Source organism: Roseovarius sp. (assembly GCF_965228755.1).
Lineage (GTDB): Bacteria > Pseudomonadota > Alphaproteobacteria > Rhodobacterales > Rhodobacteraceae > Roseovarius.
In genome coordinates, this window is sequence record NZ_CBDDIG010000013.1 from 724,146 (window position 1) to 947,225 (window position 223,080).

The window sequence follows — 223,080 nt, forward strand, 5'->3', positions numbered from 1 at the left end:
CGGGCATTTCGCCCATCATCACCACGCTGTCGCCGATCCGGGTTTCGGCATGCATGATCCCGTCGCCGTCTTCGCGGGTGATGACCCGGAGGTCTTCCGCGCCGAAGACGGTGGCGCAGAAGTCGAGTACCGCGCGGGCGTCCTCGACCAGCAGGTAGGCCGAGACGTCGGGGTAGCCGTCGGGCTTGTGCATGGGGCCTACTCCACGGTGATGACCTTGCGCGCCAGCACCTGCTGGTTGCTGACATCGAGGAAGCGCAGCTCGTAGATGCCGGGATCGTCGGGCAGGGTCAGGCTGACCGGCGGTTCGCCGGTGATCTTAACCGCCTCGATCCAGGTGAAGATGGCCTGGTCGGCGGCGGCGATGGTGATCCGCTGGTCGGCGCTGCTCGCCTCGACCGTCCAGCCCACGTCGATGGTGCTGCCGGGCCCGGCAGTGTCGGGCGCGGTGAGTTCCGCGCCGGAGTTGAGGGCGGCATCGGCGTCGAGCACCTCGACCGGCTGGCGGGCGAGCACGCGGCCGCCTTCGCGCAGGATGTAACGCAGCTCGTACATGCCGGGGGTTTCGGGCGCCTTCATGTCGCGCTCTGTCTGGGTGCGGATGGTGAAGTAGTTCGAGAAGTCGTCATCCTTGCTGCCCATCGGCGCCAGCGCCACGTAATCGCCGGGATCGACCGCGCCGGTCCACGAAACCTTGAGCGTATCGGTGGCGCGCACCTCGGCGGGGCCGGAGACGGTGACCTCGGGCTCGGTGATCTCGATCGGGCGGGTGGCCAGGGTCTTGGTGCCTTCCCGGAGGATGTAGCGGATTTCGTAGAGGCCGGGGCTGGCCGGCGCGCGCACATCGTTCTCGGAGCGGTCGCGGACGGTGATGTAATTGCCGAACTCGCCCTCGTCGGCGCCGGCGGGGACGATGGCGATATAGTCCTGGTTGGACACCGTGCCGGTCCAGCTGACGCGGACGGCCGAGCCTGCCAGGGCGGTCTCGGGCGCCGTGATCGTGACCTCGGGCGCGGTGATCTCGATCATGTCGGTGGCCAGCGTCTTGCCGCCCTCGCGCAGGACATAGCGGACCTCGTACATGCCGGTTTCGGCGGGGGCCTGCAGCTGGTTCTCGGTCCGGTCGCGGACGGTGATGTAGTTGCCGAACTCGCCTTCGGCGGTGCCGGCGGGCACGATGGTGACGTAGTCCTGGTTGTTCACGGTGCCGGTCCAGGAAACCTTGAACTTCTCACCGGTCAGGGCCGTGTCCGGCGCATCGACCGTGACTTCTGGCGCGGTGATCTCGATCGGCGTGGTGGCCAGCGTCTTGCTGCCCTCGCGCAGGACGTAGCGGATTTCGTACATGCCGGTTTCGGCGGGGGCCTGCAGCTGGTTCTCGGTCCGGTCGCGGACGGTGATGTAGTTGCCGAATTCGCCCTCGTCGGTGCCCGTGGGGACGATGGTGATGTAGTCGTTGGCACTTACCGTGCCTGTCCACGAGACCGGGAATTTCGAGCCGGTGGCGGCGGTTTCCGGGGCCGTGACCGTGACCGCGGGCGCGGTGATCTCGATGGGGGTGGTGGCCAGCGTCTTGTTGCCCTCGCGCAGGACGTAGCGGATTTCGTAGAGGCCGGTTTCGGCGGGGGCCTGAAGCTGGTTCTCGGTCTTGTCGCGGACGACGATGTAGTTGCCGAATTCGCCTTCGGCGGTGCCCGTGGGCACGATGGTGACATAGTCGCTGTCGCTGACCGTGCCGGTCCATGAGACCGGGAATTTGGAGCCGGTCTGGGCGGTCTCGGGGGCCGTGACCGTCACCTCGGGCGCGGTGATCTCGATGGGGGCGGAGGCGAGCGTCTTGTTGCCTTCGCGCAGGACGTAGCGGACCTCGTAGAGGCCGGTTTCGGCGGCGGCCTGAAGCTGGTTCTCGGACCTGTCGCGCACCACGAAGTAATTGCCGAACTCGCCCTCGTCGGTACCGGCGGGGACGACGGTGATGTAGTCCTGTGCGTTGACCGTGCCGGTCCAGCGCACAGGAAATTTCGAACCGGCCAGCGCGGTTTCGGGCACGTCGAGCGTGACCTCGGGGGCGGCCGCCTCGATGGCGCGGGTGGCGACGGTGCGCTTGTCGACGCTGAGCACGTAGCGCAGTTCGTAAAAGCCCGGATCGGAGGGGGCGCTCAGCTCGCCTTCGGATTTGTCGCGCACGGTGACGTAGCTGGCGGAGGCGCCGGCCTCCGCGCCGGTCGGCACGATGGTGACATAGTCGTTCGGGTTGATCGTGGGCGACCAGCCGGCGGTGAAATCCTCGCCCGTCAGCACCATTTCGGGGCCGGTCAGGACGACCTCGGGCCTGGTGATCTCGAGCGCGTCGGTGCCCAGCACCTCTTCGCCGTCGGCGTGGATATAGCGGATCTCGTACATGCCCTGGTCGGCGGGGACGGTGAAGTTGACGGTCTTGTCCTCGTTGACGCTCTGGGTTTCGCCGTGGTCAGAGGCGGCGGTGCCGGCGGGGACGATGGTCAGGAAATCGCCGGTTTCAACGGTGGGGTCCCAGGTGACCTCGATGATCGAGCCGCCGATGGCGGTGCCGGGGCCGGTGACGGTGACCTCGGGCAGGGCGGGCTCGGGATCGGGGGTGGTGTCGGCGACGGCGGTGCTGACGCTCGACATGGCGGCCTTGAGTTCCTCGGCGTTGGAGGCCTGGATATAGGTGCCGCCGGTCTCCTCGGCGATGCAGGAGAGGGAGGTGTCGTCCTGGTCGGCGCCGAGGCCGAAGCCCACGACATGGGCGGTGAAGCCGACGCCGCCCTGTTCGAGCGCGCGGGCCAGTTCGCAAGGGTCGCGTTCGCAGCTTTCGAGCCCGTCGGAGATGAGAACCACGGTGGCGGGGCGGTCTGTATAGGCAAGCTCTGTCGCCGCGCGTTCGACGGCGTCGGTGAGGGGGGTCTTGCCGGTGGGGGTGATGCCGCCCACCTGTTCGAGGATCGCCGCGCGGGTGGCGGCGCCGGGCTGGACGAGGGTTTCGATATCGCCGCAATCGCCGCGGCGGCGGTGGCCATAGGCCATCAGGCCGACCTCGCGCTCTTCTGTCCAGTCGCCGAGGAGGGTGTCCATCACGTTGCGGGCGATCTCGATCTTGGCGGTGCCGTCGATCTGGCCCCACATGGAGTTGGAGCCGTCGAACACGACCATCACGTTTTCCTGGGCCGTGGCGGCATTGGCGGCGACTGCGAGGCCCGTGGCCAGAACGGCTTTGCGGTAAAATGACGACATGACTATCCCCCTCGAAAAAATCTGATTTCCGGGGAGATAAGCACATAACGCGAGTCGGTTCCATCCGCTTGGCATTGCCGGCGATCTGGTGTCCAATCGGCGGCGATCGAGGCAGGGGACAGGCATGGAGTGGCGAGACCAGGGCATACTGCTTTCCAGCCGCGCGCATGGCGAAACCTCTGCAATCATTGAGGTTTTCACGCCCGGAAGGGGGCGGCACGCGGGGGTTGTGCGGGGCGGCGCGTCGCGGCGGATGGCGCCGGTGTTGCAGCCGGGGGCGCAGCTGGACGTGACATGGCGGGCAAGGCTCGAGGATCATATCGGGACGTTTTCGGTGGAGCCGGTGCGCTCGCGCGCGGCGGCGTCGATGGGCGATCGGCTGGCGCTGGCGGGCTTGAACGCGGTGGTGAGCCTGTTGCTGTTCTGCCTGCCGGAGCGGGAGGCGCACGAGCGGCTCTACCGGCGGACCGAGGCGCTGCTGGACCTGCTGGGGCAGGGCGAGATCTGGCCGCTGGCCTACATGCAGTGGGAGATGGTGCTGCTGGATGACCTCGGGTTCGGCCTTGATTTACAGGCCTGTGCGGTGATGGGGCCGCGGGCGAACGACCTTAGCTATATCTCGCCCCGCACGGGGCGGGCGGTGTCGAGGGCCGGGGCGGGGGCGTGGGCGGACAAGCTGTTGCCGCTGCCGCCCTGCATGGTGGGGCACGGCCCGGCGCCGGACGCGGAGGTGGCCGAGGCGCTGGGGGTGACGGGGTATTTCCTGCAGAACCGGGTGGCGCCGGAGCTGGGGCACAAGCCGCTGCCGGAGGCCAGGGCGCGGTTCGTGGAGCGGTTCCGGGCCAGCGTGGCGAATCAGGGTTAACGGGCTGATTTTCAAGGGAAAGCCGGTGTCGGTATCGCGTCGGTAAAACGTCGGTATTTTGTCGGTGTTTTTTCGGTGGACGGGCCCGGTTAATGTGCCGGGCGGTGCGTTAGGGGGCGATATCTTGAAAAGATATCGGGACGAAGTCTTTTCAAGACTTCGGGGCGCCTTAGCGGAACCAGTGGCGGGGGGCGTCCCAGAAGCGGCGGGCGGCCTCGGCGCGGGCGGCGTCTTCGGTGAGGCCCACGTCGCGGAGGAGGCGGGGGTCGAGCTGTGCGAGAGCGCGGCGCTGGCGGTTGAGGGAGAGGTGGGCCCAGAGCGAGAGGCGGCGGGCTGGGGCGTGTCGGCGGCGGCGTGCGAGGAGGGCGATCATGGCGGGGATCCTTTCCGGGTGATGCGTGAGAGGACCATGGCCGGTTGCGCGCGGGCGGGCGAACCGGATCTTGCGGGAATGTGGCGACCCGGAAGTTGCGGAAAGTGGTGGGGTGGTGGGTTGGCACCGGGTCGGGGAAGATGCTCGCCTGCCCGAATAGCGCCGAAGGCGCCGGGCGAGCGCAGGCCCGTCCGCACGGGCAGGCGCTTTGGCGGGTGTGGCGTGACGATTGTAGGGAAGATGTACTCGGCACCATAAAGCGTGAGCCAAATCTGTTGCGGCGCCTCCCCACGGGCCGGCGCTCGCCCGGCGCGGCAAATGTTGGGAATGTGGCCCCGGGGCGGCGTCAGCGCAGGGCCAGGACCAGGTCGACCAGGGAGCCGATGGAGGTGCGGTTATCGCCCGCGCCGGTCTGGCCGAGGCGTTCCATGCCGATGCCCGCGGCGTAGATGATGCGGGCCATCTCGGGGTTGCCGATGCCGGTTTCGGATAACAAGTCGTGCAGGGCCGCGAGGCGGGCCTCGTCGACGCGGGCGAGCGTGGTGCGGGCCGGGGCGGAGGTGGTGGCCCAGGAGCGGATGGCGGATTCGGTGGCGGTGCCTGTTTCGGGCTCGGCGATGGACTGGGCGAGTGCCCGCAGGCGGGGCACGGCGCCGGTTTCGCTTTCGAGGACCGTGGAGAGATCGGCCAGCGCCGCCCTCTCCCACCGCGAGAGGATCTGCGCGTGGAAATCCGACACGTCCTTGAAATGCCAGTAGAACGAGCCCTTGGTGGTCCTCATGTGGCGCGCCATTGGCTCGGCCTTGAGCGCCTCGGCCCCGGCGGCGGCCAGCCGTTTCGTGCCGGCGGAGAGCCAGTCGTCACGGGTGAGTCGCTTGGGGCGCGGGGCGGTCATGGCGCTGGCATACGCCCGCGTATGCCATGGCGCAAGGGTGTGGGGCGTTCAGAAAACGCCTGTATTTCAGGCACAGGCCGGCACTGGGGAGGATGGGCGGGGCGCGTCATCAAACTTTTACCCAACCGTCGCAAATGCTTTGAGGTTTGCGCCTAGCACGTCCTCCAAATCCAGGGGGACATTCATTTGCTGGACATCAAGGCGCTGACCAAGACTTTCGGTCGGAACACGGCGGTCGACGCCGTGTCCTTCACCGTGGAGAAACCCGCGATGATCGGCATCATAGGCCGATCGGGGGCGGGCAAGTCGACCTTTCTTCGGATGCTGAACCGGCTGACCGACGCGACCGAGGGGCAGATCCTGTACGAGGGGCGCGACGTGACCGCGCTGAAGGGCGCCGAGAAGCGGGCGTGGCAGTCGGACTGCGCGATGATCTTCCAGCAGTTCAACCTCGTGCCGCGGATGGACGTGGTGTCGAACGTGCTGCACGGCACGCTGAATCGGCGCTCAACCTTGGCCACGATGTTCAACCTCTACCCCGAGGAGGACATTCACCGGGCGATCGACATCCTCGACCGGCTGGGCATTGCCGAGCACGCGCCGAAGCGGGCCGAGGCCCTGTCGGGCGGGCAGCAGCAGCGCGTGGCGATTGCCCGGGCGATCATGCAGCAGCCCAAGATCGTGCTGGCCGACGAGCCGATTGCCAGCCTCGACCCGATGAACGCGCAGCTTGTCATGGACGATTTGCGGCGCATTCACGAGGAAGACGGGCGCACCGTCATTGCCAACCTGCACACGCTCGATACCGCGCGGCGCTATTGCGACCGGGTGATCGGGATGCTGCACGGTCGGGTCGTGTTCGACGGCACGCCGGCGCAGCTGACGACCGGGGTGGCGCGCGACATCTACGGCGCGGACGGACGGTTTTCCGAGGCCGCGACCTCGACCGATATCGCGGCGCTCGAGCGCGAGTATGCCTGAGTTTCATCTGCCCGCCGCAGCGGTTGCGGGGGCACAACAACCCAACCGGAGGACCAAGATGAAAAGACTGTTTGCTGCCATTCTGGCGACCACTGCCCTGACCGTGCCCGCGGGCGCACAGGAGATCGAGGAGTTCCGCATCGGCATCCTTGGCGGCGAGAACGCCCAGGACCGGCTGAACTCGAACGAGTGCCTGCGCCAGTATACCGAGGAGGCGCTTGGCGTTCCGGTCAAGCTGTTCGCGCCGGCCGACTATAACGGCGTGATCCAGGGCCTGCTGGGCGGCACGATCGACATGGCCTGGCTGGGCGCCAGCGGCTATGCCAAGACCTACCTGGAGAACCCCGACGCGGTGACGCCGGTGCTGGTGAAGGTGAACGTGGACGGCAGCTATGGCTACCACTCGATCGGCTTTGCCCGGAAGGACAGCGGGATCACCTCGCTCGAGGACATGCAGGGCAAGGTGTTCGGTTTCGGCGATCCAAACTCGACCTCCGGCTACCTGATCCCGTCGATCGAGATCCCGGAAGAGACCGGCGCCAGCATGGAGTCGGGTGACTATTTCGGCGAGGTGAAGTTCACCGGCGGGCACGAGCAGACCATCGTTGCGGTCAATAACGGCGACGTGGATGGCGGCGTGACCTGGGCCGATGCGCTTGGCAACTGGGAAGACGGCTACAACTCGGGCGCGCTGCGCAAGGCGGTCGATGCGGGCCTCGTGGACATGAACGACCTGGTGGAAATCTGGCGGTCGAAGCCGATCCCGGAAGGCCCGGTGGTGATCTCGAACGCGATGCCGGACGAGGTCAAGGCGACCATGACCGAGCTGTGGGACACCCTGTCGGAGAAGGACGCGGATTGCTTCTACGGCGTGGCCGCGGGCGAGGCGAAGAGCTTCGATCCGATCACCCATGACGCCTATCTCTCGATCATCGAGGCGCGCAAGTCGATGTCGCAATAAGCGGCGGTTTGATTGGTGCGGGTCCCGTCTGGCGGGGCCCGCACGTGCATTGAGCGGCAGAGGGGCAGATGGCGGAACTGAGCGCAGGCGGCACGGGGCGGAGCGGCGAGATCCGTGAGGATTACATGGCCATGGTGCGCCGGAAGCGGGCGTATTCGGGCATATTGCTGATCGTGTTCGTGGCGCTGATGGTGTCGGGCTTCATGCTGGCCGACAGCCGCAATGCCGGGGGCTTCTGGGACGGGTGGCACAACGTGCTGGCGTTCCCGGCGCAGGTCTGGGGCGAGGCGTGGGAGAAGGCGGGCGAGCTGCCGGGGCATTTGCTGACCTTTCTGCCGGCGCTGATCGAGACGGTGAATATTGCCGCCGCGTCGACCTTGCTTGGCGGGCTGGGGGCGATTGTCATTTCGCTGCTGGCGACGCGGGGGATGGCGCGGTGGCCGCGGCTGATCCCGGTGTTCCGGCGGATGATGGATGTGATGCGGGCGGTGCCGGAGATCGTGATCGCGCTGGTGCTGATCTTCGTGCTGGGCGGCGGGCCGGTGCCGGCGATGATCGCGATTGCGTTTCATACGGTGGGCGCGTTGGGGAAGTTGTTCTCGGAAGTGAATGAAAACGCGTCGCTGAAGCCCGTGGAAGGGCTGCAGTCGGTCGGTGCGAGCTGGTCGCAGCGGATGCTGCTGGGGGTCATGCCGCAGGTGTCGCCGAATTACCTGAGCTATGCGCTGCTGCGGTTCGAGATCAATATCCGGGCCTCGGCCATCCTTGGCTTCGTGGGCGCGGGCGGGATCGGGTACGAGCTGAAGAACGCCATGTCCTGGGGGCAGGGGCAGTTCGACGAGGCGGCGGCGATCTTCCTGCTGCTGTTCCTGACGATCATGTTCTTCGACCAGGTATCGTCGCATTACCGTGACCGGCTGACCCGGGGGAGGCCGCTATGACCATGACCGCGGAGGGCGGACCGTCGCTGAAGGCGCAGGCCGAAAGCCTGTTCAAGCGCAAGCGGCTGCTGAATTTCGGGCTGCCGGCGGTGATCGTCGCCTATTTCGTCTATATCTTCTTCAGCTTCGACATTGCCGGGCTGGCGGAGCGGGCGAGCTTCGACAATGCGCGGACGCTGGTGGCGGACAGCTACAGCTACAAGACGCACGTGACGCTGGACGACCGGTCGGACAGCATCGTGATCGCCATCGAGGGCGAGCGGAAGGGGACCTATCCCGAAGGCATGACGCCGAATTGGGTGACGCTGACCGATGACGGGCTGGTGGCCGAGCTGGGGCGGGGCTATCGCGTGGTCTACGAGGGCGCGCGGGTGTTCTTCGACATTCCCGGTTATGGCACGCTGGAGGCGGAGCCGTCGCGGCAGGGGGTGGACATGGTCTTCCCCTCCGGGGGCATGGAGGACCAGCCCGACTGGATCAACGCGTCGAAGAACCGGCTGGCGGTGACCACGGAGGCCGGGCGGTTGACGGTGACGCGGACGCGGGCGGAGCTGTTCAAGTACCAGTTCGGCTGGGAGCTGTTCTTCTTCACGCTGGAAAGCCCGTTTCACGGGAAGAGCTTCACCGAGCTGGTGGGGCTGGCGCTGTCGGACGAGCGGCTGGTCGAGGGCAAATCGAACGCGGCCGCGATGTGGCACGATTTCTGGAACAACGCCATGTGGCGGCATTCGGAGGTGGCCTGGGCGATTTTCGAGACGGTGCTGATGGCGTTCCTGGGCACGTTCGGGGCGGCCATCGTGGCGCTGCCGCTGGCCTTCCTTGCGGCGCGGAACTTCACGCCGGTGAAGGTGCTGATGTTCGCGGTGCGCCGGGTGTTCGACTTTGTTCGGGGGGTGGATGCGCTGATCTGGACGATCGTTTTGGCGCGGGCCTTCGGGCCGGGGCCGATGACCGGGGCGCTGGCGATCCTGCTGACGGATACCGGCACGTTCGGGAAGCTGTTTTCCGAGACGCTGGAGAACGTGGACGACAAGCAGATCGAGGGCATCCAGTCGACGGGCGCCAAGCCGTTGCAGCGCTATCGCTTCGGGGTCATCCCGCAGATCACGCCGGTGCTGCTGTCGCAGCTGCTCTATTACCTCGAGTCGAACACGCGGAGCGCCACGATCATCGGGGCGATCACCGGCGGGGGCATCGGGCTTTTGCTGACGCAGGCGATCATCACCCAGAAGGACTGGGAAGAGGTGAGCTATTACATCGTGCTGATCGTGCTGATGGTGATGGCGATGGATACGATATCCGGCTGGTTGCGGAAGCGGATGATCACCTCGGACGACAGCGGGGTCTGAGGGCGCGGGACGCCTTCGGCGAGGATATTTGGACCAAGAAGAAGCGAGGGGGTGCCATGCCGGAGCTGGGGGTGGAGCCGTTCGTGCATCCGGATTGCGCGATCACCGAGAGCCGTTTCGGGCGGTACTGCGAGATCGGGCGGGGCACCCGGGTGCAGCATTCGGTGATGGGGGATTATTCCTATTGCGACCGGTATTGCGACATTGCCAATGCGGATGTGGGCAAGTTCGCCAATATCGCGAGTTTCGTGCGGTTGGGGGCGAGCGATCATCCGCTGGACCGGGCGAGCCTGCATCATTTCATGTACCGCTCGGCCTATTACTGGCCGGAGGAGGCGGATGATGCCGCGTGGTTCGCGGCACGGCGGGCGCGGCGGGTGGTGATCGGGCATGACACCTGGATCGGGCACAACGCGCAGGTGAAGCCGGAGGTGACGGTGGGCCATGGCGCGGTGGTGGCGGCGGGGGCCGTGGTGACGAAGGACGTGGCCCCTTACATGATCGTGGCCGGGGTGCCGGCGACACCCCTGCGCGAGCGGGTGCCGGGGCCTGTGGCGGAGCGGCTGATGGCGCTGGCGTGGTGGAATTGGGAGCATGAGCGGTTGCGGGCGGCGCTGGAGGATTTCCGGGCGATGCGGGCGGAGGCGTTCCTGGAGAAATACGGCGGGTGAGGGTAATTGGGCGACCCCGGAGGGCCGCCCTGTTTGGTGCTGAAATTCCTGGATTTATCGGGGCCCGGAGTAGGCGGGTTTTGCGACGGGTCCGTGTCGGGCGTGCAAAGCTTTCGTGACAGGTGTCACTCGGCCGCCATGGCGAGGCGGCCGGGAGAGGCGAGGAAGCGGCGGGCGGCCTCGCCCGTCAGGTGGGTGACGCGGCCGGCGACAAGCGTGGCCTCGACCTGCCTTGTGTCGGCGTTGACGATGGCGAGGTCGGCGCGCTTTCCCTCGGCGATGGTGCCACGATCGGCAAGGCGCATGATGCGGGCGGGGGTTTCCGAGATCAGTTTCCACGCCTGCGCGAGGGAGAGGACGCCCTCGTCGGCGAGGCGGAAGGCGGCGGCGGCCATCGAGGGGTAGTGGTAGTCGGAGACGAGCGCGTCGCACTTGCCGAGCGCGATCAGCTCGGTCGCGGCGACATGGCCGTTCTGCGAGCCGCCGCGCACCACGTTGGGGGCGCCCATCAGCACCGGGTCGCCCACCGCGCGGGCGAGCTTGGCGACAGTGCGGGTGAGGGGGAATTCGCAGATCTTGGCGCCGATCATCGAGTAGGTTTCGCGGGTTTCGGGGTGGCGGTCATCGTGCGACCCGTAGCGGATGCCGAGCCGGTCGAAGGCGGCGGCGAGGGTGCAGAGGTAGCGGGGCACGGCCGGGGCCTGGCGCTTGGCGTGGTGGAGCGCGTCGGTATAGGCATCGGGGGACTGGCCAATGGCGCGGGCCATCATCTCGAGCCGCGTGGGGGCGGTGTCGGCGAGGGCCAGGGTTTCGTCGAGGTGGTTGTTGAAGATGACGTAGCCCACCGCGTGGGTTTCCACCGCTTCCAGGAGGCGTTCGAGCGTGTCGGTGGTGTGGGTTTCGCAGCGGATCTGGACGCGCAGGTCGGTCTGCATCCGGGGGCGGTAGGTGTCGAGAGCCTGCAGGAAGGTTTCGGCGAAGTCCGGCCCGCGATGGCCGCCTTCCCATGACCAGCTTTGCGCCATCCAGGCGGTTGACAGCCCGTTGGCGGCGGCGTCGCGGTCGGTGGAGACGAGGGCCTGTTGGGCGGGGAAGGGCGCCGAGGGGCGGGGGCGGAGGTGGCGCTCGAAGGCGTCGCCATGCAGGTCGACAATGCCGGGGAGGATCAGGAAGCCCGAGAGGTCGACCTCCGGCAGGCGGGTGTCGGAGATCAGGCCGCCCTCGACCGCCACGGGGGCGGCTTGAAGCTCGCCGTCGCGCAGGATGGCCGCGCCGGTCAGGCGCATGGCGGGGGGGCTGGCGGACATGGGGCTGCTCTCATGCTCGGGTTTTGGTGGAAGGTAGCCGATTTGTTTATCGGTTTGGTGACAGGGGGGTCACGGGTCCGCGACCGTGAGGGTGACGCGGTCGCCGGAGAACCAGGTGCGGCCGTATTCGACCGGTGTGCCGTCGGCATCGACGTTGAGGGAGAGGGTACGCAGGAGCGGCGCGCCTTCGCGGGTTTGCAGGTGGAGGGCCTGGGTGGGGGTGGCGAGCTTGGCGTTCAGCCGGGTCCAGGCGCGGGTGTAGTCGGGCAGGCCCTGTTCGGCCAGCGCGGCGGTGACGGAGCGGAGGCGGGTGAGCGCCTCTGGCAGGGTGGGGAAGCGGGCGGCGGGGAAGACGCTCTGGAACAGCGCGACGGGCTGGCCGTCGGAGAGGGAAAACCCTTCGTAGACATGGACGGGATCGCCGGGGGAGAGGGCGAGGAGGTCGGCCTCGGTCGTGTCGGCGGCGCGGGTTTCCATGGCGAGGATCTGCTTGGCGGGCAGGTGGCCCGCGGCGCGGAGGGTCTGGTGGAAGCGGACGCGTTTGCCGATGGGGTAGTCGGTGTGGCTTTGGGCGACGAAGACGCCGGCGCCGCGGCGGGGGTGGACGAGGCCGTCTTCGGCGAGGGTGGCAAGCGCGCGGCGGACGGTGTGGCGGTTGACGCCGAAGCGCTGGGCCAGCGCCGCCTCGGTCGGCAGCTTGTCGCCGGGGGCGTAGCGGCGTTCGGAGATGTCGCGGCGGAGGGTGTCGTGGATGGATTTCCAGATCGGGGTGCGCTTGGCGGTGGCCATGTCACGAAACTTTCACGGGGTGGTGCCTTGTCCGACTCGGGAAGCCGGTGTATGGATTTGTCTAGTTGTATAGTAAATTAGACAAGCTGGCAAGGTGTCTAGATGACCGCGAATGACGAACGCAAGGCGTGGATGGGCCTTCTGGCCAAGGCCCCGGCGAAGGAGCTGGCGCGGCTTTGGGAGGCGTTTGGCGCCGAGCCCGGGCATGCGTGGCTGCGGGCGCCGGAGGCCGGTGGCGTGATGGTGCGCGGCCGGGCCGGGGCGACGGGGGCGCCGTTCAACCTGGGCGAGATGACGGTGACGCGCTGTTCGCTGAAGCTGGAGAGCGGCGAGGTGGGGCATGGGTACGTGCAGGGGCGCGACAAGGGCCATGCCCGGCAGGCGGCGCTGGTGGATGCGCTGATGCAGACCGGGGAGGCGGCGCGGGTGCGCGCGGCGATCCTCGACCCGCTGGCCGAGGCGCTGGAGACGGCGCGGGCCGCGAGGGCGGCGAAGGCGGCGGCGACGAAGGTGGATTTCTTCACCATGGTGCGGGGAGAGGATTGATGGACGCGGCGGTTCTGGAAGGCGGGTTCGGGGATGCGCCGGTGGAGGCCGCGCGGGCGTTTCGCGCGGCGATGCGGGTGATGGCGCGGCCGGGGACGATCGAGGCGATGGAGGCGGCGCGGCCGCCGGCGCCGGTGTCGGTGGCGGCGGGGACGTTGTTGCTGACGCTGTGTGACCACGAGACGGGGGTTTACCTGGCCGGGGCGTATGACACGGGCGAGTTGCGGGAGTGGCTGGCGTTTCATACCGGCGCGCCGGTTGTGGCGGCTGAGCGTGCGCAGTTTGCGCTGGGGGATTGGGATGCGCTGATGCCGCTGTCGCAATACGCGGTGGGGACGCCGGAATATCCGGATCGTTCGGCGACGTTGATAGTCGAGATGGCGCGGCTGGAGGCCGAGGGCACGGGGCTGCGCGGGCCGGGGATCCGGGAGCGGGCGGAACTGAGCCTGCCGGATGCGGACGCGATGCGGGGCAATGCGCGGCAGTTTCCGCTGGGGGTGGATTTCTTCCTGACCTGCGGCGACCGGGTGGCCGCTTTACCGCGCTCGACCAGGCTGGAGGATGCGCCATGTACGTAGCGGTCAAGGGTGGCGAACGGGCGATCGACAATGCCCATGCGTGGCTGGCCGACGAGCGGCGGGGCGACCGGGGGGTGGCCGAGCTGTCGGTGGCGCAGATCCGGGAGCAATTGGCGCTGGCGGTGAACCGGGTGATGGCGGAGGGGTCATTGTATGACCCCGATCTTGCGGCGCTGGCGATCAAGCAGTCGCGGGGCGACCTGATCGAGGCGATCTTCCTGATCCGGGCGTACCGGACGACCCTGCCTAGGTTCGGCGCGTCGAAACCCATCGAGACGGGCGAGATGGCCTGTGACAGGCGGGTGTCGGCGACGTTCAAGGATGTGCCGGGAGGGCAGGTGCTGGGGCCGACCTTCGATTACACGCACCGCCTGCTCGACTTCAAACTGGCGGCCGATGGCGAGGTGCCGGAGGCTGTGGCGGGTGAGGTGCGGCAGGGGCCGGTGCCGCATGTGACCGGCTTCCTGAACCGCGAGGGGCTGATCCAGCAGGAGCCGGAAAGTGACGAGACACCGCCCGACCTGACGCGGGAGCCGATGGAGCTGCCGGCGGGGCGGCCGCTGCGCCTGCAGTCGCTGACGCGGGGGGACGAGGGGTTCGTGCTGGGCATGGCGTACTCGACCCAGCGGGGCTATGCGCGGAACCATGCCTTCGTGGGCGAGCTGCGCATCGGGGCCGTGTCAGTGGAGATGGAGATCCCCGAGCTGGGCTTCGCCATCGAGATCGGCGAGATCACCGTGACGGAATGCGAGACGGTGAACCAGTTCAAGGGCTCGAAGACCGAGCCGCCACAGTTCACGCGGGGCTATGGCCTTGTTTTCGGGCAGACCGAGCGGAAGGCGATTTCCATGGCGCTGGTCGACCGGGCGCTGCGCTGGAAGGAACTGGGCGAAGTTGACGTGGGCGCACCGGCGCAGGACGAGGAATTCGTGCTGATGCATTCGGACAATATCCAGGCGACCGGGTTCCTGGAGCATATCAAGTTGCCGCATTACGTGGATTTCCAGAGCGAATTGGAATTGGTCAGGAAGCTGCGGCGCGAGGTGGAGGCGGCGCGTGCGTCCACCCGGAAAGAGGCGGCGGAATGAGCGGGGGGCTGTCGCATATCACGTTCATCTGCGCCGACCTGGACCGGATGCAGGCGGTGCTGGAAGAGGTGCTGGAGGCGCGCTGTGTCTATGACAGCGGGGCGGAGCAGTTCTCGTTATCGGAGGAGCGATTCTTCCTGGTGGGCGATGTCTGGGTCGCGATCATGAAGGGCGCGCCGCTGACCGAGCGGAGTTACAACCACGTCGCGTTCCGGGTTGCCGAGGACGAGTTCGACGCGCGGGTGGCACGGATCGAGGCGATGGGGCTGGAGATGCGCCCGCCGCGGCCGCGGGTCGCGGGCGAGGGGCGGTCGGTCTATTTCTACGGGCCGGACGGGCACCTGCTGGAGCTGCACACGGGCACGCTGGAGGCGCGGATGGCGCGGTATGCGAAAGGCCGGGAGGGCGTGGCGTGATGGTGGGTCGGGGCCGGGAGGTACACCGAAGCCGGGCCCGTGCCGCGGGGCGGCGGGCCGGCTTCGGGTCTGGCGTTACTCCGCGGGGGTCTGATCGTCCGCGTCGTCGGCCGGTTTGCGTCCGAATCCGGACATCGGGAACATGTCCATGAGCATCTTCCCGACAAGCGCCGCGCCGAAGATCACGATCAGCGCAACAATTACCATCGTCGTCATCCGTTCTCATCCCTCTCTTGATTTGAACATGGGGATACTCGCTAACCGGGAATGGCGGCGAGACCATGGCTGAAAGGGTCCATTTCATGACAAATGAAGCCGAAAATGTGACGGCCTACAATTTCGCCTATCTCGACGAGCAGACCAAGCGGATGATCCGCCGGGCGATCCTGAAAGGGCTGGCCGTGCCGGGCTACCAGGTGCCGTTTGCCAGCCGCGAAATGCCGATGCCCTATGGCTGGGGCACGGGGGGCGTGCAGGTGAGTGCGGCGGTGCTGTGCCCTGAGGATTGTTTCAAGGTGATCGACCAGGGGGCGGATGACACCACGAATGCCGTGTCGATCCGCAAGTTCTTCGAGAAGACCGCCGGGGTGGCCACGACCGAGGAGACGGGCAAGGCCACGGTGATCCAGACGCGGCACCGGATACCGGAGGAGAAGCTGACGGAGGACCAGGTGCTGGTCTACCAGGTGCCTATTCCCGAGCCGCTGCGATTCCTCGAGCCGAGGGAGACGGAGACGCGGAAGATGCACAGCCTCGAGGAATACGGGCTGATGCATGTGAAGCTGTACGAGGACGTGGCGCAGCACGGGGCGATTGCCACCGCCTATGCCTATCCGGTGAAGGTGGAGGGGCGCTACGTGATGGACCCGTCGCCGATACCGAAATTCGACAATCCCAAGCTGGAGATGGACGCGATCCAGCTGTTCGGGGCGGGGCGGGAGCAGCGGATTTACGCGCTGCCGCCGCATTCGAAGGTGGTGAGCCTCGATTTCGAGGATCACCCGTTCGAGGCCTCGAAGGCGGATCATGCCTGCGACCTGTGCGGGGCGGAGGACAGTTACCTCGACGAGGTGATCACCGACGATGCGGGCGGGCGGATGTTCGTCTGTTCGGACACGGATTATTGCCGCTCGCGCCGGGCGGCGGGGCATGTGGGGGCGCAGGGTGCGCCGTACGAGGAGGGAAGCGCATGAGCTGCGAGACGCTCGGGATTGATCATCTGGGCCTGACCGTGGCCGATCTGGAGGCGAGCCTGGGGTTCTTTACCGGGGCGCTCGGCTGGGAGCGGATCGGGGGCAACCCGGACTATCCTTCGGCCTATGTCACCGACGGCCATGCCAAGATCACGCTTTGGCAGCAGAGGGCGCCGGGCGGTGGGTTTGACCGCCACGCCAATGTGGGCCTGCATCACACCGCGCTGAAAGTGGCGGATGAGGCAACGTTGAACGCGGTCTTTGACCGTGTCGGCGGCTGGCCGGGGGTCGAGGTGGAATTCGCGCCGGAGCTGTCGGGTGGGGGCCCGAAAGTGCATTTCATGATCCGCGAGCCGGGCGGCACGCGGCTGGAGGTGTCCTATGACCCGAGGTGAGGCCATGACGCCGCTTCTGGCGGTGCGGGGCGTGACCCGGATGTACGGGCCCCGGATCGGGTGCGAGGATGTGTCGTTTGACCTGTATCCCGGCGAGGTGATGGGGATCGTGGGTGAGAGCGGGTCGGGGAAATCGACGCTTCTGGGCTGTCTTGCCGGGCAGTTGGCGCCGGATGCCGGCGAGGTTCTGTTCGACACGCGGGGCGAGGGGTTGCGGGATACGCTGAGGATGTCGGAGCCGGAGCGGCGGATGCTGGGGCGGACGGATTGGGCGTTTGTGCATCAGAATGCGCGGGATGGCCTGCGGATGGGGGTGAGTGCCGGGGGCAACGTGGGCGAGCGGCTGATGGCCGTGGGCGCGCGGCATTACGGGCAGATCCGGGGGCAGGCGATCGACTGGCTGGGGCGGGTCGAGATTGCGGAGGACCGGGTGGATGACCGGCCGGGACAGTTTTCCGGGGGCATGCAGCAGCGGTTGCAGATTGCGCGGAACCTGGTGACCGGGCCGCGGTTGGTGTTCATGGACGAACCTACGGGCGGGTTGGACGTGTCGGTGCAGGCGCGGCTTCTGGACCTGCTGCGGGGGCTGGTGCGGGAGATGGGGCTTTCCGCCATCATCGTGACGCATGATTTGGCCGTCGTGCGATTGCTGGCCGACCGGCTGATGGTGATGAAGGACGGGCACGTGGTCGAGGCCGGGCTGACCGATCAGGTGTTGGACGACCCGCAGCACGGGTATACGCAGTTGCTGGTATCAAGCGTCTTGCAGGTGTAGCCGATGATCGAGAGTTTCAGACCGGACGAGGCCGGGGGCCTTGCACGCGAGGAGGGGATCGGGACCGATGCGGTCTGGATCGACCTTCTGGAGCCCACGCCGGAGGAGCTGGTGGAGGTGGGCCGGGCCACCGGGGCCGAGCTGCCCAGCAGGGAAGACATGGAGGAGATCGAGCTGTCGAGCCGGTTGTACCGGGATGGCGACATCAATTTCATGACGCTGGTGCTGCCGGCGTTGTCGGAGACCGAGAAGCACGAGGTGGCGCCGGTCACCTTCGTGATGTGCGAAGGGCGGCTGGTGACGATCCGGTACCACGCGCCGCGACCGTTCAGGACCTATCCGGCAAGGGCGGCGCACAGCCCCTATGACACGAATTCGTCGCAGGAGGTGCTGTTCGGGCTGCTGGACGAGATCATCGACCGGCTGGCGGATATCCTCGAGCTGACCGACGGGCGGATCGAGGGGGTGTCGCGGGGGCTGTTCGGCAACGGGCTGGAGGTCGAGGTGGCCGACCGGCGCTCGGCCCTGGCGACGCTGGGCCAGGCGGGGGCGCTGGTGTCGGACGTGCGCAACAGCCTGGTGACGATCGAGCGGGCGCTGACCTTCCTGAACCGCGAGGCGGCGGGCGGCGGGAAGAAGCCGCCGCGCGCGCTGAAGGTGCTGGCGAGCGACGTGGCGTCGCTGGCGGAACATGCGGGGTTCCTGACGCAGAAGCTGAGCCTGATCCTCGATACGTTCTTCGGCCTGACCACGATCGAGCAGAACGCCGTGACCAAGACCTTCTCGCTGGTGGCGGTCCTGTTCATGCCGCCCACGCTGATCGGGGCGGTGTTCGGGATGAATTTCGACTGGATGCCGTGGATCGGCACGCCGTGGGGCTTTGGTGCCTCGGTGGTGGCGATGGTGGCGTCTTCGGTGCTGTCTTACCTCTATTTCCGTTGGAAGAACCTGTTATGACCCATGATCCCGTGATCGCGCTGAGCGATGTGTCGAAGTCTTTCGTGCTGCACAACCAGGGGGGCGCGCGGATCCCGGTGATGGCGGGGGCCGAGTTGAGCGTGGGCGCGGGGGAGTGCGTGGCGCTGACCGGCGCCTCGGGGGCGGGGAAGTCGACCCTGATGCGAATGATCTATGGCAATTACCTTGCGGCCTCGGGGCGGATCATGGTGGCCGGGGTGGACGTGGCGAAGGCCGAGCCACGGGATATCCTGAGCTTGCGGCGGCAGACCTTGGGATACGTGAGCCAGTTCCTGCGGGTGGTGCCGCGGGTGCCGACGCGGGAGGTGGTGGCGGAGCCGCTGTTGATGACGGGGCACGAGCGGCAGGAGGCGATGGCCCGGGCCGAGCGCCTGCTGGCACGGCTGAATATCCCTGAGCGCCTGTGGGATCTGAGCCCGACGACCTTTTCGGGGGGCGAGCAGCAGAGGGTGAATATCGCGCGGGGGTTTGCCTATGCCTATCCGGCGATGCTTCTCGACGAGCCGACCGCGAGCCTGGATGCGGAGAACCGGGATACGGTGTTGCGGCTCATCGAGGAGGCAAAGGCGCGGGGGGCGGCGATCCTGGGGATTTTCCACGACGTGGCGGCGCGGGAGCGGGTCTGTGACCGGGAGGTCGACGTCTCGGCCTTCACGCCGGCGGCGGCATGAGCGACGGCGCGCTCATTGGCGTGGTGGGGCCGTCGGGCGTGGGCAAGGACAGTGTCATGCAGGCGCTGGCGGAGGCCGAGCCGTCGATGGGGCTGGTGCGGCGGGTGATCACCCGGCCGGAGGCGGCGGGCGGCGAGGATTTCGAGGGCGTCAGCGAAGCGGACTTTGCCCGGCGGCGGGAGGTGGGCGAATTCGTGCTGCACTGGCCGGCGCATGGATTGCATTACGGCGTGCCGGCGACGGTAAAGGCGCGGTTGGCCGGGGGCGAAACCTGTCTTGTGAACCTGTCGCGGGCGGTGCTGGGGCAGGCGGAGCGGCTGTTCGAGCGGTTCGTCACCCTGCACCTGACGGCGCCGGCGGAGGTGCTGGCCGAAAGGCTGGCGAAGCGGGGCCGGGAGGACGAGGCGGAGATGGAACGCCGGCTGTCGCGGCAGGGGTTTGCCCTGCCCGAGGGGCTTGGCCGCGTGATCGAGGTGGCCAATGACGGGCCGCTGGAGCGGACCGTCGCGACGGTTCTGGCGCGGCTTCAGGCGGGGAAGGTGTGACGTTGGATCAGGTGGAAGAAGCCATCCTCCCCCTCGCCCACGAGGCTGAGCCCGTCGAGGGTGAAGGGTTCGGGCACGCGCCCGTCGAGCTGTTGGGCGAGGACGGATTTGACCGGTTCGATCCGGTCCTTCGGCAGCTTGGAGGAGAGGGTCATGTGGAAGCGGAATTCGTCCATTACGTAAGGATATCCCCAGCGTTCGAGCAGCGCCTCCTGCCGGTCGGAGAGGCCGGCGGCGCGGCGCTTGGCAAGCTCGGCGTCGGAGAGCGGGGCGCGGAAGCTGTCGAGGGTTTCCACGGTCATCGCCGCCAGCCCCCCAAACTTGGTCGCGTCGCCGCGCGGCACGAGGGCGAGGAAGCGGCCCAGCGCGGCCAGTTCCAGCCCGTCGACGATGGCGGCGGGCATCTGGGTGCAGAGCCGGTCGAAGGCGGTGAAGAGCGCGTCTTCACTCTGGTCCGGGGCCAGCCGGAAGGGCGGCTTGATGGTGGCGTGAAACCCGTAGGGCCGGGGCGTTTCGGTGATCTCGGACAGCGGTACGGGGAGGCCGGGGAGGTCGGGCTGATCGACCGGCTCGCCACGGGCGATGTCCCATCCCAGCCAGTCCGCCCCGAACCGGGCGAGCCCCTCGTCGGAGGGGGTGTAATAGACCGCGTAGCGCTTGTAATCCATCGTTCCGCCTTTCCCGCCATTCCCTGCCAGCGAAGAGTAACTCTGACATGACACAGGAAACCGTTCTCGCCAATGCCGCCGTGGTTCTGCCGGGGGAAACCGTCACCGGATCGGTCCGGTTCCGGGGGGAAGAGATCGTGGATATCGCGACCGGTCACGGCGTGCCCGAAGGCGCGGTGGATTGCGGCGGCGATTACGTGGCGCCGGGGCTGGTGGAACTGCATACCGACAACCTCGAACGGCATATCCAGCCAAGGCCGATGGTCGACTGGCCGCATAACGCCGCGATCCTTGCCCATGACGCCGAGCTTGCCGGGACGGGGATCACCACGGTGTTCGACGCGATGCGGGTGGGCTCGATCCCCAACGGGCATGGGCGGTACCTGAAATATGCGCGGCAACTGGCGTCGGAATTGTGGACGCTGCGGGCGGAGGATGCGCTGAAGATCAGCCATTTCCTGCACCTGCGGGCGGAGGTGTGTTCGGAGACGCTGATCGAGGAGATGGACGAGTTCGGCGCGGCCGACCGGGTGGGGCTGGTCAGCCTGATGGACCACACGCCGGGGCAGCGGCAGTTCCGCGATATCAGCAAGCTCGAGGATTACCTGAAGGGGAAGAAGGGGTTCACGGACGAGGCGTTCGCCGCCCACGTGGCGCAGTTGAAGGCGTTGCGGGCCAGGAATGGCGACAGGCACGAGGCCGAGGCGGTGAAGGCGGCGGGGCGGTATGGCGCGGTTCTGGCGAGCCATGACGATACGACGGCAGAGCAGGTGGCGGTGTCGCATGGCTATGGCATCCGGCTGGCGGAGTTTCCCACGACGCTGGAGGCGGCGCGGGCCTGTCACGAGAGCGGGATCGCGGTGATGATGGGGGCGCCGAACCTCATTCGCGGCGGGTCGCATTCCGGGAACGTGGCGGCGCGGGAGCTGGCCGAGGCGGGGCTGCTGGATATCCTGAGTTCGGATTACGTGCCGGCGGCGCTGTTGATGGCGGCGGTGCAGCTGGGCGAGATCTGGGGCAACATGGCGAGGGGCATCGCAACGGTGACGCGGAACCCGGCGCGGGCGGTTCACCTGGAGGACCGGGGCGAGATTGCCGTGGGCCGGCGGGCGGACGTGGTAAGGTTCGCGCTGCGCGGCGGCGTGCCGGCGGTGCGGGGCGTGTGGTCGCGCGGGGTGCGGGTGGCGTGAGCGGGCTTTGACTTCGCCCGTGGGCGTGCCAATAAGGCAGGCAAACGCCAGAGGAGACGCCGATGCCTGCCGAGTACCTGTTCGATGCGCCCGAACAACCCGTGGCGCCCGTGGAGGGCGAGGCGCGGGAGTTCCCCGTGCGCCGCATCTTCTGTGTCGGGCGCAACTATGCCGCCCATGCCGCCGAGATGGGCAACGAGGTCGACCGCGAGGCGCCGTTCTATTTCACCAAGTCGGCCCATGCGCTGTGCCTGTCGGGGGGCGAGATCGACTATCCGCCGGGGACCGCGGATTGCCATCACGAGATGGAGTTCGTGGTGGCGCTGGATCGGGGCGGGTTCGAGGTCGAGGCGTCGGAGGCGATGGGGCTGGTCTATGGCTATGCCTGCGGGATCGACCTGACCCGGCGGGATCTGCAGGGCGCGGCGAAGGACAAGCGGCGGCCCTGGGACCTTGGCAAGGATTTCGAGAACGCGGCGATCATCGGGACGCTTACGCCGAAGGCGGCGTTCGGCGAGATCGGGGGGCAGCGGATCACGCTCAGGAAGGATGGCGAGACGGTGCAGGATGCGGTGCTGTCGGAGATGGTGTGGAGCGTGCCCGAGCTGATCGCGCACCTGTCGCGGTTCTACACGCTGGCGCCGGGGGATTTGATCTATACCGGCACGCCCGCGGGGGTGGGGCCGGTGCAGCCGGGCTCGGTGCTGGAAGGTGAGATCGAGGGGTTGTCGCCGCTCCGGATCGGGGTTTCGGGGTAAGGCGCCGGCCAGGATCGTCATGGGGGTCACGTTCACGAGGGTTATTGGATGAGAGATGTTTCCACGCGCCTGGGCTTCCTTGTCTTGGTGTTTCTGCTTCCTGCACGCGTGGCTTTGGCGGATACGGAACGTCTTTTTGGCCCTTTCGTCATCGCCCTGCCGGATGACTTGCAAACCTTTCCCGGTGATGAGTACGGATCGGATGACCTGCTTAACCTGATGTGGAAACGCGAGTTGGATCCTCAAAGGATTGCCGAACTCAGGCAAACGAGCGAGGAGGGGCAATTTGACGAGCTCGAGGCGACCATTGAGACCGGGAATACGGGGAATATCATTCTCGCTGCAGAACCTCTTCGGACGGACCTTCTGGGCATGGACGCCAAGGAGCAACACGAACGGTACTGCGACGCGTTCCGCGAATACTGGGGTTACGGGTTCAGCAAGTTCGACGAAGGCAGGCAGATTGGCCACTGTGCATCGCCCGTGGGGGCAATGACCTACGTGATGTGCCGGTATTTCGAACGGGACCGCGTTTGCGCATCGGGCATGGATTACATTGAGTTGCTGACCACGAACAGTTTCACCGAGGGCACTTTCTGGACGGACATGGTCGATGGCCTGGCAGACCCTTCATCAGCGAAAGCTGCAGACACGGTGTTGCGGAACATGGCCGCCGGTGCGGCGGTCGACAAGGTGAATGATCTGCTCCTCCGGGTCAGGCTTCGAGCCGGTTCGGAATAGTGACGACCCCGGCCATCCTGGCGGTCGTCAATGTTGGAAATATTCACCCGATCCGATTATGAGCTGCAGTACCCGTATTGAACGCGAGGCCAAGCCAATGACGGAAAAGCATATTTGTCTGATGGGGGACTCCGTTTTCGACAATGACGGGTACATCCCGGGGGAACCCGGGGTCATCGAACAGTTGCGTCGTTCGGTTCCGAAAACCTGGTCTGCATTCAAGGTCGCGGTTGATGGGGACTGTATCGAGGATATCCCCGATCAGCTGGAAAACGTGCCGTCGCATACGACAGACATCGTCGTGAGCATTGGCGGCAACGATCTCAGGAAATTCAGACATCTTCTGACGCAGGCGGCGGAAGGTGCAACGCTGGAGGACGTCATTGCAGCGCCGCTCGCGGATTTTGAATTCGCGTATGGCTGGATGCTGGACACGGTTTCCGAGCGCGGCGTGCCGGTGCGGGTTTGCACCATCTACACGGCGATTCCCTTCGTGGAGCCGGAAATGAGAGATCATGCCCCGTCCGCGATCGATGCCTTCAATGCGTTGATCATGCGCCTTGCGGAAAATCGGGGCGTGCCGGTCGTCCGGTTGGACCTGGCCTGTAGGGATGACAGTGACTTCTCGGAGATCTCTCCGATAGAGCCGTCCTCGCAAGGGGGGCAGAAGATCGTCGATGCAATTCTTCAGTCGCTTGGGCCGGGCTGATCAGTTGACCTTGACACGATTTGCCGCCAAGGACGGATCAGGGCAAAGGTCCGAACGTCATTGATTGCAACACAGGCATTTGAATCGACCGCTCGGTTAATGGCGAGATTGGACATTCTTGCGCTAGGGATTGGCACAACAATAGAAAAGCGAACAACTTGTCCTCGGCAGTTCCCAGACCTACGGACTACAGGGCCGAAATAGATGGGCTGAGAGCCTTTGCCGTGCTTTCGGTCGTTCTGTATCACGCCTTCCCCACCGGTTTGACAGGCGGCTTCATCGGCGTTGATGTCTTTTTCGTCATCAGCGGTTACCTGATCACGTCGCATATTTTCATCAGCCTCGACGAAGGCAGGTTTTCCTTTGCCAACTTCTTCGGGCGCCGCATTCGGCGGATCTTTCCGGCGCTCATTCTCGTGATGGCGGTTTCCCTCATTTTCGGCTGGTTCGCCCTTCTGGCAGAAGAGTTCCAGCAACTTGGCAAGCACGTGGCGAGCGGGGCGGCCTTCATCGTCAATTTCATACTCGTGGGCGAAAGCGGGTATTTCGATGCTGCGGCAGACACGAAGCCCATGCTGCATTTGTGGAGCCTTGCCGTCGAAGAGCAGTTCTACATCGTCTGGCCGCTGGTTCTGTGGCTGGCGTGGCGACTGCGCATCAGCCTTCTGGCGATCACGCTGCTGGTGGCGGCCGCGTCGTACTATTTCAACTTGCGATACGTGGCGACGAACCCGACAGGGGTGTTTTTCTGGCCTTACGGCCGCTTCTGGGAACTGTTGAGCGGCAGCGCCCTGGCGTGGCTGATGCTTTACAAGCGGGACGCGCTGGATCGCGCCAAGGCGGGGGTACATGCCGTCATCGGGCGCATGATCCCCCTGGGCATTCCGGCGGCACGGACCGCCCTGGTCGACAATGCCATGGGCCTTGGGGGGCTTTGCCTTCTGATTTACGGATTCGTGGGCATCACGTCGGCGGTGCCGTTCCCGTCGGCCTGGGCGCTGGTTCCGGTTTGCGGGGCCATTCTCATCATCGCCGCCGGATCAGTCGCGTGGTCCAACAGGCTTTTCATGATGAACCCGGTGGCGGTCTGGTTCGGGCTGATCAGCTATCCGCTTTACCTGTGGCACTGGCCGCTCCTGTCCTTCATCCAGATTGTCGAGAGCGGTGAGCCCCCCCACAGGGATGCAAGGATTGCCGCGGTCGTCCTGGCGATTGGCCTTGCGTGGCTGACGGTGAGGTTCGTCGAACGGCCGCTGAGATTCGGGCGCGGGAACGTCCGCCTGAAGATAGCCGGCCTGGCCGGCGCGATGGTTTGCGTTGGCCTGGCCGGGCTGGTGATAAGCCGGACCGATCATGCCGGGACGCGTAATCTCGACGACCTTGTCATCAAGCGCCCCGGGGCCGAACACATAATCGGTTCGTCCTCGAGGTGGTACGAGGGCAAGGAGGGCTGGCTCTTCCTGGGGAACAGTATCGACAACACCGTTGCGAAGCTGAAGCTCGCCGCCCCGCCCGACCCGGAGGATGTTGCCGGGATAGTCGGGCTGTTCGCGAACCTGGCCGAGGCGGCCGAAAGGACAGGCACGCCGGTGGCCCTGCTGGTCGGCCCCAACAAATCGACCATGTACCCCGAGTTTCTTCCCGATGAGGTCGAGCCGTCTGATACGCGCTACGTGTCGTATTTCACCGAGCCATTGGCCGAGATTGCGAACCTGGTCGTGGTTGACCCGCTCGAGGATATGCTGCGGGCGAAGGAGGAGGCCGGCCTGTTGTATTACAGGACGGACACGCACTGGAACTACAAGGGGGCGTTCCTTGCCTTCTCGAGCCTGGCGGAGCGCATGGGCTGGCCCGTTCCCGAGGTTTCATTCGCGGCCGGGGCGCCGTATTCCGGCGATCTGATCACGATGTCCCAGCGAGACGATTTCCCGGTCGCCCCGGGAGACAACTGGCAGATCGAGTGGGCCCGCGACCCGGAGCTGGAGGTCACTCCGCTGCCGGAACAGCCCAGATCGTCCTTTGTCCGCGCCCAGATCGTGTCGAACGCCTCTCCCTTGTCGGAGAAGACCGTGTGGATCATCGGCGATTCCTACACCAATGCCATACGCCCCTATTTCGATGCGACCTTCGGGGAGGTCCATTACGTCGGTCATTGGAACTTCAAACTGCAAACGCTGCCGGACGAACTGCTCGCGTCGGAGGAGAAACCGGACCTGATCGTCGTCGTGCGCATTGAACGATCGTTCTGAGGGCGTGCAATGGTTGCCGGCGCTTGTGTATGTCCGGGGTTCAAGCCTATCGGGACAGGCGCTGCGTAGGTCGGTTTGTCCTGATGATGCGGGGCGCGCAGGCCCTTCGATCGGCCTTGCCGCCACGGTCATGGCGAGGATCATGGCGGGCGGACTCGCCCTATGCGGGAGCCCCCTCGTCAACACGTTTCAAAAAACATTGCAACACCACATTTCTGAAACATTTTCCCTGATGACAGTTGCAAAACGGATCAATTCAATGCCAACATCGGAGCGGCCCGAGATCCGGTGAACGGGCGGGGCGGCTTCGGCCGATGAAGGATGGCCCGCGCGGGACGCGCCGGGAGAAGCGATCTCAAGGGAGGAGACCCGAGAATGACATTTGTGACGAAAGCCATGCGCACCGCGCTGGCCGGCGTCGTGGCGGCCGGAATCGGCGGCGCGGCGATGGCGCAGGAGGTGACGCTGAAGATGCACCAGTTCCTGCCGCCGCAGGCAAACGTGCCCAAGCTGATCCTGCAACCCTGGGCCGACCGGATCATGGAAGCCTCGGACGGGCGCATCCAGATCGACCATTACCCGGCGATGCAGCTTGGCGGCAAGCCGCCCGAGCTGGCCAGCCAGGTGACCGACGGCGTGGCCGACATCATCTGGACGGTGGCAGGCTATACCCCCGGCCGCTTCCCGCAGGCCGAGGTGTTCGAGCTGCCCTTCATGATGACCAATGCCGAGGCCACGTCGCGCGCGTTCTGGCAGTATGCCGAAGCCAACATGATGGACAGCGACTTCAGCGACATCAAGGTGCTGGGCGTCTGGGTGCATGGGCCGGGCGTGATCCATTCCAGCTCTCCGGTGAACGAGATCGCCGATCTCAACGGGCTGAAGGTGCGGGGCCCGACGCGGGTGATCACCGGGATGCTGACCGACCTTGGCGCGACTGCCGTGGGCCTGCCGGTGCCGGCCATTCCCGAGGCGCTGTCGAAAGGCGTGATCGATGCCTGCGTGATCCCGTGGGAGGTGACCGCCGCGCTGAAGGTGCCGGAGCTGGTGCAGAACCACACGGTGTTCGGGGGCGAGGCGCTCTACACCACCGCGTTCATCTTTGCCATGAACAAGGACAAGTACGAGAGCCTGCCGGATGACCTGAAGGCGATCATCGACGAGCACACGGGCGAGGATTTCTCGGCCATGGCCGGCAAGCTTCAGGCCGGGGCGGACGTGCCCTCGCGCAAGCTGGCCGAGGACATGGGCAACAACATCATCGACCTGACCCCCGAGCAGGTGGCCGAGTGGAAAGAGGCCGCCAGCGGATCGGAGGCCAAGTGGATCGCCGAGATGGACGAGAAGGGCTTCGACGGGCAGGCGCTTGTCGACCAGGCCCGGTCGCTGATCGAAGAGAACACCACCGAGTGAAGGTGACAGGGTCCGGCGCCGGGTGATCCCCGGCGCCGGACGTATTTCCGGGGCAGATTCCGAAATGCAAAGACTGTTCATGGCTCTGGCCCGTATCATGGCCGTCCTCGGCGGGGCGGTTCTGACGCTGGTGATCTTCGTGACCTGCTTCTCGGTCGCGGGCCGGATGCTGAACGGGTTCCTGCATGGCGGCGTGGCGCAGGGGCTGTTCCCCGAGCTGGCCGACCGGATGATCGCCGCCGGGGTTGGCCCGCTGCTGGGGGATTTCGAGCTGGTCGAGGCCGGGGTGGCGTTCGCCATCTTCGCCTTCCTGCCGCTGTGCCAGATCACCGGGGGCCATGCGAGCGTGGATATCTTCACCTCGAAGCTGCCGCGGACGGTGAACCGGGGCATACAGCTTGTCATCGACTGGGTGTTTGCCGCGGTGCTGATCCTGATCGCGTGGCAATTGTACCAGGGGATGCTGGAGAAGGTGCGGTACAACGAGACCACCTTCATGCTGCAGTTCCCGGTCTGGTGGGCCTATGCCGCGAGCCTGTTTGCCGCCGTGGTGGCGGCGCTGGTGGGCCTGTTCGTGGCGCTGGCGCGGGTGGGCGAGATCCTGACCGGCCGGGTGATATTGCATGGTAACGAAGGGGCGGATGCGTGACGAGCCTGGAGATCGGACTGGCGTCGTTCCCCGTGCTGATGGGGCTGATTTTCCTGCGGGTGCCGATCGGGCTTGCGATGTTCGTGGTGGCGCTGGGGGGCCTGTATTTCGTCACTGACGGGATGGCCGTGGCGCTGTCGCGGCTCAAGCACGAGACGTTCTCGACCTTTTCGAGCTATTCGCTGTCGATCGTGCCGATGTTCCTTCTGATGGGGCATTTCGCGACGCTGGGGGGCATGTCGGCGGCGCTGTTCAAGGCGGCGGAGGCGTTCCTGGGCCACCGCAAGGGCGGGGTGGCGATGGCGTCGGTGGGCGCCTGCGCCGGGTTCGGGGCGATCTGCGGGTCGTCGCTGGCCACGGCGGCGACGATGAGCCAGGTCGCGCTGCCGGAGCTGAAGCGGTACGGGTATTCGGGCGGGCTGTCCACGGCGACGCTGGCCGCGGGCGGCACGCTGGGCATTCTCATTCCGCCCTCGGTGATCCTGGTGATCTATGCGATCCTGACCGAGCAGAATATTGCCAAACTCTTTCTGTCGGCGTTCATTCCGGGGATCCTGGCCGCGATCGGCTACATGCTGACGATCGCGATTTACGTAAGGGTTAACCCGTCGTCCGCCGGGCTGCGCGAGCCCATTCCGATGAGCGAGCGGTTCCGGGCGCTGATGGATGTCTGGCCGGTGCTGCTGGTCTTCCTGCTGGTGGTGGGGGGCATCTACCTTGGCTGGTTCACGCCCACGGAGGGCGCGGCGGTGGGGGCCGCGGGCACCGGGCTGATCGCGCTGCTGAACCGGGGGCTGACGCGGAAGACGCTGGTGCAGAGCTTCTATGCCACGGCGCGCAACACCGCGATGATCTTCTTCATCGTGCTGGGGGCGGCGTTCTACAACGGTTTCCTGGCGCTGACGCAGGTGCCGCAGGAGCTGTCGCAATGGGTGGTGGAACAGGGGATGAGCCCCTGGGCGGTGCTGGCCTGCATCCTGCTGCTGTACCTGGTGTTCGGCTGTCTGATGGACAGCCTGTCGATGATCCTGCTGACGATTCCGATCTTCTTCCCGATCATCTCGGAGCTTGATTTCGGCTTTGTTTCACTGGCCGCGATGCAGGCGGAGGCGGCGCGGGAGGCGCTGGCCGCCGGGGTGCCGGACGTGGCGCCGGAGATGCTGGAGGGGATACGGGCGGCGATGGCCGCGGGGGCCGAGCTGACGCGCGAGCAGATGCAGGCGATCGGGATCAACGTGACGCCGATCATGGCGAACCGTATTGCCGCCGAGGAGGTGGCGATCTGGTTCGGGATCCTGGTGCTGATCGTGGTGGAGGTCGGGCTGATCACGCCGCCGGTGGGGATGAACCTGTTTGTCATCAACTCGATGGATCCCAAGACGCGGATGATCGACACCTACAAGGCGGTGATGCCTTTCGTGGCCTCGGATATCGTGCGGGTGGTGATCCTGGTGGCGTTTCCGGGGATCACGCTGTTCCTGTTGAGGGTGCTGCATTAGGGCGGTTTTCCGACGTCGGTATAACGTCGGTATTTTGTCGGTATTGCGTCGGTGGTTTTGTTCGGGCGACGATCGAACGTGGCACACGCCCGGAACAGAGCCGCGCCTTGGCGCGGCGCCGGGCGAGCGCCGGCCCGTCCCGGCGGGCAGGCGCTTTGGCGGGTGTAGCGTTACGTATTCAGGGAAGAGGTGGGCGGCGCCATAAAGTGCGAGCCACGTCCGTTGCAGCGCCTCCCCACGGGCCGGCGCTCGCCCGGCGGGGAGGTTGCGGGCGGGGTCCGGCTCAGGGCCGGGACGGGTCAGCCCATCGAGCGGTAGCGGAAGACGCCGGTGGCGGTGGCGACGAGGGTGCCCTGGTCGTCGGTGAGGCGGCCCTCGGCGAAATAGGTCTTGGCCCCGCCGCCGGTCTTGTGGCCCGACGCGATCAGGCGGGTGCCTTTGGCCTGGCCCACGTAATTCACCGTCAGCGACAGGGTCAGCGCATTCTGCTTGCGGCCGGGGTCGCCGGTGTAGCAGCCGGCATAACCCATCGCCGTGTCGAGCAGGGTGGCGTGGATGCCGCCATGGGGCAGGCCCTGACGGTTGCCGAGGAAGGGCTGTATCGGCAGTTCGACCGTGGCGGCGCCGTCGGACCATGCGGTCATCTCGATGCCGAGATGGGTTTGCAGGGGGTAGGGCGGTTCGACGAGGCGGGGGTCGAGATCGTCTTTCATCGTTTTGCGGCCTCCAGCCCCGCGCGGGCGAATTCGGGGACGTATTCGCCCAGTTTCAGGCCGCGTTCCGGATCGGAGGCGTTGCCGTCGAGGGCGCGTTTCTTGACCCCTTGCAGGATCGCCGCCATGCGAAAGAAGCAGAAGGCGAGGTAGAAGTTGAAATCGCCGATGCCCGGGAGGCCGCGGCGGTCGCAATAGGTGTCGATAAAGCGCTGGTCGGACCAGAGGCCCCGGGCCTCGCGGTCGACCCCGGCGAGGCCGCGCCCCTCGGTGGTGGCGGGCATCGACCATTGCATGATCACGGCGGCGAGGTCGGCATAGGGGTGGCCGGTGGTCGACAGTTCCCAGTCGAGCACGGCGAGCACGTTCGTGCTGTCGGGGGCGTAGAGCAGGTTGTCGAGCCGGTAGTCGCCATGCACCAGCGTGCGCTGGCCGTCGTCGTCGGGCATGTTGGCCTTGAGCCAGTCGATCAGCGCCTCCATGTCGGGGAGGTCTTCGGTCTGGGTGGCGTGGTACTGCTTGGTCCAGCGGTCGGTCTGGCGCTGGCAGTAATGGCCCGGCGGGCCGTAATCGGCGAGGCCCACCGCGTCGAGGTCGACCGAGTGGATGGCGGCGAGGACACGGTTCATCTCGTCGATGATGGCCGAGCGTTCGGCGGGCGTCTGGTCGGGCAGGCTGGGCTGGTCGAAGGTGCGGCCGTGGACGAGGTCCATGATGTAGAAGGCCGAGCCGATCACGTCATCGTCTTCGCAGAGTGCGTGCATCTTGGCGACCGGCACGTCGGTGGCCTGCAGCGCGGATTGCACGCGGTACTCGCGGTCGACCGCGTGGGCGGATTTCAGGAGTAGCCCGGGCGGCTTGCGGCGGAGCACGTAAGAGCCGGAGGGCGTGTCGAGCCGATAGGTGGGGTTCGACTGTCCGCCCGAGAACTTGGTGGCGGTGACGGGGCCGGTGAAGCCGGGGATGTTCTCTTTCGCCCAGGCTTCGACCGCTTCGGTGTCGAGCGTCAGGCCACTCATGCCGTGCTCTCGCGGAATTCGGGGAGCACGTAGTCGGAGAACTGCTCGCGCAGGGTGAGCTTGGAGACCTTGCCGGTGGCGGTCAGCGGCAGGTCGTCGACGAAGACGATGTCGTCGGGCAGTTGCCACTTGGCGAAGTGGTCGGACATGAAGTCATGCAGCGCGTCGAGGGTGATGCGCTTGTCGCCGGCGGGGACGACGACCAGCACGGGGCGTTCATCCCATTTCGGGTGGGGCACGGCGATCACCGCGCAGGCGGCGATGTCGGGATGGGCGGTGGCGTGGTTCTCGAGGTCGATGGAGCTGATCCACTCGCCGCCCGACTTGACGAGGTCCTTGGCGCGGTCGCGGATGATCAGGCGGCCATCCTCGCCCACGGTCGAGACGTCGCCGGTGCCGAACCAGCCATCGGCGTCGAAGGCCGCCTTGGTGGCCTCCTCATTCTCGAAATAGGCACGGATCACGGTGTTGCCGCGCACGTAGAGTTCCCCGGTGGTTTCGCCGTCATGGGGGAGGCGGTTGCCGTCGTCGTCGACGATCTTGAATTCCACCCCGAAGAGGCGGCGGCCGGCGCCTGTCTTGGCGTCGATCTGTTCGTCCTTCGAGGCGGATTTGAGCCATTCGGGCAGCAGGCCGCGGGTGCCGATGGGGCTCATCTCGGTCATGCCCCAGGCCTGGTTGACGTTGACGCCCATGGCCTCGAAAGCTGCGATCATGGCGCGGGGGGCGGCGGAGCCGCCGACGACGAGGTCTTCGAATCCCTTCGGGGGCTTGTTGCCGCGCTTCTCGATCTCGGCCTGCAGCCCGGCCCAGACGGTGGGCACGCCCCAGGCGGTATAGACCTCCTCGGCCTGCATCAGGTCGTAGAGGCTGGCGCCGTCGAGGAAGCGGCCGGGCATGACCATGGTCATGCCGGCGAGCGGCGCGGTGTAGGGCATGCCCCAGGCGTTGACGTGGAAGAGCGGCACGACGGGCAGGGCGCGGCGGCCGGAGGAGAGGCTTTGCGGGTGGCCCGCCACCACGTAGAGCGCGTGCAGCACGGTGGAGCGGTGGGAATAGAGCGCGCCCTTGGGATTGCCGGTGGTGCCGGAGGTATAGCAGAGCCCGGCGGCGGTGGTTTCGGGGAATTCGGGCCAGTCCATGTCGGTCGGCTGGCCGTCGAGCAGCTCCTCGTAGCACAGCACGTCGAGCGAGGTGTCGGGCATGTGGGCGCGGTCGGTCATGACGACGATCTTCATACCCTCGGGCACGTCGCCCTTGAGCGCCTCGACAAGGCCGATCAGGCTGAGATCGACGCAGAGCACGCTGTCCTGCGCGTGGTTGAGGATGTAGCTCATCTGTTCGGCCGGCAGGCGCGGGTTGAGCGTGTGGCAGACCGCGCCGATGCCGGAGATGCCGTAGTAGAGCTCGAAATGGCGGTGGCCGTTCCAGGCGAGGGTGGCGACGCGGTCGCCTTCCTTGACGCCCAGTTTCTTGAGCCCGTGGGCGAGTTGCGAGACGCGGCCGAGGATCTCGGGGTAGGAGAGGCGGTTCACGTCGCCCTCGTCGCGGGCGGAGACGATGCCCTGGTCCGGGAAAGCCTCGGCGGCGTAGGTGAGGATGTCGATGATCCTCAGGTCGCGGTGCATCATCATGCCTTGCATCGGGGCGGTGCCTTTCGCGGTCTTTTTCCTGTTGCGGGGGACGGTGGCACAAAGCCCCGGGGCATTCAATGCGATGCCGCCAGCCTTGACCGCGCGGCGCGGCGGGCCTAACCGGGGGGCGAGCCGCCCCAGCAGGAGAATCCCCCCATGCCGTTCGACCGTTCCGTCAAGATCGCCCCGTCCATCCTGTCGGCCGATTTCGCCAATTTCGGCGCCGAGATCCGGGCGATCGAGGCGCAGGGGGCCGACTGGGTGCATGTGGACGTGATGGACAACCATTTCGTGCCGAACCTGACCTTCGGGCCGCAGGCGGTGAAGGCGTTCCGGCCGCATGTGAGGACGTTCATGGACGTGCACCTGATGATCTCGCCGGTGGATGCGTCGATCAACGCCTATGCCGAGGCGGGCGCCGACATGATCACCGCCCATGTCGAGGCGGAGCCGCATATCCACCGGACGATGCAGGCGATCCGGGCGACGGGGAAGATGGCGGGCGTGTCGCTCAACCCGGCGACGCCGCTGGAGAGCATCGAGTACCTGCTGGATGACGTTGACATGGTCTTGCTGATGACGGTGAACCCCGGCTTCGGCGGGCAGAAGTTCATCGAGAGCGGGGTGGAGAAGACGCGGCGGCTGCGCGAGATGATCGGCGACCGGCCGGTGCATATCCAGATCGACGGCGGGGTGACGCCGGAGACGGCGCCGGCGGTGGTGGCGGCCGGGGCGGATGTGCTGGTGGCGGGCTCGGCGGTGTTCAAGGGTGGCTCGGTGGAGACGCCGGAGGTGTACGGGGCGAATATCCGGGCGCTGCGGGAAGCGGTGGCCGGGGTTCCGCAGTAGAGACTGCCGGGCGAGCGACCGACCGCGGGTGGGCGCTGATACGGGTGTGATGGGCATTTTATGGTGCAACCAGCCTCCGGCTGTTGTTCGACATGATCACGTCTCAAAAGCGCCCGCCCTCGGGGGCGGTCGGGCGCTCGCCCGGCGCCGCGCCAAGGCGCGGCTTGATTCCGGGCGGTTCTCCTCCCCTCAAACCGGTGCTACGTTTCGCCAAAAGGCAGGGAGCATCGCATGGATATCACGGACAGGCTGAAGACGGAGATCGCGGCGCGGGAGGATGACCTCGTCGCGCTGACGCAGGATCTGATCCGCATTCCCACGCTCAACCCGCCGGGGCGGGAATACCGGACGATCTGCGATTACCTCGACCGGCGGCTGCTGCGGTTGGGCTTTCATACCGAGCTGATCCGCGCCGAGGGCGCGCGGGGGGACAGCGACAAGTATCCGCGCTGGAACATCGTGGCGCGGCGCGAGGGCAAGGCCCCCGGCCAATGCGTGCATTTCAACTCTCACATCGACGTGGTCGAGACCGGCCATGGCTGGACGGTCGACCCGTTCGGCGGCGAGGTGAAGGATGGCAAGGTTTATGGCCGGGGGGCCTGTGACATGAAGGGGGGCCTCGCGGCGAGCATCATCGCGGCGGAGGTGTTCATCGAGCTTTGCCCCGACTATGCCGGCGCCATCGAGATCTCCGGCACGGCGGACGAGGAATCGGGCGGGTTCGGTGGTGTCGCCTACCTGGCCGAGAAGGGGTATTTCAGCCCCGAGCGGGTGCAGCACGTGATCATTCCCGAGCCGCTCAACAAGGACCGCATCTGCCTCGGCCATCGCGGCGTCTGGTGGGCGGAGGTGGAGACCAAGGGCGAGATCGCCCATGGCTCGATGCCGTTCCTGGGCGATTGCGCGGTGCGGCACATGGGGGCGGTGCTGCAGGAGATGGAGACGAGCCTGTTCCCCGCGCTGGCCGAGAAGCGGACGGAGATGCCGGTGGTGCCGGAAGGGGCGCGGCAGTCGACGCTGAACATCAACTCGATCCATGGCGGCGAGGCGGAGCAGGAGGAGGATTATTCCGGCCTGCCGTCGCCTTGCGTGCCCGACCGGTGCCGGATGGTGATCGACCGGCGCTTCCTGATCGAGGAGGATATCGAGGAGGTGCAGGCCGAGATCCGCGCCGTGCTGGAGCGGGTGCGCGACGGGCGGCCGGGCTTCGATTACGAGATCACCGAGCTGTTCCGGGTGCTGCCGACGATGACCGAGCGCGAGGCGCCGGTGGTGACCTCGGTCGCCGGGGCGGTGAATGCCGTCTTCGGGCGCGAGGCCACCTACGTCGTCAGCCCCGGCACCTATGACCAGAAGCATATCGACCGGATCGGGCGGCTGAAGAACTGTATCGCCTACGGGCCGGGCATCCTCGACCTCGCGCACAAGCCGGACGAGTATGTGGGCATCGAGGATATGGTGCAGTCGGCCCAGGTGATGGCGCTGGCGCTGCATGATTTGCTGGGCGGGGGCTGAGGTTTCATCTTTCCGGAAATACTCGAATGCCGGCGCGTGCGGCAGGCGGGGGATTTGAGTATTTGGAGAAAGATGAAAGTCGAAGGCGCGCCCGGCTTTCATTGTTCCGGAAATACTCACCGTGGCGCAGTTGAGTATTTGAAGAACAGTGAAGGGGCGGGCGGCGCCTAGACCGCGATGTTGTCGATCAGGCGGACGCCGGCGAGCCAGGCGGCGGCGAAGAGGCGGGCGGGGCGCGTGGGGGCGTCGAGCAGGTGCAGGTCGTCGGCGGCGCGGAGGTCGAGATATTCGACCTGGGTGAAGCCGGTCTTTTCCAGCCGGTCGATGGCGGTGCGCTGGAGCGGGCCGAAGGGCCGGCCCTCGGCGAGGCCCCGGGCCACGGTTTCCATTTCCTCGAAAAGGCGCGGGGCGAGGGTGCGGGCACGGTCCGAGAGCAGCAGGTTGCGGGAGGAGAGCGCCAGCCCGTCGATGTCGCGGATCGTCGGGCAGCCGTGGATGGTGATCTGCAGGTCGAGGTCGCGGGCGAGGCGGGTGACGACCTGCAATTGCTGGAAGTCCTTTTCGCCGAAGAAGGCATCGGTCGCCGTGGTCTGGGTGAAGAGCTTGGTGCAGACCGTGGCGACGCCGTCGAAATGGCCGGGGCGCAGGATGCCGTCCATCACGTCGGTGAGGCCCGAGACCGAGACGGTGGTGGCGAAGCCGTCGGGGTAGACCTGGTCGGGGTCGGGCACGTAGAGCGCGTCGATCTCGAGGCGGGCGAGCTTGCGGGCGTCTTCCACTTCGGTGCGGGGGTAGTTGGCGAGATCGTCGGGATTGTTGAACTGCCTGGGGTTGACGAAGATCGTGACGATCACCCGGTCGCAGCGGTCCTTGGCCGCCTGGACCAGCGAGAGGTGCCCGTCATGCAGCGCCCCCATGGTGGGCACGACGCCGATGGTCTCGTGCGCGTCGTGCCAGGTGCGGGTCAGGACGCGCAGGTCGGCGAGGCGGCGGAGGATCGGGGGCGGGGTCATCGGCGGGCCTTCGGATGATTTGCGGGCGTCGGAGCGGGTTCTATCCGCAGTGCGGAGGGGAATCCACCGCTTCGCGCGCGGCTTGAGGTTGATTGCGGGGCGGTTTCCGGAGAGACTTCGCCCACAGGGTGGGGAATCCACGAGGGCACAGGAGTGATGGAAGGATGAAGACGTTCCGTATGGCCGCGCTGGCGGGCGCGATGGTGATGGCGGCGGGGGCCGCGCAGGCGAAGAGCGACATCGTTGTCGGGCTGAACCTCGAGCCGCCGCATCTCGACCCGACAAGCGCCGCGGCCGGGGCCATCGACCAGGTGCTTTATGCCAATGTTTTCGAAGGGTTGACCCGGTTCGGGCCGGATGGCTCGGTGAATCCGGGCCTGGCCGAGAGCTGGGAGATTTCCGAGGACGGGCTGACCTATACGTTCAAGCTGCACGAGGGGGTGACGTTCCATGACGGCTCGGCGCTCGATGCCGGCGACGTGAAGTTCAGCCTCGATCGCGCGCGCGATGAGGACAGCCAGAACGCGCAGAAGGCGCTGTTCGAGGGGATCGAGAGCGTCGAGGCGGTGGATGACCTGACCGTCAAGGTCACGCTCAAGGCGCCGGACGGAAGCTTCCTGTTCAACATGGCCTGGGGCGACGCGGTGATCGTGGCGCCCGAGAGCATCACCGAGATCGCGCAGGAGCCGGTGGGCACCGGCGCCTTCGTCTTCGACGACTGGGTGCAGGGCGACCGGATCACGTTGGTGAAGAACCCCGATTACTGGGGGGAGCCCGCGAAGCTGGACCGGGTGACGTTCAAGTTCATCTCGGACCCGACGGCGGCCTTTGCCGCGGTGATGGCGGAGGACGTGCATGCGTTTCCGGGGTTCCCGGCGCCCGAGAACCTGCCGCAGTTCGAGGCGGATGCGCGGTTCCAGGTGCTGGTGGGCTCGACCGAGGGGGAGACGATCCTGTCGACCAACAACAAGATGGCGCCGTTCGACGACGTGAAGGTGCGCGAGGCGATTGCGCATGCGATCGATCGGCAGGCGATCATCGACGGGGCGATGTTCGGCCTCGGCACGCCGATCGGCACGCATTTCGCGCCGCATAACCCGGATTACGTCGACCTGACGGAGATGTCGCAATACGACCCGGAGAAGGCCAAGGCATTGCTGGCCGAGGCGGGGTACGCGGACGGGTTCACCACCACGCTGAAGCTGCCGCCGCCCTCCTATGCGCGGCGCGGGGGCGAGATCATCGCGGCGCAGCTTCGGGCCGTGGGGATCGAGGCGGAAATCTCGAACCTCGAATGGGCGCAGTGGCTGGAGCAGGTGTTCAACGGCAAGGATTTCGGGCTGACCATCGTGAGCCATACCGAGCCCTTCGATATCGGGATCTATGCGCGGCCGGATTACTATTTCCAGTATGACGATGCCGGGTTCCAGGAGATGAACACCGAGCTGGGCGGCGAGGCGGACCCGGCGAAGCGCACCGCGCTGCTGGAGAAGATGCAGCGGAAGATCGCGGAGGATTACGTGAACGGCTACCTCTTCCAGCTGGCGACGCCGACGGTGGCCAATGCCAAGATCAAGGGGCTGTGGAAGGATGCGCCGACGCAGGCCACGGACCTGACGGGGGTCTATTGGGAAGACTGACCGGCAGGGTGCCCGGAATTCTTGAAAATTCCGCGGCGCGGGCGGTGGCGGGTGACCGCCGCCGCAACCGGTTTGCGGTCCGGTGCGGGGGGCGGCGGAAAATGGGAATTTTCCGGGTCGGAATTTTGGAAAATTCCGACGCCTCCGGCGGGGAGTTCAGGGGCCTCCCGGAAACTCTCCGGTGGAGAGTTTTGCCCCTGAACGGGCGGAGCCCGTTGGCCAAGAAGAAGCCGGGGGTGGCGTGATGCTGCGCTATGTGGGGCGGCGGGTGGTGTCGCTTGCGGTCTCGCTTCTGGTGGCGTCGGTGGTCATCTTCCTGGCGCTGGAAGTCGTGCCGGGGGATCCGGCGGCCTACATGCTGGGGATCAACGCGCAGGAGGATACGCTGGCGGCCTTGCGCGCCGAGCTGGGGCTCGATCAGTCGCGGGTGGAAAGATACCTGAGCTGGGTGGGTGGCATGGTGCAGGGGGATTTCGGGACCTCCTACACCTATCGGACGCCGGTGGCGGAGATGATTGGCGACCGGTTGTGGGTGAGCCTGCCGCTGGCGCTTTATGCGCTGGTGCTGTCGACGCTGATTGCCTTTCCGGCGGGGATCTGGGCGGCGTCGAGGCGTGGCTCGCCCGTCGACTGGGGGGTGATGGGGGTGACGCAGCTTGGCGTGGCGATCCCGAATTTCTGGTTCGCGATGCTGATGGTGCTGGTCTTTGCGATCAACCTGCGCTGGTTCAGCGCCGGCGGGTTTGCCGGGTGGGAGAACGGGCTGCTGGCGGGGATGAAGAGCCTGACCCTGCCGGCCATCGCGCTGGCGCTGCCGCAGGCGAGTATCCTGGCGCGGGTGATGCGCTCGGCCTTGCTGGACACGCTGGGGGAGGATTTCATCCGGACGGCGCGGGCCAAGGGGCTGACACGGGGGCAGGCGTTGAGGCGGCACGCGCTTCGGAACGCGATGATCCCGGTGCTGACGATCATCGGGTTGCAGTTTTCCTTCCTGCTGGCCGGCGTCATCATCATCGAGAACGTGTTCTTCCTGCCCGGGCTGGGGCGGCTGGTGTTCCAGGCGATCAGCTCGCGCGACCTGATCGTGGTGGAATCGGTGGTGATGTTCCTGGTTTTCGCCGTGGTGATGGTGAATTTCGTGGTGGACCTGACCTATGCCTGGGTCGATCCGCGCCTCAGGGGGCGGCGATGAGGGGGGCACTCATTTTCGGGGCCTGCCTGTCGGCGGTGTTTGCCGGGGCGGCGGTGCTGTCCTTCCTGTGGGTGCCCTATGACATCGAGGCGCTGGATATCGCCAACAAGATACAGGCGCCTTCTGCCGCGCATCCCTTGGGCACGGATCATTTCGGGCGGGATATCCTGTCGATGATCATGGTGGGGGCGCGGACCTCGATCGCCGTGGCGCTGGTGGCGGTGGGGATCGGCATGGGGCTGGGCGTGCCGCTGGGGCTGGCGGCGGCGGCACGGCGGGGGTCGTGGCTGGACGAGGTGATCAGCCGGGGAAACGATTTGATTTTCGCGTTTCCGAGCCTGCTGATCGCGATCATGATCACGGCGGTGTTCGGGCCGAGCGCCGTGAATGCGATCATCGCCATTGGCATCTTCAACATTCCCGTTTTCGCACGCCTTGTGCGGGGCGCGGCGATGAGCCTGTGGACGCGGGAATACGTGCTGGCGGCTCGGGTGGCTGGGAAGGGGGCGGTGCGGATTTCGTGGGAGCATATCCTGCCCAATGTCGCCAACCTGCTGATCGTGCAGGGGACGATCCAGTTCAGCTTGGGGATTTTGGCGGAGGCGGGGCTGTCTTACGTCGGCCTCGGGGCGCAGCCGCCGGTGCCGAGCTGGGGCAGGATGCTCGCCGACAGCCAGACGATGATTTCCTTCGCGCCGCATATGGCGCTGTTTCCGGGGTTGGCGATTTTGCTGACGGTGCTGGGGCTGAACCTGATGGGGGACGGTTTGCGTGACCTGCTGGACCCGCGGCTTCGGAGGGCGCGGCAATGAGCCTGCTGGAGATCGAGAGGCTGGGGTTGCGCATCGGCCGGGTGTCGGTGCTGGAGGACGTGTCGTTCTCGGTCGGCGCGGGCGAGATCGTGGGGGTGATCGGCGAGTCGGGGAGTGGCAAGTCGATGACCGCGCTGAGCGTGATGCAGTTGCTGCCGCAGGGGGCGCGGTGTTCGGGCCGGATCCTGCTGGCGGGGCGCGACGTGCTGACGCTGAAGGAACGGGCGCTCTGCCGGGTCAGGGGTAACGAGGTGGGGATGGTGTTCCAGGAGCCGATGACGGCGCTGAACCCGTTGCAGACCATCGGCGACCAGGTGGCGGAGACGGTGTTGATCCACGAGCGGGTGGGCCGGGCCGAGGCGATGGCCCGGGCGGCGGAGGCGCTGGCGCGGGTGGAGCTGCCGCAGGACCGCTTTCCGCTGGGGCGCTATCCGCACGAGCTGTCGGGCGGGCAGAGGCAGCGGGTGGGGATCGCCATGGCGATTGCGCTGCGGCCGAAGCTGCTGATTGCCGACGAGCCGACGACGGCGCTGGATGTCACCACGCAGGCGGAAGTTCTGCGGCTGTTGAAGCGGCTGGTGCAGGAGGACGGGATGGGGCTGATGCTGATCTCGCATGACCTTGGGGTCGTGGCGGGGATGGCGAACCGGATCGTGATCATGCGGCAGGGCAAGGTGATGGAGGAGGGGCGGTTCGGGGCGCTGAGCCATCCGTACTCCCTGAGGCTGCTGGAGGCGTCGGACCATGTGCCGGCGCGCGAAGGGCAGGCCGGCGAGGCGCCGTTGCTGGAGGTGCGGGACGTGGTGCGGGAGTATGACACCCCGCGGCAGGGCTGGCTGGGCAAGCCGGGCGTTTTCCGGGCGGTGGACGGGGTGAGTTTCGACGTGCGGCGGGGGGAGAACCTTGGCCTGGTGGGCGAATCGGGCTGCGGGAAGTCGACGCTGACGCGGGCGATCCTGGGGCTGGAGGAGGTGCAGGGTGGCACGATCCGGCTGGACGGGCAGCCGGTTTTCGTGGGGCACAAGCCCAACCGGGCCGTGCGGCGGCGGATGCAGGTGGTGTTCCAGGACCCTTATGGCAGTTTCAACCCGCGCCACCGGGTGGGCCGGCTGGTGGCGGAGCCGTTCCACCTGTTGGACGAGGCGCCGACGGGTGAGGCGCGGGCGGCGGCGGTGGCCGAGGCGCTGGAGAGCGTGGGGCTGACGGCGGGAGATGCCGAGAAATACGTTCACGAGTTCAGCGGCGGGCAGCGGCAGAGGATCGCCATTGCCCGGGCGCTGATCATCCGGCCGGAGCTGATCATCCTCGACGAGGCGGTGAGCGCGCTGGACGTGCAGGTGCGGGCGCAGATCCTCGACCTTTTGGCGGGGTTGTCGGACCGGCTGGGGCTGACCTACCTGTTCATCAGCCATGACCTGTCGGTGGTGCGCAACGTGACCGACCGGGTGCTGGTGATGCAGGCGGGACGGATCGTCGAGCAGGGGGCGACGGAGGAGGTCTTCGCCCGCCCGCGGCATGCCTATACCCGGCAGTTGATCGCGGCGGTGCCGAAACTGCCGAGGTCGGCATAGCCAACCGCCTCCGCCTCGCCTACAACTGGGCCGTGAGCCCTCGTTTCCCGAACACCGAAGACCGACCCCTGTCCCTCGACCCCCGCCCCCCGACACCGGAGACCGCCTTGCGCCTGATCATCGCCCTGTGCCTTTGCCTGACCGTCCTGCCCGCCGCCGCGATTGCCGCGCCGGAGGAGGATGTCGTCGTCGTGACCAAGCAGGATATCATGGCGCTGCTGGCGCAGATTCCCGATATCGCGCCGGTGCGCGAGGACATGCGTGCGCTGGGCTTTCGGGGCGAGAACCTGGAGCTGGCGGTGGCGCAGAACCGGGCGTTCTATACCGATCCGGTGATTGCCGGGCATATCGCCGAACAGGTGATGATGGCCTATGCCAACCCCGGCCGGCCCGGGCAGGCGCAGGGACTGATCTGGCCGCTGATCGATCGGGGGCTGGGGCATCTGCCGACGCGGAAGCTTCGGTACTATTACAAGGTCGAGGAGACGATGATCGACGCGCTGCCGGTGGCGCAGTGCGGGCGGATCATCCGCAACGACCTGTCGGCACAGGCGCATTCGGACACGATGAGCCGGGTGGCGGCGCGGCTGAACGCGCCGGCGCTGAAGGAGTATTACGCGATCCAGCTTCGCGCCGCGCGGCTTGGGGCGAGCCGGCGGGCCGTGCGGCTGTCGCGGGCGCAGTTCGACCGGGTGCGCGCCGCGCTCGACCGGGAGATGGACGTGCTGGTGGCGGGCACGCCGCGGCCCGAGTCGATCATCGAGGCGATGCGCGACCTGCGGCGGGCGGATGACCGGCGGGCCTGCGTGATCGGGCGGCTTATGTATGACGCGGTGATGCGGCTGGAAGGGCAGGTCCAGCGCGACGCGCTGATTTTCATGAGCGCCCCGTGAGCGCGCCGCTTCGCATCGCCAACCGCGACGCGCGGCGGCTCTGGCTGTGGACGAACGGCTTGTCGGGTACGCCGGTGGGGCCGGTGGACGTGATGGGGATGATCCGGGCGCTGGGTTTTGTCCAGATCGACACCATCCGCAACGTGACGCGGGCGCATCATCACATCCTGTGGAGCCGGAACCAGAATTACCGCGAGAAGATGCTGTGGCCGCTGCTGCGGCAGCGGGAGATCTTCGAGCATTTCACCCACGATGCCTCGCTTATCCCGATGGACGTGCTGCCGATGTGGCAGCGCCAGTTCCGGCGGCTGGGCGAGCGGGCGGCGCGGCATGACTGGTTCCAGTCGGGGCTGGGGCAGGAGCAGATCGCCGGCATCCGCGCACGGATCGCGGCGGAGGGGGCGCTGTCGACCCATGCGTTCGAGACCAAGGCGGAAAGCCGCGAGATGTGGGCCCGCCCGCCGCACAAGAAGGCGCTCGACCAGATGTGGTATGCCGGGGAGCTGGCGACCTGTCACCGCGAGAATTTCGTGAAGTTCTATGATTTGGGCGAGCGGGTGTTCCCGGCGCATCTGCGCGAAGGGCCGGGGGAGGCGGAGAGCGCGCTGTGGCTGTGCGATGCCGCGCTCGACCGGCTGAGCGTGGGCACGACGGGCGAGGTGCAGCGGTTCTGGGCGGCGATGGAGGCGGGCGAGGCGCAAGGCTGGGCCGGGTCGAGACAGCCGGTGCCGGTTGAGGTGCAGGGGGCCGACGGGGCGTGGCGGAGTGCATGGGGTGCGCCGGATGTCGAGGCGCGGCTGGCGGATGCCCCGGCGCCGACGAGCCGGCTGAGGATACTGAACCCGTTCGACCCGGCGATCAGGGACCGGGTGCGGGTGGAACGGCTGTTCGGGTTCGCGTACCGCAACGAGATGTTCGTGCCGAAGGAGAAGCGGCTGTGGGGCTATTACGTCTATCCGCTGCTGGAGGGCGACCGGTTCGTGGGCCGCTGCGAGGTGAAGGCGGACCGGGCGGCTGGCTGGCTGCGGGTGACCGGGTTCTGGCCGGAGCGCGGCGTCAAGTGGGGGCCGGCGAGGGTGGAAAAGCTGGAGGCGGAGCTGGTCAGGTTCGCGCGGCTGGCGGGGATCAGGGATATTCACTGGGACGTGGCGCGGCCGGGCGATGGGGCGGGCGCGCCACGGCCTTGAGCCGGGGTTTGGTGAGGCGCGAGGTCCCGGGTCAGGCCCGGGACGGGTGACGGTGCAGGGCCGCGGATCGGTGGGCCGCGGTGCGGCGAACCAACGGTGGTGAGGGGCAGTTTATGTCTGTCAAGTACCCCTGACCTTTTTGCGTGGCATTTCGAATGCCAAATCGCCGTGCCGTCGGGGCGGCCCGCCGATCCGCGGCGGCGAGCCTTTGGCTCGCCTTGATTCCGCGGAAGGGGTCTTACTCGTTGCCTTGCACACGCTCCAGATCGGGCGCATCGGCCTTGGTCAGGGCCAGCGCCTGATCCGTCGTCAAGGCCGTGCAGAACTCGCCGTGAAGCGAGGCCACCGAGAGGGCGTGCACCGTTTCCGGGTCGTGATCCGTGCCGTCCGGGCCGACGCGGTTGGTGGTGGCGCAGGCATCCGGCACGAGGTAGGTGTCGTAGCCCATGTTGCCCGCCATCCGGGTCGAGGTTTCGACGCAGAAATTGGTGAAGAAGCCGATGATCACCAGCCGGGTGATACCGTGCTGGCGCATGCGGAGCTCGATATCGGTGCCGATGAAGGCGGAGTTCACGTCCTTGCGGATGACGATCTCGCCCGGGGCGGGCTCGAACCCGTCGATCATCGCGCCGGTGGGCAGGGAGAGCTTGAGGGGCGAGGCGGCCTCGCGGCTGTCGTGCTGGGTGTAGATCACCGGGAGGCCCTGTTCGCGCCAGGCTGCCAGCAGGCGGGCCATCTCGGCCTCGGCGCCGGGGTTGTTGCGGCGCCCCGTCGGCCCGCCCCAGTGTTCGAGCACGTTGACGCCTGTCTGGACGTCGATGAGGAGAAGGCCGGTTTCGGGGCCGAACTGGCGGATCATGGGGTGTTCCTTTCATTCATGTTGCCGGTGCAGTCGAGCATCCGGGGCGTCGGGATTCTGGTACAGCCGCGACAAAGGCGTTAGCAAGAGCGTCAAACCGGCAGATGCGGAGGAGTGCGGCATGCGGCTTGAAGGAAAGACGGCCATCGTCACCGGCGGGGCGAGCGGATTCGGCGAGGGGATCGTGCGGAAGTTCCTGGCCGAGGGGGCGGAGGTGATGATCGCCGATATCAACGGCGAGAAGGCGGCGGCGCTGGCCGAGGCGCTGGGATGCTATGCCTGCACGGTCGACGTGTCGGACGGGGGCAGCGTGCAGGGCATGGCGCTGGCCGCCGGGAAGACCTTCGGCGTGCCGGATATCATCGTGAACAATGCCGGGATCACCCATTTGCCGCAGGGCATGGAGTATGTCACGGAAGAGGATTTCGACCGGGTTTTCGCGGTGAACTGCAAATCGGTCTACCTGACGGCGCGGGCCTTCGTGCCGGGGATGAAGGAACGTGGCTCGGGGGTGGTGCTGAACATCGCCTCGACCGCCGGGGTGAGCCCGCGGCCGAAGCTGAACTGGTACAACGCCTCGAAGGGGTGGATGAACACGGCGACGAAGACCATGGCGGTGGAGCTGGCCCCGGACGGGATCCGGGTGAACGCGCTGAACCCGGTGGCGGGCGAGACGCCGCTGCTGGCCTCGTTCCTTGGCGAGGATACGCCGGAGATGCGGGCGAAGTTCCTGTCGACCATTCCGCTGGGCCGGTTTTCGACGGCGGAGGATATGGGCAACGCGGCCTGCTACCTGTGCTCGGACGAGGCGGCGATGGTGACGGGGGTGTGCATGGAAGTGGACGGGGGGCGGTGTATCTGAGGTTGGTGATTGGCCGGAGGTGACGCTGGCGAAGTGGTCCGGGCCCAGTGGCCGGGACGGGTGGTGTCTTGATGCGCGGCGGCCTGCGGCCTTGATTCCGCGCAGGCGCATATGTTCAACCGTGGACAGACAACGCCGCGCGCCACCACCCCCTCCCCGCCCAACCCCCTTTTCAACCGGGCGGGAAGCCTTTATCGGGTGAACCCCGAAGCCAAGGCGAGACTGACATGAGCCAGAAGACAGCACTCATCACCGGCATCACCGGGCAGGACGGCGCCTACCTGGCCGAGTTCCTGCTGGACAAGGGCTATGCCGTCCACGGCATCAAGCGGCGCACGTCGCTGTTCAACACCGCCCGGATCGACCACCTGATCGAGGGAGCGCCGGGGCGCGAGGGCCGCTTCGTGCTGCATCACGGCGACATGACCGACAGCTCGTCGCTGACGCATATCCTGCAGAAGGTGAAGCCCGACGAGGTGTATAACCTCGCGGCGCAGAGCCACGTCGCCGTGTCCTTCGAGGAGCCGGAATACACCGCCAATTCCGACGCGCTGGGCGCGCTGCGGCTGTTGGAGGCGATCCGGTTCCTGGGGCTGGGGGAGAAGACGCGGTTTTACCAGGCGTCGACCTCGGAGCTTTACGGCCTCGTGCAGGAGGTGCCGCAGCGGGAGACGACGCCGTTCCACCCGCGCTCGCCTTATGCCGTGGCCAAGCTCTATGCTTACTGGATCACGGTGAATTATCGCGAGGCTTACGGGCTGTATGCCTGCAATGGCACACTCTTCAACCACGAGAGCCCGCTGCGCGGCGAGACCTTCGTCACCCGCAAGATCACCCGGGCGCTGGCAAGGATCAAGCTGGGCACGCAGCAGGAGTTGCGGCTGGGCAACATGGATGCCAAGCGCGACTGGGGCCATGCGCGGGATTACGTCAAGATGATGTGGCTGATGCTGCAGCAGGACAAGCCCGAGGATTACGTGATCGCCACGGGCGAGCAGTACTCGGTGCGGGAATTCGTGGCGCGCGCGGCGGAGGTTCTGGGCATGACGATCACCTTCGAGGGCGAGGGTGTCGACGAGGTGGGCCGGGACGAGAGCGGCCGGGTGATCGTGCGGGTCGATCCGCAGTATTTCCGCCCGGCGGAGGTGGAGACGCTTCTGGGCGATGCCTCGAAGGCGCGGCAGGAGCTGGGCTGGACCCCCGAGACGAGCTTTGACGAGCTGGTGCGGGAGATGGTCGAGAGTGACCTTGAGGAGGCCAAGCGGAATGGCTGAGCCGGTCTATGCGCTTGCCGGCAAGCGGGTCTATGTCGCCGGGCACCGGGGCATGGTGGGGCAGGCGATCTGCCGCCGGCTGGAGCGGGAGGACTGCACGGTGCTGACCGCCGGGCGCCAGGATGCCGACCTGACGCGGCAGGCGGAGGCGGAAGCATGGATCGCGGAGAACAGGCCGGATGCGGTGTTCGTGGCCGCCGCGAAGGTGGGCGGCATCCTGGCCAATGACTCGTATCCGGCAGACTTCCTTTACGAAAACCTGATGATCGAGGCCAATGTTATCCACGCTTCGCACCGGTCGGGTGTCGAAAAGCTGATGTTTCTCGGATCGAGCTGTATTTATCCCAAGCTGGCCGAACAGCCGATGCGGGAGGATGCGCTGCTGACCGGGCCGCTGGAGCCGACGAACGAGTGGTACGCGATTGCCAAGATCGCCGGGATCAAGCTGTGCCAGGCATATCGCAAGCAGCACGGGGCGGATTTCATCTCGGCGATGCCGACGAACCTCTATGGCACGGGCGACAATTACGATCTCGAGACCAGCCATGTTCTGCCGGCGCTGATCCGCAAGATGGTCGAGGCACGGGACGAAGGGCGCGAGGAAGTGGTGATGTGGGGCACGGGCAGCCCGCTCCGCGAGTTCATGCATGCCGATGACCTTGCAGATGCGCTGGTGTTCCTGATGCAGCATTACTCGGGGCATGAGCATGTGAATGTCGGGTCGGGGCAGGAGATTACCATTCGGCAGCTTGGCGAGACGATTGCCGCGGCGGCGGGATATAAAGGCCGGATCGTGCAGGACACGTCGAAGCCGGACGGGACGCCGCGGAAGCTGATGGATAGCAGCCGTTTGCACGGGATGGGGTGGCGGCCCGGGATTTCCCTTGATGAGGGGATCGCGCGGTGTGTCAGGGAATTCGAAGAGATGCGCGCGACCGCGTGAAGGAGAGGCCCGATGGGACAATATGACAAGATCCACCTTGGTTGCGGCGTCAAGCATCTGCCGGGCTGGTTTCACGTGGATGCGCTGGACTATGACCATGTGGATCATGTCGGGCGGGTCGAGGATCTGTCGTTCATTCCGGACGGGTCGGCGAAGCTGATCTATGCCTGTCACGTGCTGGAGCATTTCGGGCGGCGGACCTACAAGGATGCGCTGGCCGAGTGGTGCCGGGTGCTGGCGCCCGGCGGAGTGCTGCGGTTGGCGGTGCCGGATTTCGGTGCGGCGGCAAGGCTTTACATGTCGGGGCGGCTGCCGCGGGGGATCGAGGATGTGCGCGGGTTGGTGACCGGCGGGCAGCGGGACGAGTATGATTTCCACGGGATGATTTTCGACGAGGCGTCGTTGGCGGAGGCCTTGAAGGAGGTCGGGTTTTCCGAGACGCGGTTGTGGGATTGGCGGGAGACCGAGCATTCGCACATGGACGATTATTCGCAGGCCTATCTGCCGCATATGGACAAGGAGAACGGGGTTCTCGTGTCGTTGAATATCGAGGCGGTGAAGTAGGGGCTTCGGCCACCAAACGGAGATATTGAACGTGCCCGCCCCGGACTTGATCCGGGGTCGTTGGTGGTGCGAGGGGCCGGGACGGGGGCATATGGTGCCGGGCTGATTTCCGGGGAAATGCAACGTCGGTATAACGTCGGTATTTTGTCGGTATTGCGTCGGTGCGGGTGTTGGGGGAGGTGGGTTTCACCCACCCTACGATTTGGCTGCGGGGTTTGCCATCTGTCCCGCCGGGCGAGCGCCGGCCCGTGGGGAGGCGCTGCAACGGATATGGCTCGCGCTTTATGGTGCCAAGTACATCATTCCTATGAACGTTATGCTACACCGCCAAAGCGCCTGCCCGTGGGGACGGGCCGGCGCTCGCCCGGCGCCGCGCTAGGGCGCGGCTTGATTCCGGGCGTGTGTCAGGATGGAGAGGCCTCTGGGCGGGTAGGGCTCGGGCTCTGGCCTACGCCACCCCGGCGCGGAGCGCGTCGTGGATGTGGACCAGCCCGACGAGGTGGTTTTCCGCATCGGTCACCAGCAGCACGGTGCGCTTGTTGGCGTTCATGACGCCGAGCGCCTCGACGAGCAGGGCGTCGGGGGCGGTGACAAGGGGGGATTTCGTGGCGACTTCGCCCGCCGTGCGGGTCATCAGGCCGTCCATGTTCCGGCGGAGGTCGCCGTCGGTGATGATGCCGGTGAGGCGGCCGTCGGAGACCACGGCGGCGACGCCGAAGCTTTTGCGGGTCATCTCGACCAGTGCCTCGCCCATCGGCGTGTCCTCGGCCACGACGGGCAGTTCGTCGCCCTTGTGCATGACCGCCGAGACCAGCAGGAGCTGCGCGCCCAGCGTACCGCCGGGGTGGTAGGCGAGGTAGCTGTCCTTGTCGAAGCCGCGCAGGCGCATGAGTGCGACGGCGAGGGCGTCGCCCAGGGCCAGCGTGCAGGTCGTGGAGGTGGTGGGGGCCATGCCGATGGCGCAGGCCTCGGGCGCGTCGGGGAGGGGGAGGACGTGGTCGGCCTGACGCCCGAGCGTGCTGTCGGGTTTCTTGGTGATGGCGATCATCGGGATGGCGAAGCGGCGGGTGTGGCCGATGATGTCGGCCAGTTCACGGGTTTCGCCGGAGTTGGAGATCAGGATCACCGCGTCGGCGCTGGTGATCATGCCCATGTCGCCATGGCTGGCCTCGCCCGGGTGGACGTACTGGGCGGGCGTGCCGGTGCTGGCCATGGTGGCGGCGATCTTGGCGGCGATATGGCCCGACTTGCCCATGCCCGAGACGATCACCCGGCCGGGCACGTTCAGGAGCAGCTCGGCCACGGTGTCGAAGCTGTCGGGCATCTCGTCGCGCAGGCGGGCGAGCGCCGCGCCCTCGATCTCGAGCACGTCGCGGGCGATGTCGGTGGGGCGGGGAGAGGTCATATGGCCGGCTCCGGAGCGTTGCGGATGGCGCAGCCATACCGTGCCGCCGCGGGAAGGCCAAGCCCCGCGGTTTTCGCTCTGGCGCATCGCCGGGCGCGCGACTAACGTCGCGGCCATGACAGGCCCTGATGTTCTCGACAGCCGGTATTCGTGGTTCCGCCTTGCCATCTCGCTTCTGATCGCGACGGTGGGGAACGTGGGCATCTGGGTGATCGTGATGGTCATGCCGGCGATCCAGGCGGAGTTCGGGATCGACCGGGGCGAGGCGTCTTTCCCCTACACGATGACGATGATCGGCTATGCGGTCGGCAATTTCGCGGTGGGGCGGATCATCGACCGGTTCGGGGTGACCGCGGCGCTGAGCCTGTCGGCGGCTATTATCGCGGGCGGCATGGGGCTGGCCGCGATCAGCCCGTCGGTGCTTTTGCTGGCGGGGTTGCAGCTTGTGATCGGGTTCGGCACGGGGGCCAGTTTCGGGCCGCTGATGACGGATGTGTCGATGTGGTTTTTGAAGCGGCGGGGGATCGCGGTGGCGATCACGGCCTGCGGGAATTACCTCTCCGGCGCGGTGTGGCCGCTGATGCTGGCCGGCGTGCTGGAGGCGGACGGGTGGCGCGCGGTTTACGTGTGGCTGGCGGTGATCACGGTGGTGACGATGGTGCCGCTGTCGTTCCTGTTGCGGCGGCGGGTACCGCTGGAGGCGACGGCACGGTCGGACGCGATTTCCAGCCTGCGGGCGAAGGCGGCGGGGTTCTCGCCCCGGACGCTGATGCTGATGCTGGGGCTGGCGGGGATCGGGTGCTGCGTGGCGATGTCGATGCCGCAGGTGCATATCGTGAGCCTGTGCACCGACCTGGGTTATGGCCCGGCGGTGGGCGGGCAGATGCTGGCGCTGATGCTGTTGGGCGGGGCGGCGTCGCGGCTGGTGTTCGGGTTCGTGGCCGACTGGCTGGGCGGGGTGAGGACGCTGTTGATCGGGTCGTCGCTGCAATGCCTGGCGCTGTTTCTGTATTTGCCGACGGGTGGGCTGACCTCGTTGTTCGTGGTCAGTGCCGTATTCGGCCTGTCACAGGGCGGGATCGTGCCGAGCTATGCGCTGGTGGTGCGGGAATACATGCCGAGCGTCGAGGCCGGGCGGCGCGTGGGGTTCGTGATCATGGCGACGATCATGGGCATGGCGCTGGGCGGGTGGATGTCGGGCTGGATCTATGACGTGACCGGCAGCTACCAGATGGCGTTCGTGAACGGGATCCTGTGGAACTTCCTGAACATGGGGATCATGGTGCTGATCCTGCTGCGGACGCGGCCGCGGAAGGCGGTGGCCGTCGCGGCCTGACCGGCGCGCGTCAGTCTTCGTGGACGATGCGGATGTGTTTCTCGCCGCGGGCCTCGGCCAGGGCCATCTGTTTCTGGCGTTCGCGGAAGCGTTGCTTGTCGTCTTCCGTGGTTTCCGAGAAGCACTGGTGGCAGGAGACGCCGTGCTCGTATTCGGGTCGGTCCTTGTCGGAGGGCAGGATCGGGCGGCGGCAGGCGAAGCAGAGCTGGTGCGGGCCTTCCTTGAGCCCGTGGCCGACGGAGACGCGGTTGTCGAAGACGAAGCAGTCGCCGTTCCAGGTGGATTGATCCTCGGGCACTTCCTCAAGGTATTTCAGGATGCCGCCCTTGAGGTGGTAGACGTCTTCCACGCCCTGGCCGAGCAGGTAGTTGGTGGACTTCTCGCAGCGGATGCCGCCGGTGCAGAACATGGCGATGCGCTTGTTGTGGAAACGGTGCTTGTTGGCCTCCCACCAGGCGGGGAAGTCTCGGAAGCTGGCGGTTTTCGGGTCGATGGCGCCGTCGAACGTGCCGATGGCGACCTCGTAGTCGTTGCGCGTGTCGATCACGGCGACGTCGGGGGATTGGATCAGATCGTTCCAGTCCTGCGGGTCGACGTAATGGCCGACGCGGGCCTGCGGGTCGACATCCGGCTGGCCCATGGTGACGATCTCCTTCTTCAGCCGGACCTTGAGGCGGCGGAAGGGCTGGTGATCGCTGGTGCTTTCCTTCCATTCCAGATCGGCACAGCCGGGCAGGGCGCGGATATGGGCGAGCACCGCGTCAATGCCGGCGCGGGGGCCGGCGATGGTGCCGTTGATGCCTTCGTGGGCCAGCAGGAGGGAGCCGGAGATCTTTTCCCGCTCGCACAAGGCCAACAGCGGCGCCTGGATGGCGGCCGGGTCGGGGAAGTGGGTGAAGTGGTAGAGGGCGGCGATGGTGTACATGGGCCGATCCTCTAGCCCCTTGCCCGTGGTCGGGCAAGGGGCGCGCGGTCAGCCGCGGATGCGGTTGGCGAGGCGGGAGAGGTTGTCGGCGATGAATTCCCTGGTGTCGTCATGGGTGAGCTTGCCGTCCTCGATCTTGTCGTTCGACTTGCTGACCGCGATCTCGAAGCCCGGCACGATCTCGGCCTCGATGACCGAAAGGGCCTTGCGCAGGTCGTATTGCGCGACCAGCCCGCCGGTGGCGCTGGGCGACTGGGTGATGATCAGGACGGGTTTGCCGGCGAAGGGGGTGTTGGGCTCCTTCGACATCCAGTCGATCACGTTCTTCAGCACGCCCGAGGTGCCGCGGTTGTATTCGGGCGAGGAGATGACCACGGCGTCGGCGCCCTCGATGGCCTGGGCGAGGTCCTGCACCTGTGCGGGGGAGCTGCCATCGACCTTGAGGTCCTCGTTGTAGAGGGGGATGTCGTGGATGTCCTGGGGGACGAGGGTGACGTCGTCGGGCACCAGTTCGGGCAGGCTGTCGGCGATCTTGGTCGAGAAGCTTTCGGCGCGCAGCGAGCCGCTGATCACGGCGAAGGTGAGGGCGTTGGCCATGGGGGGCGTCCTTTGTCCTGTAGCGGGTTTGGTACGGTAACGCGCCGCGGCGCGGAAAGTTCACCGGGACGTGGCGGCGTTGACGGGGGACGCGGGCCCGCTTAGGTCTTTGGGAAACGGAGGATGGCCCGATGACCGAAGCGCTGATCGTGATCGACATGCAGTATGATTTCTGTCCCGGCGGTGCGCTGGCGGTGGAAGGGGGCGACGAGATCGTGCCGGGGATCAACGCGCTGATCGACGAGTTTCCGGCGGTGATCCTGACGCAGGACTGGCACCCGGCGGGGCATTCCTCCTTCGCGTCGAGCTACAAGGACAAGGCGCCGTTCGAGACGGTCGAGATGTCCTATGGCACGCAGGTCCTGTGGCCCGATCATTGCATCCAGGGCAGCGACGGGGCGGCGTTTCACGAGGATCTCGACACCGACAGTGCAGATATGATCGTGCGCAAGGGGTTCAACCCGTCGATCGACAGCTACTCGGCCTTCTTCGAGAACGATCACGAGACGCCCACGGGGCTGCATGGCTATCTGCAGACGCGGGGGATCGAGCAACTGACCATGGTGGGGCTGGCCACGGATTTCTGCGTGAACTTCTCGGCGGTGGATGCGGCGAAGCTGGGCTATGACGTGACGGTTCTGACGGAGCTGTGCCGGGGGATCGACCTTGACGGCTCGCTGTCTGCCGCGCTGGAGGGGATGAAGGGCGCGGGCGTCAAGGTGGTCTGAATGGCCGGGCTCGAGCGCGAGATCGCGGCCTGCCGGATCTGTGCCCAGCGGTTTGCCGAGACGGCCACGGGGCACGAACCGCGCCCGGTGGTGTGGTTCCGGCCCGGGGCGCGGATGCTGATCGCGGGGCAGGCGCCGGGGGCAAGGGTGCACCAGTCGGGCAAGCCGTTCGACGACCCGTCGGGCGACCGGCTGCGAGACTGGCTGGGGCTGTCAAGCCATGAATTCTACGATACCGCGCGGGTGGCGATGGTGCCGATGGCCTTCTGTTTCCCGGGATACGATGCGAAGGGCTCGGACCTGCCACCGCCGAAGGTGTGCGGGCAGACATGGCATGACCGGGTGATGCAGGAGCTGGCCACCGTGCGGCTGCGCGTGCTTGTGGGGGGGTATGCGCACAAGTATCACCTTGGCGTGAAGACCGGGGTGACGGAGACGGTGCGGGCGTGGCGTGACTGGGCGCCGGAGGTGTTCCCGCTGCCGCACCCGTCGTGGCGGAATACCGCGTGGCTGCGGAAGAACCCGTGGTTCGAGGCGGAGGTGTTGCCGGCGCTGCGGGCGAGGGTGAGAGAGGTGATGGATGGCTGAGGCGACACGGCTCGACGCGGCGCATGCGGCGATGGAAGCGGCGCCGGAGGATGAGGGTGCGCGGCTGGATTTCTACGGGCAGTTGGCGGCGTCGGAACTGTTTTTGCTGCTGGAGCGCGAGGCGGAGGGGGAGCGGGTGACGCCCCGGACCTTCGACGTGGAGGGGCAGGCTTTCGTGCTGGTCTTCGATGGCGAGGACCGGCTGGCGCAGTTCGCCGGGGGCGAGGCGCCCTATGCGGCATTGTCGGGCCGGGCCGTGGCGGAGATGCTGGCGCCGGCGGGGCTGGGGCTGGGGCTGAACCTCGACGTGGCGCCGTCGGCGATGCTGTTGCCGGCCGAGGCGGTGGCGTGGCTGGCCGGGACGCTGGGGCAGGGCCCGCGCGAGGTGGAGACGAAGGTGCGGGCGTTTACCGCGCCGGGTGGCTTGCCCGAGCGGTTGCTGACCGCGCTCGATGCGCGGCTGGCGAGCGCGGCGGGGCTGGCGGCGAGCGCCTATCTTGTCGGCGTGGAGTACGAGAGCGGGGCCGAGGGGCACATGCTGGGCGTGATCGACGCGGTGCCGGGGGCCGAGGGGGCGCTGGCGCGGGCGGTGTCGGACCTGTTGCAGTTCTCGGGGCTGGAGGCGGCGGCGCTGGACGTGGCGTTCTTCCGGGCCGAGGACGCGGCGGCGGCGCGGCTGGCGCGGGTCGGGCTGCGGTTCGACCTGCCGGAGGCGGAGGCAGCGGCAGTGCCGGGCGCGGCGCCGGGGATGGATCCGGCGAAGCCGCCCCGGCTGAAATAGGCGCGCGGCGCCACAGGGCGATTGACCGGCGCGGCGGGTGGGGCGATAAATCCCGCATGATACGGATTTTCTTCACTCTTCTGCTGCTGGCCCTGCCGGTATCCGTGGTGGCGCAGGCGCTGACCCTGCCGCCGGTGGACGAGGCGGACCAGGACGAAAGCTTCGCCGCCTATCGCGCGCGGCTGATCGAGGCGGTGGTCGCGCGGGATATCGACGCGATCGTGGCGATGGCGTCGGAGGATATCCGGCTGAGCTTCGGCGGCGCCTCGGGCCACGCGGCGCTGCGGGAGTTCCTGACGGTGGATCCGCAGACCTTTCCCGAGGGCCAGCGGCACGAGGCGCCGGCGCTGCGGCAGCGCAACTGGGCCGACCTGGAGACGGTGCTGCGGATGGGGGGCGTGTTCGACGGCGAGGGGCGGTTCGAGGCGCCCTATACCTGGGCGTTCCAGCCGCCCGACGGGATGGACCCGTTCGAGGTGATGTTCGTGACCGGCACCGGCGTGGCGATGCGCGACCGGCCGATCCGCTATGGCGAGGTGACGGCGTGGCTCGACCACGAGGTGGTGCGCCATCTCGACTGGGTCAGCGGTACGCCCTATGTCGAAGTCGCGCGCGGGGACGGGTCGACGGGGTTCGTGCACAGCGAGTATTTGCGGGCGCTGGTGGATTACCGGGCGTTTTTCGAGAAACGGGACGGTGAGTGGAAGATGGTGACCTTCATCGCGGGGGATTGAGCGGCCCCTGCTTCTTCTGGCCGAAAATATCCCGGGGAGGCCGGATTGTTGCGCCATTGGTCAAGTCCAATGGCGACGGGGCTGGCCCCTCAATCCCCACCTTTCTACCTAGTACCCCTGGTCGCGGTCGACGAGATACAGGAACGGCTCGCCCGCTTCCCCTCGCCGGATGTTCTCGGCCACCACGCGGGCTGCCGTGGCGGGGCGGGTATCGGCGGCGATGTGGGGGGTGACGGTGACCTTGGGGTGGTGCCAGTAGGGGTGATCCTCGGGCAGGGGTTCGGTGCGGAAGACGTCGAGCGTGGCGTGGGCGATATGGCCGAGGTCGAGCGCGGCGAGGAGGGCGTCGTCGTCGATCAGGGGACCGCGCCCGGGGTTGAGGATGACCGCGCCCTTGGGCAGGAGGGCCAGGGTTTCGGGGTTGATGATGTTCTCGGTGGCCGGCGTGTCGGGCAGCAGGAGAACGAGGATCTCGGCCGTTTTCAGCGCCCCGAGAAGCCCGTCATCGCCGGAGAGGCAGGTGATGCCGTCCACGTCCTTCTGCGTGCGGCTCCAGCCGGTGACGGGAAAGCCGATGCCGGCGAGCATCCGGCCCGCCGCCTGGCCCAACTGGCCGAGGCCGAGGACGGTGACGGGTCGTTCGTGGGCCAGCGGGGGTGTGTGCTGTGACCAGTCGCCCGGCTTGCGCGCGAGGTCGATATCCATTTCGAGATGGTGGCGCATGGTATGGCCGGTGACCCATTCGGCCATGCCGTTTGTGAGCCCTTCCTCGACCATGCGGGTGAGCGGCTGGGTCAGGGTGTCGTTGCCGACGATCTGTTCGACCCCGGCCCAGAGGTTCATCACCGCCTTGCAGCGGGTATAGGCGGTGAAATCCTGCACCGGGCCGTTGGGGGCGTAGATGATGTAGTCGACGGTTTCAGGCGCGTGATCGGTGGACAGCGCCACGTCGAGGCCCTGCCGGGCGAATTCGGACTTGAGGATGGGTTCGTAGGTTTCCCACCGCTCGGGGCGGGCCGCGAAGAGGACGTTGAGGGTCATGGATTACCTTGGTCTGTGGATATGGGCGCTTTGCACGAGGCCGAAGCCCAGCATCAGGATCAGCATGGCCGAGCCGCCGTAGCTGACCAGCGGGAGGGGCACGCCGACGACGGGGGCGAGGCCCATCACCATCGACATGTTGACCGCGAAGAACAGGAAGAAGGTGATCGCGATGCCGTAGGTCAGCAGCGCGGCGAAGCGGTCGCGGTTGGTCATGGCCGAGGAGATGCAGAACACGATGATCAGCGCGTAGAGCACCAGCAGCGAGACCGCGCCGACGAAGCCGAATTCCTCGGCGAGCGTGGTGAAGATGAAGTCGGTGTGTTTCTCGGGCAGGAAGTTCAGCCGCGACTGGGTGCCCTGCATGAAGCCGCGGCCCGTCCAGCCGCCGGAGCCCAGGGCGATCTTCGACTGGGTGATGTGGTAGCCCGCGCCGAGCGGGTCGGAGGCCGGGTCGAGGAAGGTGTCGATGCGGCGGTACTGGTAGTCGGCCAGCATCTGCCAGTCGGTGCCGCGGCTGCGGAAGACGGCCGTGATCAGCCCGCCGATGGCGGCGATCACCACGGCGAAATAGGCCCAGTGGACGCCGGCGAGGAACATCAGCGCGCCGCCGCCCATGATCAGCAGGATCGAGGTGCCGAGGTCGGGCTGGCGCAGCACCAGCGCCACCGGCACGATGATCAGGATAACCGGGAAGATCACCCAGAGCGGGCGCGACAGGCGCGACAGGGGCAGCCAGTCGTAATAGGCCGCGAGCACCATGATCAGCGTGACCTTCATCAGCTCGGAGGGTTGCAGGCGCATGACGCCGAGGTCGATCCAGCGCTGGGCGCCCTTGCCCTCGGTGCCCACCAGTTCCACCGCCACCAGCAGGATGACCGAGCCGAGATAGGCCAGTACCGACATGTTGCGCCAGAACCAGACCGGCACCATGCCGATGAAGAACATCGCCACGAAGCCGAGCGCGTAGCGTTTCATCTGCGGTTCGGCCCAGGGATTGAACGAGCCGCCGGCGACCGAGTAGAGCATCAGGAAGCCGATGCCCGCCACCGCCGTCAGCAGGATGGCGAGGCCCCAGTTGAAGTAGAGCACCTTGCGGATGCCCGCCGGCGTGGTCTTGACCGTGTACTCGAGATAGCTCATGCGCGGTCGCTCTCGTCCACTGTCGGGCCGGGGCGGTACTGGCGCAGTTCCTCCTGCTGGGTCTGGATGCGGCCGCGGTCCTTCGAGGGGTAGGCCGAGAGCGGCGGGTCGCCGCCGTAGAGTGCCTGCAGGGTGATGTCGCGGGCGATGGGGGCCGCCACCGCCGAGCCGCCGCCGCCATGTTCGACCACCACCGCGACCGCGACCCTGGGGTTGTCGAAAGGCGCGTAGTCGACGAAGAGCGCGTGGTCGCGCTGGCGCCAGGGCAGGTCCTCGTTGCGGCGCACGCCGGAGGCGCGCTCGCCCGAGGAGATGTTGCGCACCTGGCTGGTGCCGGTCTTGCCGGCCATGCGGAAGGCATCCTCGATGATGCGGCTGGAATAGGCCGTGCCGCGCCGGTCGTTGGAGACGGCGAACATCGCCTTGCGCACCTCGCGCAGGCTGTTCTCGTTGATGCCGAGCGAGGGGCCGACGCCCGAGGGCTGTTCGATGCCGTCGATCGACTTGATGATGCGCGGTTTCACCTCGCGCCCGGTGGCGATGCGGGCCGACATCAGCGCCAGCTGCAGCGGCGAGGCCAGCACGAAGCCCTGCCCGATGGAGGCGTTGACGCTGTCGCCGATCACCCATTCGGCATCGCGGTTGATCAGCTTCCATTCCTTGGTGGGAGCGAGGCCAGCGGCGACCGAGGTGAGCGGCAGGTCGTGTTCGATGCCGATGCCCAGCTTGCGGGCCATCTCGGAGATCTTCTCGATGCCGACGCGCAGGGCCATGTCGTAATAGAACACGTCGCAGCTTTCCCGCAGCGAGCGGTGCAGGTCGACATTGCCGTGGCCGGCGCGCTTCCAGCAGTGGAAGCGGCGGTTGCTGACCTCGAGATGGCCGGGGCAGTAGACGGTTTCGGTGAGGTCCAGCTCTCCGGCCTCGAGCGCGGCCAGCGCCACCACCATCTTGAAGGTCGAGCCGGGCGGGTAGATGCCCTGTACCGCCTTGTTGGGCAGGGGCCGGTACTCGTTTTCCAGCAGGGCCTGGTAATTGGCGACCGAGATGCCGCGCACGAAGAGGTTGGGGTCGTAACTGGGGGTCGAGGCGCAGGCCAGCAGGTCGCCCGTTGCGCAGTCGATCACCACCGCCGCCGCGCTTTCCTTGGACAGCCGGGCGTGGGCGTAGGTCTGCAGCGCGTTGTCGATGGTGATCTGGATATCGGTGCCGGAGGTGCCTTCCTGCCGTTCGAGTTCGCGCATTACGCGGCCGGCGGCGTTGACCTCGACCCGCTTGGTGCCGGCCTCGCCGCGGAGCAGTTCCTCGCGCTTGGCCTCGAGCCCGATCTTGCCGATCTGGAAGCGGGGGATCAGCAGCAGCGCGTCGGGGGCGTCCATCCGTTCGAGATCGCGGTCGCTGACCGGGCCGACATAGCCCACCACGTGGGCATAGGCCTCGCCATGGGGGTAGCGGCGCGAGAGGCCGACGTCGGGGGTGATGCCGGGCAGGGCCGGGGTGTTGACGGCGACGCGGCTGATGTCTTCCCAGCTGACGCGGTCGGCGATGGTGACGGGCGTGTCGCCGCGCAGGCGTTCGAGGTCGCGGCGGGCGCGTTCGAGCTCCTCGGGGTCGAGCTCGACGAGCTTGGCGAGCCGGGCGATCACGTCTTCGACGTCGCCCGCCTCCTCGCGCACCATGGTGATGCGGTAGCTGGGCACGTTTTCCGCCACGGTGTTGCCGTTGCGGTCGAAGATGCGGCCGCGGGTGGGCGGGATCAGCCGGATGTTGATGCGGTTCTCGTCGGCGAGCAGGCGGAACTGGTCGGCCTGCTCGACCTGGAGGTAGCGCATCCGGAGCGCCAGGGCGCCGACGAGGCCGGTCATGCCGCCGCCGAGGATCAGGCCGCGGCGGGTGATCCTGCGGAAGCTTTCGGCGGTGTCGCGGGTCGGGCGCCTCATGAGCCGGGCCTCATCGCGTCGAGCTCGCCCGGGGCGACCTTGCGCACGCCGAGCAGGGATTGCGAGACCAGCACCACGATCGGATAGGCGATCAGGGTGGTGACCATCTGCATCAGGCTGAGGCCGAGGGGGGCCTGGTCGACCATCATCACGCCGAGGATCAGGCGGTAGCCGAGCGTCATCGCCACCAGCGTGGTGGCGACGCTGACCCATTCGACCGGGAAGGTCAGGTCGCGCAGGTCGGGGGCGCGAGAGCGCAGCGTCTGGCTGCCGATCAGCACCAGCGCCGCCCAGAGGCCGGGCGGGCGGTGGAACAGCAGGTCGCAGAGCAGGAAGACCGCCGCCACCAGCAGGGGCGGGACGAATTCCGGCCGGCGCAGGCCCCAGGCCAGGGTGAAGGCGAGGATGAAGTCGGGCCCCGCCCAGCCGCGCGGCAGGGTGTCGAGCGGCAGCAGGCGCAGGAAGACGAAGAGCGTGCAGATGCCGACGAAGAGGGCGCGCATGGCCCAGAGATATGTCTGGCTGCGCTCAGCCATCGGCGGGCTCGGACGCGATGCCGCCGGTGGCGGCGGCCTCGGGCGTGACGGGGTTGGGGATCGGGCCGAAGGGGGTGACGAGGCCGCCCGGGTCGGCGATCCGATCGTCACGCCAGTTGCGCAGGACGCGGAGGAACTCGAGCCGCTCGTAATCGGCCGATAGGCGCACGCGGAGGCGGCCGCCGGGATCCTTGGCGAGCTGGCCCACGTGCAGACCGGCAGGGAACACCCCGCCATCGCCCGAGGTGATCAGCCGGTCGCCGGGGCGGACACGGTCGGGCGCCTCGATGAAGCTGACGGTGGGGGAGGGGGTGTTGTCGCCCGACACGAGCGCCTGTTGGCCGGAGGGTTCGATGGTCACGGGGATGTGGCTGGAGGTGTCGGTGAGCAGGATCACCCGCGCGGTGTTGTCGCCCACGCCCGAGATGCGCCCGACGAGGCCCAGCCCGTCCATCGCCGCCCAGCCGTCGACGATGCCGTCGCGGGCGCCCACGTTGATCAGCACCGATTGCCGGAAGGGCGAGCCGCTGTCCGCCAGCACCACGCCGGTGACGAAGGTGAGGCGCGGGTCGAGCTGGACGTTGTTGAGGTCGAGCAGGCGGGCGTTTTCCTGTTCGAGCTGGAGCGCGGCCTCTTTCCAGGCCTTCATCTGCTGGAGCTCGCGGCGGAGTTCCTGGTTCTGCTGGTAGATGCGCTGGTAGCTCTGGAAATCGTGGATGATGTTGACCGCGCCGGTAACGGGCGCCATCGCCCAGTCGAAGCTGGGCACGACCCGGTCGATCACCTGGGCACGGAAGCGTTCGATGCGGGGGCTGTCGATGCGCCAGATCAGGAACAGGCCGAGCAGGCACAGCAGAAGGACGCCCACCAGAAGGCGCCTGAGCTGGCCGGAATAATCCCCGTCCTGGTTTCTGTCCTTTGCCAACGGCTGCCCCTTCGTCAGACAGGTGGATGGCGTGGAGAGGCCGGAACGTCAGCCGGGCTGCGGCATGGGCTCCGGTCCGCCTTCAACATCAATGGGTTCGCGGCGGTCCGCGCCGGTCGTTCCGGGCGAGGATAGCGCAGATCGCCTTAGCTGTCGTAGTCTATCGCGTGTCGGAGCTGTTTTTCAAACTCCAACGCCTTGCCGGTGCCGAGGGCCACGCAATTGAGGCTGTCATCGGCGATGGAAACGGCAAGGCCGGTCTGTTCGCGCAGGGCGAGGTCGAGGTCGCCCAGCAGCGCGCCGCCGCCGGTGAGCATGACGCCGCGGTCGACAATGTCGGCGGCGAGGTCGGGCGGGGTGGTTTCGAGCGCGGTCATCACCGCCTCGCAGATCGCCTGGACGGGTTCGGCCAGCGCCTCGGCCACCTGGGCCTGTGTGATCTCGGTTTCCTTGGGTACGCCGTTCAGCAGGTCGCGGCCGCGGATCTGCATCGAGGTGCCGCGCCCGTCATCGGGCATCCGGGCGGTGCCGATCGAGGTCTTGATGCGCTCGGCCGTCGACTCGCCCACCAGCAGGTTCAGCTGGCGGCGCAGGTAGTTGATGATCGCCTCGTCCATCCGGTCGCCGCCGACGCGGATCGAGCGGGCATAGACGATGTCGCCCAGCGAGAGAACGGCCACCTCGGTGGTGCCGCCGCCGATATCGACGACCATGTTGCCGGTCGGGTCGGTGATGGGCATGCCCGCGCCGATGGCCGCGGCGATGGGTTCGGCCACGAGCCCGGCGCGGCGGGCGCCTGCGGACAGCACCGACTGGCGAATCGCGCGTTTTTCCACCGGGGTGGCGCCGTGCGGGACGCAGACGATGATCTTGGGTTTCGAGAAGGTCGAGCGCTTGTGCACCTTGCGGATGAAGTGCTTGATCATCGCCTCGGCGGTGTCGAAATCGGCGATCACGCCTTCGCGCATCGGGCGGATCGCCTCGATGCTGCCGGGGGTGCGGCCCAGCATGAGCTTGGCGTCTTCACCGACGGCGAGCACTTTCTTGACCCCGTCCTTGACGTGGTAGGCCACCACCGAGGGTTCGGACAGGATGACGCCGCGACCCTTGACGTAGACCAGCGTGTTCGCAGTCCCGAGGTCGATCGCCATGTCCGACGAGAAAAGCCCGGGGATATTACTGAAGATTGACATCTGCGCCTGCTGATCCATCGCCCAATTTATACACAGGCCACCGAGTCGCGAGCCCGGAAGCCGAGTGAGTTATAGAGTGCGTGTGGCACGGGTGAAAGGGGCAGTTTTCAAAGGGGTGAGCGTTATTATGCCGGATCGCGGGCCGTGGCGCGGCCCATGGCGGAGATCATGCCGTTTTCGAGCCAGCCGCGAAGATGGGCCGCCATGCGCGCGGCGGTGGTGTCGGGCGCGCCCAGCATGGCGGCGGCCTCGCACAGGTGGGCGAAGCTGTGGCCCTGTCGGGCGAGGTCGAGCAGGGGGCCTTCGCCGTCGGTCAATTCCGCGTGATGGCTGTTCAGGTCGCGGCGCCACGCGACGATCCACCGCAGGTCCTGGCCGCTGGCCGGGGGCGGCGGGGTGGTTCCGGCGCGGAGCGCGCGGAAGATGTCGTAGGCGTTGGTACGCATCGGCAGGAGGGTGAGCGAGGGGTGGAGGGTGAAGACTGTCTGTTCCGGGTGGTCGGCGATGGTGGCGAGGTCTTCGGGGGTGGCAACGGGCGCGTCGGGCGCGTCGAAGGCATCGCGGATGGCGCGTTCGAGGCGGGCGATCTCGGGCAGGGCGGGGATCTGGGCGGCGATGGGCTGTGCGGCGAGATAATCGGGCAGGGCGTGGCCGACCCAGCGGGCGTTGCGCGAGGTCGAGGGGTGGGCGCGGAGGTAGGATTGCGCGAGGTCGCGGAAGGCCGTGTCGCCCATGAAGCTCCAGAGCGTGTCGTAATCCTCGGAGAGGATGTTCAGGAGGCGGGTCTCGTAGGCGTTCTGATAGACGGCGAGGCGGCTTTCGGCGGTGGTGCCTTCGGGTACGGAGAGGCTGTCGAGGGAGGTCGACTGGCGGTTGAGCACGTCGTTCTGCAGCGCGTCCTGCAATTCCGCGAGGGTGCGGGCCATGGTTCAGGCGACTTTCAACTGATCGGGGGCGAGGGTTTCGCAGGCGATCTGCCGGGCGTGGGCGAGTTCGGCCAGAAGCTCGGACAGGGGCGGGATGTTGTCGTCGCGCTCGATCATGGTGGAGACGGGGCCGAAATGGCCGATGGCGCGGCGGTAGAGCTCGAACACCTCGTCGCAGACCGGCTGGTCATGAGTGTCGATCAGGCAGTCGTTGCCCTCGCTGTGGCCGGCGAGGTGGAATTGCACGACGCGGTCCGTCGGGATCGCCTCGATGAACTCGGCGCCGTCGAAGCGGTGGTTCTGCCCCGAGACGAAGACGTTGTTCACGTCGAGCAGCAGCCAGCAATCGGCGCGGCGGGCGAGCTCGCCGACGAATTCCCACTCGGTCATCTCGGATTCGGCGAACTCGATGTAGGAGGAGACGTTCTCGATGGCGATGCGGCGGCCGAGATGGTCCTGCACGCGGGCGATGCGGGCGGCGATGTGGTTCAGCGCCTCCTCGGTGTAGGCGACGGGCATCAGGTCATGCAGGTTGATGCCGTGCACGCCTGTCCAGCAGAGGTGGTCGGAGATCCATTTCGGCTGGACGTGATCGGCGAGCGCCTTGAGGCGGTCCAGGTAGGCCCGGTCGAGCGGAGAGGTCGAGGCGATGGACATCGACACGCCGTGCATCACCAGCGGGTAGCGTTCCCTGACGCGGTCGAGCATGTGGCGGGGGCGGCCGCCGGCCTCCATGTAATTTTCCGAGATGATCTCGAACCAGTCGACGGGCGGGGGCGTGTCGGCGTCGAGGATCTCGGCGTAATGCTGGGGCCTGAGGCCGAGGCCGAAGCCAAGGAACGGGGGGCGGTCGACCATCATGCTCCTCCTGTCGTGGTGCGGGCAGTGTAACGGCAAACCGGGCCCCTGTCCGCAGTGGAAGAGGCCCGGTGGAAATGCCCTGTGACGGATCAGCTTTCGACGGTGCCGCCGGCCTCGTCGCACTCGGCCTTGGTCATCGACAGGAAGCCCTCGCCCTTGCAGCTGTTCTGGCCGGCGCAGGAATTGCTGGCGGTGGCGCAGTCGCTGGTGCCCTTGCAGCTGTTGACGCCCATGCAGTGGATCTTGGCCTCGTCGGCGGCGGCGGCCGTGGGGGCAAGCGCGGCGGGGCCGGACAGGGCAAGCGCGAAGGCGGCGGATGCGATGGCGGCGCCGGATTTGCTGGTGTGTTTCATCGTTTAGCTCCTCTTCTTTGTACGATGGATCGCAAACCGACCATCGGGCGGAAGGTTTGTAACGGGCAACTAAACTTATCGTTACGTGGCGTAAGGTGGTGAGGTTGCGGACGTATCCGGCTGTAACTGCGCGGAATAAAGGGCTTTAGTCCGCCGCGCATCGACGGGCCGCCCCGACGGCACGGCGATTTGGCAGTTGGAGTGGCACGCTCGAATGATGGAAGTGCTTGGCGGGCATAAACTGCCCATCGCGAGTGTCGGTTCGCCGCGCCACGGCCCGTCAATGCGCGGCTTCGAAACCGGGGAGAGCGGTGATTGCCATCTCCGCACCGAGGTCATTTCGGCACAGGGTGCCCCTGTCGGACGCATCTCGTCGGATGAAGGCTGCGGGGCAGTCCGGCGCTGTTCGGGAGGGGCTGGTGCTGCTGGGGAGGATTGAACTCCCGACCTCACCCTTACCAAGGGTGCGCTCTACCACTGAGCTACAGCAGCCTCGTCGATGGCGGGCCTCTTAGACCGTTCCGCGGCCCCGCGCAAGGGCTATCTGGCCGGGTTTTCGTACCGGTTTGCCGCAATGCCGGGAAAAACCGCCGGGGCGGGATTTCACGGGGCGCCGGACCGCATTATATGGCTGGCTTCCGGTTTCGCCGGCTTGATTTCTCGGGTACAAAGCGGAACAGACTAGGACGGCACGATGACGAAAAAGACCCCCGACAAGGCACGCCCCGCCGGAAAGGACAGCCGGGAAGACCGGCTGAAGGCCGCGCTGAAGGCCAACATGGCGCGGCGCAAGGCGCAGATGCGGGGCCGGAAAGATGCCGCAGGGGCGGACGAGGCAGACAAGGACGAGGGATAGGAACCGATGGATTCGATACTGGTAAGGGGCAATGGCCAGCTGAACGGGGATATCCCGATCGCCGGGGCCAAGAATGCCTGTCTGACGCTGATGCCGGCGACGCTTTTGAGCGAGGAGCCGTTGACGCTGACCAATGCGCCGCGGCTGTCGGATATCCGCACGATGAGCCTGTTGCTGCAGAGCCTCGGCGCCGAGGTGATGAGCATGCAGGAGGGCAAGGTTCTGACCATGTCGAGCCATGCCCTGAAAAGCCACGTGGCCGATTACGACATCGTGCGGAAGATGCGCGCCTCGATCCTGGTGCTCGGGCCCCTGCTGGCGCGGGACGGGCATGCGGTGGTGTCGCTGCCGGGCGGTTGCGCCATCGGGGCGCGGCCGGTCGACCTGCATCTCAAGGCGCTGGAGGCGATGGGCGCGGAGCTGGAGCTGAAGGACGGCTATGTTCACGCCAGCGCCAAGGGCGGGCTGAAAGGCGGCGTGGTGGAGTTTCCGATGGTGTCGGTGGGGGCCACGGAGAACGCGCTGCTGGCCGCGACGCTGGCCAAGGGCACGACGGTTCTGAAGAACGCCGCGCGGGAGCCGGAGATTGCCGACCTGGCCCGCTGCCTGCGCAAGATGGGCGCGCAGATCGAGGGCGAGGGCACGCGGGAGATCACCATCGAGGGGGTCGACCGGCTGAACGGGGCGACGCACCCGGTGGTGCCCGACCGGATCGAGCTGGGCACCTACATGCTGGCGCCGGCCATGTGCGGCGGCGCGGTGGAGTGTCTTGGCGGCCGGCTGGAGCTGGTCGCGGCGTTCAGCGAGAAGCTGGACGAGGCCGGCATCTCCGTCGAGGAGACCGAGCGCGGCATCAAGGTGTCGCGCGGCAACGGGCGGGTGAAGGCGGTGGATGTCACGACCGAGCCGTTCCCCGGTTTCCCGACCGATTTGCAGGCGCAGATGATGGCGCTGATGTGCATTGCCGAGGGGACGAGTGTGCTGGAGGAGAAGATCTTCGAGAACCGTTTCATGCACGCGCCCGAGCTGATGCGGATGGGCGCGAGGATCGACGTGCAGGGCGGCACCGCCACGGTGACCGGGGTCGAGCGGATGAAGGGCGCGCCGGTGATGGCGACCGATCTGCGGGCGTCGGTTTCGCTGATCCTTGCCGGGCTGGCGGCCGAGGGCGAGACGCTGGTCAACCGGGTCTATCACCTGGATCGCGGCTACGAGAGTGTCGAGCAGAAGCTGGGCAACGTGGGCGCGCATATCGAGAGGGTGAAGGGCTCGTGAGCGATGACGCGAGATTCGAGGACGGGCGCGAGGCGCCGCTGAACCTCGGGGCCTTCGATCTCGAGGATTTGCAGGTTCTGTCGTCGCTGGTGCAGGATGCCGTGTTCCCGGTGACCGAGATGGCCTGGCGTCCGCGCGAGCGGCGGTTTGCCCTTCTGCTGAACCGGTTCCGGTGGGAAGATGCCGGCCGCGAGCGGCACGGGGCCGAGCGGGTGCGGTCGGTTCTGGCGGTGGATCATGTTCTGAAGGTTTCGAGCCAGGGGATCGACCGGGGCGACAAGGACACGATCCTGTCGGTGCTGACGGTCGAGTTCGAGCCGGGCGAGGACGGCACCGGCCACGTGCTGCTGACGCTGGCGGGCGACGGGGCGATCCGGCTGGCGGTGGAGGCGCTGGAGGTGACGCTGAAGGACGTGACGCGGCCCTACAAGGCGCCTTCGGGCCGGGCGCCGGATCACGGGGACTGACATGGCACGCGTGCGGGCCGCACGGCCCGAGGACGCGGCGGAGATCAGCGCCGTGCTGATCGCCTCGATCCGGGAGCTGTGTGCGCCCGATCACGAGGGTGACGCCGCCGCCATCGAGGCCTGGACCGCCAACAAGACTCCCGAACAGGTGGCCGTCTGGCTTGAGGGCGCGCACGGGGTGCGGGTGGCTGTGGAAGGTGGCGAGATCGCCGCCGTGGGCGCGATTTCGGGGACGGTGTCGGGCGGGGGCGAGGTGCTGCTGCTCTACGTGGCGCCTGGGCATCGCGGAAAGGGCCACAGCGCCGCGCTCCTGGAGGTTCTGGAGGCCGAATTGGCCGAGGCGGGCCATGCCGAGGCGACGCTTGTCAGCACCAAGACGGCGCATGGGTTCTACCTGCGCCATGGCTGGCGCAATGACGGGCCGGAGGTGGACTGTTTCCGCACCCGCGGCCAGCCGATGCGGAAGGTACTGGGCGGCGGCCCTTGAGCCCCCGGCGGGGGCCGTTTAAGGGTTCCGCGAAAGGATCTGCCATGCCCCATTTTCTGAACGCCAACGATGCCGGTTTCGAGGAGGCTTTCGCCGCCCTGCTGGGCGCCAAGCGCGAAGAGGCGCAGGATGTGGACGATGCCGTGGCCGCGATCATCGCCGATGTGCGGGACCGGGGCGATCAGGCGCTGATCGATCTGACGGCGAAGTTCGACCGGATGGAGCTGTCGCCCGACCGGCTGCGGTTCACCACCGCCGAGGTCGACGCGCTGGTGGCGCAGGTGTCGGCCGAGGACCGCGCGGCGCTGGAGCATGCGGCGGGCCGTATTCGCGGTTACCATGCGCGGCAGATGCCCAAGGACGAAAGCTGGACCGACCCGGAGGGCGCGACGCTGGGCTGGCGCTGGACGCCGGTATCGGCGGCGGGGCTGTATGTGCCCGGGGGGCTGGCGTCGTACCCGTCTTCCGTCTTGATGAACGCCATTCCCGCCAAGGTGGCCGGGGTGGAGCGGCTGGCGATCACCGTGCCGACGCCCGATGGGGTGGCCAATCCGCTGGTGCTGCTGGCGGCGCGGATCGCCGGGGTGGACGAGATCTATCGCGTGGGTGGGGCGCAGGCGATTGCCGCGCTGGCCTATGGCACCGAGAGCATCGCGCCGGTGGACAAGATCACCGGGCCGGGCAATGCCTATGTGGCGGCGGCCAAGCGGCGGGTTTTCGGGCGGGTCGGGATCGACATGATCGCGGGGCCGTCTGAGATTTTGGTCATTGCCGATGCGGATAATGATCCGGACTGGATCGCCGTGGACATGCTGAGCCAGGCCGAGCATGACGAGAGCGCGCAGGCGATATTGATCACCGACGATGCGGGGTTTGGCGAGAAGGTGAAGGCCGCGGTCGAAAAGTGGCTGGAGACGCTGGAGCGGCGCGAGATTGCAGGGGCGAGCTGGCGCGATTTCGGCGCGGTGATCGTGGTGCCGGACATGGAGATGGCCGCGACGCTGGCGGACCGGATCGCGCCCGAGCACCTGGAGCTGTGCGTGGCCGACCCGGAGGGGCTGTCGGGCAGGATCCGCCATGCCGGGGCGATTTTCCTCGGCGCCTGGACGCCCGAGGCGATCGGCGATTACGTGGGCGGGCCGAACCACGTGCTGCCGACGGCGCGGTCGGCACGGTTTTCGTCCGGGCTGTCGGTGATGGATTTCCTCAAGCGGACGACGCTGGCGAAGATGACGCCCGAGGCGCTGAAGGCCATCGGGCCGGCGGCGGAGCGGCTGGCGATTGCCGAGAGCCTGGAAGCGCACGGATTGAGCGTTCGGGCGCGGCTGGACAGGTTGAACGAGGGGTAGAAATTCCCTTTCGCGGAGGATTATCCGCCGGGCGAGCGCCGGCCCGTGGGGAGGCGCTGCAACGATCCTGGCTGCCGCTTTATGGTTCCGAATACATCCTTGACCGATACGTCGCGCGACCTCTCAGAAGCGCCTGCCCGTGTGGACGGGCCGGCGCTTGCCCGGCGCCGCGCCAAGGCGCGGCTTGATTCCGGGCGGGTGGCAAGCCGCTTCTCCACGTCGTCGGCCTCGATTCCGCCACAGCGCCGCAAAAACGCTGCGTCCGGTCGCTTGGCCGCATTGCCCGTCCCGGCGCGCTGGGCTAGGCAAGGCCACGCGAACAGACGGAAAGACAGTCATGATGAGCCGCATCTGCCACATCGAGCTGGACGACGCGAACCTGCCGCCGCCCACGCCGGAGATCGAACAGGAGCGCAAGGTCGCCATGTTCGACCTGATCGAGGAGAACTCGTTCACCCTGCCCAAGAGGGATGACCGGGTCGTGCCCGAGGGGCCGTATCGGGTGGGGCTGTCGATCCGCGAGAAACGGCTGGTCTTCGACATCCGCACCGAGGAGAACGAGCCGGCGGCGGAGTTCCACCTGTCGCTCAGCCCTTTCCGGCAGGTGGTCAAGGATTACTGGTCGATCTGCGAGAGCTATTTCGACGCGGTCAAGAACCTGCCGCCCGGCCAGATCGAGACCATCGACATGGCCCGCCGCGGCATCCACAACGAGGGCGCCCGGGTGCTCGAGGAACGTCTGGAGGGCAAGGCCGATGTCGACAGCGACACCGCGCGACGCCTCTTCACGCTGATCTGCGTATTGCATTTCGGGGGCTGACGCCGTGGCGCAGGAGCTTCCCCAGTCGGTGCTCTTCTGCTGCGACCACAATGCCGTGCGCTCGCCGATGGCCGAGGGCGTGATGAAGAAGCTCTACGGCACCGACACCTACGTGCAGTCGGCGGGCGTCAAGGGCGACATGGATATCGACGGCTTCGCCATCGCCGTCTGCCGCGAGCTGGGAGTCGAGCTTGACCGCCACCGCACCAGAAGTTTCGACGAGATGGAGCAATGGGGCGACGACCTGTCGTCGTTCGACCTGATCGTCGCGCTCAGCCCCGCCAGCCAGCGCAAGGCGCTGGACCTGACGCGGCTGTTTCACCTCGACGTGGTCTACTGGCCGATCATGGACCCGACCGGCCTTGGCGAAACGCGGGAGGCCAAGCTGAACGCCTATCGCCAGACACGCGACCAGATCATCAAGCACCTCAAGGACAGATGGGGCGACCCGGGGATTGGATTATGAACGAGACCGTCAAAGCCTATTTCGATGCGTTCAACAACGGCGACACCGCCGCGATGCTGGCTTGTTTGAGTGATGACGTGGCGCATCACGTCAACGAGGGGCAGGTGCGCGTGGGCAAGGACAAGTTCCGTGCCTTCTGCGACCACATGAGCCGGTGTTACCGCGAGGAACTGACCGACATGGTGATCTTCGAGGCCGAGAAGGGCACGCGGGCCGCGGCCGAGTACGTGGTGAACGGCACCTACCTGCAGACCGACGAGGGGCTGCCGGAGGCCGAGGGGCAGAGCTATCGCCTGCCCGCCGGGTCGTTCTTTTCGTTGCAGGACGGGCTGATCACCCGGGTCGTGACCTATTACAACCTCGCCGACTGGACGCGCCAGGTGACACGGTGATCCGTGTCGAGCGGCTGACGGGTCTGGCGCTGGCCGAGGCGCTGGAGGATGTCGCGCGCCTGCGGATCGAGGTGTTCCGGGCGTGGCCGTATCTTTATGACGGCGATGCAAAATACGAGGCGGAGTATCTTCAGACCTATCGCGAGAGCGCGGATGCGATCCTTGTGGGGGCGTTCGATGGCGAGCGGCTGGTCGGCGCCTCGACCGGCACGCCGATGGAGGATCACGCCGAGGATTTCGGGGCGGCCTTTGCTGGGCAGGGCATTCCGCTTACGGATATCTTCTACTGCGCCGAAAGCCTGCTGTTGCCCGAGTATCGCGGGCACGGGCTGGGGCACCGGTTCTTCGACGCGCGCGAGGCGCATGCGCGGGCGCTGGGGCGGACATATTGCGCGTTCTGCGGGGTGGTGCGGCCGGAGGATCATCCGCTGAGGCCTGCCGGGTATCGCCCGCTCGACGGGTTCTGGCGCAAGCGCGGCTACGAGAAGGTCGAGGGCGCCGTGGCCGAGTTCCGCTGGAAGGATCTGGATGGGGAGGAGGAGACGGCCCATCCCCTGCAGTTCTGGATGCGCCGGCTTTGAGAGGCGCCCTCCGACATGCAGAAAGGCCCGCCGTGATGGCGGGCCTTTTTGGTTCGGGGTGGGGTTTGGCTCAGTAGCACTGCCAGACGGTGACCCAGTTGCCGTAGTAGTCGTAGACCGTGATCCACTCGCAGTAATAGGCGGTGTCGAAGGCGGCGTCCTCGGTGACCGACTGGCCGGCGGCGGGGGCGGCGAGGGAGGAGGTGTCGATGTCGAAGCTGTCGGAGATCGAGGCCTGGGCGTTTGCGGCGAGGAGGGTGAAGGCGGCGGCGGTGATGAGTTTCTTGAACATTGTGTTGGTCCTTTTGGTGTGGTGTTGTGTGTTTGGCGTGATTGCCGTGTTTCGATGGTGTAGTTATGACACCAACAATAAGTGTTGTAAAGACACTTAATGGGCTGTGCGCTTGATTTTCGCGCAAGTCATTGAAAATGAACGATTCAAAGTTTGAATTTATTTGCCGTGGTATCGCGAGGCTGGGCTTTCCGGGGAATCATCGCCCCTGTGGGCCGCCGGGTCGTCGGGGGATGTCGTGCGTTGCGGTGCCTGGGCTGGGCAATCCTTCGGAGTGCGCCACGTGACCGATCCGCGACGGGCGGTCGGAGCAGGCGGCGTGATCGGAAACCTTGTCCTGGCGATCGAGGCGCCAGGTGCAGCCGGGGCGGCTTGCAGATCCGGGCTGCAGCCGCCGCGCCCCCCCTGAACGAAAAAAGGCCCGCCGTTTGGCGGGCCAGTTGCTCAGGGAGGGGAGGGAGGTTCAGGGGCGTGGGATCAGTAGCACTGCCACAGGGTGACCCAGTTGCCGTAGTAGTCGTAGACGGTGACCCATTCGCAGTAATAGGCGGTGTCGAAGCTTTCGGTTTCGGCGACGGTTTGCGAGGCGGCCGGGGCGGCGAGGGATGAGGTGTCGATGTCGAAGCTGTCGGAGATGGAGGCGTTTGCGGTGGCTGCGACGGTGGCGAAGAGGGCGGCGGTGATGAGTTTCTTGAACATTGTGTTGGTCCTTTCGGTGTGGTGTTTTGTGTGTGGCGTGATCGCCGTGTTTCGATGGTGTAGTTATGACACTAACAATAAGTGTTGTAAAGACACTTAATGGGCTTCCAAGATGGGATTCGCGTAAGCCATTGAAATTCAAAGAATCAATTTATCAGATTTGACCCCCGAACCCCGATGCAAGCCCGGTCCGGGCGTTTCGATGCCTGCCAATTTCGGAGCGAGTCGCGGTCGCCCGGGCCACAAACGCAAGCTGGCGCAGCATTGCCTGTGGCCCTTTCGCCGCAATCGCCAAAGCCTGATCCCCGACAGCGCGTCCCGGGCTGGCGCTGCGCGGGCGGGATTTGCTATCACCGCCATGCCGGGGGGCGAATTTGAGGAATACGGCACTCATGACACGCCTTCTTGCCGCGCTTTGCGTGATTTTTTCCCTTTCCATCCCGGCCATGGCGCAGGAGCGCGGGCCCTACAGTTTCGGCATGCTGGTCACCAACGACTCGCTGGGCGATGGCCGTGACCGCTGGCGCACCGGGTCGGTGGCGTCGAGCCATGTCTGGGCGCCGGGCTGGACCGGGCAGGGGGATTACGGGCTGGGCCAGGTGTGGGAACTGCGCGTCAATGCCGAGGTGATGGGGCCGGAGAACCTGGCCACGCCGGCGCCGCTGGACCGGGTTTATGCGCAGGCGCTGTCCTTCGGGCTGCACACGCATTTCCAGCGCAACGCCATCGAGTACGCGATCGGCGGGGAGCTGGTGCTGACCGGCCCTATGACGCAGCTCGACCATGTGCAGGAGGCGCTGCACGACGTGCTGGGCGGGCGCGATGCCTCGCCCGCGACGAAGGCGGCGCAGGTCAGCAACGATGTCGACCCGGCGGTGGTGTTCGAGGCGGGGCGGGAGTTCCAGCTGGGCCAGCGGACGCGGCTGCGCCCCTTCGTCGAGGCGCGCGCCGGGGTCGAGACGCTGGTACGGGCGGGGGCCGATTTCACGCTGGGGCAGTTCGGGCAGGGCGGCCTGCTGGTGCGGGCGCCGGTCACGGGCCACCGCTACAGCGTGATCCAGGAGGCGCCCTATAGCGGGTTGTCGCTGATGGTGGGGGCGGACACGGCCTATGTGCACACGAGCGAGTTCATCCCGTCGAGCGGCCCGGTGCAGCTGAACGAGACGCGCAACCGGGCGCGGGCCGGCCTGCATTGGCGCAGTCGGGCGGGCAGCAGCGTGTTCTACGGGCTCACCTGGCTGGACAAGGAATTCGGCACCCAGCGGGAAGAACAGGTTGTGGGTTCCGTGCAGCTACGGATCAAATTCTGAAAAAACGTTCTTTGTGAAGGGTTTCCAAGGTGATTCGCATTTGGTACGCTTTGCACAATAAAAAAAGAGACTGAGGCAGGACGACAGGTGATGGAAACGGGCTTTCGGGGCGCGTTTGTCATTTCCTGGTCGCAGACGGAAGTGGACGGTTTGACCGCCGCTCCAATCGAATCCCTCGCCGTTGGCGCGACGTGGTCGTGGCAGGGCGAGATCGTGCGGATTGACGGGCCAAGCGGTGTGCTGCGGCTGGAAGGGGCAAACGGAGACGGGACAAGCCGCCGCTGCGCGGCCAAGCTTGTCCGGCGGCTGGTGTCAGCGGCCAGGACGGATACGCGGAACATCGACGAGGTGGAGGATGCCGGGCCGCTGGCCGATACAGGCTTCGTGGTGACGGACGGGCTGAAAGCCTACAACGTGACGGTGGTGCCGGTGGGGCATGGATCGCCGCCGCTGGTGATGTTCGTGGATGACATTCCGCCCAAGCGGCGCGAGCTGTGGGTGGTGCATCACTCGCTCGACCGGCTGGGGCAGAACCCCACGGGGCCGGAGACGGGCGGGGTGATCTGTTTCACCCCCGGCACGCGGATCGAGACGCCAGAGGGGCCGCGGCTCGTCGAGGCGTTCCGCGAGGGCGATTACGTGCAGACCAAGGATAACGGCGCCCAGCCGGTGCAGTGGATCGGCAGCCGCCGGATGACCGGGGCGCGGCTGTTCGCCATGCCGCAGTTGCGGCCGGTGCGGATCCGGACCGGGGGGCTGGGGATGCAGCGGCCAGACCAGGAGCTGCTGGTCTCGCCCGAGCACCGGATGCTGGTGAAAGGCGCCGTGGCGCGGGCGCTGTTCAACACGCCCGAGGTTCTGGTTTCGGCCAAGGACCTCGTGAACGACGGCTCGATCACGGTGGATCGGAGCGTGCGGGAGGTGACCTATATCCACCTGCTGCTGCCCCGCCACCAGGTTCTGTGGGCGAACGGGGTGGAGACGGAGAGCTTTCACCCGGCCTCGGCCGCGCTGTCGACGCTGGATCCGGGCGACAGGGCCCGGCTGCTGGCGATCGATCCGGGGCTGGAGCACGAGCCGAGGGCCTATGGCGGGTTCGCGCGGCGGAACTTGAACACCTCGGAGGCGGCGATCCTGATGCACGAGGCGGCTTGACGGGCGGGGTTAAGTGGGGGCGCTGCCCCCCGCGTTGAAATCAGGAGATTTCAACGCTCCCCCCGGGATATTTCCGGCCAGAAGAAGGGCGGGAGGGGTTGCCGTGTTTTCCGCGGTTGACACTGTCCCGCGTGGCTGTATAAGCGCGCTTTCATTGGTGTTGGTGGCCCCCGCGAGGGGATCCCTGTCACCCCGGCCAAATCCGGGGAGAGGACAACGCCCTTCGAAACCATGAACGAAGGAGATCAGCCGTGACCAAACGCACGTCTGCCAAGTACAAGATCGACCGCCGGATGGGCGAAAACATCTGGGGTCGCCCGAAATCCCCCGTCAACCGCCGCGAGTTCGGCCCCGGCCAGCACGGCCAGCGCCGCAAGGGCAAGATGTCCGACTTCGGCCTGCAGCTGCGTGCCAAGCAGAAGCTGAAGGGCTATTACGGCGACCTGACCGAGAAGCAGTTCCGCCGCATCTATGCCGAGGCCGAGCGTGTGCGCGGCGACACCGGCGAGAATCTGATCGGCCTGCTCGAACGCCGGCTTGACGCCGTTGTCTACCGCGCGAAATTCGTGCCGACCATGTTCGCCGCCCGCCAGTTCGTGAACCACGGCCACGTGCGCGTGAACGGCCAGAAGGTCAACATCCCCTCCTACCGCGTGAAGGAAGGTGATGTGATCGAGGTGCGCAACCGGTCGAAGCAGCTGGCCGTCCTGCTGGAAGCCGTGCAACTGGCCGAGCGTGACGTGCCCGATTACATCGAGGCCGACCACACCAAGATGACTGCCAAGTTCGTGCGGACGCCGGGCCTGGGCGACGTGCCCTACCCGGTGATGATGGAACCGAACCTCGTCATCGAATTCTACGCGCAGAACTAAGGCGTTTCTGCAACAGCCAAAGGGCCGCGACGGGGGACCGCCGCGGCCTTTTTGTTTGTTCTGGCCAAGGCGAATTCCCGCCGATACAAGGCCGGGAAGGAGCAAGGTCATGACGAAAATCAAGCCGCAGCCGGGGATCATGGATATCTCGCCCTACGTGGGCGGGGCGTCGAAGGTCGACGGGGTCGAGAACGTGGTCAAGCTCAGCTCGAACGAGAACCCGTTCGGGCCCAGCGAGGCCGCGAAGGAGGCGTTCCGCAAGGCCGGGTTCGACCTGCACCGCTATCCCTCGACCGGACACGAGAGGCTGCGGGAGGCGATCGGCGAGGTGCACGGGCTGGATGCCGACCGGGTGATCTGCGGCGTGGGCAGCGACGAGATCCTGAGCCTGTTGTGCCAGGCCTATGCCGGCCCCGGCGACGAGGTGATCCATACCGAGCACGGCTTTGCGATCTACAAGATCAGCGCGCTGGCCAACGGCGCCACGCCCGTGGAGGTGCCCGAGCGCGAGCGGGTAACGGATGTCGACGCGATCCTGGCCGCCTGTACCAGGCAGACCAAGCTGGTGTTCATCGCCAACCCCAACAACCCCACCGGCACGATGATCGGCGAGGCCGAGCTGGCCCGGCTGGCCGACAGGTTGCCGAAGCAGGTGCTTCTGGTGGTGGACGGGGCCTATGCCGAGTATGTCGAGCATTACGATGGCGGCGCCGCGCTGGTGGACATGCGCGACAACGTGGTGATGACGCGGACCTTCTCGAAGCTGTACGGGCTGGGCGGGTTGCGCGTGGGCTGGGGCTATGGCCCGGCGCATGTGATCGACGTGCTGAACCGCATTCGCGGGCCGTTCAACCTGTCGACCGCCGCGCTGGTCACCGCCGAGGCCGCCGTGCGCGACACCGAGTGGGCCGCGAAATGCCGGGCCGACAACACCCGCCTGCGGGCGTGGCTGGCCGAGGCGCTGGCCGAGAAGGGGGTGCCGTCGGACACCTCGACCGCGAATTTCATCCTCGCCCGCTTCGCCAGCCGGGAAGAGGCCGAGGCCTGTGACGACTACCTCAAGTCCGAGGGGCTGATCGTGCGGCGGGTGGCGGGCTACAACCTGCCGCATTGCCTGCGGATCACCGTGGGCGACGAGCCGTCCTGCCGGCGGGTGGCCCATGCCATCGGCCAGTTCAAGGAGGGGGCGCGATGAGCCGGGTCTATGACCGGGTGGCGCTGATCGGGCTGGGGCTGATCGCGTCGTCGATGTTCTGGGCCATCAAGCGTGGCGGGCTGGCCGGAGAGGTGACGGGCTATGCCCGCTCGGCCGGGACGCGCGACGTGGCGCGCGAGATCGGGCTGTGCGACCGGGTTTGCGACAGCGCGGCCGAGGCCGTCGAGGGGGCCGACCTCGTGGTGCTGTGCGTGCCGGTGGGCGCGATGGGCCCGGTGGCCGAGGAGATCGCGCCGGTGCTGAAACCCGGCGTGACGGTGAGCGACGTGGGATCCGTCAAGAAGGACGTGATCGAGGCGGTGGCGCCGCACCTGCCCGAGGGCGTGCATTTCGTGCCGGCGCATCCGCTGGCCGGGACCGAACATTCGGGCCCGCGTTCGGGCTTTGCCGAGCTGTTCGAGAACCGCTTCACGCTGATCGTGCCGGTCGAGGGCAGCGACCGCGAGGCGGTCGAAAGGCTGGAGCGGTTCTGGCAGGGGATGGGCGCCAAGACCGAGGAGATGGATGCCGAGCATCATGACCTGGTGCTGGCCGTGACCTCCCATGCGCCGCACCTGATTGCCTACACGATGGTCGGCGTGGCCGATGACCTGCGGCGGGTGACCGACAGCGAGGTGATCCGCTATTCGGCCGCCGGTTTCCGCGATTTCACCCGGATCGCCGCCAGCGACCCGACGATGTGGCGCGACGTCTTCCTGCACAACAAGGAGGCGACGCTGGAGATTCTCGGGCGGTTCACCGAGGAGCTGTTCGCCCTTCAGCGGGCCATTCGGACGGGTGACGGCGATCATCTTTTCGACTATTTCACTCGCACCCGCGCAATTCGGCGTGGTATCATCGAGGCCGGGCAGGATACCGATGCACCAGACTTCGGACGGGTGAAAAGAGGCTGAGACATATGCGTTTCATTTGGGTTATCCCATTGATTTTGATGGGATGCGGCGCGCTTGGCGGGCGTGACGACGATCAGGTTTCAAGGCACGGCTCGGTCTGTGGGCAGCCGGCGATCAAGGGCAGGATCGTGGGCGAAGTGGACGGCAACAGCGCCATCTGCGGCATCGAGAACGCCGTCGAGGTCACTCGTGTCGGCGGGGTATTGCTGAGCCAGCCGGCGGTGATGGAATGCAATACCGCCCGGGTGCTGAACGCCTGGGTCCAGCGTGACATGGACCAGATCGTCGGCATCATGGGCGGTGGCGTGCAGGAGCTGCAGGTGGCCGCGCATTACGTCTGCCGGACGCGCAACCACAAGGCGGGCGCCAAGGTTTCGGAGCACGGCAAGGGGCGGGCGATCGACATTTCGGCCTTCCGCCTGAAGGACGGCAGCGAAATCTCGGTTCTGCGGGACTGGGACAATGGCCGCAAGGGGCGCATCCTGCGGCGGCTTCACAAGTCGGCCTGCGGGCCGTTCGGCACGGTGCTGGGGCCGGAATCGGATCGTTTCCACCAGGACCATTTCCATTTCGATACGGCGAATTACCGGTCGGGCGCCTACTGCCGCTGAGGCGGGTTGGCCGCGGCCCCCGGGGAGCCGCGGCGCAGGGCACTATTCGGAATGCGAGCCGTGGTCGTCGCCGCTTCGTTCCTCGACCTTGAAGACGATGTCGATTTCACCGGCCTTTTCGAAGATCAGGGTGAGCGGGATCTCGTCGCCGACCTCGAACGGGTCGCTGAGCCCCATGAACATCACGTGATAGCCGCCCGGTGCGAGTTCGACCACGTCGTCGGCGGGGATCGCGAGCTTGTCGATATGGCGCATGCGGGCGACGCCGTCTTCCTCGTAGGATTCGTGCACCTCGACCTTCGGGAAGTCGCCGCGCACGCCGATCAGGGCGTCGTCGGTTTCGCCGTCATTGGCGATGGTGACATAGCCGCCGCCGGTTTTTGCCGTGGCGGCGGTGGCGAAGACCCTGGGGTGAATGATCTGAAGGTCGCCCAGCATGTAGTCGTGGGCCGCGGCAAGGCCGGGCAGGGCGAGGGCGAGGGTGGTTGCGAGTAGGGTTTTCATTGGAGGTTCTCCGTATTGTCTGATGGCCGCGGGATGTTGGCGGCCGGTGTTCGCGTCGGGCTGGTCTCGGGCGTCAGGCCGCCGGAGGGGCCCTGGGCAGGGACGGAGAATGGGCGGATGGCAGGGTTTGCGCGGGGCGGGCCGCCACCCTGGCGGGCGCCGGGATCAGCGGATGCGTGGCCGGGACCGGTTCGATCGGGGTGGCCGTATCGGCGGCGTGGACCAGCGCGCAGGTGTCGGGGCTGTCCGAGACCTCGACCGGGTTGCCGTCGGCGTCGAAGCGCAGGGTGCGCAGCCCGTCGCCGGTGCAGATCACCATGGCGCGGTCAAAGGTCAGGCCGAGTGCCGCCGCGACCCCCGCGCCCTGCGGTGCGAGGAGGCCGAGCGCCACGATCAGCGCGACGAGGGTTCTGGCGATCCAGCCGGTCATGGCGGAAGGACTAATCCCGTTCCGCGCGGGCGGGCAAGGGCAATCCGCCGCCTGCGGCTATCTGAGGCGGAGGAGCGGCGCGTCGCCCAGCGGCACCGGGCCGAGGCGGACCTTGCCGTTCTTGAAGTTCAGGGGAATGTCGAGCGTCTTGGGGTTGCCGGCCATCTGCGAGATCAGGCCAAGCCCGTCTTCCAGCGTGCCGGCAATGGCATCGGGGAGCGCGCCGGAATCCACGGCCATCTTGAGGATATCGCGCCAGTTGCGGGCCTTGACCGTGACCTCGCCCACCGGGAAGCCCTGGTCGTCGACCGTCACCTCGCCGGCCGCCTGAAGCTCCAGCCGGCCCCAGCGGGCCTTGGCGAGGCGGATGTCGATGCTGCGGGGCTGGGGGCGGGCCTCTTCGATGGCCGAGCGGTCCCACGGCTTGTCGAATTCGACGGTGACGTCGGCCTCGAACGCGTCGAACCGTTCCGGCAGCTTGCCCGCCGGGTCGAGCCGCACGCGCCATTCCAGCGCCGGCGACAGGCCGTCGGCGGCGAGCCCCAGCCGGTAGGTCGAGGGGTGGGCGGCCACACGCTCGGCGGCGACGCGCACCGCCTTTGCCCGGGTCGGCTGATCGGCGGAGCGGGGGGTGACGACCAGTTCCTCTGCCGTGAGCGTGGTGCGTTCCAGCGGCAGGGACAGGTCGGCGCCGACGACGACGCTGGCGCGCATGTCGCTGCTTTCCAGGTCGTATTTTTCCTGCGGGGTGGCGACCATCTGTTCATCGGGCCAGACGGCGATGACGTGGTTGGGCTTGTAGCTGAGCGCGAGGATCTGGAACATCGGCGCTTGCCAGGCGAGGCCGGTATCGGGGTCGGCGAGGGTGATGTCGGTGAAGGTGGTGTCGAAGCGGTTGGGGAAGCCCTTCGTTTCAAGCGTGCCGGTTTCGGCCGCCCATCCCTCGGCGCGCCGGGCCTCGAGCCAGGCCGAGAAGCCTTCGGTCACGCCGGTCTTGCCGATATACCAGTACCCCGACCATGCCGCCGCCGCGATCAGGATCAGGGTCAACAAAATACGCATCTGCCCGGCGCCTCTTTCATAGGGACTTTCGATGGTGTTTAAGGCCTCGAAAGAGCGAGGAACAGGCAAAATGACGATGTGGGTATTCGGCTACGGCTCGCTGCTGTGGAACCCCGGCTTCAAGCCGCGCGAGGAGGTGATCGCCATGTTGCCCGGCTATCACCGCAGTTTCTGCATGCGCAGCATCCACCATCGCGGCACCGTGGCAAAGCCGGGGCTGGTGCTGGCGCTGGACGAGGCCGAGGGGGCGCATTGCACGGGCGTGGCCCTGAAGGTGAACGAGCCGGAAGAGACGCAAGTGCTGGAGTACCTGCGCGAGCGGGAGCTGATCTCGTCGGCCTACCTGGAGAAGGTTTTGTCGCTGGAGCTGACCGATGGTCGCAAGGTCGAGGCGGTGACTTACGTGATCGACCCCGCGCATGACCAGTATTGCGGGGGCATGCCGCTGGAAGAGCAGGCGCAGATGATCGCCCACGCGGTCGGCGGGCGGGGGCCGAATACCGAGTATCTCTATAACACGACGAGCCACCTGAAAGAGCTCGGGCTGGAGGATGAGGACCTTGAATGGCTGGCAAAACGGGTGCGCCAGATCGTGGGATAAATCCTTGGCTTGACACTATATAAATCGTAGTGTGGCGCCAAGAACCGTCAGAGCCGGGAGCCGTCCATATGGACCAGCCGGACCGTGAGGTCGAGCCGCAGTTTTCACAGCCAGTCCGTCAGATCACGCTGATGCTGATCGTGCTCGGGCTGACCGGGTTCGGGGCCTTCGTGGCCCTGCCCCGGGTCTTGCCGGTATTCCAGTCGAACCTCTACCTCAACGGGTTCATCGTTTTCGTCTTCGTGATCGGCGTGGTGTCGTGCTTCTGGCAGGTGTTCCAGCTGATCAGCTCGGTCCGGTGGATCGAGGAATACGCACGGGACCACCAGGTCAGCGACACCTCCGGCGCGCCGCGGCTGCTGGCGCCGCTGGCGACGCTGATGCGGCAGCGCCGGGGCAAGCGGATGCAGATCGCCTCGACCTCGGCGCGGTCGATCCTCGACTCGGTCGCGCAGCGGATCGACGAGGCGCGGGAGATCACCCGCTATATCGTCAACATGCTGATTTTCCTTGGCCTTCTGGGCACGTTCTATGGCCTTGCCACGACCGTGCCGGCGGTGGTCGACACGATCCGCAGCCTTGCCCCGCAGGAGGGCGAGGGCGGGGTCGAGGTGTTCAACCGGCTGATGTCCGGGCTCGAGGCGCAACTTGGCGGGATGGGCGTGGCCTTTGCCTCGTCGCTGCTGGGGCTGGCGGGGTCGCTGGTGGTGGGCCTGCTGGAGCTGTTCGCGGGTCATGGGCAGAACCGGTTCTACCGCGAGCTGGAAGAGTGGATGTCGTCGATCACCCGGGTTGGCTTTGCCACGGGCGACGGCGAAGGCGGGGGCGAGCATGGCGCGATGGCCGGCTTTCTCGAGCATATGTCCGAGCAGATGGACGCCATGCAGCAGATGGTCAGCCAGTCGGATGTCAGCCGGGCGATGGTGGATGAAAAGCTGGGCGTGCTGGCGGATTCGATCGAGCGGCTGACCCACAGGATGAGCGAGGCGAACCCGGTCAACACCGCGCTGATGCAGGTGGCGAACGGGCAGGAACGGCTGATTTCCACGCTGGAGGCGCGCAACGAGTCGCTGGGCGAGACGGGGCTCGATGCCGAAAGCCGGATGCGGCTGCGGTCGATCGACGTGCAGATGCTGCGCATCCTCGAGGAGATCAGCGCCGGGCGGCAGGAAACGATGACCGAGATCCGCACCGATCTTGCCGCGCTGACCAAGATTTTCAACCAGTTGCGCAATGCCGAGAGCGGGCGGGCCCGTGCGGCGCTTCGCGTCAGGCCCGACGCCGGCAAGACGGAGCGGGAGGGCTGATCCATGGCCCTGTCCCGCCGCACCGGACAACGTTTTCAATCCTCGATCTGGCCGGGCTTCGTGGATGCGATGACCGGCCTTCTGCTGGTGCTGATGTTCGTGCTGACGATCTTCATGATCGTGCAGTTCGTGCTGCGCGAAACGATCAGCGGGCAGGCCAGCAAGCTTGACGAGCTGTCGGCCGAGGTGGCGGCGCTGAGCCGGGCGCTGGGGCTGGAGCAGGACAAGAACGCGACGCTGAGCGAGCGGGTGGGCGAGTTGACCAGCACGCTGACCGACGCGCGCCAGCAGCAGGAACAGCAGACCGCCCTGATCGCCAGCCTGCGGCAGGAACGGGCCGAGCAGGCCGAGGCGCTGGCCGCCGCGCAGACGCGCATCACCAGTTTCGAAGAGCAGGTGGCGAGCCTGTTGTCGGACCGTGAGACCAACCTCGGCACCATTGCCGATCTGCAGGACCGGCAGGAGGAACTGCTGTCGGAGCAGGAGCAGCTGAACCTAGCGCTGGCCAATCTTCGCGAGGAGATCGACGCCCAGACCGAGGAAGCCCGCCTTGCCGCCGCCCGGCGCGAGGCGCTGGAGGCGCTGATCGCCGATTTGCGGCGGCGTTATGCCGAGGGGCAGGAGGAGGTTGCCAGCCTGTCGGGGCAGGTCGAGTCGCTGGAAGAGGAGCTGAGCGAGGAAGAGAAGCTGCGGCTGGCCGAGGCGGCGGCGGCGGAGGCGTTGCAGGAGAAGCTGGAGAATGCCGAGACCGAGCTGACCTCGATGACGCTGGCGTTGGAGGAGGAGCGGCGCCGGGCGGAGGAGACGCTGACACTGCTGGCGGCGGCGGAGAATGCCGAGGAGGACCTCGATATCCAGCTGGCCGCCGCGCTTTTGGCGCAGGACCAGATCAGCGAGGAGTTGACCACCGCGCAGCTGGCCATAGACGAGAAGGATGCCCGGATCGCCGAACTGGAAGAGCAGGTGTCGGAGGCCGAGGGCAACGCGGTGGCGCGGGCCAGCACGCTTGAGGACATGGAGGCGGAACTGGCCGCCGCGCTGGCCGATGCCGAGGACAAGGGCAAGACGCTGGAGGAGCTGCGGCTCGAGCTGAGCGAGGCGCAGAGCCTTGCGGAGGGGCGGGCCGAGGAGAACCGGACGCTGGAGGAGCGTATCGCGTCGGCCGAGATCGCGCTGGCCGCGGCGCAGGCCGAGGCCGCGACGGCGCAGGCGGAACTGGCCGAGCAGCAGGACGCGCTGGCCTCGACGCGGGGCGAGCTGGAGGAGCGGCTGGCCGCGCTGGAGGCGGAACTGGCGGGCGTGAGTGCGCTGGAAACCCGGCTGGCCGAGGCCGAGGCCGAGGCGGAGGCGCTGACGGCGGAACGGGATGACCTTGCCTCGCAGCTGTCACAGGCCCGGGCGGTAGGACAGGCCCTGCAGGACGAGACGGTGGCGTTGAAATCGCAGCTGGAGGCGTCGCAGGGCGAAGCCGGCGAGACGGAGGATCTGCGGGCCGAGCTGGCGCAGGCGCAGGCCTCGGGCGAGGAACTGGAAGCGCGGCAGGTGGAGCTGGAAACGCAGCTCTCGCAGGCGCAGGCCTCGGTCGAGGCGCTGGCGCAGGAGAAGGCCGACCTCGAGACCCGGCTGGCGGCGGCGCGGGAGGCGCAGTCGGAGGCCGGGACGGCGAGCGCGGAGCTGGAGGAGCGGCTGGCGCGGCTGGAAACCCGGTTGGCGGCGTTGCGGGACGAGCGCGAGACGCTGGCGGGCGAGGCGAAGAGCCTCGAGGAGAAGCTGGCCGAGGCGCTGGCCGCGAAGACCGCCGCCGAGAACGAGGCGGTCGAGGATGCCGACCTGATCGCCGAGTTGCAGGCACGGCTGGACCGGACCGAGGAGGCGTTGCAGAAGGTGCGGCGGCGGCTGGCCGAAGTGCTGGCGGCGAACGAGGCGGCCGAGGCCGAGGCGGTGAGCTCGGAGGACGTGCGCAAGCAGCTGGCCGCCGCGCTGGCCGCCAAGCTGGCGGCCGAGAAACAGGCCGCCGCGAGCGACGAGGAGGTCGCTGATATCCGGGATGAGCTGGCGCAGGCGCTGGCGGCGAAGCTGGCGGCCGAACGCGATGCGCAGGCCGAGATCAGCAAGGCCGAGGAGCGCCAGATCCTTCTGGAGGAAGCGCGGCGCAAGCTGGCCGAGGCCGAGGCGGCGCGCGAGAAGCAGGCCGACCTCGCGACGGAAGCGCAGAAGCAGCAGGAATTGCTGAACCGGCAGGTGGCGTCGCTTCGGCAGCAGCTGGGCGAGTTGCGGGCGTTGCTGGATGACGCCAAGGCGCGCGAGGCGGCGGCGAACGTGCAGATTGAATCGCTGGGGCAGGACCTGAACGTGGCGCTGGCCCGGGCCGCCGCCGAGGAGCGGCGGCGCCGGCAGCTGGAAGAGGAGAAGGCCCGGCGGCTGGAGGAGGAGCGCAACGCCCTGCAGGCGCAGAACGAGGACCTCGAGAAGTACCGTTCGGATTTCTTTGGCCGGCTGCGCGAGGTGCTGGGCGACCAGGAGGGCGTGCGGATCGTGGGCGACCGGTTCGTGTTCTCGTCGGAAGTGCTGTTCGCGCCCGCCGAGGCCGACCTGGAGGAGGCCGGCAAGGACGAGATCGCCAAGGTGGTCGACATCCTGCGGAGCGTGGCCGATGACATTCCGGAGGGCATCGACTGGGTCTTGCAGGTCGACGGGCACACGGATGACAAGCCGATCCGCAACAGCCGGCAGTTCGAGGATAACTGGGACCTGAGCCAGGCGCGGGCGCTGTCGGTGGTGCGCTACATGATCGACGACCTGGGGATGGATCCGGAGCGGCTGTCGGCGAACGGGTTCGGGGAGTATCAGCCGGTGAACACCGCCGATACCGACGAGGCGCGGGCGCAGAACCGGCGGATCGAGCTGAAGATTACCGAGAAATAGGGCGTTAGGGGCTGACGGTGATGTCGGCGTGGCGGGCGGCGATGAGCGTGTCGCCGCGTTTCAGCGTGACATAGCCGCGATACCGGCCTGCGGGCCAGCCGCCTTCGGGGCTGCGGCGACCATAGGCGCGGAAAAGCTGGGGCTGGGGGTCGATCAGGGTGACGGTGCGGGCGAAGATTTCTCCCCCGGGGCCGCTGGCAGTGAGGGTCAGGGTGTCGTTCGGTTCGGCATGGAAGGCGTGGCCGTAGAGGACGAGAGGCTCATCGGGCGTGGTCTGCGTGACCCGGGCGGCGCCGGTCTGGACGTCTTCGAGCGACGGCACGGCGGTGGAGAAACCGGCGGTGAAGAGGCCCGTCGGCGTGTAGGCGGGGGCGGTTTTCCAGAGGCCGTTGTCGGGGGCGGCGCCGCATCGGGCGCCGTCGGGCCGGAAGGGGTCGGTGATCTGGCCGTCTTTCAGGACGGTCAGGTGGATATGCGGGTTGTTGGTCAGCCCGCTGAGCCCGACGAGGCCGAGCGGATCGCCTGCCGCCACGCTCTGCCCCTCGCGCACGGTGAGGGAGCCGTTCTTCATGTGGCAATAGAGGGTCTGCCAGCCGTCGCCGTGGTCGAGGCGCACGGCGTTGCCGCATTCGCGACCGCGGATGCTGTCGCGGGTGTCGTCGGTGACGGCGATGTCGGCCATGCCGTCGCGCAGGGCGGCGACGCGGCCGGGAGCGGCGGCGAGCACGCTGACGCCGCTTTCCATCGCGTCGAAGGAAGGCAGGGTGATATCGGTGCCGCGATGGTCGTCGCGGCTTTTGAGGCCGCAGGTGTAGTCTTGCTGGCCGGGGCCCGGATCGGCATCGACGTAATCCTCGATGAAGCAGGTCTGACCGAGGGTGCAGTCGATGGGGAGGGTAAGCTGCGGGGGCTCTGCAAACGAAGGCGCGGCCCAGAGGGCCGCGCCAATCAGTGCCGCAAACCGCGACGGTGACATCAGTCAGCCGTCAGAAGTGGCGGCTTTTTTCCCGACAGACGGGGACGGCTCGGACCTTCGTACTGAAGATCGATCTTGCCGTCCTTGACTCCAACCTTGACGATGCCGCCCTTGGACAGTTTGCCGAACAGAAGCTCTTCGGCGAGCGGTTTCTTGATGTGCTCCTGGATGACGCGGCCGAGCGGGCGCGCGCCCATCTTGTCGTCGTAGCCCTTCTCGCCAAGCCATGCGGCGGCGGGTTCGGTCAGTTCGATGGTCACGTTCCGGTCAAGCAACTGGGCTTCCAGTTGCAGGACGAACTTCTCGACCACCTGCAGGATCACCTCTTTCGGCAGCGGCGCGAAGGAGATGACCGCATCCAGCCGGTTGCGGAATTCCGGCGTGAAGGTGCGTTCGATCGCCTCGGTATCCTCGCCCTCGCGGCGGTCGCGGCCGAAGCCGATGGCGGCCTTGGCCTGTTCCGTCGCCCCGGCGTTCGAGGTCATGATCAGCACCACGTTGCGGAAGTTCACCGTGCGGCCGTTGTGGTCGGTCAGGTTGCCGTGGTCCATCACCTGCAGGAGGATGTTGAACACGTCCGGATGCGCCTTCTCGATCTCGTCGAGAAGGAGAACGCAGTGCGGATGCTCGTCCACCCCGTCGGTCAGCAGGCCGCCCTGGTCGAAGCCGACATAGCCCGGAGGCGCGCCGATCAGGCGGGAGACGGCGTGCTTCTCCATGTATTCCGACATGTCGAAGCGCAGCAGTTCCACGCCGAGCGAGTCGGCCAGTTGCTTGGCAACCTCGGTCTTGCCCACGCCGGTCGGGCCGGCGAAGAGGTAGTTGCCGATGGGCTTCTCGGGTTCGCGCAGGCCGGCACGGGCCAGCTTGATGGCGCTCGACAGGGCCTCGATGGCCTTGTCCTGCCCGAAGACCACGCGCTTGAGCGCGCCTTCGAGATCCTTGAGCACCTCTGCGTCGTCCTTCGAGACGTTCTTCGGCGGAATGCGCGCGATCTTGGCGACCACGGCCTCGATTTCCTTCGGACCGATCGACTTGCGCCGCTTGGAGGCGACGACGAGATGCTGAGCCGCGCCGGCCTCGTCGATGACGTCGATGGCCTTGTCGGGCAACTTGCGGTCGTTGATGTAGCGGGCCGAGAGATCCACCGCCGACTTGATGGCGTCATTGGTGTATTTCACGCTGTGGTGATCCTCGAAATAGGGCTTGAGGCCCTTGAGGATCTTGATCGCGTCCTCGACCGTGGGCTCGACCACGTCGATCTTCTGGAACCGGCGGGAAAGGGCGCGGTCCTTCTCGAAATGCTGGCGGAACTCCTTGAAGGTGGTGGAGCCCATGCAGCGCAGCTTGCCGCCCTGAAGCGCGGGCTTCAGGAGGTTGGAGGCGTCCATCGCGCCGCCCGAGGTGGCGCCGGCGCCGATGACGGTGTGGATCTCGTCGATGAAGAGCACCGCGTCGGGGTGCGCCTCGAGCTCGGTCACGACCGCTTTCAGGCGTTCCTCGAAGTCGCCCCGATAGCGCGTGCCGGCCAGCAGTGCGCCCATGTCGAGAGAGTAAATCGTTGTTTTTGAAAGAACTTTCGGCGTTTCGCCCTGCACGACCTTGTGCGCGAGCCCCTCGGCGATGGCGGTCTTGCCGACGCCCGGGTCGCCCACGAGAAGCGGGTTGTTCTTGCGCCGGCGGCAGAGCACCTGGATGCAGCGCTCGACCTCGTGGTCGCGGCCGATCAGCGGGTCGACATCGCCGCGGCGGGATTTCTCGTTCAGGTCGACGCAGTACTTGGCCAGGGCGCTTTCGCCCTGTTCCACGGCCTCGGGGCCGCTGCTGTCGGACTTGGTCTTCTCGCCGTCCATGTCGCTGACGCCCTGAACGGGGCGGGTTTCGCCATAGGCCGGATCCTTGGCGACGCCGTGGGCGATGAAGTTGACCGCGTCGTAGCGGGTCATGTCCTGTTCCTGCAGGAAGTAGGCGGCGTTCGACTCGCGCTCGGCGAAGATGGCGACGAGCACGTTGGCGCCGGTGACTTCCGTCCGGCCGGAGGATTGAACGTGGATGGCCGCGCGCTGGATCACGCGCTGGAAGGCGGCGGTGGGCACCGCCTCGGAGCCGTCGATGTCGGTGACGAGGTTCGACAGATCCTCGTCGATGAATTCCACGAGCGTGGCGCGCAGATCCTCGGTGTCGACCGAGCACGCCTTGAGCACGCGCGAGGCGTCGGGCTCGTCGATCAGGGCCAAGAGAAGATGTTCCAACGTCGCAAATTCGTGCCGCCGCGCGTTGGCCAGTGCGAGGGCCGCATGAATTGCCTGCTCAAGTGTCGTCGAGAATGATGGCACTTTCCTGTGCTCCTTCTGATCTGCGTCCGGATCGCTGTCCGGAGTCTTGACCTCATAGGTTTAAAGTTTGGTCGATCTGCCGAGTCCTTCAAGTTTTTTTTCGTGGCATCCGATCACATTTCTAAACGTTATTGAGGTTTTGCACCTATTTTGTGCCCGGCCGGAAACGATCGGGTTTTTTCAGAAATTGTCCTTGCGCGTCCGGATTTCGGCGAAGACCTCGGCCGGGGTGGCGCCTGTCAGGCCAAGATGGTCCTGGATGCGCGGATCCCCTGCGCGCAGGAACGGGTTGGTGGCGAGCTCTTCGGCGAGGGTGGAGGGCACGGTGGGTTGGCCGTTCGCCCGGGCTGTTTCGACCGCCTCTGACCGGGATATAAGCTTGGGATTGTCGGGATCAATGGTCAGGGCGAAACGGGCGTTGGCGGCGGTGTATTCATGTCCCGAGCAGATGGTGGTCTCGGGCGGCAGGGCCGCGAGTTTCTGCAGGCTTTCCCACATCTGCGGCATGGTCCCCTCGAACACCCGGCCGCAGCCGAGCGCCATCAGGCTGTCGGCGGTGAAGGCGACCCTGGAGACGGGGAAGTGAAAGGCGATGTGGCCGATGGTGTGGCCGGAGACCTCGATCACCTCGCCGCTTTCGTTGCCGATGCGAATGGTTTCGCCTTCCTTAACGGCGGTGTCGAGCGGCGGGAGGCGGTGAGCGTCGGCGGCGGCGCCCACGACCTTGGCGTCGTGCTTGGCCAGGAGCGCGTCGAGCCCCTGCACGTGGTCGGCGTGGTGGTGGGTGAGCAGGACCTGCGTCGCGGTCCACCCCTTGTCGGCCAGCGCCTTCAGGATCGGCGCCGCCTCGGGCACGTCGATCACCGCGGTCTCGCCGGTGTCCGGATCATGCGCGAGGAAGGCATAATTGTCGGACAGGCAGGGAACGGTTTCGATCTGCAGTGTCATTGTGTTTCCCCATTGGCCGGTTACTGATACCCTTCAGACTGACTGATCGGGACAGCGGCTGCAATGCATCTTGATGTGCAGGATCTTAGGAATTTCTATTACCGCAGCGCGCTGGGCCGGGCTGCGCAGAAGATCATCCGCGCCGAGGTGCAGACGTTCTGGCCCGAGGCCAAGGGTCAGACTGTGCTGGGCTTCGGTTTCGCGGTGCCGTTCCTGCGGCCCTACCTGGCCGACAGCAAACGGGTCATCGCCTGCATGCCGGCGCCGCAGGGGGTGATCGGGTGGCCGCAGGGGATGCCGAATGTCTCGGTTCTGTGCGAGGAGACGTGGTGGCCGGTCGAGACCGGGCATGTCGACAAGCTGCTGGTGGTGCACGGGCTGGAGACGAGCGAGCAGCCGAGCGCGTTGCTGGAGGAATGCTGGCGGGTGCTGGGGCCGGGGGGATCGGCGCTGTTCATCGTACCGAACCGGGCGGGCCTGTGGTCGCGGAGTGACCGGACACCGTTCGGCTTCGGCCGGCCCTATACCCAGAGCCAGCTTGAGAACCAGTTGAAATCACACAACTTCCTGCCCGAGGGCCATGCCACGACCCTGTACCAGCCGCCGTCGGAGAAGCGGTTCTGGCGCAAGACCTCGGGGATGTGGGAGAAGCTGGGCGGCTCGCTGTCGGTGGTGGCGGCGGGCGGGGTGCTGCTGGTGATGGCGACGAAGCGGGTGCAGGCGCCGATCGGGCCGGGGCTGAGAGAGACCGTCAGGAAGCCGCTGGGGGTGCTTCAGCCGAAGCCCGAGGCCAAGCCGGTGTAACGTCGGTATTTTGTCGGTATTGCGTCGGTGCGCGCGTCCGTCGCCGCAGGTGGCCGCGCCGGGCCGCGAGGGATGGTGGCGCTAACGACAGGCCTTTGTCACAAGGCGTTTCGCGGGGCCGCCACGCGAAGGAATCGCGGTTTCGTGAAGAAATCCGCAGGTTTTTCTTCGCGGAAAATATGCGCATTCGGTCGCAGGTGGATTAAGCCTTTGAAAACGCTTGGTATTCAATTGTATACCGTGGGTTTCAAGCCGCTTGCTAGGTCCGCAAGGCTCTGCTACACCCCAGCCGAATTTCGATGTTTACAGACAGGCATCGTGTCCTAACGCCCCCGGACGACGGCATCCCTATGCCGTCATTTTGCTGAACCGGGGCCAGAAATCGGAAGGGTGGACGTGTCCGAACCAGCTTCGATCTCCTCCGGCATCGCCGCGCGCTATGCCACCGCCATTTTCGAGATTTCGAAAGACGACAAGTCTCTGGCGAAACTTGAATCCAACGTCACCGATCTTGCTGCCGCGCTGGACACCAGCGACGAGTTCGCCGAGCTGATCGCCAGCCCGATCGTGCCCCGGTCGGAGCAGAAGGCGGCGGTCATGGCGATTGCCGACAAGATGGGCCTCGAGCCGGTGCTGAAGAACGGCCTGGGCCTGATGGCCGAGAAGCGCCGCCTCTTCGTGCTGCCGCAGCTGATCGTGAAGCTGCGCGAGATGATCGCCGAGGACAAGGGCGAGGTGACCGCCGACGTGACCAGCGCCAAGGCGCTGACCAAGACCCAGTCGGACAAACTTGCCAAGACGCTCAAGGCCACCGTGGGCAAGGACGTCAATATCAATGCGACCGTCGATGAAAGCCTCATCGGCGGTCTTATCGTCAAGGTGGGCTCGAAGATGATCGATACCTCGATCCGCTCGCGCCTCAATTCCCTCCAGAACGCAATGAAAGAGGTCGGATAAATGGGTATCCAAGCTGCAGAGATTTCTGCGATCCTGAAGGACCAGATAAAGAACTACGGCAAAGAGGCCGAAGTGGCCGAGGTCGGCCGGGTTCTTTCGGTCGGTGACGGGATCGCGCGGGTTTACGGGCTCGACAACGTGCAGGCCGGTGAGCTTGTGGAATTCCCGGGCAACGTCATGGGGATGGCGCTGAACCTGGAAACCGACAACGTCGGCGTCGTGATCTTCGGCTCGGACCGCGAGATCAAGGAAGGCGACACCGTCAAGCGCACCAAGTCGATCGTGGACGTTCCGATCGGTGACGAGCTGCTGGGCCGCGTTGTCGACGCTCTGGGCAACCCGCTGGACGGCAAGGGCCCGATCGGTGCCAAGACCCGTGGCGTGGCCGACACCAAGGCGCCGGGCATCATCCCGCGTAAATCGGTGCACGAGCCGATGGCGACAGGCCTGAAATCGGTCGACGCCATGATCCCGATCGGCCGTGGCCAGCGCGAGCTGATCATCGGCGACCGCCAGACCGGCAAGACCGCCGTGGCGCTCGACACGATCCTGAACCAGAAATCCTACAACGAGGCCGCCGGCGACGACGAGAGCCAGAAGCTCTACTGTGTCTACGTGGCCGTCGGCCAGAAGCGGTCGACCGTTGCGCAGCTGGTGAAGAAGCTGGAAGAGAACGGCGCGATGGAATACTCCATCGTCGTGGCCGCCACCGCGTCGGACCCGGCGCCGATGCAGTTCCTGGCGCCCTATTCGGCAACCGCCATGGCCGAGCATTTCCGCGACAACGGCCGCCACGCGCTGATCGTTTACGATGACCTGTCGAAACAGGCCGTTGCCTATCGCCAGATGTCGCTGCTGCTTCGCCGTCCGCCGGGGCGTGAAGCCTACCCGGGCGACGTTTTCTACCTTCACTCCCGCCTGCTGGAACGTTCGGCCAAGCTGAACGAGGAAAACGGCGCGGGCTCGCTGACGGCGCTGCCGATCATCGAAACGCAAGGTGGCGACGTGTCGGCCTTCATTCCGACCAACGTGATCTCGATCACCGACGGCCAGATCTTCCTTGAAACCGAGCTGTTCTACCAGGGTATCCGCCCGGCCGTGAACACCGGTCTGTCGGTGAGCCGGGTTGGTTCGTCGGCCCAGACCTCGGCGATGAAGTCGGTCGCCGGCCCGGTGAAACTGTCGCTTGCCCAGTATCGCGAGATGGCGGCCTTCGCCCAGTTCGGGTCGGACCTCGACGCCGCGACGCAGCAGCTGCTGAACCGGGGCGCGCGCCTGACCGAGCTGATGAAACAGCCGCAATACTCGCCCCTGACCAACGCCGAGATCGTCTGTGTCATCTATGCCGGCACGAAAGGCTATCTCGACAAGCTGAAGGTCAGCGAGGTTGGCCGGTTCGAGGCCGGGCTGCTCAACCACCTGCGGTCGAAGCACCAGGACCTGCTTGACTACATCACCAAGGAAGACCCGAAGATTGCCGGGGAAGCCGAGGAGAAGCTCAAGGCTGCGCTGGACGAGTTCGCCGCTGACTTCGCATAAGGGGGGACGAGGCAATGCCGAGTCTTAAGGACCTTAAAAACAGGATCGAGTCGGTCAAATCGACCCGCAAGATCACCAAGGCCATGCAGATGGTGGCCGCCGCGAAACTGCGGCGGGCACAGGATGCCGCCGAGATGGCGCGGCCCTACGCGGAGCGGTTCAACGCCGTGATGACCAAGCTGGCCGCCTCGGTCGGCGACAGCGAGAGCGCGCCGAAGCTTCTGCGCGGCACCGGCAGCGATCAGACCCACCTACTGGTGGTGATGACCGCCGAGAGGGGCCTGTGCGGCGGCTTCAACGGCAACATCGCCAAGCTGGCCCGCGCCGAGGTCGAAAAGCTCAAGGCCGCCGGCAAGACGGTGAAGATCATCACCGTCGGCAAGAAGGGCCGTGACGCGCTCAAGCGGGATCACTCGGACCTGTTCGTCGACCATGTCGACATGTCCGACGTGCGCAATGTGGGCTATGCCGACGCGCAGGGCGTGGCGGCGAACATCCTCGACCGGTTCGAGGCCGAGGAGTTCGACGTCGCCAAGATCTTCTTCTCGCGGTTCGAGAACGTGGTCAGCCAGATCCCGACGATGCAGCAGGTCATCCCGGCCGATGTCGGCGGGGACGAGCAGGCACAGGATGACGGCACGTTCTACGATTTCGAGCCGGGCGAGGACGAGATCCTGCGCGAGCTTCTGCCGCGGGCCGTGGCCACCGCCATCTTCAGCGGGCTGCTGGAGAACGGTGCCTCGGAACAGGGCGCGCGGATGTCGGCGATGGACAACGCCACCCGCAACGCCGGCGAGATGATCGACAAGCTGACCATCGAGTACAACCGCTCGCGTCAGGCCGTCATCACCAACGAGCTTATTGAAATCATTTCGGGCGCTGAGGCGCTCTGACGAAAACCGGAGACGAAACATGGCAAACGCTAAAGGCACAATCACGCAGGTGATCGGCGCCGTGGTGGACGTTCAGTTCAGCGACCACCTGCCCGAGATTCTGAACGCGCTGGAATGCGACAACAACGGCAAGCGGCTGGTTCTGGAAGTGGCGCAGCACCTTGGTGAAAGCACCGTGCGCTGCATCGCGATGGACGCGACCGAAGGTCTTGTCCGCGGCCAGGAAGTGACCGACATGGACGGCCCGATCAGCGTGCCGGTGGGCGACGCGACGCTGGGCCGGATCATCAACGTGATCGGCGAGCCGGTGGACGAGGGTGCGCCGATCAAGGCGAAAGAGACCCGCGCCATCCACCAGCCGGCGCCCGAGTTCGAGGAACAGTCGACCGAGTCGGAAATCCTCGTGACCGGCATCAAGGTGGTCGACCTGCTGGCGCCCTACGCCAAGGGCGGCAAGATCGGCCTGTTCGGCGGCGCCGGCGTGGGCAAGACGGTTCTGATCATGGAACTGATCAACAACATCGCCAAGGTGCACTCGGGCTACTCGGTTTTCGCCGGTGTGGGCGAGCGGACCCGTGAGGGCAACGACCTCTACCACGAGATGATCGAATCCGAGGTCATCAAGCCCGACAACCTCGAACAGAGCCAGGTGGCGCTGGTCTACGGCCAGATGAACGAGCCTCCGGGGGCCCGTGCCCGCGTTGCGCTGACCGGCCTGACGCTGGCCGAGCAGTTCCGCGACCAGTCGGGGACCGACGTTCTGTTCTTCGTCGACAACATCTTCCGCTTCACGCAGGCGGGCTCCGAGGTGTCGGCGCTTCTGGGTCGTATCCCCTCGGCCGTGGGCTACCAGCCGACGCTGGCCACCGACATGGGCGCGATGCAGGAACGCATCACCTCGACCAAGCAGGGCTCGATCACCTCGATCCAGGCCGTGTACGTGCCCGCGGACGACCTTACCGACCCCGCGCCCGCCACGACCTTTGCCCACCTCGACGCCACGACCGTTCTGTCGCGCGCGATTTCCGAGCTCGGCATCTACCCGGCCGTGGACCCGCTCGACTCGACCTCGCGCCTGATGGACCCGGCGATCGTGGGCGAAGAGCACTACAAGGTGGCCCGTGACGTTCAGGGGATCCTTCAGCGCTACAAGTCGCTGCAGGACATCATCGCCATTCTCGGCATGGACGAACTGTCGGAAGAGGACAAGCTGACCGTCGCCCGCGCCCGGAAGATCCAGCGCTTCCTGTCGCAGCCGTTCGACGTGGCCAAGGTGTTCACCGGTTCCGACGGCGTCCAGGTGCCGCTGGAAGACACGATCTCGTCCTTCAAGGCCGTGGTCGCCGGCGAGTACGATCACCTGCCCGAGGGCGCCTTCTACATGGTTGGCGGCATCGACGAGGTGAAGGCCAAGGCCGAGAAGATGGCCGCGGAAGCCGCCTAAGCATCGCGCCGCGCCTTCAAGGGGCGCGGCATCCTCTCCCAAAGGAGACAGTGAATGGCTGACACAGTCCAATTCGATCTGGTAAGCCCCGAGCGGCTTCTGGCTTCTGTCGAGGCCAGGGAAGTGCAGATCCCGGGTGCCGAGGGCGACATGACCGCGCTGCCCGATCACGCGCCGCTGATCACGACGCTGCGCCCCGGTGTCGTCACCGTGACGGGGGCCGAGGGCACGCAATCCTACGTGGTGACCGGCGGCTTCGCCGAGATCAACCCGGAAAGCATCTCGGTCCTGGCCGAGCGCGCCATCCCGCGCGAGGAGGTCACGCAGGAGCATTTCGACGAGATGATCCGCGAGGCCAACACCCGGCTGGAAAAGGCGCAGGACGCCTACAAGAACGAGCCCGGCCCGGTCGACGAGGCCGCCAAGCTGCTGGCCGACATGGTGGCGATGGGCGACGAGATCGGCCTTGCGACCACCTCGCGCGCGGCGGCGCCGTAACCGGCCGCTTCGACCGCGTTGCAGTGACAGGAAAGGCCCCGGAGAGCGGGGCCTTTTGCTTTTGGGGCGGGCTGTTCCGTGGCGGCGTGGCGGCGGTTGTTGACAGGTCTCCAACCGCCTGAAACCGTGTCCCCCTGTGGAAATCGAGGCGTGCGACCTGATGTACCAAGTGCTTTTCGAGGGTGAGGTTATCGGAAATACCCGGCTGGAAGGGGGCGATCCGCCCATGGGTGCGGCGTTCGGCACGTTTATTCCCGCCAGCCCGTTCGCGGCTTTCAGAAGAACGGCGACGCCTGAGAAGGACAGCGATCCGGGGACAGTTCGTTGGCTGGGATTATCGATTTCGACTGCCGATGGGCAGCCTGTTGACTGCCATGGTGGTGTCGTTCTGTTCGAATACGACCTGGGGGATGAGATCGAATACGAGGTCGATGCGATCGGGATAGACGCGGCCGAGTACGAAAGGCTTTTTCCGGATCACGTGCGGGATTACGAGAACCAGTTCCGGTAGTCCTGGCACGACGCACCTTTCCAAAACGCCCGCCAGATCAGTTGCTTGGCCGGGATTTTCCATTTTTGTTGCGCATTTCCGTCCAAATACGCCTATAAGACCGCTTCAGCGAAGGGCGGAAGATCAGGACGAATGAAAGAACTCTCGGGACGGACCATCGGGATCGACGACGGCGACGACGTGATGTTCTCGGATTTCGAGGACGATGGCGAGATGTGGACGGGCTCTGGCCCGCGCGAGCGCCGCAGGGCGGTGCAGTTCAGCCGCCCGTTCCAGGCGCCGCCCACGGTCTTCGCAAGCCTGTCGATGTGGGACGTGGACAGCGCCGCGAACATGCGCGCCGATGTCAGCACCGACAACGTGACGCCCGAGGGGTTCGAGCTTGTCTTCCGGACATGGGGCGACACGCGTGTCGCCCGCGCCCGGATGCGCTGGATGGCGATCGGCGCGCTCCGGTCGGAGGATGACTGGGACCTCTACTGAGGCGCCTCAGTTGCCGAACTGGCCCTCGTAGATCGGCTCGAGCGTCGGGATCTCGAAAAGCGACGACACGCTTGTGCCGTTCCAGATGTTCAGGATCGCCTGGGCAAAGACCGGGGCGGTGGGCAGGATGCGGATGTTGGGCGTGTTCTTCACCGGGTCGGGCGCCGCGATCGTATCGGTGATGACCATCGACTTGAGCTTGGAATTGGTGATCCGCTCGACCGCCGGGCCCGAGAGCACGCCGTGGGTGACATAGGCGTGCACCTCGCGCGCGCCGTTTTCCAGCAGGATCTCGGCCGCCTTGCACATGGTGCCGGCGGTGTCGCACATGTCGTCGACGATGATGCAGATCTTGTCGGTGACCTCGCCGATGATGGTCATTTCCGAGACCTCGCCCGCCCTTTCGCGCCGCTTGTCGACGATCGAAAGCGGCGCACTGATCCGCTTGGCGAGTTCCCGGGCGCGGGCCACGCCGCCCACGTCGGGAGAGACGATCATGACGTCGTCGAGATGGCCCTTGAACTGGGTCTGGATATCCAGCGCGAAGACCGGCGAGGCATAGAGGTTGTCGACGGGGATGTCGAAGAAGCCCTGGATCTGGGCGGCGTGCAGGTCCATGGTCAGCACCCGCTCGATGCCGGCCTCGACGATCATGTTGGCCACCAGCTTGGCGGAAATGGGCGTGCGCGCCTTGGTGCGCCTGTCCTGCCTTGCGTAGCCGAAATAGGGGATCACGGCGGTGATGCGCTTGGCCGAGGAGCGGCGCAGCGCGTCGGCCATGATCAGCAGTTCCATCAGGTTGTCGTTGGCGGGGTTCGATGTCGACTGGATGATGAACATGTCCTCGCCGCGGACATTCTCGAACACCTCGACGAAGACCTCCTGGTCGTTGAACCGTTCGACGCGGGCATCGACCAGCCCGATCCGGGTGCCGCGATGCATCGACATGCGGCGGGTGATGGCATTGGCAAGCGGCAGGTTCGCATTGCCGGAAATGAGCTTCGGCTCGGACGAGATCGACATTGGCAGGGGTCCCCGGGTGGCCTTCGATGACAGAATCGTGACGTTGACACCGCTTAGCACGCGCGTCACGTATGGCAAAGGACGCGGGACCGGAGGAGAGACGAAATGGCCCATATAGATTATTATTTTTCCACCCTGTCGCCGTTCACCTACCTTGCCGGCACGCGGCTGGAGGAAATCGCCGGGCGGCACGGCGCGACGATCACTTACAAGCCGCTGGATATCATGGCGCTGTTCCCGCGCACCGGGGGCCTGCCGCCGGGCGAGCGGCATCCCAGCCGCAATGCCTATCGCGCGCAGGACCTGCCGCGGCAGGCCAAGAAGGCGGGGATGAAGCTGAACCCCAAGCCCGCGCATTTCCCGACCAATGCCGCGCCCTCCTCCTATGCCGTGATCGCCGCGCAGGAGGCGGGCGGCGGGCATATGGGGGCGCTGGTGCACGGCATCCTGCGGGCCGTCTGGGCCGAGGATCGGGACATCGCGCAGGACGAGGTGATCCGGAGCTGTCTCGAATGGGCCGAGTTCGACCCCGCGCTGGCCGATAGCGGGTTGCTGAGCGGGGCCGAGACCTATGCCGCCAACCTCGAGGAAGCGGTCGCGGCCGGCGTCTTCGGCTCGCCCTTCTACATCACCGATGACGGTCAGATGTTCTGGGGGCAGGACCGGCTGGAGGATCTCGACATGCACCTCTCGGGCACGCTCTGACCGAATTCGGGCGCGCGGCTCGGGCTTCTTCTTGGTCCAAATATCCAAATTCCGACGCCGCCACGCGCGCGGCGCCGGCGGGCCTTACCCCTTGGCCAGCGCGATGAACCGGTCGATCTCGTCCTCGGTGATCGACCAGTCGCAGACCAGCCGGGCCGGCAGCGGCTCCTTGCCGTCGCCCTCGTCGAGCGGGCCGTCGTAGAGGCCGTAGACCGCGCCTTCCGCGTGCAGGCGCTGGTGGGTGGCGCGGGGCAGGCGGGCGAAGATCATGTTGGCTTGCGGTTCGACCTCGAAGCTGGCGCCGGGCACGGTTTTCAGCCCCTCGGCCAGCCGGGCGGCGCGGGCGTTCGCCGTCTGCGCCGAGCGGCGCCAGAGGTCGTCGGTGAGGTAGGCCAGCATCTGGGCCGAGAGGTAGCGGTGCTTGGAGAAGAGATGCGCGGCGCGCTTGCGGCGCAGTTCGAATTCCCAGGCCTTGTCGGGGTCGAAGAAGACCACCGCCTCGACGCCCAAGCAGCCGTTCTTGGAGCCGCCGAGGCTGAACGCGTCGATGCCGGCCTCGTGGGTCATCTGGGCCGGGGTGCAGCCGAGCGCCTCGAGCGCGTTGGCGAAGCGGGCGCCGTCCATGTAGACGGGCAGGACATGGGCGTGGGCGACCTCGGTCAGGGCGGCCAGCTCCTCGAGGCTGTAGACGCGGCCCATCTCGGTGACCTGCGTCAGTGCCACGGGCCCGCGCTGCGAGACGTGCACGTCGCCTGCCGTCCAGCTTTCGATGGCCGCATCCAGCGTCTCGGGGGTCATCTTGTCGCCTTCGCCGGCCAGCGTGAGCTTGCAGCCGCCGGTGTAGAATTCCGGGGCGTGGCATTCGTCGCGCTGGATATGGGCGAGCGGGGTGCAGAAGATGGTCTGCCATGGCTGGGCCAGCGTGGCCAGCGCCAGCGCGTTGGCGGCGGTGCCGGTGGCGACGAGGAAGACCTCGGCCTCGGGCGCCTCGAACAGCTCGCGGATGCGGTCGCGGACGGCATCCATCAGCCCGTCGGCGCCGTAGGAGGGGGCAAAGCCCTGGTTCGCGGCGGTGATGGCGGCCAGCACCTCGGGGTGGGCGGGGCCGCAATTGTCGGAGGCGAAATTCATGCGCCAGGCTCCTCGATCAGGTGGTCTTCCCAGTCGTCCTCGTCGACCTCGAACTCGGGCACGGTGCTGTTCAGCACCGAGACGCCCGCGTCGTGCACCGTGTCGGGCGTGCCCGAGATCAGCGGGTGCCAGTCATAGAGCGGTTTGCCCAGATGCAGAAGCTTGTAGGCACAGGTTTCGGGCATCCAGTAGAGGTTGCGGTCGAGGTTCTTCGGGCTCAGGGTGATGCATTCCGGCACGAACTGGTGGCGGATGTCGTATTGCGCGCAGCGGCAGGTCGTGTCGTCGAACAGGCGGCAGGCGACGCGGGTCAGCGCCACCTCGCCGGTCTCTTCGTCTTCCAGCTTGTTGAGGCAGCACTTGCCGCAGCCGTCGCAGAGCGCTTCCCACTCGGCGCGGGTCATGCGGTTGAGCGGCGTCGTCTCCCAAAAGCGCGGGCGCAGGCCGGTCCGGTCGATGGGATCGTCGGTCATAGTGCGTCGAGGATGTCGCGGGCGCGGGTACAGTCGGCGTCCATCTGGGCGATGAAGGCCTCGAGGCTGTCGAAGGTTTCTTCCGGCCTGAGATACTCGACCAGCGCGACGGAGAGGTCGGCGGAGTAGAGGTCGCCCGAGAAGTCGAAGATGAAGGTTTCGAGGTTGGGCACCTCGCCGTGGAACATCGGCCGCACGCCGAGCGAGGCGGCGCCGTGGTAGTGGCCCTTGTGCGGACCGTCGAGCACGTCGGCCAGCACGGCATAGACGCCGAACTTGGGCGGGTGGAGGCCTTCGATCGACATATTTGCGGTGGGGTAGCCAAGGTCGCGGCCGCGCTGCTCGCCGCCGATCACCGGCCCGTCAATCCGGTGCCAGTGGCCCAGCATCCGCGCGGCATCGCGCGGGCGGCCGTCGGACAGGGCGTTGCGGATAGCGGTGGAGGAGACCTCGCCATTGTCGCCCTCAAGCAGCTCGGCGATGGTGACGCCGAAGCCCATCTCCTTGCCAAAGGCCACGAGGTCGGCGGCATCGCCCGCGCGGCCCTTGCCGAAGCAGAAATCGGCGCCCACCACCACGTGCGACAGGCCCAGCCCGTCGCGGATCACCTTGCCGGCGAATTCGCGCGGCGACAGGCCGGCGAGGGCGGCGTTGAAATTCAGCTCGTAGAGCCGTTCGACCCCCAGCTTTTCCAGCCGGTGGGCGCGCGCCTCGGGGTTCATCAGGCGGAAGGGCGGGGCATCGGGGGCGAAATACTGGCGCGGGTGCGGCTCGAACGTCAGCACGCCCAGTGGTGCGCCGATGGCGTCTCCGGCCGCGCGGGCCTGCTCGATCACCGACTGGTGGCCGATATGGACACCGTCGAAATTGCCGATGGCGACGGAAGCGCCGCGGTCGGCCGGGTCGAGATAGGTGAAATCGCGGATGATGCGCATGGCGTTTGCGTAGCCCCATGCGGGCGCGGGTGCAAGACGCGATCCGGGGCGCTTGGCGCTTGCCTCGGCGTCGGGGCGCTGCCAATCTGCCGGGCATGGACAGCGACAGGACATTCCGCCGCGCGACGACGATCGAGGAGCTTGACGCGATCACCGGGTTTTCGACCGAAGCCGGCGAACGCATCGGCCTCGCCTACCGCCCCGATCCAGGCGATATCTTCATCTCGCCCTATGCCAAGTGCGGTACGACATGGATGCAGCAGGTGGTGCACGGGTTGCGCTCGGGCGGGTCGATGGATTTCGACGAGATCACGGAAGTGGTGCCGTGGCTGGAACTGGCGCATGACATGGGGGTCGACGTGAACGCCCCGCAGGTGGCCGCGCCGCGGGCGTTCAAGAGCCACCTGGGCTGGGACGACATCCCGAAGGGCGGGCGGTACATCGTGGTGTTTCGCGACCCAGTGGATGCGATGATCTCGCTTTACCGGTTCTTCGAGGGCTGGTGGTTCGAGACCGGCGCGATCAGCGTGGACGATTTCGCCGATTACTACCTGCGGCGCGGGGAGGATTACTGGGCGCACGCGTCTTCGTGGCTGCGGCAGCGGGGGCGCGAGGACGTGCTGCTGGTCACGTTCGAGGAGATGAAGCGCAACCTGCCGGGCGTGGTGGACCGGGTGGCGGATTTCATGGGCGGGTACGATGCCGCGACGCGGGCGATTGCCACGGAACAGGCCGGGTTCGCCTTCATGAAGCGGCACGGGCGCCAGTTCGACGATCACCTCGTGCGGCAGGCGCGCGATGCCGCCTGTGGCCTGCCGCCGGGCGGGGCCGCGACCAAGGTCGCCTCTGGGAAAAGCGGGGCGGAGATCTCGGACGAAATCCGCCGCCGGTTCGAGGACCGCTGGCAGGAGGTGATGGAACGGGAATTCGGCCTGCCCACCTACAGCGCCCTCGACCAGGCGCTGCAGGGGCGTTGAGCCGCGTCAGCCCTGGTTGGGCCCGCGCAACTCGCTGATGGCGAGGCGGATGCGCTTCCAGTCTTCCGCCTCGTCCGTCTTGCCGGCCTCTTCGCAATCGCGCATCCGTTGCGCCGCTTCGGCCATGGCCTTGTTGCCGCGTGCGCTGAACAGGGCGCGGGCGTATTCTGTCGTCTGAATGGCGTCCATTGGGATGTCCTCCATCAGTTTGGGGCACCACCATAGCATGTATGGTGCGTGTCAGGCAAAGCTGATGGGGGAGACGCCGCTTTTCAAGGGGCTGGTGTCAGTCGAACTTGCCCGAAGGCGCAAGCACCGTGGCCTCGCCGATGAGCACCTTCTTGCCGTCGACCATGCAGCGGCAGTCGAGCTGGACGCGGCGCTTGGCGTGGTCGATGCCGATCACCTCGACCTCGGCATGGACCATGTCGCCGGGGCGGACGGGCCCAAGGAACTTGAGCGTCTGGCCCATGTAGACGGTGCCATGGCCCGGAAGCTGTTCACCGATGACGGCCGAGATCAGCCCGGCCGTCAGCATGCCATGGGCGATGCGGCCCTCGAAGATGGTGTCCTGGGCGTACTCGTCGTCGAGATGCACCGGGTTCCGGTCGGTCGAAACTTGCGCGAACATCTCGATATCCTCGTCGGTGACGACCTTCCGCAGGTGGCGGGTCATGCCCATCTCGATTTCCTCGATGGTGATGGTTCCGCGCGGCATGTTGTCCAACATTCGACCCTCCGAGGTCTGCGAGTGGGTAACTTTCGGACCGATTCAGGGCCGATCTGGCAACTTAATTACTTCGCGGGTGCAGAAAATCAAGGGGTAATTTGTCAGCGCAGGAAGCCGATGGTGTATGTGGGCGACACCTTTTCCATGTCGAGATAGGCCTTTAGCGCGTCGGGGTCGGGCTGCTTCGTCGTCTTGGTCGCCTCGGCGGCAAGGCCGCCGGAGATGAACAGGCTGTCGATATCCTCGCCCATGGCGCCGGCGATGTCGGTATGGGCGCCGTCGCCCACGGCGAGGATCTGGTCGTTCGAGAAGTCGCGGCCCAGCTCGGCCAGTCGGCGGTGGGCGAGGTCGTAGATCGGCGGGTGGGGCTTGCCGAAATAGAGGCTTTCGCCGCCCATTTCGGTATAAAGCCGGGCCAGCGCGCCGGCGCACCATTCGCGGATATCGCCGCGGTCGACCACGATATCGGGGTTGGCGCAGAGCAGTTTCATGCCCTTCTGCTTGGCATAGAGGAAGTCGGCGCGCATCTCGTCGAGATCGGCAACAGGGTCGAAGGGGCCGCAGCAGACGATGCCCTCGGCCTCGGCCAGCGGCACGCTGGTCACCTCGACCGGGTCGTCGATGATCTTGAGCGGGTCGAAGAATTTCAGGTCGTGATCCTGGCCCACGAAATAGACCTTGCGGCCCACGGCGCCGCGGAACATGGCCATGCGCGCGCTGTCGCCGGAGGTGGCGATGGTGTCCCACGCGTCCTCGGGCACGCCGAACTTGACCAGTTGCCGCTCGACCCCGCTGCGGGCGCGCGGGGCGTTGGTGACCAGCACCACCACGCCGCCGGCTTTCCGGTAGTCCTGCATGGCCGCGACGGCCTCGGGGTAGGCGGTGACGCCGTTATGCAGGCAGCCCCACAGGTCGACGAACATCGCCTTGTAGCGGCCGGAAATCTCGGAAAGGGCGGTGATGATCTGGGTCATGGGGCCTCGGCGCCTTGGGTCTGGAGAACGGGGCCAGATATGGCAGGCGCGGCAAGGCTTGGCCAGTGCGAGTTTGCCCCCGGCACCGGGTTGCCCGGCGGCCATGGGGGCGGCCGCCGGCAAGGGTGTCTCAGTGAACCGCGACGGGTTCCATGTCGTGCTGCTTGGCCAGCACGAAGGCCAGCGCCCGGTCGCGCACCAGCGCGAGGCGTTCGCCGTCGGCATTGTGCACGGCATAGAGCGTTTCCAGCCCCATGGCCTGTTGCTGTACGTCGGCGGGCAGGTCGTCGACCTTGACCGGGCGGACATAGACGATGGCCCGTTCTTCCTCGACGGCGGTGCCGTTGTCGAAATCGTATCTGGTATCCATACCGCTTATCCCTTCTTGATGTTGATGGTCTGCACCACCGTTTCCGGCTGGGCGCGCTTCAGGTCGATGTGCAGGAGGCCGTTTTCCATCAGGGCCTCGCCCACCTCGACCCCGTCGGCCAGCACGAAAGAGCGCTGGAACTGACGCGCCGCGATGCCGCGATGCAGGAACACCCGGTGATCCGAGTCGTCCCGCTGACGCCCGCGGATGACCAGTTGCCGGTCTTCCACGGTGATCGAGAGGTCGCCCTCGCCAAAGCCCGCCACGGCGAGCGTGATGCGGTAGGAGGTGTCCGACGTCTGCTCGATGTTGAAGGGCGGATAGCCCTCGTTGCCCGACTTGGCGCTGCGTTCCAGCATGCGCTCAAGCTGCTCGAAGCCGAGCATATAGGGGTGCGACCCCAGGGATAGCTTTGTCATCGGTGCGTCCTTTTCGATTAAGCGACCGTCCGTCTTGTGCCCGGGCCCCTTTGCGGCGACCCTGCCAGAGAAATATGGTATCAGGGTCTTCCGGGCGCAAGGGCTTTGCGAAATGCGGCTTTGGCGGTATCTTGGGATGTCTGATCTTCAGGGGAATCGGCCCGGATGAACATGTTGAGCGACCTGTCGATGAAATCCGACGAGGTGCTGCGGGTGGAGCTGGAGGAGTTTCGCCGCCAGCACCGTGACCTCGACGAGGCGATCCACGCGCTCGAGGAGCGCGGCACCAGCGACCGGCTGACAATCAAGCGGCTCAAGCAGCAGAAGCTGCGCCTGAAGGACCGCATCTCGTGGATCGAGGACAGGCTTTACCCGGACATCATTGCGTAACGGCAAGTGATCGGTATAGTGCGCGCTCCTGACACCGGGGCGGATCGCGAGAGGGCGCAGCATGGCCGAAATTTCCGTGGGCATCATCATGGGCAGCCAGTCGGACTGGGCCACGATGAAGAAGGCGGCCGACATACTCGACGAGCTGGGGGTGGCCTACGAGGCGAAGATCGTCTCGGCGCATCGCACGCCCGACCGGTTGTGGGACTATGGCAGGGCGGCCGCCGGGCGCGGGCTGAAGGTGATCATCGCCGGGGCCGGGGGTGCGGCGCACCTGCCGGGGATGATGGCGTCGAAGACGCGCGTGCCGGTGATCGGCGTGCCGGTGCAGACGAAGGCGCTGTCGGGGGTCGACAGCCTGTATTCCATCGTGCAGATGCCCAAGGGCTTCCCGGTGGCGACCATGGCGATCGGCGAGGCCGGGGCGGCTAATGCCGGGCTGATGGCGGCGGCGATCCTGGCGAATGGCGATGCGGCGCTTGCAGAGCGGCTGGACGCGTGGCGCGAGGCGCTGTCGGCCTCGATCCCGGAGGAGCCGCAGGATGGTTGAGGCACTGGCGCAGGGCAGCACGATCGGCATTCTGGGCGGCGGACAGCTTGGCCGGATGCTGGCCGTGGCGGCGAGCCGGCTGGGGTTCAAGACCTGCATCTTCGAGCCGGGCGGCGATTGCCCGGCGAGCCATGTGGCGAACTACCATTTCCAGAAGTCGTACGAGGATGAGGCCGCGCTGCGCGCCTTTGCCGAGGCGGTCGACGTCATCACCTACGAGTTCGAGAACATCCCCACTTCGGCGCTCGATATCCTCGAACCGCTGAAGCCGGTGCGGCCGGGGCGCAATGCGTTGCGGGTGAGCCAGGACCGGCTGGTGGAAAAGGCGTTCCTGGCCGAGTTGGGGTTGAAGACCGCGCCTTTCGCGGCGGTGGACGAGGCCGAGGATCTGGCCGAGGGGCTGTCGGAGATCGGCTTTCCGGCGATCCTGAAGACGCGCCGCTTCGGCTATGACGGCAAGGGGCAGGCGCGGATCAACGCCGCTTCCGAGGCCGAACAGGCGCTGGCGGACATGGGCGGCCAGCCCGCGATCCTCGAAGGTTTCGTGAATTTCAGCCACGAGGTGTCGGTGATCGGGGCGCGGGGGCTGGATGGCTCTGTCGCCTGTTTCGACCCGGGCGAGAACGTGCACGAGGGCGGTATCCTGCGGACCACGACGGTGCCGGCGCGGCTGTCGACGAAACAGCGGACGGACGCGGTGCTGCTGGCGGGGCAGATCCTCAACAAGCTCGATTACGTGGGCGTGATGGGGGTGGAGCTGTTCGTGACCGAGGCCGGGCTGGTGGTGAACGAGATCGCGCCGCGGGTGCATAACTCGGGCCACTGGACGCAGCAGGGCTGTACCATCGACCAGTTCGAGCAGCATATCCGCGCCGTGGCGGGGTGGCCCCTGGGCGATGGCGGGCGGTATGCCGACGTGGTGATGGAGAACCTGATCGGCGATGACATGAAGAAGGTGCCGGGGATCGCGCGGGAGGCGGGCGCGGCGCTGCATCTCTACGGCAAGGCAGAGGTCAAGCCGGGGCGGAAGATGGGGCATGTGAACCGGATCGTGCCGGCTCGTCCGTCCTGACGGGCGGTGCCGCGGAGCTAAACCTGAAGCCGGGCGGCGGGCCGGGCTGGCGGGATTGGATATTTTTACCAAGAAGAAGCGGGGGGGGCTGGAACCGCAGCGCGCCGCGCATCGGATCGCTCCGACGGCGGCGCGTGAAATGCGTGTTTGGTCGCATCTCTTTGGGCGGCCATCGGCTCCCCAGCCTTTGCCGCCGGACAAGGGTAGTCCGGAGAAGGTTAACAAAAGGTTAGCGCGGCCGGGGCCGTGCGGGTCAGGCCAGGAAGCGCGCCGCGGCCTCGCCCCGGAGATGGGTGAGCCGGCCGCCCGAGATCGTGGCGCAGATGTCGCGGGTCGTGGCGTCGAGGATGACGAGATCGGCGCGCTGGCCGGGGGTGAGCCTGCCGCGGTCGTCGAGGCCGAGGAGGCGGGCCGGGCCGGCGGAGACGAGGGACCATGCGCCGGCGAGGTCGCAGACCCCGCCATCGGCCAGCAGGAAGGCGGCGCGGCGCAGCGAGGGGTAGTGATAGTCCGAGGCCAGCGCGTCGCAGAGGCCCATGGCGGCGAGGTCGATGGCACTGACATTGCCGTTATGCGAGCCGCCGCGGACCACGTTGGGGGCGCCGAGGATCACGCCGTCGCCGGTGGCGCGGGCGGCTTCGGCGGCCTCCTGCGTTTCGGGGAACTCGGCGAGGCGGACGCCCATGTCGTGCCACCGGTCGCGCTGGGCTTGGGTGCGGTCGTCGTGGCTGCCCATGCGGATGCCTTCGGCGGCGAGCGACTTGGTGAGGGTATCGAGGGCGGCGGGCACTTCGCCCATGCGGGCGTGCAGCCCTTGCATGTATTCGAGATGTTTCTCCGGGTTGCGGCCGATGCGCAGGGCCTGCCCGGTCAGGCGGGGCGGGCGTTTGCCTTTTTCCAGCGCGTCGTGCGGCAGGTGGTCGTTGAAGACGACGTAGGGGATGGCGAAACGGCGGAGCATGGCCTGCATGGCGTCGTAGTCGTCGAGCATCGGGGTTTCGAACCGCAGTTGCGGGATCAGCGTGGTGTCGAGCCTGGGGCGCACCTCTTCGAGGCCGGTAAAGACGCGTTCGGCGAAGTCGGGCCCGCGCATGCCGCCCTCCCAGCTGTAGAACTGGGCGAGCACGGCGGTGGTGATGCCGTTGGCGGCCAGCTCCGCCTCGGCCGCGATCAGGCCCTGGCCGATATCCTTCATCGCGCCGCGCCTTGGGGCGAGGTGTTTCTCGAACCCGTCGCCATGTGCGTCGACGAGGCCGGGCAGGACGAGGAAGCCGGAGAGGTCGATCTCTCGCGGCTGGCGCGCGTCGGTGATCCGGCCCGCGGCGAGGTTGAGGTCGGTGTCGGCCAGCCCCTCGGGCAGCAGCACGCGGGCCCCGGTGAGGCGAAGGGAGAGGCTCATTCGCTGCCGCCCCAGAACAGGTCGCCCAGGTCCATCTGGTGATCGAAGGCGCCGGTTTCGAGGAATTCGCTGACCTGTGCGATCACCATCGGGTTGTTCATCATGAAAGTGTGGGTGACGGGCAGTTCGATATGGTCGGCCATCCCTTCGACCCGTGTCGAGGCGACCGAGACCTTGCCGTCATCCGGCCCCTCGATCAGGGTCGAGAAATAGGGGTTGAGCGAGCGGGTGCCGGCGATCACGCCGAGCTCGAAATCGACCGGCGGCAGGGTGGCGGGCAGCCCCTCGTCGCCGGTGACGAGTTCCTGGGCGGCGGGGCCGTTGATCCATTGGAAGAGCTCGACCTCGCCCAGCTCGTCGACCAGTTCCGAGCCCTGGTTGGGGGGCGCGAGCATGACCACGCGACCGAGCCGTTCGGGCCGGTGATCCTGAAGCCAGTAGCGCAGGAGGATGCCGCCCATGGAATGGGTGACGAAATGGACCTGCGTGGCGCCGCAGACGCGCACGGCGAAGGGGAGGGTTTCCTCGGCCAGCTGTTCGATGGTTTGTTCGGTCGAGGGATAGTCGGAGCGGAAGGTGGTGTAGCCCTGTGCCCGCAGCGCCTCCTCCATCACGATGAAGGACGCCTCGGTGCGGGCGAGCCCGTGCAGCAGCACCACGCAATCGGCGAGGGCCGGCGCAGGGAGGATGAGGGCAAGGGCGGTGGCAAGCGCTTTCATGGGGATTGAGATATAGCGATTGGCGGCGTTACAACAGCCCCTGACGCGGAATGGAGGGGCGCTTGCATGGTACGTCTGGCGGTGCGGGCGGTGATCGTCGAGGACGGGCGGCTGTTGCTGGTCAACGCCTATCCCAGCGAGGAAAGCGCGCTGTGGTGCGCGCCAGGCGGCGGGGTGGAGACGCACAGCTCGCTGGAAGATAACCTCGTGCGCGAGGTGTACGAGGAGACCGGGCTGACCATCTCGGTGGGCGATCCTTGCCTCGTGAACGAGTTTCACAGCGAGGCGCGGGGGTTCCACCAGGTCGAAATGTTCTTTCGGTGCCGGGTCGGGGCCGGCGAATTGACCGATGCGTGGGTTGACCCAGAGGCGGTCGTCAACCGGCGGCGGTTCTTCACGCGGACGGAGCTGGCGGGGATCGCGCTCAAGCCCGACAGCCTGCCGGATGTCGCGTTCGGGGGCGGGTTTCGGTATGATCCGCTGGAGGAGCTGGTGAAACCATGAACAAGGCCTTCACGAAAGAGGATGATGGCGGCGGGCCCGAGCGGCTGCCCGACCTGCCGATCAGCCCGCACCCCAACCATGTCACCCCGCGCGGGCTGGCCTTGCTGAAGGCGCGGGCCGAAGCGCTGGAGGCCGAGGTGGGACGGCTGCGCGCCGGGCAGGAGGAGGCGGGCGACCTGACGCCGCTGGCGGTGGCCGAGCGGGACTTGCGTTATGTCGAGGCGCGGATATCGAGCGCCATTCTCGTGACCCCGCCGGAGGCGCCGGAGCGGGTGCAGTTCGGCACAACCGTGACGGTCGTGGACGAGGAGGACCGGGAGGCCAGCTATACCATCGTCGGGGAGGACGAGGCGGAGCCGGAGAAGGGGCTTATCACCCATGTCTCGCCGCTGGCCCGGGCCTTGATGGAGGCCGAGCCGGGGGACGTGGTGGACTGGGTCAAGCCCACCGGCACGGTGGCGCTGGAGGTTCTGGCGGTGCGCCCGGCGGAGGGCTGATGCCCGTCAGCGGCGGCGCAGGACCGAGACCGCGACGCCGCCGAGGACGAGGGCCGAGGCCAGCACCGTGTCGCCCTCGAGCGTTTCGCCCAGCAGGATCATCCCGCCCGCGATGGCGATCACCGGCACGGTCAGCTGCGCCACCGCCGCGATCGAGGCGTCGAGCCTTGGCAGGACGCTGTACCACAGCGCGTAGCCCATGCCGGAGGTGACGGCGCCTGACAGGACGGCGAGCGCCACGCCAGGCATGGTCAGGTCGACCGCGCCGACGGGCAGGGCGAGGCCGATCACCACGCCCACCGGGGTGGCGAGGATGAAGTTGGCCGCCGTCGCCTGCAGCGCGTCCTCGGCGCGGCGCCCGGCCAGCGAGTAGATGCCCCAGCCGACGCCGGCCGCGGCCATGAAAAGCCCGTGGCGGACGCTCACCTGCACCGGCCCGGTGGGCCAGAGGAGCCAGGCGAGCCCCGCAAGCGCCAGCGCCGCGCCGATCCAGCGGCGGGGCGGCATCGCCTCGCGCGCCAGAAGGCCGCCGGCGAACATGGTGACCTGCACCGTGCCGAACAGGATCAGCGCGCCGAGCCCGGCATCGAGCGCCCCGTAGGCCAGCGAGAACCCGTACATGTAGACCAGCAGCGCCAGCATCCCCGCCGCCCGCGCCGGCCCGCCCAGCCGCAGCCCGCCGCGCAGGATGACGCAGAGCCCGGCCAGCATCACCGCCCCGGCAAACAGGCGGATGGTGCCGAAATCGGTGGGGCCGATATGCCCGCCCGCCAGCGCCATCCGGTTGAGGATCGAGTTGGCCGCGAAGGCCACCATCGTCAGCGCGGTGAGCAGGAAGAGTCGCATCAGAGACCGTCGAACGGTTTGGGATAGCGCAGGGCCTGCGCCGGGGCATCCTCGCCCGGCCCGGCCAGCAGCGTGTGCTCGAGCGGGTAGGGGGAGGTGAGCTTTGCCGCGCGGTCCTTGCGGAAGCCGGCCTTTTCGTAGAATTCCACTTGCCCCAGGACGACCACGTACTGCCGCGTCAGCCGCGCCCATTCCGCCAGTTGCCCGATCATCCGGCGGCCATGGCCGTGGCCTTGCAGGTCGGGCGCGATGGCGACGGGGGCAAGGCACAGCCAGCCCTTTGGCGCGCGGAACGGCGACAGGGCGTAGTAGCCGATGACCCGCTCGCCCATCGGCAGCACCATCTCGCCCGCCATGTCGCCGGACTTGCGCAATGCCTCCACCAGTTGGCTTTCGTCACTGCCGCCGAAGGCTGTGTCGAGCAGGTCCGCCACCGCCGCCTCCTCGCCCGGGTGCATCGGCCGGGTGAAGCCGGGGAAGGCGGGGATCACGGCCGGCCCGCCATGTCGGTGAAGCCGGGCGTGCCGATCTCCTCGGGGTGGGCCTCGAGATGCTTGCGCTTGATCCCGTCGGACATGGTGCGCGAGCCGTCATGGCTCCAGCCCGGGGGCATCACGCAATACATCAGCCGGTCGCGCATGGTCAGGCCCGGCTGCGTGGCGTCGCGCCAGATGGCCACCCATTCGTGGAAGGCCACGCGCAGCGGGTTGAACGTGCCGATATTGTGGACGAGGCCGTAATCGACCTTTTCCTTCTCGTATTCGGGCACGAAGGTGCCGAACAACTTGTCCCAGACGATGAACACCCCGGCATAATTGGCATCGAGGTAGCGCGGGTTGCGCCCGTGATGCACGCGGTGGTGGCTGGGCGTGTTCATCACCGCCTCGAACCAGCGGGGCATCCGCCCGATCGCCTCGGTATGGATCCAGAACTGGTAGATCAGGTTCAGCCCGCCGCAGAACAGCACCATCGCCGGATGGAACCCCAGCAGGATCAGCGGGGCGCGCACCAGCATCATGAAGGTGAACGTGCCCGTCCATGTCTGGCGCAGGGCGGTGGTGAGGTTGTAGTGCTGGCTGGAATGGTGGTTCACGTGGCTGGCCCAGACCCAGCGGATGCGGTGGCCGAAGCGGTGGACCCAGTAATAGCGCAGGTCGTCGAGCACGAAGCACAGCAGCACCACCCAGAGGCTGGTGCCGAGGTCGAGCGGCGTGATCTCCCACAGCAGCATGAAGAAGCCGTAGGCGATGAAGCCCAGCACGATGCCCGAGGCGACGTTGCCCGCCCCCATCAGCAGCGAGGTCAGCGCGTCGCGCGTTTCGTACCGGCCGCCACGGCGCTTGATCAGGATCCAGACCAGCTCGGCCAGGATCGCGGCGATGAAGAAAGGAACCGCGAAGTTCACCACGTCCGGATAGGTCAGGTCTTCGGTCATGTGTTCTTCGTCTCCATCAGCGTCGGCCAGAGGTCGGCCTCGTCGTCGTTCAGCCTGAGCCGGATGCGGGGGGCGGTGAAATCCGGCAGGTCGATGCACAGCCCGTCTTTCGTCCGGCGGATCGTGGCGCCGCGGAGGAAACGGGCGGTCGTGTCCATCCCCATCGGCCAGACCACGCCTGCGCCCCGCGCCGACTCGATCAGCGCGGCGTGGCGGTCATGGCTCAGGATCACCCGGGCGGGCGGGGTGCCGGGATATTCCCTCAGCCACGCGCGCCGGGCGGCGTCGTCGTCCTCGAGGCGGGCCAGTTCCGACCGGCCCAGCATATGCAGCAGAACCACGATTCCGGCAATGCCGATGACCACCATTGGCAGAAGTATCTGAAGCGGCATATGTCCTCCCGGCCCCCTCGCTTGCGAGTAAGCCAAATGCCGGGCGCGCTTGTCAAAGGGGGCGTTGCGTCACATCGGCTGCGAGGGGCGCACCGGCGGCGGCGCTTTCTTCAGCCGCGCCTCGCGCCAGGCCAGCAGGCCCGCGCCGCACAGGATGATCGTCGCCCCGGTCAGCGAGACGGCATCGGGGATCACGCCGAAGACCAGCGCGTCGTAGATCGCGGCAAAGACCAGCGCGGCATAGAAGAAGGGCGCGACGAAGCTGGCATCGGCCCGTGCCATGGCATTGACGAAACAGGCCTGTGCCGCGGCCATCAGCACGCCGATCCCGGCCAGGGCCGCCCATTGCCGGGGCTCGGGCCATTGCCACACGAAGGCGGCGGCTGCGCCCGAGATCAGCAGCCCGATGGCGTTGTTGACCAGCAGGATCTGGAACGGCCCCTCGCGGCCGGACAGGCGCTTGATCAGGATCATCTCCGAGCCCATGAGCACCGCGGCGCAGAGCGCGAGCATGGCGCCGAACTCCACCACCCCGCCACCCGGCCGGGTCAGGATGGCGGCGCCCAGGATGGCGATGGCCGCCGCGCTCCAGCGGACGCGGCCGACGGTTTCGCCCAGCAGCGGGATGGCCAGCATCATCGCGAAGACCGGGTTGAGGAAGCTGATCGCGGTGGCGTCGCTCAGCGGGATGAAGGCGGCCGCCGCGAACATCAGCGTCACCCCGCCCCAGCCGAGCGCCGAGCGCGCGGTATGCAACTTCAGGTCGGGCCGGGTGAACCGGGGCCGCACAAGGGCGGTGACCGCGCCGATGGCGAGGAAGGCGAACAGGAACCGCCCGTTGGAAATCTGCAGCGCGTGCATCCCGGGCCCCAGCGCGCCGGTGCCGAGCGCCTTGGCCAGAAGCGTGGTGCCCGCGGCGAAGGCGGCGGCACAGAGCGTCAGCAGGGCGGCAAGCGCCGGGTTCTGGTCGCGCGGTGTGAACATGGGGCCGGGCTTGGCGCGAAAGGCCGGAAGGGTCCAGAGGCGAAATTGTGCGCGGTACAAGTTTTCCCTTTCCCTTGCGGCAGTCGGGCGGTAAGAGCGGCGCCATGATCGCACGCCCCGCATACGCTGCCACCCGACGCCGACGCACCCGCGCCTGACGTCCGCCCGCGTTCGATCCCCGGCGCCTGACAACCGCGCCACCCCCACATCACATTTGACTCATGGGCCCGCCTGAGCAATCAAAGGGCCTCCATATCAGAGGATATCGCCATGATCCCGTCCGTTCTGCCGACCTACAACCGCGCGCCGCTCTCCTTCGCGAAGGGCGAGGGCAGCTGGCTGATCGAGGATGACGGGCGCCGATTTCTCGACCTCGGTTCCGGCATCGCGGTCAACGCGCTGGGCCATGCGCACCCCGCGCTGGTGGCGGCCCTGACCGAGCAGGCGGGCAGGCTGTGGCACACCTCGAACCTCTACCAGATCCCGCAGCAGCAGGCGCTGGCCGACAAGCTGGTGGCCGCCACCTTCGCCGATACCGTCTTCTTCACAAATTCCGGCACCGAAAGCTGTGAATTGGCGGTGAAGATGGCGCGGAAGTATTTCCACGAGAAGGGCCAGCCCGAGAAGGTTGAGATCATCGGCTTCGAGGGCTCGTTCCACGGCCGCTCCTCGGCCGGGATCGCCGCTGCCGGGTCCGAGAAGATGACCAAGGGTTTCGGCCCCCTGCTGCCGGGCTTCCGCCACGTGGCGTGGGACGATCCGGAGGCGCTTAAGGCCGCGATCACCGACGAGACCGCCGCCATCCTGATCGAGCCGGTGCAGGGCGAGGGCGGCATCCGCCCGCTGTCGGACCAGGCGCTCCGCGACCTGCGGGCACTGTGCGACGCGCACGGTATCCTGCTGATCCTCGACGAGGTGCAGTGCGGCATGGGCCGGACGGGCAAGCTTTTCGCCCATGAATGGGCCGGCATCAGGCCGGATATCATGATGGTCGCCAAGGGCATCGGCGGGGGTTTCCCGCTGGGCGCCGTGCTGGCCACCGAGGAGGCCGCCTCGGGCATGACCGCGGGCACCCATGGCTCGACCTATGGCGGCAACCCGCTGGGCTGTGCCGTGGGCAACGCGGTGATGGATCACGTGGCCGACCCGGCCTTCCTGGCAGAGGTGAGCCGCAAGGCGGGGCTTCTGCGCCAGAAGCTCGAAGGGCTTGTCGGAAGTCATCCGGAGGTGTTCGAGGAGGTGCGCGGATCGGGCCTGATGCTGGGGCTGAAGTGCAAGGCGCTGAATGCCGACGTGGTCAAGGCCGGCTATGACGCGCAGGTCGTCACCGTGCCCGCCGCCGACAACGTCATCCGCCTGTTGCCGCCGCTCACCATTTCCGAGGAGGAGATCGCCGAGGCCGTCAACCGGCTGGACGCCGCCGCCACCGAGGTGGAGCTGGCCCAGGCCAGGCAGACCGCCTGATCTTTCACTTTTCCAAAAATACTCCGGGGGTCCGGGGGCTGGCCCCCGGTTCTGCCATTAGACAAGAGTAACCGACATGACCGATTTCCTCGACATCCACAAAACCGACTCCGCCGACCTTCGGCAGATCCTCGACCAGGCCAGCGCCATGAAGACCGCCCGCGCCGGCCGCCATCGCGGCGCGCCCGATGACGAGCAGCCGCTGAAGGACCGGATGGTCGCGCTGATCTTCGAGAAACCCTCGACCCGGACGCGCGTCAGCTTTGACGTGGGCGTGCGCCAGATGGGCGGGCAGACCATGCTGCTGTCGGGCGCCGAGATGCAGCTGGGCCATGGCGAGACCATCGCCGACACCGCCCGCGTGCTCAGCCGCTATGTCGACCTGATCATGATCCGGACCTTCGACGAATCCGTGCTGATGGAGATGGCGGAATACGCCGACGTGCCGGTGATCAACGGGCTGACCGACCGCACCCATCCCTGCCAGATCATGGCCGACGTGCTGACTTTTGAGGAGCATCGCGGGCCGATCGCGGGCAAGAAGGTGGTGTGGTCGGGCGACGGCAACAACGTCTGTTCCTCCTTCCTGCATGCCGCTGCCCAGTTCGGCTTCGACCTGACCTTCACCGGCCCCGCCCAGCTTGACCCCGAGGACGAGTTCGTGGGCCTCGCCCGCAAGGCGGGCCGCAAGATCACCATCGAGCGCGACCCCTACAAGGCGGTCGAGGGCGCCGACCTGATCGTCGCCGATACCTGGGTGTCGATGCATGACAGCCAGTCCACCAAGGAACGCCGCCACAACATGCTGCGCCCCTACCAGGTGAACGAGGAGCTGATGGCCCATGCCAAGCCCGATGCCCTCTTCATGCATTGCCTGCCGGCCCACCGCGAGGAGGAGGTGACCAGCGCGGTGATGGACGGGCCACATTCGGTGATCTGGGACGAGGCCGAGAACCGGCTGCATGCGCAGAAGGCGATCATGCGGTGGTGCCTGGGCGTGTGACCAACGCCGCCGCCCCCGGGCCCGGCCGCCTTCTGGCGGCGGGGCTGCTGATCCTGATGGGGATGATGTGGGGGCTGCAATTCGCCATGCTGAAGCTCACCTCGCAGGGTGGGTATTCCGAGATTTCCGTGGTGATGATTGCGCTGGTGCTGCTGTCGGTGGCGTTCCTCGCCATCTCGCACCTGCGGGGCGAGCATATCCGCAGCCTGCGGGGCGTGGTGCCCTTCCTGATCATCACCGCGATCCTTGGGTATGTCATCCCGCTCTTCGCCGCGCTCACCGCGGCGGGCGAGATCAGCACCGGGCTGCTCAGCCTGACCGGCTGTACCTCTCCGGTCGTCGCCGTCATCGTGGCGCTTCTGCTGCGGACCGAGCGGGTCTCGCCCCGGCGCATCGCGGCGGTGGCGCTGGGCGTGATGTCGGTCGCCGTGATCCTCGTGCCGCAGATCGATGCGCCTGGCTTCGGGATGGCGCCGTGGATATTGCTGGCGCTGGTGGTGCCCATCTCCTACGGGATCGAGTCGGTCTATATCTCGCGCCACTGGCCCAAGGGCATGACCGCCATGCAGGCCGTCACCGGCGAGACCATTACCGCCGCCGTGCTGGTCTTTCCGCTGTTCCTTTTCTTCTCGGGTGGCAGCGTGCCGCTGTCGGATGGCTGGACGCTGGCCGAGACCGCGATCCTCGTCTTCGTGGGGGCGGGGGTGGTGGAAAGCCTGATCTATTTCTACCTGATCCGGCACACCGGCGGGGTTTTCGTGAATTTCGGCACCTTCGTGGCGCTTTTCGCCGGTATCGGCTGGGGCATCGTGCTGTTCGGGGAAAGCCACTCGGCGATGGTCTGGGGGGCGGTGTTTTTGCTGGTGGGCGCGCTCACCCTCGTCAGCCGCGAGGGGTGATCCGCCGATCCGCTTGCACGTGGCCGCGTTTGCAATAGGCTGACCGTGGCGGAGCGGGAAAAGGCGCAAGCATGGCCAAGGCACAGATCGGCGTTTACGGGCTCGGCACGATGGGCAGCGCGCTGGCGCTGAACATGGCCGAGAAGGGGGTCACGGTCGCCGTGACCAACCGCGAGACCGACTGGATTTCCGCCTTCATGGCCGAGGCGGGCGGGCTGGCCGACAAGCTGCACCCGCACGAGGCGCTCGAGGATTTCGTGGCCGGGTTGGCCAGCCCCCGGGTGATCCTGTTCATGATCCCCTCGGGGGCGCCGATGGACGCGATGATCGAGGCGGTCGCGCCGCTGCTGGCGCCCGGCGACACGATCATCGACGGCGGCAATGCCGATTTTCACCAGACCCGCCGCCGCTCTGCCGCGCTGGCGGACCGGGATATCCATTTCGTCGGCATGGGCGTTTCGGGCGGCGAGAAGGGCGCGCGGCACGGCCCCTCGATGATGGTGGGCGGCACCGACCATAGCTGGCAGCAGTTGGGGCCGATCCTGCGGGCCATCGCGGCACAGTACGAGGGGGAGCCCTGCGTCGCCCATCTCGGCCCCGACGGGGCGGGGCATTTCGTCAAGACCGTGCATAACGGCATCGAGTATGCCGACATGCAGATGATCGCCGAGATCTACAGCCTGCTGCGCAACGGCGCCGCCTGGGCGCCCGCCGAGATCGGCCAGCTTTTCGCCGAGTGGAACAAGGGCCCGCTGCGCTCCTACCTTGTCGAGATCACCGCCGACATCCTGCAATACCACGACCCCGAAACCGGCCATCCGATGGTCGATGTCATCAAGGATGCGGCGGGGCAGAAGGGCACCGGGCGCTGGACGGTGATCGAGGCCCAGAGGATGGGGCAGGCCGCCAGCATGATCGAGGCCGCCGTCGGCGCGCGCGCATGGTCGTCGGAGAAGGACACGCGCCAGGCCGCGCAGGACAAGCTGGGCGGCGCCCGGGGCGGGCTGGAGCTTGACGGCGCGACGCTGGCCGAGGCGATGATGGCGGCGCGCGTACTGGGCTATGCGCAGGGCTTCCGCATCCTTGCCGCCGCGTCGGCCGAGTATGGCTGGCAGCTCGATTTCGCCCGGATCGCCGAAATCTGGCGGGCCGGCTGCATCATCCGCTCGGCCCTGCTGGACGATATCGCCACGGCCTTCCGGGGCGAGCTTCCGCATGGCGAGCTGATCCTCGCGCCGGCCTTTACCGAAACCCTCGGCCGCACCCTGCCGGCGCTGCGCGCCGTGGTGGGCGCGGCGGTGGCGCAGGGCCACGCGGTTCCCGCGCTGTCGGCCGCGCTGCAATGGGCCGACACGATGCGGCAGGGCTTCGGCACGGCCAACATCATCCAGGCCCAGCGCGACTATTTCGGCCATCACGGGTTCGAGCGGCTGGGCCAGTCAGGCCAGCACCAAGGGCCGTGGTGGGATTAGCCTGAAACGGGCGTCACGGCAGGCCGGGCGTCGGCAATGTTCCTTCCATCGGGCTGCGCCGCCAGATGTCGACCAGGCTTCGATAATGCCGCAGCTGCCGGATGGCCGTGACCTTCGAAAGGGTTTCCTTTCTGGACGGGAAGAACACTTCATGCGCTTCCACCTCATCGAGAAGGAAGATGGCGTCGGTGACGCTCTGCGATGCCGCGTCCAGGCGTTGCACCCGCGCGACGCGGGTCTTTCTGGTTTCGAGCGACCTGACAAGGTTGAACGTGCGGCGACGTCTCAGACGCATCATCCTGAGCAGGTTCCTCGACATCCGCCTGCTGAACCCCGCGACCACAATCCTGCGGCCAGCCCGGCTCATCCGGATCGCGGCGCTGACCTCGTCGTCCGAGATATCTCGCAGGTGCGACCGCCGGATAATGAGGGTCGGGAAGCTGCCGGCCCCCCGCGCGGCGTCGCGGCCGCTGCCCCGGTCATTCCGGCCAGCCCCGCCCGGACCGGCGACGGTTGCCATCACCGGCGTTGCCAGGCTGGCGGTGGCACCAAGCGTCGCCAGCAACAGGCGCCGCGAGACGCGGCTGTCATACACATTGAACATGATCAAATTCCCCCCTGTTAATAGGGTAACATAATACCATGAATGTGGGATTTGAACAAATCGGCGGCGCGGGGCCGCCCTCGCTTGCCTGAAAGAAGCCGTCGGCCGCGACAGCGCGGTGCTCAGACGAGAACGGAATTCAGCAGCAGGAAGATCGCCGCCGACATCGCCGCGGCTGCCGGCACGGTGATCACCCAGGCGGCGAGGATGGTCATGAAGTGGCTGCGCCGCACCAGCTTGCGCCGGCGGCGTTCCTCGGGCGGCAGGCGGCGGGCGGTGCCGTTCGCGGCGTTCGAGGGGCGGCGGCGTTCCATGTACCATTCCCGGAAGAAGCCCACGCCGAACACCCCACCCACCGCGATATGGGTAGAGCTGACCGGCAGGCCCAGCCAGCTGGCGACGATCACGGTGATGGCGGCCGAGAGCGCCACGCAATAGGCCCGCATCGGGTTCAGCTTGGTGATCTGGCTGCCCACCATCCGGATCAGTTTGGGCCCGAACAGGAACAGGCCGAAGGAGATGCCCAGCGCCCCGATCACCATGACCCAGAGCGGGATCGCCACCTTTCCGGCCGCGGCGCCGAATTCCGAGGCGTGGACGATGGCGGCGAGCGGGCCCACCGCGTTGGCCACGTCATTTGCCCCGTGGGCAAAGGACAGTAGCGCCGCCGACACGATCAGCGGCAGCGCGAACAGCGTCTTGAGCGAGCGGTTGCGGTTCTCCAGCCCGCGCGACTGGCGCCGGACCAGCGGCACGGTGAGCGCCCAGCAGATCACCCCGCCTATAAGCCCGATCAGCAGCGCGGTGCCCATGTCGATATGGATGACCCGTTTCAGCCCTTTCAGCGCCAGGTAGGCGGCAAAGGTTCCGGCCATCACCCCCACCAGGATCGGCACCCAGAAACGCGCGGCGGCGAGCTTGTCGTCGCGATAGATGATCCGGCTCTTGATCAGGGCGAGGAAGGCCGCGGCGAAGACGCCGCCGAGCACGGGCGAGATCACCCAGCTTGCGGCGATGGCGCTCATGGTGGGCCAGGAGACCGCGCCGAACCCCGCCGCGGCGATCCCGGCGCCCATCACCCCGCCGACGACCGAATGGGTGGTCGAGACCGGCGCGCCCACCTTTGTGGCCAGGTTGACCCAGAGCGCGGCCGACACCAGCGCCGCCATCATCGCCCAGATGAAGCTTTGCGTTTCGGCCACGCTGGCGGGGTCGATGATGCCCTTGGAAATGGTCGAGACCACGTCGCCGCCCGCCAGGAGCGCGCCTGCCGTCTCGCAGATCGCGGCGATGACGATGGCCCCGCCCATGGTCAGCGCATTGGCGCCCACCGCCGGGCCCATGTTGTTGGCCACGTCGTTGGCGCCGATATTGAGCGCCATGTAGGCGCCGAACACCGCCGCGGCGATGACGATCAGGTTGCCGGGCTGGGTGCCGAAGAACAGCGCCGCCGCAAGGCCCGCGACGACGATGAAGGCCAGCGCGATTCCCAGCGCCGTCAGCGGGCGGGCGACATAGGCCGTGGCATACTCGACCTGCGAGATGCGGCCGAGGTCCTTGTCGAGCGTCTTCCACTGGTTGGTGTCGGGCGAGTTGCTCACGCGGCGGGCCTTCCGGGTCATTCAGCTTCCGGGGCGCAGCGCTACCGGCACCGGCATGCCATTTCAACCGCCTCTGTCACAAAACAGTCACAAAAGCTTCAAAGTTGCAGCAAAAGCTCTTTCAGGCTGGGTTCTTCCACGCGGTTCGCGGCGGTGGCCGGGTCAAGCCAGAGCCGGGCGCGTTCGCGCGATTCCGGGTAGGAATCGTCCAGCTCTTCCACGTCGATGCGATAGACCTGCACCTCGACCGGGGCGACATAGCCGTCGTCGAGCCGCTTCTCGTAGTGGTACACCCCGACCGGCGCCTCGCTGACATTGGCCGACTTGACGCCGGCCTCTTCCCAGGCTTCCTCGCAGGCTGCCTCGGCGGCGTCCTTGCCATCCATCAGCCAGCCCTTGGGCATGACCCAGCGGCCGGTGTCGCGGCTGGTGATCATCAGGACTTCCGTCCCGTTCTCGCCCGCGCGACAGCACAGGGCGGCAACCTGAAGCTCCGGCGGGCGGCGGAAGAGGGGCTGGACCATCTCGGTCCAGGCTTTTTTCAATCCATCGTTCATTCGGTTTTTGCTTCTGCTCAAGAATTTTTCTTATCCCGTTAATATAACAAAGATTTCCGGAATATCAATTCAGCCCCCGCGGCGCTTGGCGCGCAGGGTCGGGTCGGCCACGGTCGGATCCTCGGGCCAGGGGTGTTTCGGATAGCGCCCGCGCATGTCCTTGCGCACGTCCGCATAGGAGGACGCCCAGAAGCCCGGCAGGTCCATCGTGGTCTGCACCGGGCGGCCGGCGGGCGACAGGAGCGTCACGCGCAGGGGCGTGCGACCAACGGTGGGGTGGGTGGTCTGGCCGAACATCTCCTGCAGGCGGAGCGAGATCTCCGGGTGCTCGCCGGCATAGTCGATGGGGATGTCGCGGCCGAGCGGCGTGGTGAAATGCGCCGGCGCCTTGACGTCGAGCCGTTGCATCCGGTCCCAGTCGAGCATGGCGCGCAGGGCGGGCAGGATGTCGAAGCGCTTCCAGTCCTGCGCGGTCTTCACGCCGGTCAGGTAGGGCAGGAGCCAGTCCTCGAGGCTGTCCATCAGGGCGGGCTCGGTCATGTCGGGCAGGTCCTCGCCCGCCTCGCGGAGCAGTTCGACGCGGGCGGTGAAGCGGCGGGCGGCGTCCGTCCAGCTCAGCCCGAGATCGCGCACGCCGTCGAGCATGGCGCGGGCCACGGCCTCCTGCGGCGGGTCTTTCCAGACCCGGTCGTCGAGGGCCAGCGCTCCAAGGCGTTCCTGTTGGCGGGTCACGACGCGGCGCTCGCGCCGGTCCCAGTCGCAGACATCCTGCCAGTCAATCTGGTCGGCGAAGAGCGCGCGCAGCTCGGCCTCCTCGATGCGGATCGCTTGGCGGATGCGGGCCTCGCGGCGGTCGCCGTCGAGATCGGTTGCCACGATCAGGCGGGTGCCCGAGAGCGGGTCGCCCTCGGGGAGGATGGCGCCCTTGCCGCCCGACAGCACGTAGCGCGGCGCGTCGCCCTTGCGGCGCAGGCCGACGCGGTCGGGATAGGCCAGCGCGGCGGCCGCGGCGTCGCTCATCGCGCCGTCGCCGGCGCGCTTCGCGGTTCTGGCGAGACGCTTGGCCTCGGCCCGGATGCGTTCGATGACGGGGCGGCTGGGCTGGTGCGGCGAGCGGTCGGCGAAGCCTTTCGGATCGCGCACCGCCGCCAGCCTGAGCGACAGGTCGACGGGCGCGCCGCGCGGCAGCGGGTCGCGCTCGGCCAGGAGGGCGGCCAGCGGTGCCGCGTCGGGCCCGGCCACGGCCAGCATATGCGCGAGGCGCGGGTGGAGGGGCAGGGCGGCCAGCGCCTTGCCATGCGGCGTGATCCGGTTCTCGCGGTCGAGCGCCCCCAGCATCCGGAGGAGGGATTGCGCCTCGGCATAGCTGCCCGGGGCGGGGGGCGTGAGGAAGGCCAGGTCATCGGGCTGCGCGCCCCAGAGCGCCAGTTCCAGCGCCAGACCGGCGAGGTCTGCCGCCTCGATCTCGGCCGGGGGATAGGCGCGCAGCGCGCCTTCCTCGCCCTTCGTCCAGAGCCGGTAACAGGCGCCTTCCGCCACCCGGCCGGCGCGGCCCGCGCGCTGCGTCGCCTCGGCACGCGTGACCGGCTCGGTGACCAGCCGCGACATGCCCGAGGAGGGGTCGAACCGTGCCCGCCGGGATTTGCCGCCGTCGACGACTACGCGGATATCCTCGATCGTCAGAGAGGTCTCGGCGATGGAGGTGGCGAGCACGACCTTGCGGCCCTGATCGACCGGCGCGATGGCGGCGCGCTGCTGGACGAAGGGCAGGGCGCCGTAAAGGGGCCTGACCGCGCAATCACCGGGCAGGCGGGATTTCAGCAGCCCCTCGACCCGGCGGATCTCCCCCTCGCCGGGGAGGAAGACAAGGATGCCGCCCTCGGTCTCGCCCGCCGCCTGCACCACCAGGTCGGCCAGCGCCGCGTCGAACCGCTCGCCCTTGCGCAGGGGCCGGGGCAGGTGGCGAATGTCGACGGGGAAGCTGCGGCCTTCGGAGGTGATCACCGGCGCGCCCATCAGCTCGGCCACCGGTTCGGCGTCGAGCGTGGCGGACATGGCGACGAGGATCAGGTCGTCGCGCAGCGCCCCGGCGATCTCGAGGCAGAGGGCGAGGCCGAGGTCGGCGTTGAGGGAGCGTTCGTGGAACTCGTCGAAGATCACCGCGCCGATGCCGGAAAGCTCGGGGTCGGACTGGATCATGCGGGTGAGAATGCCCTCGGTCACCACCTCGATTTGAGTGGATTTCGAGACCTTCGCCTCGCCCCGTACGCGGTAGCCCACGGTCTCGCCCGCCGGCTCGCCCAGCGTCGAGGCCATCCGTTCCGCCGCCGCCCGCGCGGCCAGCCGCCGCGGTTCGAGCATCAGGATGCGGCCCCCGGTCAGACCGGCCGACAGCATCTCGAGCGGCACGACGGTCGTCTTCCCCGCCCCCGGCGGCGCCTGCAGCACGGCCCGCCCGCCGCGCCTCAGCGCGTCGATCAGGGGTTCTATCGCCTCGTGGATGGGCAGGGTCGTCATGGGCCCGGGTTATCGGGCAAAGGGGCGCGGATTTCCATAGGCCAAGGTGCGGGGCCGCGAGGACGGGACATGGATATTTGGACCAAGAAGAAGCGCAGGCGTGGCGCCGGGGGCGGTCAGCGGCGGTCCATCACCGCGGGGCCGAGCTTGGTGTCGAAGGCCACCCGTTCGGCGCGCATCACGTCGCCGGCGGGCACGTAGACCACCGAGATGCTGACATTGCGGTTCTCGCGCTCGCGGTCGCTGTAGCCCGAGACGCGGCGGTAGGAGCCGTTGCAGGTGATGATGTCGCCCGAAGGCTGGCGGCCGGTCAGGGTGATCCTTGCGTGGCGGTGGCCGTCGAACACGTCGGCCTCGAAACGGCAAACCTCGGCGCGGGGCTGGTCGCGCAGGGCGACGTAGAGCAGGGTCAGGGGGTCGATGGCATTGGTGAGGTTCGAGGTGTCGGCGGGCGGCGCGCTGCTGCCAGTATCGCCGGAGAGGAGGCGGGGCTTGCCCGGGGCGAACTGCACCTTCACGTTGGTCACCCGGCTGCCGTCGTCGATCGCCTCGGAATAGGTCTGGGGTTTCAGCGCCCCGCCGGCGACCCGGCCCTGCACCGAGACGTCGGCGCGCACCTGCTTGAGCGCGCCCACCACGCCGGCGGTGCGGAACTGGGTCCGGGCGGCATAAGCGCGGTCGGTGACGTTGGCGGCGATCTCGATCATCCCCGCCTTGAGCCCCAGAAGCCGGACCTCGAACCGCATCGAGGACTGGTCGGCGGCCTGCGCGGCGCCGGCCAGCAGGGCAAGGAAACCCACAATCAGTAGTCGCATCGCGTACCTCATTCGCCGCCTGCCCCGCTCTGGACATCCCCGCCCCGGCCAAGGCATAGGAACCGTAAGACCAATGCACGGGCGGCGGCCATGGATATTGCACAGCTAAGCGACAGAATTATCAAGGGGGATCGGCGCGCCCTGTCACGGGCCATCACCCTGATCGAAAGCGGACGGGCGGATCACCGCCTAAAGGCGGGCGAGCTGATGGAGGCGCTGAAGGGGCAGGGCGAGGCGATTCGCATCGGCCTGTCGGGCACGCCGGGCGTCGGGAAGTCCACCTTCATCGAGGCGTTCGGCATGATGCTGACGGCCGAAGGTCTGCGGGTGGCGGTGCTGGCGGTCGATCCCAGTTCGGCCCGCTCGGGCGGCTCGATCCTGGGCGACAAGACGCGGATGGAGCGGCTCAGCCGCGATCCCAACGCCTTCATCCGCCCCTCGCCCAGCCAGTCGCACCTGGGCGGCGTGGCGCGGCGCACCCGGGAGGCGGTGGCGGTCTGCGAGGCCGCGGGCTTCGACGTGGTGCTGATCGAGACGGTGGGCGTGGGTCAGTCCGAGACGGTGGTGGCCGAGATGTCGGACCTCTTCATCCTGCTGCTGGCCCCCGCGGGCGGCGACGAGCTGCAGGGGGTCAAGCGCGGCATCATGGAGATGGCCGACATGATCCTGATCAACAAGGCCGATGGCGACCTGAAACCGGCGGCCACGCGCACCTGTTCCGACTATACCGGCGCTTTGCGCCTGCTGCGCAAGCGGCCGCAGGATCCGGAGGGGTTTCCCAAGGCGATGATGGTCTCGGCCCAGCAGGAAGAGGGGCTGCAATCGGCCTGGCAGGAGATGACCGCCCTGACCGACTGGCGCCGCGAGAACGGCCATTTCGCCGCCCGCCGCGAGGCGCAGGCGCGTTACTGGTTCAGCGAAGAGGTGAAGCAGGGCCTGCTGGCGCAGCTCGAGACGCCCGAGGCGAAGGCGGCGATGGCGCAGGCGGCCGAGGACGTGGCCGAGGGCCGCGCCACGCCCACCAACGCGGCGCGGGCGTTGCTGGAGAAGCTGAGGGGCTGAGCGCCGGCGCGGCCGTATTACCCCGGCTCGGGCAATTGCAGGTCCCCCTCCACGCCCGACATCGGCACCGGGGCGTAGCTGGTCTTCTGCTCGGGCTCGATCCCCTTGGTCACCGTCAGGCGGAACACCGCGAAGAGCACGATCACCGCCTGCGCGGCACTGAGCGTCAGCAGGAAGCCGGTGGGCCCCAGCGCATCCATCGCCGCGCCGCCGATGAACGGCCCGGCGGCGGCGCCGATCCCCTGCATCAGCACGATCCCGCCCGAGGCCGCCAGCAGCGAGTCGGCGGGCGCCCGGTCGTTGATATGCGCGACAACGACCGAGATCGTCGGCAGGAGAAGCCCGCCGATCAGGGCCGCGATGGCGAGGCTGACGGCAAAGCCCTGCACGTTGACGCGCGATAGGATCGCGATGATCAGCGTGGCCGCCAGCGCCACGGTGATGCACACCCAGCGGCGGTCGATCCGGTCGGAAAGCGCCCCGATGGGGAACTGCAGCGCCAGCGCGCCGAGGGTGGCCGCGGCCATCAGGTAGGCGATTTCCGACGGTGAGAAGCCGATCCGCTGGGCAAAGACCGGCGCCAGCCCGAGGAAGGTGCCGAGCGACGCGCCGGCCATGGCCATGGCGATCGCCCCGAAGGGCGAGATCTGCCACAGGAGCTTGATCGAGGGCCGCTGCTGGGCGCCCTCCGGCACCGGCGCCTTCGCCTGGCTGAGGGCGGTGGGGACGAGGGCCATGGACAGCCCGACCGAAACGACAAGGAACAGCAGGAAGCTTTCCGGCGGCGCCGCGTCGAGCAGAAGCTGGCCGCAGACCCCGGCGGCCATGCCCACCATGGCATAAACCGACAGAAGCCGCCCGCGCTCATGGCTGGCGACGGAGGCGTTGAGCCAGGATTCCACCGCGATCAGCAGACCCGCGAAGCAGAAGCCGGTGATGGCCCGCACCAACACCCAGGTGACCGGGTCGATCAGGATCAGGTGGACCAGCGCCATGGCCGAGGCGACCGAGGCCAGCGCCGCGAAGGTGCGGATATGCCCCACCCGCTCGATCAGCCGCCCCGCCAGCAGCGAGCCCAAGCCCATGCCGACATAGAAGCCCGACATGACCAGCCCGATCGCCGTGGCACCGAATCCCTCGATATCGGCCCTGAGCGCCAGCAGCGAGCCTTGCAGGCCGTTGCTCATCTGGAGCATGAAGAAACCGAGCAGCAGGGCGGAGAGGGTCACGAGGGTGCGTCGCATCGCTGGGTCAACTCGGGGCTGGCGGTCTGTGTTCCTGCACGCGGTTTTGGCAGCCATGGCGGGGGGCTTGAGCGGTCGGACGCAAAAGGGTGCCCGAAGGCCCGGCTCTATAAGTCCATTATGCAGCAGTGGGGGGCTGACAGCCGTTCAGTCAGGCCGATGACACGCAACCAGCTTTGAAGAAACTGTCGGGAACTGGTTGCGATGAATGTCGGCTGTACGGTGAGAGTGGTCAGTGAATCCCGACGGTGCGAAGCCGCGCATCGACGGGCCGTGGTGCGGCGAACCGACGGTGGTGCTGGGCACTTTATGTCTGCCAAGTACATCCGTGATCTTAGCGTGGCACTCCGATGCAAAATCGCCGTGCCGTCGGGGCGGCCCGTCGATGCGCGGCGGGCTTCGCCCTGGATTCCGCGCAGGCACTTCATCGGTAGGTCGCAGTGGGCTCAAAGCGATCACTGCGCTTCGAGCCCACTGCGGGGTCACATGTGCATCATTGAGGGCAAAGGGCTGGCCCGGAGGCGCCCTGTCTTCGACCGTCCGAACGTCTTCAAACCGCGAGGTTCGGGATGATCTGCTTCTTGCGGCTCATCACGCCCGGCAGGACAACCGTGTCGCCCGAGACGGACGCGCCGAAGCTTTTCTCGGCCACGGTTTTCACCAGGTCGTTCGGCACCAGCAGGGTGGCTTCTTCCTTGAGGATATCCACCACGAAGAGCAGCACCTGGTCGACGCCGTCTTCCGAGGCCACGCCTTTCATGCTCTCCATCAGGCTGTCCTTGCGCGACAGGACCATGTCGGGCGCGGTGGTTTCCAGAACCGAGACGCGGAATTTCTTGCCGCCCACCTCGTATTCCTTCGAGTCCATCCGCAGCAGCTCGGCATCCGAGAAGGCCGACACGTCGGACTTGGCAGCGAACATCTCGGCGGCGTAATCCGCGATCCTGATGCCGAGATCGGCGGCCAGTTGCTGGGCCACGGCCTTGTCATGGTCGGTGGTGGTGGGCGAGCGGAATTCCAGCGTGTCCGACAGGATGCAGGTCAGCGCGGCGCCCTTGGCCCACTTCGGCATCCGTCCGGCATCCTCGCCCATCAGGTCGACCATGATCGTCGCGGTGCAGGCCAGCGGGCGCACGGTGATGTCGATCGGGCCTTTGGTTTCCAGCCCGCCGACCAGCTTGTGATGGTCGATGATCGCCTGCACGTCGGCGCCGTTCACGTTGGCGGGCAGCTCGGCGGGGTTGTTGGTGTCGACGATCACGCAGGCCTGCCCGTCCTCGACGTCGGAGATGATGCGCGGCTTCGGCAGGTTCCAGCGCTCGAGCATGAAGGCCGCCTCGGTGTTGGGCTCGCCCAGCAGCACGGCCTCGGCGTCGATGCCCTTCACCTCCTTGAGGTACCACGCCCACAGGATGGGCGAGCCGGTGGAATCGGTGTCGGGGGATTTATGGCCGAAAACAAGCGTGGTCATGTCGGAGTGATCCTGTCTGCGATGAGAAATTGCGCGCCTTATAGGCATGTCGCGAAGGCTTGTCACTACCGATGCTGCGGTGCAGCATCATTTCGCCCGATACCGCACGGATCGTCGTCTATCCCAGCTCCATCGTGGCGATCGCTTGCAGGGTGGGGCCGGTTTCGGGCGCCGGGCCGCGATACATCCGGGCGGTGGCGAAGGGAACGGTAAATCCGGCTTCCTCCAGCGCCCGGCGCAGGGCGGTGTTGCCCTCCGGCACGTCTACGATCAGCGGGCCGTCGGGGCGAAGGGCGGCGATGTCGGCGATCAGGGTGAGCGCCTCGCCCGGGCCCGGCGCGATGACCGGCCCGATCTTGGTGCCGGTGCCGCACGCCCGCCACGTGGCAAAGCCCGCGATCTCGCCCTCGGCCTGCAGCACCCGCGTCTCCCGTACCTCCGCCTCGTTCGACAGCCACGCCGTCAGGAACCCCGGCCGCGCATGGCCCGTAGCGCGGGCATCGAGTGCCATCAGTGCGGGCATGTCCCTTTCCGTGGCGGCGCGGACGGCATCCGAGGTCTTTGCCTCCGCCCGCCCTTCGTGCCGCAGGCTCGCCCCGGTCCGGACGAATCCCGACACCCGGTAATTCCCTTCTTGCGCCGGCACGCCATCCAGCCCCACCGTCCGCGAACCGGCATGATCGAGCCCGTGCATCCACGTCGCATAGCCGATCCCCCGCCGGCGCCATTCCGGCCGGCAGAGGTAGAGGCCGAGGAAAGCGTTCCCCTCGTCGTGGTTGACCACCGAGATCGCCGCCACCGGCTCGCCGCCCACCAGCGTCAGGAAGAACCCCTCCGGGTCGGCCGCATGGAAGGCCGCCGCATCGGCGATACCAGGGTTCCAGCCCTCTTCGGCGGCCCAGCCCATCACCGTTTCCAGCTCTGCAGCGCTCATGGGGCGGGTGACGGGTATGTCGGTCATGGCGGTCCTTCCTGCAAAGCCCCGGATCAGGGTAGCCCTGCCACGCGGCCCGCTCAATCGCATTTCCCGCATTGGCAAGCCGCCCCCGCCCCGGCTACCCTTCGGGCCATGAGCAGACTGGCCGAAACCGACCTTTACCCGCCCGTCAAGGCATGGCTCGAAGCGCTGGGCTACGAGGTCAAGGCCGAGGTCGGCCCGGCCGACGTGGTGGCCTGCCGCGACGGGGAAGAGCCGCTGCTGGTGGAGCTGAAAACCGGCTTCTCCCTCACCCTCCTGCAACAGGCCGTGGCGCGGCAGGCGATCTCCGATGCCGTCTATGTCGCGGTCCCGCGCTGGCAGGGCAGGGCGGGCTGGCGTGCCTTCAAGGGCAATGTGGGTCTGTGCAAGCGGCTGGGCGTGGGCGTGCTGAGCGTGCGGGCCGAGGATGGCTTCGTGCAGGTGCATTGCGACCCGGTGCCGTTCCGGCCGCGCAAGTCGCAGCGCCGGCGCGAGCGGTTGCTGACCGAGTTCGCCCGCCGCGAGGGCGACCCGAACGCGGGCGGCACGCGGGGGGCGATCATGACTGCCTACAAGCAGGACACGCTGCGTATCCTGGCGCACCTGGCAGCAAACGGCGCCTGCCGCGGCGCCGAGGTGGCCAAGGCCACGGGCGTGACGCGCGCGACGCGGATCATGGCCGACAACCATTCCGGCTGGTTCATCCGCGTCGAGCGCGGGCTTTACGGCTTGAGCGACGCGGGCGGCCTTGCCGTCACGGACGAAGCGGCAGCCGCTCGATCGTGAAGCCTTCCTGTTCCAGCAGGTAGAGGATGCCGATCTCGCCCGGCAGATGCCCGGCCCCCGCGGCGAGCACCACCTTCTGCCCCGGCACCTCGGCCAGCAGCTTCTCGACCCAACCCGCGTTGCGGTCGGTCAGGAAGATCTTCTCCAACCGCGCGAAATCCCCTTCCGCCGTCGGCCCGCCGTATTTCAGCGACACGGCGCGCGAGAACTCCCACATCAGCGCAATTTCCTGCTGCAGATAGCGCGTGCGGACCGTGTAGGACATGTCGTTCGCATCGCCCGGCCAGGCCAGCGTCATCCGGATCATCTCGATCTGCTTCTCGGCCGGCTCCGTGTCGAGCGTCGCCAGCACCTCGGCGAAATCCTCCAGCGAGCGCGTGCCGAGCCCCTGCTCGGTGGCGTATTCGCCGACCATCTCGTCGATGCCGCCGCCTTCCATCCCGCCGTTGCGCGCCTCGCAGGGGCCGATCCCCAGCATCATCGCGGCCCAGAGCGGCTTGAACTTGGCGGCCAGGAAGCCGGGGATCATCCGCGCCTCCATCTCGGCCTTGAAATGCTGCCAGTCGGCCTCGCCCAGCAGGTCGGGCAGGGTCTTGCCCTCGGTGATGAACATGATCGACGGGTCGCTGGCCAGCTTGGCCTGAAACCCTTTCTGATCCTCCAGCGACATCTCCAGGTACACGGCATCGGCGGCGTCGATCAGCGGTTTGAGACGCTCGAGGTGGGCGTCGGTCTCGGCGTGGCGGAAGTGGTAGGTGCCGAAGATGGTGATCTCCGTCTCGCCCTTTTCGGCCCGCCACAGCAGGCCCTCGGGGTAGGGGGCGGCGGCGGCCCTGTCCCGCACCTCCTGCCGCTCGGCCTCGGGCATGGCGTCGATCAGGTCGCGGCCCTCGCACAGCGCAAGGGCTGCAACGGGTTGAAGTACCAACAGAATCACGGCAACAAGACGCAGCATGTAATCTCCTTTCCGCCCCTCTCGGGCGGAACCCTATGGGCCCCATGCCCCGGCCGCAAACTCTCTTTCGAAAAAATGCCTCACGGGATGTTGACAGGCTTGCGACCAGCCCCTAGCTATTCGCCGTTAGCACTCACCAGCTATGAGTGCTAATCGCCCGGGACGGGGCGATTGGAGGAAACTTTGAGCCAAGGAGCCAAAGCAATGGCATTTAAACCGCTGCATGACCGCGTGCTTGTCCGCCGCGTTGAGAGCGAAGAGAAAACCTCTGGCGGGCTGATCATCCCCGACAGCGCCAAGGAAAAGCCGCAGGAAGGCGAAGTCGTTTCCGTCGGTGCAGGCACCCGTGACGACGACGGCGAACGCATTGCGCTGGACGTGAAAGCCGGCGACCGCATCCTGTTCGGCAAGTGGTCGGGCACCGAGATCACGCTCGACGGTGAAGAGCTGCTGATCATGAAGGAAAGCGACATTCTGGGCATCATCGACGGTGACAAGGCCGCCAAGGCAGCCTGAACGCCCCGGATCGTCTAACTGACCCAACGACAACAAGATTTCAGGAGCAACTGACATGTCTGCAAAAGACGTCAAATTCAACACCGACGCCCGCAACAAGATGATGCGCGGTGTCAACACGCTGGCCGATGCCGTCCGCGTGACCCTCGGCCCGAAAGGCCGCAACGTGGTTCTCGACAAATCCTTCGGCTCGCCCCGCATCACCAAGGACGGTGTTTCGGTCGCCAAGGAAATCGAACTGGAAGACAAGTTCGAGAACATGGGCGCGCAGATGGTGAAAGAAGTCGCCAGCCGCACCAATGACGAGGCCGGCGACGGCACCACCACCGCCACCGTGCTGGCCCAGGCGATTGCCAAGGAAGGCATGAAAGCCGTTGCCGCCGGCATGAACCCGATGGACCTCAAGCGCGGCATCGACCTTGCCACCGCCAAGGTCGTCGACCACATCAAGAACCTCGCCCGCGAAGTGAAGGACTCGAGCGAAGTTGCCCAGGTCGGCACCGTGTCCGCCAACGGCGAATCGGAAATCGGCCAGATGATCGCCGACGCGATGCAGAAGGTCGGCAATGACGGCGTCATCACCGTCGAGGAAAACAAGGGCCTCGAAACCGAGACCGACGTCGTCGAAGGCATGCAGTTCGATCGCGGCTACCTGTCGCCCTACTTCGTGACCAACGCCGACAAGATGACCACCGAGCTGGAAGACTGCATGATCCTGCTGCATGAGAAGAAACTCTCGTCGCTGCAGCCGATGGTGCCGCTGCTCGAGTCGGTGATCCAGTCGCAGAAACCCCTGCTGATCATCGCCGAGGACGTCGAAGGCGAAGCGCTGGCGACCCTCGTGGTCAACAAGCTGCGCGGCGGCCTGAAAATCGCGGCCGTCAAGGCACCGGGCTTCGGCGATCGCCGCAAGGCCATGCTGCAGGACATCGCGATCCTGACCGGTGGCCAGGTCATCTCGGAAGACCTCGGCATGAAGCTGGAAAGCGTCACCATGGACATGCTTGGCCAGGCCAAGAAAGTGTCGATCACCAAGGACGAGACCACCATCGTCGACGGTGCCGGTGAGAAAGCCGAAATCGAAGCCCGCGTCAGCCAGATCCGCAAGCAGATCGAGGACACCACCTCGGACTACGACCGCGAGAAGCTGCAGGAACGTGTTGCCAAGCTGGCCGGCGGCGTTGCCGTCATCCGCGTCGGCGGCATGACCGAAACCGAGGTGAAGGAGCGCAAGGACCGCGTCGATGACGCGCTGAACGCCACCCGCGCCGCGGTTCAGGAAGGCATCGTTGTCGGCGGCGGCGTGGCCCTGATCCAGGGTGCCAAGGCGCTCGACGGCCTCGAAGGCGCAAACCACGACCAGAACAATGGCATCGCCATCGTTCGCAAGGCACTGGAAGCACCGCTTCGCCAGATCGCCGAGAACGCCGGTGTCGACGGCTCGGTCGTGGCCGGCAAGATCCGTGAATCGAACGATCCGAAGTTCGGCTTCAACGCGCAAACCGAGGAATATGGCGACATGTTCTCCTACGGTGTCATCGACCCCGCGAAGGTCGTCCGCACCGCGCTGGAAGACGCCTCCTCGATCGCCGGTCTGCTGATCACCACCGAAGCGATGGTTGCGGACAAACCGCAAAAGGAAGGTAACGGCGCAGGCGCCGGCATGCCCGACATGGGCGGCATGGGCGGCATGATGTAATCTGCCGAAGTCTGCGCACGAAATACCAGGGGCCGCCTTTCGGGGCGGCCCCTTTTCTATTGTGGCCCGGGTTTCTCACGCCGGCAGGCTGACCACCATCTCGATCTCCAGTTGCAACTCCGGCTCTGCCAACGCGGTCACACCGACGCCGGTGACGCTGGGCTGCACGCCGTCCAGGAATTCGGCCAGTTGCGGCATCACCACCGCCATCGTCTCGGGCCGCAGGTCGGTCATGTAGATCCGCATCTGCACGATCCGCTCCCGCCCCGCCCCGAGCGCCGCCAGCGCCGCGCCGAGGTTGTCGAAAACGATCCGCGCCTGCGCGTTGAGGCCTTCGGGCACCGGCGCGCCGTCGGCACGCAGCGCCACCTGCCCCGACACGAAGGCCAGCCGCCCGGCCTCGGCGACCGAGATTTGCGAATAGCCGACCTTGCCGGCATCGGGCAGTTCGGGCGGGTTCATGCGAACGGGTGCAGATGTCATCGGGGTTTCTCCTTTTCCTGCGGGGTACAGGCCCTATCTAGGGGTCATGGCAACGAACGGTGGTCCTGTCTGTGACGATCCCATTTCCACAATCCATTCCTCTATGACCGGCGCGGAGGTCAACGACCTGCTGGTTTTCATCGACGTGGTGGAGGCCGGCAGTTTCGTCGCGGCGGCGCATCGCCACGGGCTGTCGCGCTCGGCCCCCGGCAAGGCCGTCGCCCGGCTCGAGGCGCGGTTCGGCACCCGGCTGCTCAACCGCACCACCCGCGCCCTCAGCCTGACCGATGCGGGCCGCACCCTCCTTGATCATGCCCTGGCGGTGCGCGCGGCACTCGATGCCGCCGATGCCAGCATCGTCCGCAGCACCGGCGAGCCGCGCGGCCAGCTGCGCATCGCCGCCCCCGATGCGGTGGGCCGGCGGCTGATCCTGCCGGCGGTGCGGCAGTTTCTTGACCGCTGGCCGCTTGTGCAGGTGGAGATGAGCCTGTCGGACCGCGTCTCGGACATCGTCGCCGAGGGGTTCGACCTCGCCATCCGCCTTGGCGTCACCGACCCGTCGCCCGGCCTGATCAGCCGCACGCTACGGCGCGAGAAGCTGGTGCTCTGCGCCAGCCCCGGCTACCTCGAAATCAAGGGGCCGCCGGCCAGTGTCGAGGGGCTCAGCCGCCACGACCTGCTCGTGCACAGCCAGCAGGGCCAGCACCTGACCTGGCGCCTTCAGGACGGCGACGGCACGCATATGCGCGTCTCGGGGCGCACGCGCCTGCGGCTCGACAACGCCGAGGCGCTGCGCGAGGCCGCGCTGGCCGGCATGGGCGTGACCCTGTTGCCAGAGGTGATCGTGCAGCCGGACATCGAGGCGGGGCGGCTCATCCGCCTTCTGCCGCGGGCCGGGACGGGATCGGTGCAGATCCTTGCGATCTACCCGCACCGGCGGCTGCTCGACGCCAACGTGCGCGGCTTCATCGACCATCTCGCCGCCGGCTTGTGACGGGCACGACGAAAAAGGGCCACCCCGACGGGTGACCCTGAATAACTCGAAGGCGTGCCCTTACGCCGACAACAGCCCTCTCGAGAACCGCCCCGCCGCCTGTCCGGCACCCTGCTGGACATCGGTTCCCGACGTCTGGATGACATCGCAGAGGTCCTCGTGAATGCGCTCCAGCTCTGCTGTCGACCCGGTCAGGGCAAGAAGCGGGCTGTCCTGCCCGGCCACCCGGACGTAGAGCGAGGCAAATCCCGCGCGCCCCGCCGGGCGGCGCAGGAACAGGCTTTCGATCTCGTTCAGGCGGATGCTGCGCACCACGCGGCCCTGGTCGTTCATGTTGATCTTGGTCAGCGACAGCGTCCCGCGCTTGGCATCCAGCGAAAGCTGGCGCCGGAAGCCGCGCGTGCCATAGGCATAAACGACCAGCCCGGTTGCCGTGAACAGCGTCGCCAGCAGGCTGTGCGAGACGAGCTGGTCTGCGCCCGCCCCCAGCGGCAACACCAGCCAAAGCAGGGTCGAGCCCGCCACCATCAGCCCGCCGGCCAGCCGCAGCACCAGCTCCGACATCGCCTCGACCTTGAAGCGCTCGAACCGTTCGCGCACCGTCAGGCCCAGTGCCGTCGCGGTCAGCGAAACCGTGCTCCACTCGCCCTCGTAAATATTTTCCAGCCGTCCCATGCCTTGCTGACCTTCTGGTGGTTTCCCTTTGGTCGGACAAGGCGCGAAAAAACCGGCGACAATATGTCGGAGCCATATCCATTTCGCGGCGCGCACGGGGTAAATTTCGGCCAAGCTACCGAAGTCGCTGCATAATGCGGGCCCGGTCCGGGCCGACGGCCGGTCAGATCTGCCGTGGCCGGACGATGTGAAACGACCCGCTCATGTAGGTCAGCGGCTTCTCGCCGGCATTGGAAATGCCGGTGACGTCGCCGATACAGATGGCGTGACTGCCATGCACGTGCCGGTGGTTGAGCGAACAGGTGAAGGCCGTGGCCCGCGCCAGGATCGGGCCGAACTCGGTGTTCGAGAACTCCACCCCCTGGAACCGGCTGTCGCGCTCGTGATCGAAGACCCCTGCAAAGGCCTGGGCCATCTCGACCGCATCCTCGGGCAGCACGTTGACGCAGAACACCCCGTTGCCGCGCACCGCCCGGGCGATGCCGCTGTCGGCCTTCAGGCAGACCAGCACCGAGGGCGGATCGGCCGACAGCGAGGTAAAGGCGCTGACGGTGGCGCCCGCCTGGCCCGCGGGGCCGTCGGTGGTGACCACGGTGACCGTGGCCGCGACCTGGCGCATCGCCGTGATGAAAGCCTCGCGCGCGGCGGTCATCGGCGCGGGCCTTTCTCGGCGTCGGCTCTGGCGGCGGCGGCGGTCACGGGGGCGTCTCCTTGCAGGCGGGGCGCGGTGGGCTGACGGTGACCACGGATACCGGCGAAATCGGCCCCGGTAAAGCGCTTAAGGCCGCCGGGATCGGCGGTGCGGCGATTGCCGAACGGGCGAATTGCCCGTATGACGCTGCCTGCCAAGCGGAGCCTGCGATGCCTGATCCCACCCCTGCCGTTGCCGTCATGACGCCCGCCATCAAGCCGGGCCTGCGCCGCGGGCGCGTGCCGCTCGACCGGCTGCTCTGGCCGCTGGGCCGGCCCGATCGGCTGGCGGGGAAGGGGGCGACCATCGCCGACCTCGCCCCCACCGATCACCTCGTGGGGTTCGCGCAAAGCTACTACCTCGCCTGGCCCGGCCTCGGCACGCGGGCGCGCGTTTCGATCATCTTGGCCGAACCGGCCGCCATCCACGGCACCTACCAGGCCCGCGTCGCCCGCGCCGCCCGCCGCTACCACCGCATCCTCAGCTACAACGAGGACCTGCTCGCCCGTGTCCCGAACGGCATCTTCTTCCCCTATGGCAGCACCTGGGTCCGCGACTGGCAGAGCCGCGACATGACCAAATCCGCCATGTGCTCGCTCATTGCCTCGAAGAAGCGCTCGCAGGCGGGCCATGCCCTGCGCCACCGGCTGGTGGAACGGGTGCGGGCCGAGGCGCTGCCGGTCGACGTGATGGGCCGCGGCTACAAACCCTTCGACACCAAGGCCGACGGGCTCGCCCCCTACCGCTACTCGCTGATCATCGAGAACGTGCAGGAGCGGAACTACTTCACCGAGAAACTGGTCGACGCGGTGCTCTGCCGGACCGTGCCGATCTACTGGGGCTGCCCCAATATCGGCGATTTCATGGACAGCTCCGGCATGATCCTGTGCCGGTCCGAAGCGGAGATGCACGCGGCCCTCCTGTCGATGTCCGAAGCCGACTACGCGGCCCGCCTGCCGGGGCTGGAACGGGCCATCCCGGCCGCCGCGTCCTACGCCGATTTCTACCACCGCGCCGCCACCGCCGTCCTGGAAGACCGCCCCGACCCGCCCGGCTGATCGGGCGGAGCGATTGAGGGGCCAGCCTCTCAAACTCCCCGGGATATTTGCGACCAAGAAGAAGCAGGGCGCGTGGCCCGTGTTTCTTCTGGCCCAAAATATCCCCGCCGGAGGCATCCGGCAGACAGGTCCGCGCGTCGGGGGCCTAAAGGGCGGGCCAGATACCATATCGCCGCGTCAGCACCTCGACGCAGGCCATGTTCGCCTCGTGCCGCGTCCGGCCGCCGATCGCCGCATCCTGCAGCGCGTGCCCGTCGTCGTATGCCGGCGCCATGCCCGCCCGCGCGCCGGTCGCGAGGCGGATCGCGATGCCCTGCCGCGCCAGCTGTCCCGACAGCCAGATATCGTCGACCGCCCAGGCCGCCGACGGCGGCGCCATCCCGTCGCCCGCCAGCCAGCGCGGGTCGATCAGCACGCCCGAAAACCCCTGCGCGATGTCCACGCAGCCCGGCCGCGCCCCGCTGCGCCGCGTCAGCCGGTCCACCGTCCAGCCGCTTGCCGCCACCGCCTCGCCCTTCCGCTGCGCCGAGAGCAGGGCACCGGCCCAGCCCTGCGGCATCAGCCAGTCGTCGTCGCAATAGATCAGCCGCTCCACCTGTCCCGCCAGCGCCCGGGCCGGGCCGACAGCCTTGGTCGCGGGGCCGAGATCCTCGGGCACGTCCAGCCGCTCGATTCCCTCGGGCATGGCGGGCAGGGCGCCACCGCCGGGAAACCGCGCCCATTGCTCCGGCAGGCACAGTATCACCCGCGCCGGCGCCGGCTCCTGCGCAAGGAGCGACGCCAGCACCGGCCCCAGGCGGGGCAGGCGCGGCGGGATGGAGGTGAGCGCGATGGCATACATGCCCCGGCTCTAGCCCAGGGCAACCCGCTCCGCCAACCCCGCCCCCCTGAAACGACAACGGGCGGCCCCGAAGGACCGCCCGCCAATCCGTTCGCCGTTCAGGGGCCTCAGCCCGCGATCAGCCCCATCTGCTCGAGCTTCAGGATCACCTGGTGCGCGCAGTTGTCCACGTCGGTGCCTTCCGTCTCGACCCGCAGCTCGGGGGTCTCGGGCACGTCATAGGGGTCGGAAATCCCGGTGAATTCCTTGATCTTGCCTTCGCGCGCCAGCTTGTAGAGCCCCTTGCGGTCGCGCCGTTCGCATTCCTCGATCGAGGTGGCGACGTGCACTTCGCAGAAGGCGCCGTATTCCTCGATCATCTGCCGCACCTTGCGGCGCGTCGAGGCGTAAGGCGCGATCGGCGCACAGATGGCGATGCCACCGTTCTTGGTGATCTCGCTGGCGACATAGCCGATCCGCTGGATGTTGAGGTCGCGGTGTTCCTTCGAGAAGCCCAGCTCGCTCGACAGGTTCTTGCGCACGATATCGCCGTCGAGCAGCGTGACCGGGCGGCCGCCCATCTCCATCAGCTTGACCATCAGCGCGTTGGCGATGGTCGACTTGCCCGAGCCCGAGAAGCCGGTGAAGAACACGGTGAAGCCCTGGTCGGAGCGCGGCGGCTTGGTGCGGCGCAGTTCCTTCACCACCTCGGGGAAGGAGAACCAGTCGGGGATTTCCAGCCCTTCCGACAGACGCCGGCGCAGCTCGGTGCCCGAGATGTTCAGGATCGTGACGTTGTCCTTGTCCTCGATCTCGTCCATCGGTTCGTACTGGGCGCGCTCCTGCACATAGACCATGTGCTTGAAGTCGACCATTTCGATGCCGATCTCGTCCTGGTGCTCGCGGAACAGGTCCTGCGCGTCGTAGGGACCATAGAAATCCTCGCCCGCGCTGTTCTTGCCGGGGCCGGCATGGTCGCGGCCGACGATGAAATGGGTGCAGCCGTGGTTGCGGCGGATCAGCCCGTGCCAGACCGCCTCGCGCGGGCCGGCCATGCGCATGGCGAGGTTCAGCAGGCTCATCGTGGTGGTCGAGCCCGGGTACTTGTCCAGCACCGCCTCGTAGCAGCGCACGCGGGTGAAGTGATCGACATCGCCCGGCTTGGTCATGCCCACGACGGGGTGGATCAGCAGGTTGGCTTCCACTTCCTTGGCGGCGCGGAAGGTCAGTTCCTGGTGCGCGCGGTGCAGCGGGTTGCGGGTCTGGAAGGCCACGACCTTGCGCCAGCCCAGCTTGCGGAAATAGGCGCGCAGCTCGTTCGGCGTGTCGCGGCGGGCGCGGAAATCGTAATGCACCGGTTGCTGGATGCCCACGACGGGCCCGCCAAGGTACACCTTTCCGGCGGTGTTGTGCAGGTAGTCGACGGCCGGGTGCGCCTCGTCATCGGCGCCGAAAACCTTCTCGGCCTCGCGCTTCTTGTCGGGCGTCCAGCGGTCGGTGACGGTCATCGTGGCGAGGATCACGCCCTCCTGGTCGCGCAGCGCGATGTCCTGGCCGGGCTCGATGCCCTCGGCAAACGCCTCGGACACGTCCAGCGTGATCGGCATCGGCCAGAGCGAGCCGTCGGCCAGCCGCATCTCCTCGACCACGCCGTTATAGTCGGCCTCGGTCAGGAAACCCTTCAGCGGGTTGAAACCGCCATTCATCAGCAGTTCGAGATCGCAGATCTGGCGCGGGCTCAGGTCCCAGCTTGTCAGGTCGCCGGCTTCGACCTTCAGTTTCTGTGCAGAATCGTAGGAGACATACAGCTCGGGAATCGGAGCCAGGTTCGAATAAGACATTGCTTCTCTCGCGTCGTCTGGACAATGGAAATTCAGAGGCCCGGAACGACCGGCCCCGGCGTCAATGGCGCCTTAAACCGGCTTGAACCCCACATGCAAGCACACAGGCGGAGTTCTGGGCGAAACTGGCGAAAAAGCCGCTATGTGCGCGGTGCATTGCCGTTTCGGCCGGCGCCAGGCGCTTTTCACCGCGCCGCTCACTCGACGGCAACGACCTTCTCGGCGGGCTGAACCGGCAGATCCTCCAGCTCGGCGAGGAACTTCTCGGCATCGAGCGCCGCCATGCAGCCCATCCCGGCGCTGGTCACCGCCTGACGGTAGATATGGTCGGTCAGGTCGCCGGCCGCGAAGAGGCCGGGCACCGAGGTGCGCGTGCTGCCCGGCTCGACCTTGACGTAATCGCCGTGATGCATCTCGACCTTGCCCTTCAGCAACTCGCTGGCGGGCGCGTGGCCGATGGCGATGAACACGCCCTTGCAGGGAATGTCCGACACCTCGCCGGTCTGGTTGTTCTTCACCCGCACGCCGGTCACGCCCTTGGGGGTGTCGTCGCCCAGAACCTCCTGAAGCTCGTGGAACCACAGCGGCTCGATCTTCGGATGCTTCAGCAGCCGGTCCTGCAGGATCTTCTCGGCCCTGAGCTCGTCGCGCCGGTGGATCAGCGTCACCTTCGACGCGAAATTGGTCAGGAACAGCGCCTCTTCCACGGCGGTATTCCCGCCGCCAATCACGACGATCTCCTCGCCGCGGTAGAAAAAGCCGTCACAGGTGGCACAGGCCGACACGCCGAAGCCCTTGAAGGCCTCCTCGCTGTCGATCCCCAGCCACTTGGCCCGCGCGCCGGTGGCCATGATCACGCTGTCGGCGGTATAGATCGTGCCGCTGTCGCCGGTCGCCTTGAAGGGGCGGCTGTCGGTGTCCAGGTGGGTGATGATGTCGCTCACGATGTCACAGCCCATCGCCTTGGCATGGGCCTCCATCCGCACCATCAGGTCGGGGCCCTGCACCTCGGTATCGCCGGGCCAGTTCTCGACCTCGGTGGTGGTGGTCAGCTGTCCACCCGGCTCGATCCCCTGAACCAGCACCGGCTCCAGCATGGCGCGGGCGGCATAGACACCGGCGGTATAGCCGGCCGGGCCTGACCCGATGATGAGGGTTTTGGTGTGACGTGTCTCGGCCATGATCGGAACCTGCGTGATAAGGGTGTCGGTGACTCGGGGCACAGATATAGCGGCGGGGCAGGGGGCGCGAAACCCCCGCAAGCCCGTCATGCGCAAAGCGGGACGCATTCCCGCGAAACCGCGGCGTGCCGGCCCGGCCGTTCCGGGCCCCCGCCGCGATGCGAAACGCCGATGGTGCGCCAATAGGGAAACGATCTTGCGCAAGGGCGAAACATTATTGCGCGTGCCCGCAGTGGTGGTATAACAATCGCGAATTCAAGGAGACCCAGAATGCCCGCGACCCGACTCGATGAGATCGACCGCAAGATCCTCGCCGAACTGCAGGCTGACGGCCGGATGACCAATGTCGAACTGGCCAAGCGCGTCGGCATCTCGGCCCCGCCCTGCCTGCGCCGGGTCCGCACGCTCGAGGAAAGCGGCTATATCCAGGGCTACCACGCCAAGGTCGACGCCCGCGAACTGGGCTTCGAGGTGCAGGTCTATGCCATGGTCGGCCTGCAAAGCCAGGCCGAGGCCGACCTGTCGGCTTTCGAGGCCCGCTGCCGGGCGTGGCCGCTGGTGCGCGAATGCCACATGCTGAACGGCGAGGTGGATTTCATCCTCAAATGCGTGGCGCCCGACCTCTCGACCTTCCAGCGCTTCCTGACCGAGGAACTGACGGCGGCCGACAACGTGGGCAGCGTCAAGACCTCGCTGGTGATCCGCGGCGCCAAGGACGAGCCGGGCGTACCCTTCGACGTACTGGAAGACCGGCTGAAGAAATCCGCCTGAGGCACACCGGCCTGCCGGGTTTCGGGCCGACTTCACGTTGGGGGCAATCCATCAGGTACAGAGCTGAAATCGACGGTCTCAGGGCGCTGGCCGTTGTGCCGGTGGTGCTTTACCACGCGGGTTTCACCGCGTTCGGCGGCGGCTATGTCGGCGTCGACGTGTTTTTCGTGATCAGCGGCTACCTCATCACCACGATCATCGCCGACGAGATCGACCAGGGCCGTTTCTCGCTCCGGCGCTTCTACGAACGGCGCGCGCGGCGCATCCTGCCGGCGCTTTTTCTCGTCGTCCTCGTCAGCCTGCCCTTCGCGTGGTTCTGGCTCATGCCGCGCGACCTCGAGACCTTCACCTACAGCGTCCTCTCCGTCGCCACCTTTACCTCGAACCTCTTCTTCTGGAGCCGGACAGGCTATTTCGAGACCAGCGCCGAGCTTCAGCCGCTCCTCCACACCTGGAGCCTCGCGGTCGAGGAACAATATTACATCCTATTCCCCCTCCTGATGATGCTGATCTGGCGCAAGTCCGTGATCCCGATCCTGGTGACGCTGACGATCGCCAGCCTCGTGCTGGCCGAATGGGCGCTGTCGCTCGACCGGGCCGCGGTCTTCTTCCTTCTGCCCTCCCGCGCATGGGAACTGCTCCTTGGTGCGCTGGCCGCCCTCTACCTGAGGACATCCGGCGCCCCCCGGCTCCGACCGGTCCTGAGCGACGGGCTGGCGGCCTCGGGCATCGCGCTGATTGCCTTCGCAATCCTGATCTACGATGACGGCACCCGGTTTCCCGGCATAAGCGCCCTCCCTCCCACATTTGGCACGGTGCTGGTGATCCTCTTTGCCCGCGACGGCGGCGTCGTGCAGCGCATCCTCAGCCTGCGGCCGCTGGTGGGGATCGGGCTGATCTCCTATGGCACGTATCTCTGGCATCAGCCGGTCTTCGCGCTGGTCCAGCACCGCTTCGGCCGGATCGCCTTCGACCAGAATGTCTGGCTGCTGATCGGGCTGTCCTTCTTGCTGGCCTATGCCGGCTACCGCCTGGTCGAACAGCCGTTTCGCCGGCGCCTGCCGACCAAGGCGGTGGCGTGGTCCATGGTGGGCTCCGCCGTGGTCTCGGTCGGGGCGGCGGTGCTGATCTACATGCAGGCCGACAAGCGGCCCGAGACGGTGCCCTCCTACCGCTGGGCGCTGGAAAACGCCGACGAGGACCTGCTGCGCTATGTCGAGCGGCGCGATGTCCGGATGGACTGCGGCGACCCCGACCGCTTCGGCGTGCGACGCTGCGAGTTCGGCGATCCGCAAGCGGCGCCGACCCTGGTGCTCTGGGGCGACAGCCTCGCCGGTGCCCTGCTGGGGGGGATGGACCGCATGGCGCGCGACAGGGGGCTGCGCGGCATTGCCTTCGTGGCCAATGGCTGCCCGCCGGTGCCCGGCCTCGCCAACAGCTACAAGCGTCGCTGCAACAGCGACACCCATCAGGCCATTCTCGATCACATCGACGCGCTGCCGGGCATCACCGACGTGGTGATCACCGGCAACATCATCGGCGCCGCCAGCGCTGGCAACGTCACCATCGACGGCCGGAAACCCTCCTACGCCGCCGTCCGCGACAAGATGGCCGAGGCGGTCGCCCGCCTGCACGCCACGAACCTGCGCGTCATATTCCTCGAACAGGGCCCCGTCTTCTCCGAGAACGTGGCGGTCTACCTGCTGCAGAACCTGCGCCTCGGCATTCAGGAGGTGCCGGCCATCGAAACGTCGGAGCATCTCGCCGCGCGTGTCGAACTGCGCGGCCTCGCCGACCTGCCGGACCTTTACATCGACCCGACAGAGATTTTCTGCGGCGACACGCACTGTACCTCGGTCGACGCGGAGGGCCACCTCGTCGTCTACGACCACAACCACGTGACCCGCAAATATTCCGAGCGTCTGGCCCGGCTGATTGCCGAAAGGGCCGGTTTCTGAACGACGGCCGGCCGGGTGCGCGCCGGCGCTCCACACAATCGAAACGGGGCGCGACCCCCGTCGCGCCCCGTTTCGGTCGTGGCAGCAAAATTCGTGGCGTCAGGCCATCTCGGCCGCGTTCTCGATCCCCTTCAGCGGCAGCCGATCCTGCGCCAGCGGACCGAAATCGCGCGGCTTCTTGATATGCGGGAAAAACGACAGGAACAGGCTCAGCATGTTGGGTCCCATGTTCCGCTCGAAGCCCGGGCCGGGGTGATAGCTTTCGGCCTCCATCCCGCCCGCGGTGATGATCGCGTGGCGGCGCAGGCAGAGGTGATAGACCGTCACCGGCCGCGGCGGCGTGATCTCGATGGCGTTGAACCCGTCGACCAGCTGCGCGGCGGGCGTCAGCGCCCGGTTGCTGCCGAATCGCTCGGCATAGCCGCTGGGCCGCAGCAGGAACCGCGCGCCGGGCCCGGCCATGATATCGGCCTGCGGGCGCCCGAAGCCGAAACTGTCGGCCATGATCCGGGTCAGGCTGCTGCCATGCGGATGCTGGTCCGAGCGCGGCATCAGCGTCATCGCCCCCACCCAAACCAGCTGCATCGCCCCCTGGTCGGCGGTCTGCAGCTTCATGCCCGGCTCGAGATCCTCGACCGCGACCTGGCCTTGCGTGGTGTTGATCAGCGTGCCGTGGGCAAAGGCCAAGAAGGCGGATTCGAAGATCGGCATCGCCGGCCCGATCTGGTCGGAGGTGCGGATCTGGCCGTCGGCCATCAGGGACGAGATGCGATACTTGCGCATGGCAAGGGTCTTGCGTGCCTGCTGGGGCACGGCGCCGCGATTTTGATGTACAGAAGACTTGTTACCGGAACGCGCGGAAAAATGCGCGGAATCGTAGGGGGATACCATTATTGAGTCACCTTTATCAGGTTGTCTCAACCGCGTCGGCCCCCACCGACAACGACAGAAGGACTAGTTACCATTCACGTTGCGATGACAAACAATTGGCGCAATTGCCCAAGTTTAGTCAAATTTGACCAATCACTGTCATGCACTTGCCGACAATCCTTTAAACTTCGTTAAGATTGTTGGCCACGTGTCGACGAGTTCGCCACAATTCGGCATTTCCATGCGAGTCGAATCGCGCAACTTCGCCACAATTGGGGCAACCCCGCCCGTGGCAACGCCGCTCAGGCGGTGCGCACGGCCTTGACCGGTACGGCGGCCTGGCCCGGCTCGCGCCGCGCCGTGTTGCGCATCCCGCGCTGGAACGGCAGCGCCGGCGTCGCCTGCTTGCTGGTTTCGATGACGGATTTCATCCAACGTCTCTTCATGTCCCTTACCCTCTTGCTCTGACGGTTTTCGGAGCGCTGCGGCGTCCCTCGTTCCGTTAGGGGCAATATTGCCCGGCTTTGAGGCCACGATTTGGCGCAGGTATGGGATTCCTCGGTCTTTTGCCGGGCAGGGCGGCCCAATTCCGGAAACCCTGCCAAATTCCGGTCACCTGCCTGGAATCATTGCGGAAATAGCCTCGATCCAAAGGCTTCCGCCGGTCCGGTCGGGGGTGATTGTGGCAGGATCGGGCACCGCCGGCCCCGGCCATGCCCCATTTACAGCCGGATCGCCGCCAACAGCCGCCCGTAATCGGCCTCGCCCGCATGGGTCGCCCGGCGATAGGAAAAGAACCGCCCGGCATCGGAATAGGTGCAATGCCGCGTCCATTCCGCGTGGCCCACCCCGGCGCGGCGCAGCCGGTGCAGCCCGAACGCGGGCAGGTCGAACAGGTAACGGTCGCCCTCGCCATTGGCGAAGAAACGGTGGTTGTCCGGATCGTCGGCCATGAAGTCGTCAAGGAACTCGGGGCCCACCTCGTAGGCCTGCTGGCTGATCGACGGTCCGATCACTGCCACGATGTTCCGGCGCGACGCACCCAGCGCCTCCATCTGCTCCACCGTTTCTTCCAGCACACCGTCCAGCGCCCCGCGCCAGCCGGCATGGGCCGCGCCGATCACCCCGGCCTGCCGGTCGGCGAACAGCACCGGCTGGCAATCGGCCGTCAGGATCGTCAGCGCCAGCCCCGGCACCTTCGTCACCATGCCATCGGCCTTGGGCCGCTCCTCCTGCGGGCCCTCCACCACCTCGACCCGCGCGGAATGCACCTGGTGGACATTCACCAAGTTCTCCGGCCCGACCCCCAGCGCATCGGCCGCCCGCGTCCGGTTGATCCGCACCACGTCGGACTGGTCCGACGAGCCCAGCCCGCAATTCAGCCCCGAGAACACGCCCGACGACGCACCGCCCTTGCGGGTAAAGAACCCGTGGCGCAGCGGGGCAAGGGCTTCGGCGGTGATGATCTCGAGCGTCATGTGTCCAATCCGGGCGGCGGGGCCGCCCCGTCGGGGGTGAAAGCCATTACCTTGAAGAGCGTCCCCATTTCATGCGGGTGGGTCAAGCGGCGATGCGCGGCAATGTGGGTTTCCAGCCGATCTCCCTCGAGCCCCCTGGCCAGCGCCTGTGCCCGCGCGGTGATCCCCAGCCGCTCCAGGAACACGCCCTGCGGGGTCAGGCGGCTGTATGTGCTCGGCGTCGCCCGCGCCAGCGCCTCGAAATCCACATGCGCCGTCAGGTCGGCCCGCCCCGGCTCGGCCAGCGGGTCCGCGGCCTCGTGCCCCTTCACCGCCTGCCACGTATCGCCCAGCGACCGCCAGTCGCCGTAATCCACGATCAGCGCCGCGCCGCCATGTTTCGCGATCCGCCCGCCGATCTCGGCGGCGATGCTCTCGCCCATGGGCGAGAACTCGACGATATCCCCGTCCCGCGTGTCCTCCAGCCGATGCTCCAGCGGGGCCATCGCCTTCGGATCGCTCAGCCCGATCGTCAGCGCCTCGCCCTCGAGCCCCACCAGCCGTTCCCGCCAGCGCTCGCCCTCGCGCTGCACCTGCCGGACGGGCAGGGCATCGAAGAACTCGTTCGCGACCACGAAAAGCGGCAGCTCCGGCAGGTCCGCGGCACTCTCGCGCCACGCGATCCCCGGCCATTTGACCGTCTGCGCCTGCACCTGCCTGAGCGCCGGGGAGGTCTCGACAAGGTTCACCCGCGCCGCATCGTGAAACCCGGCCACCCCCTTCGTCGCCCGCAGCACATCCGCCATCAGCGTCCCGCGCCCCGGCCCCAGCTCGGCCAGCACGAACGCCCCCGGCGCCCCCTGGTCCATCCACGCCTGCGCCAGCGACAGCCCGATCAGCTCGCCGAACATCTGGCTCATCTCGGGCGCCGTGGTGAAATCGCCCGCCGCGCCCAGCGGGTCGCGCGTGGCGTAATAGCCATGCTCGGGATGCATCAGGCAGGCGGCCATGTACTCCGCCACCGTCATCGGCCCGCTGGCCCTTATCTGGCTGACAAGAAGCTCCTTCAGCGCGGTCATGCCGGCCTGCGCGCCCGGATCACCAGGTAGGCGGCCAGCGCGAACATCGGCAGCGACAGGATCTGCCCCATGGTCAGCCCGTAGCCGCCCACGTGGAAGGCCAGCCCCAGCGGGTTGCCTTCCGACACGAACTGCGCATCCGGCTGTCGCACGAATTCCACCAGGAACCGCGCCAGGCCATAGCCCGCGAAGAACACGCCGGTCACCGTGCCCACCCGCTTCAGCGCGCCTTTCCGGAACACCAGCCACAGCAGCACCGCGCCCAGGATCAGCCCCTCCAGCAACGCCTCGTACAATTGCGAGGGATGCCGCGCACAGGCGCCCACCACCTCGGGGCAATACTGCGCCATCTCGCCGGGAAAGATCACCCCCCACGGCAGGTCGGTCGGCCGGCCCCACAGCTCGGCATTGATGAAATTCGCGATCCGCCCCAGCAACAGGCCCACCGGCGTCGCCATGCACAGCACGTCGGCCACCGACAGCCACGGAATCCGCTGCCGCCACGAGAAGCCCACGCAGGCGATGATCACCCCGAGAAGCCCGCCATGGAACGACATGCCGCCCTGCCACAGCATCAGGATCTCGGCCGGGTTCTGAACGAAATAAGCGGGCTTGTAGAACAGCACGTAACCCAGCCGCCCGCCAAGGATGACGCCCAGCACCACCCAGGTCAGCAGGTCCTCGACCTGGCTTTCCTTCATGACGGGCGTGTCGTTCTTCCACAGGTGCGGCCGGCGCAGCGTCGCCACCACCAGCCGCCAGCCGACGATGATGCCCACGATATAGGCCATCGCGTACCAGCGCAGCGCGAATTCCATGCCGAAAATCGGCAGGGTGAAGATCTCGGGTGACAGATCGGGGAATTGGATGGCGGCCTGCATTTGTGTCTCTCTGCCTCTGTCGCCACGGGGAAGTCAACGGGGAAGTCAACCTTGCGCGGCGGGGTTTTGCGGCCCATATAGATTTCAAATGTAACGCCGGAGCAATCCCCATGCAGACCCGCAACAAGGTATTCGACGACATCTCGCAGCTCATGACCAACGCCATGGGCGTGGCCCAGGGCGCGCGGGAAGAGGCCGAGACGGCGATGAAATCGATGATCGACCGCTGGCTCGCCGACCGCGATTTCGTGACCCGCGAGGAATTCGACGCCGTCCGCGCCATGGCCCAGAAGGCCCGCGAGGAGAACGAGGCGCTCAAGGCGCGGATCGAGGCGCTGGAGAAGTAAGGGTAGGGCGGGTGCCCGCCGACCTTTCAGCCAAAAAATCCCCCGATTCACGCCCCGCCCGGAATCAAGGTGCGCCAAAGGCGCACCGCCGGGCAGCGCCCGTCCGCCCGACCGGGCGGGCGCTTCTGCACCGCCGCCATGCAGAGCCACCGTCGGAGGCTGGCCGCACCATAAATCAACCATCACACCCGTCGGCGCGCCCACCCGCGGACGGGCGCCGCCCGGCGTCTGCAATCTCGGCCGCGCGCCAACCGACCGTCACCTTCCTCACACCATCCCCCCACATGACACCCCCATCTCATCTTGATGAAGTTTTGACGTCATCCACAACTTATTGAGGTTATCCCCAACAAATAGCTTTACAGGCCGCAATCCACTCGCCACGATATATGGTAGGAACAGAGGGAATAAGCCCCCGTTCTAGAGCAGGCACCTAGCGCTTGGGGCGCTGCCAAGCCCCCGCGCTACAACTCAAAAGAGGTGGCGGCATGGCATTATCCGAGCAGTTTCTGAGCGAAGATCTTCACCCCATCGATATCGTCGAGCATCTCGCCGAGCATCACGACTGGGATTTCGACCGGATCGGAGACGATCAGATCGCCATGGCTGTCGAGGGCCAGTGGCGCACCTATTCGGTCACGCTGGCATGGTCCGCCTATGACGAGACCCTGCGCATGGTCTGCACCTTCGAGATGGAGCCGCCGGAAGACAAGCTGCCGGTCCTCTACCAGACCCTCAACGAAGTGAACGACCAGTGCTGGGCCGGCGCCTTTACCTACTGGGCCGAGCAGAAGCTGATGGTCTACCGCTACGGCCTCGTCATGGCCGGCGCGCCCAGCGTCTGCCCCGAACAGGTCGATACGCTGATCAACGCCGCCGTCCTCAGCGCCGAGCGCTTCTACCCGGCCTTCCAGCTTGTCATCTGGGGCGACCGTACCCCGCGCGACGCCATGCAGGTGGCCATCGCCGAGGCCTACGGCACCGCCTGAACCGGCGCGAATAACGGCACCTGGCGGGCAATCCCCTGCCGGGTCGCCTCACCCACCTTTCCCGCCATTGAATCCCCCGGGATGCGGGCGTAACACTCGCCCCTGACACGCCGTTCGGAACTGGCAAGGGGGACAGGGGATGACCACGGACAACGTAGCCCGCAACGGGCTGGTGCTGCTGGGCTGCGGCAAGATGGGCTCGGCCATGCTGGCAGGCTGGCTCAAGCGGGGCCTGCCGCCGCAAAGCGTCTGGGTGATCGACCCGAAACCCTCCGACTGGCTGCAATCCACCGGCGTCACCCTCAATGGCGACCTGCCGGAACAGCCCGCCATCGTGTTGATCGCCGTCAAACCCCAGATGATGGGCGACGCGCTGCCCGCCATCGCCGCCATGGGCGGGGGCAAGACCCTCTTCGTCTCGGTGGCCGCCGGCACGCCCATTTCCGCCTTCGAGGCCGCGCTCGGCGACAACAGCCCGATCATCCGCGCCATGCCCAACACGCCCGCCGCCGTGGGCCGGGGCATCACTGCCATCATCGGCAACGCGCACGCCACGCCCGCGCATCTCGACACCGCCGAGGAGCTGCTGACAGCCGTGGGGCAGGTGGTCCGCCTCGACAGCGAGGACCAGATGGATGCCGTCACCGGCGTCTCGGGCTCCGGCCCTGCCTATGTCTTCCACATGATCGAATGCCTCGCCAAGGCGGGCGAGGCGCAAGGCCTCTCCCCGGCCCTCGCCATGCAACTGGCGCAGGCCACCGTCGCCGGGGCAGGGGCACTGGCCGAAGAGGCCGAGGAAACCCCCGACCAGCTTCGCGTCAACGTCACCAGCCCCAACGGCACCACCCAAGCCGGGCTCGAAGTGCTGATGGACGAGGCCACGGGCCTCCTCCCGCTGATGAAGAAAACCGTGGCCGCCGCCACCGACCGCTCGAAAGAACTCCGCAATGGCTGACGAAATCACCTTCGACGACTTCCTCAAGGTCGACATCCGCGTGGGCCGAGTGATCCGCGCCGAACCCTTCCCCGAGGCCCGCAAACCCGCCATCAAGATGTGGATCGATTTCGGCCCCGAGATCGGCGAGCGCAAGACCTCGGCCCAGCTCACCGCCCACTACACTCCCGAAAGCCTCACCGGCCGTCAGGTCATGGGCGTGGTCAACTTCCCGCCCCGCCAGATCGGCCCCTTCATGTCCGAGGTGCTGGTGCTGGGCGCGTCCGACGCCGAGGGCGGCATCGTCCTCATCGCCCCCGACCAGGAAGTCGCCGAAGGGGAGCGGATGCACTGATGCGCGTCCTCTTCACCACACGCCTGCCCGACGCCGTCATCGCCCGCGCCGAACAGCATTTCGACGTCGAGATCCGCGAAGACACGCGGCCGCTGAAAGTGGGCCAGATGCGCGCGGCGCTCACCCTCTATGACGGCGTCCTGCCCACGCTGGGCGACTATTTCACGGCGGATGTCTTCGAAGGTTCCGAAGGCTCCCGCTGCAAGGTGCTGGCCAATTTCGGCGTCGGCTACAACCATATCGACGTGGCCGCCGCCCGCGCCGCCGGGCTCATGGTCACCAACACCCCCGGCGCCGTCACCGACGCCACCGCCGATATCGCGCTGACGCTGATGCTGATGACCGCCCGCCGCGCGGGCGAGGGCGAGCGCCTGCTGCGCGCCGGCAAGTGGACGGGCTGGACCCCCACGCAACTCCTCGGCCTGCATGTCACCGGCAAGACTGTCGGCATCATCGGCATGGGCCGCATCGGCCAGGCCATCGCCCGGCGCTGTCACTATGGCTTCGGGATGAACGTGGTTTACTTCAACCGCTCGCCCAAATCGGTGGATATCGAGGCCCGGCAGGTTGAAACCCTGCAAGAGCTGGTGTCGCTTTCCGATTTCGTCGTCACCGCCGTCCCGGGCGGCGGCGACAACAAACACCTCGTCGGCGAGGAGCTTTTCGCCGCCATGCAGCCCCACGCCCGCTTCATCAACATCGCCCGCGGCGACGTGGTCGACGAGGACGCGCTGATCGAGGCGCTGCAGACCGGCCGGATCGGCGGCGCAGGCCTCGACGTCTACGAAAACGAACCGGACGTGCCAGAGGCGCTGACGAAGATGGAGAACGTCGCCCTCCTGCCGCATCTCGGCACCGCCGCGCTGGAAGTGCGAGAGCGGATGGGCTTCCTCGCCGTCGACAATCTCGTCGCCGCGCTCAACGGGAACACCCCGCCCAACCTCGTCAACTGACCCGGCGTTCCGGCAGGGCTTCGCCGGTTCCGCTTGACCTTCAGGCCCGCCTGCGTTGATCTGGGCGGTACACCTGATGAGAGCCACAATGTTCAAACCTGCCATCACGGGCACCGGGGTCTTCACCCCCGATCAGACCATCACCAACGCCGAACTGGTCGACGCCTTCAACGCCTATGCCGAGAAATTCAACGCCGCGAACGCCGAGGCGATCTCGGCGGGCGAGGTCGAGCCCAAACCGCCATCCTCCACCGGCTTCATCTTCTCCGCCTCCGGTATCGAACAGCGCTACGTGATGGACAAGACCGGCATCCTTGACCCCGACGTGATGCACCCCCATCTCCGCCCCCGCTCGAACGAGGAGCCGGGGATCATGGCCGAAATGGCCCTCGACGCCTGCGGCAAGGCGCTGGCCCAATCGGGCCGCACGGCAGAGGAGGTCGACCTGGTCATCTGCGCCGCCTCCAACCACGAACGGCCCTATCCCGCCATCGCCATCGAGATCCAGCAACTCCTCGGCGCCGGCGGCTTCGCCTTCGACATGAACGTCGCCTGCTCCTCTGCCACCTTCGGCATCCAGGCGGCGGCCGACATGATCCGTTCGGGCTCCGTCCGCTGCGCCATCGTGGTCAGCCCGGAGATCTGCTCCGGCCACCTCGAATGGCGCGACCGCGACTGTCACTTCATCTTCGGCGATGTCTGCACCGCCATGGTCCTCGAACGCGCCGAAGACGCCAAGGGCGCGCATTTCCTCGTCCATTCCACCCGCTGCGCCACGCAGTTCTCCAACAACATCCGCAACAACAACGGCTTCCTCCGCCGCACGCGCGAGGGGCACATGGACGACCGCCGCGACATGCTCTTCGTGCAAGAGGGGCGCAAGGTGTTCAAGGAGGTGCTGCCGCTGGTGTCGAAGCACATCGCCGACCACATGGCCGAGGAGGGCGTCGCCGCCGACCAGCTAAAACGTCTCTGGCTGCACCAGGCCAACAAGACAATGAACGATTTCATCGGCAAGAAGGTGATGGGCCGCACGCCCGACCCCGACGAACAGCCCAACATCCTGCAGGACTACGCCAACACCTCCTCGGCGGGCTCGATCATCGCTTTCTCGAAATACTCCGACGACCTCCAGCCCGGCGATGCCGGGCTGATCTGCTCCTTCGGGGCAGGGTACTCGGTCGGCTCGGTCCTGGTCGAACGGGCCTGAGCCAATCCCGGTCTTAAATCTCCGGCGCCTTCGGATCGGGCAGGATCCCGTCCGACTGCCGCGGCTTGCGGTGGTTGAAATTCGGATCCTCCCGCTTGATGGCGCGGGAAATCCAGAACCCGATCGGATAGGCGGTGACCAGCCCGATCACGCCGCAGACAAGGAAGGCCCAGAAGGAATAATACCCGAGCGCGAACGCCGCGATCAGCGCGGCCCCGGCGACACAGGCACCGGCCAGGATGGCAAGGTAGATGGCCAGACGGTCCATGACGGTTCTCCTTTCACGCAAAATCAACGTGCAAAGGGCCACGCCGGTTCCCGCTACCCCCGGTCGCCCACCGCCTCGCGCCAATGCCGCCGGCACAGGCTTACATAGGTCTCGTTGCCGCCGATCTGCACCTGCTCGCCCTCGGTCACCACCCGGCCTTCACCATCCTGCCGCACCACCATCGTCGCCTTCTTCCCGCAATGGCAGATCGTGCGCACCTCGCGCATCTCGTCCGCCAGCGCCAGAAGCGCGGCCGAACCCGGGAACAGCTCGCCCCGGAAATCCACCCGCAGGCCATAGCACATCACCGGCACGTCGATATCGTCCACCACCCGCGCCAGCTGCCAGACCTGGGCCTTGGTCAGGAACTGCGCCTCGTCGACAAAGGCACAGGCCACGGGCCCCTGTTCCAGCCGCGCGGTGACCGCGGCCATCATGTCGGTCTCGGGCGTAAACGTCGCCGCCCGCTGCCCGATCCCGATGCGCGAGGCGATGGTGCCGTCACCCGCCCGGTCATCCACCTGCGCGGTCATCAGGAACGTCTCCATCCCCCGCTCACGGTAGTTATGGGCCGCCTGCAGAAGCAGCGTTGACTTGCCCGCGTTCATCGTCGAGTAGTGGAAATAGAGCTTGGCCATGCCCCGCCTTATGCCGATCGCACGGCCGGATGCAATCACCATGTCTCCCGCCCGCCGACGGGCCGCACCATCATCGAAGGAACCCCCATGTCCGACATCACCCGCCACCACACCGGCCAGCGCATGAGCCAGATCGTCACCCATAACGGCACCATCTACCTGGCCGGCCAGGTGGGCGAGAAGGGCGACAGCGTCGCCGACCAGACCCGCTCCTGCCTGTCCAAGGTCGAGAAGCTCCTCGCCGAGGCCGGCTCCGACACCACCCGCATCCTGCAATGCACCATCTGGCTGGCCGACATGGCCGATTTCGCCGAGATGAACGAGGTCTGGGATGCCTGGGTGCCCGAGGGCCACGCCCCCGCCCGTGCCTGCGGCGAGGCCAGGCTCGCCCATCCCGATCTCAAGGTCGAGTTCCTGATCACCGCGGCAGGCTGAGGCGCTTGCGGCAGTTCCACATCGCCGATGAATTCGCGCCCCTCCGCCATGTGGTGATGGGGCGCGGCGCCGGCTATCACCGCGACGGCGCCCGCGTCGAGGTGGTGAACGAAACCCACCGCCACACGCTCGCCCGTCACGGCCACCCCACCGAGGCGCAGGTCGTGGCCGAGTTCGCCGGTTTCCGCACCGCGCTGGAAGGGGCGGGCGTCACCCTCCACATCCCCGACCTCGCCCCGGAAACCGTGCAGGACCAGACCTGCCCCCGCGACATCGGCTTCGTCATCGGCGACACCTTCGTCACCGCCGCCATGCGCAACGCCAGCCGGGCCGAGGAAATCCGCGGGCTCGACCGCCTCCTCGCCAGCTTCACCGGCCCCCGCCTCTCCGTGCCCCCCGGCATCACCCTCGAAGGCGGCGACGTGATCGTCGCCGGCCCCGACATCTTCGTGGGCGTCGGCCAGCGCAGCGACCCCGAAGGCGCGGCCTTCCTCCGCCGGGAATTCGGCGACATCTACTCCATCCACCCGGTCCCCACCCGGCCCCTGTCGCAGGGCGAAGACGTGCTCCACCTCGACTGCGCCTTCCAGCCGCTGGGCCTCGGCCACGCCCTCATCTACCCGACCGGGCTCGACACCATCCCCGCCGCCATGCGCCACCACTATGACTGGATCGAGGTCACCCGCGACGAGGCCGCCGCGCTGTCCACCAACGTCCTCTCCCTCGCCCCCGATCACCTGGTCGCCCGCGACCACCCGGCCTGCGCCCGCGTCAACGCCGCCCTGCGCGCCGCCGGCTACCGCGTCGACGAACTCCCCTTTAACGCCGTCCCCTCCACCGGCGGCGCATTCCGCTGCGCCACCCTGCCGCTCGCCCGCGGCTGAACACGGATTTACCCCGCCCGATGCTTGCGCTATCAGGCAGGCCGACCCGTTCACGAAAGGCACAGCCCATGTCCGGCCACGGCACCCCGACCCCCATGACCTCCCACGCCTCCACCGGCCTTTCGGGCGAAGCCGCCATCCCGGGCGACAAGTCGATCTCCCACCGCTCGCTGATCCTCGGCGCGCTCGCGGTGGGCGAAACCACCATCACCGGCCTGCTCGAAGGCGAAGACGTGCTCGACACCGCCAAGGCGATGCGCGCCATGGGGGCCGAGATCACCCGCGACGACGACGGCACGTGGCACGTCCACGGCGTCGGCACCGGCGGCTTTGCCGAGCCCGACCAGGTCATCGACTGCGGCAATTCCGGCACCGGCGTGCGCCTCATCATGGGCGCCATGGCCACCTCGCCGATCACCGCTACCTTCACCGGCGACGCCAGCCTCAACAAGCGCCCCATGGCCCGCGTGACCGACCCACTCGCCCTCTTCGGCGCACAGGCCGTCGGACGCTCCGGCGGCCGCCTGCCCATGACCATCGTCGGCGCGCGCGACCCCCTTCCGGTGCGCTACGAAGTGCCGGTGCCCTCGGCACAGGTGAAATCCGCCGTCCTCCTCGCCGGCCTCAACGCGCCCGGCGAAACCGTGGTCATCGAACGCGAGGCCACCCGCGACCATTCCGAACGTATGCTGGCGGGCTTCGGCGCCACCATCTCGACCGAGGTCACCAACGAGGGCCGCATCATCACCCTCCAGGGCCAGCCCGAGCTCAAACCCCAGACCATCGCCGTCCCGCGCGATCCCAGCTCCGCCGCCTTCCCCGTCTGCGCCGCGCTGATCACCGAGGGCTCCGACATCCTCGTGCCCAATATCGGCCTCAACCCCACCCGCGCCGGCCTCTTCACTACCCTGCGCGAGATGGGCGCCGACCTCACCTACGAGAACCAGCGCGAGGAAGGCGGCGAGCCCGTGGCCGACCTCCGCGCCCGCTTCTCGCCCAACCTCAAGGGCATTTCCGTCCCTCCCGACCGCGCCGCCAGCATGATCGACGAATACCCCGTCCTTTCCGTGGTCGCCGCCTTCGCCGAAGGCACCACCGAGATGCGCGGCGTCAAGGAACTCCGCGTCAAGGAAAGCGACCGGATCGACGCCATGGCCACCGGCCTGCGCGCCTGCGGCATCACCGTGGAAGAGGGCGAAGACTGGTGGACGGTCACCGGCCTCGGCCACGGCAACGTCCCCGGCGGCGCCACCTGCGAAACCCATCTCGACCACCGCATCGCCATGTCCTTCCTCATCCTCGGCCTCGCCACGCAGAAACCCGTCAGCATCGACGACGGCGCCCCCATCGCCACCTCATTCCCGGTCTTCGAGCCGCTGATGACCACCCTCGGCGCAAATATCCGCCGCGCCTGAAGGCCCAGGCCCCCGCTTCTTCTGGCCAAAAATATCCCGGGGGAGACGTTGAAATCCCAAAGGATTTCAGCGTTGGGGGCAGAGCCCCCCGGACCCCCTATCCACATCCATGACGCCCCCGGACAAGATTCTGCCGGTTGCAGCCTTCCCCCGGAAAACGAACCGTCTATGGTGCGCCACAAACTCACCTTTGGCCAAAAGGTCCGCACCGCAATGACCACCGATCCCCTCGTCGTCTTCACCCCCTCCGGCAAGCGCGGCCGGTTCCCCGCGGGCACCCCGGTCCTGACCGCCGCCCGCCAGCTGGGCGTCGATCTCGACTCGGTCTGCGGCGGCCGCGGCATCTGCTCGAAATGCCAGATCACGCCCGGTTACGGAGAGTTCTCCAAGCACGGCATCACCGTGGCCGACGACGCGCTTTCCGAATGGAACAAGGTCGAGGAACGCTACGACCAGAAGCGCGGGCTGAAACCCGGCCGCCGCCTCGGCTGCCAGGCCCAGATCCTGCGCGACGTGGTGATCGACGTGCCCCCTGAAAGCCAGGTGCACAAGCAGGTCGTGCGCAAGGCCGCCTCTGCCCGCGTGATCGAGATGGACCCGGCCACCCGCCTCTACCTCGTCGACGTGGAAGAGCCGGACATGCACGAACCCACCGGCGATCTCGAACGCCTCGCCCGCGCCCTGAAAAAGGAATGGGGGATCGAGGCGATCCGCGCCGATGTCACCCTGCTGTCGAAGCTTCAGCCCGTCCTGCGCAAGGGCAAGTTCCAGGTCACCGTCGCGCTCCACAAATCCCACCAGGATGACGTGGCCCGCGTGCTCGACATCTGGCCGGGCCTCCACGAGCACGGCCTCTACGGCCTTGCCATCGACCTTGGCTCCACCACCATCGCCGCCCACCTGACCGACCTCGTGACGGGCGAGGTCAAGGCAAGCTCCGGCATCATGAACCCCCAGATCCGCTTCGGCGAAGACCTGATGAGCCGCGTCTCCTATTCCATGATGAACCCCGGCGGCGACAAGGAGATGACGAAGGCGGTGCGCGACGCCATCAACACCCTCGCCGGCGAGATTGCCAAGGAGGCGGAGATAGAGCCGCACCTCATCTTCGAGACGGTCTTCGTCTGCAACCCGGTCATGCACCACCTGCTCCTCGGCATCGACCCGGTCGAACTCGGGCAGGCCCCCTTCGCGCTCGCCACCTCCGACAGCATGACGCTCGAGGCGCGCGATCTCGATCTCACCGTCATCAACCCCCGCGCCCGCACTTACATCCTGCCCTGCATCGCCGGCCACGTGGGCGCCGACTGTGCCGCCGTGGCCCTGTCGGAAGAGCCGGGCAAATCCGAGGACCTCGCGCTCATCGTCGACGTGGGCACCAATGCCGAGATCCTGCTGGGCGACAAGACCCGCGTGCTCGCCTGCTCCTCGCCCACCGGCCCCGCCTTCGAAGGCGCGCAGATCTCCTCCGGCCAGCGCGCCGCCCCCGGCGCCATCGAGGCGATCCGCATCGACCCCCAGACCAAGGAACCCCGCTTCCGCGTCATCGGCTGCGACAAGTGGTCGGACGAGGAGGGCTTCGACGAGGAAACCGCCGTCACCGGCATCACCGGCATCTGCGGCTCGGGCATCATCGAGGCGGTGGCGGAACTGCGCATGGCCGGGCTGATGGACGAGTCGGGCCTGATCGGCTCGGCCGAGCTGACCGGCACCCCGCGCTGCATCCCCGAGGGGCGCACCCATTCCTACCTCGTCCACGACGCCAGTGCCGAGGGCGGCCCGCGCATCACCGTCACGCAAGGCGACATCCGCGCCATCCAGCTTGCCAAGTCGGCGCTCTATGCCGGCGCCCGCCTGCTGATGGACCAGCGCGGCGTCGACAAGGTCGACCGCGTAGTGCTCGCCGGGGCCTTCGGCGCGCATATCTCGCCGAAACACGCCATGGTCCTCGGCATGATCCCCGACGTGCCGCTCGACAAGGTCACCTCCGCCGGCAACGCCGCCGGCACCGGCGCCCGCATCGCGCTCTGCAACATCGGCGCCCGGGCCGAGATCGAGCGCGTCGTCCGCCAGATCACCAAGGTCGAAACCGCCATCGAACCGAAGTTCCAGGATCACTTCGTCGCGGCCAACGCCATCCCCCACAAGACCGACCCGTTCCCCGAGCTGAAAAAGATCGCCACCTTGCCGCAGGTCAGCTTCAACCTCGGCGGCGGCGATGCCGGCGGCGAAGGGCGCCGACGCCGGCGGCGGGGGTGAAGACGCGTTTAGCACTGTCTAATTGGCGGTAGCTTGAGGAATGCTCTCGCTGGTGATATCGGCGACGACAGTAACCGGCTGAACAACTAATAGTTGACTGGCCGCTAACCTGCTCATTACCCTTCATTTATTGGAGGGCATAATTATGGATTTACCTGATTTTCTGAAGCGCGGCGAACCTGCGCGTCTAATACCGGTTCTTGCGGATACAAACCGAGAGCAAAGAATTGCGTCGATCTTGTTATCGTTACTTCCACAAATTCCATCTCTGGCCGAAGAAATGCTGTCGACTGTTGGGTTGCGCGTCGGCAAGCGAACGAAGATTGAAGCCTTTACCGAAGTGGTCCTAAAACAGGCCGACAGCGCTAAGAACCGGCCGGATGGGCTGTTGATAGTGTCCACGGGTAAGACTCGCTGGAGCGCCCTCGTTGAGGCGAAGATTGGGACCTCGAGGCTCGAGTCGGACCAAGTTACACGTTACGTCGAAATGGCTCGCGCCAACGGCATTGACGCCGTGATTACCATCTCCAATGAGTTTGTCACGAGGGCCGATCATTCTCCGGTTGCGGTCTCTAAGACCCTGTTGAGAAAGGTAGGATTGTTCCATTGGTCCTGGACATGGATTGCAACCCAGTGCGAAATTCTTGCTTACAAGGGTTCTGTGGAAGATGCGGAGCAAGCGTTTCTTCTTGATGAAATCAGGCGCTTCTTTGACCATCCGGGCACAGGTGTTCAGCGTTTCACGCATATGGGAAAGAATTGGAAGGACCTGAATCAATCGATCACGAACAACGCCACACTCAAGAAATCGGCACCCGAGGTCGAAGAAGGTGTGGCGTGTTGGATCGAGGAGGAGCGTGACCTGTGTCTTCAACTCTCCCGGCACGTCGGAGAACCTGTTGACACGATTGTAGAAAGAAAGCTCCAGGGCGATCCGGCTGGTCGATTGAAATCCGGGATCGAGGGACTGGTCAACGATCGATGCCTGGTTTCGACCTTTCGAATTCCGGACAGTGCTGCCGACATTGTGGTAAGGGCGGATATGGCTCTTCGCACCGTCTCGGCTTCCATGAAACTTAAGGCCCCGCAGGACAGGAAGTCGACCAAGGCGCGTGTTAACTGGTTGCTCAAAATGCTGAAGGACGATGATCCTCGAATCTTGGTCTGGGCGCATTGGCCGGGTCGAGGTGCTGCTACAGATGCCACGCTTGCGGAGCTTCGAGAAGAGCCCGACGCATTGCAGTCTGACAATAAGAACGCGGCGCCACACACCTTTGAAGTTCGACTTGTCGAGAGAGTTGGCAAGCGTTTTGCAGGCAGCCGAACTTTCATCGAGGATGTCGAACGAATTGTGCCGGAGTTTTACGACCTAGTTGGGCAGCACTTGCGCGCGTGGCAGGCACCACCACCGAAGCCGATCAAGACAAGAAGTCACGGCGACGAGTTCGATGACAAAGCTGATGTTGCCGAGGTCTTGGGTCAAATGGATCAAGGCGAAGTCACTGGCCCATAGTCGGTCGGGAGCGAGAGGATAACAAAGCTGCGGAGCAATTTTAATCGGCGCCGCACCGCGGCCCGCCGATGCGCGCCACTCTCTCTCACGCAACACCCCCGCACGCCCCCTTAACCCGCCCCTTTCGGGAAAAAACACCGACAAAATACCGACGTTATACCGACGCGATACCGACACCGGATTTCTGCCGTTAATCAGCCCCTTAAGGGTGATTCTCGCCAGATAACCCGTACGCCCCGTTTCACTTGCCCGTTAACCCTTGCCGAAACCCTCACGCAACGGCCCGGCGCAACCCGAAACCCCTTGACCGCACCCCGGCGATTTCATACCTGTCCATTCTGCAAAGCGGGTATGGTGAAAAGGTATCACGCGAGCTTCCCAAGCTTAAGTTACGGGTTCGATTCCCGTTACCCGCTCCAGCACTCCCCCTGACATCCCCCATCCTATGGCTTGAGCCCCGGCGCGTGATCTTCTACCACTTCGGGACTCGGACAAGGGGCAGGGCGATGGCGTTCACTGTGGCAATCGACGGGCCGGCCGCGGCCGGCAAGGGCACGATCTCCAAGGCCGTGGCCGCGCATTTCGGCTTCGCGCATCTCGATACCGGCCTGCTCTACCGCGCCACCGGCCGCCGCACGCTCGACGGCACCGACCCGGTGACAGCCGCCTCGCAGCTTCAGGCCGCCGATCTCGAGGCGGGTGACCTGCGCACGCCCGACGTGGCCCAGGCCGCCAGCCGCGTCGCCGCCATCCCCGAGGTGCGCCGCGCGCTGGTGGATTTCCAGCGCGCCTTCGCCCGGCGAGAGGGCGGCGCGGTGCTCGACGGGCGCGATATCGGCACGGTGATCTGCCCCGACGCCCAGGTGAAGCTCTTCGTCACCGCGACCGACGACATCCGCGCCGAACGGCGCCTTAAGGAATTGCTGGGCTCCGGCCACGATACCGATTACGACAGCGTCCTGGCCGACCTGCGCACCCGCGACGCCCGCGACAGCGCCCGCGCCGCCGCCCCGCTGAAACCGGCCGACGACGCGGTGACGCTCGACACCTCGACCATGGATATCGACGCCGCCGTCGCAGCCGCCATCACCATCGTTAAGGAAGCGTTAACCTGAACCGCCCGCGCGGGCGCGCCCGCGGATACCCCTTGATTCCCTCCGCCGCCGCCTCTATAGAGCGCGGTGTCGACAAGGCGGGCAACGCCGCAAATGATAAGAAGAGGCCGAGCAGGGTCGGGCACACCGGCCCTCTTTCGTTTGCAGCCCGCTGACCAACGAACCCACCCAAGACCGGCGGAGACAACCGCGCGGCCGGAAAAATCGAAGACGTAAAAGGAACCGAACGCCACATGGCTCAAAACACATCGATGGAGGAATTCGAAGCCCTCCTCAACGAAAGCTTCGAAATGGACACCCCCGAAGAGGGCTCTGTCGTCAAAGGCAAGGTGATCGCGATCGAAGCGGGCCAGGCCATCGTCGACGTCGGCTACAAGATGGAAGGCCGCGTTGACCTGAAAGAATTCGCAAATCCCGGTGAAACGCCCGAAATCTCCGTCGGAGACGAGGTCGAGGTCTATCTCCGCGCGGCCGAGAACGCCCGCGGCGAAGCGGTCGTCAGCCGCGAGATGGCCCGCCGCGAGGAAGCCTGGGATCGTCTGGAAAAAGCCTATGCCGACGACGCCCGCGTTGAAGGCGCGATCTTCGGCCGCGTCAAGGGCGGCTTCACCGTCGATCTCGGCGGCGCCGTGGCCTTCCTGCCCGGCTCCCAGGTCGACGTGCGCCCCGTGCGCGATGCCGGCCCGCTGATGGGACTCAAGCAGCCCTTCCAGATCCTCAAGATGGATCGCCGCCGCGGCAACATCGTCGTCTCGCGCCGTGCCATCCTCGAGGAAAGCCGCGCCGAACAGCGCGCCGAGGTCATCGGCAAGCTCTCCGAGGGCGATGCGGTCGACGGCGTGGTCAAGAACATCACCGAATACGGCGCCTTCGTCGATCTCGGCGGTGTCGACGGCCTGCTGCACGTCACCGACATGGCCTGGCGCCGCGTCAACCACCCCTCCGAGATCCTGTCGATCGGCGAGACCGTGAAGGTCCAGGTCATCAAGATCAACAAGGAAACCCACCGCATCAGCCTCGGCATGAAACAGCTGCAGGAAGATCCGTGGGATATGGTGGCTGCCAAGTACCCGCTGGAATCGGTCCACACCGGCCGCGTGACCAACATCACCGACTACGGCGCGTTCGTCGAGCTGGAGCCGGGTGTCGAAGGCCTGGTCCACGTCTCGGAAATGTCCTGGACCAAGAAGAACGTGCATCCCGGCAAGATCGTCTCCACGTCTCAGGAGGTCGAGGTCATGGTGCTCGAGATCGACCAGGCGAAACGCCGCGTGTCGCTTGGCCTCAAGCAGACCATGCGCAACCCCTGGGAAGTCTTCGCGGAAACCCACCCCGAAGGCACCGAGGTCGAGGGCGAGGTCAAGAACATCACCGAATTCGGTCTCTTCATCGGCCTGCCGGGCGAGATCGACGGGATGGTCCACCTCTCCGACCTCAGCTGGGACGAGCGTGGCGAAGACGCGATCCAGAACTACCGCAAGGGCGATGTCGTCAAGGCCGTGGTCTCCGAGGTCGACGTCGAGAAAGAGCGCATCTCGCTCTCGATCAAGGCACTGGGCGGCGACAAGTTCGCCGAAGCCGTGGGCGGCGTGAAGCGCGGCTCGATCATCACGGTCGAGGTCACCTCGATCGAGGATGGCGGCATCGAGGTGGAATACGAAGGCATGAAATCCTTCATCCGCCGCTCCGACCTGTCGCGTGACCGCTCCGAGCAGCGCCCCGAGCGGTTCTCGGTCGGTGACAAGGTCGACGTCCGCGTCACCAACATCGACAGCAAGACCCGCCGCCTCGGTCTCTCGATCAAGGCACGCGAGATCGCCGAAGAGAAGGAAGCCGTGGAACAGTATGGCAGCTCCGACTCGGGCGCCTCGCTGGGCGACATCCTCGGCGCTGCGCTGAAAGGCGACGACGACAAGTAATCCCGTCCCCCGCAAGGTGGATGGCCAGGCGGCCCCGTCAGGTTCTGACGGGGCCGTTTTTCGTGCGGGGCGGAAAAAATGTACGCCACCGTACTTTCTTTTCACCGGGCGTGGCGGGCCGGGTCAGGCTACTCCGACGGGCCGGCGGGCACCCGGAATTTCCAATGCGAATCAATGGTTTTTTCCGGCCGACTTCTCTGCGCCGCGGCATGTCGCTTCCGGGCGAAATGTCGCTTCCGGGCCGAAATTCCCGTCAATGACCCCGCGAAATGGCGGAAATCTTCCCAAAGGTAGCGTGTGAGACTATTCCGATTTTTTTGATTTCTATCTATAGTTTACCAAAATCAGGACTGCGCAAGCCAAGCCAAGCCCGGGGAGACAGCCGATGATCCGATCGGAATTGATTCAGAAGATTGCCGACGAAAACCCGCATCTGTACCAGCGCGATGTCGAGCGCATCGTGAACACGATTTTCAACGAGATCACCGACGCGATGTCGCAAGGCAATCGGGTCGAGCTGCGCGGTTTCGGCGCGTTTTCCGTCAAGAAGCGCGAATCGCGCACCGGCCGCAATCCGCGCACCGGCGAGTCGGTGCATGTCGAGGAAAAGCACGTGCCGTTCTTCAAGACCGGCAAGCTGCTGCGTGACCGTCTGAACGGGAAGGCCTGATGCGATACATCCGCTACGCCTCGATCGCGATCTTCGCGATCGCCCTGATCCTTGTCGCGCTCGCCAACCGCGAGGTGGTGACCGTGCAGGTGCTGCCGACCGAACTGGCCCATCTGGCCGCGCTGAACCCGGCCTATGACATGCCGCTCTTCCTGGTGATGTTCGGCGGGGTGCTGGCGGGGCTGATCATCGGCTTCATCTGGGAATGGATCCGCGAGGCCGGCGAACGCGCCGCCGCCGCCCGCCAGGCGCGCGAGATGGAGCGGCTCAAGGCCGAGGTCAAGCGCCTCAAGGGCGAACGCCACCAGGGCAAGGACGAAGTGCTGGCACTTCTGGACGAAGCCAGCTAAGACGCTGGCATGCCGTCAGACACCAGGGTCAAGATTTGCGGGCTCACCGACCCCGCCGACATTCCCGCCGCGATCGTGGCGGGGGCGTCCTATCTCGGCTTCAACTTCTTCCCGAAATCCCCCCGCTATATCGACCTCGAGGCCGCGGCCTTCATGGCCGCCTCGGTACCGGTGGGCGTGGGCAAGGTGGGGCTGACGGTCGATGCCGACGACGCCACGCTCGACCTGCTGACCACCACCGTGCCGCTCGATTTCCTGCAGCTTCACGGCAAGGAAAGCCCGGCGCGGGTGGCCGAGGTCAAGGAACGCTACGGCCTGCCGGTCATCAAGGTGGTGGGCATCTCCGGCCCCGAGGACGTGACCCAGATCGACTTCTACGGCAAGGTCGCCGACCAGATCCTCGTCGATGCCAAGCCGCCCAAGGGGGCCGACCGTCCCGGCGGCAACGCGGTGGCCTTCGACTGGAAGCTGATCGCCGGCCGCCGCTGGCCCGTGCCGTGGATGCTGGCCGGCGGCCTGACCCCCGACAACGTGGCCGAAGCCATCCGGCTTACCGGCGCGCGGCAGGTCGATGTCGCATCGGGCGTGGAAAGCGCGCCCGGCGTCAAGGATGCCGAGCGCATGCGCGCCTTCATCGACAACGCCCGCGCCTGAGCGCGCACTTCGGCCGTCGGCCCTGAAAGCCAAGGAGGAACTGCGAATGAAAAGCGAGGATCTCGATGGCGTCTATGGCGCCAAGTCCCCGGATGAGGCCCGCACGCTCTACGACGACTGGTCGGGCAGCTACGACGCTGACAACCTGGCCAAGGGCTTCCGCCTGCCGGCCCTCGGCGCGGGGCTTCTGGCCAGCCATATCGGGCGCACCAGGGGGCCGATCCTCGACGCGGGCTGCGGCACCGGGCTGGTGGGCGAGACGCTGATGGTCATGGGCTACATGCATGTCTTCGGCTGCGACCTCTCGAAGGACATGATGGCGCGGGCCAACGAGACCGGCGCCTATTCCGGGTTCGAACAGGCCGACATGGGCGAAGGCCTGCCCTATGCCGACGACCATTTCGCGGGCTTTGTCTGCGTCGGCTCCTTCGGGCCGGGCCACGCCCCGCCCTCGACCCTGACCCACCTGGCCCGCGTCACCCGTCCCGGCGGCTACGGTGTCTTTAACCTGCTGGAGCATTCCTATGTCGATCAGGGCTTTCCGCCGGTGATGGAAAAGCTCACCGCCGACGGCGTGTGGGAGGTGGCACAGGTCACGCCGCCCTTCCGGCCCTTCATGCTGGGCGAGCCCGATCTCTATTCGCGCGCCTACGTGGTGAAGATGCTCTGATCGGGCGACCGGGGCGTTCTCAACCCGCCTCGGCCTCGGTCACCTTGAGAAGGATCAGCGCCGGGTCCGGCCCCTCGACCGGTTCGAGCCCCGGCGCTTCGCCTGTCCGTGCCAGCTCCGTGGCAAAGGATGTCCCGTCGCCATAGAGCGTATCCCGGCACAGCAGCAGGTAAACGGCCCCGGTCCGCGACAGCGCGCTGCGCAAGGCCGTCTCGTCGCCGTCGAAGGGCAGGGCGCCATTCGCCACCGCCTCGGCGCTGCGGTGATAGGGACCGGCCAGCGTAGTGTGATCGGTCAGCAAAAGCAGGACCGGGCCGAAATTGCTGGAGGTGAGCACAAGGCCGGGCGGGGCCGCGTCGAGGCTGCGGACGAGATCGGCCTTGCGGCAATCGCTCGCATTCGCGGTGCCCAACGCCGTCGCAGGCCGGTCATCGGCGGTCGGGCTCGGCGAAGCGGCCCTTGAGGTGACCAGCGTGAACAGCGTCGGCGACAACAGCGTCAGCGCCACGGTCAGCGCCAGCGCCACCGCCGTCCCGGCCCGCACCCCGCCGCCCTCGCGCCGTGGCAGAAGCGCGGCGATGGCATAGCCCATCAGGAACGGCACCGCCGCCGCCCCCATCAGCACCAGCCGGATCTGGAACAGGCAGGCGATTACCCCCAGCCAGCCGAAGGCCAGCAGGATGGCGACCCGCCCCGTGGTCTGCGCCGTGTCGCGTTTCGTCATGGCCCGGACACCCCAGACCAGCGTCGCGATCAGCACTGCCGCCGCGGCCGGGAAGGTGAAGCGGAACGCCATCTCGTCCCCGGCCAGAAGCGGGGGCAGGGCCGGGCGCGCCTCGGTGATCCGGGTCGTGATGAGGGCCTGCACCTCCTCCGGCAAGTCGCCATAGGGCCCGCCGAAACAGGGCGCGATCAGCGGGTAGACCACGGCCAGCCCGATGGCCGTGACCCCCAGCACCGCGACGACCCGCAGGCCAAGGCTCCCCATCCATGCCGAGATCGCCGCCGCGGCGATACAGATCAGCGCGCCCACCCCGGCCAGCGCGAGGAAGGGCGGCGACAGCTCGTCGCATTTCGGCACCGGCCATTCCACCGGCGGCGTCTGCCCGGCGAAAAGCAGCGCCGCCCCCACCGACAGCGCCAGCGCGAAGGCCACGAGGTGCCACCCCTTGCCCGGCTTTCTCAGCACCGTCTGCACCAGCAGCACCACGCCCGCCAGCGCCAGCGTCACCAGCATCTCCAGCCCCACCGCCAGCGACATCGCCGCCGCCAGCCCCCCGGCCAGCCCCAGCCGGACCGGCCGCCCCGGCAGGATCAGCGCGATCAGCACCACGCAGGTCAGCAGGATCTGCACGTTGTGATGGTCGATCCGCGCCGGCCCGAAATAGGTCAGCCCCGTCGGCGGCCAGAGGGCGAGGGCGATCATGCTGACAATCGCCGTCGGCGTACCGAACACAAGCCGCGCCGCAAACCCGGTGGCCAGCAGCAACAGCAGGAACAGCAGCGTCGGCCACGCCACCAGCGCGAACGCCTCGGCCTGTGCCGTGGGCACCACCTGCGCCGCCAGCCAGACCAGCGCCGCGATCGGCGCATCCACGTAGCGCGACCAGTGCAGGTCAAGCCCGGCGGGCGGCAGCATCCGGTATTGCGTCATGTCGTACCACGCCTGGCCCTCCAGCAGGGCGCGCACCGACAGGAACCGCATGATGTCGTCATTGTCCGACACGGCCAGCGTGTCGATGGGCGGGGCGGGCGCCAGCACCGCCTTCATCACCATCATCGCCATGGTCAGCACCAGTATGGTGATGAAAAGCCGCGTCTCCCGGCCGGTCTCGTCTGCCGTCATGTGCCCTGCCCCGCTGACGCCTCTCGGGGCGCTCTGGTCGCCGGTTTCGCCCGGCGTGACGTGAATGATCCCTTCAATTGCCGTAATTTTGCCAGCTTGACCCTGTCATATCCATTGAAAAATCAGGCCGGAGACCGCTCCGGCGCAGAAAGTTAGGGCCAAGCGGATGTCGATCATCTTTCCCGACCGGTTCAGCAAGGAACGCACCCACCCCGGCGCCGCGCCGCTTCGGGTGGCGGTGCTGATCCCCTGCTACAACGAGGCGGCCGCCATCGGACAGGTGGTGCGCGACTTTCGGGCGGCCCTGCCCGAGGCGGAGATCTTCGTCTACGACAACAACTCCTCCGACGACACCGCGGCCATCGCCCGGCAGGCCGGCGCCATCGTCCGCACCGAGCCACGGCAGGGCAAGGGCTACGTGGTGCGCCGCATGTTCGCCGATGTCGAGGCCGACGTGTTCGTCATGGTCGACGGCGACGACACCTACGATGCCGCCGCCGCGCGGTTCATGGTCGACAAGATGCTCGAGGACGGGCTCGACATCGTCAACGGCGTCCGCGTCGCCCGCAGCGGCACGGCCTACCGGCCCGGCCACGCCTTCGGCAACCGGATGCTGTCGGGGCTGGTGCGCTCGATCTTCGGGCGGGGCGCCACCGACATGTTGTCGGGCTACCGCGTGTTCTCGCGCCGGTTCGTCAAGACCTTCCCGATGATGTCGCGCGGCTTCGAGATCGAGACCGAGCTGACCATCCACGCGCTGGAACTGCAGATGCCGGCGGGCGAGGTGCGCTGCAACTTCAAGGACCGCCCCGATGGCAGCGAAAGCAAGCTGAACAGCATCCGCGACGGGGTGCGCATCCTCTTCACCATCACCAAGCTTTTGAAGCAGGAACGGCCGCTGCCGGTCTTCCTGGCGACGGCCTGCCTTCTGGCGATGGCCTCGCTCGGCCTCGCGGCGCCGGTCATTTCCGAGTATCTCGCCACCGGCCTCGTGCCGCGTCTGCCGACGGCGGTGCTGTCGGCCAGCGTGATGATCCTCGCCTTCCTGATGGGGGCGGTGGGGCTGATCCTCGACACCGTGACACGCGGGCGGCAGGAGCTGAAGCGGATGCATTACCTGTCGGTGCCCGGTGTGTTGAGCGAGATGATGACGGCCCAGCCGTCCGGTCCCCGCAGCCTGAGCAACTGATATGTCGGCCACGGGCCAGCAATTCCTGCGCTTCGCCGCGGTGGGCGGCATTGGCTTCGTGGTCGATGCGGTGGCGCTTTACCTGCTCGTCGAAACGGGCGGCGCGCCGCTGCTGATGCGGCTCTTCAGCTTCGCGCTGGCCGTGTCGGTCACCTGGGCGCTCAACCGTGCCTGGACCTTCGGCAGGACCGGCCGCAGACCTCGCACGGAATATGCCGCCTATGTCTCGGTCCAGACGGTGGGCGTGGCGATCAACTATGCCGTCTATGCGCTTGTCCTGTCGATGCTGACGCCGTCGCCTTCTCATGCCGTCTTCGCGCTGGCCTGCGGCTCGGCCGTGGCGCTGGTAGGCAACTTCATCGGCGCCCGCACCCTGGTCTATCGCGACGCGCGCGGCTGACGCGGCCCAGGCTTTCACTTTTCCAGAAATACTCAATTCCACCGCTGCGGCGAAACACCCCGGTGCGGCAGGAAACCTCTGGAAAAACCCGCCCGCGTCCCATATTCAAGCGCGGTGAGACAAGGGAAGACCAAGCGATGAACGACCTTTTCAACTCCTTCATGACCGGGCCCGACGAAAAGGGCCGGTTCGGGCAATTCGGCGGGCGCTTCGTGTCGGAAACGCTGATGCCGCTGATCCTCGAACTGGAAGAGCAGTATGAGAAGGCCAAGACCGACCAGTCGTTCTGGGACGAGATGAACGATCTGTGGACCCATTACGTCGGCCGCCCGAGCCCGCTCTACTATGCGGCAGGGCTGACCGAGCATCTGGGCGGGGCGAAGATCTATCTCAAGCGGGACGAGCTGAACCACACGGGCGCGCACAAGATCAACAACGTGCTGGGGCAGATCCTGCTCGCGCGGCGGATGGGCAAGACCCGGATCATCGCCGAGACGGGCGCCGGCCAGCATGGCGTGGCGACCGCGACGGTCTGTGCCAAGTTCGGGCTGAAATGCGTGGTCTACATGGGCGCGCATGATGTCGAGCGGCAGCGGCCCAACGTGTTCCGGATGAAGCTGCTGGGTGCCGAGGTGGTGCCGGTGACGTCCGGGCGGGGCACGCTGAAGGACGCGATGAACGACGCGCTGCGCGACTGGGTGACCAATGTGCGCGACACGTTCTACTGCATCGGCACGGTGGCGGGGCCGCATCCCTACCCGGCGATGGTGCGCGACTTCCAGTCGATCATCGGCAAGGAAGCCAAGGAACAGATGATGGCCGCCGAGGGGCGCCTGCCGGACACGATCATCGCCGCCATCGGCGGCGGGTCGAACGCGATGGGGCTGTTCTATCCGTTCCTCGACGACAAGGAAGTGCGGATCATCGGGGTCGAGGCCGGTGGCAAGGGCGTGAACGAGAAGATGGAGCATTGCGCCAGCCTGACCGGCGGGCGGCCCGGCGTGCTGCATGGCAACCGGACCTACCTGTTGCAGGACGAGGACGGGCAGATCCTCGAAGGCTATTCGATCTCGGCCGGGCTCGATTACCCGGGCATCGGGCCGGAGCATAGCTGGCTGCACGAAAGCGGCCGGGCCGAGTACGTGGCAATCACCGATGTCGAGGCGCTGGAGGCGTTCCAGCTGTCCTGCGAGAAGGAAGGGATCATCCCGGCGCTCGAGCCCTGTCACGCGCTGGCGCACGTGATGAAGATCGCGCCGGAGCTGCCCGCCGATCACATCATCTGCATGAACATGTGCGGGCGGGGTGACAAGGACATCTTCACCGTCGCCCGGCACCTGGGCTTCGGGATGGACGAGGGCGACTGACACCCTTCGAAATTTGTTGCGCCGCGTGGCGCGAAAAGATGCGCTCCTGCCTGTTGGCCGGGGCGCATTTTTGCATTTGTTACCTAGGCCCGCAATTTTGTTGCGCGAAGATCACGAGCGTTTCGGGTGGTCAAACAAGGTGCTAGGGCGACTCGGGGTGTTAGCGGTAAACCCGGCCTCCCGATCGGACGGATCGGATCCTAGCGGGCGGAGGTGACCATCCTCCCCCGGTGCGGACGGCGCTGCCGGACCCGTATGCCAGGGCCAAACCGTCGTGAGGGGATGGCTTGTGGTGCCATTGGATCAATGTAGCTCATCCAGGTAGAGCACTCGATTTCTAATCGGGATGTAGCAGGTTCGAGTCCTGCCATTGTCACGGGTAAAGGCCACTTGCGCCTGGGGTTCGACTCCCCTCCGCCGTTCAAGGACGGCTCCAAATAGGGGTCCGGGGTTGCCTCGGCAGGGGCGGCCCGGCGTTGCCTGCGCCTTCGGGGGCGGGTGGCAAAGGACTGCCGCTGCTCTGGCCGTGTGCCGGAGCAGGGATGATGGTGGCGCCGCACTCCGGCCCGCGAGACCGTCCGCAAGGATGGGCGAGCGCGCCGGGTTGCCGCGCGCCCGCTCGCCTTTCTCCCGCGCGCTGCCACGGCGCGGGGCGGCTTCGGATCCCGTCTTCACGCCTTCGGACAAGGGGGCATCACACCTGCGGCCATTCCGGCCCAACACACTGAAACCAAAAGGAGATCGCATCTTGCGACGACGATAGGACGACGAAAGAAGGAGATGAACCATGATCGATATACTGATCCGACTGATCGAATGGGGCGCCGGGCTGACCCGCGTCACCGTGATGGAAAACGAGCGTGTGCTGGTGCTGCGCAAGGGGCGGATCGACACGATCCTCGGCCCCGGTGAGCACCGTATCCGGCGCGGCAAGACGCGGCTCGAGACCCATGATCTGGCCCATCTCCGGCTCGCGTCCGACTACAGGGATGCGCTTCTGCGGGAGCGGCCGGACCTCGTCGAGGCCCACCTGACCGACCTTCGGGCAGGGGAGGCCGAGGTGCTGGTCGTCCTGCGGGACGGGGTGCCGCACACGGTGCTTCTGCCCGAGACCCGCGCGGTGTTCTGGGCCGATGCCGGGCCGTGGACGGTGGAAACCGTTGCGGTCGGTGACACGCTGGCCGTTCCCACGGCGCTGGCCAACCGGCTGGTGCGGGCGGGGCTGACCACCGCTTTTCAAGCCACGGAAGTGGCCGAGGGGCATGTCGGGATGCTGACGGTGGACGGGGTTCTGAAAGGGCGGCTTGCCCCCGGGACCCACGCCTTCTGGAAGCTGGGCCGGCACGTGGCGGTCAAGCATGTCGACCTTCGGCTGCGGACCCACGAGGTCACCGGTCAGGAGATCCTGACCAAGGACCGGGTCACCATCCGGGTCAACCTGACGGCCGAGTTCCGGGTTGTTGACCCGGAGCGGGCCGTGAGCGCGGTGAAGGACTTCGAGGAAGCGCTTCACCGGGCGCTGCAGCTGGCCTTCCGGCGGACGCTGGGCGCGCTGACGCTCGACCGGCTGCTGGCGGAGAAGGTGACCGTCGATGCCGAGGCCGCGAAAGCGGTGCGGGCAGAGATGGCGCGTATCGGGCTCGAGGTGGGGGAGATCGCCCTGAAGGACGTGATCCTGCCCGGCGAGATGCGCGAGATCCTGAACCGGGTGGTCGCGGCCGAGAAAGAGGCCGAGGCCAACGTCATCCGGCGGCGGGAAGAGACGAACGCAACGCGGTCGCTTCTGAACACCGCGAAGGTGATGGCCGAGAACCCGGTGATGCTGCGGCTGAAAGAGCTGGAGGCGCTGGAAAGCATCGCCGGCAAGGTCGAGCGGCTGACCGTGCACAACGGGACGGAAGGCCTGATGACTGATATCGTGCGGCTGCGCGACAGGTGAAAATGGCCCGGCCCGGAGCATATCCGGGCCGGGTGTTCGCGTCCTACGCCTTGAATTCCTCGTCGACGGGCACCTGCATGGCGTTGACCACGGCGTTGGTCTGGTTGGCCATGCCGATGACCGAGAGAAGCTCGCCATACATGGCGTCGGTCATGCCCTTGGCGCGGGCCGAGGCGGTGTGGGAATGGCAGCAGTACTCGCAGCCATTGCTGGCCGAGACGGCGATATAGACCATTTCCTTGACCAGCGGATCGAGGGCGCCCGGGGCCATCACGTCTTTCAGCCTGTCCCAGGTCGCCTTGAGGAGCGCGGGGTCATGGGCCAGCGCCCGCCAGAAATTGTTAACAAAGTCTGAACCGCGGGTGGTGCGGATGTCGTCGAAGACGGCGCGGACCTCGGGCGAGGCCTCTTCATCGGTGATCAGCGTGACGGTGGCCATGTCCTACCCCTTGCAAGTGTTACGAAGTGCTAACCCACCGTGCCCTGCCCGGTCACGCCCCTTCTGCCGCCGCGCGGCGGCCGATCCGGCGGCAGCGCCAGCGGGACAGGCGGCGGGTCTGCATCCGGGTGGGATCGAGCCGGAGGTTGTTGTTGTCGTCACACACGACGCTGTAGGTCTTGCAGGCCCCGGCGGTGGTGTGGGTGGCACCGAAGACCACGAACTCGATCTCGTTGATCTTTTCCAGCTCCTCGGGCGCGTCCGACAGGCCGGCCCGTCGGAAGATCTCGCGCAGGTCGCCCAGCGAGCGGTAGGCCCCGCCCTGAAGCGGGCCCTGAAGCGTGCCGTTCAGGGCATCGCCCAGCTCTTCCCGGCTGTATTCCTGGCGCTCGGTGATGAAGGCCGGGGTGGTCTTTTCGTCGGTCCGGACCTTCATCAGGATATCGCGCAAGTACACCGGCTCGTTGCCGAGGTTGGAGACGAGGACATGGGCGTTCATGCCATCGCCTGCGCCGCGGTTGATGCTGAGCCACGCGCGCTTGTTCCGCCGGATGCCACCGACGAGGATTTGCAGGTAGACCAGCCAGATCAGGGCCGTGACGATGGCGGCGACCGCCTGCACGACGCTGGCGTTCTCGGACAGCCACGTAAACATCGCATTCCCTTCGGTGTCGTCTTGCGCCGGTTCGTCGCCGGCTTGGGATCAACAACGCGGGAAGGGCGGAAAGGTTCGGTTTTGCGCGGGAATTCAGCCCGGGACGTGCTGTTTGAGGACCTCGAGCGGCACGATGTCGAGGGCGCGCTCATGCGTTGCCTCGAGCCGGACCTGCGGCGCGCAGCCCTCGTCATGGGCCTGCAGGAAGCGCGCGGCGCAGAGGCACCACTGGTCGCCCGGCTTGAGCCCGGCAAAGCCGAACTCGGGTCGCGGGGTGCTGAGGTCGTTGCCGACATACTTGGAATAGGCGAGGAACTCGGCCGTCATCAGGGCACAGACCGTGTGGCTGCCGTGATCCTCGGCGCAGGTGTTGCAATGGCCGTCGCGGAAGAACCCGGTGACCGGATCGTCCGAGCAATGGGCCAGTTCGCCGCCGAGCACGTTGACGGGCGCGTCTTTCTCGATCATCGCCTGCTCCTTTCGCCCCGTCGAGCCTAGCGCATTCGCGCGGCGTGACAAGCCGCGCGACGCAGGCCCTGCACGTGTCAGCCCTCGTGCAGGACCGTCTCGAACCCTTCGAATTGCGGCGGGCCCACCAGGGCGTCTTTGGTCGAGGACTGGCCCGCGTTCTTGTGGGCCGCGCGGAAGGCGTCCGATTTGGTCCAGGCTTCGAAATCCTCGCGGGTGGCCCAGATTACGTGGCTGGAATAGAGGCGATAACCCTCGCCCTCGGGGCCTTTCAGCAGGCGGAACTCCTTGAAGCCCGGCACCTCTTTCAGGCGGCTTTCGCGGGAGCGCCAGACCTCTTCGAAATCGGCCTCGGAGCCGGCGCGTACCTTGAAGCGGTTCATTGCGATGAAACTCATGTCTTGCCCCTTCTTCTGGCTTGTCCGTCACGTCGCTGGCGAAGGCAGGCTGGCGTCTCGCGGCTCATGTAACAGCAGGCCGGGCGGCGGGGCAAGCCGGGGTCAGAGGCTTTCGGCGATAGCGCGGAACATGGCCATATTGGCGTCGTGCACGCCTTCCTCGCGGAACTGCCGGTCGGCGCCGGTGGTGACGATCACCACGTCGCGGGCGCGGTCGATATAGATGTACTGGCCATAGATGCCGCGGGCGAAGGAAATGCCGGGCTCGGCCCCTTCGGGGATCCACCACTGGTAGCCATAGCCGGTCTGGCCCGGCGCGGTGGGGGCGCTGGCGGTGGTGGATTGTTCGAGCCAGTCTTCCGAAGCCACGCGGCGGCCGGCGCGGGTGCCGCCCTGTTCGACCATCAGGCCGAAGCGGCCATAGTCGCGCGTGGTCATGTTCAGCCCGCCCAGGACGAAGGCCACGCCGTCGCCGTCGGTGATGTAGTAGGGCGGCTGTTCGAGGCCGAGGGGGGCGATGACCTTTTCGGACAGCAGCGCGGGGATGTCGCGGCCCGTGGCGCCGCGGATGACCATGCCGATGACGTGGGTGTCGATCGAGACATAGAGCCAGCGCTCGCCCGGTTCGGCCTCGCGTTCGGTCAGGCCGGCGGCGAAGCCGTCCATCGTGCCGCCCAGGGCCAGGACGCGGCCCATGCGGTTGATGTCGGAATCGTAGTCGAGGTAATCCTCGTCGAACTTCACGCCGCTGGCCATCTGCAGCACGTTGCGAATGGTGGCGCCGTCATAGGCGCTGCCTTCGAGCATGGGCGCGTATTTCGTGACCGGGTCGTCGAGGGAGGCGATATGGCCTTCCTCCAGCACGATACCGAAGAGGACAGAGAGGAAGCTTTTCGCCATCGACCAGCTGATCCGGCGGTCATCGGTGCCGGTGCCCTGGTGATAGCTTTCGTGGACGATCTCGCCGTTCTTCAGGACCAGCAGGGAGGTGACGGTGCGGTCGTCGATCCAGGCGCCGATGTTTTCCGGCAGGGTGGCGTGCGGGCCCTCGGGCAGGGGGGTGACGGGGGTGTCGCCTCGCCCGACCGGCGTCGTCAGGAAAGCGCCGTTCATGTGCGAGAAGTTGGTGACGATCTTCTCTTCGGAGAAGAGGCTGTTGACGGCGAGGAGGCGGCCGATCTCCTCGCGTTTCCAGATGCCGACGGCGACGGCGGCCAGCACGAAGGCCAGCAGGATCCGCAGGAGCCATTTCAGGATGGTGCGCATGGTTCATGTCCCCCCGGGGAACAGGAAAGCAGGGCGGGCGCGGGCTGTCCAGCGTGACGCGGCGGCGGGTCAGCGGAACTTGTCGACCAGCTTCTGCAGGGGGGAGCGGGGCTCGGGCTCGGGTTCCGCTTCTGGCAGCGGTTCGGGCCTGGCCTCGGCCGGTTTGGGCTTGGCTTCGGTCTTGGAGGAGCGCGCGGGGGCGGTGCGCAGCGCCACGGCGTTGAGGAACCTGTCGTTGCGGCCCGCGGCCAGTTCGGGCGCGCCGTCGGCGATGCCGCGCAACAGGTCGTCGAGCCAGTCCTGGTCTGCCTTGGCGAAATCGTGCAGCACGTAATGGCTGACGAGATCCTTGCGGCCCGGGTGGCCGATGCCGAGGCGGACGCGGCGGTAAGTCTCGCCGATATGGGCATGCATCGAGCGCAGGCCGTTATGGCCCGCGTGGCCGCCGCCTGTCTTAACCTTGAGCTTGCCGGGGGCGAGGTCGAGCTCGTCATGGAAGACGGTGACGTCCTCGGGCTCCAGCTTGTAGAAGCGCATCGCCTCGCCCACCGACTGGCCGGAGAGGTTCATGAAGGTGGTGGGCTTGAGCAGCAGCACCTTCTCGGTGCCCAGCCGGCCCTCGGACACCTCGCCCTGGAAGCGGGCTTTCCACGGGCCGAAGCCGTGCGCCTCGGCGATGCGGTCGAGCGCCATGAAGCCGATATTGTGCCGGTTGGCGGCGTATTTCGCGCCCGGATTGCCGAGCCCTGCGAAGATCTGCATGGGTTTGCCCTGCCCGTTTCGAGTTGGGAGAGGTGTAGGGCGGGGCGGGGGGTAAATCAACAGCCGGGCCGGATGGCGCGCGGGTCAAAGAAAAACGCGGGGCCCGCCATCGCAGACCCCGCGCTCGATTTCGTCCGGAAGAAGAAAGGCTTACTCTTCGGTGGCCTCGGCCGCCTCTTCGCCGCCTTCCTCTTCGCCGACGGTCGGCACTTCGTCCGCCTCGGCTTCGTCCTCGTCTTCTTCGGCCTGCAGCGCCGACGGGGCGGACACGTTGCAGATCACGAAGTCACGGTCGATGGTGGGCTTGGTGCCCGCCGGAAGCTCGACCTGGCTGATGGTGACGGTGTCGCCGATATCCAGCGCGGAGAGGTCGACGGTGACCTTCTCGGGGATTTCGCCGGCGGTCACGATCAGTTCGATCTCGCCGCGGATCACGGTCAGCACGCCGCCGCGGCGGATGCCGGGGGCGTCTTCCTCGCCGACGAACTCGACGGGGATGAACAGGTTGATCTTGGTGTTGCGGCGCAGGCGCATCAGGTCGAAATGCGTCGGCAGGTCTTTCACCACGTCGCGCTGCACGTCGCGGCAGATGACGCGGACGTCGTCATGCCCGTCGACCTTGAGGTTGAAGAGGGTCGACTTGAAGCGACCATCCTTCAGCTTCTTGAGCAGGACGTTGAACGGAATTTGAACGGGAAGCGGATCAACGTCGCCACCGAAAACGATACCCGGAACCATGTGCTCGCGGCGCACTGCACGAGCGGCGCCCTTGCCTGTCCCCGTGCGTTCCTGGGCGTGAAGATCAGGAATCTCTCCAGCCATTTTAAAAGTCTCCAAGGTTGGGGCGGGGCTCCTCCAAGGCTGTAACCCCGCGTGAAGCCGCGCGTATAGACCGGATGGGCGGCGTTGAAAAGCCTTAAATTGCTTGGGCCAGCCGCAATCGTTGCGTTGCGTGGCGGCGACGGGGATTCGAGTATTTTCGGAACAGTGAAAGCGGGGCGGGGTGCCTGCGTTTCATCTTTCTTCAAATACTCGAAAACCGATCCTGTCAGCTTTCCCAGCGGCCTGAGAATCCTTCGGGAATCATGAGGATATCGCGGTCGAGGGTTTTCACGTCGCGGCGGCCGCAGAGGGCCATGGAGGTGTCGAACTCCTTGTGGAGGATCTCGAGCGCCTTGGTGACGCCCGCCTCGCCCATGGCGCCGAGCCCGTAGACGAAGGAGCGGCCGATCATCACGCCCCTGGCGCCCATCGCCACGGCCTTGAGGATGTCCTGGCCGGTGCGGATGCCGCTGTCGAGATGGACCTCGATCTTGTCGCCCACCGCATCCATGATCGCCGGCAGGGCGCGGATCGAGGAGAGCGCGCCGTCAAGCTGGCGGCCGCCGTGGTTCGACACGACGATGGCGTCGGCGCCCACGTTCACCGCCTCCTGCGCGTCGCGGGGGTCGATGATGCCCTTGATGATCACGGGCCCGTCCCACATGCGGCGGAATTCGCGGATCTTGTCCCAGTCGAGGGAGGGGTCGAAGGCTTCGGCCGTCCACTGGGTCAGCGAGGAGGCGTCGCTCACGCCCGTGACGTGGCCCACGACGTTGCGGAATTCGCGCCGCTTGGTGCCCAGCATGCCGAGGCCCCATTGCACCTTGGTGGCCATGTTGGCCATCGACCTGAGTGTCAGCTTGGGCGGGGCCGAGAGGCCGTTCTTGATGTCCTTGTGGCGCTGGCCCATGACCTGCAGGTCGACGGTGATGACGAGGGCCGAGCACTTGGCGGCCCTGGCGCGATCGAAGAGGCGCTTCATGAAGTCCTCGTCGCGCAGGGTGTAGACCTGGAACCAGAAGGGTTTGGAGGTGTTCTCGGCCACGTCCTCGATCGAGCAGATCGAGAGGGTCGAGAGGGTGAAGGGCACGCCGAATTTCTCGGCCGCGCGGGCCGCCTTGATCTCGCCATCGGCGTGTTGCATTCCCGTCAGCCCCACGGGCGCCAGCGCCACGGGCATCGACACGTCCTGCCCCACCATCTGTGTCGCGGTGGAACGCCCGGCCATGTCGACGGCGACCCGCTGGCGGAGGTATATCTTCTGGAAATCCGTGGTGTTCTCGCGGAAGGTCTGTTCCGTCCAGCTTCCGGTTTCGGCATAGTCGTAGAACATCCGCGGCACGCGGCGTTCGTAGAGGCGCCGGAGGTCTTCTATACAGGTGATGGCGGGCATAAGCGCACTCCGGGATCTATTGGTAAGGTTTCTTAGCCAATACAGGGTGGCTTGTGCAATGGCGTGGCGGGGGCATGGCCTGTGACAAATGCGACCAGAAAAGGGGGCGCGATGTATTTCGACGATATGCCGGTGGGGTTTACCTACGAGACCGGGAGCCGGACGCTGCCGCGTGACGAGGTGATCGGGTTCGCCACGGAGTGGGATCCGCAGGATTTTCACCTCGACGAGGAGGCCGGCCGGGCCTCGCCCTATGGCGGGCTGATCGCGAGCGGGTTTCACACGCTGGTGACGGCCTATCGGCTGACGCTGGAGACGGGGATCTGGACCGAGGCGTCGATGGGCTCGCCCGGCATGGAGCACGTGCGCTGGTTGCTGCCGGTGTGGCCCGGCGATACGCTGCGGGTGAAGGCGACGGTGACGGCAAGCCGCGCCTCGGCCTCGCGCCCCGACCGGGGGCGGACGACGATCCTTTACGAGGTTCTCAACCAGAAGGACGAGATCGTGATGAGTTACAGCGCCATCCATATCCTGCGGCGCCGGGCATGACGGGCAGGCCATGAGCCTGACGCTGATCGGCCTGCTGGCGAGCCTCGGCGCCGGGCTGATGACGGCGGTGGGGGCGATCCCGGTGCTGTTCGGGCGGAGCCTGTCGGCGCGGCTGAGCGATACGCTGCTGGGGTTTGCCGCCGGGGTGATGCTGTCGGCGTCGTATTTCTCGCTGATCCTGCCGGGGATCGAGGCGGGGGAGGGCTTGTATGGCTCGACGGCATGGGCCGCGCTGGTGGCGGGGCTGGGCATCGCGCTGGGCGCGGGGGCGGTGGCGGAGTTGAACGCGTTCGTGCCGCACCGGCATTTCGTGAGCGGGCCGGAAGGGTCGGACCCGAGCGCGCTGCCGAAGATCTGGCTGTTCATCTTCGCCATCACCATTCACAACTTTCCTGAAGGTCTGGCCGTGGGGGTCGGGTTCGGCGGCGGGGACATTACCAACGGCATGTCGCTGGCCACCGGTATCGGGCTGCAGAATGCGCCCGAGGGGCTGGCCGTGGCGGTGGCGCTGCGGGGGCAGGGCTACAGCCGGGGCTATGCCTTCATGGTGGCGATGCTGACCGGGCTGATCGAGCCGGTGGGCGGGCTTCTGGGGGTGAGCGCGGTGCAGGTGTCGCATCACATGCTGCCGCCCGGGCTGACCTTTGCGGCGGGCGCGATGCTTTACATCATCAGCCACGAGATCATTCCGGAGACGCATCGGCGGGGGCATCAGAGCTCGGCCACGACGGGGCTGCTGGCGGGACTGATCCTGATGATGCTGCTGGACGTGATCCTGGGGTAGGGGTCAGCGGAAGGTGATCTTGGCGCCGGGCAGGTCGATGCCGTCGAGGCGCGTTTCCCACGTGTCGCCGGGCGAAAGCGGGACGGCATCGGTGAGCGTGCCGGTGGTGATGATTTCGCCGGCGGAGAGCGGGGTGGCCTGCGGGTCGGTGGCGAGTGTGTCGAGGAGGTGGGCGAGGGCGTGGAGCGGGCCGTCGAGCACGTCGGCGCCGTGGCCGGTGAGGCGTTTGCCGCCGGGGTCGTCGAGGGTGATCGAGAGGTTGGGCAGGGCGGCGGCGCGCTCGGGGGTGAGTGGCAGGCGCGGACCGGTGAAGAGGGCGCCGTGCAGGCCAAAACCGGCCTGGCAGTCGGTGACGTCGAATTTCCAGCCGGGGAAGGGGGAGAAGACGAGCTCGAACCCGTGGGAGACCCAGTCGATGCAATGGGCGAGGTCTTCGGGCGTCATGCCGGCGGAGGGCGCCGATTTCAGGCCGAGGATGATCTCGGGTTCGAGCCGCGGTTCCGGGAGGTTCGGGAGCGTGACGGGGGCGTCGGAGAGCTCGAACAGCGTGGTGTTCCAGACCGGGCCCCAGATCGGGCCGGTGACGCCGTAGATGGGCCAGATCGAGCGGTTGGTGAAGCCGATCTTGCGGCCGACCATCCGCTCGCCGCGGGCGGTGCGGCGGGCGGTGATGTCGTGGGCGACGCGGCCGGCGGTGGCGGCGTCGAACCCGTGTATGCGGCCTGACAGCGGGGCGAGCGAGCGGCCGCTGTCATAGGCCTCCAGCAACGCGGCGGCAAGGCCGGGCGCGTCTGGATCCTGTGTCACGCGCTATGGGCCCCGTCGGCGAGGCCGCGCACGAAATCAAGCACTTGCGCCGGGGTTTCCCCTTCGGCCAGCTTGGCGACGATGGCCGAGCCCACGACGGCGCCGTCGGCGACGCGGGCGATCTCGCGGCTGGTCTCGGGGGTGCGGATGCCGAAGCCCACGATGACCGGCAGGTCGGTCTTGGCCTTGATGCGCTTGACCTCGGGCCCGACATCGGCGGCCTGCGCCGCGGCGGCGCCGGTGATGCCGGTGATCGAGACGTAATAGACGAAGCCGGAGGTGTTGGTCAGCACCTTGGGCAGGCGCTTGTCGTCGGTCGTGGGGGTAGCGAGGCGGATGAAGTTGAGGCCGGCCTGCTGGGCGGGAATGCAGAGTTCCTCGTCCTCCTCGGGGGGCAGGTCGACCACGATCAGACCGTCGATGCCGGCCTCCCGCGCGTCGGCGAGGAATTTGTCGACGCCGCGGTTATAGATCGGGTTGTAATAGCCCATCATCACGATCGGGGTGGTGTTGTCGGTCTTGCGGAACTCGGTGACGAGGTCGAGCGTGCGTTGCAGGGTCATGCCCCCCTCCAGCGCGCGCTGGCCGGCGAGCTGGATGGTGGGGCCGTCGGCCATCGGATCGGTGAAGGGCAGGCCCAGCTCGATGATGTCGACACCGGCGGAGGGCAGCCCCTTCACCACCTCGAGCGAGGTCTCGTAATCGGGGTCGCCGGCCATGACGTAGGCCACGAAGGCCTTCTTTCCGGCGGCTTTGAGCTCTGCGAACTTGGCGTCGATACGGGTCATCCGGGCATCCTGCAGTCTGGTTCCCGGTGGTTTCGCGCAAACGGCGCCGGAGTGCAATAACGATCATGCCTCGGTCATGATCATCCAGTGGGTGCCGTAGCGGTCGCGTACCATGCCGAAGCCGGGGGAGAAGAACGTGTCGCCAAAGGGCTCGATCACGTCGCCACCCTCGGCCAGCCGGTCGAAGAGCGCGCGGCCTTCGCCCGCGTCGGACACGACATGGGAGATCGAGACGGCCTTTTGCGGATCGCCCTCGAACCCCGGCGGGAAATCGCCCGCCATCAGGCGCGTGCCGTCGGGCAGGGCGAGATGCGAATGCATCACCCTGTCGCTCTCGATCTTCTGTGGCGTGTCGGCGGGCGCGTCGGACCATTTCATAATGGTTAACTCACCGCCGAAAACGTCGGCGTAGAAGGCCATGGCATCGGCGCAGTGGCCCTGGAAGTGCAGGTAGGGGTAGGGCATCGCGGTTTCCCTTTGGTTAAGGCGCGGAACGTCTCATCGTGCAACGTGGACAGGCCTTGCGGCAAGCGGCGCCTTGCAACGCGCCCGGTTGCGGCATAGAAGCGCCGCGTTGCCGTAAAGGAGGGCGCGAGATGGGTTTCAGGATGGGTATCGTGGGCTTGCCGAACGTGGGGAAATCCACGCTCTTCAACGCGCTCACCCGCACCGCCGCGGCGCAGGCCGCGAACTTCCCCTTCTGCACGATCGAGCCCAACGTGGGCGAGGTGGCCGTGCCGGATGCGCGGCTGGACAAGCTGGCCGAGATCGGCAAGTCGAAACAGGTGATCCCGACGCGGATGACCTTCGTCGATATCGCGGGGCTGGTGAAGGGTGCCAGCAAGGGTGAGGGGCTGGGTAACCAGTTCCTGGCCAATATTCGCGAGACGGATGCGATCGCCCATGTGCTGCGCTGTTTCGAGGATGGCGACGTGACCCACGTGGAGGGCCGTGTCGACCCGGTGGCGGATGCCGAGGTGATCGAGACCGAGCTGATGCTGGCCGACCTCGAGAGCATCGAGAAGCGGCGCGCGGGGCTGGTGCGCAAGCTGAAGGGCAACGACAAGGAGGCCGTGGTGCAGGACCGGCTTCTGGCGCAGGCGCAGGCGATGCTGGAAGAGGGCAAGCCCGCGCGGCTGGTGCAGGTGGGCGACGAGGACGCGAAGGCGTGGAAGAACCTGCAATTGCTGACGACGAAGCCCATTCTCTATGTCTGCAACGTCGACGAGGCGAGCGCGGCGGAGGGCAACGCCCATTCCGCGGCCGTGGCCGCGATGGCCGCCGAACAGGGCGCGGCGAGCGTGGTGATCTCGGCCCAGATCGAGGAGGAGATCAGCCAGCTCGACAGTGACGAGGCGGCGATGTTCCTCGAGGAGATGGGGCTGGAAGAAGCCGGGCTCGACCGGCTGATCCGGGCGGGCTACGACCTGTTGCACCTGCAGACCTATTTCACCGTCGGCCCCAAGGAAGCGCGCGCCTGGACCATCCGGCGCGGCACGCTGGCGCCGCAGGCGGCGGGGGTCATTCACGGCGATTTCGAGAAGGGCTTCATCCGGGCCGAGACCATTGCCTACGACGATTTCGTGGCGCTGGGCGGTGAGCAGGGGGCCAAGGACGCCGGCAAGATGCGGTCCGAGGGCAAGGGCTACCTCGTCAAGGATGGCGACGTGCTGCACTTCCTGTTCAACAACTGAGTTCGTCGAAATCCTAAAGCTTCGTTGTGGCCTGCGGACGGTGGTTTTTGCCGCCGTGTGGCGAATCATGCCGTGCGGCCCGGTTAACAAGGGGTTTCAGGGCCATTTCGGGATGTCGGTATAACGTCGGTATTTTGTCGGTATCGGGTCGGTGCGGGCGGCGGTGAAACCTGCAGTTGATGTGGCGTTCGGTGGGGGGTGGCGCGAGATGTTGGGGTGCGCGCAACAGGGGTAATGGGCCGGCTGGCGGAGGCCGGGGTGTCTCCCCGGTGACGCCACGGCATGCGGGCGCGGCGGCGGCGGCGGTCTATAGTGGCGACGGCGCGGGCGGGGCGGCCCCTGCCGCGCAAAGATGGCCCGAGAGGATGACATGACAGAGACCGCACCCTGGCTGATCCTGGCCTGTGCCCTGTTCAACCTGGCGTTCGGGGTGTTTCACCTGCTGTTCTGGCGCCTGCTGGGCTGGCCCGCGTCGCTGGCAGCGGCGGGCGGGCTCAACAGGGCCGTGACGCAGACGCTGAACCTGATGCTGTGCTACTGCTTCTTCGCGGTCGCGCTGGCGCTGGTGCTGGCCGGGGACGGGGCGGTAGGGCGCGGGCTGGCGCTGTTCGGCGCCGGGTTCTGGCTGTTGCGGGCGGTGCTTCAGCCCGTCTTCTTCCCGATGCGCCGCCGGTATTCGGCGGTCCTGCTTGCGGTGTTTGTCGCCGGGGTGGCGCTGCACGGCGCGGCCGGGCTGGGCCTGGACCCTTGAGCCGAAGGGTCCGCGCCGCATCGGACGCGCGGCCCGGAAGCGGCGCCTTGTCGTGTCAATTCAACGCGTTGGGGTGGATGAGGCCCCGAGACGCGGTTTTTTGATTTTCGCCTTGTAAGGCGGGGCATTGCCCGGCTATACGCGTCGGCGGAGACGTGGCCGAGTGGTCGAAGGCGCTCCCCTGCTAAGGGAGTAGACGGGAAACCGTCTCGAGGGTTCGAATCCCTTCGTCTCCGCCATTATTCCCAAATCGATGGTTCTTGCGGCCGTGGCCGTCGTTGCGTGGCGCGCGTGCGGATAGGACGGTCCTGGCGTTCAGCAGGTGGGCGCCGGTCGGGAACGGCCGAGTTGCAGGCCGGCCTGATTTGCGGTGTAACTGGGGTGAGTGAACCAAAGCTGCCCGTGGAACGAGCCTGTCATCAACCGCCGTAGGAGCCTTTGAAGCATGATCTTGTCGCGCCGTCAGTTCGGCCTTGGGGCCGCCATTCTCAGCCTTTCAGCCTGTGGCGGTGTCGGTGGCATCCGGACGGAGGGTACCGGTGAGTCCGACGCGCTGCCCGCGGATCTTCGGCCTGTGCCCAACGCGGGCTACGATGCGTGGGTCGCGTCGTTCCGGGGCCGGGCCGCGCAGCAGGGGATCAGCCAGGCGACGCTGGATGCGGCGTTCCGTGGCACGGGCTATCTGCCCGGTGTCATCGAGCGGGATCGCAACCAGACCGAATTCAAGCGCAGCCTCGAGGATTATCTTTCGATCGCCGCCTCGGAGGAGCGTGTGAGGCAGGGGCGGGCGGCCTTGGCGCGGGAACGCGCGACGCTGAGCGCGATCGAAGCCCGGTACGGTGTCGACGCTGAAATCGTGACGGCCGTCTGGGGGCTGGAAAGTTTCTATGGCACGCGGCGGGGCAACGTGCCGGTGATCTCGGCCACCTCGACGCTGGCCTATGACGGGCGGCGTGGCGCGTTTTTCGAAAAGCAGCTGCTTGCCGCCCTGCGCATTCTGCAGAACGGGGACGTGACCCCGGCGCGGATGACCGGAAGCTGGGCCGGGGCCATGGGCCACACGCAGTTCATTCCGACCTCCTACCAGGCGTTTGCCGTGGATTTCACCGGGGACGGGCGCCGGGATATCTGGTCGGATGATCCGTCCGATGCGCTGGCCTCTGCGGCGGCCTATCTGTCACGCAACGGCTGGACCCGCGGCCAGCGCTGGGGGCGCGTGGCGCCTGCGGGCACGCCGGGCCGCGTGGTGCAGCCCCAGCCGGGTGGACCGCGGTTCGCGGTCAACAGCAATTTCCAGGTGATCAAGCGGTACAACAATTCCGACGCCTATGCGATCGGCGTGGGGCACCTGGCGGATCGGATCGGTGGCGCGGGCCCGCTCGAGGCACAGTTTCCGCCGGATGCCAACGGGCTGACGAAGGAAGACCGGATCGCGCTGCAGCGGGGTCTCACCCGGCGCGGGTTCGACACGGGCAGCGCCGATGGCGTGATCGGTCCCGATACGCGCGAGGCTCTGCGGCGGTATCAGGCGAGCCGCGGACTGCCGGTGACGGGGGAGCCGTCGGTGGAGATTTTGCGCGGTCTCAGGTGAGCCTGCCGGCGCCTGTCTGACGCGGCGTTGACGGGTCAGGGCGCCTTTTCCAGAAAGGATCAGGTCGGTTCGGTTTCGGAGACGAGGTTGGAGAGGTCTTTCGCGGCCTGTCTCAGGGCGTCGAGATATTCCAGGGCGCGGGGGATGTCGAAGCGCTGGGACGGGGCGTGGAAGGAGAGGGTGGCCATCAGGCGCCCGTTGGTGTCCTGGATCGGGACGGCCAGCGCGATCATGTCTTCCATGAATTCCTCGCGGTCGAGGGCGTAGCCCGTCTTGCGGACCTCGGCGATCTCGTCGAAGAGCGCGGCCGCGTCGGTGATGGTGTTGGGGGTCCGGCGGGCAAGGTCGGTGGCGTCGAGATAGGTTTTCAGGTGGTTGGTGGCGAGCGAGCTGAGATACATCTTGCCGCTGGCCGTGCAGTAGAAAGGCACGCGCGTGCCGATGGGGAGCTGGATGCGCAGCGGCCATTCGGTTTCGACCCGTTCAAGATAGGTCATGCAGTCGCGGTCGGGCAGGGCGATGTTGCAGGTCTCGCCGATCTCGCGGCTGATCCGCTGGAGCACGGCCTGGCGGGCCGTGCGGATGCGCAGGGAGGAGAGGATGCCGCCTGCCATGGTGCGCAGCCGGGGGCCGGGGGAGTAGGTGCGTCCGTCCATGTCGCGCTGGAGGAAGCCTTCCTCCTCGAGCGTGTTGAAGAGGCGGTGGATGGTGGGCTTGGGCAGGCCGATCTGGGCGTTGACCTCGGTCGGGGTCACCGGGACGCCGGCGCTGGCGATCTGTTCGATCACCATCAGCAGCCTCAGGTTCGTCGGGATCGACCCGGATTTTTCCCCATCCATCGTTCAGGTCTTCTTCATCGTTGCGGCAGCAGCACGGTCGAGAGGGCCGGGACGAGGGCCACGATGATCCAGACCGCGATCAGGGCAATAAGGTAGACGAGGGAATACCGCAACAGCCGGAAATAGGGCACGCCTGTCACGCCGGAGGCCACGTAGAGGTTGAGGCCGTAGGGCGGCGTGATGAAGCCGATCGAAGCGCCGACGAGGAAGATGACGGCGAATTGCACCGGTTCGACGCCGACCGAGTGGGCCACGGGGGCGAGGATCGGGGCGAGGATGATGGTCACCGGCAGGCTTTCCAGCACCATGCCGAGGACGAAGACGATGGCCATCGAGGTGAAGAGCACCGCGTGGTAGCCGCCCATGGAGGTGACGAAATCGCCGATCGCCTGCTGGGCGCCGAGGACCGAGAGGATCTGTTGCATGACGACAGAGACGGCGATGAGTGGGGCGAGGATACCGGTGATCTGCGCCGAGCGCATGGTGATCGAGGGCAGTTCCAGCGGGCCGAAGCCGTGGACGACCAGCATTTCGGAGATGGATTTGTCGGACACATCCTTGTCCTTGTGCCCGCCGATGAGCCGGTGGATGGGCAGGCAGAGGAAGCCCACGATGACGCAGAAGCCGACGGTGACGCCCGCCGCCTCGGTCGGGGAGAACTTGCCGGTGTAGATGCCCCAGAGCACGAGGCCGATGGCGAAGAAGCCGAGCCAGGCGCCCACCGCCGTCTTGATCACGCGCAGCGGGCTGAGGGCGATGAGGTGGCCCCAGCCGTTCTTCCAGCAGACGAGGAAGCAGGCGATCATCATTCCGCCCACCATCATCGCGCCCGGGATGATGCCGGCCACGAACAGCTCGGAGATCGGCAGGTTGAGGAGGAAGCCGTAGACGATGAAGATGATCGAGGGCGGGATGATGATGCCCACGGTGCCGCCCGCCGCCGCGGTGGCGGCCGAGAAGCGTTCGTCGTAGCCGCCCTTGACCATCTCGGGATGCAGCATCGAGCCGATGGTGGCCGTGGTGGCGGAGTTCGAGCCGGAGATCGCCGCGAAGAGCCCGCAGGCGCCCAGCGCGGCCATGGCGAGCCCGCCGCGGATCCAGCCCAGGCAGGCATAGGCGAAATCGGAGAGCCGCCGGGCGATGCCCGAGCGGTTGATCAGGTCGCCGGTGAGGATGAAGAGCGGCATGGCGAGAAGCGCGAAGCCGTCGGTGAAGACGTCGGCCAGCGCCGCGCCGATATTGTCGAGCGGCATGCCCAGCAGGAAGGACATGCCGATCACCCAGTAGCCGATCACGAGGAAGACCGGTACGCCGAGCATGAACAGGAACGTCACCCCGATCGAGATGAGCGTGATGATCATCGGGTCGCTCATGTCAGTCTCCTCCGATCACGGCCTGGCGCAGGAGCGGCGCGCCGCTGCGGTAATTGGCAAAGTCTTCGATCAGGTTCTCGAGCACGCGGGCCACCAGCACGGTGAAGGCGAGCGGCACCGAGATCAGGAACCACCATTGCATGATGTTGTCGGTGCCCAACATGATCTGGAAGTTCGAGGCGGAGTTGGCGACGACCCGGGTGGAGGTGACCACGACGACCCAGGAGAAGCCGATCCAGAGTGCCGCGTCGAGCAGCAGGCAGGCCATCTGGCCTGTGCGCGGCATGGCGGTGCGGAACTCGGCGAAGGCGAGGTGGGTGCGCAGCTTGACGTTATAGCTGCAGCCGAACCACGTCATGATCAGGAACAGGAAGGGCGGCAGGGTGGTCGACCACGGCGCCTGTTCCGACAGGACGAAGCGGCGGAAGACCTCGACGAAGATGATGCCGCCGATGGCGAGGTAGGAGACGACCATGACGGTGGATTCGAAATTGCGCTCGAACCAGGGGCTGAGGCGGTAGAGGAGGAGGATCAGGATCGCCGCCGCCAGCATCGCGGCCAGCCCCAGCGGCCAGACGGCCGGGGCGCGCATCGCCTCGCTCAGCATCCATGAATCGCCTTCGGCGAGGGCGCTGAAAATCTCGCCTGCGCCGTCGAACCAGCCGGTCATTGCCTGTTCCTCCTGTCGGGTCGCGGTATGGGTCGCGGGGTGCCTGCGCGGTCTTGGATGCCGCGTGTGCGGGGGCGGGCCGCCGGGATCGGCTGGCGGCCCGCGCCGGGTTCAACGATAGCCGGTTATGCCGAGCGCCACCAGCGGCGGGGCTCGACGTTCTCGGGCTTGGTATCCTGCGGAATCTGACGCGCGACGTCGTAGATTTCCTGGTAGGTGTCGTGGCCGCCGGACCAGTTGTTGAGCCGCTCGCGCCACTGCGCCCAGGGTTCGGGGTTGTACTCGGGCGAGCACATCTCCTCGGCCATCTTGATCTGGTCGTCGGGAAGGAAGGCCGGGCGCACGTTTTCCTTGACGAAGATCGTGTCGGGAAGCTGCGGGTCGGAGAAGCCGACGGTCTTGACCAGCGCGGCCTCGTTCGCGGCCTGCACGTGGGCCTGGGCCCAGTAGGCGGATTCCATGATCGCGTCCTGCAGGTGCGGCTCCATGCTGTCGAAGACCTTGGCGGACATCGAGGTGTGTTCGGTGCCGCAGAAGAACTTCAGGTCGACCGACTGGCTGACCGCCGGCGCCATGTTGGCATAGGCCACGGCCGAGGCCCATGTCTCGGCCCCGTCGATCAGGCCCTGCTTGAGGCCGTCGAGCGTTTCCTCCCACGCCACGGGCACGGGGTTGAGGTTGAGAAGCTGCATGGCGATGCGGCCCAGCTGGGTGCCGGTGACGCGGTTCTTGGTGCCGAACAGTTCCTCGAGCTTGGTGACGGTGGGCTTGTCGGCGAAGGTCTGGCCCATCTGCAGGCCGCGGAGTTCGCAATGGCTGAAGAGGAATTTCAGGCCGTGGCGTTTTTCCAGCGGCTCGCGCAGGAGCTTCATCGATTCCGGGCTGTAGAGGAAATGGTACTGCGAGGCCCGGGTGGGGAACATGTAGGCGTAGTCGAGCACGTTGAGATAGGGCGCGCCGCCGGCCGAGTTCTGGGTGGAGGCGGCGTACATGTCGACCACGCCGAGCTGGGTTTTCTCGACGCAGGAGAGCTGGCCGCAGATCTGGTTGTCGCCGATGAACTCGACGCGGATCTCGCCCTCGGTGCGTTCCTCGAGGTCGCGGCAGAATTCCAGCGCGCCCATGCGTTCGATCAGCAGGTTGCGGGCGTTGAAGCCCGAGGCGCCCATCTTGAGCGTGTGCTTGGCTTCCTTGGCGAAGCGTTTCTCGTAGGTGCTTTCGGCGGCCTTGGCCAGCGAGGACAGGCTGGCCGCCCCTGTGAACGCCCCTGCGCCCAGCAGCACCGACGACATGCCGAACTGTCCCGACAACCGGAACAGATCCCGGCGGGTGATCCCGCTCAGGGCATTGGATACTTTCATGGTCTCCTCCCACGTTGCGTATTTTTGATACTTGCAGTCTCAATATTGGTCGACCTATGTTCGATCTGGCAAGAGAAATCTTTTCTCTGCCCAATGATTGGAGGAGGTCGCCCGGAAATGCCCGAATTGTCAGCGGATTACGTGATTGTCGGTGCTGGCTCGGCGGGCTGTGTTCTGGCGAATCGGCTGTCGGCCGACCCGTCGATCAAGGTCGTGCTGATGGAAGCGGGCGGGCGGGACTGGAACCCGTGGATCCATATTCCGGTGGGGTATTTCAAGACCATGCACAACCCGTCGGTCGACTGGTGCTACCGGACCGAGCCGGACCCGGGGCTGAACGGCCGGCGGCTGGACTGGCCGCGGGGAAAAGTGCTGGGCGGGTCGTCGTCGCTGAACGGGTTGCTGTACGTGCGGGGGCAGCCGCAGGATTACGACCGCTGGCAGCAGATGGGCAACCCCGGCTGGGGCTGGGACGACGTGCTGCCGCTGTTCAAGCGGTCGGAGCGGCAGGAGCGGGGCGCCGACGAGTTTCACGGGGACCAGGGCCCGCTGTCGGTGTCGAACATGCGGCTGCAGCGGCCGATCTGCGATGCGTGGGTCGCGGCGGCGCAGGAGGCGGGGTATCCGTTCAACCCGGATTACAACGGGGCGCAACAGGAGGGGGTGGGGTATTTCCAGCTGACCGCGCGCAACGGGCGGCGGTGTTCGAGCGCGGTGGCGTTCCTGAACCCGGTCAAGGCGCGGCCGAACCTGACTGTGCTGACGAAGGCGGCGGCGAGCCGGATCGTGTTCGAGGGCAGCCGGGCCGTGGGCGTGGCCTATCGCGACAAGGCGGGGCAGGAGCATGTCGTCAAGGCGGGGGCGGAAGTGATCCTGTCCTCGGGCGCGATCGGGTCGCCTCAGTTGCTGATGGTGTCGGGGATCGGCGAGGCGGAGCAGCTGCGCGAGCACGGGATCGAGGTGCGCCGGGATGTTCGGGCCGTGGGCAAGAACATGCAGGATCACCTGCAGGCGCGGCTGGTGTTCAAGTGCAACGAGCCGACACTGAACGACGAGGTGCGCAGCCTGTTCAACCAGGCGCGGATCGCGGTGAAATACGCGATGTTCCGCTCTGGCCCGATGGCGATGGCGGCGAGCCTTGCGACCGGGTTCCTGCGGACGGGCGCGCATGTGGAGACGCCGGATATCCAGTTCCACGTGCAGCCCTGGTCGGCGGACAGCCCCGGGGCGGGGGTGCATCCGTTTTCCGCCTTTACCATGTCGGTCTGCCAGTTGCGGCCCGAGAGCCGGGGGGAGATCCGGCTGGCGGGGGCGGATGCGCGGGTCTACCCGACGATCCATCCGAATTACCTGTCGACCGAGGCCGATTGCCGGACGATCGTGGAGGGCATCAACATCGCCCGGCGGATTGCCCGGTGCGAGCCGCTGAAGCACAAGATTTCCGAGGAGTTCCGGCCGGACGCGTCGCTCGACATGGATGATTACGAGGGCACGCTCGACTGGGCGCGGAACAACTCGACGACGATCTATCACCCCACCGGGACGTGCCGGATGGGGCCGGGCCCCGATGCGGTGGTCGATGCGCGGCTGCGGGTGCATGGGGTGGCCGGGCTGCGGGTGGCGGATTGCTCGATCATGCCCGAGATCGTGTCGGGCAATACCAACGCCCCGGCGATCATGATCGGCGAGAAGGCCTCGGACATGATCCTCGAGGACCGGAAGGCGGGCGTTACGGCGGGCTCTTGAGACGGGCGGTGCCGGTAAGGGGCTGAGTTCACTCCAGAAATGATGGGACGGGCACGGGGCCCGCGCGGGCTGTTGCGGCGGCCCCCGTGGCGTAGCGGTCGGGGGCATGTACCGGCCGTGGGGTCTCTTTTCCATTGAATGACTACGTAATCATAGCTTAGATGCAATAAATGATGATTCGGAATCAGTGTTCATGAAAACGAAATCAACTGCCACGAGCAAAGACCTTGCGCTGGCTGCCGGCGTGTCGCAGGCGACGGTGTCGCGGGTGTTCCGGGGCGAGGAGAACGTGAATGCCGAGACGCGGCAGCGGGTGCTGGATGCCGCGAAGCTGATCGATTACCGGCCGAACGCGCTGGCACGGGCGATGCGCACCAGCCGGCTTGGCGTGATCGGGGTGGTGGTCGCCCGGCTGAGCAACCCGCTTTACACGGAAATCCTTTGCGCGCTGAACGAGGTGCTGGCGCACAAGGGCCTCAAGGTTGTGCTGTGGGACACGGAGGGCACCGGTGAGGTGGCGGCGATCGACGCGATCAGCCAGTCGCTGGTGGACGGGCTGATCTTTGCGGCGGTGACGCGGAATTCGCCGGTTCTGCACGAGGCGATCCGGGCGTCGGCGCCGCTGGTGCTGATCAACCGGACGATCGACGATCTAAGCTGTGACCAGGTGTCGAGCGACAACCATGCCGGCGGCCGCGCGGTGGCGTCGTACCTGCTGGACCATGGCAAGCGGCGGATCGGTTTCATCAGCGGCTCGCTGGACGTGAGCACGGTGCGCGACCGCGAGGCCGGGTTCCTGGAGGCGATGGCGGAGCGGGGGCACGAGATCGAGACCTCGATGATCCGCCGGGTGCCGTTCTCGCATGAAAGCGGGCGGTCGGCGATGCAGTCGCTGCTGGACCTGTCGGACCCGCCGGACGCGGTGTTCTGTGCCAACGACCTGCTGGCGCTGGGGGCGCTGGACGGGGCGTATGAACGCGACTGTCGGGTGCCGGAGGATTGCTGGATCATGGGGTTCGACGATGTCGAGCAGGCGTCGTGGTCGACGCTGTCGCTGACCACGGTGCGCCAGCCGGTGCAGAAGATCGTCGAGGACGGGGTGAACCTGTTGCTTGAACGGCTGGCGGAGCCAGCGCTGGAACCGCGCCGCATCGTGCATCCGGTCGACCTGATGATCCGGCGCAGCACCGCGAGGGCGCGGCTGGGCGCGAAGGACGAGGCGAAGACATGACGCATGTGACCGAACCCGAGCGGCGGACCGAGATCCGTGACCGCGTCGACGTTCTGGTGGTGGGCGGTGGATCGGCCGGGATCGCCGCCGCCGTCGCCGCGGCGCGGACCGGCGCGCGGGTGATGCTGGTGGAGCGGATGGGGTTCCTGGGCGGGACGCTGACGGCGGTCACGCTGGGCAGTATCTGCGGGCTTTACGGGCTTGACGGCGGGCGCGTGCAGCGGCTGGTGCGCGGGTTGGCGGACGAGATCATCGAGCGGCTCAGGGCGCGGGGCGGGGCCGCCGCGCCCAAGGTGTGGTTGCAGACCGCGTCGCTGCCCTATCACCCGGAGCCGATGAAGCGGGTCGCCGACGACATGCTGCGCGAGGCAGGTGTCGCGGTGCGGTTCCATTCTCTGGCGGTCGAGGTGCTGAAGCGCGACGGGCGGGTGAACGGGGCGGTTTTCGAGTCGATCGACGGGCGCTGGGCCGTTGAGGCGGGCGTTGTCGTCGATGCCAGCGGCGACGGGCAGATTGCCGCGCTGGCCGGGGCGGAATGGGCCTGCGACGTGGAGGATCTGCAGTTTCCGACGACGATGATCCGGTTTGGCGGGGTCGATACGCGCAAGGTCGAGGAGACGGACCGGGCGGCACTGCACGGCTATCTCGAGGCGGCGGTGGCGGCGGGGTTCGACCTGCCGCGCACGGCGGGCGGGATCTTTGCCTTCAACGAGGCGGTGGTGCACCTGAACATCACCCGGATCGAGCAGGATGGCCGGGCGCCCAACCCGCTGGACGTGGCGGAGATGAGCGCGGCGGAGGCCAATGGCCGGCGGATGGCGGAGCTGTACCTGGAGGCGTTCCGGGCGCATGTGCAGGGCTATCGCGATGCGTGGCTGCTGGATACCGGCACGCAGATCGGCGTGCGCGAGAGCCGGCGGGTGACCGGGGATCACATGCTGACCGAGGAGGAGGTGCTGGGCGGGGCGCGGTTCGCCGATGCCATCGGCGCCTGTGCGTGGCCGGTCGAGGAGCATGGCGCCGACCGGGCGACGCGCTGGGTCTGGCTGCCGGACGGGAGTTACTACCAGATCCCGTGGCGCTGCCTGTTGCCGCGGGGCATCGACGGGCTGGTGATGGCCGGGCGCTGCGTGTCGGCGACCCATGTGGCGCAGGCGTCGCTTCGGGTGGCGGGCACCTGCTTTGCCATGGGCGAGGCGGCGGGGATTGGCGCGGCACTGGCAACGGAGCGGCATGGCGGTGACCTGCGTGCGCTGGACGTTCAGGCGTTGCGGGCAGAGCTGGCGGAGCGGGGGGCGTACCTGGGCGATGGTTCGCCGGAGTGTTTCGTGCCGGGCGAGCCCGAGCTGGAGGGCGCGCAATGAGGAAGCTGAGGAGCAATTTCGCCGAGGGCAGCACGCTCTGGGCGCTGCGGCGGGCGCAGTGGACCGCGCTGGGGATCGACGAGGCGGACATGGCGAAGCCCAAGATCGCCGTGATCAACACGTCGTCGGAGCTGTCGAGCTGTTTCTCGCATCTCGACCGGGTGGCCGAGGCCGTGAGCGCCGCGATCCGCGAGGCCGGGGGGCTGCCCTTCGTGGTCAAGACGACCGCGCCCAGCGATTTCATCCACTGCGCGGGCTCGTCGGGGAGTTACATCCTGCCGTCGCGCGACCTCGTGGTGAACGATATCGAGGTGTCGGTCGAGGGGCCGCAGCTTGATGCGATGGTGTGCCTTGCCTCCTGCGACAAGACGGCGCCGGCGCAGCTCATGGCGGCGGCGCGGCTGGATATTCCGACGCTGCTGGTGATCGGCGGGTACCAGGCCTGTGGCGCGCTCAATGGCGAGACGGTGGATATCGAGGATGTGTTCGAGAGCGTCGGCAAGCTGGGTACGGGCGAGCTGAGCGTGGCGGATATCGAGTGCATGTCGCGGGTGGCGGTGGCGGGGCCGGGGGTTTGTGCCGGGATGGGCACCGCGAACTCGATGCATATCATGAGCGAGGCGCTGGGGATGACCCTGCCCGGCAGCGCGCCGATCGCGGCGGAAAGCAAGCGGATGTACGAGCGCGCCCGCGCGGCGGGGCGGCGGATCGTCGAGATGGTCGACGAGGATCTGCGGCCATCGGCGATCCTGACGCCCGAGGCGTTCCGGAATGCCGCGGCGGTGGCGATGGCGCTGAGCACGTCGATCAACGTCATGCGCCATTTGCAGGCGGTGGCCGAGGAAGGCCGGGTGCCGGTCGATATCTACGATGTGTTTGCCGGGCTTGACGGAAAGGTGCCAGTGCTGTGCGCGATCAAGCCGAACGGCGACGGGCGGATCGAGGATCTCGATGCCGCGGGCGGCACGCTGGCGGTGATGAGCCGGCTGCGCGGGTTGCTGGACGAGGCCTGCGTGGGCGTGGACGGGCAGAGCCTTGGGGCGCGGCTGGATGCGGCCGGGGTGGCCGAGGGCGGCGCGGTGGCGTCGGTGGGCCGGCCGGTGGCGGAGGGGCCGTCGCTGATGGTGCTGAAGGGGAACCTGGCGCCGGAAGGGGCGATCATGAAGCTGGGGACCGGGGCGTATCAGGGCCTCGTGTTCGAAGGGCCGGCGCGGGTGTTCGAGACCCAGCAGGCGGCGCTTGATGCGCTGGAGGCGGGCGAGATCCGGGAGGGTGACGTCGTGGTGCTGCGCGGGCTGGGGGCGTTGGGCGGGCCGGGCGTGGCCTCGGCCTCGTGGTTCGCGGCGGCGTTGGCGGGCAGTGCGCTGGCGGGGCGCGTGGCGCTGGTGACGGACGGGCAATTGTCGGGGCTGAACCGGGGGATCGTTGTCGGGCAGGTCATGCCGGAGGCGGCGATGGACGGGCCGCTGGGCCTGGTGGCGGATGGCGACCCGATCCGGATCGATATCGCGGCACGGGTGGTCGACCTGGACGTGCCGGAGGCCGAGCTGGCCCGGCGGAGGAGCGGCGGGCGGCCAAAGCTGAAGATGCGGGATGGCTGGCTGGGGTTCTACCAGCAGCTTGTGACGCCGCTCAGCCGGGGGGGAATCCTTCGGCCCGGGCGCGAAGCCTCGGAGGAGGGGAAACGATGACGGCGCATTTCGATTTCACGCAGAAGCCCTGGCCGCTGTTGATCGGCGGGCGGGAAAGCGCGGCCGAGAGCGGGCGGATGTTCGAGACGCTGGACCCGTCGACGGGCACCGTGCTGGCGCGGGTGGCCGATGGCGGGGCAGAAGATGCCGACCGGGCGATCGCAGCGGCACGGGAGGGGTTCGAGACCGGCTGGGGCACGCTGACGCCCAAGGCGCGGTCGCGGCACCTGATGCGGTTTGCCGACGCGATCCGGGCGCGGGCCGAGGCGTTTGCCTGGGCCGAGACGCTGGATGTGGGGCGGCCGATCGCGATCACCTCGACCGAGATGGAGGGGCTGGCGGATTCGGTGGAATATTACGCCGGTATCCTGCTGGGCCTGTCGGGGGAGACGCTGAACGTTTCGGACCCGACGCTTGCGGATTTCACCCTGCGCGAGCCGATCGGGATGTGCGGGCTGATCACGCCGTGGAATTACCCGGCGCTGCTGGCGGTGCTGAAGATCGCGCCGGCGCTGGCGGCGGGGAACACGGCGGTGCTGAAACCGTCGGAGGTGACGCCGGTGTCGTCGGCGCTGCTGGCGGAATGCGCGCTGGAGGCGGATCTGCCGCCCGGCACGCTGAACGTGGTGCATGGCGGGGCCGAGCCGGGGATGCGGCTGGTGACACATCCGGACGTGGGCAAGATCTCGTTCACCGGCGGCACGGTCACCGGGCAGCGCATCTTCGAGGCGGCGGCCAAGGGCATGAAGCGGATGACGCTGGAGCTGGGTGGCAAGTCGCCGCTGCTGGTGATGGAGGATGCCGATATCGGCGCCGCGGTGGAGGCGGCGTTTACCGACAACGTGCGCAATTCCGGGCAGGTCTGTGCGGCCTGCACGCGGCTGATCGTGCAGCGGTCGGTGCATGACGATTTCGTCGCGGAGCTGGAGGCGCGGTTGCGCGGGGTGCGCGTCGGGCGGGCGCAGGACCCTGAGACGCAGATGGGCCCTGTGGTCAGCGCGGCGCAGCGCGACCGGATCGTGGGCTGCATGGAAGCGGCGGAGCGGGAGGGGGCGGAGCTGCGGCGGTATGTCGACCTGGATGGGCGGGACGACCTTGAGGGCGGTTATTTCCTGTCGCCCGCGCTGATCCTGAACGCCCGCGCCGGGATGAGCACGACGCGCGAGGAGATCTTCGGCCCGGTGCAGAGCGTTCTGTCCTTCGACACCGAGGAAGAGGGCATCGCAATGGCCAATGACACGGAATACGGCCTCGCCGCCGCGGTGTTCACCCGCGACAGCGGCCGGGCGATGCGCGCGGCCCGCCAGATACGGGCCGGCACGGTCTGCATCAACGCGGGCCGGAAGGTTTCGGTAGACGCCCCGTTCGGCGGCTTCCGGATGAGCGGGTTCGGCAAGGAGCGCGGGAAGGATGCGCTGCTGGACGATACCCAGTTGAAGAACGTCCGCTATGCCCTGGACTGAGAGGAAAAACCGGCCGGGCGCGGCGGATCGAACCATAAACCGAAATGGGAGGATGACATGAGTTTTATCAGGAGCGTGGCGCTGGGCGCCGCGATGACGTTGACCGGTACGGCCGGGGTTCTGGCGCAGGAGGTGGAGGAGCGGACGATGACGCTGGGCCACGTGGTGGCGGAACAGTTCCCCTACCACACCTCGGCGATGTTCATGAAGGAGACGATGGCGGAGGAAACCGACGGCAAGTGGACGCTGGAGGTGCATCCGAGCGGCGCCATGGGCGGCGAGCGCGACGCGCTTGACGCGCTGCTTCTGGGCACGATGGATTTCACCTGGGTTCACACGGCGGCGATGGCGAGCTTCGTGCCGTCCTTCGAGCTGTTCAACATGCCCTTCGTGTTCCACAGCCCCGAGCATATCGAGGAGGCGCTGAGCACGCTGGACTTCTCGAAGTTCTACGAGGAGGCGGATGCGGCCGGCTTCAAGCTGATCGGCATCGGCTCTCCCGCGTTCCGCTATCCGATGAACAACATCCGCCCGATCGAGACGGCCGAGGATTTCGCCGATATCAAGATGCGGACGATGGGCGTTTCGGCGCATATCGACACCTATGAGGCCCTTGGCTCGCAGGTGGCCTCGACCTCCTTCGCGGAGCTTTACGGCGCGCTGCAGACCGGCACGGTGGACGGCAACGAGAACGCGCTTTCGGCGCTGAGCGCGATGCGGTTCAACGAGGTGCAGGAGTACCTGACCCTGTTGCCGACGGTGGCCAATATCGCGGTTCTGGTTATGAGCAAGTCGACCTTTGACGCGATGTCGCCCGAGGAGCAGGCGCTTGTCGAACAGATCGGCAAGCAGACGGTCGAGAAGAACAACAGCGACTATGCGACGCTGGATGCCGAGGCGCTGGAGGCGATGAAGCAGGAGGGCCTGAAGGTCAACGAGGTGGACGACCTGTCGAGCTTCGTCGAGGCCACGGCGCCGGTGCGCGAGAAGTACTCGGCCGAGCTGGAACCGTGGGTGCGTGACCTGATGGCCCAAATTCAGGAACTGCCCTCGGCCAAGTAAGGCAAACCCGGCCCGGCGCGTTGCGAGGCGCGCCGGGCCCTGAACGCGGGAGGAGGTTCGCCTTGGAGCGGATACATCGCATCAGCCTCGTGATCGAAAGCCTGGTCCGCATCCTCGTGGTGGCGGTGATGCTGTTCATGCTGGGCGCTGTGCTGCTGGACGTGCTGGTGCGCAACTCGTCGCTGCGGGTGCGGGGGCTGGACGAGCTGGCGCGCTACTCGCTGGTGTGGATCGTGTATTTCGCCACGGCCGCCGGGGCGCGGTATGGCGACCTGATCGGCATGGAGAGCCTGGCCAATGCCTGCCCGCCGAAGGTGCAAGTGGTCCTATGGCTGCTGCGCCGGCTGATCCTGCTGCTCTTTCTGGCGGCCTTCACCTGGTACGCGCTGGGGCTCGTGCGGCTGATGATCCAGACCGGGCGATCCTCGGCCAACCTTCATATTCCCCTCTGGCTGGTCTACGGGCCGCTTTTCCTCGGGACGTTCCTGATGTTTCTTTCCCTGCTGGTGGACGCGATGCGCCGCATGGCGGTCAACGACATGCTGACCCCGCCGGACCCGGATGACGGGGGGCGCCTGTGGAACTGACCGCGCTTGCCGTCACCTTCTTCCTGACGCTGCTGATCGGGCTGCCGATCTATGCCGTGATGGGCGCGTCGGTGGTGGTGTATTTCATCTTCTCGGGCGTCAACCCGGTGACCATTCCGCACCGGGCCTTTGCCGGGATCGACGTCTTCGTGCTGATGGCGGTGCCGTTCTTCATGCTGGCGGGCAACCTGATGAACGCGGGCGGCACGACGCGGCGGCTTGTGGCGCTGGCGGAGGCCATGGTCGGCTGGGTGCGCGGGGGGCTGGCGCATGTGAACATCGTGGTGTCGATGCTGTTTGCCGGCATCTCGGGCTCGGCCGCGGCGGATACGGCGGCGGTGGGCAGCATCATGATCAAGTCGATGCGCGAGCGGGGCTATCCGACGGAGTTTGCCACCTCCGTCACGATCTCGTCGTCGCTGATCGGGCCGATCATCCCGCCGAGCATCATCCTGATCGTCTATGCCGTGGTGGCGGGCGTGTCGGTCAACGCGCTGTTCCTTGCGGGGATCGTTCCCGGCATCCTGCTGGGGGTGGCGCAGATGCTGCTGGTGGCGGTCTATGCCTGGCGGTACGGGTTCGGCGAGAGGGGGCGGTTCTCGGTCGTCGCCTTCCTGCGGGCGTTTCTGGACGGGCTGGTGCCGTTGGGCATGCCGATCATCATTCTGGGCGGCATCTTCTCGGGGTTCTTCACGCCGACCGAGGCGGCGGCGGTGGCCTGTCTTTACGCGCTGGTGGTGGGGATGGTGATCTATCGCGAGATCCGTTTCCGCGACCTGCCCGGCATCGTGCTGCAGAGCGCCCGGACGACCGGCAGCGCGCTGGTGATCGTCGCCATCGCCGCGCCGCTGAGCTGGATCCTGACCAAGGAGCAGGTGCCGGCAACGGTGACCGCGGCGATCCAATCGGTGTCGGACAACCCGATCGTGATCCTGCTGCTGATCAACCTGATGCTGCTGGTGTTGGGGGCGTTCATGGAGATGATCGCGGCGCTGATCATCCTCGTGCCGATCCTGCTTCCGGTGGTGACGGGGCTGGGAGTGGACCCGGTGCATTTCGGGATCATCGTGGCGATCAACCTGACGATCGGGATGATCACGCCACCGGTGGGGATCAGCCTGTTCATCGGGGCGACGATCGCCAAGATCACGCCGGAACGATTGGCGCTGTCGAACATGCCGTTCCTGCTGGTTTCGATCCTGGTACTGCTGATCATCACCTTCGTGCCGGGGCTGGTGATGGTCCTGCCCGATCTTTATGGCAGGTAAGGCATGGCGGAGCGGTATGATTACATCGTGATCGGCGGTGGCTCTTCCGGCTGCGTGCTGGCGAACCGGCTGTCGGCGGACGGGCGCAGCCGGGTGCTGCTGGTGGAGGCGGGGCCGGATACGCCGCCCTATGCCGTGCCGGCCTCGATCTATGCCGACGGCTACCTGCCGGATTACTTCAAGGACAACAGGTACTGGACCCGGCTGACCGTGACGCGCGATCCGGTGGGCAACGGCAGTGGCCGGGAGCTGGAGGAGCACCGCTACGAACAGGCGCGCGTGATGGGCGGCGGGTCGAGCGTGAACGGGCAGGTGGCCCTGCGCGGTATCCCGTCGGATTACGACCGGTGGGAGGAGTTGGGCGCGGCGGGCTGGAGTTACGAGGACTGTCTGCCCTATTTCCGGCGGTTGGAGCGCGACATGGATTTCGGCGGGCCGAAACATGGGCGCGACGGGCCGGTGCCGTTGCAGCGGACCTTTCCCGAGAACTGGTCGCGCTTCGCGCTGGCGTTCCGGGACGCGCTGGAGCGGCGCGGGCTGCCCTATCACGACGATTGCCATGACACGACCAGCGACGGGTGTTTCCCGTTTCCGAAGAACAACGTCTATGGCCGCCGGGTGTCGGCGGCGGTGGCGTATCTCGACCAGGGGGTGCGGCGGCGGGAGAACCTGCGGATCGTGGCGGAGACGGTGCTGGAGCGGATCGTGTTCGACGGGCGCCGGGCGACGGGCGTGCGGCTGGCCCGCACCGACGGGACGGTCGAAGCGTGCGAGGCCGGCGAGGTGATCCTGTGTGCCGGGGCGCTGCATACGCCGGCGATCCTGATGCGGCACGGGATCGGGCCGGGCGCGCATTTGGGCGAAATGGGCATTCCGGTGCTGGCGGATCGGCGGGGGATCGGGCGGAACCTTCAGGATCATCCGCTGGTGGGGGTGGGCCTTCACCTGCGGCCCGGTGCGAGGATGGCGTCGAACATGGCCAATGCGTTCCTAGTTTACACGCGGTTCACCTCGGGGGTCGAGGGCTGTGCGGCGGGGGACATGAAGATGTCGCTCTCGGCGCGGTTCGACCAGACGCCGATCGGGCACCAGATCGGGGTGCTGCGGGTGGGACCGGACCAGGCGCATTCGACGGGGTTCGTGGAACTGCGCTCGCCCGATGCGGGGGAGGAGCCGTTCGTGGCGTTCAACCTGCTGTCCGATCCGCGCGACATGGAGCGGATGAAGGCCGGGGTGCGGTTTGCGATAGAGCTGTTGCAGTCGGAGGAATTGCAGGCCGTCGGGCAGGGGGCGTTTGCCGGGGCCTATACTACGTGGATCCGGCGGTTGGGGCACAAGGACCTGGTGTCGCGGACGGTGAACGCGGTGGGCGGCCGGCTGCTCGACCTGCATCCGGCGGTGCGCAAGGCGCTGATCGGGATGGCAGTGGCGGGCTACGATATCGAGCGGATGAAGTCCGACGATGCCGAGCTGGAACGGTTCCTCCGCGACACGGTGCTGGGCAACTGGCATGCTTGCGGGACGGTTGCCATGGGCCGGGCGGATGACCCGGCGGCCGGTGTCGGCCCGGATGGGCGGGTGATCGGGGTGCAGGGGCTGCGGGTGGCCGATGCCTCGGTCTTTCCGCGGATCCCGTGCGCCAACATCAACATCACCACCATCATGGTGGCGGAGAAGCTGTCGGACGCGATCCTCGGGAAAGGGTGAGCGTGCCGGTCAGAACAGCGCGCCGGGCAGCCATGTCGCCAGTGACGGCAGCAGCCAGACCAGCAGGACGCCGATGGCCTGAAGCCCGATGAAGGGCACGACGCCGGCGTAGATATGGCCGGTGCTGACCTCGGGCGGGGCGGCGCCGCGCAGGTAGAAGAGCGAGAAGCCGAAGGGTGGTGTGAGGAAGCTGGTCTGCAGGTTGATGGCGATCAGGATGCCCAGCCAGATCGGATCGTGCCCCATCAGGATCAGGGTCGGGGTGACCAGCGGCAGGACGATCACCGAGATTTCCACGAAGTCGAGGAAGAAGCCCAGCACGAAGACGAAGAGCATGGTGAAGAGCAGCGCGCCGGTGGGTCCGCCGGGGAGGTTCTCAAGCAGGGTGGCGACGCGTTCCTCGCCGCCGAGGCCGATGAAGACGAGCGAGAAGATACCGGCCGCGAGGATGGTGGCGAAGATCATCGCCGTCATGGTGAGGGTCGAGGTGGCGGCCTCCTGCATGACCCTGTCGCGGACGGTGCCGCGCAGGGCGAGGAGGAGGGCCACGATACCGACGATGGCGAGCCCGGCGTAGAGGGCGCCGAGCGTGTAATCGGTGGCGGAGAGGTCGTTGCGTTGCAGGCGGACGGGCAGGGCGCCGGAGAGGATGCCGAGGAGGATCAGGGCGGCGGCGCCGAAGACGATCAGGCGCGGGCTGTAGCCGAGGCGGTGGCCTGCCATCAGGATCGCGCCGACCGCGCCGACCGAGGCCGCTTCGGTCGGGGTGGCGACACCGCCGAGGATCGCGCCGAGGACGGCGAAGATCAGCAGCACCGGCGGCACGACCGCGCCGAGGATTTCGGAGCGGTCGGGCTTTGCGAGGTCGGGCGAGGCGGGGGGCATGTCCTGCGGGCGGATCAGGCCGCGGAGCAGGATGTAGGCGAGGTAGAGGCCGACGAGCAGCAGGCCGGGGATCAGGGCGGCGGCGAAGAACTGGCCCACGGAGAGCGCTTCGACCGAGAACTTGCCCTGTTCGTATTGCGCCTGCTGGTAGGCGTTCGACATCACGTCGGCGAGGATGATCAGGAGCGTCGAGGGCGGGATGATCTGTCCCAGCGTGCCGGCGGTGCAGACGATGCCGGAGGCCACGCGCGGGTCATAGCCGGTGCGCAGCATGGTGGGCAGGGCGATCATGCCCATCGCCACCACGGTGGCGCCGACGATGCCGGTGGAGGCCGCGAGCAGCGCGCCCACCAGCACGACCGAGATGCCCAGGCCCCCGCGCAACTGACCGAAGAGGCGGCCCATCGTGTCGAGCAGCACCTCGGCGATGCGGCTTTTCTCCAGCACCGCGCCCATCAGCACGAAGAGGGGGATGGCGATCAGCACCTCGTTGCTGAGCAGGCCGAAGACCCGCTGGCCCATGGCGCCGAGAAGCGAGATATCCATCGCGCCGGTCAGCCAGCCGAGATAGGCGAAGGCGATGGCCACGCCCGCAATGCTGAAGGCGACGGGGAAGCCGCAGAGGATGACCGCCACGAGGGCCGCGAACATCAGGAGGTCGAGGTTTTCCGTCACGACGGGTCACGCAGGATCAGCTTGATGATCTCCGACAGGGATTGCAGCATCACGAGGATGCAGAAGGCCGGGATCAGGGATTTCAGGAGGAAGACCGCCTCGATCCCGCCGACCGAGATCGGGCCTTCGAGGATGTTCCACGAGTTGCGCACCGAGGGCCAGGACCAGTAGAGCAGCGCCGCCATCGACGGCATCAGCAGGCAGACATGGCCGAAGAGGTCGATGGTGCGGCGGGAGAGGCGACTGGCCTTGGCGTAGAAGATGTCGACGCGCACGTGCTTGTCGACCAGCAGGGTATAGCCCGCGCCCAGCATGAACAGCGTGGCATGCATGTAGAGCACGCTTTCCTGCACGGCGATGGAGTTGACGCCGAAGACGTAGCGGCCCAGCACGATGCCGAACTGCACCAGCACCATCAGTAGGGCCAGCCATTTCGTGACGGTCGCCACGATGGTGTTGAGGCCGTCGATCGTTGCGGCGATGCGGTTCATCTGTCCCCCGGAGAATTTCGGTGCGGCGCAGGGGGCGCCGCACCGGTGGTTTCGTCGGTCAGTAGCCCATCACGCTGGCGCGGGCGTTCATCTGGCCGTTATCGGCATAGGTCATGTAGCCGCCGACGAGGTCGCGATAGGCGATGAAGCTTTCGGTGATGCGTTTCACCAGCTCGTCCTCGTCCTGGCGCAACTCGTCGATGACTTCCTCGGCCGCCGTGCCCATCGCCGCGATGACGTCGTCGGGCAGCTTGCGGACGGTGACGCCGTGCTCCTCGACCAGGGTCTTGAGCGCCTGGGCGTGCTTGGTGGTGTATTCCGTCCAGACCGGGTTGTAGAGGCTTTCGCAGGCGAAGCTGACCGCCTGTTGCAGGTCTTCGGGCAACTCGGCGAAGATGTCGGCGTTGACGCCGCATTCCTCGGCCGAGGAGGGCTCGCCCACGCCGGGCCAGTAGTAGTTCTTGGCGATCTGGTGGTAGCCGAGGGCGCTGTCGGTCCAGGGGCCGATAAATTCGCCGGCATCCAGCGCGCCGGTCTGCAGCGCCTGGAACATGTCGGGGCCGCCCATGGCCTGGGCCGCCATGCCCAGCTTGCTGGCCATTTCCGAGGCGAGGCCGGTGGTGCGGAACTTCATGCCCTTGAGGTCTTCGGCGGAGGTGACCTCCTCGCGGAACCAGCCGGCCCATTGCGGGCCGGAATTGCCGCAGAGGAAGGGCTTGATGCCGAAGCGGCCATACATCTCGTCGTAAAGCTCCTGACCGCCGCCGTGGTAGAGCCAGCCCACCTGTTCGTCGGCGCGCAGGCCGAAGGGTTGCGAGCCGAACAGCAGGATGCCCTTGGATTTCGAGCCCCAGTAGGCCGGAACGGCGTGGTAGAGCTCGGCCGTGCCCTCGCTGACTGCGTCGAACACGCCGCGGCCGGGGACGAGTTCACCGGCGGCGAAGAGCTTGACCTCGATCCGGCCGCCCGAGAGAGTGGTGATCCGGTCGGCCAGCATCTGGGCCGCGACGCCGGGCCCGGGCAGGTTCTTGGGCCATGCGGTGACCATCTTCCACTGCCGCACGTCCTGGGCGATGGCCGGGGCGGCGAGGGCGGTGGCGGCGGTGCCCACCGCGCCGGCTGTCAGGAACTTTCTTCTGTCCATCTTATGTCTCCTTGCTGGTATCTCTGACTTGCCGGGCATGGTCATTCCGCGATCGGAGGACGGCCCGGTATCATGCGCCAAGCTGACCAGCCCGTTTCCGTGTGTGCAAGCTGAATTTTGCGTTGCGCGGTGGCAAAGACGCATTTGGCGGGGGCGGGCCGGGGAGGGCGGCCGCCAGCGTTGCAACTTGCAGGTGACAGGCCCGGTGCGGATTGCTAAGCCCTAGCGGGCCGAAAGCGGGGCGTGACAAGCGTGACCCGGCATGGCGGGCGGCAGGAGGCAAGGATCGCACCGAAGAGCATCATCTGCATCGGTTTCGCCAAGTGCGGCACGACCACGTTGCACGGGGCTTTTGCCGGGATGCCGAACGTGCGCGTGCCGAAGGGCGGGAAGGAGCTGAAATACTTCCTGCGCGAGAACCGGTCGACACAGCAGTACCTGTCGCTTTTTACCGATGCGGCCGAAGGGACGGACCCGGGGGCGACGGTGATCTTCGAATCGAGCCCGCCCTATGCGTCGGGGTCGTCGCCGGAGCGGATACGTGACCTGCTCGAACGGATCAGGGCGATGTTTCCGGAGGCGATCATCGTGATCTGCATGCGGCAGCCGGTGCGGCGGGCCTTTTCGCATTACCTGCACGCGCTTCAGAAATACGCGGTGTTCGGGCTGGCGCCGCGGGCCATGCAGGGCGACCGGCCCGAGACCAACTTCCTGCGCAACGCCTACACGCTGGATTTCGCCTCGGCCCTGCTGAAGAACGACAGCCTGCGGCGGCCGTATTTCGACGCGTTGCAGGCGGCGTTCGACGTGTTCGGCCCGGCGCAGGTCGAGCCGTTTTTCCTGGAGCGGGACATCGAGGGCTTTTCCGGTTTCATGGCGCGGCTGTCGGAGAAGGCGGGGTGCGACCTGCACAGCCCGTGGGCGGGCCGGCCGGCGCCGCGTGAACGGTCGGGCAAGCCGATGCCCGCCTATGCCTATGCCGCGCGCCCGCGTGAGGTGGCGTGCCAGGGCGGCGTGATCCGGCTTGAGGCCGGCGATCTGCTGGCGGTATCGGGGGAAGACCGGCTGATCCTTCGGGGGGTGCCAGCGGCCATGGGCCATCGCATGGAGCTGGTGCAAAATTGCTGGAGCCGTGGCGTCGGGGCCGAGACCGGAGCGTTGGCGATGGAGGCGTTCTTTCGCGACGATGTGCTGCGCTGCGCGGCCCTGCTGACCGGGTACGGGCTTTCGGCGGATGTGCTCGAGAGCTACCTGCAGCCGGTCGGCGACTATCGGACGGACCTGGCCGCGTCCTCGGCGATTGCGGCGCTGCCGGTGGCAAAAGTGCCCGATATCCGGGTGGTCGAGCTTGGCGATGAGGCAGGTGTCGGCGCAGGGGCTTGAGCCGGCCCCCCGGAGCCTTGCGCCCGGGGCGGATTTCTGGTCTTTGACCGGCAGGTTTCATCATCCATCGAAGAGTGGCAATGCCTCAGAAATGCAAGATTACCGTTGCCGGGCTGGGATATGTCGGGCTTTCGAACGCTGTTCTGCTGGCCGGGCAGCACAGTGTCGCGGCGCTGGAGATCGACGAGGGCCGGGTGGCCAAGGTCCGGGCGCGGGTGTCGCCGATCGAGGATGCCGAGATTTCGCAACATCTTGCCGAGCGGGACCTTGACCTGACCGCCACGACCGACGCGGCCGAGGCGCTGGCCGGGGCCGAGTACGTGGTGATCGCGACGCCCACCAACTATGACCCCAGGACGAACCATTTCGACACCTCGAGCGTGGAGGCGGTGATCGCGGAGGCGCGGGCGCATGCGCCGGATGCCACGATCGTCATCAAGTCGACCATCCCCGTGGGCTTTACCACGCGGATGCGGGCCGAGACCGGGTACGAGGGCATCCTGTTCTCGCCCGAGTTCCTGCGGGAGGGGAAGGCGCTTTACGACTGTCTCTACCCCTCGCGGGTGATCGTCGGCGATCACGGGGACGCGGCGCGCCGGTTTGCCGACATGCTGGTGGCCGCCGCCGAGAAGGACGACGTGCCGGTGCTGTTCGCATCGTCGTCGGAGGCGGAGGCGATCAAGCTGTTCTCGAACACCTACCTGGCGATGCGGGTGGCGTTCTTCAACGAGCTGGACAGCTATGCCGTGGCACACGGGCTGAACCCGAAGGAGATCATCGACGGGGTCAGCCTCGAGCCGCGGATCGGGACGCATTACAACAACCCCTCGTTCGGCTATGGCGGCTATTGCCTGCCGAAGGATACCAAGCAGCTTCTGGCGAATTACGATGACGTGCCGCAGAACCTTATCGCGGCGATCGTCGAGTCGAACCGGACGCGGAAGGATTTCATCGCCGACCAGATCCTCGCCCGGCAGCCGAAGGTCGTGGGGGTTTACCGGCTGGTGATGAAGGCCGGGTCGGACAATTTCCGCGACAGCTCGATCCAGGGCATCATGAAGCGGGTGAAGGCCAAGGGGATCGAGTGCATCGTCTACGAGCCGGCGCTGCCCGAGGATGATTTCTTCAATTCGCGCGTCGAGCGCGACCTGGACGCGTTCAAGGCCCAGGCGGACCTGATCATCGCGAACCGCAAGGCGCCGGAGCTGTCGGATGTGGCCGAGCGGGTGTACACGCGCGACCTGTTCGGGATCGACTGAGCGCCATGGCGCGTCGCGGGAACAAGGGGGCCTGAGATGGAGGGCACCTGCGACCTGAGCGTGATCGTCCCGGTCTACAACGCCGCTGCCACGCTGGAGCGGGTGGTGGGCGACGTGCTGGCCCTGCGGGAGGCCGGGCTGCGGTGCCAGGTGATCCTTGTCGACGATGCCTCGACCGATGGCAGCGCCGAGATTGCCCGGCGGCTGTCGGAAGAGTGTCGCGAGGTGCTTTTCCTGCAGCATGACGTCAACGCGGGGGCCGGTGTGGCGCGGATGAGGGGCTGGCCGCATGCCACGGGCCGCTACGCGCTGTTCTTCGATGCCGATGACATCCTGCATGGCGACGTGCTGCGCCTGACCGTCGAGCGGATGGAGGCGCATCCGCAGGTCGACACGGCGATGCTGGCCTATCGCTACGAGCGGGGGCGGGCGAATACCGGGCTGGAGATGTCGTTCGAGGATACGCGGGTCTTTCGCCAGCTGCTGCGGGCCGGGGCGCCGGCCATCGGCACGCCCGAGGAGATGGGCGCGCTGCTGATGGTGACGAATTACCCGTGGAACAAGGTGATCCGCACGGCGCATTTCCGGCAAGTGGGCCTACGCTTTGGCACCACGCATGTGAACAACGACATTCGCGGGCATTGGGAGATGATCGTGAAGGCCCGGCGGGTGATGCTGTCGGACGAAGTGATCTGTACGCACCTGGTCGATCCGGAGGGGCCGAACATCACCAACCAGTTCGGGGCGGAGCGATTGCAGATGCTGGCGGCGTTGAGCGACCTTTACGACATGCTGGAACGAGACGGCGATCTGCGGCGGCGCGAGGCGCACCGTTTCTGGGGCGTGGCGCAACGGCTTTTCTGCTGGGCGAGGCCGAGGCTGGAACCGGCGATCGTGCCGCGGTTCGACGCGGCGTGGCGGGAGCTGATCGCGCGGATCGACCTTGGGGATTACACCGATTTGCGTCTGCGCCACGATCCCGACCTGGCCGACGCGCTTGCCAATCACCTGCTGCACCCGCAAGGTTCCTGAACCATGCCGAAGCTGTCGATCATCGTGACCGCCTATAACGTGGCGGGGTACCTGGGGCCCTGTCTTGACGGGATACTGGGCCAGTCGATCCGGGATATCGAGGTGATCGTGGTTGACGACGGATCGACCGACGGGACGGCCGGGATCATCGAGACCTATGCCGCGGCGGATGCGCGGGTAAGGCCGATCCGGTTCGAGGCGAACACGCCGGGCGGCGTGGGGCCTGCGGCCAATGCCGGGCTGGCGGCAGCGACGGGGGATTTCATCGGTTTCGCCGATGGGGACGACCTGTACGATCCGCAGATGTTCGGCACGCTTTACGACGCGGCGGTGACGCATGATGCCGACCTGGCGATGTGCCGGTATCACCTGATGGACGATGCGACGGGGGAACTGGCCGAGCCGGACGAGGCGCGGTACTGGCAGCCCTATCGCGAGACGACCGCCGTGACGCTGGACACGGCACGGCGGAGCGAGCTTTTGCGGTTCATCGCAGTGCCGTGGCGGAAGATCTACCGGCGCGACCTGGTGGAGCGGGTGGGGCTTCGGTTTCCGGAGGGCGACCATTTCTTCGAGGACAACCCGGTGCATTGGGCGGCCATTCTGGGCGCGAGCCGGGTGGTGATGGTGCCGGATTACCTTTGCCGGCATCGCGTGGCGCGGCCGGGGCAGACAATGGAGACCGCCGATCACCGGCTGCCGCAGATCTTTGCGCACCACGACACCATCCGCGAGCTGATGCGGCGCGAGGGGCGCGAGGATGCGCACCGGGGCGACCTGTTGTTGTGGCTTGCCACGCAGCTTGCCTGGGTGAGCGCGCGCGCGAAGGGCGACGTGGTGCGGGGGTTATATGATATGCTGGTGCCGATCGTGGCGCAGTATGACGCTGCCGAGATCGACGGGTTTTGCGCCAGTGCCGCGCCGTTCGGCACGGCGCCCTTGCTGAAGGCGCTGACGCGGCAGGATTTTCCCACCTTCCGGGCGGCGGTGGAGGCGCGGGGCAGTGCGGTGGCCGAAGGCGCGAGGCCGGGCCGGACGAAGGGCACGTCGCTTTGGGCGCTGGGGTGGTATCATCTGCGCCATTCCGGGCTGCGCCGGACGGCGCGGCTGACTGGCCGGTACGCCGTGGAGCGGCTTGGCGGTGCGGGCCGGAGGGGGCCGGGGAAGGAGACGAACGGGGTGACACAGAAAGACCTGATGATGGGGCTGGTGGTTCTGCAGCGCGAAGTGCGGCAGTTGCGGGAAGAGGTGGCGGAGCTGCGCCGGGAGCTGGCCGAGGCGAGGGCGCCCCGGGCGGAGCCCGGCCCGCAGGAGGCGGACCGCGGAGACGGCTGAACCGCGCGGGCCGGAGGGGAGGCAGCTTGACAATGCAGACCCGGTGCGCCCTAAAGCGGAACCTGAGCGGTGGAGGCCCGCGGGCCGACGCTGGAACATGAAGAAAGCAGGTGGTTCTCTACATGGCCGATGACATTGCCCATCCCAGCCACGACGCCACGCCGCCCCGCGGTTCGGACATCGTTGCGCCGCTGTCATCGAGGACTCTGTTCTGGCGGGCGCGGTACCTGCGCGAGTCGCGCTTCCTGACCCATGTGCCGTTCCTGTTCTGGCTGATCGAGACGTGCCGGCCCGGGTTCGTGGTGAAGCTGGGGCTGGGGGACGGGGTGTCGTATTTCGCCGCCTGCCAGGCGCTCGACAAGCTCGAGACGCAGGCCGACTGTGTGGCGATCGACACCGGCGAGGGCGTCGCAGAGGCGGAGCTTGACGGCATCCGGCAGTATAACGAGGACAATTATTCGGAGTTCTCGCAGATCCTGGGCACCGATTTTCGGCGGGCGGTCAACCGGTTTCCGGACGGCTCTGTCGACCTGCTGATGGTCGACGTGGATATCGACGAGGCGATGATCGACCGGCTGACGCATGACTGGCCCCGCAAGTTGTCGGAGCGGGCGGTGGTTCTGTTCCACGGCACCGGCACGCGATTTGCCGATGGGGCGGCGGCGGGGTTTCTCGACCGGATCGCGGCGACGTTTCCGCATGTCAGCTTCGAGGCTGGCGACGGGCTGATGCTGGTGTTGTACGGCGCGCAGCGGCAGGACCGGCTGCGGCGGCTGACGGATCTGCAGCCGGGGGTGCGGGGCTATTCCGAGATACGCCACGTGTTCCGGCGGCTGGGGGCGACGCATGAATACGAGTGGCAGAGCCGGGGCCGCGAGGCGCGGGAGGCGGAGCTGCAGGAGCGCCTGGTGGCGGCGGAAGAGGAATTGGCGCGGCTGACCGAGGAGAACGCGCGACTGAAATCCGGCGCCGGGTCGGAGAGCGTGGACAGGACGGACGACGCGCCGGCGGAGGTGGCCGCGCCCGAAGGGGCGGCGCCGGCGGAGATCGAGGAACTGACCGCGGCGCTGGCGGAGCTGCGCCGCGAGGCGGCGGCGCGGTCGTCGGAGCTGTCCCGGCTGACCGGTTTGCTGGAACAGGCGGAGGGCCAGCGGATCGAGGAGACGACGGAACTGGCCGCGCGGGCGAGGAATGCCGAGGAAAGGGCCGTTTTGGCCGAGACCAGCCTCAGGGAGGTGACGGAGCATCGCAATGCGCTGCTGGCCAGTACCTCGTGGAAGGTGACCGCCCCGATGCGCAGGATCGTGGGCTCTGTTCGCCGCGTGAAGCCGTAACCCGGGCCCGGTCAGAGAAACCGGTACGAGGGCCAGATGCTGCGCATGAAATCCTCGCCGAATTTCCGGGCGATGAAGCGATAGACGGCGCTGTAGAACTGGACGATTTCGCGCTGTACGTCCTCGTTCAGCGGTTCTGATTTCTCCGACACGTTGACCCGGCGGTCGAAGTCCGGCTCGGCCCGGGTGAAGCCGAGCGTTTCGGACAGGTGGGTGACGAATTCCGGCGTGAACATTGTCTCGTAGAAGCCGTAGATGATGTCTTCGGGGTCGAAGACCTGTTCGAGGCGCTTGATCGGTTCCGCGTAGTTGGAGCGCAGGCGCTGCTTCTCGGTCTTGAACTCGGCGCTCAGCATGGCGCTTTCGCTGATATTGCTGTCGTAGTGGTCCAAGCGGCCGTTGCGCCTGTCCATCCGCATGGCCGACCAGCAGCGTTCTACCGGATCGCGCATCAGGAAGAGCGGCCGGACCCGGATATTCCGGGCGGCGAAGCTGTCCTTGACGAGTTGCAGGGCCTTTGCCGGCAGGGCCGTGTGCGAGGGGGTCAGGTCGCAGGTCAGGCCGCCATGCTTGAGCAGGAGGTATTCGAAGTAGTTGAAGTACTCTTCCTTGTTGGCGACCATTGCCATGCGCTTGAGAAGCCTGGGGCAGGGGGACTGCTGATACTTCCCGGTCTTCAGGGCGCGGAGCGTCTCGCCCGCATGGGTGGCCTGGGTGGACCTCATCTTGTAGACGAAAAGCGAGTCGAGGACGTGGTATTCCTTTTGAAACCCGGTGTGGATTTCGGGGACGGTCCGGAAGTAGGAAAAGAGCCACGACGTGCCGGCCTTCTGCGCCCCTAATCCCAGCACGAAGGTGCCGATGGGCTTGTCGAGGAGGCCGGGCGCCGTCATCTGCCGAACCTTGCCGTCGAGAGGTCGAAGGTCAGCAGCGTGTCGGACGTGCCGTCTGCAGCAAGGTCGAGAGAGATAACGTTGCCTTTACGTGTGAGCGAAAACTCTTCCTCGTGGTCTCCGAAGCGGATCGTCGTCAGTGTTGCCTGAGCCAGGGGAATATCGAAGGTCAGCAGCTTGCCCTCGATCATCTCGTTGTCCTTGTAGGTCACGAAGGAACGGCTGTCGAAATCGTCTTCGAGGCCGCTCTCCCTGCGCTCGCTGCTCGTCGTCTGGTGGCTTTCGACCCGTGCCTTCGCGTCGCCCGGCAAGGCGCTGCGGAGGCCGCGGAGGGCGGTCGCGGTAAGTTTCAGCGAGGTCTGCCGCAGCGTCACCTCGCCGTCGGGCGCGCGCAGGGTCAGGCCATCGTCGGAGAGGTCGAGCTCGGGGTCGACGTGAAAGCGGATCTCGGGGCTGGACTTGGCCGAGGCGCTGAGGGGCACGTCGAGAAGGATGACGTGGCTGTCGCGGTACTGACCGAAGATACGGACCCAGCTGCGGCCCTGTCCCATGCGTGCGCCGAGCGCCACGGCCGAGAAGCCGTCGCCGGCCATGACGTCGAGGATATCGCTTTTGATCTCGACCGGATCACGGTCGAAGATCGGGGCGTTGTGGGCGAGCTGGGTCTGGAAATACTTGTACCGCATGGGGTTGGAGTATTTGTAGGGCCCGCCGGAATCGATGAAGACCGGCTTGCCGTGCCAGTGGCAGACGAAGGACATGGCATCCCAATGCCCGTGCGGGCCGCGGAAGGGGCGGTGCAGGAAGGTCGACTGCAACTGCCGCGCGGGCGGCTCAGGGCTTCGGAAGATGAAATATCCGTCCTGCGGGTACTGGCTGAGGAACGGGTAGGGTTCGCCCTCTTTCCCCTCGCTGCGGTGATAGCGGACGCGGGGAGACTGGAACGGGGGTTCTTCGAAGGGGGCGATGTACTTCTTGTTGAAGCGCTGGAAGTGCTTGCTGTCGCCGATCCCGGGGAGGCGGTGAAAGACCGGCATGATATCGTGCAGGAACTCGTTCATGCGGATGAACATGTCGTCGGAGGCATTGGTGAGCGGGTGGCCGATGCTTCGGAAATATTCGCAGGTTTCGTGCAGTCGGCCCATCAGGAACACGTGGTAGAAGATGGAATGTTCCTTCACCGTGCCTTCGGCATGGCTGACGGCGCGCTCGATGAATTCGTCGACCTTGGTTCTTGCGAATTCCAGCGTGCGCTTGCGGCGGTGATCGTCGGTCAGGAACACCAGCGCCATGTCGGCCAGGCCTTCGGCCTGGAACAGGGTGTGATTGGAAAACTGCCATTTCTCGGAGGCGAGGTATTCCATCAGCGTCTTGCGGTGGAGCATCATCACCTTGCGCAGGCGGGCGTTGAACTCGGGCGTGATCCGCTCGGCCAGGCCCCGGGTGTAGAGCCAGGCGATGTAGGAGGCGCGGTAGCCGGTGGCGTGGTCGTCCCAGATGTCGTTCTTCGGCCGTTCGCCTTCCGCCTCGACGTGGCGCACGAATGCCTCGAGCACGTCGAACGCCCTTTGCCAGTGTGGCTCCTGCGGGTTGCCGTTGAAATCCTCGTCGGTGAAGACGCTCGTCCAGGCGAAGCTGTTGAAGTAGATGCGCCATACCGGGTTGCCGGTGGGGTGGACTGTCCAGTCGGTCAGGTCGGCGAGGTCGAATTCCGGAAAGGTGTTGCGGATTTCGAGCAGACCGGCATTGCGGAACAGCTTGTTGTGCCTGGGCGAGTCGTAGACCTCGCGTTCGGGCAGGCGCAGCAGCGGTTCGATTTCCTTGATGCGGGCGATCTCGCCCGGCCAGAGTTTCTGCGGCTTCGGCGCCCTGCCGCGGTCGGCGGGCGGTTTCTCCCGGAAGATTTCACCGGGTTTGCTGCCATCGGGCTGGGGTTTCTTGCCGGGCCGGGCCGGTGCGCCGGCCTTGCGGGTCTGGGCGACCGCGGCGACCTGGGTCGGCGTGCTCTTGTCCGCGGCCTTGTCGGCCGTGTAGCTGGCGAGGGCCAGCAGCATGATCCTGTTCTTCACGCCCCCTTTGACCACGCAGATATCGGGAACGCGCTTGTAGGTTCCCTCGATCTTTTTGACGGGCTTGGGTTCGGCGCTGTAATCGACGTCGGAATACTGGAAGCCGTGGGTGTCGCGCAGCCACAGCATGTCGTCGTCGAGCGCGTTGAGTTCGGCCACCAGCTCGGGCTTGAGCTGGGGCGGATGGTAGAAGCCGTTCTTGTTGGAGACGTCGAGCAGCGTGGCGAGCAGGCCGTCGGTTTCCTCGTTGAACTGGTTGTTGTCGTTGGGCCAGATCGTGTTGCGGTATTCCTGGATGATGCTCATCACCTCGGCGCTGAGCGTCTCGTTCTTCTCGCGGCTGGGTGCGGGCAGCTTGCCGACGAGATCGGGCGCAACGACCGAGATGAAATCCTCGCAGACGTCACCGTTGACCAGGGCCTCGCGATTGTATTCGCGCAGGATCAGCTGAGCGCCGAGCGGATCGTAGGATTCGAGGATCTTGCGCGGGGTCTGCTTGGCCGGGGGCTTGAGGATACCGGACGCTTTCAGCGTCTGAAGCGTGGCCGAGAGGTAATAGCTTGCGGGCGAACGGAAATAGACGACGACCGAGATGCTCTCGAACAGGGCGGTCAGGCGGTCGAAGAGGGGTTGGCCCAGCTCGGGCCGGAACTCTCGCCCGAGGAACTCGGACGTCAGGATCACCTGGTCGGGATCGACCTTGCGGATCTTCTCCTCGATATCGTCGAAATAGGCGTGAAAGGCCTTGAGGTTCTTTTCCACGTCGTTGCCGTAGCGGTGCATCAGGTAGCGCGGCGGACGATTGCCGCAGACCGGCAGGGCCAGCGCGTTGTGATGATTCTTGCCCTCGGTCAGCGGGTAGAACACGCCGTTCATGGCAAGCTGTTCGCTGTTCTTCTTGAGAAAGTCCTGCAGCGACTGTGTGCCGGTACGCCCGGTTCCGATGTGGAGATAGAGATGCATTCAATGACCTTGTTGTCTAACGATGTCACGCCTCTAGAGCCGGGGAGAAATCCGGCCAGTCGTAGTCTTGTGCAAGTGCCAGGGCCGCGCGGTGCATCGCACGGCTTTCGCCTGCGTCCTTGCGGGACAGGAGCGTCTCGATGGCCTCTGTCAGGGCTTTTTCGCCGTTGTCCGGGTCATAAAGCACACCGGCGTCACGACCTGCAAGGACTTCTCTGGTGTGGCCCACGGAGGGGATCACGACCGGCGTTCCGAAGCTGAGCGCCAGCATCATCGAGCCGGATGTGAGGATGTTCCGGTAGGGACAGACCGCGGCATCGGCGGCGTTGAAGAAGAGCTGCAACTCGGCGTTGTCGAGGAACCGGTTGGCCACCCTGATGCGGGCCAGTTCGTCCTCGCGGAGCGGGGTATCGACCGCCAGGAGCGGATCGAAGGATTGCTGGCCGGCCAGAACCAGAAGGGTGTTCGGGCGCCTTGCCAGCAGATCCCGGAACGCGGAAACCAGTTGTTTCACGCCCTTGTAGGGCCGCACCTGCCCGGCGAAGAGGAGGACGTCGGCGCCGGGGTCGATGTCGAGGGCGCGCCGGGCGGCCGGGCGGGAGACGTAGTTCGGGTAGCTGCCGATATAGTTGCCATGGGGGGAGATGCGCAGCTTGTCATGGGGCAGGGGGAAATGGCTTTCGACCTCGGGCCTCGAGGCTTCCGAATGCAGGTGCACCACATGGGCGAGCCGGGCGATGCGGGCGGAGAGGTCTGCCTCGAGTTCGGGGAAGGCCGTGTCGTGGGAGACGGTGTTGTGCACGGTCCATACCAGCCGCCCGCCCCCGGCGACGAAGGATTCGAGCCGTTCGGCGAAGTGTTCAGCGACCTGCGTTGCGGTGGCGCTGTCGGTCACGTCGGTGAACAGGAAATTGAGCCAATGCAGGTGGAAGGTGACAGCCGGGCCGTCGGCGCGTTGCAGTACCTCGAGCGCCGCGTCGATATCGCCGGCAACCACCTCTGTATGGCGGCGCATCCTGGCGTAGAGCCGCTTCTGGTAGGGGTTGGAATAGGAGTAATCGGGCCAGAACAGGACCATGTCCGTCCCCTCGCGCAGGCGATAGGTGATCTTGCGCGGGGCCTCGGGGTCGGGGGCGTGGACATCCCACAGGGTGTCGAGCCCGAGCCGCCGGAGCGCTTCGCGCTGGGCCCGGTAGGTGTTCGCCGTCTGGTGATGCTCGTTCACCGACGAGGTGTTCCGGCCGTGCCAGCGGCGCTGGTAATACACCTCGTCGACATGGTGGAACGCGCCGATCTCGCTCAGCTTCAGGAACATGTCGTAATCGACCGCGTTCACGATATCTTCGCGGAAGCCGCCGGTGCGTTCCCATGCGGCGCGGCGGAACATGCGGAAGTGATGGGTGATCGAGGTGATCATCATCTTCTCGCGCGAGAAGACGGGCCAGCTGTATTCGTTCTGGACGTGGTTTCCGTCCGGGTCGATGCGCTCGGCCGAGCTGTAGCAGCAGACCGTGTCGGGGTGGGTGTCGAGATACTCCATCAATGTCCGCACCGCGCCGGGTTTGAGTGCGTCGTCGGAATCGAGCTGGCCAACGTAGAGGCTGTTGGACATGCGCACGGCCTGGTTCGAGGCAAAGCCGATGCCGCCATTGGGGTTGTCGGACCACCTGACCCGCGGTTCGCCGTCATAGCGGGCCTCGAGGCGGGCCAGCGTGTCGTCGCTCGAGCCGTCATTGGCGATGCAGACGTCGAGATCGCGGACATCCTGTGCCAGGACGCTGTCGATCGCGCGCTCGATGTAGCGGCTGGCGTTGTAGGCGGGGATGTAGACGCTGACCTTGGGAACCTCGAAGCTGCCGTCTTTCCTGCGGTCCCAGTTGTTCGGACAGAGGGACCGGTAGAGTTCCGCGTCGGCGGGGTATGCCTTGGCGTGGGAGATGCCGGCGAGGTGGCGGGCGGGCTGTGGCGCGAAGTAGGCCCCGGCGTTGTACATGCGGAACGCAAGTTCGCGCGCGGCGTGGTAGCTGTCCTCGAAGCGGGTATCGGGTGGGCCGACACGGCGCAGGAGCCCGGCGGGGACACCCATGTTCAGGCCGGTCATCTCGCGGAAGGGGAAACGGCTGTTGAACGTGCTGGCGTTGACCTCGTCCGAAAACCCGGTCGCCATGCCACCGGTGCCGGAAAACCGGACCAGGGGCTGAACCAGGTTGTCGGTGAGGGCCGCCCGCCATGCCATGCGCCGGAGCGCGAGATCGTCGAGGGCGACGAAGCCGTTAAGGAACAGGACGAAGTCGCAGGCTTCGGCGATGCGACGGATCTCGGCCTGCGCCTCGGTTCCAAGGATGTGGGCGGCCCGCACGTGGCAGGTGCCATTGGACCGGAAGCCGTGCGTGCCGGCGGTGGCGTTCGGGCCGCCGAAGACGGTGACGGTGATGTCGCCCGGAACATCCTGCTGTGCGAGCCGGTCGAGAACCAGGTCGGTTTCGTCCGGCCGGGCCGGTGCGTAGATCACGTGCAGGCGGGTGTGTGCGTCGATGCCGCCAGGGTGCAGCGTGGCTGTGGCATCGTCGATGAACGCGTGGTCGTTCCGGGCGCCCGGCCAGTCGGGTAGGCAGAGGTGAGGCGGAAACCCGCCGGGCAGGTCGCGCCCGGCCTCGAGGCAGCGGAAGGGAGGGTTCAGCCGCCCGTCCGGGTAGCCGAGGTAATCGGACGGCGTATTGACCTTGCGCGGCACCCGCACCGTGCGCTGGGCGCGGCGGAGGTGGCCGGCGTAGATATCGAGGGTCTCGGCGTCGATGCGTGGATGATAGCTCAGCTGATCCAGAACCCGCTCGGCAAGATCGGTGTCGCCCTTTTCAATCAGGTCGAGCACGATCCGGAACCGGGTCCAGGCGTTGCGCGGCTGGTCTTTGAGCTGTTCAGCGATGGTCAAGGTCAAATGCCCGCGTTGTCATTGTCGAGTTGGCATCCCGGAACAGAGATGACGCCTGCGCCAAAACACGGGCTTTATTGACAACCCGGCGCGCAACTTCAAGTGCTGGCCGGAGCGGGTGGCCGGATTCCTATCAATCTGCGCAATCATAAGTCGGCGTAGAGTGTTTCGCCCAGATTGGGCCAGTCCTGTTCACGGGCGCGGGCCAGCGCCGCGTCGGACATCCGGCCGATCGTGCCGTCGTCCTTGCGCTTGAGAAGCGTGCGCAACGCGCCCAGCAGGGCGCCCTCGGCCTCGGGGTCGTAGACGATGCCGGCATCGGTGCCGTCGAGCACCTCGCCGGTCATGCCGACGCGCGGCACGATCGTCGGCAGGCCGAAGCTGAGGGCCAGGACCAGGGACCCGGAGGTGAGGATGCGCGAATAGGGAAAGACGGCCACGTCGGCGGCCCGGAAGAAGAGCTGCAGCTCCGGTTCGTCGAGGAACCGGTCGGTGGCGAGGATGCGGTCGCGCTCGGCCCGGCTGAGCGCCGGCTTGAGCTTGCGGAGCACCTTGTGGTGCATGGCGCCGGCGATCACCAGCTTTGCGTTGGGCCGTTCGCTGAGCAACTGGCGGAAGGCGGTGACCAGCCGGCCCACGCCCTTGTAGGGGCGAACCTGGCCGGCAAAGAGGATCACGTCGTCGTCGGGGGCGAGGCCCAGGGTTTCGCGGGCGGTCTCGCGGGTGACGAAATCGGGGTAGACGCCGAAATAGTTGCCGTGCGGCGAGATCCGGACCTTTTCGGGCGGGATGTGATAGGCGGCGCGCACCTCGGGCAGGGACGCGGCCGAATGCAGGTGGATCACGTCGGCCAGATCGGCGATGCGGCGGGAGAGGTCGGCTTCGATCGCGGGGAAGGCGGTGTCATGGGAGATGACGTTGTGCACGGTCCAGACGATCCGGCCACCTTCGCGCTTGAAGGCGGAAAGGTCTTTCAGGAAGGCCGTGACGTTGCGCCTGGCATGGCTGGACAGCCGGACATCCTTGAACAGGAAGTTCACCCAGTGCAGGTGGAAAATGATGCGCTGGGCGCCGTTTGACTGGCGCAATGTCCTGAGCGCCGAGGAAATCGGTGCCTCGACGATTTCGTGGTCCTGGCCGGCCTTGCGGTAGAGCAGGGTCTGGTAGGGGTTGGCGCGGGCATAATTCGGGTAGAAGAAGACGCGGGGCTTTTGCGATTTGCACCGGTAGCCGACCCAGCGCGGTTCTTCCGGGTTGGGGAGATGCACCTCCCAGTGGCGGTCGAGCCCCTGGCGTTTGAGCGCCTCGGTCTGGACGCGGTAGGTATTGGCCGTTTGCGAGCGTTCGTGAAGGAACGAGGTGTTCCGGCCGTGCCAGCGGCGCTGGTAGAGGATCCGGTCGATGTGGTGGAAGGCGCCGGTCTCGCTGAGCTTGAGGAACATGTCGTAATCGACGGCATTGCGGATGTCGGTGCGAAAGCCTGTCGTGCGCTCCCATGCGGCGCGGCGGAACATGCGGAAGTGGTGGGCGATCGAGGTGATCATCATCTTCTCGCGCGAGAAGACGGGCCAGCTGTACTCGTTCTTGATGTGGGCGCCGTCGGCGTCGATGCGCTCGGCCGAGCTGTAGCAGCAGACGGCCCTCGGGTGGGCGTCGAGATAGTCGGCGAGCTGGCGCACGGCGCCGGGTTTCAGCATGTCGTCGGAATCGAGCTGGCCGACATAAAGCCCGCGGGTCATGCGCACCGCGCGGTTGGAGGCGTGGCCGATGCCGCCGTTCTCGCCGTCTTCCCAGCGCACGCGGGGCTCGTCGCCGAAGGCCCGTTCGAGAATGTCGAGCGTGTCGTCGGTCGAGCCGTCATTGGCGATGCAAACCTCGAGATCCCGGATGTCCTGTTCGAGGACGCTTGCCACGGCCCGTTCGATGTATTTGCCGGCATTGAAGGCGGGGATATAGATGCTGACCTTCGGCACCCGGTAGAGCCCGTCCGTCGGCCGGTCGATGCGGTTGGGGCAGAGTTCGGCCAGCAAGCGGTCGTCGTCGGCGGTGTTGCCCTTTGCCTGCGCAGGGTGCAACCGCGGCACGAGGAGCGGCGAGAAATAGGCGCCGACGTTGAAGAACCGGAACGCCATCTCGCGCGCCGCATGGCCGGGCGAGGTGAAGCTGGCGTCGGGGCCGCCGGCGCGCTGGAGCAGGGCGCGGGGGACCATCAGGTTCAGCCCGCCGACATGGCGGAACGGCAGATCGTGGCCGAACGGATGGGGCGAGGACTTGATAGCATAGGGGGTGGGCAGCCGCATGTCGGGCATCTGCAGCAGGGGCTGGACGACATTGTCGGAGATCCGGCCGAGATGGGCCGCACGGACCAGCGCGCCGGGGTCGAGCGTCACCTCTCCGGAGAGGAACAGGAACTGGTCGGCCCGTGGCGTCGCCTCGGCGATGTACTGCGCGGCGCGCGGGGAGAGGAGGGGCGCCTCGAGCTGGTCCACCTCGAGCGGGGAGGCCGCGATGGCGGCATCGAGCGCCGGGCTGCGCGCCGGGGTGAAGAGGGTCACCTTGAAAGGTGTATCGGCCTGTTGCCGGTCGAGCTGGGCCAGGAGGCGCTGGGCCTGATCACTGTCCAGAGCGCCGCAGAGGACGTGGATGCGGGTGTTCACATCCCGGGCCAGCGGGGCGAGGCCCGCCGCCGCGGTGTGCAGGAAATGGAAGTCGTTGCCGTGGCCCGCAAGCTCGGGCAGTGCGAGATCCGCGGGGTAGGGCCGGGGCACGTAGCGGTCGGCTTCGACCGCGCGGAATGGCACACGCAGGAGGACGGTGGGATTTGCGGTGAAGTCGGCCGGCATGTTGACCTTGGGCAGGCGATGGTCCGGTGGGATGCGCGCCTCGACGTGGCGGCGCAGCATCTCGTACAGGCCGGTGTCGATATTGGGGTGGAAGCGGACGCCATCGAGGCGTTGCCGTGCCTCCGTGGCTTCGCCGAGGGCGGCGCGGCGCATGGCCTCGGCGATCTGTCCCCAAGCATTGCGGGGGTCGCAGGAGGGTGAAATCCGGTCGTCCGGCACGGCCCGTTACCTTCGCAGCAATCGGCGGACGGCCCGCACCACGACGCGCAGAGGGGCGGTGATCCGCCAGCTCGTGCTTGCGCGGATATCCTTGAGGTGACGCTCGCCCGTCTTGATCCGTTGTTGCAGGAAGGCGATTTCCGCCTCCATGTCGTGCAGCCGGTCCGACAGGCTGATCCCGTCGCCCGTCTCGGAAACGGCAGAGGGTTCGGGATCGGCGACGAGGGGTTCCGGCCGGTTGCGGCGCAGGGCGATCCGGTCTTCCTCGAGTTCGAGAAGCTTGGCCAGCAGGCGTTCGACGTCCTCGGCATGGCGCGAGGGCGGCGGCGCGATATCGCGGATGGTTTCGAGCGGGCGTGGACCGGCGCCGCGGGCCATCAGGTCAAGCCGGTGCATCCGGCCCTGCCGGTCGAGAAAATTATCGAAGGCGCGCCGCTCGGCGCTGTCGGGGGGAAGCGCCGCGAGTTCCGACAGGGGCGAAGGGGCGCCCGGGGCGAGGAGGAGCGCCACCTGCGGCGCGCTGCGGCCGAAGACCATCACCTTCATGTCGGGGGCCTGTACGCCGGCAACAAGGCGTTCCGACAGGCCGGGGCCGTAAAGCAGCATGGCGCCGGCCCCGTCGACATGGGTGGCGATGCGGGCCGCGTCGCTGTCGCGGCGCTCGGCATCCTGGGCCAGGTTCACGGCAAGGATGGCGTAGTCTTCGGTTCCGTCCGTGCTCGCCCCGACCTGCAGCGAGCGTTTCGCCCCGTACGTGGCGCGCGCCTGGTCGAAGGCCGAGACACCGTCGGCCGCGCAGCCGGTCGTGCAGCACCGGGTGGAAAGGTTGAGGCGGTCGGCGGCCTGGCAGAAGGCGAGGTGGGCGGTGCCGGTCGTGTCGCCCACGGTGAGCACGGCCTCGGGCCGGAAGATCTCGGTCAGCCAGAAGATGAGGGGCAGGGCGGGCAGGGCGGCCGAGTCGTCGAGATAATCCGCCGCCCAGGTGAGTGGGTGGCGGACCAGACTGATCAACCGGTCGATGCGGGGGCTTTCGGTGTCGGAAAGCCGTCCGGTCGTCGCCTCGGCAGAGGCGTCTTGTTGTGCCGGTGCCGTCAACCTCATTACCCCGTACGGACCCTTCGGCCCGCGTCAGACACAGTCTTTTGCACGGAGTCAGTTACGTGCATAAATGTCTTCATACCGGATAATGTCGTCTTCGCCCAGATATATGCCGGTTTGCACCTCGATCAGCACGATCGGCACCTTGCCGGGGTTCTCGAGCCGATGGACGGTTCCGAGGGGGATGTAGACGGACTGGTTTTCCGTCAGCAGCATCACGTCTTCGCCCACGGTCACCTTGGCCGTGCCCTGGACCACGACCCAGTGTTCGGAGCGGTGATGGTGCGATTGCAACGACAGCGAGGCGCCCGGATGCACGTGAATGCGCTTGACCTGGAAGCGCTCACCGTGGACCAGGGTTTCGAACCAGCCCCAGGGGCGGTGATCCTTGCGGAACTCGGTGGCCTGCTTGGCGCCTTTCTTCTTGAGGGCGTTCACAGCCTTCTTGACGTCCTGCGCGCAGGAGGCGTCGGCGACCAGAACGGCATCCGGCATGGCGACGGTGATGATGTTCTTGAGGCCGATTCCGACCACTTCGAGCGTGTCGTCCTCGGAGCGCAGCAGCGTGTTCTCGCAGTCGATCGCGGTGGCGTGGCCAGAGGTTCCGACACCGTTTTCGTCCAGTTCGCCGTCACGCCAGACGGAATCCCATCCGCCGAGGTCGGACCAGCCGCCGGCATAGGGCACGACCGCGAGGTTGCTGGCTTTCTCCATGACCGCGTAATCGATCGACTCGTCCGCCGCGCCGGCCCAGGGGCCGGGCGCCAGGCGCAGGAAGCCCAGGTCGCATTCGCCCTGGTCGAGCGCCTCGGTGACCGGGCCGATCATTTCCGGCAAATGGGTTTCGAAGGCCTCGAGGATGGCCTTCACCGAGAACAGGAAGATCCCCGCGTTCCAGAGATACTCTCCGGAGGCGACCATCTTCTCGGCACTGGCCTTGTCGGGCTTTTCGACGAAGCGCTTGAGGCCGATGGCCCGGGGCGTGTCGCCGTCGGGCCGGGTTGCGAGTTCGAGATACCCGTAGCCGGTTTCCGCACGGTCCGGTTTGATGCCGAACGTGACGAGCTGTCCGTCTTGCGCCGCGGGGATGCCCGCCTTGACCGCCTCCTGGAAGGCGTGCGTGTCGGGCACGACGTGATCGGAGGGGGCGACCAGCATCAGGGTCTCCGGATCGTTCCGGGACAGCGAGAGCGCCGCGGCAAGGATCGCGGGCGCCGTGTTGCGGCCTTCCGGTTCGATCATGATCGCGTTGGGGTCGATGCCCGAGGTGGCGAGCTGTTCGACGACGATGAAGCGGAATGCGGTGTTAGTCACCACCAGGGGGCGGTTGAAGGATTTGCCGCTGAGGCGTTGCGCCGTGGCCTGGAAAAGGGTGGTTTCGCCGACAAGGGGAACGAATTGCTTGGGATAGCTCTTGCGGGACAGGGGCCAAAGCCGCGTGCCCGAGCCACCGCAAAGAAGCAAAGGCGTAATTTTCATGTCAAATAAATCCTGATTGGATTTCGGAAGCGGACAGGTTACCGCAGGCTTGCCGGTTTCTTTCCTATTTGATCGATGATTGCAACAGCGCCGGTTCCGCAGAAAGGGACCGGTTGGGCCGGGCAGCAAAAAGAAGCCTAAAGCCTGGCAGGCTTGGGCCGGCCGCCCGGAAAATGTGCTTCCCGGAGATTTGCGGTGCAGCGAAGCGGCAGGGCGCCGGCCCGTGACCGGCCTGCAGGTGCCTTACTTGCCCTTCCAGACCGGATCGCGCTTTTCCGAGAAGGCGCGGGCGCCTTCCATCTGGTCCTCGGAATCGTAGAGCACGTCGACCG

223 protein-coding genes and 4 tRNA genes (2 of these 227 running past the window's edge) are annotated in these 223,080 nt (G+C 66.8%); 129 read left to right on the forward strand and 98 right to left on the reverse strand.

Annotation, left to right across the window (positions count from 1 at the left end):
• Nucleotides 1-193 carry the 5' portion of a VOC family protein gene (locus ACO07J_RS21810; RefSeq protein WP_422032910.1) on the reverse strand. Its footprint begins 179 nt before the window's first position, so the window shows 193 of its 372 coding nt (coding positions 1-193); the start codon lies at nt 191-193; its stop codon lies beyond the left edge, outside the window.
• Nucleotides 194-198: 5 nt separating this feature from the next.
• Complete coding sequence (locus ACO07J_RS21815; RefSeq protein WP_422032911.1) at nt 199-3,255, reverse strand: VWA domain-containing protein; 3,057 nt, start codon at nt 3,253-3,255, stop codon at nt 199-201.
• Nucleotides 3,256-3,379: 124 nt separating this feature from the next.
• On the opposite strand from ACO07J_RS21815, the gene recO reads away from it, so the two are divergent.
• Entirely contained in the window at nt 3,380-4,120 is a 741-nt protein-coding gene (gene recO, locus ACO07J_RS21820) for a DNA repair protein RecO (RefSeq protein ID WP_422032913.1), read from the forward strand.
• A 169-nt stretch (nt 4,121-4,289) separates the two neighbouring features.
• Here recO and ACO07J_RS21825 read toward each other — a convergent pair whose 3' ends face one another.
• Together ACO07J_RS21825 and ACO07J_RS21830 are read right to left on the reverse strand one after the other, a co-directional pair.
• A complete protein-coding gene (locus tag ACO07J_RS21825) occupies nt 4,290-4,493 on the reverse strand; it encodes a DUF1127 domain-containing protein (RefSeq protein WP_422032915.1) in 204 nt (67 codons plus the stop codon).
• Nucleotides 4,494-4,839: 346 nt separating this feature from the next.
• Nucleotides 4,840-5,388, reverse strand: a complete 549-nt coding sequence (locus tag ACO07J_RS21830; RefSeq protein ID WP_422032917.1) for a TetR/AcrR family transcriptional regulator — start codon at nt 5,386-5,388, stop codon at nt 4,840-4,842.
• Between the two features lie 186 nt (nt 5,389-5,574).
• On the opposite strand from ACO07J_RS21830, the gene phnC reads away from it, so the two are divergent.
• The 5 genes from phnC (at nt 5,575) to ACO07J_RS21855 (ending at nt 10,291) form a co-directional block, all read left to right on the forward strand.
• The gene (phnC, locus tag ACO07J_RS21835) at nt 5,575-6,369 is read left to right on the forward strand and encodes a phosphonate ABC transporter ATP-binding protein (protein ID WP_422032919.1); all 795 of its coding nucleotides are present in this window, start codon (nt 5,575-5,577) and stop codon (nt 6,367-6,369) included.
• A 58-nt stretch (nt 6,370-6,427) separates the two neighbouring features.
• On the forward strand, nt 6,428-7,330 hold the full coding sequence (gene phnD, locus ACO07J_RS21840; protein ID WP_422032921.1) for a phosphonate ABC transporter substrate-binding protein: 903 nt from the start codon (nt 6,428-6,430) through the stop codon (nt 7,328-7,330).
• Nucleotides 7,331-7,398: 68 nt separating this feature from the next.
• Entirely contained in the window at nt 7,399-8,271 is an 873-nt protein-coding gene (gene phnE, locus ACO07J_RS21845) for a phosphonate ABC transporter, permease protein PhnE (protein ID WP_422032923.1), read from the forward strand.
• A complete protein-coding gene (phnE, locus tag ACO07J_RS21850; RefSeq protein ID WP_422032925.1) occupies nt 8,268-9,620 on the forward strand; it encodes a phosphonate ABC transporter, permease protein PhnE in 1,353 nt (450 codons plus the stop codon). Before phnE (ACO07J_RS21845) ends, phnE (ACO07J_RS21850) begins: the two co-directional genes overlap by 4 nt.
• Before the next feature lie 56 nt (nt 9,621-9,676).
• Nucleotides 9,677-10,291 carry a chloramphenicol acetyltransferase gene (locus ACO07J_RS21855; protein WP_422032927.1) on the forward strand — a complete coding sequence of 205 codons (615 nt, stop codon included), beginning with the start codon at nt 9,677-9,679 and terminating at the stop codon, nt 10,289-10,291.
• 125 nt (nt 10,292-10,416) lie between these two features.
• Here ACO07J_RS21855 and ACO07J_RS21860 read toward each other — a convergent pair whose 3' ends face one another.
• Both ACO07J_RS21860 and phnF read right to left on the reverse strand, forming a co-directional pair.
• A complete protein-coding gene (locus tag ACO07J_RS21860) occupies nt 10,417-11,598 on the reverse strand; it encodes an alpha-D-ribose 1-methylphosphonate 5-triphosphate diphosphatase (protein ID WP_422032929.1) in 1,182 nt (393 codons plus the stop codon).
• Nucleotides 11,599-11,667: 69 nt separating this feature from the next.
• Nucleotides 11,668-12,387, reverse strand: a complete 720-nt coding sequence (gene phnF, locus ACO07J_RS21865; protein WP_422032930.1) for a phosphonate metabolism transcriptional regulator PhnF — start codon at nt 12,385-12,387, stop codon at nt 11,668-11,670.
• A gap of 102 nt (nt 12,388-12,489) precedes the next feature.
• On the opposite strand from phnF, the gene phnG reads away from it, so the two are divergent.
• The 4 genes from phnG to fosX are packed head-to-tail and all read left to right on the forward strand — an operon-like array spanning nt 12,490 to nt 15,015.
• Nucleotides 12,490-12,933, forward strand: a complete 444-nt coding sequence (gene phnG, locus ACO07J_RS21870) for a phosphonate C-P lyase system protein PhnG (RefSeq protein ID WP_422032932.1) — start codon at nt 12,490-12,492, stop codon at nt 12,931-12,933.
• On the forward strand, nt 12,933-13,511 hold the full coding sequence (gene phnH / locus ACO07J_RS21875; RefSeq protein ID WP_422032934.1) for a phosphonate C-P lyase system protein PhnH: 579 nt from the start codon (nt 12,933-12,935) through the stop codon (nt 13,509-13,511). Before phnG ends, phnH begins: the two co-directional genes overlap by 1 nt.
• Nucleotides 13,502-14,599 carry a carbon-phosphorus lyase complex subunit PhnI gene (locus ACO07J_RS21880; RefSeq protein WP_422032936.1) on the forward strand — a complete coding sequence of 366 codons (1,098 nt, stop codon included), beginning with the start codon at nt 13,502-13,504 and terminating at the stop codon, nt 14,597-14,599. Before phnH ends, ACO07J_RS21880 begins: the two co-directional genes overlap by 10 nt.
• The gene (gene fosX, locus ACO07J_RS21885; RefSeq protein WP_422032938.1) at nt 14,596-15,015 is read left to right on the forward strand and encodes a FosX/FosE/FosI family fosfomycin resistance hydrolase; all 420 of its coding nucleotides are present in this window, start codon (nt 14,596-14,598) and stop codon (nt 15,013-15,015) included. Before ACO07J_RS21880 ends, fosX begins: the two co-directional genes overlap by 4 nt.
• A 75-nt stretch (nt 15,016-15,090) precedes the next feature.
• Here fosX and ACO07J_RS21890 read toward each other — a convergent pair whose 3' ends face one another.
• Nucleotides 15,091-15,231, reverse strand: coding sequence for a hypothetical protein (locus ACO07J_RS21890; RefSeq protein ID WP_422032940.1), 141 nt, complete (start codon nt 15,229-15,231; stop codon nt 15,091-15,093).
• Between the two features lie 107 nt (nt 15,232-15,338).
• Here ACO07J_RS21890 and ACO07J_RS21895 point away from each other — a divergent pair, with 107 nt between their 5' ends.
• The 6 genes from ACO07J_RS21895 to phnN are packed head-to-tail and all read left to right on the forward strand — an operon-like array spanning nt 15,339 to nt 19,572.
• A complete protein-coding gene (locus ACO07J_RS21895; protein ID WP_422033486.1) occupies nt 15,339-16,208 on the forward strand; it encodes an alpha-D-ribose 1-methylphosphonate 5-phosphate C-P-lyase PhnJ in 870 nt (289 codons plus the stop codon).
• The gene (locus tag ACO07J_RS21900) at nt 16,205-16,603 is read left to right on the forward strand and encodes a VOC family protein (RefSeq protein ID WP_422032942.1); all 399 of its coding nucleotides are present in this window, start codon (nt 16,205-16,207) and stop codon (nt 16,601-16,603) included. The genes ACO07J_RS21895 and ACO07J_RS21900 overlap by 4 nt, the downstream gene beginning before the upstream one ends.
• Before the next feature lie 4 nt (nt 16,604-16,607).
• Nucleotides 16,608-17,378, forward strand: coding sequence for a phosphonate C-P lyase system protein PhnK (phnK, locus tag ACO07J_RS21905; RefSeq protein WP_422033488.1), 771 nt, complete (start codon nt 16,608-16,610; stop codon nt 17,376-17,378).
• Nucleotides 17,379-17,381: 3 nt separating this feature from the next.
• The gene (locus ACO07J_RS21910) at nt 17,382-18,335 is read left to right on the forward strand and encodes a CorA family divalent cation transporter (RefSeq protein WP_422032944.1); all 954 of its coding nucleotides are present in this window, start codon (nt 17,382-17,384) and stop codon (nt 18,333-18,335) included.
• Nucleotides 18,332-19,027, forward strand: a complete 696-nt coding sequence (gene phnL / locus ACO07J_RS21915) for a phosphonate C-P lyase system protein PhnL (RefSeq protein WP_422032946.1) — start codon at nt 18,332-18,334, stop codon at nt 19,025-19,027. The genes ACO07J_RS21910 and phnL overlap by 4 nt, the downstream gene beginning before the upstream one ends.
• Nucleotides 19,024-19,572: a phosphonate metabolism protein/1,5-bisphosphokinase (PRPP-forming) PhnN gene (gene phnN / locus ACO07J_RS21920; RefSeq protein WP_422032948.1), complete on the forward strand. Its 549-nt coding sequence runs from the start codon at nt 19,024-19,026 to the stop codon at nt 19,570-19,572. Before phnL ends, phnN begins: the two co-directional genes overlap by 4 nt.
• On the opposite strand, the gene ACO07J_RS21925 is transcribed toward phnN, so the two are convergent.
• Nucleotides 19,554-20,240, reverse strand: a complete 687-nt coding sequence (locus ACO07J_RS21925) for a DUF1045 domain-containing protein (RefSeq protein ID WP_422032950.1) — start codon at nt 20,238-20,240, stop codon at nt 19,554-19,556. The two genes, phnN and ACO07J_RS21925, sit on opposite strands and share 19 nt — an antisense overlap.
• A gap of 47 nt (nt 20,241-20,287) precedes the next feature.
• Here ACO07J_RS21925 and ACO07J_RS21930 point away from each other — a divergent pair, with 47 nt between their 5' ends.
• From ACO07J_RS21930 to ACO07J_RS21965, 8 genes are all read left to right on the forward strand, one after another.
• A complete protein-coding gene (locus ACO07J_RS21930) occupies nt 20,288-21,430 on the forward strand; it encodes an alpha-D-ribose 1-methylphosphonate 5-triphosphate diphosphatase (protein WP_422032951.1) in 1,143 nt (380 codons plus the stop codon).
• A 62-nt stretch (nt 21,431-21,492) separates the two neighbouring features.
• A complete protein-coding gene (locus ACO07J_RS21935; RefSeq protein WP_422032953.1) occupies nt 21,493-22,188 on the forward strand; it encodes a fumarylacetoacetate hydrolase family protein in 696 nt (231 codons plus the stop codon).
• 48 nt (nt 22,189-22,236) lie between these two features.
• Nucleotides 22,237-22,929 carry a hypothetical protein gene (locus ACO07J_RS21940; RefSeq protein ID WP_422032955.1) on the forward strand — a complete coding sequence of 231 codons (693 nt, stop codon included), beginning with the start codon at nt 22,237-22,239 and terminating at the stop codon, nt 22,927-22,929.
• Between the two features lie 97 nt (nt 22,930-23,026).
• Nucleotides 23,027-23,638, forward strand: a complete 612-nt coding sequence (locus ACO07J_RS21945; protein WP_422032957.1) for an SGNH/GDSL hydrolase family protein — start codon at nt 23,027-23,029, stop codon at nt 23,636-23,638.
• A 158-nt stretch (nt 23,639-23,796) separates the two neighbouring features.
• On the forward strand, nt 23,797-25,887 hold the full coding sequence (locus ACO07J_RS21950) for an acyltransferase family protein (protein WP_422032959.1): 2,091 nt from the start codon (nt 23,797-23,799) through the stop codon (nt 25,885-25,887).
• A gap of 375 nt (nt 25,888-26,262) precedes the next feature.
• Nucleotides 26,263-27,300: a TRAP transporter substrate-binding protein gene (locus ACO07J_RS21955; protein ID WP_422032961.1), complete on the forward strand. Its 1,038-nt coding sequence runs from the start codon at nt 26,263-26,265 to the stop codon at nt 27,298-27,300.
• Between the two features lie 64 nt (nt 27,301-27,364).
• Entirely contained in the window at nt 27,365-27,949 is a 585-nt protein-coding gene (locus tag ACO07J_RS21960; protein ID WP_422032963.1) for a TRAP transporter small permease, read from the forward strand.
• Nucleotides 27,946-29,448 (forward strand): TRAP transporter large permease, encoded by a 1,503-nt coding sequence (locus ACO07J_RS21965; RefSeq protein ID WP_422032965.1) that lies wholly within the window; start codon nt 27,946-27,948, stop codon nt 29,446-29,448. Before ACO07J_RS21960 ends, ACO07J_RS21965 begins: the two co-directional genes overlap by 4 nt.
• A 299-nt stretch (nt 29,449-29,747) precedes the next feature.
• Here the strand turns inward: ACO07J_RS21965 and ACO07J_RS21970 are convergent, their stop codons facing one another.
• The 3 genes from ACO07J_RS21970 to ACO07J_RS21980 are packed head-to-tail and all read right to left on the reverse strand — an operon-like array spanning nt 29,748 to nt 32,823.
• Complete coding sequence (locus tag ACO07J_RS21970) at nt 29,748-30,161, reverse strand: PaaI family thioesterase (protein WP_422032967.1); 414 nt, start codon at nt 30,159-30,161, stop codon at nt 29,748-29,750.
• Nucleotides 30,158-31,180 (reverse strand): phosphotransferase family protein, encoded by a 1,023-nt coding sequence (locus ACO07J_RS21975; protein WP_422032969.1) that lies wholly within the window; start codon nt 31,178-31,180, stop codon nt 30,158-30,160. The genes ACO07J_RS21970 and ACO07J_RS21975 overlap by 4 nt, the downstream gene beginning before the upstream one ends.
• Nucleotides 31,177-32,823 carry a long-chain fatty acid--CoA ligase gene (locus ACO07J_RS21980; RefSeq protein ID WP_422032971.1) on the reverse strand — a complete coding sequence of 549 codons (1,647 nt, stop codon included), beginning with the start codon at nt 32,821-32,823 and terminating at the stop codon, nt 31,177-31,179. The genes ACO07J_RS21975 and ACO07J_RS21980 overlap by 4 nt, the downstream gene beginning before the upstream one ends.
• 147 nt (nt 32,824-32,970) lie before the next feature.
• On the opposite strand from ACO07J_RS21980, the gene rpe reads away from it, so the two are divergent.
• Together rpe and ACO07J_RS21990 are read left to right on the forward strand one after the other, a co-directional pair.
• Nucleotides 32,971-33,663 carry a ribulose-phosphate 3-epimerase gene (rpe, locus tag ACO07J_RS21985; protein ID WP_422032973.1) on the forward strand — a complete coding sequence of 231 codons (693 nt, stop codon included), beginning with the start codon at nt 32,971-32,973 and terminating at the stop codon, nt 33,661-33,663.
• A gap of 231 nt (nt 33,664-33,894) precedes the next feature.
• Nucleotides 33,895-35,178 carry an acetylornithine deacetylase/succinyl-diaminopimelate desuccinylase family protein gene (locus ACO07J_RS21990; protein WP_422032975.1) on the forward strand — a complete coding sequence of 428 codons (1,284 nt, stop codon included), beginning with the start codon at nt 33,895-33,897 and terminating at the stop codon, nt 35,176-35,178.
• Between the two features lie 167 nt (nt 35,179-35,345).
• Here the strand turns inward: ACO07J_RS21990 and panC are convergent, their stop codons facing one another.
• Complete coding sequence (gene panC, locus ACO07J_RS21995) at nt 35,346-36,191, reverse strand: pantoate--beta-alanine ligase (RefSeq protein ID WP_422032977.1); 846 nt, start codon at nt 36,189-36,191, stop codon at nt 35,346-35,348.
• A gap of 164 nt (nt 36,192-36,355) precedes the next feature.
• On the opposite strand from panC, the gene ACO07J_RS22000 reads away from it, so the two are divergent.
• From ACO07J_RS22000 to ACO07J_RS22025, 6 genes are all read left to right on the forward strand, one after another.
• Nucleotides 36,356-37,831, forward strand: coding sequence for an ABC transporter substrate-binding protein (locus ACO07J_RS22000; RefSeq protein WP_422032979.1), 1,476 nt, complete (start codon nt 36,356-36,358; stop codon nt 37,829-37,831).
• Between the two features lie 244 nt (nt 37,832-38,075).
• Entirely contained in the window at nt 38,076-39,023 is a 948-nt protein-coding gene (locus ACO07J_RS22005; protein WP_422032981.1) for an ABC transporter permease, read from the forward strand.
• Nucleotides 39,020-39,835, forward strand: a complete 816-nt coding sequence (locus tag ACO07J_RS22010; RefSeq protein ID WP_422032983.1) for an ABC transporter permease — start codon at nt 39,020-39,022, stop codon at nt 39,833-39,835. Before ACO07J_RS22005 ends, ACO07J_RS22010 begins: the two co-directional genes overlap by 4 nt.
• Nucleotides 39,832-41,406: an ABC transporter ATP-binding protein gene (locus ACO07J_RS22015; RefSeq protein WP_422032985.1), complete on the forward strand. Its 1,575-nt coding sequence runs from the start codon at nt 39,832-39,834 to the stop codon at nt 41,404-41,406. Before ACO07J_RS22010 ends, ACO07J_RS22015 begins: the two co-directional genes overlap by 4 nt.
• 107 nt (nt 41,407-41,513) lie before the next feature.
• A complete protein-coding gene (locus tag ACO07J_RS22020; RefSeq protein WP_422032987.1) occupies nt 41,514-42,299 on the forward strand; it encodes a hypothetical protein in 786 nt (261 codons plus the stop codon).
• Complete coding sequence (locus ACO07J_RS22025) at nt 42,296-43,486, forward strand: winged helix-turn-helix domain-containing protein (RefSeq protein ID WP_422032989.1); 1,191 nt, start codon at nt 42,296-42,298, stop codon at nt 43,484-43,486. Before ACO07J_RS22020 ends, ACO07J_RS22025 begins: the two co-directional genes overlap by 4 nt.
• Nucleotides 43,487-43,724: 238 nt before the next feature.
• On the opposite strand, the gene ACO07J_RS22030 is transcribed toward ACO07J_RS22025, so the two are convergent.
• Complete coding sequence (locus tag ACO07J_RS22030) at nt 43,725-44,345, reverse strand: cysteine hydrolase family protein (RefSeq protein ID WP_422032991.1); 621 nt, start codon at nt 44,343-44,345, stop codon at nt 43,725-43,727.
• Nucleotides 44,346-44,466: 121 nt separating this feature from the next.
• Between ACO07J_RS22030 and ACO07J_RS22035 the strand changes: the two genes are divergently transcribed.
• The 4 genes from ACO07J_RS22035 (at nt 44,467) to ACO07J_RS22050 (ending at nt 47,988) form a co-directional block, all read left to right on the forward strand.
• Nucleotides 44,467-45,207 (forward strand): SDR family oxidoreductase, encoded by a 741-nt coding sequence (locus ACO07J_RS22035; RefSeq protein WP_422032993.1) that lies wholly within the window; start codon nt 44,467-44,469, stop codon nt 45,205-45,207.
• 227 nt (nt 45,208-45,434) lie between these two features.
• Nucleotides 45,435-46,481 (forward strand): GDP-mannose 4,6-dehydratase, encoded by a 1,047-nt coding sequence (gmd, locus tag ACO07J_RS22040; protein ID WP_422032995.1) that lies wholly within the window; start codon nt 45,435-45,437, stop codon nt 46,479-46,481.
• Nucleotides 46,474-47,424 (forward strand): GDP-L-fucose synthase, encoded by a 951-nt coding sequence (fcl, locus tag ACO07J_RS22045; RefSeq protein ID WP_422032997.1) that lies wholly within the window; start codon nt 46,474-46,476, stop codon nt 47,422-47,424. Before gmd ends, fcl begins: the two co-directional genes overlap by 8 nt.
• A 12-nt stretch (nt 47,425-47,436) precedes the next feature.
• Complete coding sequence (locus ACO07J_RS22050; RefSeq protein WP_422032999.1) at nt 47,437-47,988, forward strand: class I SAM-dependent methyltransferase; 552 nt, start codon at nt 47,437-47,439, stop codon at nt 47,986-47,988.
• 448 nt (nt 47,989-48,436) lie between these two features.
• Here the strand turns inward: ACO07J_RS22050 and ACO07J_RS22055 are convergent, their stop codons facing one another.
• The gene (locus ACO07J_RS22055; protein WP_422033001.1) at nt 48,437-49,393 is read right to left on the reverse strand and encodes a KpsF/GutQ family sugar-phosphate isomerase; all 957 of its coding nucleotides are present in this window, start codon (nt 49,391-49,393) and stop codon (nt 48,437-48,439) included.
• A 115-nt stretch (nt 49,394-49,508) separates the two neighbouring features.
• Between ACO07J_RS22055 and ACO07J_RS22060 the strand changes: the two genes are divergently transcribed.
• Nucleotides 49,509-50,729 (forward strand): CynX/NimT family MFS transporter, encoded by a 1,221-nt coding sequence (locus ACO07J_RS22060; protein ID WP_422033003.1) that lies wholly within the window; start codon nt 49,509-49,511, stop codon nt 50,727-50,729.
• A gap of 10 nt (nt 50,730-50,739) precedes the next feature.
• Here the strand turns inward: ACO07J_RS22060 and ACO07J_RS22065 are convergent, their stop codons facing one another.
• Entirely contained in the window at nt 50,740-51,654 is a 915-nt protein-coding gene (locus ACO07J_RS22065) for a rhodanese-related sulfurtransferase (RefSeq protein ID WP_422033005.1), read from the reverse strand.
• Between the two features lie 48 nt (nt 51,655-51,702).
• A complete protein-coding gene (locus ACO07J_RS22070; protein WP_422033007.1) occupies nt 51,703-52,251 on the reverse strand; it encodes an NADPH-dependent FMN reductase in 549 nt (182 codons plus the stop codon).
• A gap of 131 nt (nt 52,252-52,382) precedes the next feature.
• Between ACO07J_RS22070 and pncA the strand changes: the two genes are divergently transcribed.
• Genes pncA through ACO07J_RS22090 form a run of 4 tightly spaced genes read left to right on the forward strand, consistent with a single transcriptional unit; the run spans nt 52,383 to nt 55,082 of the window.
• A complete protein-coding gene (gene pncA, locus ACO07J_RS22075) occupies nt 52,383-52,979 on the forward strand; it encodes a bifunctional nicotinamidase/pyrazinamidase (RefSeq protein ID WP_422033009.1) in 597 nt (198 codons plus the stop codon).
• On the forward strand, nt 52,980-53,567 hold the full coding sequence (locus ACO07J_RS22080; protein ID WP_422033011.1) for a uracil-DNA glycosylase family protein: 588 nt from the start codon (nt 52,980-52,982) through the stop codon (nt 53,565-53,567).
• A complete protein-coding gene (locus ACO07J_RS22085; RefSeq protein WP_422033013.1) occupies nt 53,560-54,348 on the forward strand; it encodes an SseB family protein in 789 nt (262 codons plus the stop codon). Before ACO07J_RS22080 ends, ACO07J_RS22085 begins: the two co-directional genes overlap by 8 nt.
• A 56-nt stretch (nt 54,349-54,404) precedes the next feature.
• Entirely contained in the window at nt 54,405-55,082 is a 678-nt protein-coding gene (locus tag ACO07J_RS22090) for an SH3 domain-containing protein (RefSeq protein ID WP_422033015.1), read from the forward strand.
• A 108-nt stretch (nt 55,083-55,190) separates the two neighbouring features.
• Here ACO07J_RS22090 and ACO07J_RS22095 read toward each other — a convergent pair whose 3' ends face one another.
• The 10 genes from ACO07J_RS22095 to ACO07J_RS22140 all read right to left on the reverse strand — a co-directional run bounded on the left by ACO07J_RS22095 (nt 55,191) and on the right by ACO07J_RS22140 (nt 64,492).
• On the reverse strand, nt 55,191-56,123 hold the full coding sequence (locus ACO07J_RS22095; RefSeq protein WP_422033017.1) for a 2-hydroxyacid dehydrogenase: 933 nt from the start codon (nt 56,121-56,123) through the stop codon (nt 55,191-55,193).
• Nucleotides 56,124-56,126: 3 nt separating this feature from the next.
• Nucleotides 56,127-57,266, reverse strand: coding sequence for a rod shape-determining protein RodA (gene rodA, locus ACO07J_RS22100; protein ID WP_422033019.1), 1,140 nt, complete (start codon nt 57,264-57,266; stop codon nt 56,127-56,129).
• On the reverse strand, nt 57,263-59,206 hold the full coding sequence (gene mrdA, locus ACO07J_RS22105; RefSeq protein ID WP_422033021.1) for a penicillin-binding protein 2: 1,944 nt from the start codon (nt 59,204-59,206) through the stop codon (nt 57,263-57,265). Before mrdA ends, rodA begins: the two co-directional genes overlap by 4 nt.
• On the reverse strand, nt 59,203-59,742 hold the full coding sequence (locus ACO07J_RS22110; RefSeq protein ID WP_422033023.1) for a rod shape-determining protein MreD: 540 nt from the start codon (nt 59,740-59,742) through the stop codon (nt 59,203-59,205). Before ACO07J_RS22110 ends, mrdA begins: the two co-directional genes overlap by 4 nt.
• Nucleotides 59,735-60,667, reverse strand: a complete 933-nt coding sequence (gene mreC, locus ACO07J_RS22115; RefSeq protein ID WP_422033025.1) for a rod shape-determining protein MreC — start codon at nt 60,665-60,667, stop codon at nt 59,735-59,737. The genes ACO07J_RS22110 and mreC overlap by 8 nt, the downstream gene beginning before the upstream one ends.
• Before the next feature lie 146 nt (nt 60,668-60,813).
• The gene (locus tag ACO07J_RS22120; RefSeq protein WP_057820969.1) at nt 60,814-61,860 is read right to left on the reverse strand and encodes a rod shape-determining protein; all 1,047 of its coding nucleotides are present in this window, start codon (nt 61,858-61,860) and stop codon (nt 60,814-60,816) included.
• Nucleotides 61,861-61,985: 125 nt separating this feature from the next.
• The gene (locus tag ACO07J_RS22125) at nt 61,986-62,786 is read right to left on the reverse strand and encodes a putative DNA-binding domain-containing protein (RefSeq protein ID WP_422033027.1); all 801 of its coding nucleotides are present in this window, start codon (nt 62,784-62,786) and stop codon (nt 61,986-61,988) included.
• A gap of 3 nt (nt 62,787-62,789) precedes the next feature.
• Nucleotides 62,790-63,644: a DUF692 domain-containing protein gene (locus ACO07J_RS22130; RefSeq protein ID WP_422033028.1), complete on the reverse strand. Its 855-nt coding sequence runs from the start codon at nt 63,642-63,644 to the stop codon at nt 62,790-62,792.
• Nucleotides 63,645-63,736: 92 nt separating this feature from the next.
• Nucleotides 63,737-64,000, reverse strand: coding sequence for a hypothetical protein (locus tag ACO07J_RS22135; protein WP_422033030.1), 264 nt, complete (start codon nt 63,998-64,000; stop codon nt 63,737-63,739).
• Between the two features lie 417 nt (nt 64,001-64,417).
• A tRNA-Thr gene (locus tag ACO07J_RS22140) sits at nt 64,418-64,492 on the reverse strand.
• Between the two features lie 202 nt (nt 64,493-64,694).
• Between ACO07J_RS22140 and ACO07J_RS22145 the strand changes: the two genes are divergently transcribed.
• The 9 genes from ACO07J_RS22145 to ACO07J_RS22185 all read left to right on the forward strand — a co-directional run bounded on the left by ACO07J_RS22145 (nt 64,695) and on the right by ACO07J_RS22185 (nt 70,693).
• Entirely contained in the window at nt 64,695-64,856 is a 162-nt protein-coding gene (locus tag ACO07J_RS22145) for a hypothetical protein (RefSeq protein WP_422033031.1), read from the forward strand.
• Nucleotides 64,857-64,862: 6 nt separating this feature from the next.
• Nucleotides 64,863-66,131: a UDP-N-acetylglucosamine 1-carboxyvinyltransferase gene (murA, locus tag ACO07J_RS22150; protein WP_422033033.1), complete on the forward strand. Its 1,269-nt coding sequence runs from the start codon at nt 64,863-64,865 to the stop codon at nt 66,129-66,131.
• Entirely contained in the window at nt 66,128-66,598 is a 471-nt protein-coding gene (locus tag ACO07J_RS22155; RefSeq protein ID WP_422033035.1) for a DUF2948 family protein, read from the forward strand. Before murA ends, ACO07J_RS22155 begins: the two co-directional genes overlap by 4 nt.
• A gap of 1 nt (nt 66,599) precedes the next feature.
• A complete protein-coding gene (locus ACO07J_RS22160; RefSeq protein WP_422033037.1) occupies nt 66,600-67,085 on the forward strand; it encodes a GNAT family N-acetyltransferase in 486 nt (161 codons plus the stop codon).
• A gap of 44 nt (nt 67,086-67,129) precedes the next feature.
• Nucleotides 67,130-68,434, forward strand: a complete 1,305-nt coding sequence (gene hisD, locus ACO07J_RS22165; RefSeq protein ID WP_422033039.1) for a histidinol dehydrogenase — start codon at nt 67,130-67,132, stop codon at nt 68,432-68,434.
• A gap of 340 nt (nt 68,435-68,774) precedes the next feature.
• Entirely contained in the window at nt 68,775-69,254 is a 480-nt protein-coding gene (locus ACO07J_RS22170; protein ID WP_300896219.1) for a UPF0262 family protein, read from the forward strand.
• 4 nt (nt 69,255-69,258) lie between these two features.
• On the forward strand, nt 69,259-69,720 hold the full coding sequence (locus ACO07J_RS22175; protein ID WP_300896220.1) for a low molecular weight phosphatase family protein: 462 nt from the start codon (nt 69,259-69,261) through the stop codon (nt 69,718-69,720).
• Nucleotides 69,717-70,112 (forward strand): ketosteroid isomerase-related protein, encoded by a 396-nt coding sequence (locus ACO07J_RS22180; protein ID WP_422033041.1) that lies wholly within the window; start codon nt 69,717-69,719, stop codon nt 70,110-70,112. The genes ACO07J_RS22175 and ACO07J_RS22180 overlap by 4 nt, the downstream gene beginning before the upstream one ends.
• Entirely contained in the window at nt 70,109-70,693 is a 585-nt protein-coding gene (locus tag ACO07J_RS22185; protein ID WP_422033043.1) for a GNAT family N-acetyltransferase, read from the forward strand. Before ACO07J_RS22180 ends, ACO07J_RS22185 begins: the two co-directional genes overlap by 4 nt.
• A 70-nt stretch (nt 70,694-70,763) precedes the next feature.
• On the opposite strand, the gene ACO07J_RS22190 is transcribed toward ACO07J_RS22185, so the two are convergent.
• The gene (locus tag ACO07J_RS22190) at nt 70,764-70,985 is read right to left on the reverse strand and encodes a hypothetical protein (protein WP_422033045.1); all 222 of its coding nucleotides are present in this window, start codon (nt 70,983-70,985) and stop codon (nt 70,764-70,766) included.
• 477 nt (nt 70,986-71,462) lie between these two features.
• Nucleotides 71,463-71,684, reverse strand: a complete 222-nt coding sequence (locus ACO07J_RS22195; protein ID WP_422033047.1) for a hypothetical protein — start codon at nt 71,682-71,684, stop codon at nt 71,463-71,465.
• 392 nt (nt 71,685-72,076) lie between these two features.
• Between ACO07J_RS22195 and ACO07J_RS22200 the strand changes: the two genes are divergently transcribed.
• The 6 genes from ACO07J_RS22200 (at nt 72,077) to ACO07J_RS22225 (ending at nt 77,741) form a co-directional block, all read left to right on the forward strand.
• Nucleotides 72,077-72,994, forward strand: a complete 918-nt coding sequence (locus tag ACO07J_RS22200; RefSeq protein WP_422033049.1) for a lipid A-modifier LpxR family protein — start codon at nt 72,077-72,079, stop codon at nt 72,992-72,994.
• A 90-nt stretch (nt 72,995-73,084) separates the two neighbouring features.
• The gene (locus ACO07J_RS22205) at nt 73,085-74,149 is read left to right on the forward strand and encodes a Hint domain-containing protein (protein ID WP_422033051.1); all 1,065 of its coding nucleotides are present in this window, start codon (nt 73,085-73,087) and stop codon (nt 74,147-74,149) included.
• Between the two features lie 251 nt (nt 74,150-74,400).
• Nucleotides 74,401-75,021, forward strand: coding sequence for a 30S ribosomal protein S4 (gene rpsD / locus ACO07J_RS22210; RefSeq protein WP_300895007.1), 621 nt, complete (start codon nt 74,401-74,403; stop codon nt 75,019-75,021).
• A 109-nt stretch (nt 75,022-75,130) separates the two neighbouring features.
• Nucleotides 75,131-76,216: a histidinol-phosphate transaminase gene (gene hisC, locus ACO07J_RS22215; protein ID WP_422033054.1), complete on the forward strand. Its 1,086-nt coding sequence runs from the start codon at nt 75,131-75,133 to the stop codon at nt 76,214-76,216.
• The gene (locus ACO07J_RS22220; protein WP_422033056.1) at nt 76,213-77,130 is read left to right on the forward strand and encodes a prephenate/arogenate dehydrogenase family protein; all 918 of its coding nucleotides are present in this window, start codon (nt 76,213-76,215) and stop codon (nt 77,128-77,130) included. The genes hisC and ACO07J_RS22220 overlap by 4 nt, the downstream gene beginning before the upstream one ends.
• A gap of 38 nt (nt 77,131-77,168) precedes the next feature.
• The gene (locus ACO07J_RS22225; RefSeq protein WP_422033490.1) at nt 77,169-77,741 is read left to right on the forward strand and encodes an extensin family protein; all 573 of its coding nucleotides are present in this window, start codon (nt 77,169-77,171) and stop codon (nt 77,739-77,741) included.
• Between the two features lie 42 nt (nt 77,742-77,783).
• Here the strand turns inward: ACO07J_RS22225 and ACO07J_RS22230 are convergent, their stop codons facing one another.
• The 3 genes from ACO07J_RS22230 to ACO07J_RS22240 all read right to left on the reverse strand — a co-directional run bounded on the left by ACO07J_RS22230 (nt 77,784) and on the right by ACO07J_RS22240 (nt 79,737).
• Complete coding sequence (locus ACO07J_RS22230) at nt 77,784-78,245, reverse strand: copper chaperone PCu(A)C (RefSeq protein WP_422033058.1); 462 nt, start codon at nt 78,243-78,245, stop codon at nt 77,784-77,786.
• A gap of 73 nt (nt 78,246-78,318) precedes the next feature.
• A complete protein-coding gene (locus ACO07J_RS22235) occupies nt 78,319-78,675 on the reverse strand; it encodes a hypothetical protein (RefSeq protein ID WP_422033060.1) in 357 nt (118 codons plus the stop codon).
• A gap of 57 nt (nt 78,676-78,732) precedes the next feature.
• Nucleotides 78,733-79,737: a DUF2125 domain-containing protein gene (locus ACO07J_RS22240; protein WP_422033062.1), complete on the reverse strand. Its 1,005-nt coding sequence runs from the start codon at nt 79,735-79,737 to the stop codon at nt 78,733-78,735.
• 70 nt (nt 79,738-79,807) lie between these two features.
• Here ACO07J_RS22240 and ACO07J_RS22245 point away from each other — a divergent pair, with 70 nt between their 5' ends.
• The 3 genes from ACO07J_RS22245 to ACO07J_RS22255 all read left to right on the forward strand — a co-directional run bounded on the left by ACO07J_RS22245 (nt 79,808) and on the right by ACO07J_RS22255 (nt 84,570).
• Complete coding sequence (locus ACO07J_RS22245) at nt 79,808-80,338, forward strand: gamma-glutamylcyclotransferase (RefSeq protein WP_422033064.1); 531 nt, start codon at nt 79,808-79,810, stop codon at nt 80,336-80,338.
• Nucleotides 80,339-80,406: 68 nt separating this feature from the next.
• Entirely contained in the window at nt 80,407-81,645 is a 1,239-nt protein-coding gene (locus ACO07J_RS22250; RefSeq protein WP_422033066.1) for a biopolymer transporter ExbB, read from the forward strand.
• Between the two features lie 3 nt (nt 81,646-81,648).
• Nucleotides 81,649-84,570 carry a peptidoglycan -binding protein gene (locus tag ACO07J_RS22255; protein WP_422033068.1) on the forward strand — a complete coding sequence of 974 codons (2,922 nt, stop codon included), beginning with the start codon at nt 81,649-81,651 and terminating at the stop codon, nt 84,568-84,570.
• A gap of 4 nt (nt 84,571-84,574) precedes the next feature.
• Here the strand turns inward: ACO07J_RS22255 and ACO07J_RS22260 are convergent, their stop codons facing one another.
• The 3 genes from ACO07J_RS22260 to gloB all read right to left on the reverse strand — a co-directional run bounded on the left by ACO07J_RS22260 (nt 84,575) and on the right by gloB (nt 88,830).
• Complete coding sequence (locus ACO07J_RS22260; RefSeq protein WP_422033070.1) at nt 84,575-85,546, reverse strand: M23 family metallopeptidase; 972 nt, start codon at nt 85,544-85,546, stop codon at nt 84,575-84,577.
• A complete protein-coding gene (gene clpA, locus ACO07J_RS22265) occupies nt 85,546-87,882 on the reverse strand; it encodes an ATP-dependent Clp protease ATP-binding subunit ClpA (RefSeq protein WP_422033072.1) in 2,337 nt (778 codons plus the stop codon). The genes ACO07J_RS22260 and clpA overlap by 1 nt, the downstream gene beginning before the upstream one ends.
• Before the next feature lie 180 nt (nt 87,883-88,062).
• Complete coding sequence (gloB, locus tag ACO07J_RS22270; protein WP_422033074.1) at nt 88,063-88,830, reverse strand: hydroxyacylglutathione hydrolase; 768 nt, start codon at nt 88,828-88,830, stop codon at nt 88,063-88,065.
• 63 nt (nt 88,831-88,893) lie between these two features.
• On the opposite strand from gloB, the gene ACO07J_RS22275 reads away from it, so the two are divergent.
• The 8 genes from ACO07J_RS22275 (at nt 88,894) to ACO07J_RS22310 (ending at nt 95,959) form a co-directional block, all read left to right on the forward strand.
• The gene (locus ACO07J_RS22275) at nt 88,894-89,634 is read left to right on the forward strand and encodes a methyltransferase domain-containing protein (protein WP_422033076.1); all 741 of its coding nucleotides are present in this window, start codon (nt 88,894-88,896) and stop codon (nt 89,632-89,634) included.
• 396 nt (nt 89,635-90,030) lie between these two features.
• Entirely contained in the window at nt 90,031-90,591 is a 561-nt protein-coding gene (locus tag ACO07J_RS22280; protein ID WP_422033078.1) for a F0F1 ATP synthase subunit delta, read from the forward strand.
• Entirely contained in the window at nt 90,592-92,130 is a 1,539-nt protein-coding gene (gene atpA / locus ACO07J_RS22285) for a F0F1 ATP synthase subunit alpha (RefSeq protein WP_422033080.1), read from the forward strand. It abuts the gene before it with no gap.
• 14 nt (nt 92,131-92,144) lie between these two features.
• Nucleotides 92,145-93,023, forward strand: coding sequence for a F0F1 ATP synthase subunit gamma (locus ACO07J_RS22290; RefSeq protein ID WP_422033082.1), 879 nt, complete (start codon nt 92,145-92,147; stop codon nt 93,021-93,023).
• 19 nt (nt 93,024-93,042) lie between these two features.
• A complete protein-coding gene (gene atpD / locus ACO07J_RS22295) occupies nt 93,043-94,467 on the forward strand; it encodes a F0F1 ATP synthase subunit beta (RefSeq protein WP_422033084.1) in 1,425 nt (474 codons plus the stop codon).
• Nucleotides 94,468-94,521: 54 nt separating this feature from the next.
• Complete coding sequence (locus ACO07J_RS22300; protein ID WP_350158669.1) at nt 94,522-94,965, forward strand: F0F1 ATP synthase subunit epsilon; 444 nt, start codon at nt 94,522-94,524, stop codon at nt 94,963-94,965.
• Nucleotides 94,966-95,125: 160 nt separating this feature from the next.
• A complete protein-coding gene (locus tag ACO07J_RS22305) occupies nt 95,126-95,476 on the forward strand; it encodes a hypothetical protein (RefSeq protein WP_422033086.1) in 351 nt (116 codons plus the stop codon).
• A 132-nt stretch (nt 95,477-95,608) separates the two neighbouring features.
• Complete coding sequence (locus ACO07J_RS22310) at nt 95,609-95,959, forward strand: H-type lectin domain-containing protein (protein WP_422033088.1); 351 nt, start codon at nt 95,609-95,611, stop codon at nt 95,957-95,959.
• A gap of 6 nt (nt 95,960-95,965) precedes the next feature.
• Here ACO07J_RS22310 and ACO07J_RS22315 read toward each other — a convergent pair whose 3' ends face one another.
• Nucleotides 95,966-96,982: a ribose-phosphate pyrophosphokinase gene (locus ACO07J_RS22315; RefSeq protein ID WP_422033090.1), complete on the reverse strand. Its 1,017-nt coding sequence runs from the start codon at nt 96,980-96,982 to the stop codon at nt 95,966-95,968.
• A gap of 105 nt (nt 96,983-97,087) precedes the next feature.
• Here ACO07J_RS22315 and ACO07J_RS22320 point away from each other — a divergent pair, with 105 nt between their 5' ends.
• On the forward strand, nt 97,088-97,687 hold the full coding sequence (locus ACO07J_RS22320) for a 2-hydroxychromene-2-carboxylate isomerase (protein ID WP_422033092.1): 600 nt from the start codon (nt 97,088-97,090) through the stop codon (nt 97,685-97,687).
• A gap of 84 nt (nt 97,688-97,771) precedes the next feature.
• On the opposite strand, the gene ACO07J_RS22325 is transcribed toward ACO07J_RS22320, so the two are convergent.
• The 3 genes from ACO07J_RS22325 to ACO07J_RS22335 are packed head-to-tail and all read right to left on the reverse strand — an operon-like array spanning nt 97,772 to nt 100,226.
• Nucleotides 97,772-98,818 carry a threonine aldolase family protein gene (locus ACO07J_RS22325; RefSeq protein ID WP_422033094.1) on the reverse strand — a complete coding sequence of 349 codons (1,047 nt, stop codon included), beginning with the start codon at nt 98,816-98,818 and terminating at the stop codon, nt 97,772-97,774.
• Nucleotides 98,815-99,291 carry a YcgN family cysteine cluster protein gene (locus tag ACO07J_RS22330; RefSeq protein ID WP_422033096.1) on the reverse strand — a complete coding sequence of 159 codons (477 nt, stop codon included), beginning with the start codon at nt 99,289-99,291 and terminating at the stop codon, nt 98,815-98,817. Before ACO07J_RS22330 ends, ACO07J_RS22325 begins: the two co-directional genes overlap by 4 nt.
• A complete protein-coding gene (locus ACO07J_RS22335; protein ID WP_422033098.1) occupies nt 99,288-100,226 on the reverse strand; it encodes a bifunctional riboflavin kinase/FAD synthetase in 939 nt (312 codons plus the stop codon). The genes ACO07J_RS22330 and ACO07J_RS22335 overlap by 4 nt, the downstream gene beginning before the upstream one ends.
• 95 nt (nt 100,227-100,321) lie before the next feature.
• On the opposite strand from ACO07J_RS22335, the gene ACO07J_RS22340 reads away from it, so the two are divergent.
• A complete protein-coding gene (locus ACO07J_RS22340) occupies nt 100,322-101,203 on the forward strand; it encodes a sulfotransferase domain-containing protein (RefSeq protein WP_422033100.1) in 882 nt (293 codons plus the stop codon).
• A gap of 6 nt (nt 101,204-101,209) precedes the next feature.
• Here the strand turns inward: ACO07J_RS22340 and ACO07J_RS22345 are convergent, their stop codons facing one another.
• The 5 genes from ACO07J_RS22345 to ACO07J_RS22365 form a co-directional block, all read right to left on the reverse strand.
• Nucleotides 101,210-101,392, reverse strand: coding sequence for a hypothetical protein (locus ACO07J_RS22345; protein WP_422033102.1), 183 nt, complete (start codon nt 101,390-101,392; stop codon nt 101,210-101,212).
• Between the two features lie 97 nt (nt 101,393-101,489).
• Complete coding sequence (locus ACO07J_RS22350; protein WP_057817713.1) at nt 101,490-101,933, reverse strand: MaoC family dehydratase; 444 nt, start codon at nt 101,931-101,933, stop codon at nt 101,490-101,492.
• A 101-nt stretch (nt 101,934-102,034) separates the two neighbouring features.
• A complete protein-coding gene (locus tag ACO07J_RS22355) occupies nt 102,035-102,907 on the reverse strand; it encodes a TIGR01459 family HAD-type hydrolase (RefSeq protein ID WP_422033104.1) in 873 nt (290 codons plus the stop codon).
• Between the two features lie 130 nt (nt 102,908-103,037).
• Nucleotides 103,038-103,277 (reverse strand): DUF1150 family protein, encoded by a 240-nt coding sequence (locus tag ACO07J_RS22360; RefSeq protein ID WP_422033106.1) that lies wholly within the window; start codon nt 103,275-103,277, stop codon nt 103,038-103,040.
• Nucleotides 103,278-103,282: 5 nt separating this feature from the next.
• A complete protein-coding gene (locus ACO07J_RS22365) occupies nt 103,283-103,696 on the reverse strand; it encodes an Hsp20 family protein (RefSeq protein WP_300895038.1) in 414 nt (137 codons plus the stop codon).
• 165 nt (nt 103,697-103,861) lie between these two features.
• Here ACO07J_RS22365 and ACO07J_RS22370 point away from each other — a divergent pair, with 165 nt between their 5' ends.
• The 3 genes from ACO07J_RS22370 (at nt 103,862) to ACO07J_RS22380 (ending at nt 105,708) form a co-directional block, all read left to right on the forward strand.
• Nucleotides 103,862-104,086, forward strand: coding sequence for a YdcH family protein (locus ACO07J_RS22370; protein WP_057817721.1), 225 nt, complete (start codon nt 103,862-103,864; stop codon nt 104,084-104,086).
• A 61-nt stretch (nt 104,087-104,147) separates the two neighbouring features.
• Nucleotides 104,148-104,636, forward strand: a complete 489-nt coding sequence (gene purE, locus ACO07J_RS22375; protein WP_422033109.1) for a 5-(carboxyamino)imidazole ribonucleotide mutase — start codon at nt 104,148-104,150, stop codon at nt 104,634-104,636.
• Nucleotides 104,629-105,708 carry a 5-(carboxyamino)imidazole ribonucleotide synthase gene (locus ACO07J_RS22380; protein WP_422033111.1) on the forward strand — a complete coding sequence of 360 codons (1,080 nt, stop codon included), beginning with the start codon at nt 104,629-104,631 and terminating at the stop codon, nt 105,706-105,708. Before purE ends, ACO07J_RS22380 begins: the two co-directional genes overlap by 8 nt.
• A 253-nt stretch (nt 105,709-105,961) precedes the next feature.
• Here the strand turns inward: ACO07J_RS22380 and ACO07J_RS22385 are convergent, their stop codons facing one another.
• Nucleotides 105,962-107,107 (reverse strand): alpha-D-ribose 1-methylphosphonate 5-triphosphate diphosphatase, encoded by a 1,146-nt coding sequence (locus ACO07J_RS22385; protein WP_422033113.1) that lies wholly within the window; start codon nt 107,105-107,107, stop codon nt 105,962-105,964.
• The gene (locus tag ACO07J_RS22390) at nt 107,104-107,826 is read right to left on the reverse strand and encodes an esterase/lipase family protein (RefSeq protein ID WP_422033115.1); all 723 of its coding nucleotides are present in this window, start codon (nt 107,824-107,826) and stop codon (nt 107,104-107,106) included. The genes ACO07J_RS22385 and ACO07J_RS22390 overlap by 4 nt, the downstream gene beginning before the upstream one ends.
• A gap of 66 nt (nt 107,827-107,892) precedes the next feature.
• Here ACO07J_RS22390 and ACO07J_RS22395 point away from each other — a divergent pair, with 66 nt between their 5' ends.
• Nucleotides 107,893-108,330: an NUDIX domain-containing protein gene (locus ACO07J_RS22395; protein WP_422033117.1), complete on the forward strand. Its 438-nt coding sequence runs from the start codon at nt 107,893-107,895 to the stop codon at nt 108,328-108,330.
• Nucleotides 108,327-108,827 carry a GreA/GreB family elongation factor gene (locus ACO07J_RS22400; protein WP_422033119.1) on the forward strand — a complete coding sequence of 167 codons (501 nt, stop codon included), beginning with the start codon at nt 108,327-108,329 and terminating at the stop codon, nt 108,825-108,827. The genes ACO07J_RS22395 and ACO07J_RS22400 overlap by 4 nt, the downstream gene beginning before the upstream one ends.
• Nucleotides 108,828-108,833: 6 nt before the next feature.
• Here the strand turns inward: ACO07J_RS22400 and ACO07J_RS22405 are convergent, their stop codons facing one another.
• The 5 genes from ACO07J_RS22405 to ACO07J_RS22425 form a co-directional block, all read right to left on the reverse strand.
• Entirely contained in the window at nt 108,834-109,673 is an 840-nt protein-coding gene (locus ACO07J_RS22405) for a DMT family transporter (protein ID WP_422033121.1), read from the reverse strand.
• Complete coding sequence (locus ACO07J_RS22410) at nt 109,673-110,164, reverse strand: GNAT family N-acetyltransferase (protein ID WP_422033123.1); 492 nt, start codon at nt 110,162-110,164, stop codon at nt 109,673-109,675. The genes ACO07J_RS22405 and ACO07J_RS22410 overlap by 1 nt, the downstream gene beginning before the upstream one ends.
• Nucleotides 110,161-111,108, reverse strand: coding sequence for a sterol desaturase family protein (locus ACO07J_RS22415; RefSeq protein ID WP_422033125.1), 948 nt, complete (start codon nt 111,106-111,108; stop codon nt 110,161-110,163). The genes ACO07J_RS22410 and ACO07J_RS22415 overlap by 4 nt, the downstream gene beginning before the upstream one ends.
• The gene (locus ACO07J_RS22420; protein ID WP_422033130.1) at nt 111,105-111,500 is read right to left on the reverse strand and encodes a hypothetical protein; all 396 of its coding nucleotides are present in this window, start codon (nt 111,498-111,500) and stop codon (nt 111,105-111,107) included. Before ACO07J_RS22420 ends, ACO07J_RS22415 begins: the two co-directional genes overlap by 4 nt.
• Before the next feature lie 69 nt (nt 111,501-111,569).
• Nucleotides 111,570-112,484 carry a DMT family transporter gene (locus ACO07J_RS22425; protein ID WP_422033132.1) on the reverse strand — a complete coding sequence of 305 codons (915 nt, stop codon included), beginning with the start codon at nt 112,482-112,484 and terminating at the stop codon, nt 111,570-111,572.
• A 270-nt stretch (nt 112,485-112,754) separates the two neighbouring features.
• Between ACO07J_RS22425 and ACO07J_RS22430 the strand changes: the two genes are divergently transcribed.
• From ACO07J_RS22430 to gndA, 4 genes are all read left to right on the forward strand, one after another.
• Nucleotides 112,755-113,948: an aspartate aminotransferase family protein gene (locus ACO07J_RS22430; RefSeq protein WP_422033134.1), complete on the forward strand. Its 1,194-nt coding sequence runs from the start codon at nt 112,755-112,757 to the stop codon at nt 113,946-113,948.
• 76 nt (nt 113,949-114,024) lie between these two features.
• The gene (argF, locus tag ACO07J_RS22435) at nt 114,025-114,951 is read left to right on the forward strand and encodes an ornithine carbamoyltransferase (protein ID WP_422033136.1); all 927 of its coding nucleotides are present in this window, start codon (nt 114,025-114,027) and stop codon (nt 114,949-114,951) included.
• Nucleotides 114,936-115,850, forward strand: a complete 915-nt coding sequence (locus tag ACO07J_RS22440; RefSeq protein ID WP_422033138.1) for a DMT family transporter — start codon at nt 114,936-114,938, stop codon at nt 115,848-115,850. Before argF ends, ACO07J_RS22440 begins: the two co-directional genes overlap by 16 nt.
• 71 nt (nt 115,851-115,921) lie before the next feature.
• Entirely contained in the window at nt 115,922-117,322 is a 1,401-nt protein-coding gene (gene gndA, locus ACO07J_RS22445) for an NADP-dependent phosphogluconate dehydrogenase (protein WP_422033140.1), read from the forward strand.
• A gap of 13 nt (nt 117,323-117,335) precedes the next feature.
• Here the strand turns inward: gndA and ACO07J_RS22450 are convergent, their stop codons facing one another.
• The 5 genes from ACO07J_RS22450 to ACO07J_RS22470 form a co-directional block, all read right to left on the reverse strand.
• A complete protein-coding gene (locus ACO07J_RS22450) occupies nt 117,336-117,926 on the reverse strand; it encodes a hypothetical protein (RefSeq protein WP_422033142.1) in 591 nt (196 codons plus the stop codon).
• A gap of 122 nt (nt 117,927-118,048) precedes the next feature.
• The gene (locus ACO07J_RS22455) at nt 118,049-119,548 is read right to left on the reverse strand and encodes an inorganic phosphate transporter (RefSeq protein WP_422033144.1); all 1,500 of its coding nucleotides are present in this window, start codon (nt 119,546-119,548) and stop codon (nt 118,049-118,051) included.
• 77 nt (nt 119,549-119,625) lie between these two features.
• A complete protein-coding gene (locus ACO07J_RS22460; protein ID WP_350128263.1) occupies nt 119,626-120,084 on the reverse strand; it encodes an NUDIX hydrolase in 459 nt (152 codons plus the stop codon).
• A 69-nt stretch (nt 120,085-120,153) separates the two neighbouring features.
• Nucleotides 120,154-122,601 carry an ATP-dependent helicase HrpB gene (hrpB, locus tag ACO07J_RS22465; RefSeq protein ID WP_422033146.1) on the reverse strand — a complete coding sequence of 816 codons (2,448 nt, stop codon included), beginning with the start codon at nt 122,599-122,601 and terminating at the stop codon, nt 120,154-120,156.
• 116 nt (nt 122,602-122,717) lie between these two features.
• Nucleotides 122,718-123,416, reverse strand: a complete 699-nt coding sequence (locus tag ACO07J_RS22470; protein WP_422033148.1) for a DUF3108 domain-containing protein — start codon at nt 123,414-123,416, stop codon at nt 122,718-122,720.
• 90 nt (nt 123,417-123,506) lie between these two features.
• Between ACO07J_RS22470 and meaB the strand changes: the two genes are divergently transcribed.
• Nucleotides 123,507-124,478, forward strand: coding sequence for a methylmalonyl Co-A mutase-associated GTPase MeaB (gene meaB, locus ACO07J_RS22475; RefSeq protein WP_422033150.1), 972 nt, complete (start codon nt 123,507-123,509; stop codon nt 124,476-124,478).
• 17 nt (nt 124,479-124,495) lie between these two features.
• Here meaB and ACO07J_RS22480 read toward each other — a convergent pair whose 3' ends face one another.
• From ACO07J_RS22480 to ACO07J_RS22490, 3 genes are all read right to left on the reverse strand, one after another.
• Complete coding sequence (locus ACO07J_RS22480) at nt 124,496-125,722, reverse strand: MFS transporter (protein ID WP_422033152.1); 1,227 nt, start codon at nt 125,720-125,722, stop codon at nt 124,496-124,498.
• Nucleotides 125,723-126,272: 550 nt separating this feature from the next.
• On the reverse strand, nt 126,273-127,193 hold the full coding sequence (locus tag ACO07J_RS22485) for a manganese-dependent inorganic pyrophosphatase (RefSeq protein WP_422033154.1): 921 nt from the start codon (nt 127,191-127,193) through the stop codon (nt 126,273-126,275).
• Between the two features lie 118 nt (nt 127,194-127,311).
• On the reverse strand, nt 127,312-128,154 hold the full coding sequence (locus tag ACO07J_RS22490; RefSeq protein ID WP_422033156.1) for a GNAT family N-acetyltransferase: 843 nt from the start codon (nt 128,152-128,154) through the stop codon (nt 127,312-127,314).
• 108 nt (nt 128,155-128,262) lie between these two features.
• On the opposite strand from ACO07J_RS22490, the gene ACO07J_RS22495 reads away from it, so the two are divergent.
• A complete protein-coding gene (locus ACO07J_RS22495; protein WP_422033158.1) occupies nt 128,263-128,937 on the forward strand; it encodes a DUF2161 domain-containing phosphodiesterase in 675 nt (224 codons plus the stop codon).
• Here ACO07J_RS22495 and ACO07J_RS22500 read toward each other — a convergent pair.
• Entirely contained in the window at nt 128,906-129,892 is a 987-nt protein-coding gene (locus ACO07J_RS22500) for a TraB/GumN family protein (protein WP_422033160.1), read from the reverse strand. The genes ACO07J_RS22495 and ACO07J_RS22500 overlap by 32 nt on opposite strands.
• Nucleotides 129,893-130,096: 204 nt before the next feature.
• Here ACO07J_RS22500 and groES point away from each other — a divergent pair, with 204 nt between their 5' ends.
• Together groES and groL are read left to right on the forward strand one after the other, a co-directional pair.
• Nucleotides 130,097-130,408, forward strand: coding sequence for a co-chaperone GroES (gene groES, locus ACO07J_RS22505; protein ID WP_422033162.1), 312 nt, complete (start codon nt 130,097-130,099; stop codon nt 130,406-130,408).
• Between the two features lie 55 nt (nt 130,409-130,463).
• Nucleotides 130,464-132,107 carry a chaperonin GroEL gene (groL, locus tag ACO07J_RS22510; protein WP_422033164.1) on the forward strand — a complete coding sequence of 548 codons (1,644 nt, stop codon included), beginning with the start codon at nt 130,464-130,466 and terminating at the stop codon, nt 132,105-132,107.
• Nucleotides 132,108-132,182: 75 nt separating this feature from the next.
• Here groL and ACO07J_RS22515 read toward each other — a convergent pair whose 3' ends face one another.
• Nucleotides 132,183-132,590: a RidA family protein gene (locus ACO07J_RS22515; protein ID WP_422033166.1), complete on the reverse strand. Its 408-nt coding sequence runs from the start codon at nt 132,588-132,590 to the stop codon at nt 132,183-132,185.
• Nucleotides 132,591-132,693: 103 nt separating this feature from the next.
• Between ACO07J_RS22515 and ACO07J_RS22520 the strand changes: the two genes are divergently transcribed.
• Nucleotides 132,694-133,584, forward strand: coding sequence for a LysR family transcriptional regulator (locus tag ACO07J_RS22520; RefSeq protein ID WP_422033168.1), 891 nt, complete (start codon nt 132,694-132,696; stop codon nt 133,582-133,584).
• Nucleotides 133,585-133,644: 60 nt separating this feature from the next.
• Here the strand turns inward: ACO07J_RS22520 and ACO07J_RS22525 are convergent, their stop codons facing one another.
• Nucleotides 133,645-134,259 carry a hypothetical protein gene (locus tag ACO07J_RS22525; RefSeq protein ID WP_422033170.1) on the reverse strand — a complete coding sequence of 205 codons (615 nt, stop codon included), beginning with the start codon at nt 134,257-134,259 and terminating at the stop codon, nt 133,645-133,647.
• Nucleotides 134,260-134,422: 163 nt separating this feature from the next.
• The gene (locus ACO07J_RS22530) at nt 134,423-134,911 is read right to left on the reverse strand and encodes a flavin reductase family protein (RefSeq protein WP_422033172.1); all 489 of its coding nucleotides are present in this window, start codon (nt 134,909-134,911) and stop codon (nt 134,423-134,425) included.
• A 209-nt stretch (nt 134,912-135,120) separates the two neighbouring features.
• Between ACO07J_RS22530 and ACO07J_RS22535 the strand changes: the two genes are divergently transcribed.
• Nucleotides 135,121-136,008, forward strand: coding sequence for a glycosyltransferase family 10 domain-containing protein (locus ACO07J_RS22535; protein WP_422033174.1), 888 nt, complete (start codon nt 135,121-135,123; stop codon nt 136,006-136,008).
• A 145-nt stretch (nt 136,009-136,153) separates the two neighbouring features.
• Here ACO07J_RS22535 and ACO07J_RS22540 read toward each other — a convergent pair whose 3' ends face one another.
• From ACO07J_RS22540 to trxB, 3 genes are all read right to left on the reverse strand, one after another.
• A complete protein-coding gene (locus tag ACO07J_RS22540; RefSeq protein WP_422033176.1) occupies nt 136,154-136,849 on the reverse strand; it encodes a hypothetical protein in 696 nt (231 codons plus the stop codon).
• A 107-nt stretch (nt 136,850-136,956) separates the two neighbouring features.
• Nucleotides 136,957-138,669 (reverse strand): bifunctional sulfate adenylyltransferase/adenylylsulfate kinase, encoded by a 1,713-nt coding sequence (locus ACO07J_RS22545; RefSeq protein WP_422033178.1) that lies wholly within the window; start codon nt 138,667-138,669, stop codon nt 136,957-136,959.
• 197 nt (nt 138,670-138,866) lie between these two features.
• A complete protein-coding gene (trxB, locus tag ACO07J_RS22550) occupies nt 138,867-139,850 on the reverse strand; it encodes a thioredoxin-disulfide reductase (protein WP_422033180.1) in 984 nt (327 codons plus the stop codon).
• Between the two features lie 270 nt (nt 139,851-140,120).
• On the opposite strand from trxB, the gene ACO07J_RS22555 reads away from it, so the two are divergent.
• Nucleotides 140,121-140,621, forward strand: coding sequence for an Lrp/AsnC family transcriptional regulator (locus tag ACO07J_RS22555; protein ID WP_300895076.1), 501 nt, complete (start codon nt 140,121-140,123; stop codon nt 140,619-140,621).
• Between the two features lie 68 nt (nt 140,622-140,689).
• Entirely contained in the window at nt 140,690-142,579 is a 1,890-nt protein-coding gene (locus tag ACO07J_RS22560; RefSeq protein ID WP_422033492.1) for an acyltransferase family protein, read from the forward strand.
• 99 nt (nt 142,580-142,678) lie between these two features.
• Here ACO07J_RS22560 and ACO07J_RS22565 read toward each other — a convergent pair whose 3' ends face one another.
• The 5 genes from ACO07J_RS22565 to lgt form a co-directional block, all read right to left on the reverse strand.
• Nucleotides 142,679-143,362 (reverse strand): Hint domain-containing protein, encoded by a 684-nt coding sequence (locus ACO07J_RS22565; RefSeq protein WP_422033183.1) that lies wholly within the window; start codon nt 143,360-143,362, stop codon nt 142,679-142,681.
• A gap of 389 nt (nt 143,363-143,751) precedes the next feature.
• A complete protein-coding gene (locus tag ACO07J_RS22570; protein ID WP_422033184.1) occupies nt 143,752-143,895 on the reverse strand; it encodes a hypothetical protein in 144 nt (47 codons plus the stop codon).
• A 276-nt stretch (nt 143,896-144,171) separates the two neighbouring features.
• Nucleotides 144,172-144,927, reverse strand: coding sequence for a peptidoglycan editing factor PgeF (gene pgeF, locus ACO07J_RS22575; protein WP_422033185.1), 756 nt, complete (start codon nt 144,925-144,927; stop codon nt 144,172-144,174).
• A complete protein-coding gene (locus ACO07J_RS22580) occupies nt 144,924-145,985 on the reverse strand; it encodes a class I SAM-dependent methyltransferase (protein ID WP_422033187.1) in 1,062 nt (353 codons plus the stop codon). Before ACO07J_RS22580 ends, pgeF begins: the two co-directional genes overlap by 4 nt.
• A complete protein-coding gene (gene lgt / locus ACO07J_RS22585) occupies nt 145,982-146,866 on the reverse strand; it encodes a prolipoprotein diacylglyceryl transferase (RefSeq protein WP_422033189.1) in 885 nt (294 codons plus the stop codon). The genes ACO07J_RS22580 and lgt overlap by 4 nt, the downstream gene beginning before the upstream one ends.
• Before the next feature lie 110 nt (nt 146,867-146,976).
• On the opposite strand from lgt, the gene ACO07J_RS22590 reads away from it, so the two are divergent.
• From ACO07J_RS22590 to ACO07J_RS22615, 6 genes are all read left to right on the forward strand, one after another.
• A complete protein-coding gene (locus ACO07J_RS22590; protein ID WP_057817815.1) occupies nt 146,977-147,213 on the forward strand; it encodes an accessory factor UbiK family protein in 237 nt (78 codons plus the stop codon).
• 488 nt (nt 147,214-147,701) lie between these two features.
• On the forward strand, nt 147,702-148,202 hold the full coding sequence (locus tag ACO07J_RS22595) for a YbjN domain-containing protein (RefSeq protein WP_057817817.1): 501 nt from the start codon (nt 147,702-147,704) through the stop codon (nt 148,200-148,202).
• A gap of 139 nt (nt 148,203-148,341) precedes the next feature.
• On the forward strand, nt 148,342-149,157 hold the full coding sequence (gene proC / locus ACO07J_RS22600) for a pyrroline-5-carboxylate reductase (RefSeq protein ID WP_422033191.1): 816 nt from the start codon (nt 148,342-148,344) through the stop codon (nt 149,155-149,157).
• Nucleotides 149,150-149,491: a tRNA-binding protein gene (locus ACO07J_RS22605; protein WP_350129892.1), complete on the forward strand. Its 342-nt coding sequence runs from the start codon at nt 149,150-149,152 to the stop codon at nt 149,489-149,491. The genes proC and ACO07J_RS22605 overlap by 8 nt, the downstream gene beginning before the upstream one ends.
• Nucleotides 149,491-150,444 carry a 2-hydroxyacid dehydrogenase gene (locus tag ACO07J_RS22610; RefSeq protein ID WP_422033194.1) on the forward strand — a complete coding sequence of 318 codons (954 nt, stop codon included), beginning with the start codon at nt 149,491-149,493 and terminating at the stop codon, nt 150,442-150,444. Before ACO07J_RS22605 ends, ACO07J_RS22610 begins: the two co-directional genes overlap by 1 nt.
• Before the next feature lie 88 nt (nt 150,445-150,532).
• Entirely contained in the window at nt 150,533-151,654 is a 1,122-nt protein-coding gene (locus ACO07J_RS22615; protein WP_422033196.1) for a beta-ketoacyl-ACP synthase III, read from the forward strand.
• A gap of 13 nt (nt 151,655-151,667) precedes the next feature.
• On the opposite strand, the gene ACO07J_RS22620 is transcribed toward ACO07J_RS22615, so the two are convergent.
• A complete protein-coding gene (locus ACO07J_RS22620) occupies nt 151,668-151,922 on the reverse strand; it encodes a hypothetical protein (protein ID WP_422033198.1) in 255 nt (84 codons plus the stop codon).
• Between the two features lie 53 nt (nt 151,923-151,975).
• Nucleotides 151,976-152,560, reverse strand: a complete 585-nt coding sequence (locus tag ACO07J_RS22625) for a thymidine kinase (RefSeq protein WP_422033494.1) — start codon at nt 152,558-152,560, stop codon at nt 151,976-151,978.
• 87 nt (nt 152,561-152,647) lie between these two features.
• Here ACO07J_RS22625 and ACO07J_RS22630 point away from each other — a divergent pair, with 87 nt between their 5' ends.
• The 12 genes from ACO07J_RS22630 (at nt 152,648) to ACO07J_RS22685 (ending at nt 164,444) form a co-directional block, all read left to right on the forward strand.
• Nucleotides 152,648-152,995: a RidA family protein gene (locus tag ACO07J_RS22630; RefSeq protein ID WP_422033200.1), complete on the forward strand. Its 348-nt coding sequence runs from the start codon at nt 152,648-152,650 to the stop codon at nt 152,993-152,995.
• Between the two features lie 5 nt (nt 152,996-153,000).
• Entirely contained in the window at nt 153,001-153,879 is an 879-nt protein-coding gene (locus tag ACO07J_RS22635; RefSeq protein ID WP_422033202.1) for a dimethylarginine dimethylaminohydrolase family protein, read from the forward strand.
• A 68-nt stretch (nt 153,880-153,947) separates the two neighbouring features.
• A complete protein-coding gene (aroA, locus tag ACO07J_RS22640; protein WP_422033204.1) occupies nt 153,948-155,294 on the forward strand; it encodes a 3-phosphoshikimate 1-carboxyvinyltransferase in 1,347 nt (448 codons plus the stop codon).
• 213 nt (nt 155,295-155,507) lie between these two features.
• The gene (locus ACO07J_RS22645; protein WP_422033206.1) at nt 155,508-157,553 is read left to right on the forward strand and encodes an ASKHA domain-containing protein; all 2,046 of its coding nucleotides are present in this window, start codon (nt 155,508-155,510) and stop codon (nt 157,551-157,553) included.
• Nucleotides 157,554-157,698: 145 nt separating this feature from the next.
• A complete protein-coding gene (locus ACO07J_RS22650; RefSeq protein ID WP_422033208.1) occupies nt 157,699-159,066 on the forward strand; it encodes a hypothetical protein in 1,368 nt (455 codons plus the stop codon).
• Nucleotides 159,067-159,411: 345 nt separating this feature from the next.
• Nucleotides 159,412-159,485: transfer RNA gene (locus ACO07J_RS22655), tRNA-Gly, on the forward strand.
• 87 nt (nt 159,486-159,572) lie between these two features.
• Entirely contained in the window at nt 159,573-160,181 is a 609-nt protein-coding gene (locus ACO07J_RS22660; RefSeq protein WP_422033210.1) for a (d)CMP kinase, read from the forward strand.
• 233 nt (nt 160,182-160,414) lie between these two features.
• Nucleotides 160,415-162,100 carry a 30S ribosomal protein S1 gene (gene rpsA / locus ACO07J_RS22665; protein WP_422033212.1) on the forward strand — a complete coding sequence of 562 codons (1,686 nt, stop codon included), beginning with the start codon at nt 160,415-160,417 and terminating at the stop codon, nt 162,098-162,100.
• 385 nt (nt 162,101-162,485) lie between these two features.
• Nucleotides 162,486-162,770 carry an integration host factor subunit beta gene (gene ihfB, locus ACO07J_RS22670; RefSeq protein ID WP_300895101.1) on the forward strand — a complete coding sequence of 95 codons (285 nt, stop codon included), beginning with the start codon at nt 162,486-162,488 and terminating at the stop codon, nt 162,768-162,770.
• Complete coding sequence (locus tag ACO07J_RS22675; protein WP_422033214.1) at nt 162,770-163,120, forward strand: lipopolysaccharide assembly protein LapA domain-containing protein; 351 nt, start codon at nt 162,770-162,772, stop codon at nt 163,118-163,120. Before ihfB ends, ACO07J_RS22675 begins: the two co-directional genes overlap by 1 nt.
• A gap of 9 nt (nt 163,121-163,129) precedes the next feature.
• Nucleotides 163,130-163,774 (forward strand): phosphoribosylanthranilate isomerase, encoded by a 645-nt coding sequence (locus ACO07J_RS22680; RefSeq protein ID WP_422033216.1) that lies wholly within the window; start codon nt 163,130-163,132, stop codon nt 163,772-163,774.
• Nucleotides 163,775-163,820: 46 nt separating this feature from the next.
• On the forward strand, nt 163,821-164,444 hold the full coding sequence (locus ACO07J_RS22685) for a class I SAM-dependent DNA methyltransferase (protein ID WP_422033218.1): 624 nt from the start codon (nt 163,821-163,823) through the stop codon (nt 164,442-164,444).
• Nucleotides 164,445-164,463: 19 nt separating this feature from the next.
• Here the strand turns inward: ACO07J_RS22685 and ACO07J_RS22690 are convergent, their stop codons facing one another.
• On the reverse strand, nt 164,464-166,290 hold the full coding sequence (locus ACO07J_RS22690; protein ID WP_422033220.1) for a hypothetical protein: 1,827 nt from the start codon (nt 166,288-166,290) through the stop codon (nt 164,464-164,466).
• Nucleotides 166,291-166,456: 166 nt separating this feature from the next.
• Here ACO07J_RS22690 and ACO07J_RS22695 point away from each other — a divergent pair, with 166 nt between their 5' ends.
• The 5 genes from ACO07J_RS22695 to ACO07J_RS22715 all read left to right on the forward strand — a co-directional run bounded on the left by ACO07J_RS22695 (nt 166,457) and on the right by ACO07J_RS22715 (nt 171,185).
• Nucleotides 166,457-167,479, forward strand: a complete 1,023-nt coding sequence (locus tag ACO07J_RS22695; protein ID WP_422033222.1) for a glycosyltransferase family 2 protein — start codon at nt 166,457-166,459, stop codon at nt 167,477-167,479.
• A gap of 1 nt (nt 167,480) precedes the next feature.
• Complete coding sequence (locus ACO07J_RS22700; RefSeq protein ID WP_422033223.1) at nt 167,481-167,879, forward strand: GtrA family protein; 399 nt, start codon at nt 167,481-167,483, stop codon at nt 167,877-167,879.
• A 137-nt stretch (nt 167,880-168,016) separates the two neighbouring features.
• Nucleotides 168,017-169,246, forward strand: a complete 1,230-nt coding sequence (gene trpB, locus ACO07J_RS22705; RefSeq protein WP_422033225.1) for a tryptophan synthase subunit beta — start codon at nt 168,017-168,019, stop codon at nt 169,244-169,246.
• A gap of 301 nt (nt 169,247-169,547) precedes the next feature.
• A tRNA-Arg gene (locus ACO07J_RS22710) sits at nt 169,548-169,622 on the forward strand.
• A gap of 411 nt (nt 169,623-170,033) precedes the next feature.
• Entirely contained in the window at nt 170,034-171,185 is a 1,152-nt protein-coding gene (locus ACO07J_RS22715; RefSeq protein WP_422033227.1) for a slipin family protein, read from the forward strand.
• A 43-nt stretch (nt 171,186-171,228) separates the two neighbouring features.
• Here the strand turns inward: ACO07J_RS22715 and ACO07J_RS22720 are convergent, their stop codons facing one another.
• From ACO07J_RS22720 to ACO07J_RS22755, 8 genes are all read right to left on the reverse strand, one after another.
• Nucleotides 171,229-171,624, reverse strand: coding sequence for a carboxymuconolactone decarboxylase family protein (locus tag ACO07J_RS22720; RefSeq protein ID WP_064258822.1), 396 nt, complete (start codon nt 171,622-171,624; stop codon nt 171,229-171,231).
• A gap of 52 nt (nt 171,625-171,676) precedes the next feature.
• Nucleotides 171,677-172,279 carry a hypothetical protein gene (locus ACO07J_RS22725; protein ID WP_422033229.1) on the reverse strand — a complete coding sequence of 201 codons (603 nt, stop codon included), beginning with the start codon at nt 172,277-172,279 and terminating at the stop codon, nt 171,677-171,679.
• A gap of 93 nt (nt 172,280-172,372) precedes the next feature.
• Nucleotides 172,373-172,747: a DUF2237 family protein gene (locus ACO07J_RS22730; protein ID WP_422033231.1), complete on the reverse strand. Its 375-nt coding sequence runs from the start codon at nt 172,745-172,747 to the stop codon at nt 172,373-172,375.
• A gap of 77 nt (nt 172,748-172,824) precedes the next feature.
• On the reverse strand, nt 172,825-173,145 hold the full coding sequence (locus tag ACO07J_RS22735; protein WP_422033233.1) for an antibiotic biosynthesis monooxygenase family protein: 321 nt from the start codon (nt 173,143-173,145) through the stop codon (nt 172,825-172,827).
• Nucleotides 173,146-173,247: 102 nt separating this feature from the next.
• Nucleotides 173,248-174,411, reverse strand: a complete 1,164-nt coding sequence (locus tag ACO07J_RS22740; protein WP_422033235.1) for a serine hydrolase domain-containing protein — start codon at nt 174,409-174,411, stop codon at nt 173,248-173,250.
• Between the two features lie 69 nt (nt 174,412-174,480).
• On the reverse strand, nt 174,481-175,173 hold the full coding sequence (pth, locus tag ACO07J_RS22745) for an aminoacyl-tRNA hydrolase (protein ID WP_422033237.1): 693 nt from the start codon (nt 175,171-175,173) through the stop codon (nt 174,481-174,483).
• A 150-nt stretch (nt 175,174-175,323) separates the two neighbouring features.
• A complete protein-coding gene (locus tag ACO07J_RS22750; protein WP_422033239.1) occupies nt 175,324-175,995 on the reverse strand; it encodes a 50S ribosomal protein L25/general stress protein Ctc in 672 nt (223 codons plus the stop codon).
• A 226-nt stretch (nt 175,996-176,221) separates the two neighbouring features.
• Nucleotides 176,222-177,388 (reverse strand): alpha-hydroxy acid oxidase, encoded by a 1,167-nt coding sequence (locus tag ACO07J_RS22755; protein ID WP_422033241.1) that lies wholly within the window; start codon nt 177,386-177,388, stop codon nt 176,222-176,224.
• A gap of 111 nt (nt 177,389-177,499) precedes the next feature.
• Here ACO07J_RS22755 and ACO07J_RS22760 point away from each other — a divergent pair, with 111 nt between their 5' ends.
• Together ACO07J_RS22760 and ACO07J_RS22765 are read left to right on the forward strand one after the other, a co-directional pair.
• Nucleotides 177,500-177,937, forward strand: coding sequence for a MaoC family dehydratase (locus tag ACO07J_RS22760; protein ID WP_422033243.1), 438 nt, complete (start codon nt 177,500-177,502; stop codon nt 177,935-177,937).
• Nucleotides 177,938-177,947: 10 nt separating this feature from the next.
• Entirely contained in the window at nt 177,948-178,721 is a 774-nt protein-coding gene (locus ACO07J_RS22765; protein WP_422033245.1) for a ZIP family metal transporter, read from the forward strand.
• Between the two features lie 3 nt (nt 178,722-178,724).
• Here the strand turns inward: ACO07J_RS22765 and ACO07J_RS22770 are convergent, their stop codons facing one another.
• The 3 genes from ACO07J_RS22770 to ACO07J_RS22780 form a co-directional block, all read right to left on the reverse strand.
• Nucleotides 178,725-179,528 (reverse strand): 2-keto-4-pentenoate hydratase, encoded by an 804-nt coding sequence (locus ACO07J_RS22770; RefSeq protein WP_422033247.1) that lies wholly within the window; start codon nt 179,526-179,528, stop codon nt 178,725-178,727.
• A complete protein-coding gene (gene trpA, locus ACO07J_RS22775; RefSeq protein WP_422033249.1) occupies nt 179,525-180,316 on the reverse strand; it encodes a tryptophan synthase subunit alpha in 792 nt (263 codons plus the stop codon). Before trpA ends, ACO07J_RS22770 begins: the two co-directional genes overlap by 4 nt.
• A gap of 63 nt (nt 180,317-180,379) precedes the next feature.
• Entirely contained in the window at nt 180,380-180,781 is a 402-nt protein-coding gene (locus ACO07J_RS22780) for a VOC family protein (protein WP_422033251.1), read from the reverse strand.
• Between the two features lie 131 nt (nt 180,782-180,912).
• On the opposite strand from ACO07J_RS22780, the gene ychF reads away from it, so the two are divergent.
• The 4 genes from ychF (at nt 180,913) to ACO07J_RS22800 (ending at nt 184,352) form a co-directional block, all read left to right on the forward strand.
• The gene (ychF, locus tag ACO07J_RS22785; RefSeq protein ID WP_422033253.1) at nt 180,913-182,010 is read left to right on the forward strand and encodes a redox-regulated ATPase YchF; all 1,098 of its coding nucleotides are present in this window, start codon (nt 180,913-180,915) and stop codon (nt 182,008-182,010) included.
• Nucleotides 182,011-182,380: 370 nt separating this feature from the next.
• Nucleotides 182,381-182,761, forward strand: coding sequence for a hypothetical protein (locus tag ACO07J_RS22790; RefSeq protein ID WP_422033255.1), 381 nt, complete (start codon nt 182,381-182,383; stop codon nt 182,759-182,761).
• 149 nt (nt 182,762-182,910) lie between these two features.
• Nucleotides 182,911-183,000: transfer RNA gene (locus tag ACO07J_RS22795), tRNA-Ser, on the forward strand.
• A gap of 206 nt (nt 183,001-183,206) precedes the next feature.
• Nucleotides 183,207-184,352: a lytic murein transglycosylase gene (locus tag ACO07J_RS22800; protein ID WP_422033257.1), complete on the forward strand. Its 1,146-nt coding sequence runs from the start codon at nt 183,207-183,209 to the stop codon at nt 184,350-184,352.
• 59 nt (nt 184,353-184,411) lie between these two features.
• On the opposite strand, the gene ACO07J_RS22805 is transcribed toward ACO07J_RS22800, so the two are convergent.
• The 4 genes from ACO07J_RS22805 to ACO07J_RS22820 form a co-directional block, all read right to left on the reverse strand.
• On the reverse strand, nt 184,412-185,191 hold the full coding sequence (locus ACO07J_RS22805) for an IclR family transcriptional regulator (RefSeq protein WP_422033259.1): 780 nt from the start codon (nt 185,189-185,191) through the stop codon (nt 184,412-184,414).
• A gap of 14 nt (nt 185,192-185,205) precedes the next feature.
• The gene (locus tag ACO07J_RS22810; protein ID WP_422033261.1) at nt 185,206-186,564 is read right to left on the reverse strand and encodes a TRAP transporter large permease; all 1,359 of its coding nucleotides are present in this window, start codon (nt 186,562-186,564) and stop codon (nt 185,206-185,208) included.
• Nucleotide 186,565: 1 nt separating this feature from the next.
• Nucleotides 186,566-187,234: a TRAP transporter small permease gene (locus ACO07J_RS22815; protein ID WP_422033263.1), complete on the reverse strand. Its 669-nt coding sequence runs from the start codon at nt 187,232-187,234 to the stop codon at nt 186,566-186,568.
• Nucleotides 187,235-187,359: 125 nt separating this feature from the next.
• Nucleotides 187,360-188,595 carry a TRAP transporter substrate-binding protein gene (locus ACO07J_RS22820; RefSeq protein ID WP_422033265.1) on the reverse strand — a complete coding sequence of 412 codons (1,236 nt, stop codon included), beginning with the start codon at nt 188,593-188,595 and terminating at the stop codon, nt 187,360-187,362.
• Between the two features lie 117 nt (nt 188,596-188,712).
• Here ACO07J_RS22820 and ACO07J_RS22825 point away from each other — a divergent pair, with 117 nt between their 5' ends.
• The 9 genes from ACO07J_RS22825 (at nt 188,713) to ACO07J_RS22865 (ending at nt 200,714) form a co-directional block, all read left to right on the forward strand.
• Nucleotides 188,713-190,341 (forward strand): GMC family oxidoreductase, encoded by a 1,629-nt coding sequence (locus ACO07J_RS22825; protein ID WP_422033267.1) that lies wholly within the window; start codon nt 188,713-188,715, stop codon nt 190,339-190,341.
• 193 nt (nt 190,342-190,534) lie between these two features.
• Nucleotides 190,535-191,572 (forward strand): LacI family DNA-binding transcriptional regulator, encoded by a 1,038-nt coding sequence (locus ACO07J_RS22830; RefSeq protein ID WP_422033269.1) that lies wholly within the window; start codon nt 190,535-190,537, stop codon nt 191,570-191,572.
• Nucleotides 191,569-192,936, forward strand: coding sequence for an FAD-dependent oxidoreductase (locus tag ACO07J_RS22835; RefSeq protein WP_422033271.1), 1,368 nt, complete (start codon nt 191,569-191,571; stop codon nt 192,934-192,936). The genes ACO07J_RS22830 and ACO07J_RS22835 overlap by 4 nt, the downstream gene beginning before the upstream one ends.
• Nucleotides 192,933-194,627, forward strand: coding sequence for a dihydroxy-acid dehydratase (locus tag ACO07J_RS22840; protein ID WP_422033273.1), 1,695 nt, complete (start codon nt 192,933-192,935; stop codon nt 194,625-194,627). The genes ACO07J_RS22835 and ACO07J_RS22840 overlap by 4 nt, the downstream gene beginning before the upstream one ends.
• Complete coding sequence (locus ACO07J_RS22845) at nt 194,624-196,090, forward strand: aldehyde dehydrogenase family protein (protein ID WP_422033275.1); 1,467 nt, start codon at nt 194,624-194,626, stop codon at nt 196,088-196,090. Before ACO07J_RS22840 ends, ACO07J_RS22845 begins: the two co-directional genes overlap by 4 nt.
• 57 nt (nt 196,091-196,147) lie before the next feature.
• Nucleotides 196,148-197,152 (forward strand): TRAP transporter substrate-binding protein, encoded by a 1,005-nt coding sequence (locus tag ACO07J_RS22850; RefSeq protein ID WP_422033277.1) that lies wholly within the window; start codon nt 196,148-196,150, stop codon nt 197,150-197,152.
• A gap of 62 nt (nt 197,153-197,214) precedes the next feature.
• Nucleotides 197,215-197,739, forward strand: a complete 525-nt coding sequence (locus ACO07J_RS22855; protein WP_422033279.1) for a TRAP transporter small permease — start codon at nt 197,215-197,217, stop codon at nt 197,737-197,739.
• Nucleotides 197,730-199,007 carry a TRAP transporter large permease gene (locus tag ACO07J_RS22860; RefSeq protein WP_422033281.1) on the forward strand — a complete coding sequence of 426 codons (1,278 nt, stop codon included), beginning with the start codon at nt 197,730-197,732 and terminating at the stop codon, nt 199,005-199,007. Before ACO07J_RS22855 ends, ACO07J_RS22860 begins: the two co-directional genes overlap by 10 nt.
• Nucleotides 199,008-199,010: 3 nt before the next feature.
• Nucleotides 199,011-200,714 (forward strand): GMC family oxidoreductase, encoded by a 1,704-nt coding sequence (locus ACO07J_RS22865; protein ID WP_422033283.1) that lies wholly within the window; start codon nt 199,011-199,013, stop codon nt 200,712-200,714.
• A gap of 9 nt (nt 200,715-200,723) precedes the next feature.
• Here the strand turns inward: ACO07J_RS22865 and ACO07J_RS22870 are convergent, their stop codons facing one another.
• From ACO07J_RS22870 to ACO07J_RS22880, 3 genes are read right to left on the reverse strand one after another with little or no spacing between them, the layout of a single operon-like run.
• Entirely contained in the window at nt 200,724-202,274 is a 1,551-nt protein-coding gene (locus ACO07J_RS22870; RefSeq protein ID WP_422033285.1) for a TRAP transporter large permease, read from the reverse strand.
• Entirely contained in the window at nt 202,271-202,765 is a 495-nt protein-coding gene (locus ACO07J_RS22875; RefSeq protein WP_422033287.1) for a TRAP transporter small permease subunit, read from the reverse strand. Before ACO07J_RS22875 ends, ACO07J_RS22870 begins: the two co-directional genes overlap by 4 nt.
• A 58-nt stretch (nt 202,766-202,823) precedes the next feature.
• Entirely contained in the window at nt 202,824-203,909 is a 1,086-nt protein-coding gene (locus tag ACO07J_RS22880; protein ID WP_422033289.1) for a TRAP transporter substrate-binding protein, read from the reverse strand.
• Between the two features lie 243 nt (nt 203,910-204,152).
• Between ACO07J_RS22880 and ACO07J_RS22885 the strand changes: the two genes are divergently transcribed.
• The 5 genes from ACO07J_RS22885 (at nt 204,153) to ACO07J_RS22905 (ending at nt 210,252) form a co-directional block, all read left to right on the forward strand.
• Nucleotides 204,153-205,292 carry a hypothetical protein gene (locus ACO07J_RS22885; RefSeq protein ID WP_422033291.1) on the forward strand — a complete coding sequence of 380 codons (1,140 nt, stop codon included), beginning with the start codon at nt 204,153-204,155 and terminating at the stop codon, nt 205,290-205,292.
• 80 nt (nt 205,293-205,372) lie between these two features.
• Nucleotides 205,373-206,551, forward strand: coding sequence for a nucleotide sugar dehydrogenase (locus tag ACO07J_RS22890; RefSeq protein ID WP_422033293.1), 1,179 nt, complete (start codon nt 205,373-205,375; stop codon nt 206,549-206,551).
• Between the two features lie 36 nt (nt 206,552-206,587).
• Nucleotides 206,588-207,583: a glycosyltransferase family 2 protein gene (locus ACO07J_RS22895; RefSeq protein ID WP_422033295.1), complete on the forward strand. Its 996-nt coding sequence runs from the start codon at nt 206,588-206,590 to the stop codon at nt 207,581-207,583.
• A gap of 3 nt (nt 207,584-207,586) precedes the next feature.
• On the forward strand, nt 207,587-208,918 hold the full coding sequence (locus ACO07J_RS22900; RefSeq protein ID WP_422033297.1) for a glycosyltransferase: 1,332 nt from the start codon (nt 207,587-207,589) through the stop codon (nt 208,916-208,918).
• Between the two features lie 122 nt (nt 208,919-209,040).
• Entirely contained in the window at nt 209,041-210,252 is a 1,212-nt protein-coding gene (locus ACO07J_RS22905) for a class I SAM-dependent methyltransferase (protein WP_422033299.1), read from the forward strand.
• A gap of 11 nt (nt 210,253-210,263) precedes the next feature.
• Here the strand turns inward: ACO07J_RS22905 and ACO07J_RS22910 are convergent, their stop codons facing one another.
• From ACO07J_RS22910 to ACO07J_RS22940, 7 genes are all read right to left on the reverse strand, one after another.
• On the reverse strand, nt 210,264-211,145 hold the full coding sequence (locus ACO07J_RS22910; protein ID WP_422033301.1) for a hypothetical protein: 882 nt from the start codon (nt 211,143-211,145) through the stop codon (nt 210,264-210,266).
• Nucleotides 211,142-214,177, reverse strand: coding sequence for a heparinase II/III domain-containing protein (locus ACO07J_RS22915; RefSeq protein WP_422033303.1), 3,036 nt, complete (start codon nt 214,175-214,177; stop codon nt 211,142-211,144). The genes ACO07J_RS22910 and ACO07J_RS22915 overlap by 4 nt, the downstream gene beginning before the upstream one ends.
• A gap of 25 nt (nt 214,178-214,202) precedes the next feature.
• Nucleotides 214,203-217,109: a glycosyltransferase gene (locus tag ACO07J_RS22920; protein WP_422033305.1), complete on the reverse strand. Its 2,907-nt coding sequence runs from the start codon at nt 217,107-217,109 to the stop codon at nt 214,203-214,205.
• Between the two features lie 146 nt (nt 217,110-217,255).
• Entirely contained in the window at nt 217,256-220,171 is a 2,916-nt protein-coding gene (locus ACO07J_RS22925) for a glycosyltransferase (RefSeq protein WP_422033307.1), read from the reverse strand.
• A 6-nt stretch (nt 220,172-220,177) separates the two neighbouring features.
• Nucleotides 220,178-221,266, reverse strand: a complete 1,089-nt coding sequence (locus tag ACO07J_RS22930; RefSeq protein WP_422033309.1) for a hypothetical protein — start codon at nt 221,264-221,266, stop codon at nt 220,178-220,180.
• Between the two features lie 57 nt (nt 221,267-221,323).
• On the reverse strand, nt 221,324-222,748 hold the full coding sequence (locus ACO07J_RS22935; RefSeq protein ID WP_422033311.1) for a mannose-1-phosphate guanylyltransferase/mannose-6-phosphate isomerase: 1,425 nt from the start codon (nt 222,746-222,748) through the stop codon (nt 221,324-221,326).
• Nucleotides 222,749-222,991: 243 nt separating this feature from the next.
• Nucleotides 222,992-223,080, reverse strand: the 3' end of a protein-coding gene (locus ACO07J_RS22940; RefSeq protein ID WP_422033313.1) for a carnitinyl-CoA dehydratase. It continues 697 nt past the right edge of the window; only the last 89 of its 786 coding nucleotides appear in the window; the start codon falls outside the window, past its right edge; it ends in the stop codon at nt 222,992-222,994.

Coding starts and splice junctions, on each gene's coding strand:
- ACO07J_RS21815 (WP_422032911.1), bottom strand. CDS start 3,255: ATGTCGTCATTTTACCGCAAAGCCGTTCTGGCCACGGGCCTCGCAGTC.
- recO (WP_422032913.1), top strand. CDS start 3,380: ATGGAGTGGCGAGACCAGGGCATACTGCTTTCCAGCCGCGCGCATGGC.
- ACO07J_RS21825 (WP_422032915.1), bottom strand. CDS start 4,493: ATGATCGCCCTCCTCGCACGCCGCCGCCGACACGCCCCAGCCCGCCGC.
- ACO07J_RS21830 (WP_422032917.1), bottom strand. CDS start 5,388: ATGACCGCCCCGCGCCCCAAGCGACTCACCCGTGACGACTGGCTCTCC.
- phnD (WP_422032921.1), top strand. CDS start 6,428: ATGAAAAGACTGTTTGCTGCCATTCTGGCGACCACTGCCCTGACCGTG.
- phnE (WP_422032923.1), top strand. CDS start 7,399: ATGGCGGAACTGAGCGCAGGCGGCACGGGGCGGAGCGGCGAGATCCGT.
- phnE (WP_422032925.1), top strand. CDS start 8,268: ATGACCATGACCGCGGAGGGCGGACCGTCGCTGAAGGCGCAGGCCGAA.
- ACO07J_RS21855 (WP_422032927.1), top strand. CDS start 9,677: ATGCCGGAGCTGGGGGTGGAGCCGTTCGTGCATCCGGATTGCGCGATC.
- ACO07J_RS21860 (WP_422032929.1), bottom strand. CDS start 11,598: ATGTCCGCCAGCCCCCCCGCCATGCGCCTGACCGGCGCGGCCATCCTG.
- phnF (WP_422032930.1), bottom strand. CDS start 12,387: ATGGCCACCGCCAAGCGCACCCCGATCTGGAAATCCATCCACGACACC.
- phnG (WP_422032932.1), top strand. CDS start 12,490: ATGACCGCGAATGACGAACGCAAGGCGTGGATGGGCCTTCTGGCCAAG.
- phnH (WP_422032934.1), top strand. CDS start 12,933: ATGGACGCGGCGGTTCTGGAAGGCGGGTTCGGGGATGCGCCGGTGGAG.
- ACO07J_RS21880 (WP_422032936.1), top strand. CDS start 13,502: ATGTACGTAGCGGTCAAGGGTGGCGAACGGGCGATCGACAATGCCCAT.
- fosX (WP_422032938.1), top strand. CDS start 14,596: ATGAGCGGGGGGCTGTCGCATATCACGTTCATCTGCGCCGACCTGGAC.
- ACO07J_RS21890 (WP_422032940.1), bottom strand. CDS start 15,231: ATGACGACGATGGTAATTGTTGCGCTGATCGTGATCTTCGGCGCGGCG.
- ACO07J_RS21900 (WP_422032942.1), top strand. CDS start 16,205: ATGAGCTGCGAGACGCTCGGGATTGATCATCTGGGCCTGACCGTGGCC.
- phnK (WP_422033488.1), top strand. CDS start 16,608: ATGACGCCGCTTCTGGCGGTGCGGGGCGTGACCCGGATGTACGGGCCC.
- ACO07J_RS21910 (WP_422032944.1), top strand. CDS start 17,382: ATGATCGAGAGTTTCAGACCGGACGAGGCCGGGGGCCTTGCACGCGAG.
- phnL (WP_422032946.1), top strand. CDS start 18,332: ATGACCCATGATCCCGTGATCGCGCTGAGCGATGTGTCGAAGTCTTTC.
- phnN (WP_422032948.1), top strand. CDS start 19,024: ATGAGCGACGGCGCGCTCATTGGCGTGGTGGGGCCGTCGGGCGTGGGC.
- ACO07J_RS21925 (WP_422032950.1), bottom strand. CDS start 20,240: ATGGATTACAAGCGCTACGCGGTCTATTACACCCCCTCCGACGAGGGG.
- ACO07J_RS21930 (WP_422032951.1), top strand. CDS start 20,288: ATGACACAGGAAACCGTTCTCGCCAATGCCGCCGTGGTTCTGCCGGGG.
- ACO07J_RS21935 (WP_422032953.1), top strand. CDS start 21,493: ATGCCTGCCGAGTACCTGTTCGATGCGCCCGAACAACCCGTGGCGCCC.
- ACO07J_RS21940 (WP_422032955.1), top strand. CDS start 22,237: ATGAGAGATGTTTCCACGCGCCTGGGCTTCCTTGTCTTGGTGTTTCTG.
- ACO07J_RS21945 (WP_422032957.1), top strand. CDS start 23,027: ATGACGGAAAAGCATATTTGTCTGATGGGGGACTCCGTTTTCGACAAT.
- ACO07J_RS21955 (WP_422032961.1), top strand. CDS start 26,263: ATGACATTTGTGACGAAAGCCATGCGCACCGCGCTGGCCGGCGTCGTG.
- ACO07J_RS21960 (WP_422032963.1), top strand. CDS start 27,365: ATGCAAAGACTGTTCATGGCTCTGGCCCGTATCATGGCCGTCCTCGGC.
- ACO07J_RS21970 (WP_422032967.1), bottom strand. CDS start 30,161: ATGAAAGACGATCTCGACCCCCGCCTCGTCGAACCGCCCTACCCCCTG.
- ACO07J_RS21975 (WP_422032969.1), bottom strand. CDS start 31,180: ATGAGTGGCCTGACGCTCGACACCGAAGCGGTCGAAGCCTGGGCGAAA.
- ACO07J_RS21980 (WP_422032971.1), bottom strand. CDS start 32,823: ATGCAAGGCATGATGATGCACCGCGACCTGAGGATCATCGACATCCTC.
- rpe (WP_422032973.1), top strand. CDS start 32,971: ATGCCGTTCGACCGTTCCGTCAAGATCGCCCCGTCCATCCTGTCGGCC.
- ACO07J_RS21990 (WP_422032975.1), top strand. CDS start 33,895: ATGGATATCACGGACAGGCTGAAGACGGAGATCGCGGCGCGGGAGGAT.
- panC (WP_422032977.1), bottom strand. CDS start 36,191: ATGACCCCGCCCCCGATCCTCCGCCGCCTCGCCGACCTGCGCGTCCTG.
- ACO07J_RS22000 (WP_422032979.1), top strand. CDS start 36,356: ATGAAGACGTTCCGTATGGCCGCGCTGGCGGGCGCGATGGTGATGGCG.
- ACO07J_RS22005 (WP_422032981.1), top strand. CDS start 38,076: ATGCTGCGCTATGTGGGGCGGCGGGTGGTGTCGCTTGCGGTCTCGCTT.
- ACO07J_RS22010 (WP_422032983.1), top strand. CDS start 39,020: ATGAGGGGGGCACTCATTTTCGGGGCCTGCCTGTCGGCGGTGTTTGCC.
- ACO07J_RS22015 (WP_422032985.1), top strand. CDS start 39,832: ATGAGCCTGCTGGAGATCGAGAGGCTGGGGTTGCGCATCGGCCGGGTG.
- ACO07J_RS22030 (WP_422032991.1), bottom strand. CDS start 44,345: ATGATCCGCCAGTTCGGCCCCGAAACCGGCCTTCTCCTCATCGACGTC.
- ACO07J_RS22035 (WP_422032993.1), top strand. CDS start 44,467: ATGCGGCTTGAAGGAAAGACGGCCATCGTCACCGGCGGGGCGAGCGGA.
- gmd (WP_422032995.1), top strand. CDS start 45,435: ATGAGCCAGAAGACAGCACTCATCACCGGCATCACCGGGCAGGACGGC.
- fcl (WP_422032997.1), top strand. CDS start 46,474: ATGGCTGAGCCGGTCTATGCGCTTGCCGGCAAGCGGGTCTATGTCGCC.
- ACO07J_RS22050 (WP_422032999.1), top strand. CDS start 47,437: ATGGGACAATATGACAAGATCCACCTTGGTTGCGGCGTCAAGCATCTG.
- ACO07J_RS22055 (WP_422033001.1), bottom strand. CDS start 49,393: ATGACCTCTCCCCGCCCCACCGACATCGCCCGCGACGTGCTCGAGATC.
- ACO07J_RS22060 (WP_422033003.1), top strand. CDS start 49,509: ATGACAGGCCCTGATGTTCTCGACAGCCGGTATTCGTGGTTCCGCCTT.
- ACO07J_RS22065 (WP_422033005.1), bottom strand. CDS start 51,654: ATGTACACCATCGCCGCCCTCTACCACTTCACCCACTTCCCCGACCCG.
- ACO07J_RS22070 (WP_422033007.1), bottom strand. CDS start 52,251: ATGGCCAACGCCCTCACCTTCGCCGTGATCAGCGGCTCGCTGCGCGCC.
- pncA (WP_422033009.1), top strand. CDS start 52,383: ATGACCGAAGCGCTGATCGTGATCGACATGCAGTATGATTTCTGTCCC.
- ACO07J_RS22080 (WP_422033011.1), top strand. CDS start 52,980: ATGGCCGGGCTCGAGCGCGAGATCGCGGCCTGCCGGATCTGTGCCCAG.
- ACO07J_RS22085 (WP_422033013.1), top strand. CDS start 53,560: ATGGCTGAGGCGACACGGCTCGACGCGGCGCATGCGGCGATGGAAGCG.
- ACO07J_RS22090 (WP_422033015.1), top strand. CDS start 54,405: ATGATACGGATTTTCTTCACTCTTCTGCTGCTGGCCCTGCCGGTATCC.
- ACO07J_RS22095 (WP_422033017.1), bottom strand. CDS start 56,123: ATGACCCTCAACGTCCTCTTCGCGGCCCGCCCCGAGCGGTGGGAAACC.
- rodA (WP_422033019.1), bottom strand. CDS start 57,266: ATGAGCTATCTCGAGTACACGGTCAAGACCACGCCGGCGGGCATCCGC.
- mrdA (WP_422033021.1), bottom strand. CDS start 59,206: ATGAGGCGCCCGACCCGCGACACCGCCGAAAGCTTCCGCAGGATCACC.
- ACO07J_RS22110 (WP_422033023.1), bottom strand. CDS start 59,742: ATGGCTGAGCGCAGCCAGACATATCTCTGGGCCATGCGCGCCCTCTTC.
- ACO07J_RS22120 (WP_057820969.1), bottom strand. CDS start 61,860: ATGTCAATCTTCAGTAATATCCCCGGGCTTTTCTCGTCGGACATGGCG.
- ACO07J_RS22125 (WP_422033027.1), bottom strand. CDS start 62,786: ATGGCCCGCACCCTCGCGGAATTGCAGGACGCGCTGCAGAACGACGTG.
- ACO07J_RS22130 (WP_422033028.1), bottom strand. CDS start 63,644: ATGGTCGACCGCCCCCCGTTCCTTGGCTTCGGCCTCGGCCTCAGGCCC.
- ACO07J_RS22135 (WP_422033030.1), bottom strand. CDS start 64,000: ATGAAACACACCAGCAAATCCGGCGCCGCCATCGCATCCGCCGCCTTC.
- ACO07J_RS22145 (WP_422033031.1), top strand. CDS start 64,695: ATGACGAAAAAGACCCCCGACAAGGCACGCCCCGCCGGAAAGGACAGC.
- murA (WP_422033033.1), top strand. CDS start 64,863: ATGGATTCGATACTGGTAAGGGGCAATGGCCAGCTGAACGGGGATATC.
- ACO07J_RS22160 (WP_422033037.1), top strand. CDS start 66,600: ATGGCACGCGTGCGGGCCGCACGGCCCGAGGACGCGGCGGAGATCAGC.
- hisD (WP_422033039.1), top strand. CDS start 67,130: ATGCCCCATTTTCTGAACGCCAACGATGCCGGTTTCGAGGAGGCTTTC.
- ACO07J_RS22170 (WP_300896219.1), top strand. CDS start 68,775: ATGAGCCGCATCTGCCACATCGAGCTGGACGACGCGAACCTGCCGCCG.
- ACO07J_RS22180 (WP_422033041.1), top strand. CDS start 69,717: ATGAACGAGACCGTCAAAGCCTATTTCGATGCGTTCAACAACGGCGAC.
- ACO07J_RS22190 (WP_422033045.1), bottom strand. CDS start 70,985: ATGTTCAAGAAACTCATCACCGCCGCCGCCTTCACCCTCCTCGCCGCA.
- ACO07J_RS22195 (WP_422033047.1), bottom strand. CDS start 71,684: ATGTTCAAGAAACTCATCACCGCCGCCCTCTTCGCCACCGTCGCAGCC.
- ACO07J_RS22200 (WP_422033049.1), top strand. CDS start 72,077: ATGACACGCCTTCTTGCCGCGCTTTGCGTGATTTTTTCCCTTTCCATC.
- ACO07J_RS22205 (WP_422033051.1), top strand. CDS start 73,085: ATGGAAACGGGCTTTCGGGGCGCGTTTGTCATTTCCTGGTCGCAGACG.
- hisC (WP_422033054.1), top strand. CDS start 75,131: ATGACGAAAATCAAGCCGCAGCCGGGGATCATGGATATCTCGCCCTAC.
- ACO07J_RS22220 (WP_422033056.1), top strand. CDS start 76,213: ATGAGCCGGGTCTATGACCGGGTGGCGCTGATCGGGCTGGGGCTGATC.
- ACO07J_RS22225 (WP_422033490.1), top strand. CDS start 77,169: ATGGGATGCGGCGCGCTTGGCGGGCGTGACGACGATCAGGTTTCAAGG.
- ACO07J_RS22230 (WP_422033058.1), bottom strand. CDS start 78,245: ATGAAAACCCTACTCGCAACCACCCTCGCCCTCGCCCTGCCCGGCCTT.
- ACO07J_RS22235 (WP_422033060.1), bottom strand. CDS start 78,675: ATGACCGGCTGGATCGCCAGAACCCTCGTCGCGCTGATCGTGGCGCTC.
- ACO07J_RS22240 (WP_422033062.1), bottom strand. CDS start 79,737: ATGCGTATTTTGTTGACCCTGATCCTGATCGCGGCGGCGGCATGGTCG.
- ACO07J_RS22245 (WP_422033064.1), top strand. CDS start 79,808: ATGACGATGTGGGTATTCGGCTACGGCTCGCTGCTGTGGAACCCCGGC.
- ACO07J_RS22250 (WP_422033066.1), top strand. CDS start 80,407: ATGGACCAGCCGGACCGTGAGGTCGAGCCGCAGTTTTCACAGCCAGTC.
- ACO07J_RS22255 (WP_422033068.1), top strand. CDS start 81,649: ATGGCCCTGTCCCGCCGCACCGGACAACGTTTTCAATCCTCGATCTGG.
- ACO07J_RS22260 (WP_422033070.1), bottom strand. CDS start 85,546: ATGTCACCGTCGCGGTTTGCGGCACTGATTGGCGCGGCCCTCTGGGCC.
- gloB (WP_422033074.1), bottom strand. CDS start 88,830: ATGACACTGCAGATCGAAACCGTTCCCTGCCTGTCCGACAATTATGCC.
- ACO07J_RS22275 (WP_422033076.1), top strand. CDS start 88,894: ATGCATCTTGATGTGCAGGATCTTAGGAATTTCTATTACCGCAGCGCG.
- atpA (WP_422033080.1), top strand. CDS start 90,592: ATGGGTATCCAAGCTGCAGAGATTTCTGCGATCCTGAAGGACCAGATA.
- ACO07J_RS22290 (WP_422033082.1), top strand. CDS start 92,145: ATGCCGAGTCTTAAGGACCTTAAAAACAGGATCGAGTCGGTCAAATCG.
- atpD (WP_422033084.1), top strand. CDS start 93,043: ATGGCAAACGCTAAAGGCACAATCACGCAGGTGATCGGCGCCGTGGTG.
- ACO07J_RS22300 (WP_350158669.1), top strand. CDS start 94,522: ATGGCTGACACAGTCCAATTCGATCTGGTAAGCCCCGAGCGGCTTCTG.
- ACO07J_RS22305 (WP_422033086.1), top strand. CDS start 95,126: ATGTACCAAGTGCTTTTCGAGGGTGAGGTTATCGGAAATACCCGGCTG.
- ACO07J_RS22310 (WP_422033088.1), top strand. CDS start 95,609: ATGAAAGAACTCTCGGGACGGACCATCGGGATCGACGACGGCGACGAC.
- ACO07J_RS22315 (WP_422033090.1), bottom strand. CDS start 96,982: ATGTCGATCTCGTCCGAGCCGAAGCTCATTTCCGGCAATGCGAACCTG.
- ACO07J_RS22320 (WP_422033092.1), top strand. CDS start 97,088: ATGGCCCATATAGATTATTATTTTTCCACCCTGTCGCCGTTCACCTAC.
- ACO07J_RS22325 (WP_422033094.1), bottom strand. CDS start 98,818: ATGAATTTCGCCTCCGACAATTGCGGCCCCGCCCACCCCGAGGTGCTG.
- ACO07J_RS22330 (WP_422033096.1), bottom strand. CDS start 99,291: ATGACCGACGATCCCATCGACCGGACCGGCCTGCGCCCGCGCTTTTGG.
- ACO07J_RS22335 (WP_422033098.1), bottom strand. CDS start 100,226: ATGCGCATCATCCGCGATTTCACCTATCTCGACCCGGCCGACCGCGGC.
- ACO07J_RS22340 (WP_422033100.1), top strand. CDS start 100,322: ATGGACAGCGACAGGACATTCCGCCGCGCGACGACGATCGAGGAGCTT.
- ACO07J_RS22345 (WP_422033102.1), bottom strand. CDS start 101,392: ATGGACGCCATTCAGACGACAGAATACGCCCGCGCCCTGTTCAGCGCA.
- ACO07J_RS22350 (WP_057817713.1), bottom strand. CDS start 101,933: ATGTTGGACAACATGCCGCGCGGAACCATCACCATCGAGGAAATCGAG.
- ACO07J_RS22355 (WP_422033104.1), bottom strand. CDS start 102,907: ATGACCCAGATCATCACCGCCCTTTCCGAGATTTCCGGCCGCTACAAG.
- ACO07J_RS22360 (WP_422033106.1), bottom strand. CDS start 103,277: ATGGATACCAGATACGATTTCGACAACGGCACCGCCGTCGAGGAAGAA.
- ACO07J_RS22365 (WP_300895038.1), bottom strand. CDS start 103,696: ATGACAAAGCTATCCCTGGGGTCGCACCCCTATATGCTCGGCTTCGAG.
- ACO07J_RS22370 (WP_057817721.1), top strand. CDS start 103,862: ATGAACATGTTGAGCGACCTGTCGATGAAATCCGACGAGGTGCTGCGG.
- purE (WP_422033109.1), top strand. CDS start 104,148: ATGGCCGAAATTTCCGTGGGCATCATCATGGGCAGCCAGTCGGACTGG.
- ACO07J_RS22380 (WP_422033111.1), top strand. CDS start 104,629: ATGGTTGAGGCACTGGCGCAGGGCAGCACGATCGGCATTCTGGGCGGC.
- ACO07J_RS22385 (WP_422033113.1), bottom strand. CDS start 107,107: ATGAGCCTCTCCCTTCGCCTCACCGGGGCCCGCGTGCTGCTGCCCGAG.
- ACO07J_RS22390 (WP_422033115.1), bottom strand. CDS start 107,826: ATGAAAGCGCTTGCCACCGCCCTTGCCCTCATCCTCCCTGCGCCGGCC.
- ACO07J_RS22395 (WP_422033117.1), top strand. CDS start 107,893: ATGGTACGTCTGGCGGTGCGGGCGGTGATCGTCGAGGACGGGCGGCTG.
- ACO07J_RS22400 (WP_422033119.1), top strand. CDS start 108,327: ATGAACAAGGCCTTCACGAAAGAGGATGATGGCGGCGGGCCCGAGCGG.
- ACO07J_RS22405 (WP_422033121.1), bottom strand. CDS start 109,673: ATGCGACTCTTCCTGCTCACCGCGCTGACGATGGTGGCCTTCGCGGCC.
- ACO07J_RS22415 (WP_422033125.1), bottom strand. CDS start 111,108: ATGACCGAAGACCTGACCTATCCGGACGTGGTGAACTTCGCGGTTCCT.
- ACO07J_RS22420 (WP_422033130.1), bottom strand. CDS start 111,500: ATGCCGCTTCAGATACTTCTGCCAATGGTGGTCATCGGCATTGCCGGA.
- ACO07J_RS22425 (WP_422033132.1), bottom strand. CDS start 112,484: ATGTTCACACCGCGCGACCAGAACCCGGCGCTTGCCGCCCTGCTGACG.
- ACO07J_RS22430 (WP_422033134.1), top strand. CDS start 112,755: ATGATCCCGTCCGTTCTGCCGACCTACAACCGCGCGCCGCTCTCCTTC.
- argF (WP_422033136.1), top strand. CDS start 114,025: ATGACCGATTTCCTCGACATCCACAAAACCGACTCCGCCGACCTTCGG.
- gndA (WP_422033140.1), top strand. CDS start 115,922: ATGGCCAAGGCACAGATCGGCGTTTACGGGCTCGGCACGATGGGCAGC.
- ACO07J_RS22450 (WP_422033142.1), bottom strand. CDS start 117,926: ATGTTCAATGTGTATGACAGCCGCGTCTCGCGGCGCCTGTTGCTGGCG.
- ACO07J_RS22455 (WP_422033144.1), bottom strand. CDS start 119,548: ATGACCCGGAAGGCCCGCCGCGTGAGCAACTCGCCCGACACCAACCAG.
- ACO07J_RS22460 (WP_350128263.1), bottom strand. CDS start 120,084: ATGAACGATGGATTGAAAAAAGCCTGGACCGAGATGGTCCAGCCCCTC.
- hrpB (WP_422033146.1), bottom strand. CDS start 122,601: ATGACGACCCTGCCCATCCACGAGGCGATAGAACCCCTGATCGACGCG.
- ACO07J_RS22470 (WP_422033148.1), bottom strand. CDS start 123,416: ATGCGACTACTGATTGTGGGTTTCCTTGCCCTGCTGGCCGGCGCCGCG.
- meaB (WP_422033150.1), top strand. CDS start 123,507: ATGGATATTGCACAGCTAAGCGACAGAATTATCAAGGGGGATCGGCGC.
- ACO07J_RS22480 (WP_422033152.1), bottom strand. CDS start 125,722: ATGCGACGCACCCTCGTGACCCTCTCCGCCCTGCTGCTCGGTTTCTTC.
- ACO07J_RS22485 (WP_422033154.1), bottom strand. CDS start 127,193: ATGACCACGCTTGTTTTCGGCCATAAATCCCCCGACACCGATTCCACC.
- ACO07J_RS22490 (WP_422033156.1), bottom strand. CDS start 128,154: ATGACCGACATACCCGTCACCCGCCCCATGAGCGCTGCAGAGCTGGAA.
- ACO07J_RS22495 (WP_422033158.1), top strand. CDS start 128,263: ATGAGCAGACTGGCCGAAACCGACCTTTACCCGCCCGTCAAGGCATGG.
- ACO07J_RS22500 (WP_422033160.1), bottom strand. CDS start 129,892: ATGCTGCGTCTTGTTGCCGTGATTCTGTTGGTACTTCAACCCGTTGCA.
- groES (WP_422033162.1), top strand. CDS start 130,097: ATGGCATTTAAACCGCTGCATGACCGCGTGCTTGTCCGCCGCGTTGAG.
- groL (WP_422033164.1), top strand. CDS start 130,464: ATGTCTGCAAAAGACGTCAAATTCAACACCGACGCCCGCAACAAGATG.
- ACO07J_RS22515 (WP_422033166.1), bottom strand. CDS start 132,590: ATGACATCTGCACCCGTTCGCATGAACCCGCCCGAACTGCCCGATGCC.
- ACO07J_RS22520 (WP_422033168.1), top strand. CDS start 132,694: ATGACCGGCGCGGAGGTCAACGACCTGCTGGTTTTCATCGACGTGGTG.
- ACO07J_RS22525 (WP_422033170.1), bottom strand. CDS start 134,259: ATGGGACGGCTGGAAAATATTTACGAGGGCGAGTGGAGCACGGTTTCG.
- ACO07J_RS22530 (WP_422033172.1), bottom strand. CDS start 134,911: ATGACCGCCGCGCGCGAGGCTTTCATCACGGCGATGCGCCAGGTCGCG.
- ACO07J_RS22535 (WP_422033174.1), top strand. CDS start 135,121: ATGCCTGATCCCACCCCTGCCGTTGCCGTCATGACGCCCGCCATCAAG.
- ACO07J_RS22540 (WP_422033176.1), bottom strand. CDS start 136,849: ATGTATGCCATCGCGCTCACCTCCATCCCGCCGCGCCTGCCCCGCCTG.
- ACO07J_RS22545 (WP_422033178.1), bottom strand. CDS start 138,669: ATGTCTTATTCGAACCTGGCTCCGATTCCCGAGCTGTATGTCTCCTAC.
- trxB (WP_422033180.1), bottom strand. CDS start 139,850: ATGGCCGAGACACGTCACACCAAAACCCTCATCATCGGGTCAGGCCCG.
- ACO07J_RS22555 (WP_300895076.1), top strand. CDS start 140,121: ATGCCCGCGACCCGACTCGATGAGATCGACCGCAAGATCCTCGCCGAA.
- ACO07J_RS22565 (WP_422033183.1), bottom strand. CDS start 143,362: ATGCGCAAGTATCGCATCTCGTCCCTGATGGCCGACGGCCAGATCCGC.
- ACO07J_RS22570 (WP_422033184.1), bottom strand. CDS start 143,895: ATGAAGAGACGTTGGATGAAATCCGTCATCGAAACCAGCAAGCAGGCG.
- pgeF (WP_422033185.1), bottom strand. CDS start 144,927: ATGACGCTCGAGATCATCACCGCCGAAGCCCTTGCCCCGCTGCGCCAC.
- ACO07J_RS22580 (WP_422033187.1), bottom strand. CDS start 145,985: ATGACCGCGCTGAAGGAGCTTCTTGTCAGCCAGATAAGGGCCAGCGGG.
- lgt (WP_422033189.1), bottom strand. CDS start 146,866: ATGCAGGCCGCCATCCAATTCCCCGATCTGTCACCCGAGATCTTCACC.
- ACO07J_RS22590 (WP_057817815.1), top strand. CDS start 146,977: ATGCAGACCCGCAACAAGGTATTCGACGACATCTCGCAGCTCATGACC.
- ACO07J_RS22595 (WP_057817817.1), top strand. CDS start 147,702: ATGGCATTATCCGAGCAGTTTCTGAGCGAAGATCTTCACCCCATCGAT.
- proC (WP_422033191.1), top strand. CDS start 148,342: ATGACCACGGACAACGTAGCCCGCAACGGGCTGGTGCTGCTGGGCTGC.
- ACO07J_RS22605 (WP_350129892.1), top strand. CDS start 149,150: ATGGCTGACGAAATCACCTTCGACGACTTCCTCAAGGTCGACATCCGC.
- ACO07J_RS22610 (WP_422033194.1), top strand. CDS start 149,491: ATGCGCGTCCTCTTCACCACACGCCTGCCCGACGCCGTCATCGCCCGC.
- ACO07J_RS22615 (WP_422033196.1), top strand. CDS start 150,533: ATGTTCAAACCTGCCATCACGGGCACCGGGGTCTTCACCCCCGATCAG.
- ACO07J_RS22620 (WP_422033198.1), bottom strand. CDS start 151,922: ATGGACCGTCTGGCCATCTACCTTGCCATCCTGGCCGGTGCCTGTGTC.
- ACO07J_RS22625 (WP_422033494.1), bottom strand. CDS start 152,560: ATGGCCAAGCTCTATTTCCACTACTCGACGATGAACGCGGGCAAGTCA.
- ACO07J_RS22630 (WP_422033200.1), top strand. CDS start 152,648: ATGTCCGACATCACCCGCCACCACACCGGCCAGCGCATGAGCCAGATC.
- aroA (WP_422033204.1), top strand. CDS start 153,948: ATGTCCGGCCACGGCACCCCGACCCCCATGACCTCCCACGCCTCCACC.
- ACO07J_RS22645 (WP_422033206.1), top strand. CDS start 155,508: ATGACCACCGATCCCCTCGTCGTCTTCACCCCCTCCGGCAAGCGCGGC.
- ACO07J_RS22650 (WP_422033208.1), top strand. CDS start 157,699: ATGGATTTACCTGATTTTCTGAAGCGCGGCGAACCTGCGCGTCTAATA.
- ACO07J_RS22660 (WP_422033210.1), top strand. CDS start 159,573: ATGGCGTTCACTGTGGCAATCGACGGGCCGGCCGCGGCCGGCAAGGGC.
- rpsA (WP_422033212.1), top strand. CDS start 160,415: ATGGCTCAAAACACATCGATGGAGGAATTCGAAGCCCTCCTCAACGAA.
- ihfB (WP_300895101.1), top strand. CDS start 162,486: ATGATCCGATCGGAATTGATTCAGAAGATTGCCGACGAAAACCCGCAT.
- ACO07J_RS22675 (WP_422033214.1), top strand. CDS start 162,770: ATGCGATACATCCGCTACGCCTCGATCGCGATCTTCGCGATCGCCCTG.
- ACO07J_RS22680 (WP_422033216.1), top strand. CDS start 163,130: ATGCCGTCAGACACCAGGGTCAAGATTTGCGGGCTCACCGACCCCGCC.
- ACO07J_RS22685 (WP_422033218.1), top strand. CDS start 163,821: ATGAAAAGCGAGGATCTCGATGGCGTCTATGGCGCCAAGTCCCCGGAT.
- ACO07J_RS22690 (WP_422033220.1), bottom strand. CDS start 166,290: ATGACGGCAGACGAGACCGGCCGGGAGACGCGGCTTTTCATCACCATA.
- ACO07J_RS22695 (WP_422033222.1), top strand. CDS start 166,457: ATGTCGATCATCTTTCCCGACCGGTTCAGCAAGGAACGCACCCACCCC.
- ACO07J_RS22700 (WP_422033223.1), top strand. CDS start 167,481: ATGTCGGCCACGGGCCAGCAATTCCTGCGCTTCGCCGCGGTGGGCGGC.
- trpB (WP_422033225.1), top strand. CDS start 168,017: ATGAACGACCTTTTCAACTCCTTCATGACCGGGCCCGACGAAAAGGGC.
- ACO07J_RS22715 (WP_422033227.1), top strand. CDS start 170,034: ATGATCGATATACTGATCCGACTGATCGAATGGGGCGCCGGGCTGACC.
- ACO07J_RS22720 (WP_064258822.1), bottom strand. CDS start 171,624: ATGGCCACCGTCACGCTGATCACCGATGAAGAGGCCTCGCCCGAGGTC.
- ACO07J_RS22725 (WP_422033229.1), bottom strand. CDS start 172,279: ATGTTTACGTGGCTGTCCGAGAACGCCAGCGTCGTGCAGGCGGTCGCC.
- ACO07J_RS22730 (WP_422033231.1), bottom strand. CDS start 172,747: ATGATCGAGAAAGACGCGCCCGTCAACGTGCTCGGCGGCGAACTGGCC.
- ACO07J_RS22735 (WP_422033233.1), bottom strand. CDS start 173,145: ATGAGTTTCATCGCAATGAACCGCTTCAAGGTACGCGCCGGCTCCGAG.
- ACO07J_RS22740 (WP_422033235.1), bottom strand. CDS start 174,411: ATGCGCACCATCCTGAAATGGCTCCTGCGGATCCTGCTGGCCTTCGTG.
- pth (WP_422033237.1), bottom strand. CDS start 175,173: ATGCAGATCTTCGCAGGGCTCGGCAATCCGGGCGCGAAATACGCCGCC.
- ACO07J_RS22750 (WP_422033239.1), bottom strand. CDS start 175,995: ATGGCTGGAGAGATTCCTGATCTTCACGCCCAGGAACGCACGGGGACA.
- ACO07J_RS22755 (WP_422033241.1), bottom strand. CDS start 177,388: ATGCCCGCCATCACCTGTATAGAAGACCTCCGGCGCCTCTACGAACGC.
- ACO07J_RS22760 (WP_422033243.1), top strand. CDS start 177,500: ATGTATTTCGACGATATGCCGGTGGGGTTTACCTACGAGACCGGGAGC.
- ACO07J_RS22765 (WP_422033245.1), top strand. CDS start 177,948: ATGAGCCTGACGCTGATCGGCCTGCTGGCGAGCCTCGGCGCCGGGCTG.
- trpA (WP_422033249.1), bottom strand. CDS start 180,316: ATGACCCGTATCGACGCCAAGTTCGCAGAGCTCAAAGCCGCCGGAAAG.
- ACO07J_RS22780 (WP_422033251.1), bottom strand. CDS start 180,781: ATGCCCTACCCCTACCTGCACTTCCAGGGCCACTGCGCCGATGCCATG.
- ychF (WP_422033253.1), top strand. CDS start 180,913: ATGGGTTTCAGGATGGGTATCGTGGGCTTGCCGAACGTGGGGAAATCC.
- ACO07J_RS22790 (WP_422033255.1), top strand. CDS start 182,381: ATGACAGAGACCGCACCCTGGCTGATCCTGGCCTGTGCCCTGTTCAAC.
- ACO07J_RS22800 (WP_422033257.1), top strand. CDS start 183,207: ATGATCTTGTCGCGCCGTCAGTTCGGCCTTGGGGCCGCCATTCTCAGC.
- ACO07J_RS22805 (WP_422033259.1), bottom strand. CDS start 185,191: ATGGATGGGGAAAAATCCGGGTCGATCCCGACGAACCTGAGGCTGCTG.
- ACO07J_RS22810 (WP_422033261.1), bottom strand. CDS start 186,564: ATGAGCGACCCGATGATCATCACGCTCATCTCGATCGGGGTGACGTTC.
- ACO07J_RS22815 (WP_422033263.1), bottom strand. CDS start 187,234: ATGACCGGCTGGTTCGACGGCGCAGGCGAGATTTTCAGCGCCCTCGCC.
- ACO07J_RS22820 (WP_422033265.1), bottom strand. CDS start 188,595: ATGAAAGTATCCAATGCCCTGAGCGGGATCACCCGCCGGGATCTGTTC.
- ACO07J_RS22825 (WP_422033267.1), top strand. CDS start 188,713: ATGCCCGAATTGTCAGCGGATTACGTGATTGTCGGTGCTGGCTCGGCG.
- ACO07J_RS22830 (WP_422033269.1), top strand. CDS start 190,535: ATGAAAACGAAATCAACTGCCACGAGCAAAGACCTTGCGCTGGCTGCC.
- ACO07J_RS22835 (WP_422033271.1), top strand. CDS start 191,569: ATGACGCATGTGACCGAACCCGAGCGGCGGACCGAGATCCGTGACCGC.
- ACO07J_RS22840 (WP_422033273.1), top strand. CDS start 192,933: ATGAGGAAGCTGAGGAGCAATTTCGCCGAGGGCAGCACGCTCTGGGCG.
- ACO07J_RS22845 (WP_422033275.1), top strand. CDS start 194,624: ATGACGGCGCATTTCGATTTCACGCAGAAGCCCTGGCCGCTGTTGATC.
- ACO07J_RS22850 (WP_422033277.1), top strand. CDS start 196,148: ATGAGTTTTATCAGGAGCGTGGCGCTGGGCGCCGCGATGACGTTGACC.
- ACO07J_RS22865 (WP_422033283.1), top strand. CDS start 199,011: ATGGCGGAGCGGTATGATTACATCGTGATCGGCGGTGGCTCTTCCGGC.
- ACO07J_RS22875 (WP_422033287.1), bottom strand. CDS start 202,765: ATGAACCGCATCGCCGCAACGATCGACGGCCTCAACACCATCGTGGCG.
- ACO07J_RS22880 (WP_422033289.1), bottom strand. CDS start 203,909: ATGGACAGAAGAAAGTTCCTGACAGCCGGCGCGGTGGGCACCGCCGCC.
- ACO07J_RS22890 (WP_422033293.1), top strand. CDS start 205,373: ATGCCTCAGAAATGCAAGATTACCGTTGCCGGGCTGGGATATGTCGGG.
- ACO07J_RS22895 (WP_422033295.1), top strand. CDS start 206,588: ATGGAGGGCACCTGCGACCTGAGCGTGATCGTCCCGGTCTACAACGCC.
- ACO07J_RS22900 (WP_422033297.1), top strand. CDS start 207,587: ATGCCGAAGCTGTCGATCATCGTGACCGCCTATAACGTGGCGGGGTAC.
- ACO07J_RS22905 (WP_422033299.1), top strand. CDS start 209,041: ATGGCCGATGACATTGCCCATCCCAGCCACGACGCCACGCCGCCCCGC.
- ACO07J_RS22910 (WP_422033301.1), bottom strand. CDS start 211,145: ATGACGGCGCCCGGCCTCCTCGACAAGCCCATCGGCACCTTCGTGCTG.
- ACO07J_RS22915 (WP_422033303.1), bottom strand. CDS start 214,177: ATGCATCTCTATCTCCACATCGGAACCGGGCGTACCGGCACACAGTCG.
- ACO07J_RS22935 (WP_422033311.1), bottom strand. CDS start 222,748: ATGAAAATTACGCCTTTGCTTCTTTGCGGTGGCTCGGGCACGCGGCTT.